At 59.2% G+C, this 230686-nt stretch carries 206 protein-coding genes and 9 pseudogenes (2 of these 215 only partly in view); 89 read left to right on the top strand and 126 right to left on the bottom strand.

What is annotated here, in order from left to right; translation table 11 throughout:
- Positions 1-119, bottom strand: the 5' portion of a protein-coding gene (locus ACYZTL_RS04645; protein ID WP_461950786.1) for a cystathionine gamma-synthase. It extends 1060 nt beyond the left edge of the window; the window shows 119 of its 1179 coding nt (coding positions 1-119); it begins with the start codon at positions 117-119; its stop codon lies beyond the left edge, outside the window.
- Positions 116-1492 carry a pyridoxal-phosphate dependent enzyme gene (locus ACYZTL_RS04640; protein ID WP_461950785.1) on the bottom strand — a complete coding sequence of 459 codons (1377 nt, stop codon included), beginning with the start codon at positions 1490-1492 and terminating at the stop codon, positions 116-118. Before ACYZTL_RS04640 ends, ACYZTL_RS04645 begins: the two co-directional genes overlap by 4 nt.
- 309 nt (positions 1493-1801) lie before the next feature.
- Between ACYZTL_RS04640 and ACYZTL_RS04635 the strand changes: the two genes are divergently transcribed.
- The gene (locus ACYZTL_RS04635) at positions 1802-2251 is read left to right on the top strand and encodes a cupin domain-containing protein (RefSeq protein ID WP_461950784.1); all 450 of its coding nucleotides are present in this window, start codon (positions 1802-1804) and stop codon (positions 2249-2251) included.
- A gap of 133 nt (positions 2252-2384) precedes the next feature.
- Here ACYZTL_RS04635 and ACYZTL_RS04630 read toward each other — a convergent pair whose 3' ends face one another.
- Entirely contained in the window at positions 2385-3830 is a 1446-nt protein-coding gene (locus tag ACYZTL_RS04630) for an MFS transporter (protein ID WP_461950783.1), read from the bottom strand.
- Between the two features lie 135 nt (positions 3831-3965).
- Between ACYZTL_RS04630 and ACYZTL_RS04625 the strand changes: the two genes are divergently transcribed.
- Positions 3966-4868, top strand: a complete 903-nt coding sequence (locus tag ACYZTL_RS04625) for a LysR family transcriptional regulator (protein ID WP_461950782.1) — start codon at positions 3966-3968, stop codon at positions 4866-4868.
- Here the strand turns inward: ACYZTL_RS04625 and ACYZTL_RS04620 are convergent.
- On the bottom strand, positions 4865-5125 hold the full coding sequence (locus ACYZTL_RS04620) for a hypothetical protein (RefSeq protein ID WP_461950781.1): 261 nt from the start codon (positions 5123-5125) through the stop codon (positions 4865-4867). The genes ACYZTL_RS04625 and ACYZTL_RS04620 overlap by 4 nt on opposite strands.
- Positions 5126-5565: 440 nt before the next feature.
- On the opposite strand from ACYZTL_RS04620, the gene ACYZTL_RS04615 reads away from it, so the two are divergent.
- Positions 5566-6633, top strand: coding sequence for a hypothetical protein (locus ACYZTL_RS04615; RefSeq protein WP_461950780.1), 1068 nt, complete (start codon positions 5566-5568; stop codon positions 6631-6633).
- A gap of 16 nt (positions 6634-6649) precedes the next feature.
- Positions 6650-7003 (top strand): DUF1428 domain-containing protein, encoded by a 354-nt coding sequence (locus ACYZTL_RS04610; RefSeq protein ID WP_461950779.1) that lies wholly within the window; start codon positions 6650-6652, stop codon positions 7001-7003.
- Positions 7004-7018: 15 nt separating this feature from the next.
- Here the strand turns inward: ACYZTL_RS04610 and ACYZTL_RS04605 are convergent, their stop codons facing one another.
- The gene (locus ACYZTL_RS04605; RefSeq protein WP_461950778.1) at positions 7019-7213 is read right to left on the bottom strand and encodes a hypothetical protein; all 195 of its coding nucleotides are present in this window, start codon (positions 7211-7213) and stop codon (positions 7019-7021) included.
- A gap of 60 nt (positions 7214-7273) precedes the next feature.
- On the opposite strand from ACYZTL_RS04605, the gene thpR reads away from it, so the two are divergent.
- Positions 7274-7813 (top strand): RNA 2',3'-cyclic phosphodiesterase, encoded by a 540-nt coding sequence (gene thpR, locus ACYZTL_RS04600; RefSeq protein WP_461950777.1) that lies wholly within the window; start codon positions 7274-7276, stop codon positions 7811-7813.
- A 246-nt stretch (positions 7814-8059) separates the two neighbouring features.
- Here thpR and ACYZTL_RS04595 read toward each other — a convergent pair whose 3' ends face one another.
- From ACYZTL_RS04595 to ACYZTL_RS04575, 5 genes are all read right to left on the bottom strand, one after another.
- A complete protein-coding gene (locus tag ACYZTL_RS04595; RefSeq protein ID WP_461950776.1) occupies positions 8060-9157 on the bottom strand; it encodes a polyamine ABC transporter substrate-binding protein in 1098 nt (365 codons plus the stop codon).
- Positions 9158-9424: 267 nt separating this feature from the next.
- Positions 9425-10309 (bottom strand): ABC transporter permease subunit, encoded by an 885-nt coding sequence (locus ACYZTL_RS04590; protein WP_461950775.1) that lies wholly within the window; start codon positions 10307-10309, stop codon positions 9425-9427.
- A complete protein-coding gene (locus ACYZTL_RS04585; RefSeq protein WP_461954256.1) occupies positions 10306-11187 on the bottom strand; it encodes an ABC transporter permease subunit in 882 nt (293 codons plus the stop codon). Before ACYZTL_RS04585 ends, ACYZTL_RS04590 begins: the two co-directional genes overlap by 4 nt.
- Positions 11188-11216: 29 nt before the next feature.
- Positions 11217-12359 carry an ABC transporter ATP-binding protein gene (locus tag ACYZTL_RS04580; RefSeq protein ID WP_461950774.1) on the bottom strand — a complete coding sequence of 381 codons (1143 nt, stop codon included), beginning with the start codon at positions 12357-12359 and terminating at the stop codon, positions 11217-11219.
- A 348-nt stretch (positions 12360-12707) separates the two neighbouring features.
- Positions 12708-13469, bottom strand: a complete 762-nt coding sequence (locus tag ACYZTL_RS04575; RefSeq protein WP_461950773.1) for a gamma-glutamyl-gamma-aminobutyrate hydrolase family protein — start codon at positions 13467-13469, stop codon at positions 12708-12710.
- A gap of 280 nt (positions 13470-13749) precedes the next feature.
- On the opposite strand from ACYZTL_RS04575, the gene ACYZTL_RS04570 reads away from it, so the two are divergent.
- The 4 genes from ACYZTL_RS04570 (at position 13750) to ACYZTL_RS04555 (ending at position 19145) form a co-directional block, all read left to right on the top strand.
- Positions 13750-15126 carry a glutamine synthetase family protein gene (locus ACYZTL_RS04570; protein ID WP_461950772.1) on the top strand — a complete coding sequence of 459 codons (1377 nt, stop codon included), beginning with the start codon at positions 13750-13752 and terminating at the stop codon, positions 15124-15126.
- 171 nt (positions 15127-15297) lie between these two features.
- Entirely contained in the window at positions 15298-16788 is a 1491-nt protein-coding gene (locus ACYZTL_RS04565) for an aldehyde dehydrogenase (protein ID WP_461950771.1), read from the top strand.
- A gap of 52 nt (positions 16789-16840) precedes the next feature.
- The gene (locus ACYZTL_RS04560; protein WP_461950770.1) at positions 16841-18139 is read left to right on the top strand and encodes an NAD(P)/FAD-dependent oxidoreductase; all 1299 of its coding nucleotides are present in this window, start codon (positions 16841-16843) and stop codon (positions 18137-18139) included.
- Positions 18140-18596: 457 nt separating this feature from the next.
- A complete protein-coding gene (locus ACYZTL_RS04555; RefSeq protein WP_007946335.1) occupies positions 18597-19145 on the top strand; it encodes a cupin domain-containing protein in 549 nt (182 codons plus the stop codon).
- 69 nt (positions 19146-19214) lie between these two features.
- Here ACYZTL_RS04555 and ACYZTL_RS04550 read toward each other — a convergent pair whose 3' ends face one another.
- The 19 genes from ACYZTL_RS04550 to ACYZTL_RS04460 all read right to left on the bottom strand — a co-directional run bounded on the left by ACYZTL_RS04550 (position 19215) and on the right by ACYZTL_RS04460 (position 41042).
- Positions 19215-19637, bottom strand: coding sequence for a zeta toxin family protein (locus ACYZTL_RS04550; RefSeq protein ID WP_461950769.1), 423 nt, complete (start codon positions 19635-19637; stop codon positions 19215-19217).
- Between the two features lie 30 nt (positions 19638-19667).
- On the bottom strand, positions 19668-19853 hold the full coding sequence (locus tag ACYZTL_RS04545) for a hypothetical protein (RefSeq protein ID WP_461950768.1): 186 nt from the start codon (positions 19851-19853) through the stop codon (positions 19668-19670).
- 82 nt (positions 19854-19935) lie between these two features.
- Entirely contained in the window at positions 19936-20409 is a 474-nt protein-coding gene (locus ACYZTL_RS04540; protein WP_461950767.1) for a hypothetical protein, read from the bottom strand.
- A gap of 25 nt (positions 20410-20434) precedes the next feature.
- Positions 20435-21987, bottom strand: a protein-coding gene (locus ACYZTL_RS04535; RefSeq protein ID WP_461950368.1) for an IS3 family transposase whose coding sequence is annotated in 2 segments (ribosomal slippage) — positions 20435-21525 and positions 21525-21987 — 1554 coding nt in all. Because the reading frame shifts where the segments join, the coding sequence is not laid out codon by codon here.
- A gap of 57 nt (positions 21988-22044) precedes the next feature.
- Positions 22045-22203 carry a hypothetical protein gene (locus ACYZTL_RS04530; RefSeq protein ID WP_461950766.1) on the bottom strand — a complete coding sequence of 53 codons (159 nt, stop codon included), beginning with the start codon at positions 22201-22203 and terminating at the stop codon, positions 22045-22047.
- A gap of 297 nt (positions 22204-22500) precedes the next feature.
- Positions 22501-23922, bottom strand: coding sequence for a mannose-1-phosphate guanylyltransferase/mannose-6-phosphate isomerase (locus ACYZTL_RS04525; protein WP_461950765.1), 1422 nt, complete (start codon positions 23920-23922; stop codon positions 22501-22503).
- Between the two features lie 128 nt (positions 23923-24050).
- Positions 24051-25142, bottom strand: coding sequence for a mannuronate-specific alginate lyase (locus tag ACYZTL_RS04520; RefSeq protein WP_461950764.1), 1092 nt, complete (start codon positions 25140-25142; stop codon positions 24051-24053).
- Entirely contained in the window at positions 25142-26536 is a 1395-nt protein-coding gene (locus ACYZTL_RS04515; RefSeq protein ID WP_461950763.1) for an alginate O-acetyltransferase AlgX-related protein, read from the bottom strand. The genes ACYZTL_RS04520 and ACYZTL_RS04515 overlap by 1 nt, the downstream gene beginning before the upstream one ends.
- An 11-nt stretch (positions 26537-26547) precedes the next feature.
- Positions 26548-28065 carry a mannuronan 5-epimerase AlgG gene (gene algG / locus ACYZTL_RS04510; RefSeq protein WP_461950762.1) on the bottom strand — a complete coding sequence of 506 codons (1518 nt, stop codon included), beginning with the start codon at positions 28063-28065 and terminating at the stop codon, positions 26548-26550.
- Positions 28066-28151: 86 nt separating this feature from the next.
- Entirely contained in the window at positions 28152-29540 is a 1389-nt protein-coding gene (locus ACYZTL_RS04505) for an alginate export family protein (protein ID WP_461954255.1), read from the bottom strand.
- Between the two features lie 41 nt (positions 29541-29581).
- Complete coding sequence (locus ACYZTL_RS04500; RefSeq protein WP_461950761.1) at positions 29582-30982, bottom strand: alginate biosynthesis protein AlgK; 1401 nt, start codon at positions 30980-30982, stop codon at positions 29582-29584.
- On the bottom strand, positions 30979-32193 hold the full coding sequence (locus ACYZTL_RS04495; RefSeq protein WP_461950760.1) for a PilZ domain-containing protein: 1215 nt from the start codon (positions 32191-32193) through the stop codon (positions 30979-30981). The genes ACYZTL_RS04500 and ACYZTL_RS04495 overlap by 4 nt, the downstream gene beginning before the upstream one ends.
- Positions 32194-32310: 117 nt before the next feature.
- Entirely contained in the window at positions 32311-33792 is a 1482-nt protein-coding gene (locus ACYZTL_RS04490; protein WP_461950759.1) for a glycosyltransferase family 2 protein, read from the bottom strand.
- Positions 33793-33849: 57 nt separating this feature from the next.
- Positions 33850-35160: a nucleotide sugar dehydrogenase gene (locus ACYZTL_RS04485; protein WP_461950758.1), complete on the bottom strand. Its 1311-nt coding sequence runs from the start codon at positions 35158-35160 to the stop codon at positions 33850-33852.
- Positions 35161-35855: 695 nt separating this feature from the next.
- A complete protein-coding gene (locus ACYZTL_RS04480; protein WP_461950757.1) occupies positions 35856-36962 on the bottom strand; it encodes a purine-cytosine permease family protein in 1107 nt (368 codons plus the stop codon).
- A gap of 324 nt (positions 36963-37286) precedes the next feature.
- Positions 37287-38435: an acetylornithine deacetylase gene (gene argE / locus ACYZTL_RS04475; protein ID WP_461950756.1), complete on the bottom strand. Its 1149-nt coding sequence runs from the start codon at positions 38433-38435 to the stop codon at positions 37287-37289.
- Positions 38432-39109 (bottom strand): DUF1028 domain-containing protein, encoded by a 678-nt coding sequence (locus tag ACYZTL_RS04470; RefSeq protein WP_461950755.1) that lies wholly within the window; start codon positions 39107-39109, stop codon positions 38432-38434. Before ACYZTL_RS04470 ends, argE begins: the two co-directional genes overlap by 4 nt.
- A gap of 181 nt (positions 39110-39290) precedes the next feature.
- Positions 39291-39707 carry a RidA family protein gene (locus tag ACYZTL_RS04465; RefSeq protein WP_059405554.1) on the bottom strand — a complete coding sequence of 139 codons (417 nt, stop codon included), beginning with the start codon at positions 39705-39707 and terminating at the stop codon, positions 39291-39293.
- Between the two features lie 24 nt (positions 39708-39731).
- Positions 39732-41042: a flavin-containing monooxygenase gene (locus ACYZTL_RS04460; RefSeq protein WP_461950754.1), complete on the bottom strand. Its 1311-nt coding sequence runs from the start codon at positions 41040-41042 to the stop codon at positions 39732-39734.
- 192 nt (positions 41043-41234) lie between these two features.
- On the opposite strand from ACYZTL_RS04460, the gene ACYZTL_RS04455 reads away from it, so the two are divergent.
- A complete protein-coding gene (locus ACYZTL_RS04455) occupies positions 41235-41615 on the top strand; it encodes a RidA family protein (protein WP_461950753.1) in 381 nt (126 codons plus the stop codon).
- A 56-nt stretch (positions 41616-41671) separates the two neighbouring features.
- Here the strand turns inward: ACYZTL_RS04455 and ACYZTL_RS04450 are convergent, their stop codons facing one another.
- A complete protein-coding gene (locus tag ACYZTL_RS04450; RefSeq protein WP_461950752.1) occupies positions 41672-42544 on the bottom strand; it encodes a LysR substrate-binding domain-containing protein in 873 nt (290 codons plus the stop codon).
- Between the two features lie 134 nt (positions 42545-42678).
- Here ACYZTL_RS04450 and ACYZTL_RS04445 point away from each other — a divergent pair, with 134 nt between their 5' ends.
- The 5 genes from ACYZTL_RS04445 to ACYZTL_RS04425 all read left to right on the top strand — a co-directional run bounded on the left by ACYZTL_RS04445 (position 42679) and on the right by ACYZTL_RS04425 (position 47507).
- Positions 42679-43731 carry an agmatine deiminase family protein gene (locus tag ACYZTL_RS04445; RefSeq protein ID WP_461950751.1) on the top strand — a complete coding sequence of 351 codons (1053 nt, stop codon included), beginning with the start codon at positions 42679-42681 and terminating at the stop codon, positions 43729-43731.
- Positions 43732-43735: 4 nt separating this feature from the next.
- Entirely contained in the window at positions 43736-44644 is a 909-nt protein-coding gene (gene aguB, locus ACYZTL_RS04440) for an N-carbamoylputrescine amidase (RefSeq protein ID WP_461950750.1), read from the top strand.
- Between the two features lies 1 nt (position 44645).
- Complete coding sequence (locus ACYZTL_RS04435) at positions 44646-45743, top strand: extracellular solute-binding protein (protein WP_461950749.1); 1098 nt, start codon at positions 44646-44648, stop codon at positions 45741-45743.
- A 23-nt stretch (positions 45744-45766) separates the two neighbouring features.
- Complete coding sequence (locus ACYZTL_RS04430) at positions 45767-46891, top strand: agmatine deiminase family protein (protein ID WP_461950748.1); 1125 nt, start codon at positions 45767-45769, stop codon at positions 46889-46891.
- 157 nt (positions 46892-47048) lie between these two features.
- Positions 47049-47507 carry a metallophosphoesterase family protein gene (locus ACYZTL_RS04425; RefSeq protein WP_461950747.1) on the top strand — a complete coding sequence of 153 codons (459 nt, stop codon included), beginning with the start codon at positions 47049-47051 and terminating at the stop codon, positions 47505-47507.
- A gap of 90 nt (positions 47508-47597) precedes the next feature.
- On the opposite strand, the gene ACYZTL_RS04420 is transcribed toward ACYZTL_RS04425, so the two are convergent.
- From ACYZTL_RS04420 to ACYZTL_RS04395, 6 genes are all read right to left on the bottom strand, one after another.
- Positions 47598-48656 (bottom strand): alpha/beta fold hydrolase, encoded by a 1059-nt coding sequence (locus ACYZTL_RS04420; RefSeq protein WP_461950746.1) that lies wholly within the window; start codon positions 48654-48656, stop codon positions 47598-47600.
- Positions 48657-49071: 415 nt separating this feature from the next.
- A complete protein-coding gene (locus ACYZTL_RS04415; RefSeq protein ID WP_461950745.1) occupies positions 49072-52167 on the bottom strand; it encodes an efflux RND transporter permease subunit in 3096 nt (1031 codons plus the stop codon).
- On the bottom strand, positions 52164-53276 hold the full coding sequence (locus ACYZTL_RS04410; protein WP_461950744.1) for an efflux RND transporter periplasmic adaptor subunit: 1113 nt from the start codon (positions 53274-53276) through the stop codon (positions 52164-52166). Before ACYZTL_RS04410 ends, ACYZTL_RS04415 begins: the two co-directional genes overlap by 4 nt.
- Before the next feature lie 29 nt (positions 53277-53305).
- On the bottom strand, positions 53306-54820 hold the full coding sequence (locus ACYZTL_RS04405; protein ID WP_461954254.1) for a TolC family protein: 1515 nt from the start codon (positions 54818-54820) through the stop codon (positions 53306-53308).
- Positions 54821-54937: 117 nt separating this feature from the next.
- Positions 54938-55153: a hypothetical protein gene (locus ACYZTL_RS04400; RefSeq protein ID WP_461954253.1), complete on the bottom strand. Its 216-nt coding sequence runs from the start codon at positions 55151-55153 to the stop codon at positions 54938-54940.
- 204 nt (positions 55154-55357) lie between these two features.
- Positions 55358-58252, bottom strand: coding sequence for an ATP-binding protein (locus tag ACYZTL_RS04395; protein WP_461950743.1), 2895 nt, complete (start codon positions 58250-58252; stop codon positions 55358-55360).
- Between the two features lie 462 nt (positions 58253-58714).
- Between ACYZTL_RS04395 and mhpA the strand changes: the two genes are divergently transcribed.
- Both mhpA and ACYZTL_RS04385 read left to right on the top strand, forming a co-directional pair.
- Positions 58715-60373 carry a bifunctional 3-(3-hydroxy-phenyl)propionate/3-hydroxycinnamic acid hydroxylase MhpA gene (gene mhpA / locus ACYZTL_RS04390; protein WP_461950742.1) on the top strand — a complete coding sequence of 553 codons (1659 nt, stop codon included), beginning with the start codon at positions 58715-58717 and terminating at the stop codon, positions 60371-60373.
- A gap of 2 nt (positions 60374-60375) precedes the next feature.
- Entirely contained in the window at positions 60376-61023 is a 648-nt protein-coding gene (locus ACYZTL_RS04385; RefSeq protein ID WP_461950741.1) for a TetR/AcrR family transcriptional regulator, read from the top strand.
- On the opposite strand, the gene ACYZTL_RS04380 is transcribed toward ACYZTL_RS04385, so the two are convergent.
- Positions 61012-62280: an NADH:flavin oxidoreductase/NADH oxidase family protein gene (locus ACYZTL_RS04380; RefSeq protein WP_461954252.1), complete on the bottom strand. Its 1269-nt coding sequence runs from the start codon at positions 62278-62280 to the stop codon at positions 61012-61014. The two genes, ACYZTL_RS04385 and ACYZTL_RS04380, sit on opposite strands and share 12 nt — an antisense overlap.
- A 350-nt stretch (positions 62281-62630) precedes the next feature.
- On the opposite strand from ACYZTL_RS04380, the gene ACYZTL_RS04375 reads away from it, so the two are divergent.
- The 7 genes and pseudogenes from ACYZTL_RS04375 (at position 62631) to ACYZTL_RS04345 (ending at position 70741) form a co-directional block, all read left to right on the top strand.
- Entirely contained in the window at positions 62631-63245 is a 615-nt protein-coding gene (locus ACYZTL_RS04375; protein ID WP_461950740.1) for a TetR/AcrR family transcriptional regulator, read from the top strand.
- A gap of 86 nt (positions 63246-63331) precedes the next feature.
- A complete protein-coding gene (locus ACYZTL_RS04370; RefSeq protein WP_461950739.1) occupies positions 63332-64423 on the top strand; it encodes a VOC family protein in 1092 nt (363 codons plus the stop codon).
- A gap of 175 nt (positions 64424-64598) precedes the next feature.
- Positions 64599-65555 (top strand): fumarylacetoacetate hydrolase family protein, encoded by a 957-nt coding sequence (locus ACYZTL_RS04365; RefSeq protein ID WP_461950738.1) that lies wholly within the window; start codon positions 64599-64601, stop codon positions 65553-65555.
- Positions 65555-67456: an acyl-CoA synthetase gene (locus tag ACYZTL_RS04360; RefSeq protein ID WP_461950737.1), complete on the top strand. Its 1902-nt coding sequence runs from the start codon at positions 65555-65557 to the stop codon at positions 67454-67456. The genes ACYZTL_RS04365 and ACYZTL_RS04360 overlap by 1 nt, the downstream gene beginning before the upstream one ends.
- A gap of 136 nt (positions 67457-67592) precedes the next feature.
- On the top strand, positions 67593-68912 hold the full coding sequence (locus tag ACYZTL_RS04355) for an OmpP1/FadL family transporter (protein WP_461950736.1): 1320 nt from the start codon (positions 67593-67595) through the stop codon (positions 68910-68912).
- Between the two features lie 188 nt (positions 68913-69100).
- Positions 69101-69883 (top strand): annotated as a pseudogene (locus ACYZTL_RS04350) (MCP four helix bundle domain-containing protein); the annotation flags it as partial.
- The gene (locus ACYZTL_RS04345; RefSeq protein ID WP_461954251.1) at positions 69878-70741 is read left to right on the top strand and encodes a methyl-accepting chemotaxis protein; all 864 of its coding nucleotides are present in this window, start codon (positions 69878-69880) and stop codon (positions 70739-70741) included. The pseudogene ACYZTL_RS04350 and the gene ACYZTL_RS04345, both read left to right, overlap by 6 nt.
- Here the strand turns inward: ACYZTL_RS04345 and ACYZTL_RS04340 are convergent.
- On the bottom strand, positions 70731-71315 hold the full coding sequence (locus ACYZTL_RS04340; RefSeq protein ID WP_461950735.1) for a TetR/AcrR family transcriptional regulator: 585 nt from the start codon (positions 71313-71315) through the stop codon (positions 70731-70733). The two genes, ACYZTL_RS04345 and ACYZTL_RS04340, sit on opposite strands and share 11 nt — an antisense overlap.
- 171 nt (positions 71316-71486) lie before the next feature.
- On the opposite strand from ACYZTL_RS04340, the gene ACYZTL_RS04335 reads away from it, so the two are divergent.
- The 6 genes from ACYZTL_RS04335 (at position 71487) to istB (ending at position 80520) form a co-directional block, all read left to right on the top strand.
- Positions 71487-71765 carry a LysR family transcriptional regulator gene (locus ACYZTL_RS04335; protein ID WP_221398666.1) on the top strand — a complete coding sequence of 93 codons (279 nt, stop codon included), beginning with the start codon at positions 71487-71489 and terminating at the stop codon, positions 71763-71765.
- A 140-nt stretch (positions 71766-71905) separates the two neighbouring features.
- The gene (gene mexE, locus ACYZTL_RS04330; protein ID WP_461950734.1) at positions 71906-73150 is read left to right on the top strand and encodes a multidrug efflux RND transporter periplasmic adaptor subunit MexE; all 1245 of its coding nucleotides are present in this window, start codon (positions 71906-71908) and stop codon (positions 73148-73150) included.
- 11 nt (positions 73151-73161) lie between these two features.
- Positions 73162-76356 carry an efflux RND transporter permease subunit gene (locus ACYZTL_RS04325; RefSeq protein ID WP_461950733.1) on the top strand — a complete coding sequence of 1065 codons (3195 nt, stop codon included), beginning with the start codon at positions 73162-73164 and terminating at the stop codon, positions 76354-76356.
- Positions 76353-77771 carry an efflux transporter outer membrane subunit gene (locus ACYZTL_RS04320; protein WP_461950732.1) on the top strand — a complete coding sequence of 473 codons (1419 nt, stop codon included), beginning with the start codon at positions 76353-76355 and terminating at the stop codon, positions 77769-77771. The genes ACYZTL_RS04325 and ACYZTL_RS04320 overlap by 4 nt, the downstream gene beginning before the upstream one ends.
- 453 nt (positions 77772-78224) lie before the next feature.
- A complete protein-coding gene (istA, locus tag ACYZTL_RS04315) occupies positions 78225-79724 on the top strand; it encodes an IS21 family transposase (protein WP_461950425.1) in 1500 nt (499 codons plus the stop codon).
- Positions 79717-80520 carry an IS21-like element helper ATPase IstB gene (gene istB, locus ACYZTL_RS04310; protein ID WP_461950426.1) on the top strand — a complete coding sequence of 268 codons (804 nt, stop codon included), beginning with the start codon at positions 79717-79719 and terminating at the stop codon, positions 80518-80520. The genes istA and istB overlap by 8 nt, the downstream gene beginning before the upstream one ends.
- Positions 80521-81507: 987 nt before the next feature.
- On the opposite strand, the gene ACYZTL_RS04305 is transcribed toward istB, so the two are convergent.
- The 6 genes from ACYZTL_RS04305 to ACYZTL_RS04280 all read right to left on the bottom strand — a co-directional run bounded on the left by ACYZTL_RS04305 (position 81508) and on the right by ACYZTL_RS04280 (position 88059).
- A complete protein-coding gene (locus tag ACYZTL_RS04305; RefSeq protein WP_461950731.1) occupies positions 81508-81798 on the bottom strand; it encodes a hypothetical protein in 291 nt (96 codons plus the stop codon).
- Positions 81799-81940: 142 nt separating this feature from the next.
- Positions 81941-84325, bottom strand: coding sequence for a phage/plasmid primase, P4 family (locus tag ACYZTL_RS04300; RefSeq protein ID WP_461950730.1), 2385 nt, complete (start codon positions 84323-84325; stop codon positions 81941-81943).
- Positions 84325-84543 (bottom strand): helix-turn-helix domain-containing protein, encoded by a 219-nt coding sequence (locus ACYZTL_RS04295; protein ID WP_461950729.1) that lies wholly within the window; start codon positions 84541-84543, stop codon positions 84325-84327. Before ACYZTL_RS04295 ends, ACYZTL_RS04300 begins: the two co-directional genes overlap by 1 nt.
- A 617-nt stretch (positions 84544-85160) precedes the next feature.
- A complete protein-coding gene (locus ACYZTL_RS04290) occupies positions 85161-86531 on the bottom strand; it encodes a tyrosine-type recombinase/integrase (protein WP_461950728.1) in 1371 nt (456 codons plus the stop codon).
- Positions 86532-86810: 279 nt separating this feature from the next.
- The gene (locus ACYZTL_RS04285; RefSeq protein WP_461950727.1) at positions 86811-87014 is read right to left on the bottom strand and encodes a hypothetical protein; all 204 of its coding nucleotides are present in this window, start codon (positions 87012-87014) and stop codon (positions 86811-86813) included.
- Positions 87015-87222: 208 nt separating this feature from the next.
- A complete protein-coding gene (locus ACYZTL_RS04280) occupies positions 87223-88059 on the bottom strand; it encodes an NAD(P)H-binding protein (RefSeq protein ID WP_461950726.1) in 837 nt (278 codons plus the stop codon).
- 155 nt (positions 88060-88214) lie between these two features.
- On the opposite strand from ACYZTL_RS04280, the gene ACYZTL_RS04275 reads away from it, so the two are divergent.
- A complete protein-coding gene (locus ACYZTL_RS04275) occupies positions 88215-88898 on the top strand; it encodes a TetR/AcrR family transcriptional regulator (protein ID WP_461950725.1) in 684 nt (227 codons plus the stop codon).
- Here the strand turns inward: ACYZTL_RS04275 and ACYZTL_RS04270 are convergent.
- From ACYZTL_RS04270 to ACYZTL_RS04235, 8 genes and pseudogenes are all read right to left on the bottom strand, one after another.
- Entirely contained in the window at positions 88895-89179 is a 285-nt protein-coding gene (locus tag ACYZTL_RS04270) for a hypothetical protein (RefSeq protein ID WP_461950724.1), read from the bottom strand. The two genes, ACYZTL_RS04275 and ACYZTL_RS04270, sit on opposite strands and share 4 nt — an antisense overlap.
- A gap of 305 nt (positions 89180-89484) precedes the next feature.
- Positions 89485-89715: a hypothetical protein gene (locus ACYZTL_RS04265; protein ID WP_084319985.1), complete on the bottom strand. Its 231-nt coding sequence runs from the start codon at positions 89713-89715 to the stop codon at positions 89485-89487.
- Between the two features lie 115 nt (positions 89716-89830).
- Entirely contained in the window at positions 89831-90052 is a 222-nt protein-coding gene (locus ACYZTL_RS04260; RefSeq protein WP_461954250.1) for a hypothetical protein, read from the bottom strand.
- A 71-nt stretch (positions 90053-90123) separates the two neighbouring features.
- Positions 90124-90234, bottom strand: a pseudogene (locus tag ACYZTL_RS04255) (DNA topoisomerase IB); the annotation flags it as partial.
- A 16-nt stretch (positions 90235-90250) separates the two neighbouring features.
- Complete coding sequence (gene modC, locus ACYZTL_RS04250) at positions 90251-91330, bottom strand: molybdenum ABC transporter ATP-binding protein (protein WP_461950723.1); 1080 nt, start codon at positions 91328-91330, stop codon at positions 90251-90253.
- Positions 91331-91333: 3 nt separating this feature from the next.
- Positions 91334-92014 carry a molybdate ABC transporter permease subunit gene (gene modB, locus ACYZTL_RS04245; protein WP_461950722.1) on the bottom strand — a complete coding sequence of 227 codons (681 nt, stop codon included), beginning with the start codon at positions 92012-92014 and terminating at the stop codon, positions 91334-91336.
- Positions 92015-92782 carry a molybdate ABC transporter substrate-binding protein gene (modA, locus tag ACYZTL_RS04240; protein ID WP_461950721.1) on the bottom strand — a complete coding sequence of 256 codons (768 nt, stop codon included), beginning with the start codon at positions 92780-92782 and terminating at the stop codon, positions 92015-92017.
- A gap of 262 nt (positions 92783-93044) precedes the next feature.
- A complete protein-coding gene (locus ACYZTL_RS04235; protein ID WP_461950720.1) occupies positions 93045-94109 on the bottom strand; it encodes an NAD(P)H-dependent flavin oxidoreductase in 1065 nt (354 codons plus the stop codon).
- Positions 94110-94320: 211 nt separating this feature from the next.
- On the opposite strand from ACYZTL_RS04235, the gene acuI reads away from it, so the two are divergent.
- Positions 94321-95304, top strand: a complete 984-nt coding sequence (acuI, locus tag ACYZTL_RS04230) for an acrylyl-CoA reductase (NADPH) (protein WP_461950719.1) — start codon at positions 94321-94323, stop codon at positions 95302-95304.
- 83 nt (positions 95305-95387) lie between these two features.
- Here acuI and ada read toward each other — a convergent pair whose 3' ends face one another.
- The 6 genes and pseudogenes from ada to ACYZTL_RS04200 all read right to left on the bottom strand — a co-directional run bounded on the left by ada (position 95388) and on the right by ACYZTL_RS04200 (position 99031).
- On the bottom strand, positions 95388-96434 hold the full coding sequence (gene ada / locus ACYZTL_RS04225) for a bifunctional DNA-binding transcriptional regulator/O6-methylguanine-DNA methyltransferase Ada (protein ID WP_461950718.1): 1047 nt from the start codon (positions 96432-96434) through the stop codon (positions 95388-95390).
- Positions 96435-96520: 86 nt separating this feature from the next.
- Positions 96521-97201, bottom strand: a complete 681-nt coding sequence (gene alkB, locus ACYZTL_RS04220; protein ID WP_461950717.1) for a DNA oxidative demethylase AlkB — start codon at positions 97199-97201, stop codon at positions 96521-96523.
- On the bottom strand, positions 97191-97895 hold the full coding sequence (locus ACYZTL_RS04215; protein ID WP_461950716.1) for a 2OG-Fe(II) oxygenase: 705 nt from the start codon (positions 97893-97895) through the stop codon (positions 97191-97193). The genes alkB and ACYZTL_RS04215 overlap by 11 nt, the downstream gene beginning before the upstream one ends.
- A pseudogene (locus tag ACYZTL_RS04210) lies at positions 97892-98176 on the bottom strand (methylated-DNA--[protein]-cysteine S-methyltransferase); the annotation flags it as partial. The gene ACYZTL_RS04215 and the pseudogene ACYZTL_RS04210, both read right to left, overlap by 4 nt.
- Positions 98177-98523: 347 nt before the next feature.
- Positions 98524-98694: a hypothetical protein gene (locus ACYZTL_RS04205; RefSeq protein ID WP_461954388.1), complete on the bottom strand. Its 171-nt coding sequence runs from the start codon at positions 98692-98694 to the stop codon at positions 98524-98526.
- Positions 98695-98728: 34 nt separating this feature from the next.
- Positions 98729-99031: a DUF1883 domain-containing protein gene (locus tag ACYZTL_RS04200; RefSeq protein WP_028620033.1), complete on the bottom strand. Its 303-nt coding sequence runs from the start codon at positions 99029-99031 to the stop codon at positions 98729-98731.
- Positions 99032-99229: 198 nt separating this feature from the next.
- On the opposite strand from ACYZTL_RS04200, the gene ACYZTL_RS04195 reads away from it, so the two are divergent.
- Together ACYZTL_RS04195 and ACYZTL_RS04190 are read left to right on the top strand one after the other, a co-directional pair.
- Complete coding sequence (locus tag ACYZTL_RS04195; protein WP_461950715.1) at positions 99230-99589, top strand: hypothetical protein; 360 nt, start codon at positions 99230-99232, stop codon at positions 99587-99589.
- 72 nt (positions 99590-99661) lie between these two features.
- The gene (locus ACYZTL_RS04190) at positions 99662-99892 is read left to right on the top strand and encodes a hypothetical protein (protein WP_461950714.1); all 231 of its coding nucleotides are present in this window, start codon (positions 99662-99664) and stop codon (positions 99890-99892) included.
- A gap of 12 nt (positions 99893-99904) precedes the next feature.
- On the opposite strand, the gene ACYZTL_RS04185 is transcribed toward ACYZTL_RS04190, so the two are convergent.
- Entirely contained in the window at positions 99905-100186 is a 282-nt protein-coding gene (locus tag ACYZTL_RS04185) for a hypothetical protein (RefSeq protein WP_461950713.1), read from the bottom strand.
- Between the two features lie 142 nt (positions 100187-100328).
- Complete coding sequence (locus tag ACYZTL_RS04180) at positions 100329-100517, bottom strand: hypothetical protein (protein ID WP_461950712.1); 189 nt, start codon at positions 100515-100517, stop codon at positions 100329-100331.
- A 280-nt stretch (positions 100518-100797) separates the two neighbouring features.
- On the opposite strand from ACYZTL_RS04180, the gene galU reads away from it, so the two are divergent.
- Together galU and gorA are read left to right on the top strand one after the other, a co-directional pair.
- Positions 100798-101637, top strand: coding sequence for a UTP--glucose-1-phosphate uridylyltransferase GalU (gene galU / locus ACYZTL_RS04175; protein ID WP_056739849.1), 840 nt, complete (start codon positions 100798-100800; stop codon positions 101635-101637).
- Between the two features lie 130 nt (positions 101638-101767).
- Positions 101768-103126, top strand: coding sequence for a glutathione-disulfide reductase (gene gorA, locus ACYZTL_RS04170; protein WP_461950711.1), 1359 nt, complete (start codon positions 101768-101770; stop codon positions 103124-103126).
- Positions 103127-103218: 92 nt separating this feature from the next.
- Here the strand turns inward: gorA and ACYZTL_RS04165 are convergent, their stop codons facing one another.
- Positions 103219-104229 carry a DNA-binding protein gene (locus ACYZTL_RS04165; RefSeq protein ID WP_461950710.1) on the bottom strand — a complete coding sequence of 337 codons (1011 nt, stop codon included), beginning with the start codon at positions 104227-104229 and terminating at the stop codon, positions 103219-103221.
- A gap of 280 nt (positions 104230-104509) precedes the next feature.
- Here ACYZTL_RS04165 and ACYZTL_RS04160 point away from each other — a divergent pair, with 280 nt between their 5' ends.
- The 4 genes and pseudogenes from ACYZTL_RS04160 to ACYZTL_RS04145 form a co-directional block, all read left to right on the top strand.
- On the top strand, positions 104510-105448 hold the full coding sequence (locus ACYZTL_RS04160) for a site-specific integrase (protein ID WP_461950709.1): 939 nt from the start codon (positions 104510-104512) through the stop codon (positions 105446-105448).
- A gap of 138 nt (positions 105449-105586) precedes the next feature.
- Positions 105587-106150, top strand: coding sequence for an alkyl hydroperoxide reductase subunit C (gene ahpC, locus ACYZTL_RS04155; RefSeq protein ID WP_008155117.1), 564 nt, complete (start codon positions 105587-105589; stop codon positions 106148-106150).
- A 128-nt stretch (positions 106151-106278) separates the two neighbouring features.
- Complete coding sequence (gene ahpF, locus ACYZTL_RS04150) at positions 106279-107844, top strand: alkyl hydroperoxide reductase subunit F (protein ID WP_461950708.1); 1566 nt, start codon at positions 106279-106281, stop codon at positions 107842-107844.
- A 47-nt stretch (positions 107845-107891) separates the two neighbouring features.
- Positions 107892-107969, top strand: a pseudogene (locus tag ACYZTL_RS04145) (outer membrane lipoprotein carrier protein LolA); the annotation flags it as partial.
- An 8-nt stretch (positions 107970-107977) separates the two neighbouring features.
- On the opposite strand, the gene gloA reads toward ACYZTL_RS04145, so the two are convergent.
- Positions 107978-108499 (bottom strand): lactoylglutathione lyase, encoded by a 522-nt coding sequence (gloA, locus tag ACYZTL_RS04140; protein WP_461950707.1) that lies wholly within the window; start codon positions 108497-108499, stop codon positions 107978-107980.
- 145 nt (positions 108500-108644) lie between these two features.
- On the opposite strand from gloA, the gene ACYZTL_RS04135 reads away from it, so the two are divergent.
- On the top strand, positions 108645-109169 hold the full coding sequence (locus ACYZTL_RS04135) for a DUF4946 domain-containing protein (protein WP_461950706.1): 525 nt from the start codon (positions 108645-108647) through the stop codon (positions 109167-109169).
- A 168-nt stretch (positions 109170-109337) separates the two neighbouring features.
- On the opposite strand, the gene ACYZTL_RS04130 is transcribed toward ACYZTL_RS04135, so the two are convergent.
- The 3 genes from ACYZTL_RS04130 to ACYZTL_RS04120 form a co-directional block, all read right to left on the bottom strand.
- Entirely contained in the window at positions 109338-109703 is a 366-nt protein-coding gene (locus tag ACYZTL_RS04130; RefSeq protein ID WP_461950705.1) for a histone-like nucleoid-structuring protein, MvaT/MvaU family, read from the bottom strand.
- 234 nt (positions 109704-109937) lie between these two features.
- On the bottom strand, positions 109938-111473 hold the full coding sequence (locus ACYZTL_RS04125) for an EAL domain-containing protein (protein ID WP_461950704.1): 1536 nt from the start codon (positions 111471-111473) through the stop codon (positions 109938-109940).
- A gap of 115 nt (positions 111474-111588) precedes the next feature.
- Entirely contained in the window at positions 111589-112461 is an 873-nt protein-coding gene (locus tag ACYZTL_RS04120; RefSeq protein ID WP_461950703.1) for a LysR family transcriptional regulator, read from the bottom strand.
- Positions 112462-112539: 78 nt separating this feature from the next.
- Between ACYZTL_RS04120 and ACYZTL_RS04115 the strand changes: the two genes are divergently transcribed.
- Both ACYZTL_RS04115 and hppD read left to right on the top strand, forming a co-directional pair.
- Positions 112540-113484 (top strand): DMT family transporter, encoded by a 945-nt coding sequence (locus tag ACYZTL_RS04115; protein ID WP_461950702.1) that lies wholly within the window; start codon positions 112540-112542, stop codon positions 113482-113484.
- 252 nt (positions 113485-113736) lie between these two features.
- Entirely contained in the window at positions 113737-114813 is a 1077-nt protein-coding gene (gene hppD, locus ACYZTL_RS04110; RefSeq protein ID WP_461950701.1) for a 4-hydroxyphenylpyruvate dioxygenase, read from the top strand.
- Between the two features lie 88 nt (positions 114814-114901).
- Here the strand turns inward: hppD and rarD are convergent, their stop codons facing one another.
- From rarD to ACYZTL_RS04095, 3 genes are all read right to left on the bottom strand, one after another.
- On the bottom strand, positions 114902-115783 hold the full coding sequence (gene rarD, locus ACYZTL_RS04105; protein ID WP_461950700.1) for an EamA family transporter RarD: 882 nt from the start codon (positions 115781-115783) through the stop codon (positions 114902-114904).
- A gap of 190 nt (positions 115784-115973) precedes the next feature.
- Entirely contained in the window at positions 115974-116987 is a 1014-nt protein-coding gene (locus ACYZTL_RS04100) for an aldo/keto reductase (protein WP_461950699.1), read from the bottom strand.
- Positions 116988-117200: 213 nt separating this feature from the next.
- Positions 117201-118511, bottom strand: a complete 1311-nt coding sequence (locus ACYZTL_RS04095) for an MFS transporter (RefSeq protein WP_461950698.1) — start codon at positions 118509-118511, stop codon at positions 117201-117203.
- A 161-nt stretch (positions 118512-118672) separates the two neighbouring features.
- Between ACYZTL_RS04095 and ACYZTL_RS04090 the strand changes: the two genes are divergently transcribed.
- The 3 genes from ACYZTL_RS04090 (at position 118673) to ACYZTL_RS04080 (ending at position 123116) form a co-directional block, all read left to right on the top strand.
- Entirely contained in the window at positions 118673-119797 is a 1125-nt protein-coding gene (locus tag ACYZTL_RS04090) for a sugar diacid recognition domain-containing protein (protein ID WP_461950697.1), read from the top strand.
- 222 nt (positions 119798-120019) lie between these two features.
- Entirely contained in the window at positions 120020-121162 is a 1143-nt protein-coding gene (locus ACYZTL_RS04085) for a glycerate kinase (RefSeq protein WP_461950696.1), read from the top strand.
- A gap of 328 nt (positions 121163-121490) precedes the next feature.
- The gene (locus tag ACYZTL_RS04080) at positions 121491-123116 is read left to right on the top strand and encodes a methyl-accepting chemotaxis protein (protein ID WP_461950695.1); all 1626 of its coding nucleotides are present in this window, start codon (positions 121491-121493) and stop codon (positions 123114-123116) included.
- Positions 123117-123329: 213 nt separating this feature from the next.
- Here the strand turns inward: ACYZTL_RS04080 and ACYZTL_RS04075 are convergent, their stop codons facing one another.
- A complete protein-coding gene (locus ACYZTL_RS04075; RefSeq protein ID WP_461950694.1) occupies positions 123330-123689 on the bottom strand; it encodes a DUF6124 family protein in 360 nt (119 codons plus the stop codon).
- A gap of 715 nt (positions 123690-124404) precedes the next feature.
- On the opposite strand from ACYZTL_RS04075, the gene ACYZTL_RS04070 reads away from it, so the two are divergent.
- From ACYZTL_RS04070 to ACYZTL_RS04060, 3 genes are all read left to right on the top strand, one after another.
- The gene (locus ACYZTL_RS04070; RefSeq protein WP_461950693.1) at positions 124405-126444 is read left to right on the top strand and encodes a hypothetical protein; all 2040 of its coding nucleotides are present in this window, start codon (positions 124405-124407) and stop codon (positions 126442-126444) included.
- Positions 126445-126672: 228 nt separating this feature from the next.
- Positions 126673-128883 (top strand): autotransporter outer membrane beta-barrel domain-containing protein, encoded by a 2211-nt coding sequence (locus tag ACYZTL_RS04065; protein WP_461950692.1) that lies wholly within the window; start codon positions 126673-126675, stop codon positions 128881-128883.
- 130 nt (positions 128884-129013) lie between these two features.
- Positions 129014-130504, top strand: a complete 1491-nt coding sequence (locus tag ACYZTL_RS04060) for a hypothetical protein (protein WP_461950691.1) — start codon at positions 129014-129016, stop codon at positions 130502-130504.
- A gap of 33 nt (positions 130505-130537) precedes the next feature.
- On the opposite strand, the gene ACYZTL_RS04055 is transcribed toward ACYZTL_RS04060, so the two are convergent.
- The gene (locus ACYZTL_RS04055; protein ID WP_461950690.1) at positions 130538-131623 is read right to left on the bottom strand and encodes a fimbrial protein; all 1086 of its coding nucleotides are present in this window, start codon (positions 131621-131623) and stop codon (positions 130538-130540) included.
- Positions 131624-131696: 73 nt separating this feature from the next.
- Positions 131697-133100 (bottom strand): annotated as a pseudogene (locus tag ACYZTL_RS04050) (fimbria/pilus outer membrane usher protein); the annotation flags it as partial.
- 87 nt (positions 133101-133187) lie between these two features.
- Here ACYZTL_RS04050 and ACYZTL_RS04045 point away from each other — a divergent pair.
- On the top strand, positions 133188-133598 hold the full coding sequence (locus ACYZTL_RS04045; RefSeq protein WP_461950689.1) for an Ig-like domain-containing protein: 411 nt from the start codon (positions 133188-133190) through the stop codon (positions 133596-133598).
- 9 nt (positions 133599-133607) lie between these two features.
- On the opposite strand, the gene ACYZTL_RS04040 is transcribed toward ACYZTL_RS04045, so the two are convergent.
- The 3 genes from ACYZTL_RS04040 to ACYZTL_RS04030 form a co-directional block, all read right to left on the bottom strand.
- Complete coding sequence (locus ACYZTL_RS04040; RefSeq protein WP_461950688.1) at positions 133608-134249, bottom strand: DUF1345 domain-containing protein; 642 nt, start codon at positions 134247-134249, stop codon at positions 133608-133610.
- 161 nt (positions 134250-134410) lie between these two features.
- A complete protein-coding gene (locus ACYZTL_RS04035) occupies positions 134411-137509 on the bottom strand; it encodes a multidrug efflux RND transporter permease subunit (protein WP_461950687.1) in 3099 nt (1032 codons plus the stop codon).
- Between the two features lie 15 nt (positions 137510-137524).
- Entirely contained in the window at positions 137525-138682 is a 1158-nt protein-coding gene (locus ACYZTL_RS04030; RefSeq protein ID WP_461950686.1) for an efflux RND transporter periplasmic adaptor subunit, read from the bottom strand.
- A 295-nt stretch (positions 138683-138977) separates the two neighbouring features.
- Here ACYZTL_RS04030 and ACYZTL_RS04025 point away from each other — a divergent pair, with 295 nt between their 5' ends.
- Both ACYZTL_RS04025 and ACYZTL_RS04020 read left to right on the top strand, forming a co-directional pair.
- Positions 138978-139679, top strand: a complete 702-nt coding sequence (locus tag ACYZTL_RS04025) for a response regulator (RefSeq protein ID WP_084321554.1) — start codon at positions 138978-138980, stop codon at positions 139677-139679.
- 4 nt (positions 139680-139683) lie between these two features.
- Entirely contained in the window at positions 139684-140985 is a 1302-nt protein-coding gene (locus ACYZTL_RS04020) for an ATP-binding protein (protein WP_461950685.1), read from the top strand.
- A gap of 156 nt (positions 140986-141141) precedes the next feature.
- Here ACYZTL_RS04020 and ACYZTL_RS04015 read toward each other — a convergent pair whose 3' ends face one another.
- The 8 genes from ACYZTL_RS04015 to ACYZTL_RS03980 all read right to left on the bottom strand — a co-directional run bounded on the left by ACYZTL_RS04015 (position 141142) and on the right by ACYZTL_RS03980 (position 146716).
- On the bottom strand, positions 141142-141909 hold the full coding sequence (locus tag ACYZTL_RS04015; protein ID WP_461950684.1) for an anti-sigma factor family protein: 768 nt from the start codon (positions 141907-141909) through the stop codon (positions 141142-141144).
- Positions 141906-142403 carry a sigma-70 family RNA polymerase sigma factor gene (locus ACYZTL_RS04010; RefSeq protein ID WP_461950683.1) on the bottom strand — a complete coding sequence of 166 codons (498 nt, stop codon included), beginning with the start codon at positions 142401-142403 and terminating at the stop codon, positions 141906-141908. The genes ACYZTL_RS04015 and ACYZTL_RS04010 overlap by 4 nt, the downstream gene beginning before the upstream one ends.
- Before the next feature lie 46 nt (positions 142404-142449).
- On the bottom strand, positions 142450-142980 hold the full coding sequence (locus ACYZTL_RS04005) for a tetratricopeptide repeat protein (RefSeq protein WP_461950682.1): 531 nt from the start codon (positions 142978-142980) through the stop codon (positions 142450-142452).
- Between the two features lie 26 nt (positions 142981-143006).
- Positions 143007-143324: a cytochrome b gene (locus ACYZTL_RS04000; RefSeq protein ID WP_461950681.1), complete on the bottom strand. Its 318-nt coding sequence runs from the start codon at positions 143322-143324 to the stop codon at positions 143007-143009.
- A gap of 171 nt (positions 143325-143495) precedes the next feature.
- Positions 143496-144449 (bottom strand): D-2-hydroxyacid dehydrogenase family protein, encoded by a 954-nt coding sequence (locus tag ACYZTL_RS03995; protein ID WP_461950680.1) that lies wholly within the window; start codon positions 144447-144449, stop codon positions 143496-143498.
- 120 nt (positions 144450-144569) lie between these two features.
- Complete coding sequence (locus ACYZTL_RS03990; protein ID WP_461950679.1) at positions 144570-145004, bottom strand: YqaA family protein; 435 nt, start codon at positions 145002-145004, stop codon at positions 144570-144572.
- On the bottom strand, positions 145004-145450 hold the full coding sequence (locus tag ACYZTL_RS03985) for a DUF411 domain-containing protein (protein WP_461950678.1): 447 nt from the start codon (positions 145448-145450) through the stop codon (positions 145004-145006). Before ACYZTL_RS03985 ends, ACYZTL_RS03990 begins: the two co-directional genes overlap by 1 nt.
- A 270-nt stretch (positions 145451-145720) precedes the next feature.
- Positions 145721-146716 (bottom strand): aldo/keto reductase, encoded by a 996-nt coding sequence (locus ACYZTL_RS03980; RefSeq protein WP_461950677.1) that lies wholly within the window; start codon positions 146714-146716, stop codon positions 145721-145723.
- Between the two features lie 117 nt (positions 146717-146833).
- Between ACYZTL_RS03980 and ACYZTL_RS03975 the strand changes: the two genes are divergently transcribed.
- On the top strand, positions 146834-147757 hold the full coding sequence (locus ACYZTL_RS03975) for a LysR family transcriptional regulator (RefSeq protein WP_461950676.1): 924 nt from the start codon (positions 146834-146836) through the stop codon (positions 147755-147757).
- Positions 147758-147763: 6 nt separating this feature from the next.
- On the opposite strand, the gene ACYZTL_RS03970 is transcribed toward ACYZTL_RS03975, so the two are convergent.
- A complete protein-coding gene (locus ACYZTL_RS03970; RefSeq protein ID WP_008024803.1) occupies positions 147764-147904 on the bottom strand; it encodes a hypothetical protein in 141 nt (46 codons plus the stop codon).
- Between the two features lie 190 nt (positions 147905-148094).
- Here ACYZTL_RS03970 and ACYZTL_RS03965 point away from each other — a divergent pair, with 190 nt between their 5' ends.
- A complete protein-coding gene (locus tag ACYZTL_RS03965; RefSeq protein ID WP_033055104.1) occupies positions 148095-148283 on the top strand; it encodes a hypothetical protein in 189 nt (62 codons plus the stop codon).
- A 19-nt stretch (positions 148284-148302) separates the two neighbouring features.
- Here ACYZTL_RS03965 and ACYZTL_RS03960 read toward each other — a convergent pair whose 3' ends face one another.
- Positions 148303-148674, bottom strand: coding sequence for a fe2+ zn2+ uptake regulation protein (locus ACYZTL_RS03960; protein WP_461950675.1), 372 nt, complete (start codon positions 148672-148674; stop codon positions 148303-148305).
- Between the two features lie 342 nt (positions 148675-149016).
- Here ACYZTL_RS03960 and pvdQ point away from each other — a divergent pair, with 342 nt between their 5' ends.
- Positions 149017-151362, top strand: coding sequence for a bifunctional acylase PvdQ (gene pvdQ / locus ACYZTL_RS03955; protein WP_461950674.1), 2346 nt, complete (start codon positions 149017-149019; stop codon positions 151360-151362).
- 261 nt (positions 151363-151623) lie between these two features.
- Here pvdQ and ACYZTL_RS03950 read toward each other — a convergent pair whose 3' ends face one another.
- Both ACYZTL_RS03950 and ACYZTL_RS03945 read right to left on the bottom strand, forming a co-directional pair.
- On the bottom strand, positions 151624-152625 hold the full coding sequence (locus ACYZTL_RS03950; protein ID WP_461950673.1) for a FecR family protein: 1002 nt from the start codon (positions 152623-152625) through the stop codon (positions 151624-151626).
- Between the two features lie 185 nt (positions 152626-152810).
- Positions 152811-157640: a dermonecrotic toxin domain-containing protein gene (locus tag ACYZTL_RS03945; RefSeq protein ID WP_461950672.1), complete on the bottom strand. Its 4830-nt coding sequence runs from the start codon at positions 157638-157640 to the stop codon at positions 152811-152813.
- 219 nt (positions 157641-157859) lie between these two features.
- On the opposite strand from ACYZTL_RS03945, the gene ACYZTL_RS03940 reads away from it, so the two are divergent.
- Entirely contained in the window at positions 157860-158900 is a 1041-nt protein-coding gene (locus tag ACYZTL_RS03940) for an Ldh family oxidoreductase (RefSeq protein ID WP_461950671.1), read from the top strand.
- A 147-nt stretch (positions 158901-159047) separates the two neighbouring features.
- Here the strand turns inward: ACYZTL_RS03940 and ACYZTL_RS03935 are convergent, their stop codons facing one another.
- Positions 159048-159365 carry an ElaB/YgaM/YqjD family protein gene (locus tag ACYZTL_RS03935; protein ID WP_008029950.1) on the bottom strand — a complete coding sequence of 106 codons (318 nt, stop codon included), beginning with the start codon at positions 159363-159365 and terminating at the stop codon, positions 159048-159050.
- A 165-nt stretch (positions 159366-159530) separates the two neighbouring features.
- On the opposite strand from ACYZTL_RS03935, the gene ACYZTL_RS03930 reads away from it, so the two are divergent.
- Positions 159531-159782 (top strand): hypothetical protein, encoded by a 252-nt coding sequence (locus ACYZTL_RS03930; RefSeq protein ID WP_007937833.1) that lies wholly within the window; start codon positions 159531-159533, stop codon positions 159780-159782.
- 99 nt (positions 159783-159881) lie between these two features.
- Here the strand turns inward: ACYZTL_RS03930 and ACYZTL_RS03925 are convergent, their stop codons facing one another.
- Positions 159882-160796, bottom strand: coding sequence for a LysR family transcriptional regulator (locus ACYZTL_RS03925; protein WP_461950670.1), 915 nt, complete (start codon positions 160794-160796; stop codon positions 159882-159884).
- An 84-nt stretch (positions 160797-160880) separates the two neighbouring features.
- On the opposite strand from ACYZTL_RS03925, the gene ACYZTL_RS03920 reads away from it, so the two are divergent.
- Entirely contained in the window at positions 160881-161804 is a 924-nt protein-coding gene (locus ACYZTL_RS03920; protein ID WP_461950669.1) for a carbon-nitrogen hydrolase family protein, read from the top strand.
- Positions 161805-161999: 195 nt separating this feature from the next.
- On the opposite strand, the gene ACYZTL_RS03915 is transcribed toward ACYZTL_RS03920, so the two are convergent.
- From ACYZTL_RS03915 to ACYZTL_RS03905, 3 genes are all read right to left on the bottom strand, one after another.
- The gene (locus ACYZTL_RS03915; protein ID WP_461950668.1) at positions 162000-162473 is read right to left on the bottom strand and encodes an LEA/WHy family protein; all 474 of its coding nucleotides are present in this window, start codon (positions 162471-162473) and stop codon (positions 162000-162002) included.
- A 56-nt stretch (positions 162474-162529) separates the two neighbouring features.
- The gene (locus tag ACYZTL_RS03910) at positions 162530-164002 is read right to left on the bottom strand and encodes a nucleobase:cation symporter-2 family protein (protein ID WP_461950667.1); all 1473 of its coding nucleotides are present in this window, start codon (positions 164000-164002) and stop codon (positions 162530-162532) included.
- Between the two features lie 172 nt (positions 164003-164174).
- Positions 164175-165068 (bottom strand): LysR family transcriptional regulator, encoded by an 894-nt coding sequence (locus tag ACYZTL_RS03905; RefSeq protein ID WP_461950666.1) that lies wholly within the window; start codon positions 165066-165068, stop codon positions 164175-164177.
- A 101-nt stretch (positions 165069-165169) separates the two neighbouring features.
- Between ACYZTL_RS03905 and ACYZTL_RS03900 the strand changes: the two genes are divergently transcribed.
- Positions 165170-166261 (top strand): polyamine ABC transporter substrate-binding protein, encoded by a 1092-nt coding sequence (locus tag ACYZTL_RS03900; protein ID WP_461950665.1) that lies wholly within the window; start codon positions 165170-165172, stop codon positions 166259-166261.
- A gap of 21 nt (positions 166262-166282) precedes the next feature.
- Entirely contained in the window at positions 166283-167242 is a 960-nt protein-coding gene (gene speB, locus ACYZTL_RS03895; protein WP_461950664.1) for an agmatinase, read from the top strand.
- Positions 167243-167431: 189 nt separating this feature from the next.
- Here speB and ACYZTL_RS03890 read toward each other — a convergent pair whose 3' ends face one another.
- Entirely contained in the window at positions 167432-168484 is a 1053-nt protein-coding gene (locus ACYZTL_RS03890; protein ID WP_461950663.1) for an aldo/keto reductase, read from the bottom strand.
- A 203-nt stretch (positions 168485-168687) separates the two neighbouring features.
- Here ACYZTL_RS03890 and ACYZTL_RS03885 point away from each other — a divergent pair, with 203 nt between their 5' ends.
- From ACYZTL_RS03885 to ACYZTL_RS03865, 5 genes are all read left to right on the top strand, one after another.
- Positions 168688-169404 (top strand): helix-turn-helix transcriptional regulator, encoded by a 717-nt coding sequence (locus tag ACYZTL_RS03885; RefSeq protein ID WP_461950662.1) that lies wholly within the window; start codon positions 168688-168690, stop codon positions 169402-169404.
- 52 nt (positions 169405-169456) lie between these two features.
- On the top strand, positions 169457-169798 hold the full coding sequence (locus ACYZTL_RS03880) for a nuclear transport factor 2 family protein (RefSeq protein WP_461950661.1): 342 nt from the start codon (positions 169457-169459) through the stop codon (positions 169796-169798).
- A gap of 30 nt (positions 169799-169828) precedes the next feature.
- Complete coding sequence (gene zapE / locus ACYZTL_RS03875; protein ID WP_461950660.1) at positions 169829-170947, top strand: cell division protein ZapE; 1119 nt, start codon at positions 169829-169831, stop codon at positions 170945-170947.
- An 18-nt stretch (positions 170948-170965) separates the two neighbouring features.
- Positions 170966-171547 carry a DinB family protein gene (locus ACYZTL_RS03870; RefSeq protein WP_461950659.1) on the top strand — a complete coding sequence of 194 codons (582 nt, stop codon included), beginning with the start codon at positions 170966-170968 and terminating at the stop codon, positions 171545-171547.
- 127 nt (positions 171548-171674) lie between these two features.
- A complete protein-coding gene (locus ACYZTL_RS03865; RefSeq protein WP_461950658.1) occupies positions 171675-172166 on the top strand; it encodes a GNAT family N-acetyltransferase in 492 nt (163 codons plus the stop codon).
- A 169-nt stretch (positions 172167-172335) separates the two neighbouring features.
- On the opposite strand, the gene ACYZTL_RS03860 is transcribed toward ACYZTL_RS03865, so the two are convergent.
- From ACYZTL_RS03860 to ACYZTL_RS03850, 3 genes are all read right to left on the bottom strand, one after another.
- On the bottom strand, positions 172336-172536 hold the full coding sequence (locus ACYZTL_RS03860; protein WP_461950657.1) for a hypothetical protein: 201 nt from the start codon (positions 172534-172536) through the stop codon (positions 172336-172338).
- A gap of 160 nt (positions 172537-172696) precedes the next feature.
- Complete coding sequence (locus ACYZTL_RS03855) at positions 172697-174445, bottom strand: phosphoethanolamine transferase CptA (protein WP_461950656.1); 1749 nt, start codon at positions 174443-174445, stop codon at positions 172697-172699.
- A gap of 201 nt (positions 174446-174646) precedes the next feature.
- A complete protein-coding gene (locus ACYZTL_RS03850; protein WP_461950655.1) occupies positions 174647-174829 on the bottom strand; it encodes a DUF6026 family protein in 183 nt (60 codons plus the stop codon).
- Positions 174830-175101: 272 nt separating this feature from the next.
- Here ACYZTL_RS03850 and gnd point away from each other — a divergent pair, with 272 nt between their 5' ends.
- The 3 genes from gnd to ACYZTL_RS03835 are packed head-to-tail and all read left to right on the top strand — an operon-like array spanning position 175102 to position 178420.
- Positions 175102-176082, top strand: coding sequence for a phosphogluconate dehydrogenase (NAD(+)-dependent, decarboxylating) (gnd, locus tag ACYZTL_RS03845; RefSeq protein WP_461950654.1), 981 nt, complete (start codon positions 175102-175104; stop codon positions 176080-176082).
- Positions 176079-177602: a glucose-6-phosphate dehydrogenase gene (zwf, locus tag ACYZTL_RS03840; RefSeq protein ID WP_461950653.1), complete on the top strand. Its 1524-nt coding sequence runs from the start codon at positions 176079-176081 to the stop codon at positions 177600-177602. Before gnd ends, zwf begins: the two co-directional genes overlap by 4 nt.
- Positions 177599-178420 carry an HAD family hydrolase gene (locus tag ACYZTL_RS03835; RefSeq protein ID WP_461950652.1) on the top strand — a complete coding sequence of 274 codons (822 nt, stop codon included), beginning with the start codon at positions 177599-177601 and terminating at the stop codon, positions 178418-178420. The genes zwf and ACYZTL_RS03835 overlap by 4 nt, the downstream gene beginning before the upstream one ends.
- 132 nt (positions 178421-178552) lie before the next feature.
- On the opposite strand, the gene nhaB is transcribed toward ACYZTL_RS03835, so the two are convergent.
- The 3 genes from nhaB to ACYZTL_RS03820 form a co-directional block, all read right to left on the bottom strand.
- Positions 178553-180055: a sodium/proton antiporter NhaB gene (gene nhaB, locus ACYZTL_RS03830; RefSeq protein ID WP_461950651.1), complete on the bottom strand. Its 1503-nt coding sequence runs from the start codon at positions 180053-180055 to the stop codon at positions 178553-178555.
- 78 nt (positions 180056-180133) lie between these two features.
- Positions 180134-181423 (bottom strand): hypothetical protein, encoded by a 1290-nt coding sequence (locus ACYZTL_RS03825; protein ID WP_461950650.1) that lies wholly within the window; start codon positions 181421-181423, stop codon positions 180134-180136.
- A gap of 264 nt (positions 181424-181687) precedes the next feature.
- Positions 181688-181954 carry a hypothetical protein gene (locus ACYZTL_RS03820; RefSeq protein WP_461950649.1) on the bottom strand — a complete coding sequence of 89 codons (267 nt, stop codon included), beginning with the start codon at positions 181952-181954 and terminating at the stop codon, positions 181688-181690.
- Positions 181955-182297: 343 nt separating this feature from the next.
- Between ACYZTL_RS03820 and ACYZTL_RS03815 the strand changes: the two genes are divergently transcribed.
- Positions 182298-183623, top strand: a complete 1326-nt coding sequence (locus ACYZTL_RS03815; RefSeq protein ID WP_461950648.1) for a sigma-54 dependent transcriptional regulator — start codon at positions 182298-182300, stop codon at positions 183621-183623.
- 163 nt (positions 183624-183786) lie between these two features.
- On the opposite strand, the gene ACYZTL_RS03810 is transcribed toward ACYZTL_RS03815, so the two are convergent.
- The 9 genes from ACYZTL_RS03810 to ACYZTL_RS03770 all read right to left on the bottom strand — a co-directional run bounded on the left by ACYZTL_RS03810 (position 183787) and on the right by ACYZTL_RS03770 (position 192256).
- The gene (locus ACYZTL_RS03810) at positions 183787-185064 is read right to left on the bottom strand and encodes a coiled-coil domain-containing protein (protein WP_461950647.1); all 1278 of its coding nucleotides are present in this window, start codon (positions 185062-185064) and stop codon (positions 183787-183789) included.
- 47 nt (positions 185065-185111) lie between these two features.
- Positions 185112-185852 carry a hypothetical protein gene (locus ACYZTL_RS03805; protein WP_461950646.1) on the bottom strand — a complete coding sequence of 247 codons (741 nt, stop codon included), beginning with the start codon at positions 185850-185852 and terminating at the stop codon, positions 185112-185114.
- A 33-nt stretch (positions 185853-185885) separates the two neighbouring features.
- On the bottom strand, positions 185886-186566 hold the full coding sequence (locus tag ACYZTL_RS03800) for a C39 family peptidase (protein WP_461950645.1): 681 nt from the start codon (positions 186564-186566) through the stop codon (positions 185886-185888).
- Positions 186567-186628: 62 nt separating this feature from the next.
- Positions 186629-187939 carry a heme utilization protein gene (locus ACYZTL_RS03795; RefSeq protein ID WP_461950644.1) on the bottom strand — a complete coding sequence of 437 codons (1311 nt, stop codon included), beginning with the start codon at positions 187937-187939 and terminating at the stop codon, positions 186629-186631.
- 52 nt (positions 187940-187991) lie between these two features.
- Positions 187992-188564 carry an adhesin gene (locus tag ACYZTL_RS03790; protein WP_461950643.1) on the bottom strand — a complete coding sequence of 191 codons (573 nt, stop codon included), beginning with the start codon at positions 188562-188564 and terminating at the stop codon, positions 187992-187994.
- Between the two features lies 1 nt (position 188565).
- The gene (locus ACYZTL_RS03785; RefSeq protein WP_461950642.1) at positions 188566-189003 is read right to left on the bottom strand and encodes a hypothetical protein; all 438 of its coding nucleotides are present in this window, start codon (positions 189001-189003) and stop codon (positions 188566-188568) included.
- A 356-nt stretch (positions 189004-189359) separates the two neighbouring features.
- Positions 189360-189884 carry an AAA family ATPase gene (locus ACYZTL_RS03780; RefSeq protein ID WP_461950641.1) on the bottom strand — a complete coding sequence of 175 codons (525 nt, stop codon included), beginning with the start codon at positions 189882-189884 and terminating at the stop codon, positions 189360-189362.
- Complete coding sequence (pnuC, locus tag ACYZTL_RS03775; RefSeq protein WP_461950640.1) at positions 189881-190444, bottom strand: nicotinamide riboside transporter PnuC; 564 nt, start codon at positions 190442-190444, stop codon at positions 189881-189883. Before pnuC ends, ACYZTL_RS03780 begins: the two co-directional genes overlap by 4 nt.
- A 177-nt stretch (positions 190445-190621) precedes the next feature.
- Positions 190622-192256 carry a methyl-accepting chemotaxis protein gene (locus tag ACYZTL_RS03770; protein WP_461950639.1) on the bottom strand — a complete coding sequence of 545 codons (1635 nt, stop codon included), beginning with the start codon at positions 192254-192256 and terminating at the stop codon, positions 190622-190624.
- A 287-nt stretch (positions 192257-192543) separates the two neighbouring features.
- On the opposite strand from ACYZTL_RS03770, the gene ACYZTL_RS03765 reads away from it, so the two are divergent.
- Both ACYZTL_RS03765 and ACYZTL_RS03760 read left to right on the top strand, forming a co-directional pair.
- A complete protein-coding gene (locus ACYZTL_RS03765) occupies positions 192544-193374 on the top strand; it encodes an undecaprenyl-diphosphate phosphatase (protein ID WP_461950638.1) in 831 nt (276 codons plus the stop codon).
- Positions 193371-193799, top strand: coding sequence for a DUF1294 domain-containing protein (locus tag ACYZTL_RS03760; RefSeq protein WP_461950637.1), 429 nt, complete (start codon positions 193371-193373; stop codon positions 193797-193799). The genes ACYZTL_RS03765 and ACYZTL_RS03760 overlap by 4 nt, the downstream gene beginning before the upstream one ends.
- On the opposite strand, the gene ACYZTL_RS03755 is transcribed toward ACYZTL_RS03760, so the two are convergent.
- Positions 193796-194155 carry an MmcQ/YjbR family DNA-binding protein gene (locus tag ACYZTL_RS03755; protein ID WP_461950636.1) on the bottom strand — a complete coding sequence of 120 codons (360 nt, stop codon included), beginning with the start codon at positions 194153-194155 and terminating at the stop codon, positions 193796-193798. The two genes, ACYZTL_RS03760 and ACYZTL_RS03755, sit on opposite strands and share 4 nt — an antisense overlap.
- A complete protein-coding gene (locus tag ACYZTL_RS03750) occupies positions 194152-195060 on the bottom strand; it encodes a LysR substrate-binding domain-containing protein (RefSeq protein WP_461950635.1) in 909 nt (302 codons plus the stop codon). Before ACYZTL_RS03750 ends, ACYZTL_RS03755 begins: the two co-directional genes overlap by 4 nt.
- Positions 195061-195189: 129 nt before the next feature.
- Here ACYZTL_RS03750 and ACYZTL_RS03745 point away from each other — a divergent pair, with 129 nt between their 5' ends.
- Positions 195190-195801: an FMN-dependent NADH-azoreductase gene (locus tag ACYZTL_RS03745; protein ID WP_461950634.1), complete on the top strand. Its 612-nt coding sequence runs from the start codon at positions 195190-195192 to the stop codon at positions 195799-195801.
- 269 nt (positions 195802-196070) lie between these two features.
- Positions 196071-197108 carry an alpha/beta hydrolase family protein gene (locus ACYZTL_RS03740; RefSeq protein WP_461950633.1) on the top strand — a complete coding sequence of 346 codons (1038 nt, stop codon included), beginning with the start codon at positions 196071-196073 and terminating at the stop codon, positions 197106-197108.
- Positions 197109-197262: 154 nt separating this feature from the next.
- Here ACYZTL_RS03740 and ACYZTL_RS03735 read toward each other — a convergent pair whose 3' ends face one another.
- Together ACYZTL_RS03735 and ACYZTL_RS03730 are read right to left on the bottom strand one after the other, a co-directional pair.
- The gene (locus ACYZTL_RS03735; RefSeq protein ID WP_461950632.1) at positions 197263-198450 is read right to left on the bottom strand and encodes an MFS transporter; all 1188 of its coding nucleotides are present in this window, start codon (positions 198448-198450) and stop codon (positions 197263-197265) included.
- Between the two features lie 230 nt (positions 198451-198680).
- Complete coding sequence (locus tag ACYZTL_RS03730) at positions 198681-200270, bottom strand: ABC-F family ATPase (RefSeq protein WP_461950631.1); 1590 nt, start codon at positions 200268-200270, stop codon at positions 198681-198683.
- A gap of 414 nt (positions 200271-200684) precedes the next feature.
- On the opposite strand from ACYZTL_RS03730, the pseudogene lpxO reads away from it, so the two are divergent.
- Positions 200685-201583, top strand: a pseudogene (lpxO, locus tag ACYZTL_RS03725) (lipid A hydroxylase LpxO).
- 161 nt (positions 201584-201744) lie between these two features.
- On the opposite strand, the gene ku reads toward lpxO, so the two are convergent.
- Positions 201745-202608 (bottom strand): non-homologous end joining protein Ku, encoded by an 864-nt coding sequence (ku, locus tag ACYZTL_RS03720; RefSeq protein WP_461950630.1) that lies wholly within the window; start codon positions 202606-202608, stop codon positions 201745-201747.
- Between the two features lie 186 nt (positions 202609-202794).
- Between ku and ACYZTL_RS03715 the strand changes: the two genes are divergently transcribed.
- Both ACYZTL_RS03715 and ACYZTL_RS03710 read left to right on the top strand, forming a co-directional pair.
- Positions 202795-203151 (top strand): hypothetical protein, encoded by a 357-nt coding sequence (locus ACYZTL_RS03715; RefSeq protein WP_461950629.1) that lies wholly within the window; start codon positions 202795-202797, stop codon positions 203149-203151.
- Between the two features lie 51 nt (positions 203152-203202).
- Positions 203203-204354 carry a PQQ-dependent sugar dehydrogenase gene (locus tag ACYZTL_RS03710; RefSeq protein WP_461950628.1) on the top strand — a complete coding sequence of 384 codons (1152 nt, stop codon included), beginning with the start codon at positions 203203-203205 and terminating at the stop codon, positions 204352-204354.
- A 134-nt stretch (positions 204355-204488) separates the two neighbouring features.
- Here ACYZTL_RS03710 and rimI read toward each other — a convergent pair whose 3' ends face one another.
- On the bottom strand, positions 204489-205586 hold the full coding sequence (gene rimI / locus ACYZTL_RS03705) for a ribosomal protein S18-alanine N-acetyltransferase (protein WP_461950627.1): 1098 nt from the start codon (positions 205584-205586) through the stop codon (positions 204489-204491).
- Between the two features lie 92 nt (positions 205587-205678).
- Here rimI and ACYZTL_RS03700 point away from each other — a divergent pair, with 92 nt between their 5' ends.
- Together ACYZTL_RS03700 and ACYZTL_RS03695 are read left to right on the top strand one after the other, a co-directional pair.
- Entirely contained in the window at positions 205679-207253 is a 1575-nt protein-coding gene (locus ACYZTL_RS03700) for a RimK family protein (protein ID WP_461950626.1), read from the top strand.
- A gap of 7 nt (positions 207254-207260) precedes the next feature.
- On the top strand, positions 207261-208184 hold the full coding sequence (locus ACYZTL_RS03695; RefSeq protein ID WP_461950625.1) for a magnesium transporter CorA family protein: 924 nt from the start codon (positions 207261-207263) through the stop codon (positions 208182-208184).
- A 40-nt stretch (positions 208185-208224) separates the two neighbouring features.
- Here ACYZTL_RS03695 and ACYZTL_RS03690 read toward each other — a convergent pair whose 3' ends face one another.
- Positions 208225-208551 (bottom strand): DUF2834 domain-containing protein, encoded by a 327-nt coding sequence (locus ACYZTL_RS03690; protein ID WP_461950624.1) that lies wholly within the window; start codon positions 208549-208551, stop codon positions 208225-208227.
- 343 nt (positions 208552-208894) lie between these two features.
- Between ACYZTL_RS03690 and ACYZTL_RS03685 the strand changes: the two are divergent.
- A pseudogene (locus ACYZTL_RS03685) lies at positions 208895-209540 on the top strand (pyridoxal-phosphate dependent enzyme).
- 105 nt (positions 209541-209645) lie between these two features.
- Here the strand turns inward: ACYZTL_RS03685 and eco are convergent.
- Positions 209646-210128: a serine protease inhibitor ecotin gene (gene eco, locus ACYZTL_RS03680; RefSeq protein WP_461950623.1), complete on the bottom strand. Its 483-nt coding sequence runs from the start codon at positions 210126-210128 to the stop codon at positions 209646-209648.
- 309 nt (positions 210129-210437) lie between these two features.
- On the opposite strand from eco, the gene ACYZTL_RS03675 reads away from it, so the two are divergent.
- Positions 210438-210707 carry a DUF1652 domain-containing protein gene (locus ACYZTL_RS03675; RefSeq protein WP_461954249.1) on the top strand — a complete coding sequence of 90 codons (270 nt, stop codon included), beginning with the start codon at positions 210438-210440 and terminating at the stop codon, positions 210705-210707.
- A 61-nt stretch (positions 210708-210768) separates the two neighbouring features.
- On the opposite strand, the gene ACYZTL_RS03670 is transcribed toward ACYZTL_RS03675, so the two are convergent.
- Positions 210769-211035, bottom strand: a complete 267-nt coding sequence (locus tag ACYZTL_RS03670; protein ID WP_461950622.1) for a DUF2790 domain-containing protein — start codon at positions 211033-211035, stop codon at positions 210769-210771.
- 512 nt (positions 211036-211547) lie between these two features.
- On the opposite strand from ACYZTL_RS03670, the gene ACYZTL_RS03665 reads away from it, so the two are divergent.
- Entirely contained in the window at positions 211548-211844 is a 297-nt protein-coding gene (locus tag ACYZTL_RS03665; RefSeq protein ID WP_461950621.1) for a hypothetical protein, read from the top strand.
- A 92-nt stretch (positions 211845-211936) separates the two neighbouring features.
- Here the strand turns inward: ACYZTL_RS03665 and ACYZTL_RS03660 are convergent, their stop codons facing one another.
- The 6 genes and pseudogenes from ACYZTL_RS03660 to ACYZTL_RS03635 all read right to left on the bottom strand — a co-directional run.
- The gene (locus ACYZTL_RS03660) at positions 211937-212215 is read right to left on the bottom strand and encodes a hypothetical protein (RefSeq protein ID WP_461950620.1); all 279 of its coding nucleotides are present in this window, start codon (positions 212213-212215) and stop codon (positions 211937-211939) included.
- A 183-nt stretch (positions 212216-212398) separates the two neighbouring features.
- Positions 212399-213520, bottom strand: a complete 1122-nt coding sequence (locus ACYZTL_RS03655) for a DUF3396 domain-containing protein (protein ID WP_461950619.1) — start codon at positions 213518-213520, stop codon at positions 212399-212401.
- 11 nt (positions 213521-213531) lie between these two features.
- Positions 213532-214128 carry a hypothetical protein gene (locus ACYZTL_RS03650; RefSeq protein WP_461950618.1) on the bottom strand — a complete coding sequence of 199 codons (597 nt, stop codon included), beginning with the start codon at positions 214126-214128 and terminating at the stop codon, positions 213532-213534.
- On the bottom strand, positions 214097-216181 hold the full coding sequence (locus ACYZTL_RS03645) for a type VI secretion system Vgr family protein (protein WP_461950617.1): 2085 nt from the start codon (positions 216179-216181) through the stop codon (positions 214097-214099). Before ACYZTL_RS03645 ends, ACYZTL_RS03650 begins: the two co-directional genes overlap by 32 nt.
- A gap of 283 nt (positions 216182-216464) precedes the next feature.
- Positions 216465-217409 carry a carbohydrate kinase family protein gene (locus tag ACYZTL_RS03640; protein ID WP_461950616.1) on the bottom strand — a complete coding sequence of 315 codons (945 nt, stop codon included), beginning with the start codon at positions 217407-217409 and terminating at the stop codon, positions 216465-216467.
- Between the two features lie 13 nt (positions 217410-217422).
- Positions 217423-218163 (bottom strand): annotated as a pseudogene (locus ACYZTL_RS03635) (FGGY-family carbohydrate kinase); the annotation flags it as partial.
- An 89-nt stretch (positions 218164-218252) separates the two neighbouring features.
- Between ACYZTL_RS03635 and tnpA the strand changes: the two are divergent.
- Positions 218253-218606 (top strand): IS66-like element accessory protein TnpA, encoded by a 354-nt coding sequence (tnpA, locus tag ACYZTL_RS03630; RefSeq protein WP_461950615.1) that lies wholly within the window; start codon positions 218253-218255, stop codon positions 218604-218606.
- A gap of 77 nt (positions 218607-218683) precedes the next feature.
- Here the strand turns inward: tnpA and tnpB are convergent, their stop codons facing one another.
- The gene (gene tnpB, locus ACYZTL_RS03625; RefSeq protein WP_461954248.1) at positions 218684-218905 is read right to left on the bottom strand and encodes an IS66 family insertion sequence element accessory protein TnpB; all 222 of its coding nucleotides are present in this window, start codon (positions 218903-218905) and stop codon (positions 218684-218686) included.
- 237 nt (positions 218906-219142) lie between these two features.
- On the opposite strand from tnpB, the gene ACYZTL_RS03620 reads away from it, so the two are divergent.
- The 7 genes and pseudogenes from ACYZTL_RS03620 to ACYZTL_RS03590 form a co-directional block, all read left to right on the top strand.
- On the top strand, positions 219143-220195 hold the full coding sequence (locus tag ACYZTL_RS03620) for a 4-hydroxythreonine-4-phosphate dehydrogenase PdxA (protein ID WP_461954247.1): 1053 nt from the start codon (positions 219143-219145) through the stop codon (positions 220193-220195).
- Between the two features lie 60 nt (positions 220196-220255).
- The gene (locus tag ACYZTL_RS03615; protein WP_461950614.1) at positions 220256-221539 is read left to right on the top strand and encodes an MFS transporter; all 1284 of its coding nucleotides are present in this window, start codon (positions 220256-220258) and stop codon (positions 221537-221539) included.
- A 37-nt stretch (positions 221540-221576) separates the two neighbouring features.
- Complete coding sequence (locus tag ACYZTL_RS03610) at positions 221577-222503, top strand: YncE family protein (protein WP_461950613.1); 927 nt, start codon at positions 221577-221579, stop codon at positions 222501-222503.
- A gap of 88 nt (positions 222504-222591) precedes the next feature.
- The gene (locus ACYZTL_RS03605) at positions 222592-223548 is read left to right on the top strand and encodes an amidohydrolase family protein (RefSeq protein ID WP_461950612.1); all 957 of its coding nucleotides are present in this window, start codon (positions 222592-222594) and stop codon (positions 223546-223548) included.
- Between the two features lie 502 nt (positions 223549-224050).
- Positions 224051-224521 (top strand): cyclic nucleotide-binding domain-containing protein, encoded by a 471-nt coding sequence (locus ACYZTL_RS03600; protein ID WP_461950611.1) that lies wholly within the window; start codon positions 224051-224053, stop codon positions 224519-224521.
- A 767-nt stretch (positions 224522-225288) separates the two neighbouring features.
- On the top strand, positions 225289-226518 hold the full coding sequence (locus ACYZTL_RS03595; RefSeq protein ID WP_461950610.1) for a nucleoside recognition domain-containing protein: 1230 nt from the start codon (positions 225289-225291) through the stop codon (positions 226516-226518).
- Positions 226519-226520: 2 nt separating this feature from the next.
- Positions 226521-226619, top strand: a pseudogene (locus tag ACYZTL_RS03590) (IS5/IS1182 family transposase); the annotation flags it as partial.
- 214 nt (positions 226620-226833) lie between these two features.
- Here ACYZTL_RS03590 and ACYZTL_RS03585 read toward each other — a convergent pair.
- The 3 genes from ACYZTL_RS03585 to ACYZTL_RS03575 form a co-directional block, all read right to left on the bottom strand.
- Positions 226834-227739 carry an AraC family transcriptional regulator gene (locus ACYZTL_RS03585; RefSeq protein WP_461950609.1) on the bottom strand — a complete coding sequence of 302 codons (906 nt, stop codon included), beginning with the start codon at positions 227737-227739 and terminating at the stop codon, positions 226834-226836.
- 291 nt (positions 227740-228030) lie between these two features.
- The gene (locus tag ACYZTL_RS03580; RefSeq protein ID WP_461950608.1) at positions 228031-228891 is read right to left on the bottom strand and encodes a 4Fe-4S dicluster domain-containing protein; all 861 of its coding nucleotides are present in this window, start codon (positions 228889-228891) and stop codon (positions 228031-228033) included.
- On the bottom strand, positions 228884-230686 hold the 3' portion of the coding sequence (locus ACYZTL_RS03575; protein ID WP_461950607.1) for a molybdopterin-dependent oxidoreductase. It continues 1197 nt past the right edge of the window; only the last 1803 of its 3000 coding nucleotides appear in the window; its start codon lies off the right edge, out of view; its stop codon occupies positions 228884-228886. The genes ACYZTL_RS03580 and ACYZTL_RS03575 overlap by 8 nt, the downstream gene beginning before the upstream one ends.

Raw genomic sequence — 230686 nt, 5'->3', positions numbered from 1 at the left:
GTCGAGTTGGCATAAATCGGCGGCATCAACGCCCCGGTGGTCGGGTCCGGCGCCTGCCCGGCGTGGATCACGCGGGTGGCGAAGGCGCGTGACGCGGCGTTTTCATCGTGTTGACTCATGCAAAGGATCTCCGCAAATGATTGAGCAGGTCGACGCGGGTAATCAGGCCATGAAAGCCCGAGGCGTCGGCGATGATCGCCACCAGCCCACGATCGAGTTCTGCCTGCAGTGTGGCCATGCTCGCGCTGGCTGGCAGGGTTTCCACTTTGTCGGTCATTGCGCTGGCCACGCTCAAGCGGAAGTGTGAAGGGTCTTCCTGCATGCCCAGCAGAATGTCGGATTCGTCGATCACGCCGACCAGTTTCTGTCCGTCCACCAGCACCGGCAGTTGCGACACATCCGCCAGGCGCATGCGCTGGAACGCCGTCAGCAGGGTGTCGTTCGGGCCGACGCTGATCACCCGGCCATCCTCGAAACGCCGCGCGATCACGTCGCGCAGATCGCCATAGGGTTTGCGCGCCAGCAATCCCTGATCGTTCATCCATTGGTCGTTGTAGACCTTCGACAGGTAGCGGGTGCCGGTGTCGCAGACGAAACTCACCACGCGCTTCGGCTCGGTCTGTTCGCGGCAGTAACGCAGCGCCGCCGCCAGCAAGGTGCCGGTCGAAGACCCGCCGAGAATGCCTTCGGCGCGCAGCAGTTGGCGGGCGTGGTCGAAGCTTTCCTCGTCGCTGATTGAATAGGCGTGGCCCACGCTGGACAGGTCGGCAATCGACGGAATGAAGTCTTCGCCGATGCCTTCCACCGCCCACGAACCGGGGGTGGTCATGGTGCCGCTGCGGCTGTATTCGGCCATCACCGAGCCGATTGGATCGGCCAGCACCATGGTCAGGTTCGGCTGTACGCGCTTGAAGAAACGGGTCAGCCCGGTCAGCGTGCCCGCCGAACCGACACCGACGACGATGGCATCCACGTCATGCTGGGTTTGCGCCCAGATCTCCGGCGCGGTGCTGCATTCATGGGCGAGCGGGTTGGCCGGGTTGTTGAACTGGTCGGCGAAAAACGCGTCGGGAATCTCCTGCGCCAGCCGCGCCGCGACATCCTGGTAATACTCGGGATGGCCCTTGCCGACGTCGGAGCGGGTGATGTGCACCTCGGCGCCCATGGCCTTGAGGTGCAGGACTTTCTCGGTGGACATCTTGTCCGGCACCACCAACACCACCCGATAACCCTTGGCGCGGCCGACCAAGGCCAGGCCCAGTCCGGTGTTGCCGGCGGTGGCTTCGACGATGGTGCCGCCAGACTTCAGCCGACCGTCGCGCTCGGCTTCGTCAATCATCGCCAGGCCGATGCGGTCCTTGATCGAGCCACCGGGGTTCTGCGATTCGAGCTTGAGAAACAGCGTGCACGGGCCGGTATCAAAACGGCTGACGCGCACCAGTGGCGTATTGCCTATCAGTTCAAGCACGGCAGGGCGGGAATCGTTCGGCATGTGTCACCTCTTTGGGGAACTTCGCACGGGAAGGACGGCAACCGGTGGCGATCCACGCGCGCCAGCTGCCGACAATGCATCGCTTGGACCATAGGCCGCGATTGCATCTCTCGCAACCTTGCGCGGCCAGCCGGTCACGTTACGGCTGGAGAGAGCCTGCTTTCGGCAACACGCGATCTGTTTGTATCGCTGTGTATCCGCAGGGCCCACAGCTAACTACGCATACAAAACCGGGGCGTCCGCGACACGTGCGCGATACATGGCGGCCTCCAAATGGGGGCACCGCAACGGTAAAACCGGAGAAATGCCATGTTCCGCATCAATGCTTGTCACACCGTCAAAATGCTCGGTGTCGCTGTTGTCACGACTGCCGCGCTCGCCGCGTTCTCCGGCGTGTCTCAGGCCGAGGAAGCGAAAGCTCCTGCAAAAAGCTGGCAGACAGGGATACATCGCACCGATCTCTTAAAAAGAGATCTCGACGTCGCCGGGCAGGAAGTGATTCAGGTACGGGTTGATATCGAGCCGGGCATCTCATCTCCCAACCACTCTCATCCAGGCGTGGAAGTGGCATACGTCATCGACGGCACGTTCGAGTATCAACTGGAAGGGCAGCCGCCGGTAACGCTGAAGACCGGTGACTCGTTGTACATCCCGGCCGGCGTCGCGCATATCGCGAAGAACATCGGGACAAAAACCGGCTCCGAACTGGCGACGTATATCGTGAAGAAAGGCGAACCGCTGGTGGTCATCAAACAGTAACGCCCGCTGAATTCGCAAGAACCAACAAGTCCCCCGTAGGAGCTGCCGCAGGCTGCGATCTTTTGATCTTGATTCTTGGCTGACCAGAAGCCACCGAAGATCAAGATCAAAAGATCGCAGCCTGCGGCAGCTCCTACAGGGGGGTCGTGGTGGGTTGAGGAGGGCGGTCGATTGCTGGTGGTCGAGTCGGCGCAACACAAAGTGCTGCAACGATCAGCCCCAACGCCACGGCAAACGTGATCCGCATCCCGTGGGCAACGGCCTCGGGCTGCGCGGTGGCGATGTCGGCTGCCTGCGAAGCGAGGGCGAACACGGCACCCAACGCGGAGGCTCCGGTGATCAGTCCGAGATTTCGTGAAAGGTTGAGCATGCCCGAGACAACACCGCGCTGGTCTGGCGCAACATCGGTCATGACCGTGGTGTTGTTGGCCGTCTGGAAGACCGCATAGCCGAGTGTGATCACCACCATCGGCGCAACGTAGCCGCCGATGCCGACTGTCTGTGGCAGCACCGATAGCGTGAAGCAACCGACAGCCATCGCGATCAACCCGGCGACCGTCATCCGTTGTGCGCCGAAACGGTCGGCGGTCCGGCCGGCGGGCACACCCGTCAATGCCGCGACACACGGCCCGACCGCCAGCAACAGTCCCACCACAACCGCTTCCAGTCCAAGCCCATGGGCGAGGTAAAACGGCCCGACCACGAGCGTCGCCATCATCACCGTCGCCACCAGCGTGCTCATCGCCAGGCTGCCGCTCAACACCGGGTTGCGAAACATCGCCAGTCGTATCAGCGGGGAGGCGACGCGCGTCTCGACGAACACGAAGAGCCCCACGCCGAACCCCGCTGCCAACAGCAAGCCCATGTTAAACAGCCCGAAATGGCCACGGCCGAGGGTCATGGCCAGCGCATACGCCGCCAACGTCAGCGCCAACACCAGCGTGCCCCACGTGTCGAAACGGGCACTCCCGGTGGTTGGCTTCTGGCGATCGGCGGGCAGATAGCGATACGCGAGCAGCAACGTCATCAGGCCCAAGGGCACGGTGATAAGGAAGAGCGCCCGCCAGCCGAAGCTGGCAATCAGCAGACCACCGACTGACGGTCCCATCGCGGTGCCAATCGCCGACATCGTCCCGAGCAAACCCATGGCACTGCCGGTTTTGTTCTTCGCTACCGTTTCGCCAACGAACGCCATGGTCAGCGCCATCATGATCGCCGCGCCGAGCCCTTGCAGTGCCCGGGCGCCAATCAACATCCCCAGCGTCGGTGCCCAAGCGCACAGTGCTGAGGCAAGGGTGAACACGCCGATGCCGCCGAGCAGCAGCCGTCGCCGCCCGATAAGGTCACCGAGCCGCCCCACGCTGACGATCAGGGTGGTGATCGCCAGCAGATAAGCAATGACGATCCACTGCACTTCCTGAAACGTCGCGTTGAACACCTGCGCCAGCGTCGGCAACCCCACATTGGCGATGCTGGTGCCGAGCGAAGACAGCAGCATCGACAACGACAGGCTGATCAGCGCCCACCGCACGGTGGGTGTCTGTGGTGCACTGTCTACGATGGCAATGGTCGGCTTCATTCTGTCCCTCTTGTTCTGGCCACTCCCGAAGCGGAGCTGTCAGAAATCTACGCCGACGCCTAACATGGCGGAAGACGCACGGTTTGCACTTTACTCGTGCGCTCAACGCCATCTCACTTTGCCGCGGGGCGATTCATGTCTACTCCGGATTTCAATCTGTTGGTCACCCTCGATGTGCTGCTCACCGAGGGCAGCGTGGCGCGTGCTGCCAAACGCTTGCGGTTGAGCCCGTCGGCGATGAGTCGGGCGTTGGCGCGGTTGCGTGAAACCACGGGCGACCCGCTGCTGGTCAGGGCCGGGCGTGGGCTCGTCGCCACGCCTCGGGCGCTGGAACTGCGCGAGCGGGTCAGTCAGTTGGTGCAGGATGCAGAGGCGGTGCTGCGTCCGGCTGAGCAGCCTGACTTGAAACAACTGGTTCGCACGTTCACGTTGCGCACCAGCGAGGGTTTTGTGGAGAACTTTGGCGCGCCGCTCATCGCTCGCGTTGCCGAGCAAGCGCCCGGCGTGCGCCTGCGCTTCATGCACAAACCTGACAAGGACAGCACGTCGCTTCGTGACGGGACCGTAGATCTGGAAACCGGTGTGGTGGGGAAGTCCGCCGGACCCGAGTTGCGCACACAGGGTTTGTTTCGCGACCGCGTCGTCGGCGTGGTGCGCATGGGGCACCCGCTGAGCCAGGGCGAGATCACACCGGAACGTTTTGCGGCGGGGGGCCACATCAGTGTCTCGCGGCGCGGGCTCGACAAGGGGCCTGTCGATGAGGCGTTGGCGACGCTGCAACTGGAACGGCAGGTCGTGACCATCGTTGCCGGTTTCTCGACCGCATTGGCGCTTGCCCGCGCCACCGACTTGATCGCTACCGTTCCTGAACGCCATACCGAAAACCTGCGGGCGGGCATGCACAGTTTTGCGCTGCCATTTCCCTTGTTGGCGTTCACCGTCGCGATGCTCTGGCATCCACGGCTGGACGCCGATCCGGTGCATCGCTGGTTACGTGGCTGCGTACGAGAGGTGTGTGCGCGAAACAACGAACCTTAAAAGGTGAACGAGCGGGAGGAGTGCCGGGCGAGTTCGGCATCCAGCAGATGTTCGGCCAGCACATCATTCAAAAAGCGGAACTGATCGTTGAACCCGACCACTTCGTTGCTGAAGTGGTTGGCGGCGGCCGGCATCAGCAGCGCCTCGAAGTTTTTGTCGAACACCAGCGACAGCACTTTGCGCGAAACGGCCTGCTGCGAGTAGTAGTTGTTGCCGAACACCGGAAAGCTCACGGCGAGGGTGACGGAGTGGATCATGATGTGCGCTCCTCAGTCAGGACGTACCACGAAAAAACGGTCAGCGTGAAGGCTGTCAGGGCCAGGCAGGTCAGCAGATGGATCATCATGACTTGCCCCTCCGGTTCGGGGTTTTGTGTCGGGTTGAGGTTGATCCTACGCTGACGGTTTATGAGCGGAAGGCATTCGCGGCGATGGTGAATATCGACAGAAGTGATGGCCGGGTTTTGTGGTGTTCTTGAGGACCCCTTCGTCGGAACGCCGCCCAGAGCAAGCCCGCTCCCACAGGGGAATGCATTCCAAATGTGGGAGCGGCGGTGCGACGATTCGACTTGCTCGCGAAGAGGCCCTCAAGAACACCATCAACCTCAGAGCAAGCACCCACCGCCGCCTATACTCAAATCAGGGTGCTTAAACCCCCGAATATCCTGTTCGGGGGAAGACTGTAGGACACCACGATCTTGAACCTGCGTTCGCTGATCGTCGCCGTGCTGCTGGTGTTGGCGGGATGCGCCATGCCTGCGCGTGCCCCGGCGCCAGCGCCGCCGGTGATCATTTCCCAGAGCACCTGGCAGCAGGTGGATCGGGACATCGTCGCAGCGTCCCAGTCCGCCACCGAACAGGCCAAAATCTACTCGCGCGGGGCCATGGATTACTGGCGAACCCGGGTCTATCAATTGACCGAAGAAAAGTTCATTCCCTGGTTCAGCAGTTACTGGACCCAGGAATGGCTGTCGATGAAAGTCAGCTGGTACACCCTCAGCGCCAAAGGCGAGCAGGATGCCGCGGCCAAGCGCCTGGCGGCCTATCTGCTGGAGCAATACCAGAAGCGCGTGCTGGCCCCGGTCGCGGTGGAGATTGATCCCGACCAGATCCTCGGTCTGGCAATGGCGTTCTACGTCGACATTCTTCAGGAAGAGCTGCAGAAAATCTCCCAGCGCTACGGCGTGCCGATGGCGCAGCTCAACGGCCGCCTCCAGCAAATCCCCGCCATCGCCCTGGGACCGCCGCCCGCGCGGGACGCTTCGCTGTACCAGGTCGTGCACACCCAGCCGCTGAACACACTGCCGGCTTACGCGGCGCTGATCGACAAGATCCACAAGGCCGGCGGTAGCAAGGGGGTTGATTCGACCGACACCGCCATGGCGCCGGTGGCCAAGCGCGCCAGCCAGCGGATGGAAGCCGAAATGGCCCCGCGCGGTGCCGCCAGTGCCGTGGCGGCGGCGGCGGGGAGACTGGCCGGGGGATTGATTACCGTGGGCGTGGCGGGGATTCGTGCGCTGATTCAAGCCAACGACCGGCCGGACAGCGAAGCACTGATTCGCAGCAGCCTGGGCAACACCTTCGACAAGGCTTGGATAAAACTGGTGCAGAACCCGACGACCGGTGTGATGGCGGGGACGTTGTACATGGCAGGGCAGATCGAGGGCAATCTGGCGGGGAGTGCCGAAGTACCGTCGGTCAGTTCGAGCAGCGGCGCTGTCGATTGGAGTCCGCCCGAACCGACTAACCCGCAGATCGATCCATAACCCAAGGAGAACGACCATGTCCTACGTTGATGGCTTCCTCGCAGCCGTACCCACCGCCAACCGTGAAAAATTCAAAAAACACGCCGAAACCGCCGCGGCCATTTTCAAGGAAAGCGGCGCTCTGAGTCTCGCCGAGTGCTGGGGTGACGATGTGCCCGACGGCAAGGTGACTTCGTTTCCGATGGCGGTGAAACTCAAGGAGGACGAAACCGTGGTGTTTTCCTGGATCATCTGGCCGGACAAGGCGACCCGCGACGCCGGGATGGAAAAATTCATGAACGATCCGCGAATGCAGCCGGGCGTCAATCCGATGCCGTTCGATGGTCAGCGCCTGGTGTTCGGTGGTTTTGAAATGATTGTGAAGGCTTGAACATCAACCACGGGATCACTCCGACGCCGGGGTGATCCTGCAACTTTTTCGATTGCGGATCTCGTTGTCCGTCGGTCGCTCCCTGACGAATTCGAAACGCGGCTCACCTTCGCTATAGTGAACCAGCCAGCCCCATTCCAGCTCTGACTCATCCTGACCCGGTTGCGGTGGCATGGCCCACCATGGCTCTTTGCTGATGATCTCTCGCATGGCCCCCTCCCGTAGATTCGGTTGGTTCAACTATAACGTGCATGTCAGGAGGTGCCAGGCGTGAGCGACGAAACCCCGGAGCCGGTCAAGCGGCTGTTTTTCGCGTTGGGCTGTCCGCCCGAGCAACGCAAGGCCATCGCCCAATGGCGCAGTGCTCTGCAGTTGCGCATGGGCCGGCCGGTGCCGGCGGAAAACTTTCACCTGACGTTGCTGTTTTTGGGCGCTGTGGGCGTGGCACAGATTGCCGAGATCTGCACGGCGGCAGCAAAGGTTCGTGTGCCGGGTGTGGCGTTGCGGGTGGCGCTGGATCGGCTGGATGTCTGGCGCAGGGCAGGGGCGTTGGTCCTCGCGCCGGAGGAGGCGCCGCCGCAGTTGTTGCGCCTGGTGTATGCGCTGGAGCAAGCGATGTTGCCATTCGGGTTTGAGGATTCGCCGAAGGAGTTTCGGCCGCACCTGACGTTGATGCGTGACTATCGGGCGCCGGTGCCTGAATCGGCGACGCCGCCGGAGTTTTTTCTGCGGGCTGACCGATTTGCTTTGTTCGAATCGCACAAGGGGCGCTATCGAGCGCTGGCCGAATGGCCGCTCGTTCCGGAATAAAAAAAGCGCCCGAGGAGGGCGCCAAATTCACCTTAACCGAGGAAGCCAGGTGAGGCCGTTCGTCAGAGAGGAGTGCAGCGGTGGTAAGGCGCTGCGTGAACGGAAAACGAAGAGAGCACCGCGGATCAAAGGTGGGAGCTGGCTTGCTCGCGAAAGCGGTGTACCTGCGACGAAGTTGTCGACTGACACTCCGTCTTCGCGAGCAAGCCCGCTTGCACCTTTGATCCGCAGTGTTCATCAATATTTTTACTTACCGAGCTTCACCCGCGTCCAGCCCCGGGTCATCACCCGCTGAACACCAATCGGCATGTCCGGAATCGCATACAACGTCGCCATCACGGCCTGCGACGGATACGACCCCGGATTATCGCGAATCGCCTCATCCACCAACGGCGTCGCCGCCGCGTTGGCGTTGCTGTAGCCGATGTTGTTGGTGATCTCGGCGATGATGTCCGGACGCATCAGGAAGTTCATGAACAGGTAAGCGTTTTCGACGTTTGCTGCGTCCCGTGGGATCGCGACCATGTCATAAAAACTGCCAGCCCCTTCTTTCGGAATGCTGTATTCGACCTTCACCTTGTCGCCCGCTTCCTGCGCGCGGGCCTTGGCTTGCAGCACGTCGCCGGAGTAGCCGACCGCCACGCAAATGTTGCCGTTGGCCAAATCGGAGATGTACTTCGACGAATGGAAGTACGCCACCGACGGCCGAATCTTCATGAACAGCGCTTCAGCTTCAGCGATTTGGCCTTTGTCCTGCGAGTTCACCGGGTAACCCAGATAGTGCAGGGCAGCGGGCAGCATCTCGGTCGGCGAATCGAGGAAACTGATGCCGCAGGCTTTCAGTTTTTCCGCGTTTTCCGGTTTGAACAACAAGTCCCATGAGTTGGTCGGGGCGTTGGCGCCGAGCACTTCCTTGACCTTCTGCGGGTTGAAACCAATGCCAATCGAACCCCACATGTACGGGAAGGCGTGACCGTTATCCGGGTCGCTGGCCGAAGCGTTTTTCAGCAGCACCGGGTTGAGGTTTTTCCAGTTCGGCAGCTTCGACTTGTCCAGTTCCTGATAGACGCCAGCCTTGATCTGCTTGGCCAGGAAACTGTTGGACGGCACGACAATGTCGTAGCCGGATTTGCCCGCGAGCAGGCGTGCCTCAAGGGTTTCATTGCTGTCGAACACATCGTAGGTCACGCGAATGCCGGTCTCGTCTTCGAACTTCTTGACCGTGTCCGGGGCGATGTAATCCGACCAGTTGTAGACGCGCAGTACCTTGTCATTGGCCTGGGCGCCGGTGGTGACTGCGCCCAATAAGGACAGTGTCAGCAGAGTCCTGCCAAACATTTTCATCGGTACAACTCCATTCTTTTTATTCAAAATCACAAAGCCAAAATGCGGTGAACACAAAACCTGTTGAGTAAACACAAAACCTGTTGAGTAAACACAAATCCTGTGGAGTAAACACAAAACCTGTGGCGAGGGAGCTTGCTCCCGCTTGAGTGCGCAGCACTCACAAAATTGGCAGGGTTGCCAGAATTTTTGGGGTCGCTTCGCAACCCAGCGCGAGCAAGCTCGCTCGCCACAGAAAAGTGTTCACTTAACTCAACTGCGGTGGCACTAAGCCGTCGCTTCTACCATTTGCTTTTTCGGCTGTTGCCAGGATTCGCTGGCGGTCTGGTCCATCGCTTCCTGGATCGCACGTTTGCGGGTGGCTTCGGCGCGGCGGCTGAAGTACCAGACCATGAAGGTCACGATCGAAACGGCGAGCAGAATCAGGCTGGCCACGGCGTTGATCTCGGGTTTCACGCCCAGACGCACCGCCGAGAACACTTCCATAGGCAGGGTCGTGGAACCCGGGCCGGACACAAAGCTCGCCAGTACCAGGTCATCCAGCGACAGGGCAAACGACATCATGCCGCCGGCCGCCAGTGACGGCGCGATCATCGGAATGGTGATCAGGAAAAACACCTTGAACGGTTTCGCCCCGAGGTCCATGGCCGCTTCTTCGATGGACAGGTCCAGCTCACGAAGGCGGGCGGAGACTACCACCGCGACATAAGCGGCACAGAACGTGGTGTGGGCGATCCAGATGGTGACGATGCCACGCTCCATCGGCCAGCCGATCAACTGTGCCATGGCCACGAACAGCAGCAACAGCGACAGACCGGTGATCACTTCCGGCATCACCAACGGCGCGGTGACCAGACCACCAAACAGCGTACGACCCTTGAAACGCGTCACGCGGGTCAGCACAAACGCCGCCAACGTCCCCAGCGCTACCGCCGCAATCGCGGTGTAGCAGGCGATTTCCAGCGAGCGCACCACCGAGCCCATCAGTTGCGAGTTGTCGAGCAAACCGACATACCACTTCACCGACCAGCCGCCCCACACCGTCACCAGTTTGGAAGCGTTGAACGAGTAGATCACCAGAATCAGCATCGGCAGGTAGATAAACGACAGGCCGAAAATCAGCATAAACTTTGAAAATCCGAAGCGTTTCATCCCCGACCCTCCATCTCTTTGGCCTGGCTACGGTTGAACAGCAGAATCGGCACAATCAGGATTAACAGCATCACCACCGCCAGGGCAGACGCCACCGGCCAGTCGCGGTTGTTGAAGAATTCCTGCCACAGCACACGGCCGATCATCAGGGTTTCCGGGCCGCCCAGCAGTTCCGGAATCACGAACTCACCGACCACCGGAATGAACACCAGCATGCAACCGGCGATGATGCCGTTCTTGGCCAGCGGCACGGTGATTTTCCAGAAGTTGTTGAAGTTGCTCGAACCCAAATCCGAACCCGCTTCCAGCAAGCTTTGATCGTGCTTGACCAGGTTGGCGTACAGCGGCAACACCATGAACGGGAGGTAGGCGTAAACCACGCCGATATACACGGCCGTGTTGGTGTTGAGGATCTCGATCGGGTGATCGGTCAGCCCGGTCCACATCAAAAACCCGTTGAGCAAACCGTTGTTGCTGAGGATGCCCATCCACGCGTAAACGCGGATCAGGATCGCGGTCCAGGTTGGCATCATGATCAACAGCAGCAAGACGTTTTGCGCTTCCTTGCTCGCTTTGGTGATCGCATAGGCCATCGGGAAACCGATCACCAGGCACATCAGCGTGCTGAAAAACGCGACCTTCAACGAGCCGAAGTAGGCCGAGATGTACAGCTCATCCTGGGTCAGCAGCAGGTAGTTGCCGACGTTCAGGAACAGCTGGAATTTCTGTTCGGCGAAGGTGTAGATCTCGGAGTAGGGAGGAATGGCCAGCGCCGCTTCCGAGAAGCTGATCTTCATCACCAGGAAGAACGGCAACAGGAAAAACAGGCACAGCCACAGGAATGGAATCCCGATGACGAGCTTTCGACCACTCGGCATCAGCCGCATGAACTGCTGATTGAGTGTTTTCATGAGCGCAGTACCACGCCGCTGTCGTCTTCCCACCAGACGTAGACTTTGTCGTCCCAGGTCGGACGCGCGCCACGGCGTTCGGCGTTGGCCATGAACGACTGCACGACTTTGCCGCCAGGCAATTCGACGTAGAACACCGAGTGACCGCCGAGGTAGGCGATGTCATGCACTTTGCCCTGGGACCAGTTGTAGCGGGACTCGGGTTGGGTGGTGCTGACCAGCAGTTTTTCCGGGCGGATCGCGTAGGTGATGGACTTGTCCTCCACCGAGGTGCTGACGCCGTGACCGACGTAGATCTTCTGTTCCAGATCCTTGCTGTGAATGATCGCGTGACCTTCAAGGTCTTCCACAACGGTGCCGTCGAAGGCGTTCACGTTGCCGATGAACTCGCAGACCATGCGGCTGACCGGTGCTTCATAAATGTCGACCGGGCTGCCGATCTGGGCGATCCAGCCGAGGTGCATGATCGCGATGCGCTGGGCCATGGTCATGGCCTCTTCCTGATCGTGAGTCACCATCACGCAGGTCACGCCAACGCGCTCGATGATTTCCACCAGCTCAAGCTGCATCTGCGAACGCAGTTTTTTATCCAGCGCGCCCATCGGTTCATCGAGCAGCAACAGCTTCGGACGCTTGGCCAGGGAGCGGGCGAGGGCCACGCGCTGACGCTGACCGCCGGACAACTGATGGGGTTTGCGTTTGGCGTATTGGGTCATGTGCACCAGGCGCAGCATCTCTTCAACGCGGGCGTCGATTTCACTGGCGGGCAAACGGTCCTGCTTCAGGCCGAAGGCAATGTTCTGCGCCACGGTCATGTGCGGGAACAAGGCGTACGACTGGAACATCATGTTGATCGGCCGTTCATACGGCGGCATGTCGGTGATGTCCACGCCATCGAGCAGAATCCGCCCTTCGGTCGGGCGCTCGAAGCCGGCGAGCATGCGCAGCAGCGTCGATTTGCCGGAACCGGAACCGCCGAGCAGGGCGAAGATTTCCCCTTGATGAATCTCAAGCGAGACATCGTCCACTGCGGTGGTTTCGTCGAATTTCTTGGTGACGCGGTCGACTTTCACCAACACCTTTTTCGGTGCCTGGTGACCTTCAAGAGCCTTCCTGTAAATGCTGGAGGCGTTTGCCATGTGAAACTCCCAACAGGTTTCAGTCGTCGGGCCAACGCGGCCTGACTTAAGAGTGGATTGCAAGCCCGGGGTGTGCAGTGATCCCCTGTGGGAGCGGGCTTGCTCGCGAAGGCGGTGTATCAGGCAACAATGATGTCGACTGACACTCCGTCTTCGTGAGCAAGCCCGCTCCCACAGGGATTTGCGTTTGGATCAATTGCTTCATCCATACCGCTCGGGCTTATTCGGCGCCGCCGTCCTGGCTGCCTGGGTCGTACTTGTTGTTATTGCAGTGTGTTGTTTCGCGAATCACGGACGCGCAAAGGCACGCCCGCCTGACTCACGGGGGCAGTCATTCAGTGTTTTAGGTCAGCGGGTTTTACGCAGCGCAGCCCGTCGCCGGCATGCATCGCCGAACGCCTGGAAAATATTCAAATAGGGCGGATTCGAAAGCACCTGCCATTCCGGGTGCCATTGCACGCCGACGGCAAAGGTCGGGCTGTGGTCCACCGAAATCGCCTCGATCAAACCGTCCGGCGCAATCGCCTCGGCGCGCAGGCCGGGAGCGAGGCGGTCGATGCCCTGGCTGTGAATCGAATTGACCATGAACTCGGCCGGCAGCTCCAGCGCTTCGAACACGCCACCCGGTTGCACCGTCACCGCATGCGCCGGGGCGTATTGCACCGCCAGCTCGGGACTGTCCGCTTCGCGGTGATCGAGCATGCCCGGCAGTTCATGCACCTTCTGGTGCAGGCTGCCGCCGAAGGCCACGTTCATTTCCTGAAAGCCACGGCAGATGCCGAGCACCGGAACGCCTGCCGCAATGGCCGCACGTAATAAAGGAAGGGTGGTGGCGTCCCGCGCCGGATCGTGATCCGTGCCGGGAGCGCTGGCCGGGCCTTGATAGTGGAAAGGTTCCACATTAGAGGGCGACCCGGTCAGCAACAGACCGTCAAGGTGCGCGAGCACATCCTCGATTTCGGTCAGTTCGCCTAAGGAAGGAATGATTACAGGCAGCCCCAAAGCCGCGACGCTGACAGCGCGCAAGTACTTGTCGCCGCTGACGTGGTAGGGGTGCAGGCCAATCTGTTTGACGCACGCAGTAACGCCGATCAATGGCTTGAATGCCATTTTTATCACCTCGAAGTTTCACACTTGAACGAGCTTTTCCGGAGCTTAGCCTTGTTGATTTTAATTAACAACTCTCATGTAAAAAATTCTAAACGCCGCACGTCCGATCGCCAGGATTTACGCGGTGCTCAGGACTGATCTGGCACTCTTGTGCCCAAAAAAGGCCAGAAAATAAAGGATGAGAGGTCAGGTGTTCGCTATTGACTTCACTTTGCCGTTCGGGTTGACTGGCTCGGCGAAACAGCGGTGAACATAATAATTAACAGCTAATAGGTGCATCATGTCGGTCCCTCTGCGTGCCGTTCAACTCAACGAAGCAAACGCATTCCTTAAGAAATATCCTGAGGTTTTGTACGTCGACCTTCTGATTGCGGATATGAACGGTGTGGTGCGCGGCAAGCGCATCGAGCGCACCAGTCTTCATAAGGTCTACGAAAAAGGCATCAACCTCCCGGCGTCTCTGTTTGCCCTGGACATCAACGGCTCCACGGTGGAAAGCACCGGCCTGGGTCTGGACATCGGCGACTCTGACCGGATCTGCTTCCCCATCCCTGGCACCTTGAGCATCGAGCCGTGGCAAAAGCGCCCAACCGCTCAGTTGCTGATGACCATGCACGAACTGGAAGGCGAGGCGTTCTTCGCCGATCCGCGCGAAGTGCTGGCCAACGTGGTGCGCAAATTTGACGAACTTGGCCTGACCATCTGCGCGGCGTTTGAACTGGAGTTTTACCTGATCGACCAGGACAACGTGAACGGTCGTCCGCAGTCGCCGCGTTCGCCGGTATCGGGCAAGCGTCCGGTGTCGACTCAGGTGTACCTGATCGACGACCTCGACGAATACGTCGATTGCCTGCAAGACATCCTCGAAGGCGCGAAAGAACAGGGCATTCCTGCCGACGCCATCGTCAAGGAAAGCGCCCCGGCGCAATTCGAAGTGAACCTGCATCACGTCAACGACCCGATCAAGGCCTGCGACTACGCGGTGTTGCTCAAGCGTCTGGTGAAGAACATCGCCTACGACCATGAGATGGACACCACGTTTATGGCCAAGCCGTATCCGGGCCAGGCGGGCAACGGTTTGCACGTGCACATTTCGATTCTCGACAAAGAAGGCAACAACATCTTTGCCAGCGAGGATCCCGAGCAGAACGCCGCGCTGCGACACGCGATCGGCGGTGTGCTCGAGACCCTGCCGGCGCAGATGGCGTTCCTCTGCCCGAACGTCAACTCGTACCGCCGTTTCGGCGCGCAGTTCTACGTGCCGAACTCGCCGAGCTGGGGCATTGATAACCGTACTGTTGCAGTACGAGTGCCGACCGGTTCGGCGGACGCTGTGCGCATTGAACACCGCGTGGCCGGTGCCGACGCTAACCCGTACTTGCTGATGGCGTCGGTGCTGGCCGGTATTCACCACGGCCTGACCAACCAGATCGAACCGGGTGCTCCGGTGGAAGGCAACAGCTACGAGCAAAACGAGCAGAGCCTGCCGAACAACCTGCGCGATGCACTGCGCGAGCTGGACGACAGCGAAGTCATGTCCAAATACATCGACCCGCTGTACATCGACGTGTTCGTGGCGTGCAAGGAAAGCGAGCTGGCCGAGTTTGAGAATTCCATTTCGGACCTTGAGTACAACTGGTATTTGCACACGGTTTGATGGGCCAAAACCCATATTTGATGGCGGGCAAAATAACCCTGTAGGAGCTGCCGAAGGCTGCGATCTTTTGACTTTGCTTTTAAAGATCAAAATCAAAAGATCGCAGCCTTCGGCAGCTCCTACATGGCGCCGGCCAGACGATCACTTATTCCTCTGCGTCGAGTCACAACCATGACAAACACTCGCAGCGACTGGGAACAACGCTTCCAGTCCTTAACCATCGAAAGCCGCGCCTTCATCGACGGCCAATACCGCGCCGCCCTCAGCGGTGATACCTTCGAATGCATCAGCCCGGTCGACGGCCGCTTCCTGGCCAACGTCGCCAGCACCGACGAAGCCGACGCCAACGAAGCCGTGGCCGTCGCACGCCGCACCTTCGACTCCGGCATCTGGGCGCGTTTGGCACCCGCAGAACGCAAGCGCATCCTGATCCGCTTCGCGGACCTGATCCTGGCCAACCAGGAAGAACTCGCCCTGCTCGAAACCCTCGACATGGGCAAACCGATCAACGACTCGATGAACATCGACATCCCGGCGACCGCCAACGCGATCCGCTGGACCGCCGAAGCCATCGACAAGATCTACGACGAAGTCGCCGCCACGCCGCACGACCAACTCGGCCTCATTACCCGCGAACCTGCCGGTGTTGTCGCCGCCATCGTGCCGTGGAACTTTCCGCTGATCATGGCCAGCTGGAAGTTCGCCCCGGCCCTCGCGGCGGGCAACTCGTTCATCCTCAAGCCTTCGGAAAAGTCGCCACTGACCGCAATCCGCATCGCGCAGTTGGCACTGGACGCCGGCATCCCGAAAGGCGTGTTCAACGTCCTGCCGGGCTACGGCCACACCGTCGGCAAGGCGCTGGCGTTGCACATGGACGTCGATGTGCTGGCCTTCACCGGCTCGACCGCGATTGCCAAGCAACTGCTGATCTACGCCGGGCAAAGCAACATGAAACGCGTCTGGCTCGAAGCAGGGGGGAAGAGTCCGAACGTGGTGTTCGCCGACGCGCCGGATCTGCGCGCGGCAGCACAGGCAGCGGCCAGCGGGATTGCCTTCAACCAGGGCGAAGTCTGCACCGCCGGTTCGCGCTTGCTGGTCGAGCGTTCGATTCGCGAGCAGTTCATTCCACTGCTGGTGGAAGCGCTGCAAGCCTGGAAACCGGGGCACGCCCTCGATCCGCAAACCACCGTCGGCGCGGTCGTCGATCAGCGTCAACTGGACAACGTGCTGCGCTACATCCAGGTCGGCAAAGACCAGGGCGCGCAGCTCATTGCAGGCGGCAGCCGCACCCTTGAAGCCACCGGTGGCCTGTACGTGGAACCGGCGATTTTCGACGGCGTGACCAACGCCATGACCATCGCCCGTGAAGAAATCTTCGGCCCGGTGCTTTCGCTGATCACCTTCGACACCGCTGAAGAAGCCTTGGCCATCGCCAACGACAGCATCTTCGGCCTGGCCGCAGGCGTCTGGACCAGCAACCTGAGCAAGGCGCACACCTTCGCTCGCGGCTTGCGCGCCGGCAGCGTCTGGGTCAACCAGTACGACGGCGGCGACATGACCGCGCCGTTCGGCGGGTACAAGCAGTCGGGTAACGGTCGGGACAAATCGCTGCACGCGTTCGACAAATACACCGAACTCAAAGCGACCTGGATCAAGCTCTAACACTTCTACAACGGCGGTCGCCGGCGAATGCTGGCGGCCATCGGAGAAACCTATGAAACAAGACTCTGTTAAACAAAAGCATGTAAACAGCTACTACGCCGCCACCCGCAACTTCACCGGCGACTTCCCGGTGCTGGAACAAGCGGTGGACTGCGACGTCTGCATCATCGGCGCCGGCTACACCGGTTTGTCCTCGGCACTGTTCCTCGCCGAGGCCGGCTACAGCGTGACCGTGCTCGAAGCCGCCAAAGTCGGTTTCGGCGCCAGCGGTCGCAACGGCGGCCAACTGGTCAACTCCTACAGCCGCGACGTCGATGTCATCGAAGAGCGCTACGGCGACAAGACCGCCGAAGTCCTCGGCAGCATGATTTTCGAAGGCGCCGACATCATCCGTCAGCGCATACAGCACTACGACATCCAGTGCGACTACCGCCCCGGCGGCATCTTCGCTGCGCTGAACAAAAAGCAACTCAAAGGCCTGGCCGAACAGAAAAGCAGTTGGGAACGCTACGGCAACAAAAACCTGAAAATGCTCGACGCGGCGGACATCAAGCGCGAAGTCGGATGTGACAACTACGTCGGCGGCCTGCTCGACATGCAGGGCGGCCACATCCATCCGCTGAACCTGGCCCTCGGCGAAGCCTCGGCCATCATCGGTCTGGGCGGCAAAATCTACGAGCAATCGGCCGCCGTGGAAATCACCTACGGCGAACCGATCACCGTACGCACCGCCAAAGGCCTGGTCCGCGCCAAATACCTGCTGATCGCCGGCAACGCCTACCTGCCGCAGGGCCTCGACAATCGCGTGACGAGCAAAAGCATGCCGTGCGGCTCGCAAATTGTCGTTACCGAACCGTTGTCGGAGAAGGTTGCGCGCAGCCTGATCAAAAACAACTACTGCGTCGAAGACTGCAACTACCTGCTCGACTACTACCGCCTCACCGCCGACAACCGTTTGCTGTACGGCGGCGGCGTGGTCTACGGCGCACGCGAACCGGACGACATCGAGCAGTTGATTAAACCGAAAATCCTCAAGACCTTCCCGCAACTGAAGGACGTGAAGATCGACTACCGCTGGACCGGCAACTTCCTGCTGACCATGTCCCGCATGCCGCAATTCGGGCGCATCGAGAAAAACGCCTACTACATGCAAGGCTACAGCGGCCACGGCGTCACCTGCTCACACCTGGCCGGCAAACTGATCTCGGAAATGATCCGCGGCGACGCCGAACGCTTCGATGCTTTCGCCTCGCTACCGCACATGCCCATGATCGGCGGCCGCACCTTCCAGGCCCCACTCACCGCCATGGGCGCCGCGTATTACGCGCTGCGCGATCGGTTCGGTATCTAACCCCAACACAAATCCCTGTGGGAGCGGCGGTGCGACGATTCGACTTGCTCGCGAAGAGGCCAGATCAGTCGCCATCAATGTCGCCTGACACACCGCCTTCGCGAGCAAGCCCGCTCCCACAACAGATCTATGCCGGACACAAAATCTGTGTACCACTGGGATCAAACTGTGGGAGCGGGCTTGCCCGCGAAGAGGCCAGCACATTCAACATCAATGTCGAATGACGCACCTCCATCGCAAGCAAGCTCACTCCCACAATTCCCACACCTCAGCCAACCGACACCACCCCCAGCAACCTTTTCACCCACCCATTCATCGAACCTGCTGAGCAACACCACCAAACGTGATTTAATACCCGCCTTTCACAATTCCGGGACAGGGAAGCGGTACTTTCGCGGCCAAAAGTAGCCCGCCATCCACCCCCATAACCCTTAAGTTTTCCTCGCATAAGGCTGTCATGGACACGGGCTCACGACTCAAACTAGTACGCGAAAGCTACAAACTCTCCCAGCGCGAGCTGGCCCGGCGTAGCGGCGTCACCAATGCCACCATCTCCCTGATCGAACAGAATCGCGTCAGTCCCTCCGTCAGCTCCCTGAAAAAACTGCTCGAAGGCATACCGATGTCTTTGGCGGATTTCTTCACCTTTGATCAGCCGCCGCGTGAGCATCAGTACGTGTTCCGTGCCAATGAACAGCCGGATCTCGGGCGTCATGGGCTGCGGTTGTTGTTGATTGGCGCTTCAGTGCCGAGCCGGCAGATGCGGTTGTTGCGCGAGCAATACGCACCGGGGGCGAGTTCGGGGGAAGAGCCGATTGTGCATTCGGAAGGGGAGGAGTGTGGGTTGGTTACCCGGGGGACAGTTGAGCTGACGGTTGATGGGCAGATCAGTGTGCTGAATGCTGGCGATGGCTACTATTTCCCGACCACACTGCCGCACAAGTTTCGCAATATTGGCCAGGATGAAGCGGAAATCATCAGCGCGAACACTCCGGCCAACTTTTGATCTCAAAAACGGACGCCAGCCTGTAGCAGGTGCTGAAGGCTGCGTCCGCCGATTTAATGATTCATGGGCTTAAATATTTTCCACTTTATCGACATAAGACTCGAAGAACCAGTCAGGGATGTCTTCAGTACGGTATTCAAGGCTGTCCCCATCAGTAATTTCCGCAAGAAGAACCGTACTATCGCCGGAGTTATCGAAGATGTAGGCGCGATTGCTGACTGCAATGGCTTCTGGTAGTAGACCCAGCGATTTGTAGTACCGTTCGCGCACCTTGTCAGGTGCCACGGGATGACCACCTTCGCGGACTCTGATTTGTACCCGGTCTATGTTGATTGCCGGGTTTTCAGTCGAAACGAAGTAAAGATATATCCGATAACCGTGAGCTTGGGCTTCTTTCATGAAGTCGACCTTGCTTCGATGTGACATCACTGTTTCGAAGGTAAAACTCACACCTTTTTCCAGCAGGCGCTGGCGAATGAAGTCCGATATCACGGACGCCAGATAGGAATTGACGTCTACGTTTCAGTAGTCAACTTTGGTGCCCAGCAAACCAATTTGTTTGGCTTGATCGCTGAGCTCTTTGTTTCTTATCAGATAGTGTTCGGCATGGAACGTGAGCAACTCAGACAATGTAGTTGTAACTTCAAAGTTAGCCAAGTCGATGAACCCGGTAGCTTTTGCCTCCTTCTCGAGATCGTCGGCATTCACGTACATCTTGATAAGGACGGGATCAATTTCTCCCTTGATGGTGCTTTTGCCTGACCCGTTCGGTCCCGCAAATACCCGAAACCTAGGCACGACCACCAGCCGTTTGATCTTCGATACGGCGCACTGTGATTACCTCACCTACCTTGACTTTGCGGCGCGGCTTGGCTTTGGCTACAACAGTCTTGCTGCCATCAAGTGAGATCCATACCAAATCGCCGGAATCGACGCGAAGTACGCTATCGCTCACCAACAGTGCGCGAGCATAAGCAGTCTTGGTGGCTATTTGAGCGAGATCAGGTATCTGGCGCTCTAGAGCATCCATCTCCTTATCCGAAAGCTTTTTGGTTTTTGCAGTCATCGGGATTCTCCGCTTGAGCGAGCGCTCTGGTGCTTCTTGCCCGGATAGTACCGCATTAAGCGGGCTTTCGAACGTCATCAGCTCCATTTCAATTTCCTCGGTAGTGTAAGCCTTGATCACTGTGTGAAGGGACAGATTTTCCAACATAAAATGCGGGGGCTTTTGCCCGATAGCGCGCTGTAACGCGGCGTTTTTCAAGGTAGTTGTCGCGTCAACCGTCTAACTATGCCGCTCTTTTCTCGACCTGTTGCTCTCGATCCGGGTTCAACAGCACGGTGCCGATCGGCTCCCAGTTACGTGTGCAACCCGACCACCGTTCCGGCTTTTTCTCTTTGGCTCGTTCGTACAGCTCATGTCGCCGGGCCAAGACCTGATGGTCCAGTCCTCGATGCCGCTCAGCCGGTGTGACGAACCGGATACGGCTATGCCGGTGTTCGTTGTTGTACCAGCGCATGAAATCCCTCACCCAAGCTCGTGCGGCGTCCAGACTGGCAAAGCCATGCTGCGGCCATTGCGGGCAGTACTTCAGTGTTCTAAACAGCGACTCCGAGTAGGGATTGTCGTTGCTCACCCGCGGTCGGCCCCGCGAGGGCGTGATGCCCAGTTCGTACATCTTGCTCAACAGCGTCACCGATTTCATCGGCGCTCCGTTGTCCGAGTGCAGCACCAGCGGTTCGTGTAAACACTGCTCGCCGATCACGCTGCGTTGCAGCAGCGCGGCGGCTTTCTCGCCGCTTTCCGCGTCGTAGACCTCCCAGCCCACGGCCTTGCGGCTGTAAATATCCTCGATCAGATAGAGGTAGTAATACTTGCCGCGTATCGGCGACGGCAGATACGTGATGTCCCATGACCACACCTGATTGGGCGCTTCAGCCGCATGCGTCGTTGGGGCCGCGTGCCGCCTGGGGCGCTGGCTACGACCTCGATGCTGCTGTTGACCCGCCGCACGCAAGACGCGATAAAACGTTGCCTCCGACGCCAGATAGCGCCCTTGATCGGCCAGGCGCGGCACGATCTGGCTCGGCGGCAGATGGGCGTACTCCAGGCTGTTGCACAGCGTCACAATGGTCTGTCGCTCAGCCTCGTTTAGTGCATTTCGCGGCGTTGGCCGTGTGACAGTCGTTCGGGCATCGGCCTGGATAACGTCTGTTTCAGTCCACCGTTGCAAAGTCCGCAGCGATAGACCGATTTCCAGGCAGGCCCTGATTTTTCTGGCTCCCGCCGCGACCGCGTTGCTCAGCCAGTCCACGAGTAACTGCCGTTCTGGCAAAGACGTCAGTTGTCCTCGTTGTCGGTCCCCCAGTAGTCGTTGAGCTTTTTTCGCAGCACCAACAACGCCGCTGTTTCAGCGAGCGCCTTGTCTTTGCGGCGCAGTTCGCGCTCAAGTTCCTGGATGCGTTTCTTATCTTTGCGAGACTGCTCCCGATCTTCTTTTTGCTGGGCCTTTTCCGATTTCTGGCCGGTGATGAAGGCTTGTCGCCAGGCAGTGATTTGCTCGGGGTAAAGGCCTTTGCGGCGGCAATACTCGCCCAGGTCGATCTCGGACAAACCGGCCGCTTCAAGGACGACAGCAAACTTGGTTTCGGCTGACCAGTTCTGAGCCGATTGCTTGTTTTCGGACACTGCACTTCCTTCAGAACTGAGCTGCTTGCGCCAGTTGGACAAAGACATTTCGCTGACCCCTTCGCGCCGGGAAACCTCGGCCATCGACAGGTTCAGTGGGGGAAGCAGCATCTTGAGTAATGCGGCTCTGCGTTCAGGTGAATAGTACGGCACGACCAGTCTCTTTCCGCCCCCGATATGCTTTTTTAGGAAAAACCGGAGAGGCGACAACTATCCTGACACCGGGGGCAGCGGTACAAACACGATCACCACCATCCATACGAGTTTGTTGCTGGATTTGCCTTCGGCTTTGCGCACTTTGTTGATTGCCCATAGCTCGACCAGCACAAGAACTGCGGCGAGTACGATCCAGATGGTTTCGGTTTGCATGAGTTGCCCTCCTGATGGTCTTACGGTTAGGTGGGCAGGGGGCGGTGGGGTTCATTAAATTTTGAGGTTTTGTGGGTGTTTGGGGGGCGAGGCGCTGGTGGTTTGCTCGCGCAAGGTGTGACAGTCGAGGTTGATGTTGAATGTCAGGGCCTCTTCGTGAGCAAGCCCGCTCCCACAGGGGGGAGTGCAGGCGGACACTACATTGCGTCCGCCTGTGATCCCTTTATACCGTGTGACCAATCACCTCGATTATCCGCTGCGCAATGGGGTCCACGTGTGTCCTTGCGGTAAATGGCCTCAACTCTTCACCTCTTGATTCCTGCCGTAGACATCTTCCAGACGCTTGATATCGTCCTCGCCCAGGTAGCTGCCGGTCTGCACTTCGATAACTTCCAGCGGGATTTTTCCGGGGTTGGCCAGGCGATGTACCGATGCGATCGGGAGGTAGGTGGACTGGTTTTCAGTGAGCAGGAAGACCTTTTCGTTGCACGTCACCTGGGCGGTGCCGGAGACCACGATCCAGTGTTCGGCGCGGTGGTGATGCATTTGCAGGGAAAGTTGTGCGCCAGGTTTGACGGTGATGTGCTTGACCTGGTGGCGGATGCCGTTGTCCACCGAATGGTAGCTGCCCCAGGGACGATACACCGCGCAGTTGTTCTGGGTTTCCGAGCGGTTTTGGGCGTCGAGCGCATTCACCAGTTTTTTCACGTCTTGCACGGTGTCGCGGTGCGCGACCATCAGTGCATCCTCGGTTTCTATCACGACCAGATTTTCCACCCCGAGCAGGGTCACCAGCTTGCTATTGCCATGTACGAAGCAACTGCGGCTGTTGTAGGTGACGACATCGCCCTTGAGCACATTGCCATCGGTGTCCTTTTCGTGCACATCCCACAGCGAAGACCAGCAACCGACGTCACTCCAGCCAGCACTTAGCGGGACGACGCAGGCGAGATGGGTGCGCTCCATCACCGCATAGTCGATGGAGTTGTCCGGGCAGCATTCGAAGGTGTCCCGATCGATGCTGGTCACGCCTTCGCTGCTGTGGCTGCGCTCCAGGGCCATCACGCAGTTGTCGTAAATGTCCGGTTCGTGAGTGCGCAATTCGTCGAGATAGCGGCTCGCACGGAACAGGAACATGCCGCTGTTCCAGAAGTACTCGCCGGAGCGGACAAATTCGGCGGCGGTTTGCGAGTCGGGTTTCTCGATAAATTTCTCGACCTTGAAGGCGCTGGCACCCGCATCGCTGCAGTCGGCCTTGATGTAGCCAAAGCCGGTTTCCGGACGCGTCGCCGGAATGCCGAACAGCACGAGGTTGCCTTTGAACGCTTCTTCCTGCGCGTGTGCCAGTGTGGCGCGCAAGGCGGGAACGTCGCTGATTACATGGTCGGCCGGAAGTACCAGCATGAGCTCATCGCGGCCTTCGGCGATCAGCTTGAGGGCCGCCAGTGCCACTGCCGGGGCGGTATTGCGGCCGAAGGGTTCGAGCAATATCGCCTGCGGCGTACAGCCGATGGCGGCGAGTTGTTCATTGACGATAAAGCGGTGCTCTTGATTGCAAACCACAATGGGCTTGCCGATACCGTCGAACGCCAGGCGCTGCAAGGTCTGTTGAAACAGCGACCCTTCGCCGGCCAGACTCAGGAACTGTTTGGGATATAACTTGCGCGACAAAGGCCACAATCGCGAACCGCTGCCGCCGGACAGAATGACTGGAATCATTTTACGTTCCTCCCGCACCTTCATCACTCGACATGAAGGCGCTTCGAACAGCGAAGGACTGCCTTCCATTATTTGAAACACAAGCTCAATTCAGAGTGGCCGCAATCAGGGCGTGTTGGCTGTTGCACCTATTCTTTCTGGTCAGCAAACAGCTGGGTGATGTCGCCGCCCAGGCGGTAGGTTTTCATCGGTTCGATCGATTGGCGCCAACGGTTGGTTTGCGCCGAGCAGTCGTACAACGCGCAGTAAGGTTCCAGCCAGGCAAACTTGCCGTCCTCGTTGAGGTCCTCGAGTTCTTGTTTGTAGCCGGTCTTGCGTTCAAACGAGCGGGGATCCTTGATGCCTTCTTCGACCCGCGCCGCCAGACGCCGCATGGCGCCGTGGTTTTCTTCGCGCAGGTCGACGCCGTTGGCTTGGGCGAAGGCGGCGATCATCATCAGCGGCCCCATCGCATAGTTGTGGTAAGCCAGTGCGCGGGTTTCGCGGCCCAGTTCGTTGGGCAGGTATCCGTCTGCATCGACCTGGGAAGCGCCGATGCGAAACTGCGCGACCGACCAGTCGAACAGGTCGCGCCGGTCGACCACCACCGAGGCCGCCATGACGGACCATGCCGCCCAATACTGGTGATTGTTCAGCCGGTCCAGCGGCTGGTCGCGCCAATCGCGCACCACTTGATCGGCGACCTGGCCGATCCAGGCCTCGATCGGCCGGGTCTGCGCCTCGCGGCCCTTCAACGGCTGTGAACTCGAATACTTGAGCCGCAGCCAAGCCGAAGAAACACTGCCCAGTGCCCATTTGCGCATCGACTTGCCGGTGTGGGTGTAAGTGGTGCTCAGCAGCGCCTGCGCCTTGGCCCAATCGCCCAGCCAACTCAAAGTGCAGTCCACATGTCCTGTGCGGCCGAGCCGTAAATAGGCGGCGACTTGTTTGTTGACGCCCTTTTCCAGTTCGTTGATATCGCCTGACATTTCTTTGTAGCGTTTGTTGGATTCCGCGTTGAGCTGATCACGTGCCTTGCCCGAGCCCTCGTACTTGCTGGGGATCAGCAGGTCACCGGTATAGGGTTTGGGCACCGCCGGACAGCTCGGCGCGTCGCCCTTCTTGTCCACGGCCGGCGCGTAATAGCCCTGCGGCGGGCGAAGTTGAGCGGCCGTCGCCTGCACGCCCGACACCGCCAGAATGAAGGCCACGCCAAAGGCGGCCCAGTGCGCCTGACTCATCATTGCCCCTCCGTCTGCGCGGTGCGCAGGGAAGGTGCCGTGATGACTGGTTTGGCACACAAGCGGGTCGAGAGCTCCATGGCGTTCGTTCCAGGCGGTGGCTGCACGTCCATGGAAAGAAAAGTCTGTTCGTCCCAGTCCTTATCGTCGCGCAGCTCGAAGACGAAGCGGCCCTGGGTATTGACCGTCGGCGAACGACTCAAGCTGAGGTTTTCCTGGCGACCGTTCATGTAGGTCAGGGTAGCGTTCATCACGTGCACACCGGGATCAGCGAACTTGAGGTCGACCTGATAACGATTGCCCTTGATCGGATACACATTGCCGCCACCACCGTTGAACAACACCTGATTGCGCCCGCTGTGCAGGGTCGAAGTGCTTTTAAGCAGCGGCGCCTGGTTGTCGCAGCCATCGCCCAGCGCCGCCATCGCCTGCCGGTAGAAGCTGGTTTTGCCGAGGCTGTCGAGATTATCGGTTTCCCATACCAGCACCGCCGGCGGGGTTTTCTGGAAGTCGTCGCCGAGCAGGTAGGCGATCAACGAATCATCGTAGCCACCGGCCGGTACGCTGAAGTTGCGGACCGGTGTCTCCAGATATTGTTGGAGGAAGCCGGCAAAATTGAACGCCTCGCCGCTGGCGCTGGTACCGATCAATGCGACCTTGGCGGGGGCCTTGGACTCGCCCTGGGCCCGGGTTTGATAACGGGTGACATACTGCGCCGCATAGCCGGTGCCGCAGATCTGTGCGGCGACTTTTTGCAACGTGCCAGAGCGTCCCAGCAGGCCGACCGGCTGGCTGGCGAAGACCTGATGCGGCAACGCCTTGAGCACATCGTTGCCCTTGAGCGTCTGGGCCACCAATTGGGCGCTGCGCTCGGCGCCATAGGGCGTCCAGTTGTGGTCGCCCTTGAAGTAGAAGGACTGCCCGGCGGGCTGTGGCGCACTCAACAGGTTGGTAAAGTCGGGGACCAGAATTCTCAAGTCGCGCACCCGGTCCAGTGTTTGCAGGTAGTTTTGCCGGGCCCTGGCCTGATCGAAGCTGGCCAGTTCCAGCGGCGTCAGGCGGTCGGCGTGCAGCAAGCCACGGCTGGGTGGCAGCACCAGCACCAGTTCGACCCCGCGCTGGGCCAGCCCGTCGCGCAGGCGCTTGAGGGCCTTGTAACCGCTCTCATCGAGGCCGAAGTTGGTGCGAAAATCGCTACGGGTGCGGAAGAGCCACTGGTCCTTGGTCTCCACCAGGGTCGCGTAGTTTTTCAGCTCCGGTTGCTCGTAAAGTGTCGCCTGCGCCGCTTGCGGGCACAGCTGGCAGCAGGCCTCGGCCGTGTACTGCGGCTGCGCCTGTGCCCACATCGGCGTAGACAGCAGGCACAGTGCGGCAAATCCATGAAGGGTGTTCATCGCAAGGCTCCTCACAGTGTCTCGGGCAGAATCAACGCGGCTGCGCGGCGGCGCAGGAGGATGTCCATCAAGGCGCCCTGAACTTCCCCGAGCAAACCGGTAAAGGCAAGGCCGTCCTGTTTCTGCGGCGCCAGAAAGGTCAAGTTGTAAAGTTCCAGGCGCGAGGGTGAAAACACGGTGATGGGGCTGGAACCGTTGCCGATCAGTTTGCCGCCGACCACGATGAGCGACAGCCTGGCTTCGTAGGGGTCCTCCTTGAGATCGCGGTCAGTGCCGCGCAAATCCTTGATGTGGCCGTAGATGCCGGTCAGGGCATTGGCCATCAGCTCGTTTTCATAAAGCCGCACACCGGTGCTGTTACGCACCCGGATACCATGCCGGCCATTGTCGCTCGCGCGGTTGCGCCAGAACAGGTTATTACCGCTCTCATACACGGTTACACCGTCGGAGAGGTTCTTGTAGGTCTCGTTGTAGGCCACCAGGTTATTGACGCTGGAACGGTCCAGGACGATGCCCGACAGGTGGTTGTTGTAGGCGCGGTTGTAGATGATCCAACTGTCATTGACCTCGCGCGATACGATAATGCCGTGCTTCTTGCGGGTACCGAAGGCATCGTTGTGGGCAATGATCAGCCGGCGCGAACGGTCGTGCGGGTCGATGCCATAGACGATGTTGTCGCGATAGGAATTGCGGAGGATCACCACGTCGTCGGCCTCATAGCAATAGAAGCCGTACCAGTTGTCGACGAACTCGGAATTGAGCAGCCAGCCAGTCGGCCGCTTGCGTTTCATCCTCGGCGCCATGCTCGGGCTGTACTGGGAAATACTCACGCCATAACTCTTGCTCGCGGTGTAGCCGAAGCTGGTGATGGTGCTGTTGACGATGTAGGTCTCGGTGCCCCCCCAAGACACCAGGAAGGGCCGGAACTCACCCTCTTTCTTGTACCAGGCGGGGCTGTCGTCCTTCTCGCTCCAGGCGCTGACTTTGGTGTCGGTGATAAACAGCTTGCCGTCATTGACCAGGAATGAACCGCCTTCCTGGGACAATCGCAACTCCTTGACCGACTTGCCGATATGCAGGGTTGCGCCCGGACGTATGACGATCGGCAGGCGCGCCAGAAACACCCCCGGCGCGGTTTCGCGCAAGGCGGTCGGTGGCAGGCTGCGCGCCAGTTGCGTCAGGGTCATGTAGCCACGGTCGATGAAGATCGCCACGGGCATTTGCTTCTGGCGTACCACCCATTCCTTGAGGCGATCTTCGCCGCCGATGAACTCGTCGAGCGCGTTTTCCTTGAGCATCGGCTGGATCAAGGCACGGCCGGCGGGTTTGTGGGAAATCTTTGCTGCGACTGCCTCGGCCGTATAGCCGGACAGCACGGGCATTTTCGGTTCCTTGATCAGCAACGGCTTTCCCGGAGCCTCGGTGATGGTATAGCGCGGCGCCAGGATGTCATTCGCCGCACTGGCCCCGGCCGCCTGCACCAACAGCAGTCCGGCGAGCAACAGCCCAATCTTGACGACACTGTCCATAAGTCTCACTCATCAAAATAAATGCAACCTGGTGGGATCAGTGCGCTGTTGCCCGCGATGGCATCATCGCGGGCAACTGACTGGTCCTAGATTTTCCAGACGAAATCAATAAACGCCCGGTGCATGCTCGAATCGGTGTTGCTGGCGTAGGCGTCACCCGGGAAGAACACGCCCAGACGCAAGCGGATCAGCGCCGAGGGTTCGTCGACCCAATCCACCATGCTCGCGGGCAACAGACCTTGTTTGAAGTACTTGGTCACGACCAGATCGACTTCCTGGCCCAGGTCCTTCTCACCGTCCACCAGCGCCGCATTGACGATCCCGTCGTCGCCGGTTTGCTGGTCGTCGTCGACCCGCCAGAAACGGTGGTAGACGAGGCTGGCGTCGTAGTCCTCGCGCATCTGCCAGGAGCCGAACAGGGTAGCCGTCTGCAGATTGCTCAGTTCACCGCGAAAGGCTTCACCGAAGCGGTGTACGCGCGAACGCGTGCCGGTGTAGTTCGAGCGGTTGCTCTGCAGGCCGGTTTGCTGGAACTGATTCTCCCCGTCGTGACCGCCGCCGTCACCGCGGGCGGCGGCAGCACCGAGGCGCCAGCTTTCATCAATGTTCCAACGCAAGCCCAAATCCGCGGCCCAGGCGTTGACGTCGCCACTGGTGTGGCCCGTCGCGACTCGATCGCCGGCAGGGTCGATCACGCTGGTGAGGTTGTCACGATCGCCGGTCAGCCAGGTTGCGTTGACCCAGTAGTTGACTGGCATCGTCGAGCGATAGTTGTAGCCGTCACCGTTCGCTTCGAGACCGACCCAGGTCAGGCTGCCGGTGTTGGTCTTGTCGAGTGCATCGACCTGCTCGCCGGCATCGGGCAGGCTGCCGCTGTCCTCTGAGTGATGTACACGCAGGCCTACCCAATTATTGGGCGTCCATTGCGTAGAGATGTCGGCGAAGACATGGGAACGGTCTTCATCTTCGGGCGCCAGGTCGTCCAGGTCGGTGCGATAGTCGGAAAAGCGTTGAGCGGCGCCGAGGTGGCTGCGCAGCAGCGTGGTTTCGAAGGTCCAGTTGAGCGCTTCGATGTTGGTGTCCATCCACTCGCCACTGTCCTCGCGCAGACGCTGGCGCCCCAAGCGCAGATGCTCGCCCGGATAGGCGGTGATGCCCGAATAATCAATCCAGAACTCGCGAAGTGCCAGGTAGCTGTCATCCGCTTCACGGGTGTTGCTTTCGTCGACGCCGTTGTTCACCGTATCGGTGTCGATGGTATCGGTCGCCGCCACCGCCTGCGCCATCGTATAAGCACTCCAGTTACCCCATTGGCCAAAGGCCCAGGGGCGCAAGTCGATGCCAATATCGTTGAGGGTGCCACCGGGCGCAGTGCCCAGGTCCCGGTCGTCCTGTGACTCGCCGGTAATCTTCACATCCAGGCCGAAATTCTTCGGTGCCACTTCCGCTGCGAGCACCAGGCCGGCGCTGCACATCAGTGAAACTCCTAGACCATAACCAGCCAACAATGCTTGCTTCATAGTAAGTCCTGTCCATTTTCCGGAGTTTGCAGCCTGGCTAAAGCAGCGCCCGTCAGACGGGCCTGGGCTTCTTCCTCAAGCAAGGGCTGCGCGATTTTCCTTTCTGCCGGGGTCATTCCCGACTGCAGGGCTGACAGCACTGGCCCTGCATTTACCGCGCCCTGGCGTTGCGCAAGTTGCGCAAAGACAAAGGCGTTGATCCGATTGACCTTGACCCCGCGGGAGTCGGAAAACATGTGAGCCAGGGCCAAATCGGCGTTGGGCGAGCCGTTGCGGGCAGCCAGCAACAGATGTAGCAGCGCTTTCTGAGGTTCGACCTGGCCCAGATAACCGCGTCGGTACAACTGGCCCAGGTAGTAATGCGCCGCGACTTCACCGGCCGCGGCCGCCTTGAGCAAATGCTCTTCAGCCAGGCGCGGATCTTGCGGTAACCATTTGCCGAGGTAATACAGTCGTCCGGTCAGCAGTTCCGCCCGTGGGTCGCCCGCTTCGCGCCCGCGCTGCAAGGCCGAGAGCAATTGCGGCGCATCGCCTTGCGCGGGGTAGTCGTCGATCAATCGTGCCAGGCTGGTCCAGGCCGGCGGATAGACCGGTGCCAGTTCCTCGAGCAGGCGCTGGGCGCTTTGCGGATCGGCCGGGCCTTCGAGGGCTGGCGACGACAGAACGCGCGCCACCGACTCGACCCGCAAGGGCGCTACTCGTCCCTCACGCAAGCCCTGGCGCAACTCCACCAGCAAGTCTGCTTGCGCCTTGGGCTGGGCGCGCATTCGGTTGATGTTGGCCAGCTCCACATAACAGGCATCGAGTACCGCCAGCCGAGCCCGGCACATCTGCTCGATCTGCGGCAGGTGAGCGTTATAGGTGCCCTGATTGCGATAAATCAGAATCTGCGCCAGGTCCGCCTCGACAATGCCTTGGGCGCGCCAGCTATCGACCTTCTGCTGCGGATTCACCACGGGCGCCATTCGCGGGTAGCCCAGGTACAACAACGTCAGTGGCACCACCGCACTGAACTCGCCTTTGTCCAGCGCGCCTTCCAGCAATTGCCGGGCCTCGTGCACTTGCTGGGGATCACTCGGGCTCTGACGCAGTAACAAGCGGCCCAGACGTGACTGCGCCTTGACCGATTCCGGCGCGGCCTGCCGGTACAAGGCTTCCGCCTCTTTCAGGCTCGCCGGGTCGCCCGCCGAGGCCGTCAAGTCGCCCATCCCGGCCTGGGCATCGGCATAGCCGTCCTCGGCCAGTGCCGCGTAGTTCTTACGTGCCGTTTCATAATCGCCGCGCGCCATGGCCTCGCGCGCCAACCCTTGATCGGGCAGGGTGCCGCAACCGTGGATCATTGTCAGAGCAGCGGCCAGCGCAGAAAACCGCAGCCCCGATCGCCATGCGCCGTTCATTTTCCGGCCGCCATGACTTTATTTTCCCAGGCGCTCTTCACCCAGTTATTGGCCGCCGAGGCATTCTCCACCCAGACATTGCCCTGCAGGTCTTCGATACTGACCGCCACCGGACGCCCGGCCAAATCGGTCTGCAACGGGCTGTCAGGCTCAATGGTGACCCGCAGGTCGGAGGCCAGACCGCCGTTGTCCAGCGCCACTGCGGCGATTTTGCCCGTGCGTGGCTGTTCTTCACCGATCAGTTGAAAGCTCACTGACGTGCCAGGCTGGATTTTGGCGAAATTCTTATAGGGGAAGCGCGCCTCGATGGTTGCCACACCGTCGATCGGCATCAACTCGTATACCGAGGTGCCTTTGCCGACGACCTGGCCGTCCGGCACCAGCTGCGACACCACCCGGCAATCGCAGGGGCTGGTCAGCGAACCTTGCAGGGTTCGGCTGAACAGGCGCTCAAGGTTCTCCGGGGTCGCCTGCCCGGGCGGCAGGTTGCCTTTCATCACATCCAGCAGCGAGGCGGAAAAGGTCGCCAGCGGAGCCCCCTTGGACACCACCGCCCCCACCTTGACCAACGAATTGACGCTGCCGTCACGCGGCAGGCCGATCAACTGGCCGGGCACATTGACCCGCGCCGATTCGGCGTGAGTGACGAAGTAAATGCCATGCAACTGCTGCAGCACATAACCAAAGGCAGCCAGTCCCACCAGAAACATCAGCAGGCTCACCGTGGTCGCTCGCAAACGAGTGAAAAAGCCCATGCCGTGGCCGTTTTCGTGTTTTCGCGGCTTGGCAAAGTTGTCGCGCTGTTGGGTCGCGAGCATGTCACCCAGGCTGATCACCCCTCCCGAGAGGTAGGAGGTGATCACATAACGCAGCGCCGAGATCGCGCGCGGGCGCAGGTTGTGGAACTCGCAACCCACCCGCAGTTCCTCGCTGCTGACCGAGCGCACGACAAACTCCACGTCGATGGCAAACCCAAGTGCATCGACCTGGAACACCAGTTTGCCTTTGTGATGGCGACCCGCGATCAGTGGTGTGTCCGGCCGACTCAGGCTGAAGCCACCGGCTGACAAGTCGATCAGCTCGCAATCGAACTTTTGCCGGCCCGGCCCGTTAAACTTGATCCGCGCCGGTAGATTCAGCCGTGCATGCTGACGCTGCACCTCTGACTCATGCACGACATTGTCATCACCCGCAATAACGGCTGTGTTCATAACGCGTCCCTTCCCATCCACGATTCAGACCGATCCGGCAAATCAGAGCCGGTGCTCACCTTCATCCTCGACCGCTGTGCAGACCGGCACGGCATGCCGACTGCCCTGACACCTGCGTTACACAATCCACATCAGCAGCGCGCAAAACACACTGCCGGCCGAAAACGTCATGGCCCGCGACGACCACGTATTGAACCAGCGCTGATAGCTGGCCAGCCCGCGGTCGAGTTTGGTTTTCTGACGCGTCCACGATTGCCGGTCGAGACGGAAGAACACATAGATCTTCACGATGGCGCCGACCAACTGGTTGTAATAGAGAATCATTGGGTATGCCGGCCCGACCGGGTGCCCCGAAGCCAGCAACAGAAGACTCAGGAGCAAGCGAGTCACGCCGATCCAGAGCACATAGATCACCAGATAGGCCGCGCTGTATTTGAGGCTGGCAATGATCGCTATAGAAGGCCCGAGCAGGCTGGCCCACATCGATACGCGTTGGTCGAACAGCACCAGCGAGGTGAACCAGCCCAACCGCCGCACGCCCAGGTGCAGGGCCCGAGAGTTCTGCCGCAGGTTATTGCCATACCAGCGGAACATCAGCTTGCGGCTGGCCTTGAAGAAGTTCTTTTCCGGAGGATGCTCGACGGTGTTGATCGCCGCATCAGGCACATAAAAGGTGTCGTAGCCCAGCCGCATCAGGCTGTACCAACTGGACTTGTCATCACCGGTCAGGAAGCGGAAACGTCCCAGACGCCAGTGCTGCAGATAGTCGCGCTCAACGTCTTGAATAAAGCCGGGGTTGGTCACCACCTGGGCGCGAAACACCGACATCCGCCCGGTCATTGTCAGCACTCGCTTGCCCAGTGCCATCGAACACATATTGATGTGCCGCTGGGCGAACCGCAGCTTGTGCCATTGGCTCATCAGGTAGCTACCGCGCACCTCGCAGAATTCATTGGTGGTCAACCCGCCGACTTTCGGAAACAGCTTGAACCAGCGCACGGTCTGACGCACCAGCCCGGGCGAGAGCACGGTGTCGCCATCGACCACCGCCACCACCGCATCGGCATCCGGCAAATGCCGGGAGATCGCCCGAAAACCATGGGCCAGGCCATCGCGTTTCCCGGTGCCGGGAATGCGCACGAAGCTCAACTTGACTTGCTCCGGCCGGGTGTAGCTATCCCAAAGCGCTTTGATCAGCAGTTCATCGGCCAGCTCGACGATGGAACAGACCACCGTGGTCGGGTAACCACAACCGATGGCCTCTTCGATCACCGAGCGGTAAACCTGCGCCGTGGTCAACGCCTCGATCCGAAAACTGGTCACCAGCAAAAACACATGCGACGGATCGGCACCGCTGCCGAGCCGGGTGACTTTGCGTCTGTAGTAAGGGAATACCAGATAAAGGAACAGTAACCCCCGAATGTAATGGACCGCGCCCATCGTATAACGCCAGATACCGACCGCCCCCAGCAACAGGAGAAAGTCCCTGGATTGGGGATCGAACACCGAGCGTGGCAGCAACAGTGCAAGCCCCATCAGCGCGGTGACGTACAACAGCCACCCCGCAGCTTCGCGCAAGTAATCCCTGGAATCAGCCATGCCTGTGACTCCTGTTCGATAAACCCGTATTGCTCTGGGTGCCGTTCGGCGACTCTCTTACCAGCAGATACCTTCGAGCCGATCGACACTGGCGTGTGGCATGAAGCCCACCAGGTCAACCACTTGCTTGCCTTCGGGCACCTCAAGCGCAAAGGCTTTGAAGGACTCGTCACCGTTACCCAGCACGATCACATCCGCCTCCTCGACCACCTTCGTAAGGTCAGCGCGTAACAGCGAAGCCAGGTGCGGAATCTTCGACTCGATGTAGTCCTTGTTGGCCCCGTAGATACGCGCGTATTCAACGTTGCGGTCGAAGATTTGCAGGTCGTAGCCCTTGCCGATCAACATTTCGGCCAACTCCACCAGCGGGCTTTCGCGCAGGTCATCAGTGCCCGCCTTGAAGCTCAGGCCGAGCAGCGCGATACGCCGCTTGCCGTAACTGGTGATGATGTCGAAAGCTCTCTGTACCTGCGCCGCATTGCTGTGCATGATCGAGGCCAGCAGCGGATGCTCGACATCCATTTGCCCGGCGCGATAATTCAGCGCACGCACATCCTTGGGCAGGCAGGAACCGCCGAACGCGAAACCGGGGCGCATGTAATAACGCGACAGATTGAGTTTGTTGTCCTGGCAGACCACGTCCATCACATCGCGACCGTCCACGCCGGCGGCCTTCGCGATATTGCCGATCTCATTGGCGAAGGTCACTTTGGTCGCGTGCCAGACGTTGCAGGTGTACTTGATCATCTCCGCCACTTCGATGCTCCGGCGCAGGAGCGGCGCGTCCAACTCTTGATAGAGCGCGACGAGCAGGTCACCGCTGCGCTGGTCGAGTTCACCGATCACCGTCATGGGTGGACAGTTGAAATCCTTGATCGCCGTACTTTCGCGCAGGAACTCCGGGTTGATCGCCACGCCGAAGTCGACCCCGGCCTTCTTGCCGGAGCAGTCTTCAAGAATCGGGATCACCACGTTCTTCACAGTGCCCGGCAGCACCGTGCTGCGAACCACTACCGTATGCCAACTGTCCTTGGTGAGCAGGGCTTCGCCGATCTCGCGGCAGACCGATTCCATGTAGACCAAATCCAGATCGCCGTTCTTCTTGCTGGGCGTACCGACGCTGATCAACGACATCTCCGTGTCCATCACGGCCGCCTTCACATCACTGCTGCCACGCAGCCGGCCCAAATTCACCCCCAGTTCGAGCAGAGCCTCCAAGCCTGGCTCAACGATAGGCGATTTGCCCTGGTTGATCAGGTCGATCTTGGCTTGCGAAACATCCACCCCGGTGACGTCATGACCGCGAGCACAGAGACAGCCCGCACATACAGCGCCCACATAGCCCAAACCAAATATGCTGATTCGCATCGGTGAATCCCCCGTATACCCTGATTCAGAAGGCCGTCGACATGCCGCGCAGGCCGACAGTTGCTCTGTCGGCCAACTTAAGCGGCAGTTTGTTACAAGTTTATTCTCGACCACATTCGAAGAATTAAGAGTGTAGACACACATCATCCGGGCACTGTCATTTTTTTTAACAGAAATTTTCGAACACTTTGTGCTGGGAATATAATTATTTGGATCCAAAAGGAAGGTGCCGAAACCTAAAATAGGTAATGTTAAAAAAACATCAATAAAAACATATAGATAAATTGGTTATAGCGATTAGTAATATGAATAAAAGATGTATTTTTGCACCAAAATCAGGCAGATACTTACATTGGTTCCCGGGCAGGCACTGACGCGGTGCAACGCCAGCGTTACATTTTTTTTATCACATCAATCAAATTTCTTTCGTGATGTAAAGTTGCTGAAACACGTCAATTTTTAGTAATTGATTTATTGGCGCTCGCGTTACACGCAATAGTAAATATTTTGGAATTACAAAATATGATCAAGCAACAAAAAACCGCATCAATGCGGTTTCTTTTAATCGACATTGCTCAATTACAACGAGACGGTATTGTGTTTGCTCGCGAGGGGGCCGTGTCAGTTAAATCTGTATTGACTGATAGGGCCCCTTCGCGAGCAAGCCCGCTCCCACAAAGGGGGGGATTGTGGGGTTAGAGGCTGTTGGCGAGTTTTCCGGTGGAGAGGCGGCGCTTGTACGCGGTGTCGCGATTGGCCAGCCAATAGTAGAGCGGCGAGGTGATGATCAGGCCCACCATCCAGGAAAGGTCAGCCCCGTTGATGTGTTCGGATACAGGCCCGACATACAGCGGCGTGTTCATGAACGGAATCTGCACCACGATCCCGATCGCATAGGCCAACAACGCCTGCGGGTTGTACCGGCCATAGATCCCGCCATCGACCTTGAAGATCGAGTTGATGTCGTACTTGCCTTTGTGAATCGCGTAGAAGTCGATCAGGTTGATTGCGGTCCACGGTACCAGCACCACGAGCAGCACCAGGACCATGTCGACGAAGTGGCCGATGAAGTTGGCGGAAGCGCCGACGGCGGCGAAGCAGCAAGCAGCAAGCAGCAAGCAGCAAGCGGCGAGAATGAGGATGGAGAGGATGGCGCGGCTTTTGGCGGTCGGGATCCAGCGGTAAGCGAAGGTCTGCACCAGGGTGATCAGCGACAGCACGGCGCCATAGAGGTTGAGGGCGTTGTGGCTGATGACGCTGAGCAGGAACAGCACGAGCATCAGCGGGCCGATGGAGCCGGTGACAAGTTTGACGGCGTCCATGGTGTCCATGCCGACGGGCGTGGCGAGCACGGCGACGGCGCCGATGACGATACCGACCGGCACCGGCACGCTGTCGACGACGCCATGCAGGGACTTGCCGGCGAGGACGATGTTGGAGGCGAAGAAGCCGATGTACATGATTCCGGCGATCAGCACCACCAGCAGGGCGCCGAGGGAGCCGAACTGGGCGCGGCTCTGGATCATTTGCGGAATGCCCATCTGCGGGCCTTGCGCCGAGTGCAGCGCCATCAGCACGCCGCCGACCAGGTGGCCGACGAGGATGGCGACGATGCCCCACACCAGATTGAGGTGGAACATCTGCACGCCGAGGGCGCCGGTGACGATGGGCAGCGGGGCGATGTTGCCGCCGAACCAGAGGGTGAACAGGTCACGGGTTTTGCCGTGGCGATCTTCGGGCGGCACGTAGCCGATGGTGTGTTTTTCGATGAGCGGGGCGGAGGTTGTTGCTGCGGTAACCATGACGGACTCCAAGGCAATTTGAGTACGTGGACGTACTTCGGTGAGCGCCGCGCGGGGGCGACGCTTTTCTTGTTGGAGTTGATGATGTGCGGTGGGGTGGGATAGATAAATTAGTAAGTTTGTTGGTATAGACGTTGAAAAAAGTAGGTCGCAGGGGATGGGGTTTATTGAGGGCGAACGCGGTCCTGTGGCGAGCGAGCTTGCTCGCGCTGGGCTGCGCAGCGGCCCCCAAACAAGGAGGCAACTACCCGTTTTGTGAGTGCTGCGCACTCAAGCGGGAGCAAGCTCCCTCGCCACAGAATTGTGTGCCGAATTTGATGTTGGTTAGCTGATTGATAGCAGCATTCTTTGCAGCATTTCATCGCAGCCGTTCAGTTGATCGAGGCTGACAAATTCATCCGGTTTGTGGCCTTGATCCATGCTGCCGGGGCCGCACACGACGGTGGGGATTCCTGCGGCGTCGAACAGGCCACCCTCGGTGCCGAAGGCCACTGTGCCGAACGCTCGGGAGCCGGAGAATGCAGCGATCAACTCAGCCGCTTCGCTGTGTGCATCCGTTGCTAATCCGGGATACGCCGATAACTCGCTGAAGCGAATCTCACTTTGTTCACTTACGGCACGCATTCGCGGAAGTAATTGCTGTTCGGCAAAGGTTTTCAATGCCTGGGCGACGTCGATCGGATCATGCGACGGCAACGCACGGATTTCGAAGTCGAAGCGGCAATCGGCGGGGACGATGTTCAACGCTTTGCCGCCGGAAATGACGCCGGTTTGCACGGTGGAAAAGGGCGGATCGAAACGCGCGTCGTGATGCTCTGGCGCTTTGAGGCGGTTGCCGATTCGCCCCAGTTCACCGATCAATTCGGCGGCGTATTCAATGGCATTGACCCCAAGCGGCGCATACGCCGAATGGCACGCTTCACCATGAATATCGCAGCGCATCGCCAGTTTGCCTTTGTGCCCGAGCACCGGTTTGAGTTCGGTCGGCTCGCCAATGATGCACAGCATCGGTTTGACTGGCCGTTGCTCCAACTCCGCCAGCAACGAACGCACGCCGAGGCAACCGACTTCTTCATCGTACGAAAGCGCGATGTGCACTGGCAGGCGCAACGACGTGTTCACCAAGGAGGGGACGAGGGCGAGCACACAGGCGATATAGCCCTTCATGTCCGCCGTACCGCGACCGTACAACTTGCCATCGCGCTCAGTGAGTTCGAACGGTGCAACGGTCCACGGCTGGCCGTCGACGGGCACCACATCGGTATGCCCCGACAGCACGATGCCCGGCAACTCCGCCGGGCCGATGGTGGCGAACAGATTGGCCTTGCTGCGCTGTTCGTTGTAGATCAATTCGCAAGGCACATCGAAACTCGCGAGGTAGTCGCGGACAAACTCGATGAGCTGCAGGTTTGATTCGCGGCTCGTGGTGTCGAAAGCCACCAACGTCTTCAGCAAATCGCGGCTGGTGCTCATCGGTCGTCTCCGGCGACGCCGTAGCCGGGGGATTTGTCCGGGGCGAGGGCACGGTCGATGTAGTCCTGAACCTGCGGGCGGTAGGCGTCCCACAGTTTTTCCAGCTGACTGATTGGATCTTGGTCCGCCCAGTCGACCCGCAGGTTGATGATCGGCCAGGTCAGTTCGCCGACCACCACCATCGCCGCCGAATGCACCGGCCCGGCTTCGCCACCGGCGGCGATGGCGGCTTTCATCGCGGCGAGCAAGCGGTCGGCCAGTTGGCCTTCGCCGTGTTCGAAGGCTTCAACCATGGCTTCGATCACCGAACGGTCCGCGAGCATGTTGCCGGCGGCGACGCATTGTTCGCCGGACACGGCGTTGTGGTTGCCCAGGGTTTGCGCGCCGCTGAAGTGGGCGGTCTGGCCGAGGTGGTCGATGGCGATGATCTGGCGGTATTGGCTGTAGCCATTGCGCGTGAGGACTTTGTCCAGCGCATCAAAGGGGGCGAGGCCTTGCTCCATGAGGGCGAGGACGTCCGGGCCGAGGGAGGGCAGGGTGATGTTCTGTGTGGAGACGGCACCGACACCCGGCAGCAGCCAGGGGCAGCGGGCGCCGACGGCGATACTGGAGGAACTGATCGCAATGCCGAACTGACCGGTTTCGGGACAACGGGCGGCGATGGAGAAGGTCATGGGGTTTGCTCCTGGGTTTGCCTTGGCGGATGAGGTGTCTGGGCGGGCCTCTTCGCGAGCAAGTCGAATCGTCGCACCGCCGCTCCCACATTTGATCTCGGTCGTTCACAAATCTTGTGTTCGCTGAAGATCCCCTGTGGGAGCGGGCTTGCTCGCGAAGGCCGCGACTCGGTAAACCTGCTTACTCAGGAATCACCGCAATCACATCAATCTCCATCAACCACTGCGGCTGCCCCAACGCCGACACCACCAACCCGGTCGAAATCGGAAACACGCCTTTCAACCACTTGCCCACTTCCTGATAAACCGGCTCGCGATACCGTGGATCGATCAGGTAAGTCGTGGTTTTCACGATGTGACTCAGGTCGCTGCCAGCCTCTTCCAGCAACTGCTTGACGTTGCGCATGGCTTGCTCGGCTTGCGCTCGCGGGTCACCGAGGCCGACCAGTTTGCCTTCGAAATCCGTCCCGACCTGGCCACGAACATAAACGGTGTTGCCAGCGCGGACGGCTTGGCAAAGGTCGTTGTCCAGGCTCTGGTTCGGGTAGGTTTCCTTGGTGTTGAACATGCGAATACGGGTATGGGTTGGCGTGGACATTTGTCGCTCCTGACAGAAAAAGGCTTAAGCACTGACTGTGGTTTTATGGGCGACCGGGGCTTTTTCAGCCTCGCGTTGCGCCGCATCGTGGTAGTCGAGATAGGAACGCTGAATGGCGATGTGATCAGCCACATATTTGGCATCGTGCCAAACGCCCCAGATGAACGAAGACCCGCGACGCGACTGCCATGGCAGCCCGAGGAAATACACACCCGGTTCGCTCGAAACGCCGCGTTGATGCTGCGGTTTGCCCTTGTCGTCGAAGGCGTCAACGTTGAGCCAGCTGTAATCCGTAGCAAAACCGGTGGCCCAGATGATCGAAGTCACGCCGGCCTTGGCCAGGTCGAGTTCAAGAATCGGGTGAGTCACGCATTCCGGATCGGGGAAGGTAATGCGCGCTTCCGGTTCTACCGGCAAGTCCAGGCCATTGCGTTCGATGTAGGCATCGGCGGCGTTGAGCAGCGCCAGATAGTTCTCGTCGCCACGTGCCAGGTTCTCGGCCAGATTGGGCTGGAAAGTCGCCACGCCGCCATTGAATGATTGGGTCAGACCGACCAGCGTCATCCCGCGATGAGCGAGGCCACGGAAGTCCACGGTGCGGCCGCCATGCGCACCGCTGACCGCGATGGTGACGTGTTCACGGCCGGGCTTCATCGCCGCTTGGTCCCACTCGCCAAGCACACCCAGCCACCAGCAGAAATCACGGTTGCGATACGCGCGAGGAGGGCGGTCGTGGGCGCCGACGGAGAGGTAAACCTGCTTGCCGGCTCGCTGCAATTCATCGGCGATCTGCACGCCGGACGAGCCCGCGCCGACAACCAGCACCGCGCCTTCAGGCAATTGCGCCGGGTTGCGATAATCCGCGGAGTGGATCTGCAGGAAGGGCTGAGCTTTCGGTGCAATCGGCGGGATGACCGGACGCTGGAAAGGCCCGGTGGCAGCCACTACGCGGTTGGCCTCGATCACGCCTTCAGACGTTTCAACGGTGAAGCCCGGGCGACCGACATTGCGCTCAACTTTCAGCACGTCCACACCGGTGCGGATCGGCGCGTTGAATTTCTTTGCATAGGCTTCGAAGTAATCGGCGACACGTTCTTTCGGCGCAAACGCGTCGGGGCTGAGGTCGTCAAAATCAAGACCGGGAAAACGGTCATGCCACGCCGGACCATTCGCCACCAGCGAATCCCAGCGCCCGGTGCGCCAGCGCTCGGCTATTCGGTTGCGCTCCAGCACCAGGTGCGGCACGCCAAGTTTGCTCAGGTGTTCACTCATGGCCACGCCAGCCTGACCGGCGCCAACAATCAGCGTATCTGTTTTTATTTTTTCAGTGGTCATCTCAATACCCTTCGAAGTTGGAGTCAGGTCGCGAACGGCCTGCCATTTCTTGGGCTCAAGACTAGGGATGACCCTGGTATCGGTAAAATATTATTAAGCTGGCATTTGAGTATAAATAACTGATGCAGAGCGTTTGATTCAGCAGGGCTGTAAACTGGCCGCCTCCTTTATCACCTCAAACAAGAGAATCCCATGGCGAACCAAGACATCACCTTCACCCCCGATCCCGACGCGGATTCCATCTCCTCCGACGTTGCCGGCTTCAACGGCATCCTGGTCTCCACGCAGATCCCGACCCGCGCCGACGGCAGCCTGGAACTGGGCGACATCGCCTTGCAGAGTGAATGCACGTTGCAGGCATTGAAGGTGGCGCTGGAGCGCGCCGGCAGTTCCATGGACCGCGTCATGCACCTGACCATCTACCTCACCGACATGGCCGACCGCGCCGCGTTCAACGAGGTTTACAAGCGTTTCTTCGCAAAACCGTGGCCGGTTCGCGCAGCGGTTGGTGTGGCCTCGCTGGCGGTTGAAGGCATGCGTGTGGAAGTGACGGCGATGGCGGCCAAGGGCTGAGTTGGCGAGCGTGATACATGGCCTGTAGGAGCCGGCGCTTTTCGGAGAGCTGTTCGTTACATCGTCTCGCTGGCGGGTGCCAGATTACCCAGCAACCACTCGATAAAGCTTCGCGCCAACGGATTGTTCTCACTGTCCCGGTGAGTCAACAACGCCCAGTTCGGCCCGCGAATGGTTTCTTCCACCAACGGTTGCAACAGCCCACTGGCGCGCGCTTGCCGACTCAGCAACTGACTGACCAGCGCAATACCGAGCCCCGCGCACGCAGCGTCCATCAGCAAGCCAGGATCGGAAAAATTCAACCCCTGATCCTTCTGGCCAACATCGATGCCAGCCTCCACGTCCCAATGACTCCAGTCCATTTCCCGCTCGCCATGAAGGGTGGTGCGTTGCTCGACGGGCATCGCCAACACATCCGGGTGACAGGCCGGATAGAGGCGATCGGCGCGCAGCACCTTGAAGCTGCACTCAGCCTGAGAGCTGATGTCATCGCGCACGGCGAGGTCGATGGTCTGGGTGGCCATGTCCGGGACTTCGTCGGTGCTGAAAATCCACAGGTCGACTTCCGGATGCTCTCGCCGAAAATCTCCCAGCCGTGGCAGCAGCCAGTGCCGCGCGAACGTCGGCGTGGTGTTGAGCACCAGTTGATTGGGTTTCTGGTATTGCCCGAGGCGGCGAATGCCGACGGACAATTGCTGCAGCAGCGCCTGAGTCGTGCTGAGTAAATCGTGACCGGCATCGGTCAGGCTGACGCTGCGTCCACTGCGAAAAAACAGTGGCTGCTCAAGGTACGCCTCAAGCGTTCGAATCTGCTGGCTGATTGCCGATTGGGTCAGGTGCAACTCATCGGCCGCCTTGTGAAAACTGCCCAGCCGTGCGGCTGCTTCAAAGCCGCGAAGCGTGCTGAGTGGGGGCCAGTGCTTAAGCATATTGATAAGTTCCTCTAATCACTTTTCTGCAAAATCCATCGTTTGTTCGCCCGTTTTTACAGCCGTAGCATGCATGCCAGGACCGCAAAGGTCATTTTCATTGAACACAATGACTTAACTCAAGGGTGCTTGTCATGCAGCAGAACGAACTTCAAAACAGTGGCTGGTTGATGCCGGCAGAGTGGGTGAAGCACGCGGCGACCTGGATGGTCTGGCCACACAATCAGGCGCTCTGGGAGTCGGGTTGGCGCGTCACCCTGGCGCAAGTGCAAAAGGATTTTGCCGGGGTGGCCAACGCCATTGCCCGTTTCGAACCGGTGAAAATGGTGGTCGATCCGTCGGCTGTTGCGAGTGCCAAAGCGCTGTGCGGACCCAATATCGAGCTGATTGAATTGGCGGTGAACGACAGTTGGTGCCGTGACTCTGGCCCAAGCTTCGTCTGCCACCCGCAACAAGGGTTGGCCGGTGTGAGCTGGCGCTTCAACGCGTGGGGCGGCAAGTCGGCACACGATCTGGATGAAGGCCTGGCGCGCCGCGCACTCAATCACCTCGGCTTACCGTGCTTTGGCACACCGCTGAGCAACGAAGGCGGCGCGATTCATGTGGACGGCGAGGGCACGCTGATCACCACCGAATCGGTGTTGCTCAATCCCAACCGCAATCCCGGGATGAACAAGGCTGAGATGGAGGAAATCTTCACCCGTCTGCTGGGCGTGAAAAAAACCATCTGGCTACCGGGCGATCCGGATTACGTGACCGGCGACATGACGGACGGCCATGTCGATGGCGTCTGCGCGTTCGCACGCCCCGGCGTGTTGCTGGTGGACGCGACCCACGACAAGCAATCGGTGTATGCCGAAGTAGCCCGCGAGAACCGTCGCGCGCTGGAACTGGCCACCGATGCCAACGGACGCAAGTTCGAGCTGATCGAGCTGTATGAAGCGAGCGAAGCCGTGGACACCGAAGCCGAAGTGTTCTGTGCCTCCTACACCAATTTCTACATCGCCAACAACGCGATCATCATGCCGGCCTATGGCATCGATGCCGACAACGCAGCGGCCGAAGTGTTGGCTCAGGCGTTTCCGGGGCGCGAGGTGGTGCCGGTGAGGATCAATCAGCTGGCCCATGGCGGCGGCGGGGTGCATTGCATCACCCAGCAGCAGCCCGCCTGGCCAGTGAAGGGTTGATGCCATGACCCTTATGACGATTGCCACCACCCAAATGCCCTGCACCTGGGACTTGCCCCATAACCTCGATCTTGCCGAGCAACTGGTGCGTGAGGCGGCTGCAAAGGGCGCTCAGGTCATCCTGTTGCAGGAGCTGTTTGCCACGCCGTATTTCTGTATCGAGCAAAACCATAAGCACCTGGCGCTGGCCGAAGAATATCAATACAGCCGCGTACTCAAACGCTTTGCCGCGTTGGCCAAGGAGTTGGGCGTGGTGCTGCCGCTGAGCTGGTTCGAGAAGGCCGGCAACGCCTTCTTCAATTCCTTGAGCGTGGCCGATGCTGACGGGCGCTTGTTGGGTGTGTACCGCAAGACCCACATCCCCAACGCCATCGGTTATCAGGAGAAGGAATACTTCAGCCCCGGCGATACCGGCTTCCGGGTCTGGGACACCGCGTTCGGGCGCCTCGGCGTGGGGATCTGCTGGGATCAGTGGTTCCCCGAGACCGCGCGCTGCCTGGCGTTGATGGGCGCGGAAGTCTTGCTGTTTCCCACGGCGATCGGCTCTGAGCCTGGCTGCGCAGCGCTGGATTCACGCGATCACTGGCAGATGACCATGCGCGGTCATGCGGCCGCGAACATTCTGCCAGTGGTGGCAGCGAATCGCGTCGGTCGAGAAGCGGCGACCACCGATCCGACCTTGCAAATGAGCTTTTATGGCTCGTCCTTCATCTGCAACCACAAGGGCAAATTGCTCGCCGAGGCCGACCGTGACAGCACCGGCGTGCTGGTGCACAGCCTCGACCTGGCCGCCATACGCGAAGAGCGCCTGAGCTGGGGCATCTACCGCGACCGCCGTCCGGACATGTACGGAGCGCTGTTGAGTCAGGACGGTCGTCACCTTCATGCACGCTGGAACACTCAAGGAGTTTGATATGCGCATTCCGCACACGCTGTTGCTCGGCGCCTTGGGAATGGCACTCGCCATGCCGACTCTGCACGCCGAAGAGAAAACCCTCAGGCTGTACAACTGGGCCGATTATTTTGCCGAAGACACCCTGACCCGATTCACCGCCGAAACCGGGATCAAGGTGATCTACGACGTCATGGATGGCAGCGAAACACTGGAGGCCAAGATGCTCGCCGGCGGCAGCGGTTATGACCTGATCTTCCCCGGCGACACGGTGGCCGAACGCTTGATGCGCGCCGGCAGTTTGATGCCGCTGGACCGCACCAAACTCACGGCGCTGGATGACATCGAGCCCGGTTTGCAGAAGCTGCGCAGGCAGTACGAAACGTCGAGTCAGGCCACCGTGCCTTACACGTGGGGCACCATCGGCCTGACCTACAATGATGAGCAGATCAAACAGCGCTTGCCGAATGCTCCGGTGAACAGCCTCGATATGTTGTTCAAACCGGAACTGGCCGGCAAATTTGCCGATTGCGGTATCTCCATGATCGACTCACCTGACGAGGTGCTGGCCGTCGTGCTCAATTATCTGGGCCGGGAACCGCGTAGCGCCAAACCTGAAGACCTCGCGGCGGCGAGTGAGTTGCTGATGAAACTGCGGCCACACATTCGCAAGTTCCAGTCGCAGCCGGTGACCGATCTGGTGAACGGCAACCTGTGCGTGTCGCTCGGATACAGCGGTGACATGACCCAGGCGCAAAGGACGTCGGACAGCGCCGGCAAGGCCACTAAATTCGAGTACCGCATTCCCCGTGAAGGCACCACGGTGTGGATGGACACCATGGCCATTCCGGTCGACGCCAAACATCCGGAATACGCCTACGCGTTCATCAACTTCGTCATGCGCCCGGAGAACATGGCTGCTATCAGTAACTTCACCGGCTACCCGACTTCCAATGCCAAGGCACGTCCGAGCGTCGATGCGACGATGCGCAACAACCCGGACATCTATCTCGATGAAGCCACCTACGCACGGCTGATTCCGGGCAAGGACATTCCCCAGTCCGACATGCGCGCGCGGATGCGCACCTGGACCAAGTTCAAGACGGCCACGGCGAAATGAGTCAGTTTTCAAAGGATCAATACATGTCGACGCGTCGCGATTTCATCAAACAGGTCTCGATCGTTGCGGGTCTTGGCGCCGCAGTCTCCCTCGGATTTGGCCTGACGCCTTTGCGCGTGCAAGCGGCGACCTCGGGCAGTTGGCGCATGCCCGATGAGGGTGACCGACACGCGCAAGCGTTCATCGCCTTTGGCGCGCAAGCGTCGATCTGGGAAGATTTCACGGCTGATGTGCAAGCGGCGCTTGGCCGGATAGCGCGGAGCATCGCACGCTATGAGCCGGTCACCGTTTTCTGTCGCAAACGCGAGCGGAGCTTGGCGGAGGAACATTGCGGTACTTCAAATATCACCTACGTCACCACCGAGCTCGACGACATCTGGATGCGCGACATCGGCGCCAACTTCGTCATCGACGGACAAGGCGAACTCGGCGCGGTGGATTTCAATTTCAATGGCTGGGGCAACAAACAGCAGCATGACGACGATGCTCAACTGGCCGCGCAGGTCGCCGACACCACGGATGCCCGTTACCTGCGCAGCGAACTGGTGGGCGAGGGCGGCGGTATCGAAGTGGATGGTCACGGCACCGGGATCATGACCGAGAGCAGCTGGATCAACCGCAATCGCAACCCCGACTGGAGCAAGGCCGAGGTCGAGGAAGAACTGAAAGCCCGACTCGGCCTGCGCAAAATCATCTGGCTGCCGGGCATCAAAGGCAAGGACATCACCGATGCCCATGTCGATTTCTACGCCCGTTTCGTCAAGCCGGGTGTGGTGATCGCCAACCTCGATAACGACCCCGAGTCCTACGATTACAAGGTCACCCGTGCCCATCTGGATATTCTGAAAAATGCCACGGATGCCGATGGCCGAAAGCTGCAGGTCCATACCGTGTCACCACCGCTCAATCCGCGAAAGAGTAAATTCAATCGCAACAACCCGGACTTTGCGGCCGGCTATATCAACTACTTCGTGATCAACGGCGCGGTTATTGCGCCGGAGTTTGGTGACAAGGCGGCGGATGCCAAGGCCTTTGATCTGTTGTCTGAACTCTACCCGGACCGAGAGGTGGTGCAACTGAACATCGACGCAATTTCCGCCGGGGGTGGCGGTATACATTGTGTGACCAGTCACCAGCCGTTGGTTTAGCCAACAACCCCCTGTAGGAGCGAGCTTGCTCGCGATGGAGGTTAACGATGACGCGGGCGGTCTGAAAAAACGCGGCGCCTTTAAGTCCATCGTCGGAACGCCGCCCGGAGCAAGCTCGCTCCTACAGATATCTCATGGAGTTGATCTGGAGTTTTGCATGAAAGTTGGCGTGATCTCCGATACCCATGGCTTGCTCCGCCCCGAGGCCCTTGCCGCGCTGGAGGGGTGTGAACGGATCATCCATGCGGGCGACATCGGCAGCCTGGACATTCTCGATCAATTGGAGTCAATCGCCCCGCTGCGCGTCGTGCGCGGGAACAATGATCTGGACGCTCCCTGGGCAAAGGATCTCGCTGATTGCCTGCGTTTCGACCTCAACGGCTGGGAGACTTTGCTGGTGCATGACATCGCCGATGTCCCGGCCGTGCTCGATACCGCCATCAAGCTGGTCATCACCGGGCATTCACACAAGCCACTCATCGAATGGCGCGGCGAACGGTTGTATCTGAATCCGGGGAGCGCGGGACGCAGGCGCTTCAAGCTGCCGGTGACGCTGGCGTTGTTGGAGGTGTTCGAGACCTCAATAGAGCCGCGCCTGGTCTCGCTGCTGGAGTGATGTTCGCGGAACAAAAACGGCTCGTTTTAAAAACGAGCCGTCGTTGTGCAGAGGCTTATCGGGGAAAGTACCCGGACATCAGATCAATCATCAAAGATGATCCGCATCAATCACCGCTTTGGCGAACGCCTGCGGATCTTCCTGCGGCAGGTTGTGGCCGATGCCGCCGCTGATCAGCCGGAACTCGTATTTGCCGGTGAAGCGCTTGGCGTAGTCCTCGGGAGCAGGGTGCGGCGCGCCGTTGGCATCGCCTTCAAGGGTGATGGTCGGCACGCTGATCGACGGCGCCGTGGCCAGTTTCTGCTCTAGAGCTTCGTATTGAGGCTCGCCCTGAACCATGCCCAGACGCCAGCGGTAGTTGAACACGGTGATCTCGACATGGTCGGGGTTGTCCAGCGCTTTGGCGCTGCGGTCGAACGTGGCGTCATCGAACGCCCATTTCGGTGAAGCCAGTTGCCAGATCAACTTGGCGAAGTCGTGGGTGTTTTTCTCGTACCCGGCGCGACCGCGGTCGGTAGCGAAGTAGAACTGATACCACCACTGCAGTTCAGCCTTGGGTGGCAGCGGGTTCTTGCCGGCCGCCTGGTTGCCGATCAGATAACCGCTGACCGACACCAGCGCCTTGACCCGTTCTGGCCACAGCGCCGAGACGATGTCGGCCGAACGCGCGCCCCAGTCATAACCACCGAGCACGGCTTGTTTGATCTTCAGCGCATCCATGAAGTCGATGACGTCACTGGCCAGCGCGGCCGGTTGGCCGTTGCGCACGGTTTTCCCGGACAGGAAATGTGTATCGCCATAGCCACGCGCATACGGCATCAGCACTCGATAGCCCTTGGCGGCAAGCAGCGGTGCGACCTCGTCATAGCTGTGAATGTCGTACGGCCAGCCGTGCAGCAGAATCACCACCGGCCCGTCGGCCGGGCCGGTTTCGGCGTAGGCCACGTTCAGCAGTCCGGCCTTGACATGCTTCAGCGGGCCGAACGGCGATGGGGCATAAGTGGCGTCGGTCTTGGTCTCGGCTGTCTGTGCGGCGGTGGTGGTTTGTGCGTGGGCTGCACCGACTGCGCCAAACAGAGCCAACGCGAGGATTGACGAGCCGACCAGGCGGCGGGTAGTGCCGGTTTTGTTTTGCAGTGCCATCTTCATACTGATGTCTCCGTTGCATGCCGTTGGCCAAGGGTTCTGGCTGATCCCCTTGAAAACTTGCGTGCATTTGAACGCGGTGACGTATCTGGCCTGTGTCGAATCGGCGGCCGGGTGAAAACTCATGTATCAAGAGGATAGACAGACACACTGTGATACGCAGGATCGCTGCCATCTGATCTTCGATCCGGAGTTACTGACGGGCACGTGAAGCCTGCGAGAGTCTCGGCAGGGGGGAAGGGATCATCAAGATCGCTTGATAATGTCAAGGCGCCGAAACGGCTGATACTGTAGGAGCGAGCTTGCTCGCGATGGACTTCAGGACGACGCGTGTATCCAGAGAATACGCGTTATCGTTCACGTCCATCGCGAGCAAGCTCGCTCCTACAAGAGTCAGCTTTCGCTTACCGAGATTGCATCACTCAGAAGCGAGCGCGGCATCCCCCGGTAACTGTTGAGTGTCAGCGGCCGTCTGGCGACCCACCTTGAACCATGCCGCGTACAACGCCGGGACGAAGAAGATCGTCAGCAGCGTCGCCACGGTTAGGCCGCCCATGATCGCAATTGCCATCGGCCCCCAAAACACACTGCGCGTCAGCGGGATCATTGCGAGCACGGTGGCCAGCGCCGTCAGCATCACCGGTCGGGCCCGGTGAATGGCGGCATCCAGCACAGCATTCCATGGGTCGCGTCCTCCGGCGATCTCGATCTGTATTTGGTCGATCAGGATCACTGCGTTGCGCATGATCATGCCACCCAGTGCGATGATGCCCAGGATCGCAACGAAGCCCAGCGGCGACTGGAACACCAGCAGCGCCGGCACCACACCGATCAGGCCCAGCGGTGCGGTCAGCACGACCATCCACATGCGGGAGAAGTTCTGCAGTTGCAGCATGAGCAACAGCAGGATGGTGATCATCATCAGCGGGGCTACCGCGATCAGTGCCTTGTTGGCCTTGTCACTTTCCTCAACGGCTCCGCCCACGTCGATGCGGTAGCCCGACGGCAGTTTCGCTTCGACGTCCTTAAGCAACGGCAGGATCTCCTGAGTCACCGATACACCTTGTTCGCCATCCTTCACGTCGGCACGCACCGTGATTGCCATATCGCGGTTGCGGCGCCAAAGCACCGGCTCTTCCAACTCAGAGCGCACTCGTGCAACTTGCGACAGCGGCACAACTGTTCCCTGGCGCGTGTAGAGGTTGATGTCTTTCAGTGTGTCGAGGTTCAAGCGCTCCTCAGGCACGGCACGGGCCACGATGTCGATCAGGTTCTCGTGCTCACGCAACTGCGACAGGGTTGCACCATTCAGCACAGTCTGGGTCACCAGCGACACGTCAGACGGCGTCAGGCCGAGCGCGCTCGCCTTGTTCTGATCCAGTTCCACCTTCAGCGTGCGCACCGGGTCGTTCCAGTCGAGCTGGAGGTCGCGGATCTTCGGGTTGGACGCAACCACGTGCTCCACCTCGCGAGCGATCTGGCGCACCTTCTGGGTATCAGGCCCTACGACGCGGAACTGCACCGGGTAGCCGACAGGTGGCCCCAACTCGAGTCGGGTCACGCGCACCCACGCCTGCGGGAATTGTTGGTCGGCCGAGGCCACCAGCCGTGCACGTACCCGCTCGCGTGCATCCAGGTCCTTGGTCATCACAACGAGCTGGGCAAATCCCGGATTCGGCAGTTCGGGGTTGAGCGAGAGATAGAAGCGCGGCGCACCGGCGCCGGTGTAGGCGGTATAGAAACGCACGTCCTCGTCCTTCGCCAGGAGCTCCTCCATGTGCTTGACCTGCTCGGTCGTCGCGGCGAACGAGGAGCCTTCCTTGACACGCAGGTCAATGACCAGCTCAGGGCGCGAACTGTTGGGGAAGAATTGCTGCGGCACTAGCTTGATACACGCCAGAGCAAGCACCAAGGCGCCAACCGTCGTACCGATGACCACCCAGCGGCGCTCGATGGCGGCGTCGATCAGGCGGCGCAGGCTGCGGTAGAACTTGGTGTCGTGCGGATCACCGTGTTGGTGATTGCCCAAGTCGTTGGGCAGCATCTTGACCGCCAGGTACGGCGTGAAGATGCCGGAACAGATCCACGAGAACAGCACCGCGGCGCCGACGATCCAGAAAATACCACCCGCGTACTCGCCGGTGGTGGACTTCGAGAGGCCGATCGGCAGGAAGCCCACGACGGTGATGAGTGCGCCGGTCAGGCGCGGCATGGCGGTGGACTGATAGGAGAAGGCGGCCGCCTTCACGCGGTCCATGCCGGTTTCCATCTTCGCCACCATCATCTCGATGGCGATGATGGCGTCATCCACCAGCAGTCCCAACGCGATAATCAGCGAGCCGAGCGAGATGCGCTCGAGATTCCAGCCCATCGCCAGCATCACCAGCGCCACGCCGCCCAGCACCAGCGGCACGGTGGCCGCGACCACGAGGCCTGCGCGCCAGCCCAGGCTGGCCAGACTCACCGCGATCACGATGACCAGCGCCTCGGCCAGTGCGCGCCCGAAGTCCAGGATTGCATCCTTCACCGTGGTTGGCTGGTCGGCCACGAGTTCCAGTTCCACGCCATGCGGGAGCTCCGACTGGATCTTGGTGACTGCCTTGTCCATTTCCTTGCCAAGGTCCACGATGTTGCCGTCGCTGGTCATCGTAATGCCGAGCATCAGCACCGGCTGGCCGTTGTGGCGTACCGTGTAGGTGGGCGGATCCTCGAAACCACGTGTAACAGTCGCAATGTCGCCAAGCTTGATCAGCCGGCCGCCCGCGCTGATGGGCACGTTGCGGATAGCCTCTTCGCTTTCGAACTGGCCGCTCACGCGCACCATGACACGGTCGCCATGGGTGTCGATCTGGCCTGCGGGCAACATCGCGTTCTGGCTTTTAAGGCTTTCGGCGATAGCCAGCGGTGTAATGCCCAACGCTGCCAGGCGCTCGTGCGAGAACTCGACATAGATACGCTTGGCCTGTTTGCCGATGAGGTCGATCTTTTTGACCATCGGCACCTTCAGCATCTGGCGCTTGATGTTCTCGGCCGCGTCCGTCAGGTCGGCGTGGCCGACGCCGTCGCCCTTGATGGCGTACATCAGGCCATACACGTCGCCGTACTCGTCGTTCAGGATCGGGCCGACCACGCCGTCAGGCATCTCGAGGCTCAGGTCGTTGAGTTTCTTGCGCGCCTGATACCAGGCTTCGCGCTGGTCAGCCTTGGAAGTGCCGCCGCGCACGGTGAGCGTCATCCCTGCGTAGCCTTGCCGCGCGTAGGTGACTACCTTTTCGAAGTTGTCGATCTGCTCGAATTTCTTCTCCATGCGGTTGAGGACCTGGTCCTGCAACTGCTGGGCAGTGGCGCCCGGCCAGATGACCATGGCGGTCATGGACGGCACGGAAAAGTTCGGATCCTCGAGCTGGCCGAGCCTGGTGAAGCTGAAGGCGCCGGCCACTGCGACAATGAGCAGCATGAACAGAACGATGGCGCGATGACGCAGCGCCCAGTCGGTGAGGTTGAAGTTATTCATCGGGCGGCCTGCTGCGTGGTATTCGCGTCAGCGATTGGCGCACCGGGGAGCGCGACTGTCATTCCGGACGTCATCTTCTGGACGCCGGCGGTGACGACCAATACGCCAGCCTTCGGCCCGGAGACGAGCACCTCATCGTTGCGGTAGCCCCAAACGGCCACATGCTCCAGTTCGACGGTGCCTACCGGATCCTTGCCCGTGGGCGTGACCACCCACAGCGCCGGCTGACCGCCGTTTTGCGTCAGTGCCGTGGCAGGCACTGCCGCCACAGCGACATTTGTCATTACACGCTCGGCCATCACCGTGGCGGTGGCGCCCAGCGGCAGCGCCTTCACCGGCTTGAGCCGCGCGCGATAGGTGCGCGTTTGCGCTGCAGCCTGCGGCGATAGCTCACGCAGCGTGACATCGAAGGTCTCGCTCGGCGCACTGGCCAGCGAGGCCTTGAAACGCGCGCCCTTGAAGACGGTCAGTTGATCCTCGGGCACGTCGATGACGATCTCGGATTCATCCGGATTCGCAATCGAGACAACCGATTGACCCTCCGCCACGACCTGGCCGGCCTCAAAGCGCAAAGCCGTGACGACACCGCTGCGCGAGGCGCGCAATACGGTGTACTTGAGTCGGTTGCGTGCAAGCTCGAGCTTGCGCGCCTCGGCCTCGGCGGTCGCATGCGCGGTTTGGGCATTGGTCTGCGCGCGCTCATCGTCGGCCGCACTGACCGAGCCGTCAGCCTTCAGCGCAGTCAGGCGCTGGCGGTCCGATTCGGCTTGGCGCGTCTGCTCGACGGAAACCGTCCACTGTTGTCGCGACGCTTCCTCAGCGAGGCGGTAGTCGCTGTCATCCAGTACGGCGAGTATGTCGCCTTCGCGTACAAACTGGCCGACATCGACCTTGCGCTGGGCTACCTTGCCGCCTACGCGGAAGGCCTGGTCGACTTCATGCCGCGACTGTACGGTGCCCACATAGCGACTGATGTTGCGTGCATTGTCGTAGCTGATTTCAACGGTGCGTACCGGTCGTGGCGCTTGCACGGTCGGCTTGTCTGGGCTGCACGCGCAAAGCATGACGGCGACGGCCAGGGCGCCGGCCGCAGTAAGGGAGGTTTTCAAGGCGGTTCCTCTAGTAAAACGGCAAATTCTTAGGAGAGTGGTGGCAGGTCGGCTTTGGTGGCTGCGGTGGGGGTGGCGGGTTGTTCGAACACCTGCCAGCCCCCGCCCAGTGCCTTATAGAGCTGCACGCTATCGATCAGCAGGCGGGTGTTGCTTTCGTTGGAGTTCAAGCGTGCCGCCAAGCGCGCCCGCTGCGAATCCAGCAGTGGCAACAGGTCGATCTGCCCACGGTTATAGAGTGACTGGGCGCGGTTCTGCGCAGCCTCGGAGGACGCGGCGGCCAATTGCAGCGACCCGGCGCGGCGCCGCTCCTGCGCCAGTGTGACGAGGGCGTTCTCCACATCTTCGAGCGCCCGTACGATGCCGTCTTCGGCGCGCAGCAGCGCTTCTTTTTGAGCACTTTCGGCAGCATCGTTGATGGCTTGCGTGCGCCCGGCATTAAAGAGCGGCATCGCCAGCAGGCCCGCCACGTTGGTGAAGCGTGCAACGCCGAGATCGGCGCCGTTCAGGCTCAAGCCCTGGCGGCCGAAGGAGGCATCGAGGAACAGCCGCGGAAACCACTCGGCCGCGGCCTGCTTGCGGCGCGCATTGGCTGCATCGAGCTGCGCCATCAGCGCCAGCACGTCAGGTCGGCGTTGCAGCAGCTCGGCGGGCTGGCCCGGCTTGGCCTCGGGCACCACTGTCACATCGCTGTTCGAAGTCTGGATGTTCGCGGTATTGAAGGACTGGTCGGCAATCAGCACCGCGATACGATGGCGCGACACAGCCACCTGCGTTTCCAGCGGCGGAATCTGCGCCCGCGCCGACAAGGCGTCGGTCTGCGCACGTTCGACGTCGAAGGCGGATGCCAGCCCCACCTGCTGGCGAGCGGAAACCAGACGCAGCGTCTCGTCCTGCATCGCTGAGATGGCGCGCAGTGTCGCGACCTGGCGTTGCGCGCCGACCAGTGTGAAGTAGTTGCTGACGACGTCGCTCATCACCAGCAGGCGTACGCCGCGCATGCTGTGCTCCGCGGCCATCGCATCGGCGTCGGCCGCCGCTGCGCCGGCGCGCAGGCGGCCGCTCAGGTCGAGCTCCCACGAGACGTCCAGGCCCGCACTGGCGGTCTTGGTATCCGGATAACCCTGTTTCGTGGCCGAGCTGTAGCCGCTGCTGCGATCACTGCCGGAGGCGGATGCGCCGACACTCGGGAACAGCCATGAACGGCTGACCGTTTCGCCGGCACGCGCGGCGCGCAGGCGCTCGGCGGCAATCTTGACGTCGCGATTCTCGCGCGCTGCCCGGCGCACCAGATCCGTCAGCACGGGGTCGTGGTAGACCTCCCACCATGCCGCCTCGGGTTCCATTTCGGAGGCCGTGCTCGTGGAGAAGTTGCTCGGCAGCTCTACCGACGGCGCGAGCACCTCCGTGGAGCAACCGTTCAAGGCCAGGGCAACAGACGCGGCGAGCGCTGCCCCCATGACGACGCTGACCGCGCGTTCGGCATATTGCAGGGGCGTCTGCCCGTTGCGGGTCAACAGATGGGAAGTTGGAAGTCGCGACATCAGATTGGACTCGTAAAGATTCGAGGTTGCATCAGCGTAGAGCCCGGGGTGCGCGAAGTCGTCAGCGAAGGGTCGCCGTTCGGTCGCCATATCGGGCTCTCATTCAGGTTGGAGGCGTCACTCGCCGTCGGCATCTGCCGCGTGCTCACCGGCCGCGGACGCGAGTTCTGAGGCAATCGACTCCAGCAGCTCTTCGGCGGACGAGAACTCGCGCTGACGCCCGGTGACCAGATTTTCGAGGCGGCCCACGAGGGCCCCGGGCGTGGCATCGCTACGCAGCTTCACTACGTACGAGCGGCGGCTCGGGTACTTGGATTCAGGGTTCAGGCTCATGGCAGACCAGGGGATCAGTAAGTTCGGCGACAGCGTAAGCCGTCCCCTGGAAGGAGTCGTAAGCGAAAGGTCGGGATTCGGTCGGGACAGTACCCGCAGAACAGAGACTGCGATCACCGGAACGCTGGTGGTCATGCGGTTTCCAGCCCACGCTGAGTGGGCGGAATCTCAGTCCATCAGGCATGCAGGGTACGTCTTATCGCTTCAAGTCGACTGGGCAGCCTGAAGCAGAGAGCGCGCACGTTTCACCAGTTCGGTTCCGTGAGTTTCAGGCAATTGCTCAATCAGCGTCGACAACGCCTGATCGTCCTCGACCGCAGCCTCGTGGTGTTCGCACAACTCCACCAGCGCTTGCAGCTCCAGCCACGGTGCCTCCTGGGATCGAGCTTCCTCAATTGAGCGCCGCACTGCAGCGCTGACGGCGTCCAAGCGACCCTGCGATCGCGCGATCGCTGCCTCCAGTAGCCATAACTGCGGCAGGTACACGCGCTCGCCCAGTTCCTCTACTACCCGAAGTGCTTCCTGTAGTTCGACTTGCGCTGCATTGCAATCACCTGCCAGCAGCAGCGCCTCGGCGGCGTAACCGAGTACCTCGCTGGCACCGGAGCGCATGCCGAGCCCGGTGTGTTCTTCGTAGGCCTCACGGATGCGACGGTAGCCGTCGCGCGGTGCACCGTTGCGCGCGTCAGCCCAGCCGCGCCACCAGCGGCAAGCTGACCGCCCAAGTGCGAGTGAATACTCATCGACCAACTTCTGCATGTCGTCAGCCAGTGCTGCTACACGCAGATGGTTCCCCAGCCGTACTTCGATCAGCACCTCCTGCCAGGTAGCTATCAGCCACGTCATAGGCTGACGAAGCGCTTGCGCGCGGGTTCGCGCCCGCTGCATATGGGTTCGGCCTTGCTCAACCAGGCCTGAGCGCACCAGCTCTATGGCCAGCATGCCTTGCAACATCACCTGAGGATCGGCGGCAAAAATCTCGTTCGTCGCGATGTCCAGCGGCTCGGCTATCGCGAGGGCGCGTTCCAGCCAACTGCGAGTCATTTTCGTGCGTCCCTGGAGGTGATGCACATCGCCCTGGACGAAGCACGCCGCCAGCATGAGCTCTTGATCATTGGTGTCGCAGGAGAGGGCTTCAGCACGCTCCGCCACCTCAAGCGCCAGCGCATAGTCGCCGCGCAGACCCAGCAAGTAGCCGAATCCGTGCAGCAGGCGACCGCGCATGGGGTGTTCGGGTACATCTGTCAGCAGCCTGTACGCACGTTCGAAGGCGTTCTTGGCTTCGCTGCCGACACCGAACATGTGGAATACCGAAACCCCCTGCAGCGTAGCCAAGGTAATTTCGAGCGCATTACGCTCCGTCCCTTCGGGTGCCTGCGGGAGCAGGACCAAGGCGCGCTCAGTGAGGCCGATGCACAAATCCGGGCTGAAGTGCAGTAGCGCGGCTTCTGCGGCCTCGGCGTAGTAGCGCAGCGCAATCATCGGCTGCCGTGCGCGGTCAAAATGCATCGCCAGCTCCGAGGCGGCAACCGACACGCCGGTCGTGCGCTCGCGTTCGAGGGCAGCGCCGACCTGGCGATGGAGATGGGTGCGCAACGAACGTGGCGTGCGTTCATACAGCACCTGGCGAAAGAGGGCATGTCGGAACGAGTAGGGTAGTTCTATCTCTTCAGCGTCGGTGGCCCGGGACTGTGTGAGCCAGACCTGCGCGCGCATCAGCTCCTCGCAAGCGCTGGTGACCCAGGAATGGTCGCGTTCGAGGGCCAGCGAAACCGTTTCAACCCGGAATTCGGCCCCGCAAACGGCTGCTGCCGAGAGGAGTGTCTGTTGCTCTGGACCCAGCTTGGCGATGTAGTGGTCAATGATGGCTGCGAGGTTTTCGGGAACTGCCAGATCCGCAAGCCGAGCCTCGATGGTGGCTTTGTCGTCCTTTGGGTCCATCACTTCACTGATGATTGACGAAACAAACAACGGCACGCCGTCGGTCCGCTCGTGCAGGGCGCGCACGAAGGCTTCATCGCGTGCCAGCGAGGCTGAACGCAGCGCAACATAGTCAGCGACCTCGGTTTCCGAGAACGGGTCGAGCACCACTTCTTCGCACAAACGCTGCAGGCGCAGTTCATGGCGCAACGAACTGAGCGGATGCTCGAGCGCCACGATCTCGGCAAGTCGGAAGCTCGACAACCACATAAGCCGCGCGCGGCCACGTCGCCGCGCCACATAGTCGATAAGCTGAACCGTAGCTCGATCGCTCCAGTGCAGGTCTTCGGTCACCAGCATCAGCGGGCGCTGTTCGGTGTAGCGGTCCAACAGTTCGCCCATCTCCCTGAGCATGCGATCGGGGCCGACGCCGGCAAGCTCGCGCCGCAATGCGTCTCGCTCCTCCGTAGTACTCAGCCACGGAAGTTGCAGCAGCCAGGTCGGTGCCACGGCGCGCATCAGCGCTGGCAGGGTGGGGTCGCTGCGGCACAGGTCGGCTAACGCCTCCAGCACCGGCAGATAGGGTTCGCCGGTGCCGTAGTGCTCCACGCAATGGCCGCGAGCGCAGGCGATGTCGCCAAGGTTTTCGAGGAAATGTTCGATCAATGTCGTCTTGCCAATCCCCGGCTCTCCGGCGAGCCAGACCACTGCGCGCTGGCCGCCACATGCCCGCGCCCAGGCCCGTTGCAGCCTGGAGACCTCGTCGGTGCGACCGATGAATGACGGTGACGAATGTGTGACGGCCGCCGTAACCGTCGCGGATGCAGGCGGTATTGAAAGCGCGGAGGAGGGCGGGGCGATGAATCGATAGCCGCGCCGCGACACAGTCTCGATGAAGCGAGGATGCCTGGGGTCGTCACCCAGCACCTTGCGCAGATCGCTGATTGCCGTCTTCAGGACCGAATCGCTGACGAACCGATGCCCCCACACGGCATCAAGCAAGGCATCCTTGGTGACCAGCGATCCTGGCTGGCGTGCCAGCACGCATAACAACGTGAAGGGAGTCGGCGCTAACGCCACCGCTTGTCCGTTACGCGACAAACAGGCGTTGGATTCGTCGAGCTCGAACTCGACGAAGCAGAGCAATACTGGGTTCGAATGGGACTGCGGACGTGCCACGGTTGATTCCTAAAAACTAAAACAGAGTTGTGCGCCGTGAAGCTTTACATGGGGTTCGATATTAAAAAAGGGTGTGTGCCCGACTTCGTGGTCCTATCGGCCAGCTTTTTTCAATCAACTGTTCTCCAGCCTTGGCTCGCCTTGAGCCCCTAGATGCCAGTCACGCTCTTCAATCCTGGGCCATTGTTCCAATGACAACGCTGATCGGCTCTGAAGCCAAGCGTCGCCGGTCGGAAACTGGCACGCGCGTAACTTCACGCCACCCGCCAACTCGATCGGAACGCGGTCCGTTGACACCTGACATTTCGCCTCGTTCCCTGGGCCTTTCGCGGCTTGGCAATGATCCCAAAAAATAATGACAAAAACATCAATATTGAAATATCTCTCAATATTGCATACCTTTCACATTGCCTGACGATGAGACCACGCTTCTCACGACTTCAATCACAACAAGGGCTCGAGATGAACAACAACAAAAAAGTATCCGAATTGCCTCCCGCCGCCGTTGACGTGCTGGTCGTGGGTTACGGTCCGGTAGGTGCGACAATCGCGGCGCTGCTCGGCCGCTACGGGATAACGACCCTGGTACTGGACAAGGGCCATGACATCCTGATGATGCCTCGTGCCATTGCTCTGGACAACGAGGCGCTACGTATCCTGCAACTCGCCGGTTTGTCGGAAGACGCCTTCGAGAAGATCGTTATCCCTGAAGTGAAGATGCACTCCCCGGTACTCGGGCAATTCGGTCGAGCCAATACTGAGGGGTGTATCGACGGCCATCCCAAGCTTGTGACGTTCTATCAACCCGACCTCGAACGAGCAGTGCGCGGCCAGGTTTCCCGGCTGAAGTCCGTAACCAGCCTGGGTGGCTTTGAGCTTGAGAGCCTGGTCGAGACGTCGGATTGCGTCTTCGCTTCTGTACGGGATGAAGATGGGCAGGTCCATTCCGTTCGTGCCCAGTACCTGATCGGTGCAGATGGCGCAAGCTCCAGGGTCAGGGCACTGATTGGCCAGGAGTTCGAAGGGCAGACCTATGCGGAGGATTGGCTGATTGTCGATGTAAAGAACCGGCATAAGTCAGCGATTGATCACATTGAGTTCATCTGTGATCCACGGCGCCCAACGCCGCACATGCCTGCACCCGGCGGCAGGGAACGTTGGGAGTTCATGCTGCACCCCGGTGAATCCCGGGAAGAGCTGGAAAGCCCGGAAAGCATAGCCCGACTGATCTCGCCATGGATCAACCCGCAGGAGCTGGAAATCGAGCGCAAGGCGGTGTATCGATTCCACGCGCGCTGCTGCAACAAATTCAGCCAGGGGCGCGTCTTTCTCGCGGGTGACGCAGCGCACATCACGCCTCCTTTTGTCGGGCAAGGTCTCGTGGCGGGACTTCGCGATGGCGCCAACCTTGCCTGGAAGCTGGCTTGGGTCCTTCGCGGCCATGCCGCGCCTGCAATACTCGATACCTATGACGTAGAGCGCCGCCCCCATGCCCAGGCGATGATCAATCTGGCGAAACTCATGGGTCGTCTGGTGATGCCCAAGAACAAGATCGCCGCTTTCTTTATCCACGGTCTGATGCGTTCGCTGGGGTTGACGCCTGCTACCAGGAAGTACTTCGAACAGTTAGACATCAAGCCGAAGAACATCTTCAAAAACGGCCTGTTCATGCAGCATCGCCGGGGCGATAAACTGGTACGTGGCAGCCTGTTTCCCCAGGCTTGGGTTCGCAACTTCCAAAAGCAGATCAAACTGAGCGACGATGCGCTTGGAGATAATCTGACCCTGGTTGGATTCGGTGTTGACCCGTTGTCACTGCTGACCACTGAACAGATCGTTTCCTGGGAAAAAATGGGAGGCCACTTCCTGGAGGTCAGAGCACGAGGCCAACGCTCCGACGGCCGCTGTGACTTCATCGAAGACATGAACCATGAAATCCTGCCGCTGGCTGCCAAAGGAACGCTCGTCGCGATTCGTCCCGACCGTATCATCATGCACCACGCCCCTGGCGCAGAGGCAGGCAGCCTGATTCGAGCGTGCAGAGGCCTGCTGGCTAGCGAAGACGCCACTTCTAACAGCGTTTCCGCTACCATCAGCGAGCCCATTAGATTGCGAGCTTGATAATGCATCCCCCCACTCTTCCTTTAGAAGCGGCTACGCCACAACCTCTCACGAGAGGTCACAAGAAGCGTGAACGCACCCGTCGCGGTCTGGTGGACGCGGCATTGCGTCTTATCGCACGTAAGGAAGTGGGGGAGATTGCACTGCTTGAGGTGGCCGCGGAAGCGGCGGTATCCAACGGTACCATCTACAACTATTTTCGAACTCGCGACGAGGTGCTGGAGGCGGTGGGCATTGCCATGGCCGCCGAGTTCTCCGATGCCATTTCCGCCGTGAGTAAGGACGTAAGCTGCGGCGCACAGCGGCTTTCGATCGGCGTGCGCATGTTTATATGCCGGGCCACCGCCGACCACCAATGGGCGAGCGCGTTGCTGCGCATCATCCATTTCGACCAGGCAATGCGCTCGCGTTTGGCTGGCCATGTACTTGGCGATCTGCGTGAGGGACTGCGTGCGGGCACTATTGCTTACGAGGACGAAAGGGTCGCCCTGGACATAGTTGTGTCGTGCACGACCGGAGCCATGCGCTCGGTTGTCGAGGGGCGTGCAGTGGCGGAGTACGATCTGCGGGTCGCCGAAATGGTTCTCCAGGCTCTGGGTGTAACACCTGCCAGAGCCAGGAAAATCGCCGGCAAACCGCTACCGGCCTGAGCTGATGACATTCTTGATCGGCTTGGCTTGATCAATCCATTGCCGATAGTTCTTCGCCTGGCGACGAGACTTCAACTGATTGCCGATCAGTGCCATGAGGGGTGACGTCCCGGGTTTTGTCCCTTTCCCTTGACTCAGCAAACCGAGCTGCTTCTTGACCACCGACGCCACGGCAAGCGATGCCAGCGCCTTGTTCTTCCAGCGGACGACGACGGGCTCCACTTCAGTGTCCTTGCCTGCCATCCATTGGCTTGGCAGGGTCGGCTCGATGGCCAGCGCAGTGGCAAGCCCTACCATCGACACCGAGCCGCTAACCACTCGCTCCGCGACCTCTTTTCTACGCACGCCGCCGGTGACCATCAGTGGCATGCGCGCTATTTCTCCTATTTTCTCAGCGAATTCGAGAAAGTAGGCTTCTCGAGCCAGGCTGCTGCCATCGCGGGTCTGCCCCTGCATTGCCGGGCTTTCGTAGCTGCCACCCGACAACTCGACCAGGTCGACCGCCTTGGTGTTAAGCATCTCCACCACTCGAGCCGCATCCGCGGCATCGAACCCGCCACGCTGAAAGTCCGCGGAGTTGAGCTTCACAGCGACGCAAAAGATCGGTGCCACTCGCTGACGTATTGCGTCGATGGTTTGCAGGAGAATTTGCGCGCGGTTTTCCAGGCTGCCACCCCAGCGGTCGTCACGTCGATTGGTCAAGGGCGAAAGGAATTGGCTGAACAGGTAGCCGTGCGCTGCATGAATCTCCACGCCAGTGAATCCGGCACGTTCGGCCAGCACCGCCGCTTGGGTATAACGCCCGATCAGCTCTTCGATCTCCTGCTCCTCTAAAGCCCTGGGCAGCACAAAAGCTTTTGAAAGTCCGGGGATGTCGACCGCAACTGCGGAGGGGCCCCTTGCCGACTGCCCCATAGAAGCCAATAGCTGCCGTCCGGGATGATTGATTTGCATCCAGGCCTGGGCTCCGCGACTGCGGCAGGCATCGGCCCATAGCCTGAATTTGGCCAGGTTTTGATCGTCCTCAAGCACTACGCCAGCGGGGCCGGTCAAGGCGTGACGGTCAACCATGACGTTGCCAGTGATGATCAGGCCGGCGCCACCCTCCGCCCAACGCCGATAAAGGTTTACCAGCGCTTTGCCGGGAGCGTGTTCCTCATCCGCAAGGTTCTCCTCCATGGCTGCCTTGGCGATTCGGTTTGGAATCACCGTGCCGTTAGGTAATCGAAGCGGTTTGAAGAGCTTTGAGCTGGTCATATTCTGTCCTTCAGCTAGTGAAAAATCGGCCAGCCATCGCTGCGGGTCAAACCGTTTGAGCGCCGTCTGCACAGTGCTTGCTCAGTTTGTTGAGGTCCTGGTTTCCATCGATGGGCAGGGCTAGATAGCTTGCCGGGAAGGCGAGCCTGAGATACAACGCAATTGAACACGAGTGTTCATTTGTGTCAATGTGTATAGCGCTTGTTGGCCCGGTAACCTCGATCAAACCATCCGGATCATTAGGTTGTAGAGCAGTTTCCAGGGAGGAAAACCTACATTCTGAAAAATGTTGTTGACGGAGAGTGAACACGAGTGTTCAATCAAGCCATAAGGTAATCCTGGAGAGAGCCGTGGAATCCCTGAATCCAACACAGCGCCGCATTCATCAGGCCGCCTTTCGCCTGTTCGCCGAGAGGGGCACCTCGCAAGTGAACATCCTTGACCTCGCGCAAGAGGCAGGCGTGGCGCGCGGAACGGTCTATAGCAACATCGACAGCATGGAAAGCCTGTTCGAGGCGGTCGCCAGCCATCTCGCGAGAGAGATGCATGAGCGCGTCAACAAGAGCTTCGATTCAATCTCCGATCCAGCACAGCGCCTTTCCAATGGTATTCGTCTGTTCATTCGTCGAGCTCACGAAGACTCTCAGTGGGGGGCGTTCATACACAAGTTCGCCATGAGCAATGCCGCGTTGCGCGAAATGTTCAGCAGCCAGGCGACCAAGGATCTTCTCAGTGGGCTTTCCAGTGGACGGTACAGGTTTGAGCAGGAGCAATTGCTCTCAGTAATGACGCTGATATCGACCAGCGTCCTTGGCTCGATTTTTCTCGTGCTGGAAGGTCACAAAACATGGCGCGAATCGGGCTCGGACACCTCCGAGCTGATTCTGCGGGCATTGGGTGTGCCGCCAGAGGAGGCGCGTGCGTTGGCGACCATAGAGTTGCCGGCACTTCCATCTCTCGACTGAACTCTTAACTGGCTTGACTGGCCAAGCCCCTGATTTTTCAGAGGTTCGGGAAAGCTTTGCCCTAAAAAATCCGGAAAACAAGAACAATGAACAACAAAATCGAATTGCACCGGTTAGCGACACCACAACCCGCCCGGCATCCGCAGCCGACGGTCAAGGCCCAGGCGCTGACTCACCTGATCTTTCAGCGACCGGATTTGAACGAGGCAGCGCGTTTCCTGACCGATTTCGGCCTGTCGGTAAGTCGTCAGGAAGCCGATACGCTCTACCTGCGCGCCACCGAGCCCACTTCATACTGTTACCGTATCCATCTTGCAGAACAGGCACGTTTTATCGGATTCGGGCTGGCAGTGCAGACTCGTGAGGAACTTGAAAAGCTCACCCAAATCCCAGGTGCGTCACCGGTAACGAAATCGGACCATCCGGGTGGCGGGTACTATGTCAGACTGACCGATCCTTCCGGTTTCATGGTGGAAGCTGTCTGCGACCAGGCCCCAGATAAAACGCTGGCACACCGGGCACCTCTCGCCTGGAATCTGGCGCAGGAACAACCGCGAATCAACGCCACGCAACGCCCGCCGATTGCTCCGCCTGAAGTGATCAGACTGGGTCACATCGTGATGGAAGTGGCCGACTACCAGGCGACCTGTGCCTGGTATACGCAGCATTTCGGGTTTATTCCCAGTGATGTGCAGGTACTTCCCGACGGCACGCCTATCGTCTCTTTCATGCGCCTGGATCTCGGTGACATGCCCGCGGCTCACCATACGCTCGCGATTGCGCAAGGGTTCATGGCGACCTATAGCCATAGCGCCTATGAGGTCGTGGATACAGATGCCGTGGGAATGGGGCAACGCGTCCTGCGGGAGCGCGGTTGGGAGCACTCATGGGGCATTGGCCGACACATTCTGGGCAGTCAGATCTTCGATTACTGGCAAGACCCATGGGGCGATAAGCACGAGCATTACTGCGACGGGGATGTTTTCACGGCTGCTCGGCCTACGGGCATTCATCCGGTGAGTCCCGAGGCAATGGCGCAGTGGGGGCAGCGCATGCCCAAGAGTTTTACAAAACCCAAGATGAGCCTGGCGAATGTGCGTGCGCTGATCCGTAACCTGCGACGCAGCCCGGACTTGACCATTCGCAAGCTGATAACGCTTATGCGGATGTTCGGGTAGAGCTGCCGCCATGTCGGGTAATTCAACCAGATATGGTCGGCGCGATGTGCTCAAAGCCGGCGCTGTGATTGCCGGCGGCTCGTTGGTTTACAGCGTTACCAGTCCCCTCTCAGAACAACACCAGAATTCTCGCGCCATCGAGCACGGGGAAAACACTGCTCCAGGAGTGCCTTCAATGTCTGCAGTACACGTAGTCCGCTTTGAATTTCAGAATGGTATCCATTGGGGCGTGCTGCGCCAGGGCCGTATCACGGTTGTTCCCGGTACTTTTGAAACCACCGGTGACTTCATTAGCCAGAACAGTATCGGCGACCTCGCTCAACTCAAAGGTACAGAGCTGGATGCGGGCGAAGTGAAACTGCTGTCGCCGGTGACCCGTAACCAGCAGTTCGTCTGCCAGGGCGCCAACTATCGTCAGCACATGATCGAGTCGGGCATGGACCCGGATGCGAAGAAATTCAACATGATCTTCACCAAGGCAACGAGTTGCCTGGTAGCCGCTGACAGCGACCTGATCAAGCCGAAACACGTGCGCTTCCTTGACTACGAGATCGAACTGGGCCTTGTGATGAAACGCGCGATCACCGGCGCTACTGCTGTCACCGACGCCAATCTGCATGAATTCATTGCAGGCGTCGTCATTGTCAATGACTACTCGGCTCGTGACATTCAGATTCCGCAGATGCAGTTCTACAAGGGCAAGAGCTACCGCACTTTCGGCCCGGTCGGCCCGTACCTCTGCCTTCTGGATGCCACGAACATTCATTACCTGAAAGATCTGCAGCTGCGCCTGACAGTCAACGACCAGGTGCGCCAGAACGACAGCACGGCCAATCTGGTTTACGGCCCCGCTGAAACCCTGACCGAACTCTCCGCCTTGCAGGATCTCGCCGTTGGAGACCTGATCGCCACCGGTACGCCTGCCGGCTGTGCGCTAACGATCCCTTCGCCTGGCAAAATGCGCATTGCAGCCCTGTTGCCAGAAGCCACCAAGTGGAAGCTTTTCCTCAAGGCGCAGGAAGGCCGGACGCAGTACCTCAAGGCCGGTGACGTGGTCGAAGCGCGCATTCGCAGCGCCGATGGTGTGATCGACCTCGGCGTGCAACGCAACCGAGTCGTGGGGGAAGCCTGATGGTCGTACAGACTCTGAATGACATCGAAAGTCTTGAACGAGTCCCCTTGTCGGAGCGTGGCCTGGCTTGCAGCACTTATGAAGCGCTGCGTCAGGCGGCCGAGCGCACCCCTGAGGCACCGGCGCTAAGCTTCTTCGCCGATGCCGCCGATTTCAAGCGCACCCACGAGTGGAACTACTCCCAGCTTTTCGCGGATATCACCCGCGCGGCAAACGCCTTCCATGACCTGGGCATAAAACCGGGCGAGGTGATTGCCTTCATCCTGCCCAACCTGCCGGAAACCCACTTCACTATCTGGGGTGGGGAGGCAGCGGGCATCGCCATGGCGATCAATCCTCTGCTTGAGGCCAAGCAGATGGCTGGCTTGCTGAATGCCGCAAAGGCATCCGTGGTGGTGACGCTTGCGCCGACTCCGGGCAGCGACTTGTGGTCCAAACTGGCTTCGCAGCTGGATGAGTTACCCACGGTCAAGTCTGTTGTTTGGGTCAGCATGGAACCCTATGTCGACGAACCTGTGCGTGGGGCTCTTAAAGCCGTAGCACTGAAGGAACGGGACTTACACAGCGGCATCGCGATCCACGATTGGCAATCGCTGATGAATGATCAGCCACACACACACCTGAAGAGCGGTCGGCAAATCCGTCAGGATGATTCCTCCTCTTACATCTGCACTGGTGGCACCACCGGGCTGCCCAAGATCGCCGCGCGTACCCATGGCTCTGAAGTATTCAATGCATGGGCCGTGGCCGCTCACTTGCAGCCACGCAGTGGTAGTCAGGTGATCTTTTGTGGCCTGCCGCTATTTCATGTCAATGGCCAGTTGGTGACTGGACTGATGCCTTGGACTCAAGGCGATCGTGTGATCCTCGGGACGCCGAATGGGTATCGTGGCGAGGGGGTGATCCCACGATTCTGGGAGATGGTCGAGCACTTCGGTATCAACCTCTTTTCCGGCGTGCCAACTGTCTATGCTGCGCTTCTGCAAAATGAATGGAAGGGCCGCGACCTCTCCAGCCTTCGCTATGCAATGTGTGGTGCCGCGCCCATGCCGGCTGAGCTTTTCCGAGAGTTCGAGCGCCGGACCGGAGTAAAGATCCTTGAAGGTTACGGTCTTACCGAGGGTGCCTGCGTCTCTACGATCAATCCGCCCCATGGCGAGCGCCACATCGGCTCCATCGGGATACGGATCGCCTACCAGGATATGCGCGCGGTTGTGCTCAATGATTCTGGAGAGTACCTGCGCGATGCCAACGCGGATGAGATCGGCCTGATCACGATCAGTGGTCCGAACCTCTTCGAAGGTTATCTGGATGAGCGTCATAACCAGGGCCTCTGGATCGATATCGACGGTCAGCGCTGGTTGAATACGGGCGACTTGGGTCGCCAGGATGCGCAAGGTTACTTCTGGCTGACCGGACGCAAGAAGGAGTTGATTATCCGCGGCGGCCACAACATCGATCCCAAGCAAATTGAAGAGGCTCTGCAGGGGCATCCCGCTGTCGCCTTGGCCGCTGCAATCGGCAGCCCCGATGCCTACTCGGGCGAGGTGCCGGTCGCCTACGTTCAACTGCGTCCCGGGCAAGCCTGCAGCGCCGAAGAACTTGAGGCGTTCGCTCAACTCAACATCAGCGAGCGGGCAGCGGTTCCCAAGCGCATTGAAATCCTCGAAGCGTTGCCACTGACTGCCGTGGGCAAGATATTCAAGCCGGCTTTGCAGCAGCGCGAGATTGCCAAAGTAGTCCAGCAGGAAGTGGAGCGCCTGGGGCTTTCGGATATTGCTGTTGAAGTCGTGCAGGACAACCGCCGTGGGTTGGTCGCCCGCATCCGCGCCGGAGCTAACCAGGAAGTCCTGGCTCCGCTCTTGGGGCGCTATAGCTTTCAAATCGAGTGGCTTAATTGAGTTCCTGATTCACTGGTCCTGTTCAGTCAGGACCTTTTACACAACTTAGATCAGTTCCAACCAGCACTGAAAAGTGCACGGGAAGGCGAAGCCTTGCCCGCGTGCAATCAAAAAAACAATAAACAAGAGGTGGAAAATGAAACTGAATGGCCGTGTGATCCCATGCGTCTCTACTCAGCGTAAGTGTGCTGTCTGGATTGAACTCAGCAGCGCCATCGCACTACTCAGCGCCTCTACAATTGCAAGTGCCAATGGCATTGCATTAAACGAACAAAGTGCAAGCAGCGCGGGAACTGCTTATGCGGGAAGGTCGTCTTCCGCGCTGGACGCCAGCACCATCTTTGGAAATCCCGCAGGTTTGACAAAGTTGAAACGCCCAGAGATTTCCGGCGGGGTAGCGGTCGTCTCGGTGAGCGACGACATCAGTGATGCACAGAGCGGTGTCCCAGGAACGAACAAGGGAGATTCGGTACCTTTGGGCGTCGTGCCTTTCGCTTACATGTCGACGCCCCTTGATGATCGTTTTTCGATTGGTCTGGGCCTCTATGCGCCGAGTGGCCTGATCAATGATTACGAGAGCAGTTTTCAGGGCCGCTACCATGGCTCCTATAGCACGACCAAGGAAGTAACCCTTCAGCCCACCATTGCCTATCGGATCAATGATTACGTATCCATTGGTGGTGGACCGACCATAAACCGTTTCACTGCAAAGCTTCAGAATGACCTGGCCACCGGCTTCCTGAACAATGGAGTGGACACAGAGGTCACCATCAAAGGCGATGACACGGCACTTGGCTATAACGTTGGCATCCTGATTGACTTTACTGAGGCAACCAGTTGGGGGATTAACTATCACTCGAAGGTGGACTATGAACTCGAAGGGCATACTCAGGTTACTGGCTCCCCGAGCCTTATTCCGCTGGACGGAAATTATGACAACACGATAGACATCACGATGCCCGAATCCGTGGACACGTCTATCACCCATCATTTCAATGATCGTTGGACGGGATACCTGGGGGCCACCTGGAAACGTTGGAGCCGGATCCAGAAGGTCGAGGCAAAAAACAGCGGTCTTTCCCCCGTGGGCCAGGCGATGGGCATGAGCACGTTGATCGAAGAAATGAACTGGCGCGACACTTGGAGCACCGCAGTTGGCGCCTCCTATCAAGTGAACCAGCAATGGCTGCTGCGCGCAGGCTACGCCTATGATCCATCGCCAATCAGAAATGCCGATCGCAGCGTGCGCATTCCGGTTGGCAATCGCCAGGCCGTGACCTTGGGTGGCGCTTATTCGCCGAATTCCGACCTGACGATAGACTTTGCTTATGGTTATCTCTGGGATTCCAAAGTCTCGGTAAAGCAGCCGGACAATTCTGGTCTTCAACCTGCATACAGTGCCACTTACGACAATAGTGCGAATGGGGCTTCCGTGCAGGCAACCTATCGGTTCTAAGCGACAGGACTCCATTTTTAATGGAGTCGACTTTCACGAGCCTTTCTTAAGGCTCACCTTTAATCGTTAATCAACTATCCCAACGGGGGTGATGCAGTTTTGTTGGTCAATCAGTACCTACTACCGCGAATTTTCGCGGTAGTGGTCGTTCTCCATTTTTATTACCTCTAATCCATCGAGTTTGCCAAGTGAACCTTCTGAATCAGTCCAAATTCTCGACCAAGCTTTTGACATCGTTCGTCATCTGCGCCCTGATCACCCTCGCCGTAGGTGGGTTGGGAATGGTGGGAATCAACCGTTTGGCGACTGCGTTGTCTTTGACCTTTTCCAATAGCCTGGTCTCAGTGGGCAACATCAATGAGACCATGACCAGCCTGGTCGCGCACAACCGCGGGCTTTACCGGTTGCTTGACGCTCACGCCGGCGACGTGTCCGAAGCGGACAAGACGCGTGTGCGCCAGAACCTGGCGAAGGATCTGGCTCGGGCGGAAGACGCCTTCGCGACCTACCGTGCCACACCTCTGGCGGTTGATGAACGGGCAGCGGGGGACAAGTACAAAGAACTGTGGCCCGGTTATGTGGCAGGTGCCGGGAAGGTCCTTGAGTCGGTGGACGCCGGCGATCTTGATCAGGCACGCAATCGCTTGAACGCGTTGTCGGTTGACGTGTTTATTCAAGCCCGCGATTACCTGCGGGTGATGATCGATTCGAACAAGCGGCAGATCAAAGAAGGTGCCGAGGAGGCGCAGGAACTCGGAGCCCGCTCCACGCTGATCCTGTTGCTCGGAGTCGTGATCGCCTTTCTGGTGGCTGTCGCCCTGGGCATTCTGATTACGCGCATGATCACTCGCCCGATGGCGCTGGCGGTCGCTAGTGCCCGGCGCATTGCTGGTGGCGATCTGACCCAGAGCATTTCCACTACCCGCGGCGATGAAGCGGGGCAGTTGCTCAACGCCTTGGCGGACATGCAGGGCGGCTTGAAACGCACCCTTCAGCAGATTGCCGATGCCTCGAATCAGTTGGCCTCGGCGGCCGAAGAGCTGAGCGCTGTGACCGATGAAAGTACCCGCGGCCTGACGCGGCAGAACAGCGAAATCCAGCAAGCGGCCACCGCTGTCAACGAAATGACTGCGGCAGTCGAGGATGTGGCGCGCAACGCCATGTCGACGTCCGAGGCCTCTAAAGCAGCAACCGAAGACGCGGCTCATGGCCGCAGTCAGGTCGACCACACGCTCATGGGCATCAGCACCATGGTGGAAGAGATCACCGAGTCAACCGAGACGGTGACCCAACTGGCCGGGCAAATTAGCGAAGTCAGCAAGGTACTGGACGTGATCCGCAGCATCGCCGAACAGACCAACCTGCTAGCGCTCAACGCTGCCATTGAAGCCGCCCGTGCTGGCGAACAGGGGCGCGGGTTTGCAGTGGTGGCCGATGAAGTGCGCGCGCTCGCCCATCGCACTCAAGCCTCGACCGTAGAAATCGAAGGGATGATCAATACCGTGCAGTCGGGCGCTAACGGGGCCGTCGCCGCCATGGGCAAGAGCCTGTCGCTGGCCTCCAGCACTCAGGAACTGGCCCAGAGCGCCGGGGCGGCGCTGGAAAAGATTACAGAAAGTGTCGTCACCATCAACGAGCGCAATCTGGTGATCGCTTCGGCATCCGAAGAACAGGCCCAGGTCGCCCGTGAGGTGGACCGTAATCTGTTGAACATTCAGGACCTCTCGACCCAGACCGCTGCGGGTGCCAACCAGACCAGCGCTTCCAGCCAGGAACTGTCGCGGCTAGCTGTCTCCTTCAATACCCTGGTGACTCAGTTCAAGCTTTAAGGTCCTGAGGACAGGCTCCAGGAGTAGCAGGCCAGGCATTGATGACCGACTGCAGGAATTGCTCGGACAACTCAGGGTTGTCCAGCGCCCTGGCAATCAGCATCGCACCCGCTATCGACGACAGTATGCGCAGCGATTCCTGGTACTTCTCGTCATGGTTTTCCCCCTCGACCAGTGCCATCAGTGTGCCGATCAAACGCTCTACGCCTTGGGTGAAGGAACTGCTGACGGCACCGCCCGTGCGGGCGACGTCCGCGGCCAATGCCGGAATGGGGCAGCCATCCGTCCAGTTGTTCAGATGCCCTTGCGTCAGATAACCCTCAATGAGTTCGGGTATGGATTTGGCGTCTTGCCAGTCCTGGATGTTGGACTCGAACGTCCGGGTGACGGCCTCTGACGCCAGCTGTTCCTTGCCGCCCGGAAACTGTCCGTAAAAGCCGCCATGGGTCAGGCCCACGGAACGCGACAGTTCACCAATGCCGATGCCGTCGATTCCTTTTTCCCGGTACAGCCGGGATGCGGCCGTGAGGATCGCCTCTTTGTTCGCGGCGGCCTGGTCTTTCGTGACTTTCATGAGACTGCTCCTGTAGCCCGTTTGGCTTCGCTTGCGCAAAGCTTCGCTGAGAGGCTGGTATTGATGATGCGCGTCATATAAAGTTACTGCAATGGCTTTGTCGGCATCGACGCCAGTCTGGCGATCCCGAGCCTGTGGCTCAAGTCAAAAATCCCTACGTGGACCTGACCCATGAAACGTAACGATCTGCGCAGTATTGATCTGAATTTGCTGGTGGTATTCGAAGCGCTCATCCAGGAGCGCAACCTCACTCGCGCTGCTGAGCAATTATCGCTGGGTCAGCCAGCCGTCAGCGCGGCGCTGGTGCGTTTGCGAAGGCTGTTCAACGATCCTTTGTTCGAGCGCATCGGCCGCCGGATGGTGCCCACCGCACGGGCATTGAGTGCGGCACAGACGCTGGGGCCGGCGCTGGATTCCGTTTGTACTGCGATCACCAATACCAAGGTTTAACCGGGTCGGTCCCTTTTTTTGCCCTTATACATGACGGCTATCATTATTGGTGATAGCCAACTTCACTCCGTTCGATTCGTCGTGACCTCGCGCGAGGCCGAGAATCCGGAAACTCCTAAATCGTCTGGCGGACACTCCCCATGGAACAGTCACTCAAACCTTTGCGTTATCCCTTGGCTGCGTTGGCGCTGGTGGTGCTTGTCGCGTGTGAACGCACACCCAGCGCCGTTCAGGCTCCGGGGGCGCCGCACGTCACCGTCGCCAAAGTGCTTGAGCAGCCTATTACCGAATGGGATGAAGTCACCGCTCGCCTGGAAGCACCGGAAACCGTTGAGGTTCGTCCACGGGTTTCGGGCCAGATCGAACGTGTGGCGTTTACCGATGGCGTGCTGGTGAAGAAAGGCGACTTGCTGTTCCAGATTGATCCACGGCCGTTCGAACATGAAGTACATCGCATCGAGGCGCAGCTGCAACAGGCACGCGCCGCCCTGGTCCGCACCGGGAACGAAGCGCAGCGTGGCCAGCGGTTGTTGAGCAGCAACGCGATCTCCGCCGAGTTGGCCGATACCCGCACCACCACCGCGCAGGAAGCCAGGGCCGGTGTCGATGCCATTCAGGCGCAGCTGGATCTCGCGCGTTTGAACCTCAGCTTCACCCGCGTCACCGCGCCGATCACCGGCCGGGTCAGCCGTGCGGAAATCACCGCCGGCAACATCGTGACCGCCGACACCACCCCACTGACCAGCGTGGTCTCCACCGAGAAGGTCTACGCCTATTTCGATGCGGACGAACGCCTGTTCCTCAAGTACAGCCAGCTTTCCCGCCAGGGCCAGCGCGGTCAAGCCACGCCGGTGTATATGGGCCTGTCGAACGAGGAGGGCAACAGCCACCTCGGGCAGATGAACTTTGTCGACAACCAGGTCAATCCGAAAACCGGCACCATCCGTGGTCGCGCGGTGTTCGACAACGCGGACGGTCAGTACACCCCCGGCCTGTATGCCCGGTTGAAACTGGTGGGCAGCGCCGCCTATCTCGGCCTGCTGATCAAAGATGAAGCGGTGGGCACCGATCTCGGCAAGAAATTCGTGCTGGTGGTCGATCAGGACAACAAGGCCGTTTATCGCAGCGTCGATCTGGGGCCGAAGCTTGAAGGCTTGCGCATCGTGCGCAGCGGCTTGCAGAAAGAAGATCGCATCGTCATCAACGGCCTGCAGCGCGTTCGGCCCGGCGCGGTGATCGATCCTCAGGACGCGCCGATGGCCAGCCCGGAAACGGTCGCCACACTGGCCCGCCAGCGTCAGGCGATCGATGCCTCCAATCAACCAGATTCCGCTAAGTCACCCGCTCTGGTGAAAGCGGAATCTGCCGCTGCACCTCGCGGATAAGGAGCCTCGACATGAAGTTCTCCCAGTTCTTTATCACGCGACCGATCTTCGCAGCGGTGCTGTCGCTGCTGATCCTGATCGCCGGCGCCATCTCGCTGTTCCAGTTGCCGATCAGCGAATACCCCGAAGTGGTTCCACCGACCGTCGTCGTCCACGCCAACTACCCGGGTGCCAACCCGAAAGTCATCGGCGAAACCGTGGCGGCCCCTTTGGAGCAAGCCATCACCGGCGTCGAGAACATGCTGTACATGTCCTCGCAATCCACGGCTGACGGCCGGCTCACCCTCACCGTGACGTTCGCCTTGGGCACCGATCTGGACAACGCCCAGGTTCAAGTCCAGAACCGCGTGACCCGCACCGAACCCAAGCTGCCCGAAGAAGTGACGCGCATTGGTATCACCGTCGATAAAGCTTCGCCCGAGCTGACGATGGTTGTGCACTTGACCTCGCCGGACAAGCGCTACGACATGCTGTACCTGTCCAACTACGCGATCCTCAACGTCAAGGATGAGCTGACTCGCCTGAACGGAATCGGTGACGTAAAGATGTTCGGTATCGGTGACTACTCGCTGCGTATCTGGCTCGATCCGAACAAGACCGCTTCACGCAACCTGACCGCGACAGACGTCGTCAACGCGGTGCGTGAACAGAATCGTCAAGTCGCGGCCGGGCAACTGGGTTCGCCCCCTGCACCCAATGCCACAAGCTTTCAGATGTCGATCAACTCCCAGGGGCGGTTGGTCAGCGAAGAAGAGTTTGAAAACGTGATCGTCCGCAGTGGCCCGGACGGCGAGATCACTCGCCTCAAAGACATTGCCCGGATTGAACTCGGTTCCAACCAATACGCTTTGCGCGCCTTGCTCAACAACCAGGAAGCGGTGGCGATGCCGATCTTCCAGCGCCCCGGTTCCAATGCGATCGACGTCTCCGACCAGGTACGGGAGACGATGGCCAGGCTCAAGAACAACTTCCCGGAAGGCATGGACTACGAGATCGTCTACGACCCGACCATCTTCGTCCGCAGTTCGATTGAAGCGGTGGTGCACACGCTGTTCGAAGCACTGATCCTGGTGGTGCTGGTGGTGATCCTGTTCCTGCAAACCTGGCGCGCCTCGATCATTCCGTTGGTGGCGGTGCCGGTGTCGCTGATCGGTACGTTTGCCGTAATGCACCTGTTCGGCTTCTCGCTGAATGCCTTGTCGCTGTTCGGCCTGGTGCTGGCCATCGGCATCGTGGTCGACGATGCGATTGTGGTGGTGGAGAACGTCGAGCGAAACATCGAGTTGGGCCTCAATCCAATGGAGGCCACCAAAAAAGCCATGGGCGAGGTGACCGGTCCGATCATCGCCACGGCGCTGGTGCTGTGCGCGGTGTTCGTGCCAGCGGCATTCATCTCTGGCCTGACAGGACAGTTCTATAAACAGTTTGCGTTGACCATCGCCATCTCGACGGTGATCTCGGCGTTCAACTCCCTGACCTTGTCACCGGCGTTGGCGGCGGTGTTGCTCAAGGCCCATGGCGCGCCGAAAGACCGTTTCTCCAAAGTGCTGGATCGCCTGCTGGGCGGTTGGCTGTTCAAGCCGTTCAACCGTGTCTTCGAAAAGGCCAGCCATGGCTATGTGGTTGCGGTGGGCAAAATCATTCGCGGCAGCAGTGTGGCCTTGCTGATTTACGCTGGCCTGATCGCCATGACCTACATGGGTTTCAGCACCACGCCGACCGGCTTCGTGCCGACCCAGGACAAAAAGTACCTGGTGACCTTCGCGCAACTGCCGGATGCCGCGAGTCTGGATCGCACGGAATCGGTGATTCGCCGCATGAGCACCATCGCCATGAACGAGCCGGGTTTCGACAGCGCCGTCGCATTCCCTGGACTGTCGATCAACGGCTTCACCAACAGCCCGAACGCCGGTATTGCGTTCATCGGCTTGAGTTCTTTCGATGAGCGTAAAGATCCAAGCCTGTCAGCCCGGGCGATTTCCGCCTCGCTCAACGCCAAGTTCGGTGGCATTCAGGACGCCTACATCGCCGTATTCCCGCCACCGCCGGTGCAAGGCCTGGGCACCATCGGCGGCTTCCGTCTGCAGATCGAAGACCGCGGAAACCTGGGCTATGACGAGCTGTACAAAGAGACCATGAACATCATCGCCAAGAGCCGTAGCGTTCCGGAACTGGCCAACCTGTTCACCAGTTACACCGTCAACGTTCCGCAGGTCGAAGCCGCCATTGACCGGGAAAAAGCCAAGACTCACGGCGTGAAGATCAATGACATTTTCGACACTTTGCAGGTGTACCTGGGCTCGCTGTACGCCAACGACTTCAACCGTTTTGGCCGCACCTATCAGGTCAACGTGCAGGCCGAGCAACAGTTCCGCCAAGAGCCTGAACAGATCGGCCAGTTGAAGGTGCGCAATGATCGCGGCGAGATGATTCCGCTGTCCACGTTCGTCAAGGTCAGCCCGACGTCAGGCCCAGACCGGGTCTCCCACTACAACGGTTTTCTCACCGCAGAAATCAACGGCAGTGCAGCCCCCGGCTACAGCTCCGGCCAGGCACAGGCCGCCATTGAAAAACTGCTGAAGGCAGAATTGCCCAACGGCATGACCTACGAATGGACCGACCTGACCTACCAGCAGATTCTGTCCGGCAACACGGCCCTGCTGGTGTTCCCACTCTGCGTGCTGTTGGCATTCCTGGTGCTGGCTGCGCTGTATGAAAGCTGGAGCCTGCCATTGGCGGTGATTCTGATCGTGCCAATGACCCTGCTGTCGGCGATTGCCGGGGTGATCATTTCCAAGGGTGACAACAACATCTTCACCCAGATTGGCCTGATCGTTCTGGTCGGCCTGGCCTGCAAGAACGCGATCCTGATCGTCGAGTTCGCCAAGGACAAACAGGACCAGGGCCTGTCGCCGCTGGATGCAGTACTGGAAGCCTGCCGCATGCGCCTACGGCCGATTCTGATGACGTCCTTCGCCTTCATCATGGGTGTGATCCCCTTGGTGACATCCACTGGCGCCGGCTCGGAAATGCGCCGTGCGATGGGTGTCGCGGTGTTCTCCGGGATGCTCGGTGTGACCTTCTTCGGGCTGCTGCTGACGCCGGTGTTCTTCGTTCTGATTCGTCGCTACATCGAGCGCAAAAACGCGCGCAAGGTCAACAAGGCTCATCAGGCAAACGCACTCAATCAGGAGGCACATCAATGAACACCTTGAAGCTTTTTTTACCCAGCCTTCTGGTCGCCGCGCTCGCTGCCTGCACAGTGGGCCCCGACTACAAAACGCCCGACACCGCGCCTGCCCACATCGTGTCGGCGCAAACCGGTCACTACGATCAATCACGTTTTGAAACGGTGTGGTGGCAGCAGTTCGACGACCCCACGCTGAACCAATTGGTGAGCAAATCCCTGGAAGGCAACCGCAACTTGCGCGTCGCGTTTGCTCGATGGAAAGCAGCCCGGGCGATTCGTGACAACATCAGCAACGACAATTTGCCGGTCGTCACCAGCCGCGTCAGCAGTCAACAGGGCAAGTCGCAAGTGCCCGGTCAGACCGACAGCCGAGTCAATATCGAGCGTTACGATCTGGGCCTGGACATGGCGTGGGAAGTCGATCTGTTCGGCCGGATCCAGCGCCAACTGGAATCCAGCAACGCCCAGGAAGACGCAGCGGCGGCAGACTTGTATGAGCTTCGCGTGACGATGATTGCCGAGCTGGTGGATGCCTACGGCCAATTGCGGGGCGCGCAGCTACGGGAAAAAATCGCCCTGGCGAACCTGAAGAATCAGCAGGACTCGCGCACCGTGACCGTCAGCCTGCGCGACGCGGGCGTGGGCAATGAACTCGATGTGGTGCGTGCCGACGCACGTTTGGCGGCTGTCGAGGCGACTGTTCCACAACTGCAAGCGGAGCAGGTGCGGCAGAAAAACCGCATCGCCACACTCTTGGGTGAGCGCCCGGACACATTGAGCGTGTCGCTGAGCCCCGCCGAGTTGCCGGCCATCGCCAAAGCGCTGCCGATCGGTGATCCCGCCGAGTTGTTGCGCCGGCGTCCCGATGTGCTCGCCGCCGAGCGCAGGCTGGCTTCCGCTACGGCAGATATCGGCGTGGCCACCGCCGACCTGTTCCCGAGGGTGAGCTTGAGCGGATTCCTCGGTTTCACCGCAGGCCGTGGTTCGCAGATAGGCGCCAGTGCTGCCCGAGCCTGGGGGCTGGGACCGAGCATTACCTGGGCGGCATTTGACCTGGGCAGCGTACGGGCGCGCATTCGTGGTGCCGACGCCAATGCCGAAGGCGCCTTGGCCACCTATGAGCAGCAAGTACTGCTGGCACTGGAAGAGTCGGAAAACGCCTTTAGCGACTACGGCAAACGCCAGCAGCGGTTGCTGTCGTTAATCAAACAAAGTGAGTCGAGCCGAGCCGCCGCAGACCTCGCGGCTATCCAGTACAAGGAAGGCACGGTGGATTATCTGGTGTTGCTCGACGCACAGCGTGAGCGACTGAACGCCGAGGATGCTCAGGCACTGGGTGAAATTGACCAGTACCGGGGAATTGTCGCGATCTATAAAGCGCTTGGGGGAGGGTGGGACAGTGGTGGCAAAGAAGTTGTAGCAACGAACTGATGCTGGCGTGAAATCTATCGCCCTACGTTGACGGTGTGGATCGGCCTGTCGGATATTTCGGTTGTTTGGCTTGGTCGAAAGCGGCTTCGACGAGCGACGGCTTCTGGGCGATAGGTGTTAATTATGAAGGAGTGCTTTCGACCCAAAGCTGACGGTGGCGACAGGCAGAAATCAGCCAATTGCGGACGTTCGCGAGTGGCTGCTACGACCCACGGTAGCGGGCACACTAGTCACGCTTAAATAAGTTCTATCCCCTCAGAACAAGAGACATGTCTGAATATTTATCACACATGAAGTCGACGAATGCGCGAACCTTTGGGGCCGCAAGCCGCCTGGATTGTTGCCGCTGACCGAAAACTGACCCAGTAAAGGCTGTTCTGCCGACTGAAAACTGACCCAGGTGTTCAACTGCTTCTGCTCGCTTTCCGAGCAGGAGAACACAGGGTGATCAGCATGGAAATGTTGGGGAAAATTCGGCGGATGTACTTTCGCGACAAGCTGTCGCTGCATCAGATAGCCAAGCGTACCGGGCTGTCGAGAAACACCATCCGAAAATGGGTCAGAGCGCCCGAAGCAACTCAGCCGGCGTACCAGCGGTGCGCAGCCTTCAACAAACTCAGTCCATTTCACCAGACGCTGGAGCAGGCGCTCAAGGCCGATTCGTTTCGGGCAAAGCACAACCGCAGGAGCGCCAAAGCGCTCCTTGAGCTGATCAAGGCCGAGGGTTACGACGGCGGCTACAGCCAGCTCACCGCCTTCATTCGCTCGTGGCGCGGTGAGCAAGGCAAATCCTTACGTGCCTTTGTACCGTTGACGTTCGCACTCGGTGAGGCTTTTCAATTCGACTGGAGCGAAGAAGGTCTGCTGATTGGCGGCCTGTTCCGACGCATCCAGGTCTCCCACATGAAGCTGTGCGCCAGTCGCGCATTTTGGTTGGTTGCGTATCCCAGCCAAGGCCACGAGATGTTGTTCGATGCCCATACCCGCTCGTTTGGCGCGTTAGGTGGGGTGCCGCGTCGCGGCATCTACGACAACATGAAGACCGCTGTCGACAAGGTCAACAAGGGCAAGGGCCGCACGGTCAATGCCCGGTTTGCCGTGATGTGCGCGCACTACCTGTTCGACCCGGACTTCTGCAACGTGGCCTCCGGCTGGGAAAAAGGTATCGTTGAAAAGAACGTCCAAGACAGCCGACGGCGCATCTGGCTCGATGCTCAAAACTGCATGTTCCACACCTTCGAGGAACTGAATGCTTGGCTCGGCCAACGCTGCCGTGCGCTCTGGGACGAGCTGGTGCACCCGCAGTACAACGGGCTGACAGTGGCGGACGTCCTGGAGCTGGAACGCGCTGAATTGATGCCGATGCCGACCGCCTTTGATGGTTACGTCGAGCGCACCGTGCGGGTCTCCAGCACCTGCCTGATCAGCGTGGCGCGAAATCGCTACTCGGTGCCGTGTGAGCGGGTCGGCCAGTGGGTCAGCAGCCGTCTGTATCCTTCGCGGATTGTAGTCATCGCCGATGAAACGACGATTGCCAGTCACAAGCGCCTCTTTGATCGAGACCAGGTCAGCTTCGACTGGCAGCACTACATCCCGCTCATCGAACGCAAGCCCGGAGCGCTGCGCAATGGCGCTCCGTTTGCTGATCTGCCGAAGCCGTTGCAACTGCTAAAACGCGGTCTGAGGCGTCACACCAACGGTGATCGAATCATGACGCAGGTACTGGCGGCTGTTCCCATCGCCGGGCTCGATGCCGTGTTGGTGGCTGTGGAGTTGGTACTTGAATCAGGCAGCTTGAGCGCTGACCACATCCTGAATGTCCTGGCTCGACTGACATCGACAGCAGCCCCTCCGTCCGCCGAAACCAGCCTTCAACTCAAGATAGCGCCTGTCGCCAATACGGCACGCTACGACCGGCTCCGTACCACCGATGAGGAGACTCGCAATGCGTGATCTTATGGCGGAACTCAAAGAACTGCGTCTGCATGGCATGGCCAGCGCCTGGGAAGAACTGGCTTCCCAAGGAGAGGCCTCAACGACCTCGTCGAAATGGCTGCTCGAACATCTGCTTCAACAAGAACATGCAGATCGTGCCGTACGGTCTGTGAATCATCAGATGCACATGGCCAAACTCCCCATGCATCGTGATTTGGCCGGCTTCGACTTCAGCGCTTCCAGCGCTGACGCCCGCCTGGTCAGGGATCTGTCCAACCTGGAGTTCACCGATACCGCGCAAAATGTCGTGTTCATCGGCGGGCCTGGAACAGGCAAAACACACCTCGCCACCGCCTTGGCCGTGTCCGGGATCACGACGCATCACAAACGCGTGCGCTTCTACTCCACGGTGGATCTGGTCAATTTACTGGAGCGCGAAAAGTACGACGGCAAGGCAGGCCGAATCGCTCAAGGGCTGCTTCGCACAGACCTGGTGATACTCGATGAACTGGGGTATTTGCCCTTCAGCCAGAGCGGTGGTGCCCTGTTATTTCACTTGCTGTCCAAGCTGTACGAGCACACCAGCGTGGTCATCACGACCAACCTCAGCTTCTCGGAATGGTCGAGCGTGTTTGGCGACGCCAAGATGACCACGGCGTTGCTAGATCGGCTGACACACCACTGCCACATCGTCGAAACGGGCAACGAGTCCTACCGCCTGCAACACAGCAGCTTGGTCGCCCAGACGAAGATCAAATCACGTGAACGAAAGCGCAAGGACGATGATGGTGCCGAGGACGATGAGCCGTTTTGATCTGCACCAAGATACCCTGCCGCATGCCTGCATGCGGTGGGGCTTGATGCCTCGTCCACTGGGACACGACTGCTAAGCTTATCCACAATTGCTGATGCAAAAATCAGCAATCCGCCCTGGGTCAAATTTCAATCGGCAGGGTGGGTCAGTTTTCAATCAGCGCCGACATGAAATCCGAGTCCTGAACCCTCTGCCCAAAACACAGAATTCAATCTCAGGCGCGTACTTTTCTGCCGTGGAAACCGAAGCCGAGTTTTTCAACAGAATCGGCCGATTTCTGCCGGTCGTTGAACCAGCAACTCCTGGCAGATTTCTGCCTGCTTCAACCAACTGCTTAGGGGCGGCCGCAGTCGTTAGCAACCCTTCACGCATGTTTTTCGAGTGGATATAGGGGGCGCGGAGGTTTTGCACAAACGACTCCGCAACACATTGCCAGGAGCAAAGTAGGCGACGGATGCTTCAAGGTCTTTGATGCGCTGGGCAAGAAATTTTTGGTCGTCCATGTGCCTCCCGCGGCATCTAACGCCTGAATTAAGTCGAGCCGCAAAGCGGCTTCGGCTTGAATTGTTAGGCGGCGTCTTTGGAACCGCTATTGCCTGTTTGACGAGCATAGCTGACCGTGAGGATTTCCCACACGTGACCATCAGGCTCGTTCCAGTAGACTGCGGCCTCCTGGGCGGTTGGGTGGTGGTTCAAGACCCTTAATAGGCACACAACAGACACTAAAATCGCTGTTTCACCCGATAAACACGCTGTAAGCCGCGTATCTATGCACCAAAGCAAGGGATTAGGAATCCCCTGTTTTAGCCTTTCAGCACCGATGGCCCGGTGAGAGATCCGTTGGTGGTCTTTCCAAGGTCTGAAACGCTTTTCCTGCACCAGCGCCGTAGCTTCGATCCTGCTGCGCTGCCGCACGCCAGGGCGTTCGGCCTTCCACACGGGAATCCGGAGAGTTTTCCAATTGTGTCCCAGTTGTCCCAGATTTCACTAAAGTAAACTTTGTTTTTGTACTAAACGAATTAGCAGCTCGGCATAACTTTCGCCGGGGAGTAATGCTGCCTTAACAGCTGCGATATCTTCAGGTGCCAACCATAGTAAAAGCGTTTGCCACCCCTCAGCCCTTCGGCGAGCGCGCAGCGACCGCATCTGCTTCGCCATCACCGTCTTCGGCTTCGGCGCGGCCAGTAGCCAGCCTTGATTAAGCAAACGTTCCACCTCTTCGGGCGAAGTGATGCAGCGGGCGAGGCTGCTGTGCACCATCATTTTGGGTTTCATCATGATAAAAACTCCACATTTCACAATGAGCGCCGTCGCCGGTATCCCACGGTATCCCAGCGAATACCTATTGTTATCTCTATATTTATATTTCCTTAAAAACTCAGCCTACAAAGAGGTTTTGCTAGGATACCGTGGGATACCGTTACAGCAGTTCAGCCCTGTTTTTGGCCCTCACAGCGTCTAGATCAACTATTTCAGCCGTTTCGGCGGCAGTAGAGGATTTTGCCGGTCCGCCCTTCACTGGAAGCTGGTGCCCCTCAAAAAACTTGTCCACATGGGGCTTGGTGGTTGCTGCGGGCGCTGCGCCGGCTAGACCGACACCTGTATAGACCCAATGCTGATTACCCTTCGGGCCTAGTCTTTTCCGCTCCAACTGTGGCAGTGCAGCCCGCAATGAAGCACCAAACGAGGCAGCGCTTGGTGCGTACTGCCATCCCTCCCGCTGGCAATGTATTTTATAAAAGCTATAAAGCCACTCGCACATGACTTGTGCTGCCGGATCAACCACGCACTCATCTTCGATAAAGGCGCTGATCGGTGAAGTCAGTTTTTCCAGTTCCTTGACCAGTTCCATTGCCGAAGCAGGCTGTTGGAAATAGCCACGCTTATTAAGCCGTTCCAGACCGTCGAGCGACCAATTCAGAATGGCGGGCAGTTCCAGTAACAGTCGATCCGCCAGCCCTGTATCTTCTACGCCGTAAAAGGTCTTCGTCAGGCGTAAAATGATAAAGCGTGAAGACAACGCACTGCTGTCATCCAGAATTTTTGGCAGTTCATTGCTGAACATCAACAAGCGTGTTTTTAATGCTCCCGTCCAATCCGACTTGTATTTACGCGGGATGGACAACGCATCTTCGCCTGATATGGAGAGCACACGATCCGCCAGATGTTTCTGGTCGATGTGGCCGCTGATGCGCACATCGGAGAAGATCGCCAGCCGTTTACCGATTAACGGTTCCAGCCCGAATTGAGTGGATAGACTCGCCAAGGTTGGCCCGACGCAATTGGCGTCACCGATCAGCCCGCGCAGCACCTTGGCAATCGTGCCTTTACCGGCGCGTTTAGGGCCAACAACGAGCAGGATCTTCTGCTGTGAGCAATCCGTGGTGAGGCAATAGCCGAAAAATTCCTGCAACGTCTCGATGGCCTCTACGTCATCACCGTACAATGATTTCAGGAAGGCCAACCACTGTTTCGGTTCTGCCTTCGGCGCGTAGACGTAAGGCAGTGCCATGGTGGTAAACAGCGCAGCGGTATGCGGAAACAGTTCACGGGTCGGCATGTGCAGGATACCGTCAGCCAATACCAGCAGGTCTTTCGGGTCGGCACCGGCGCAGATGTCAGGATGATCCGCACCGCCGATCCAGCTTGGATTGGATATGCTGCTATCCAGATGCGCAGCGTTTTCCAGTGCGCCTAGTACATCGCCGGCTCTTGCCCGGTTGACTCCGAATGACGCGGTTTTCTTCGTGTTGACGTAATGCCGCGCACTGCCCAGGTAGTCCCAGATCCTGGCCGTCATGTCGGCCTTTTCGCGCATCCGGTACGCACCGTCGCACCAGGCGTAGGCGTCGCCGTTCCAATAACGCAGCAGGCGCGTGCCGTCATCAGTCGTAAACCATTCTGCGATCAGCCTGTGAGCCGTGAGCCACGGCTCGGTGCGCGACAAAGTACGATTGGCCCGCGCCTTGGCGATCATGGGGCTTATGTAGTCATCGCCACGACCGTCCTGCGATACCTTGCCGTGCGGGAATGCGTGATGGATCACCGTAATCTCGGCATCGTTGAATCCGCGCTTCACCGCCAGTGAGGTCAGCGACATGTCGAGGCCGTTGCGGCTAGGATCTTCCAGCCCTTCGATGATGCCGCTCCAGCGCTTTTGCAGGGCCGCGTCACCCGCCAGCAGTTCGACGAAGCGCTCAGGTAGATCGTCAGAGCACGGTGCGTCGGCTGGCTTGCTGACCTGCTTTCCGGTAGTCAGCAGGCCCTGCCAGCAGGCCAGCAGTTTCGCGGGGATCGGCGGGATGGCGCCGATGTCGCCCTCAAGCTCATATGGCCGTCCGGTGTCCGGATGGACGCTGGGTGGCAGCACGTCCTGTACGGTCAAGTCCCCCTCCGTGCCACAGCGGAAGTCGATGATGTCTTTCTTGCCGACCTTCGCCTTCTTTTGTGGCAACGGCGCATTCAGCCGATACAACAACTTGCCCCGGCCTTCGCGGCCAGAGTTGATGCGTACTGCTTCCGGCGCGCTCAGCAGCGCATCCAGATCAACCCCTCGTGCTGCTAGCCATTGGCGCGCTTCGGCCATGTCATCGATGTCGATGGCGCAGGTCGGTGGATCACTATAGGCGTGCATCAGGCCGAGGTTGCTGCTGCCGTCGATGCGTGCAGCCGCTTGTTCGCAAGTGCGAATAACGTTTTCCGGCAGGTTCCATCCCCTATCCGTGGGGCCTTTTTTTCCGTGCGGGATCGACACCAGCGCCAACCCGGCAGCGATGTACGCGGTGATCATTGCGTCGCGCGTCATCACAGCAAACCAGTCTTGGCCGCTTTCGTGATAGCCGGCACGCCCTCGCTCGCCAACCGGTGTACCTCGGCGGCAGGAATGCGCCGGTCGGCGCCAAAAGGCACCCAGGCCAGGGCACCATTTTTCATCAGCGCGTAGACAGTGCTTCGCGACACGTCGAGCATTCGGGCCGCAGTGTTCGGGCTGAGGAGAAGGGGTTCGACGATAGGGCTGTTCATCAAGGTTTACCTGCAACTCGTGAATTTAAGTAAACCCTATTCCCTATCCGCAGCAGCAAGAGAGGACAAAAAATCGGGAGAATTTTCTAGGATTCAGGCTCGGGACCGGCTGCGTCGGTTTCCTCTTTTGTCCATTCACGCTCAGGCGTCGTTTGGTTGCGCAGCCGGCGCAACACCCGCGGGTCCGCTCCAGCCATCGCGCTGCGCTCCGATTGATGCACAGTGTCCAACAAGGTCAGAAGCGGCCGGCCTTTGTGCCTGCTGGTAGCATGCAGGAAGAGGGCGGCGATGGTCTGGATGTGTTCGGGGGCCGGCTGCCCAGGTAGCTGTACACCGTCGAAGTCACACCAGCCGTCCGGTCTGTAGAAAGACGCTAGCCACCTTGCGCGCTCGCGGGGCAGGCTCAGCTCAAACGTCAGGGACGGCCGCTTACGCCGCGCCGCCTTGTCTAGGATCGCGCTGATCTCACGGGCAAGTGCGATCTGTTTATTGCACCAGCCGGCCGGTACAAGTTGCTATGCCTGATCTGGCCGGTATTCCTCGCTCAGCCAGCGCGCCGCCTCTACCGCTTGCACCTGACTAATCTGGACTTGAACCGTTCCCTTGATTGGCATGGCTCATGCCCCCGCGTGCAACGCCACGACGTTGCTCGCTGTCTTACCAGTGGCGATCTCATCAAGCTTCGCAGCCCATGCGTTCAAAGCGGCGCGTTTCTCATCCAGGTACTCGTACATATCGTAATGTTCGCTTTGAATGCCTGAGAAGCCGTGGCTCAGCAGTCGGGCGCGAACATCGCGGGAAATGCCCATGCCGGCGAGCATGGTTTCGCAGGTCCGGCGAATGTCGCGGAGCTGGAAGGGCTCGCGCGCGGTTTTGGCTTCCACCATGACCGCGCTGATATCGGCGACAATCGCCGACAGCTTTTCCGGGCGCACAGCGACTTCGTTCAAGGCGAACAGGAACTCCTTGCTACCGTTGGCCGCCAGCATCCGCGTAACGATCCCGAAGGCTTTCTCGTTCAGCGGCACCACATGCACATAGGGCGTTTCCCGCTTGCCCTTGGGGTCGAGCAGGGTAATGGTGCGACCATCCGGGTCTACGTCAGCAGGACGCAGGCGGAGCAGCTGTGCGAGCCGTTGGCCGCCGAGAAACAGCGCCAGGGTGATGATGTTGCTGTACAGGCTCTGCTGCTGGTCCAGCGCCAGCATGAAGGCGCGAAGCTCGCTCTCATTGAGCGCCCGCTTCAACGCCCGGTTGTAGCGCTTGAACGCCTTGGCCGGTATGGCCGCGACCGGGTTGGCTTCCAGGGCGAAGCCGTGCAGGTCAGGGTGGACGGTTGGGTCATATTCCGCATCGAGCGCGAGCGTATAGGCAGCACGCAGGTAGCTTCTCAGCTTGCCAGCGGTGCGGCCCTTACCGCCGTCGATCAGTGTAGCCAGCACGGTGTTTACGTCCCTATGGCTGACGTGCTGCGCACGGGTGGCGGCCAAGTGTGGGAATGCAGTGATCACGTTTTTCTTGAACAGACTGCGCACTGCCTTGGCGCTGGTTTTGCCCAGCCGTTCCAAGTGCGCCACGTAGCCGTTGCACAGGGATTCGAGCGATCCACTTTTGGCCTGTCGTTCGGCGATGTCGCGTGCGGCGGCGGCAGCTTTGATAGCGGCCTGCCGGTCGGCTTCCTGATGCGCCAGATACGTATGCAAATCGTGGACGCCGGACTGGTAGATCTTTGATAGCTCACCTGCTTTGATCCTGGCTCCCTTCAAAGTGAGCCCCGCTTGCCCGGTGCTGTCGTAGACCCCCAAAAGCACCTGCGCCTGCTTGCCGTCCATGGAGTAGCGGTAGTAGAAGCGGCCACCCTTGCCGTTGGCGCGCAGGCGCAACCGGCCAACGCCACGCTCTTTTGTCGCATCGGTTAGCCACACGTCGTCGCCCGATGTTGCATCGCGGACGGCCTTTTCAATCGTCTTGTCGGTCCAGCTGCTCATGGCCTTTCCTCCCGACTCTGTGTCTATTGCGTATCTGTTAGGTGCCAAACACAGGCGGACAAAAGCGAACAGGTACAGACTAAGGATAGGTCAGGAGCATTGATTTACAAGGGGAATTACTAGAACTAAAAACACTAGCGAACATAGCCGGATAGAAAGTGTAGGGACTTAAAATCCCCCGCTCGTAAGGGCGTGCCGGTTCGATTCCGGCTTCGGGCACCATCTATTTCAAGGGCTTGCGTGAGAATCCTCATGCAGGCCCTTTGTGTTTCTGGTCCGCTATTTTTGACCGTCAATTTCCTGTTTTTCGCGCCGCTCGGTGCCGGAAGGGCTTCCGATGTCCACAAGCCTTCTTTCCATCAGGACGTTTTGCAGTGCCTCGCGAGCTGCCGGATCCAACTGATGCTGTCTCTCCTTGAGCTCCAGCAAGATTGGGCTGGACCAGGTGCGGTAGGTTTTCTCCGCCATACGAATCGGTGTCATTTACTCCTCCTTGATCGGGTCTCCACACTAAGGTTGGCGCGTTTCTGATGCGTTAGAAATCCTAGTTGAGGAAACGGTTTATCGCCAAAAAGGAGCGGCAAACGACGCTATTGAATTTATAGTCAATTGATATATTAATCGCCTTAGATCTATCTAATCTTGTGGCTCGATGTCCGAATGACATGATGGCCGCGCGGTGCGTTCACTTTCACTTTTCGCTTTCCCAGACACCCGTGACGGCAGTGCGTCGAACATAGTCGCTGAAGTCCCGCGCCGGGCGACCCAGTGCACGCTGCACGCCATCGGCCAGTGGTGTATTGCGGCCGTCGAGCACGGTAGTAAAGAGATAAAGGACCAGGTCGATCAATTCGGCGGGTAGCTGTGCCTGTTCCAGCGCCTGGCGATAGGTGTCCGGCGGTACTGCGACGAAAGCGATATCCCGTTCCGTCTCACGGGCAATTTCAGCGACTGCCTCGGCGAAGGTCAATGCTCGCGGCCCCGTCAGTTCATACAGTTGGCCTGCGTGTCCTGGCGTGGTCAGCGCTTCGATCGCGATCTCGGCGATGTCTTCCACGTCGACAAAGGGCTCGGCGATGTTGCCGACGGGGAGGGCGAGTTCTCCCTGCAGAATCGGTTCGAGAAAGTGGGCTTCGCTGAAATTCTGGAAAAACCAGCTGGCCCGCAGGATGGTCCAGTCGGCCCCGCTGTTCTGAACAATGCGTTCGGCTTGTTCCGCTTCAACTTCGCCACGCCCCGACAGCAGCACCAGTTTGCGGACGCCACTCTTGACCGCCTGATCGGTAAATGCCTGCACTGTCTCAACGGCACCGGGTATCGCGAGGTCCGGTTGGAACGAGATGTAGGCTGCGCGAACGCCATCGAGCGCGGCTGCCCACGTACTTCGATCCTCCCAGTCGAACGCTGGATTTGCCCCGCGAGAACCCAGCCGAACAGGCACTCCGTCCGCTTGCAGTCGCTGAGCGATTCGCCGCCCGGTTTTGCCCGTTGCACCGAGAATCAGGATGGTTTCGTGGTTGGTTTTCATCGCGTTCATCTCCATCGGTTTAATGTGAGTAACACTCATGTTTGAAAAAGATGATAGACCCTCATCTTTTATCGTCAACCGATGGAAGCGATGAAACCGACGTACGGGCAGTGCTAAGGTGAGCCTATGTCATGTTATTGATTGGGGAGCGGGCCATGCCCAAGAAAACCACCGAAGTCGTCGAACTGCCTGTCTCCGAGCCAGCCCGGCGCAATCCCACACAACAGCGGAGTCGCGAGCGTCAGGAGCGAATCCTGGCGGCGGCGACGCAATTGACTGCGAGCAAGGGCAGCGATCAGCTCAAAATGAGTGAAATCGCCGAATGCTGCGGGATTTCGATCGGTTCGCTTTATCAGTACTTTCCCGACAAAAGTTCGGTCATACAAACCCTGGCCGAGCGTTACAACGCCGAAAGCCGTCGCTGTATCGAAGCGGCACTGGCGGCGGTTGAAGATGCGCAAGGGCTGAACGCAGCCTTTTCAGAATTGCTCGACGAGTATTACGAGATCGTGCTGGCGACACCGGCGATGCGCGACATCTGGTCGGGCATGCAGGCAGACAAACAACTCATGGCGCTGGAGCTGCAGGAAAGCCGGATTGCTGGCGGGCTGTTGGCTGACGTGATGCTGCGAGTGTACCCAGGCAGTGACGCGGGGCAGGTTCAGGCTTCGGCATTTTTGATCTGGCACTTGGGTGAAGCGACCATGCGCCTGGCCATCTCATGTGAACCCGAAGAAGGGCGCGGACTGGTCGAGGCATTCAAGCGAATGTCTTTGCGTGAAATCACAGGGTTGGCGGCTGGGACGAATGACGTCGCAACCGCCGGACCTGTCCGTTAAACGAAAGGTTGGCCGGTAAAGCCACGAGGCAATCGTTGCAGCCCGTCCATCGCGGTCAGCCGCTCGACCCACGTTGCGCGCCAGTCATTGGCGGTGTGAATGACTTTGGCTTTGCGTGCGGCGCGGCGTGCAGCGTTACGCTGGTCTTTTCGCGCATCCTTGAACGCATCGGTGTTTCGGCAGCTTCTGCATTTCACCCGGGTCAGTTCAGTGGATGAGGTGAGCTTGCTTCCTTTGTGACCGCAGGCCAGATGCCCGCCAACTTTGAAGTGAGTAACCATCAGACGCCTCCTTCGTGACGTGTAATCGTTGGACCTCCCGCAAGTAGTGACGTTCGGCGACCGGGCGACGGGCAAAAAAATGGCCCGCATGCGGGCGAGCCAAGGGGTTCATCAAAAGGAGTGGGTTCACTGTACGGCGGGAGTTGTGAACGCGGTGTGAAATGGCCGGGCAAAAAAATCCCGGCGCCAGGCCGGGTGGGGGGTGCGCAGTAGATGATCAGGCAAGTACGCACGCGGTGACGAAAACGTCGCCGTTCATGCGTCCTGAATCAGACCGTGCTCGCGTGTCCGGGGTCCAGATCGAATCATCTGAACCTTGGCAGCGGCGGGTCGACAGGCTTGAGCGAGGACAACGTGCTGCGGATCAGTGGCGCATCCTTCTCGATGTCGTTCAGGCGATCACGAATTCTGAGGGCGGTCGGGTGCCCGCCTTGATGATCGACCCAGTCGGCGATTTCCTTGCACGCCGCGGCCAAGCGAGCCTGGCGGGAATCAAGCAGGGTGAGCAGGGTGGTGATGGACTCTTTTTCGGACATGGCAAACACCTCCGTTCAAGAAACCTGGCAGTTGGCAACAAAAAGCCCGCCTGGAGCGAGCTTTCTGCCGATGGGGTCGCTGTTCCCTCAGCCATTTTCAGTATAGACCCGGACTTCAGCCTTGTCGGGCCGTCACCTGCGATCGGGCATTGAATAGACGGCAGGCGCGATGGGCATCTTCTTCAGTTTCAAAGCCGTCGCCGATGAAGCCATCGGTGCGAGTATCGGCGATGCGATACCAGACTTCAGCGTCAGGTGGCGGATGATCGGTTTCCCCGGCGCGGCGGCCATGAATAATGATCTTGTTGCAGGGTTTCACAACGTAAATGTCTTCCATGGCGTCACCGAAGCTGATTTCTGTCACAACAACTATAGAAGTCATTCGTGATCGTGCAAAAAATGGACAGGTCAGTTCGTCGGTTGAGACGCTTCGATCATCCGTTCCAGGTACATCGCCAGCCCGACTTCTTCGGCCCTGAGGCCTTTACAGGTTCTCGGGCGTGGTAACTCGGCCAATGCAGACGTGCCAGCGGATTTACGCCAGCACCGCCACCGCCTTGATTTGCGCCCAGAGTTGCTGGCCGGGGTGCACGTTCAATTGATCCCGGGAGTAGCGGGTGATCCGTGCCAGCAGTGGCGTGCCGGCCGCATCCAGTCGAATCAGCACGTGGGCGGCGTTGTCCGCGCCCATTTCACTGACCACTGTCACCGGTAGACGATTGAGGATGCTGCTGTGCTCGACGCTTTGCAGGCTCAGGCTGACATCACGCGCCTGAACCTTGCAGCGAAGTGCCTGGCCGACCTCCATCGGCGTGTGCGTCACGCGAATGTTCAGTGCGCTAGCCGGTAGTTGCAACGTCAGTAGCTGATAGTCGGCGTCATACGCACTGACGTGGCCCTCGATCACGACGCCAGCGTCATCGCCCAACGCCAAAGGCAGGTCGAGCCGGGCCAGGGTTGCACCGATGGGGCCGCTGGCCAGCGCTTTGCCGTGGCTGAGCAGGACGATGTGGTCGGCCAGTCGCGCCACCTCATCCTGGGAATGACTGACGTACAGCACCGGGATGTCCAGCTCATCGTGCAACCGTTGCAGGTACGGCAGGATTTCGCTTTTGCGTTGCGCATCCAGCGCCGCCAACGGTTCGTCCATCAGCAACAGCTTCGGGCTGGTCAGCAGGGCGCGGGCGATGCCGATGCGCTGCCGTTCGCCGCCGGAAAGGTTTTGCGGGTGACGATCCAGCAGATGGCCGATGCCTAGCAGTTCAGTCGCGTGAGCCATGTCGACCCGGCGCTGTTGTTTCGGGATTCGCCTGAGACCGAATTGCAGATTCGCCAGCACCGACAGATGTGGAAACAAACTGGCCTCCTGAAAGACATAACCGAGCGCGCGTTTGTGCGGCGCTACGAAAATCTTCCGGTCGCTGTCCTGCCAGACTTCATCGTTGACCTGGATAAAACCCTGTTCCGCCCGTTCAAGACCGGCGATGCAGCGCAGGCAGGTGGTTTTGCCCGAGCCGGAGTGACCGTAAAGCGCGGTGACGCCACGGCCCGGCAGTTGTAAATCCACATCCAGGGCGAACCCTGAGTAACTCAGTTTCAGACGGGTATGAATCATCAATCAGCTCCAGCCTGCTTTGGTTTTGCGGCTGGAGTACAGCGCCAGCAACACGGCAAACGAGAACACCAGCATCGCCCCGGCCAGCCAATGGGCCTGGGCATATTCCATGGCTTCGACGTGATCGTAGATTTGCACCGAGACCACGCGCGTCTTGTCGGGAATGTTGCCGCCGATCATCAGCACCACACCGAATTCGCCGACGGTGTGGGCGAAACCGAGAATCGCCGCCGTGATGAAACCCGGTCGGGCCAGCGGCAGGATTACACTGAAAAAGGTGTCCCAGGGATTGGCGCGCAAGGTCGCGGCCACTTCCAGCGGACGGGTGCCGATGGCAGAAAAAGCGTTCTGCAGCGGCTGGACCACGAACGGCATTGAGTAGAGCACCGAACCGATGACCAACCCGGCAAAACTGAACGTCAGGGTGCCGAGCCCCAGTGACTGGGTGAAGTGGCCGACAAAGCCGTTAGGGCCGAGCACCAGCAACAGATAAAAACCAATCACCGTGGGCGGCAACACCAAGGGCAGGGCGACTATCGCCCCGACCGGGCCGCGCAGCCAGGACTGGGTGCGCGACAGCCACAACGCAATCGGAGTACCGATCACCAGCAGGATAACCGTCGTCAGGGACGCGAGTTTCAGGGTCAGCCAGATCGCGGAAAAGTCGGCACTCGATAGGGTCATTTAGAGTTGATAACCGTAGGACTTGATGACAGCAGCGGCTTTCGGCCCCTTGAGGTAGTCAACCAGTGCCTTGGCGGCCGGGTTGTCCTTGCCTTTGTTGAGGATCACCGCATCTTGTTTGATCGGCTCGTGCATGTTGGCCGGAACGATCCACGCCGAACCGCTGGTGACTTTGCCGTCTTTGTAGATTTGTGACAAGGCGACGAAGCCCAGCTCTGCGTTGCCGGTGGAAACGAACTGGTAAGCCTGGGTGATGTTCTGGCCTTCAACGATCTTGTCTTTGACCTTGTCGGTCAGCCCCAGCCTGGCCAGTACCTGGGTGGCGGCGAGGCCATAAGGTGCTGCTTTCGGGTTGGCGATCGACAGATGCTGGTACTGGTTGTCGCTCAACACTTTGCCCTTGGCATCGACATAACCTTCCTTGGCCGACCAGAGCGCGAGGGTGCCGACGGCGTAGGTGAAGCGCGAGCCCTTGACCGTGTCGCCTTCGGTTTCGAGTTTTTGCGGGGTGGTGTCGTCCGCCGAGAGGAACACTTCGAACGGCGCGCCATTTTTGATCTGGGTGTAGAACTGGCCCGTTGCACCAAAGGAGGTGACCAGTTTGTGCCCGGTGTCTTTCTCGAAATCGGCAGCGATGGCCTGGATCGGCGCGGTGAAGTTGGCCGCGACAGCGACCTGGACTTCATCGGCCTGGGCAGCGCCGATGGCGAACACCACGAGCAGGCTCGCCAGGCAGGTTGGGGCAAAACGTGAGGCACGAATGGTCATGAAACGGCTCCGTGGTAGGCAAGTACAGCGAGAGGTGAAAACGCTATATAGCGGAATATATAGCGAAATGCCTACAAACGGAATGTGTTGAAACGGGATTGAATGGTGCGATTAAATCTCTGTGGCGAGGGAGCTTGCCTGTGGCGAGGGGATTTATCCCCGTTCGGCTGCGCAGCAGACGCAAATTTGTTGGATGAAGCTGCAAATGCGGGGCCGCTCCGCGACCCAACGGGGATAAATCCCCTCGCCACAGGTCTTATCCCTACCGGTGCAATAGTTTCGCCAATCCCTCTTCGGCCAGCCGCCGCGTCAACTCCGCCGTCGTCATCTCAACCCCCAACGTAAATGCCTGCCCGGCCCAAAGGTTGCTGAAATCCGCTTCCCCCTTCGCCCGCAACGGCATTAACGCTCCACCCGCCAATGGGAAGGCCGGTGCCTTGTCGCTCATCGGCCCGAGTTCACGCATGACCCGATTCAGAATCCCCCGCGCCGGGCGGCCGGTGAAAAGATTAGTGACAGCGGTCTCGCTTTCCTTGGCCGTGCGCAACGCCTTGTGATGAGAGGCGCTGACCTTGGCTTCCGGCGTGAACAGATACGCCGTACCCACTTGCACCGCCGAAGCACCCAACAGAAACGCCGCCGCGACGCCTCGTGCATCGGCAATACCGCCGGCAGCAATTACCGGCACTTTCACTGCATCAACGATTTGCGGCACCAGCGCGAAGATACCCACCTGGCTGCTCAGATCGTCGCTGAGAAACATGCCCCGATGGCCGCCGGCTTCGTAACCCATGGCGATGATCGCGTCACAGCCATGCTGCTCAAGCCAGATCGCTTCTTCGACGGTCGTGGCTGAAGACAGTACTTTTGCACCGGTGGCCTTGACGCGATCCAGCAGGGATTTTTCCGGCAGGCCAAAGTGAAAGCTCACCACTTCGGGACGGAATTCTTCGATCACTTCGCAGGTCGCGTTGTCGAACGGCGCACGATTGGACACCGGCGTCGGCGCGTCGAAATCCACGCCCAGTTCCCGGTAGTAAGGCTCCAGCAGATTCTTCCAGTCCCGAGCGCGTTGCTCATCGGCCGCCGGCGGTTGATGGCAGAAGAAGTTGACGTTGAACGGGCGCTGACTGTGTTGGCGGATCGTCTTCAATTCCTCGCGCAACTGCTCGGTGCTCAACATGGCCGCGGGCATCGAACCCAGGCCACCTGCATTGCTCGCCGCGATCACCATGGCCGTACCGGTGGCGCCGGCCATCGGGGCCTGGATGATTGGCAGTTCGATTCCAAGCAGATCAAGAATTCGGGTGTCTGGCCATTGGCTCATTTGCAAGGTTCTCCGGCGTCAAAACTGGGCAGGGGCGGTAGAACGGAATTTGTATCAGCAATGACGGGCGCAAGACCAATCGAGTTTTTACATGAGGTGCGCGATCACCGGTAATGGGAACGCTCGGATTGGCTTAAAGTCGGGTACGGCAAAATGTTGCAGTGTGATATTTCAACTGCATCTCAACTGAGTGATCGATTAGGAGACGACGATGTTCCAAGGCATTTTGATCGACAAAGACGACAGCGGTTACCGGGCCACACTGCAAGAGATCAATGAAGATCAACTGCCCGAGGGCGATGTGACGGTGCGTGTGGCGTACAGCACGCTGAATTTCAAGGACGGACTGGCGATCACCGGCAGCAGCCCGGTGGTGCGAAAATTCCCGATGGTGCCGGGCATCGATCTGGCGGGGACTGTCGAAGTCAGTGGGCATCCGGACTACAAGGTCGGTGATCAGGTCGTACTCAATGGCTGGGGTGTAGGTGAAGGGCATTGGGGTGGGCTGGCGCAGAAGGCACGTTTGAATGGCGATTGGCTGATTCCATTGCCTCGGGAATTCACGGCTGCCCAGGCAATGGCCATCGGCACCGCCGGCTACACGGCGATGCTGAGCATTCTGGCGCTGGAGCATAACGGCGTGACGCCAGAGCAGGGCGACGTCCTGGTCACGGGCGCCAACGGTGGTGTAGGCAGTTTCGCCATCGCGTTGCTGAGCAAGCTCGGTTACCGGGTGGTCGCGTCCACTGGCCGCACCTCCGAACACGATTACCTCAAGCAATTGGGCGCCAGCGAAATCATCGACCGCGCCACGCTGTCCGAACCGGGCAAGCCGCTGGCGAAGGAGCGTTGGGCAGCCGTGATCGACTCGGTCGGCAGTCACACCCTGGCCAACGCCTGCGCCAGCACGAAGGCCAACGGCACTGTCACCGCCTGTGGTCTGGCGCAAGGCATGGACTTTCCGGCCTCCGTTGCACCGTTCATTTTGCGTGGCGTGACCCTGGCCGGCATCAACAGCGTGACCCAGCCCAAAGCCAAACGCGTGCTCGCGTGGAACCGACTGGCCAAGGATCTGGACTTCGCTTTGCTGCCACTGATCAGTCACGAAATCGGTTTGAGTGAAGCCATCGACGCAGCACCGCGCTTGCTCGCCGGTCAGTTGCGCGGAAGGGTGGTGGTGGATGTGAATCGCTAAAAGCAAAGATCGCAGCCTGCGGCAGCTCCTACAGGATGTACGCCTTCCAATGTAGGAGCTGCCGCAGGCTGCGATCTTTTGATCTATTGGCCTTCACGATCCAGCAACTGCCGCTTGCGCTCCACCCCCCAGCGATAGCCCGACAGGTTGCCGTCGCTGCGCACCACGCGGTGGCACGGGATCGCCACCGCCAGACTGTTCGCGCCGCAGGCCTGAGCCACGGCGCGCACGGCTTTCGGTGCGCCGATGCGCTGGGCGATATCAGCGTAACTGGCGGTGCTGCCTGCAGGAATCTCCCGTAACGCCTGCCAGACGCGCTCCTGAAACGCCGTGCCTTGAACGTCCAGCGGCAAATCCAGGCCGATGGCCGGGGCTTCGATAAAGCCGACGACCTTGGCGATCAGTTGCTCGAATTCATGATCGGCGCCGATCAGATTGGCCCGCCGAAATTTGTCCTGCAGGTCGCACACCAGTTGGTGCGGATCATCACCCAGCAGAATCGCGCAAACACCGCGTACGCTTTGCGCCACCAGAATCGCCCCCAGTGAACACTGGCCGACGGCAAACCGAATGTCGTTGTTCTGACCTTCGGCGCGGTAATCACCGGGTTTCATGCCTAGCAGCTGATCCGCTGCCTCATAAAAGCGGCTGTTGGAATTGAAGCCGGCGTCATACAGCGCGTCGGTCACCGAACCTCCATCGGTCAATCGTGCACGCACCTTGCGTGAGCGATGAGCCGTGGCGTAGCCCTTGGGTGTCAGTCCGGTCACGGTTTTAAACACCCGATGGAAGTGAAAACTGCTCAGGCCCGCAGCCTCGGCCAATTCGATCAATGCTGGCAGATGCTCGGCCGTCTCGATCTGGCGACAAGCCGCGGCGACGGTCGCGGCATGTTGCGCGGCGACGTCACTTTGATCCTTTGACGCTCGTTTGCTCGGGCGGTAACCCGCTGCCTGGGCCTGCTCGGCCGTGTCGAAGAATTCGACATTCTGCGGCTTCGGCAAGCGCGCCAGACTGCTGGGGCGGCAGTAGATGCCGGTGGTTTTCACCGCATACACAAACTGCCCATCCGCGCGGGGATCTCGGGCGACGACGGCGGCCCAGCGGGGATCGTTCACGGTGGTTGTCATGGCTTCATGTCCGTTGACCCGTTTGATTCAGAGTAACCAGCCGGCAGGGTCGTTGCACTCCGGGTCTTGCGGTCAAATTCGTGGGCTCATTGTGCGGTACGAAACGTGAAATTGATCCGTTGTTCACCCATACGCGAATGCTGGCCCTCCTTGATCGGCAAGACCCCGTGATAACGCAGGCGATCGACGCCGCCCCAGACCACGATATCGCCATGGAACACCGGCACCCGCTGGCTTTTGTCGCTGCGCTCAAAACCGCCGAACAGGAACATCGCCGGCAAGCCCAACGACACCGAAACGATCGGCGCTGCGTAGGACGCTTCGTCCTTGTCCTGGTGCAAGGACATCTTCGCGCCGGGGATATAGCGGTTGATCAGGCAGGAATCGGGTACGAAATCGGCAAAACCGGCTTCCAGCGCCGCCGCATGTGCGAGCTCGAAAAATACCTGCGGCATTTCCGGCCAGGGGGCATGGGTTTGTGGATCATGACGTGAATAGCGATAACCGCTGCGGTCGGTGGTCCAGCCCCATGTGCCGCAACTGCTCATGGCCGCTGACATGGTAAAGCCGCCGGGTGTGACCATCTGTCGAAACGGTGCTGCCACCAGCACCGCTTCCAATGCGGGCAGCAACTGTTCCAGCCAGGGTAGGGCAAAGCCTCTCAAGACGTAGGACTGTTCGCCAATCTGCTCGCGCCGAGGCTGCTGCTCGGGCTCCGAGTCGGCAAACAGATCGAAAGTGGTCGGATTCATAAAGTCACAACGCATCGTGAAAGATGATTCCTAGGGTATGCCGTTTTCCGCTGTGCAGGCGACTCACGCCGTGGCGCAGGGTGACCCGGTAATAGCCACGGAAGCCTTTGACCGGTCGCTGGTTGACGGCAAAGATCACCGCGTCACCCTTTTTCAATCCAATGACCTGGGGGCGCGACTGCATCCGTGGGCGTTGTTCGGTCAGGACAAACTCGCCGCCAGTGAAATCTTCGCCCGGCTCTGACAGAAGAATCGCCACTTGCAGCGGAAAAACGTGTTCGCCGTACAGATCCTGATGCAGGCAGTTGTAGTCCTGTGGCCCGTATTGCAACAACAACGGGGTTGGACGCACCTGACCGGCGGCATGACAGCGCTCAAGAAACGCTGCATGCCTTTCAGGGAAACGGACCGGCAGGTCCATTTGCTCGTACCAGCGATTGGCGATCGGCACCAGCCGAGGGTAGAGCGCTTGGCGCAATGTGGCGACGACGTCTGGCAGCGGATACCTGAAGTATTTGTACTCGCCGCGGCCGAAGCCGTGACGAGCCATCATCACTTGCGAGCGAAACGGTTCGGATCGGGCGTACAGCGCGCTGATGTCATCGCACGTCTCGCTGCTGATCAGCGAGCGGATGATCGCGCAGCCATCCTGATCCAGTTGCCGCTCCAGCGCTGCCCAGTCGAAAGCATCCAGAAACTGCTCGATCATTGCAGCGCCTCACGTCCCAGCAGTTGCCGTTTGCGTTCCAGACCCCAGCGGTAACCGCCGAGGCTGCCGTCCTGACGCAGGACCCGATGACACGGCACGATGACCGCCAGCGGGTTCGCGCCGCAGGCATTGGCCACGGCCCGAAAGGCTTTGGGTTGCCCCAGTTGCTGCGCGATTTGCTGGTAGCTGGCGGTTTTGCCGAGCGGGATTTGGCGCAAAGCTTCCCAGACGCGTTGCTGGAAAGCGCTACCCGCCAGATCCAGTGGCAGATCGAGCACGTTCAGAGGGTTGTCGAGATAGCAAAGGATTTGCTCCAGTGCAGGCAGCAAGCCTTCATCACGTTTGGGCGTTGGTTGGCCAGGGAACCGCCGAGCAAGATCACGCTCCAGCGTTGCCAGGTCTTCACCGAGCAGCAATGCGCACAGACCTTGCGCGCTGGAGGCCAGCAACAAGGTGCCAAGGCTGGACGTGCCACTGATGAAACGAATCGGGGAAGTAGACATATTCTGACTCCTTAACCAAAGGTTGAGGTGGCCAGTCTAGGGAGCGCTGCCTTCGTGAACACTCCGGCGCTTGCGGTCGAATTCAACGGACGGAGCAGACATCCACGTTGTCGCTCCGAATCCCGTTACAGCGCTTTGCTGACGCTGATATCGCTGATGACGTCTTCGCCCTGGCCATGAATGGCGTCCAGCGCGGCTCTGGCTTCTGCTTCGGTGCCGTTTTCAAGCTGGGCAAATTCGAAGCGGCGTTCGCCATTGAGTTTGTATTTGATGACGTACTTGGTCGTTTGGGCCACGGTCATTCCTGCTTATGTTCGAGTTGGGTGTCGCTCAGCTCAGTTTCGTGGTGGAGCGGCGGATAATCTTGATGGAGTGAGTCAGGGTCGGTTTGCGAGTCACGCTGATCGGGCGACGGTTGACGGTGTCGATGGTGATGTTCCAGAAACCGGTGCTCGGCGCAGTAATGCGGGCCGGGAAGGTGTCGAACGCACCGCCATGGTAAGTGTGACGGCCGCCATTTTTGAAGCTGCGGAAATTGGCGTCGTTCATCAAGCGGATGTTGCACATTTGGGAGCACTGGATGACGACGATGTCGTCTTCATTGAGGTGCTCGCGCTGGTGGATAAATTTCATGAGGCGCCTCCAGAAGGGCTTTTTCTACAAAATCAAAACGATAGCATGGGCGATTGGCGCAGTTTATCAGCCCGAACAGGTTATTATCCGGTCGTCGGGGTTCGCTTTGACAATTAAAAACAGTTATTCGGAATTCCATGAGCGATAAAAGCAGTGAGCCTCGGAGAAAACCAGCATTTGTGCTGTCGGAGGTTTTGTATGAAGCGGGGTGCGTGGGTCTTGCCGTTTGCATTGGCGATAAGTGGTTGTGCGAGTGTCTCGGAAATCAACGAGTCGCTGCCCACCATGAACGTGATTTCCGGCAAGAAGCCCAATGAATACGCGCAGTGCCTGACCGAGAAACTGGCCAGCAGCCGTGGTGCCCTGCAAATCGAGCCGCAGGAGAAGGAAGGCGTGCGGGTCATCGTGCCGCAGAAATTCTCGTCGGGACCGGCGGCCGTATTCGATATTGAAGAGCGCTCCAGCGGCAGCAGCATCAAGCTGCATGAACGTATTTCCAATGTGCCATTGCGCCCGATGGATGTGCGCAATGCCGCTACTGCGTGCATTTCCGGCTGATAGAATAGCGACAGTCAGCACCGATGCCGTCAAAGCAACGCTTTGGCGGCATTGTCATTTATGGAGTCGAGCATGAAGCGAGAGCAAGTACGGGAGCGGCATGCAGAGGGTCATATCTCTGCCACCCATGTGATTCAGAATCCGGCGACCCCGGGGGAATGGATCGTGTTTTTCAAGAAAAGCGCCGGGCGCAGTTACTTTCTGGTGGATGACAACGATGAAGTCGAATCCTTCAGCCGCCTCGACGATCTGATCGAGACTGTGCGCGGTCTCGGGATCAAATTCGCTGAAATTCACATTTAGGGCACGAGTGCCTTACTTGCAGACCACCACGACGCTGCGGTTTTTGTAATTGCCCACATCGACGCCCAGGGTCTTGTCACTTTCCTTGGTTGAAGGTGTGCCGTCGGTGCCAACGATTCGATAGCCGGTGCCTGCGCACGAAGCATCGGCTTTTTCATAGCAGGTGGCCCAGGAATTGGCTTCCCCCGAACAGTCGATGGCCAGGCCTTGCTCGCCGTTGTTCAGGTAGGTGGTTTCGGAAGTGGCGCAACCGCTCAGGGCCAGGATCGCAATCAGGGGCAAAAATTTAATCATGTCGTGGTCGTCGTCAGGATAATAGGGCTAAGCCTGTGACAGCGCCGGAATCAAAAGGTTATAGCGAAAGGCCACTTCATCGGCCGCAATCGTAAAAAAACCCTGCGCTAGGCAGGGCTTGGGCAAGAAAATCGGGTTCGGATCAGGTCTTGTCTTTGCCGCGGCGTTTGGGAGCCGGGTGTTCAAGCTCCAATACGGACGCCACTTCAATCGCCAACGCTTCGGTCGGGAATGGCCCGGCGATATTCTCGCCGCTGACGCTGTCTACCCACCACTGGCCGTCTTTCGCCTGATTGATCAGGAATCCGTTGACACTTTTTGCTACCGACATCTATCTGCCTCGTTGGCTGGTTCAATTGCGCAATGATAGCGCCAATTGCATTCAGCAGGTGCTGATGGGCGTATGGTGGTGCGAATTTGTGGGCGGCAAATTCGTCGGCGCCGGTCGGAATCTCTGCTATCTATAGAAGGCACCGGAACGATCTGCGGAACTATCCGCAAGAATATTTCTCTATGATGGCATCGGTTAGCCAGCGCGGGGCATTGTAAGGTGCACGCGGCCTGATTAGACTGCGCCGAAACTCGTACACACAGCCCTTTTAAGGACTTATATGATCAAGAAATGCTTGTTCCCAGCAGCCGGTTACGGTACTCGCTTCCTGCCAGCGACTAAAGCCATGCCCAAAGAAATGCTGCCGGTGGTAAACAAGCCACTGATCCAGTACGGCGTCGAAGAAGCTCTGGACGCCGGTTTGACCGAAATCTCCATCGTCACCGGTCGCGGCAAGCGCGCCCTGGAAGACCACTTCGACATCAGCTACGAGCTGGAAAACCAGATCAAGGGCACCGACAAGGAAAAATACCTGGTCGGCATCCGCAAACTGCTCGACGAGTGCTCGTTCTCCTACACTCGCCAGACTGAAATGAAAGGCCTGGGCCACGCTATCCTGACCGGTCGCCCACTGATCGGCGACGAACCTTTCGCCGTGGTGTTGGCGGACGACTTGTGCGTCAACCTCGAAGGCGACGGCGTACTGACCCAGATGGTCAAGCTGTACGAACAGTATCGCTGCACCATCGTCGCGATCCAGGAAGTGGATCCGCAGGAAACCAACAAGTACGGCGTGATCGCTGGCGAGTTGATCGCTGATGACCTGTACCGCGTGCGTAACATGGTCGAAAAACCGGCTCCGGAAGACGCTCCGTCGAACCTGGCGATCATCGGTCGTTACATCCTGACTCCGGACATTTTCGAGCTGATCAAGCAAACCGAGCCAGGCAAGGGCGGCGAGATCCAGATCACCGACGCCCTGATGAAGCAGGCGAAGAACGGTTGCGTGATTGCCTATAAATTCAAGGGCCAGCGTTTCGACTGCGGTGGCGCTGAAGGCTACATCGAAGCAACCAACTTCTGCTTCGAGAACTTCTACAAGACGGGCAAGGCTTACTGATAGCGTTTGACCTGCTTGTACTGAAAAGCCACCTTCGGGTGGCTTTTTCATTTTCCGCCCCCAAATAGTCTGCAGCGCTTGCCCAACAAACGGCGGCGGGTATGCTGGTGGTCTGCCGAGGAGATTGAAAATGGCCTTTGATTTTGACCTTTATGTGATTGGCGCCGGTTCCGGCGGTGTGCGGGCTGCGCGATTCGCGGCGGGGTTTGGCGCGAAAGTGGCCGTGGCCGAGAGCCGTTACCTGGGTGGCACCTGTGTGAACGTCGGCTGCGTGCCGAAGAAATTGCTGGTCTACGGCGCGCACTTTGCCGAAGACTTCGAGCAGTCTTCCGGGTTCGGCTGGACGCCGGGTGAAGCACAGTTCGATTGGGCAACGCTGATCGCCAACAAGGATCGCGAGATCAATCGCCTGAACGGCATCTATCGCAACCTGCTGGTCAACAGCGGCGTGACGCTACATGAAGGCCACGCCAAAATCGTCGACCCCAATACCGTCGAGATCAATGGCGAACGCTTTACTGCGAAGAACATCCTGATTGCTACCGGCGGCTGGCCGCAGATCCCGGAGATTCCGGGGCACGAGCATGCGATCAGTTCCAATCAGGCGTTTTTCCTCAAAGCGTTGCCAAAACGCGTGCTGGTCGTGGGCGGTGGTTACATTGCCGTCGAGTTCGCCGGGATCTTCCACGGCCTGGGCGCCGAGACCACGTTGCTGTATCGCGGTGAGCTGTTCCTGCGCGGCTTCGACGTTGCAGTGCGCAAACACTTGCAGGAAGAACTGACCAAACGTGGCATGGATCTGCAATTCAATGCCGACATCGAGCGCATTGAAAAACTGGCCGACGGCAGTCTGAAAGTGACGCTCAAGGATGGTCGCCAGTTGGAAGCCGATTGCGTGTTTTACGCCACCGGCCGCCGCCCGATGCTGGACAACCTCGGGCTGGAAAACACCGGGGTCAAACTCGACAAGAAAGGTTTCGTCGAAGTGGACGAGCAATACCAGACCGCCGAGCCGTCGATCCTGGCCCTTGGCGATGTGATTGGTCGGGTCCAGCTCACACCGGTCGCACTGGCCGAAGGCATGGCTGTTGCACGGCGTTTGTTCAAGCCTGAGCAGTATCGTCCGGTGGATTACAAGATGATCCCGACGGCTGTGTTCAGCTTGCCAAACATCGGCACCGTTGGCCTGACCGAAGAGGAGGCTCGCGATGCCGGTCACGACGTGGTGATCTTCGAAAGCCGCTTCCGCCCGATGAAGCTGACCTTGACGGAGTGCCAGGAGCGCACGCTGATGAAGCTCGTGGTAGATGGCAAGACCGACAAAGTGCTCGGCTGTCACATGGTCGGGCCGGATGCCGGCGAGATCGTGCAAGGTCTGGCAATCGCCTTGAAAGCGGGTGCCACCAAGCGTGACTTCGACGAAACCATCGGCGTGCACCCGACGGCCGCCGAAGAGTTCGTCACCATGCGTGCGCCGGTCGCGGGTTAATCGGCCTTGGCTGCGTCTGGCGGTTAAGCCTTGTAGGAGCGAGCTTGCTCGCGAAAAACTCAAGGGCGCCGCCGGGCATCTGATTTTACGCGTTATCGTTTACGTCCATCGCGAGCAAGCTCGCTCCTACAGGGGGGGCTTGGTGCGCGTTCCTCAAGCGCTGCCTGGGCCTTGGTCAATTCGATTTCCAGCGACTTTTTGATCTGCGACTGCTCCTCGACGTTCTGTTTCAGCGACTGGCTTTCCAGCAGCGCTGCACGCAAGCGTTCCTGGAGGAGGGTGCGCTCGCTGTCGATACGGTTGACCTGCTCCAGCAATTGATCCTGGCGGGTGTGGGTCTGCTTGAGCTGTTCCTGCAACAGGCTCAGTTCCCGCAGCGTGCCACGGTTTTCAGTCAGCAAGCGTTCGTTGTCACGGTGCAGCTGGGTGATTTCATCCTGACGCACAAGGGCGCTTTGCTGAGTCTGGCGCAATTCCATTTGAATCTGCTGCACCTGACCTTCGTGGCGTCGTTGCTCCTGTTCGCGCTGCTCTTTGACGGCATTGCGATAGTGTTCCAGCGCATCACGGGCGTGCAGGTGCTTTTCTTCAAGGGAGCGGATCTGCTCGTCCTTGTCATTTAAGCGTAACTCGAAGTCGGCCAGCGCCTGGTTCAGTCCGGCGTTGCGGGTTTGCTCGGTCTGCAGCATGGACAGAGTGTTTTGCAGGGTGTCGGATTCCTGCGTCAGCGCCAGGGTTTGAAGCTCGTACTGCTGCTGTAATTCACTGTGGGCTTCTTGCGCGTCAGTCAGCTGGATTTCCAGCTCTTTTCGTTGTTGTTCGAACTGCGCACGAGCCTGATCGACGGGCTCTTGCGCCTGTTCCTTGAGGCGTTGCGCGAGGCGCGAGACCAGCCCTGTCAGCTCGTCATCAATGGGGTCGGAGGAGGGTGCGGCGGGTTCGATACCGTCATCCAGTTCCTTCAAATACCGGTGAATGGTGGTTTTTGAGCCGGTGTTGCCCATTTCGATGCGTACAGCGTCGATGCTGGGGTGTTCGCCACGGGCGAGGATAGCCAGGCGCGCTGTTTGAACCACTGCTTTGTTTATACCGCCACGAGCCATGTGTTCTCCTACGATTTCGTACTGTGGTACGTACCACTAAAGTACGCAGTGTACCATGCATGCTAAAAATGGAAAAAGTGTAAGTTATTAATACGGGATATACTGGTATTACCCCGTGTGACAACGATTCTGAATTGTTCGCAGCTCCATTCCCGTACAAAACCCTCCTGTAGGAGCGAGCTTGCTCGCGAAAAACCTCCAGGCACTGCGATCACTCAGGCAGTTAGCGTCATCGTTTACCTCCATCGCGAGCAAGCTCGCTCCTACAGTAGTCACCGCCATGACCGAGCTGGATCGATACCTGCAAGCCGCCACGCGCGACAACACCCGCCGTAGCTATCGAGCGGCCATCGAGCATTTCGAAGTGAGTTGGGGCGGCTTTCTGCCAGCCACTGCCGACAGCGTCGCGCGCTATCTGGTGGCGTACGCCGGTGAGTTATCGATCAATACGCTGAAGCTGCGCTTGTCGGCGCTGGCGCAGTGGCATAACAGCCAGGGGTTTGCCGATCCCACCAAGGCGCCCGTTGTGCGCAAGGTGTTCAAGGGCATTCGCGCACTGCACCCGGCGCAGGAGAAGCAGGCTGAGCCATTGCAGCTTCAACATCTGGAGCAAGTGGTGACCTGGCTTGAGCAGGAAGCACAAATCGCCAAATCACAAAACGATCAACCTGCTCTGCTAAGAGCCCGGCGCGATATGGCACTGATCCTGTTGGGCTTCTGGCGCGGTTTCCGTAGCGACGAGTTGTGTCGACTACAGATCGAGCACGTTCAGGCCAGTGCCGGCTCAGGCATCACTCTGTATCTGCCACGCAGCAAGAGCGACCGCGAAAACCTCGGCAAGACCTACCAGACACCGGCATTGCAGCGCCTGTGCCCGGTGCAGGCGTACATCGCCTGGATGACCGAGGCCGCATTGGTGCGCGGGCCGGTGTTCCGTGGCATTGACCGTTGGGGGCATCTGAGTGAGGAGGGGCTGCACGCCAACAGCGTGATCCCGTTGTTGCGCCAGGCACTGGAACGCGCTGGCATTCCGGCCGAGCAGTACACCAGTCACTCCCTGCGACGCGGTTTTGCCACCTGGGCCCATCAAAGTGGTTGGGACTTGAAGTCGCTGATGAGCTACGTGGGCTGGAAGGATATGAAGTCGGCGATGCGCTACGTAGACGCCAATCCGTTTCTCGGGATGGCCCGGATGTCTGAAAGGCCGTTGGCGCCGTAGATATCGTTTCCTTCTATTAATACTGTCGGCTAATAGCGAAAACCCATCAGCAGCATCAAGTTTGCCAATGAGCCATCCGTCCGTCGAGTGGGTAGAGTTCACTCCATCAACTTCTTAACCCCTGACGGAGAGTCAACGATGCCTATCATCAACAGCCAAGTTAAACCGTTCAAAGCTACCGCCTACAAAAATGGCGACTTCGTACAAGTGTCGGACGCTGACCTGAAAGGCAAGTGGTCTGTCGTGTTCTTCTACCCAGCCGACTTCACCTTCGTTTGCCCGACCGAACTGGAAGACCTGGCTGACAACTACGACGCGTTCCAGAAACTGGGCGTCGAAATCTACAGCGTTTCCACTGACACCCACTTTGCCCACGCTGCCTGGCACAACACTTCGCCAGCCATCGGCAAAATCCAGTACACCATGATCGGCGACCCGACCCACGCTATCTCCCGCAACTTTGACGTACTGATCGAAGAAGCCGGTCTGGCTGACCGTGGCACCTTCGTGATCAACCCTGAAGGCCAGATCAAAATCGTTGAACTGAACGATGGCGGCGTTGGCCGTGACGCTTCCGAGCTGCTGCGCAAAATCAAGGCTGCTCAGTACGTCGCTGCTCACCCAGGCCAGGTTTGCCCAGCCAAGTGGAAAGAAGGCGAGGCCACTCTGGCTCCGTCCCTGGACCTGGTCGGCAAGATCTAAGTCTGTGACACGCTTCATCAGGGCGGAATCCCGCACCTACTAAGTAAGCTGCACCGCCCAATAGAAAAGCCCGGGCGAGATTCGCTCGGGCTTTTTTTCGCCTCAAGAAAGCTAAGGAAATCGCCCGTATGTTGGACGCCAATCTTAAAGCCCAGTTGAAATCGTACCTGGAACGGGTCACTCAGCCGATCGAGATCGTTGCATCCCTCGACGACGGTGCGAAATCCCGGGAAATGCTCGAACTCCTGAAAGACGTTGCCAGTCTTTCCACCCAGATTACCTTGCTCGATAACGGTGACGACGCACGCAAGCCATCGTTCTCGATCAACCGCCCCGGTGCCGATATCAGCCTGCGTTTCGCCGGCATCCCGATGGGCCACGAATTTACCTCGCTGGTGCTGGCCTTGCTGCAAGTCGGCGGTCACCCCTCGAAAGCCAGCGCGGAAGTGATCGAACAGATCCGCTCGCTCAAAGGCCAGTTCAGCTTCGAGACTTACTTCTCGCTGTCCTGCCAGAACTGCCCGGACGTGGTTCAGGCGCTGAACCTGATGGCGGTACTGAACCCGAACATCCGCCACGTTGCCATCGACGGCGCGTTGTTCCAGGCCGAAGTCGATGATCGCAAGATCATGGCCGTGCCAAGCATTTACCTGAACGGCGAAATTTTCGGCCAGGGCCGCATGGGCCTGGAAGAAATCCTCGCCAGGATCGACACCAGCGGCGCCGAACGCCAAGCCGAAAAAATCAGCGCCAAAGAAGCCTTTGACGTGCTGGTCGTCGGCGGTGGTCCGGCCGGTGCTTCGGCAGCGATCTACGCCGCCCGTAAAGGCATTCGCACCGGTGTGGCGGCTGAGCGTTTTGGTGGGCAGGTGCTCGACACCATGGCCATCGAGAACTTCATTTCCGTGCAGGAGACCGAAGGGCCGAAACTGGCCAGCGCGCTCGAAGAACACGTCAAGCAGTACGACGTCGACATCATGAATCTGCAACGGGCTACCGCGCTGATTCCGGCGAAGAATCCCGGCGAGTTGCACGAGGTTCGTTTTGAAAGTGGCGCCACCCTCAAGACCAAGGCGCTGATCCTTGCCACGGGCGCGCGCTGGCGTGAAATGGGTGTGCCGGGCGAGCAGGAATACAAAGCCAAAGGCGTATGTTTCTGTCCGCACTGCGACGGCCCGCTGTTCAAAGGCAAGCGCGTAGCGGTGATCGGCGGCGGTAACTCCGGCGTTGAAGCGGCGATTGATTTGGCCGGTATTGTCAGTCACGTCACGCTGCTGGAATTCGACAGCAAGCTGCGCGCCGATGCCGTGCTGCAACGCAAGTTGTTCAGCCTTCCGAACGTCAATGTCATCACCAGCGCACTGACCAGCGAAGTGAAGGGTGACGGCCAGAAAGTGACCGGTCTGGTCTACAAGGATCGCGATTCGGGTGAGTTCAACACGGTCAATCTCGAAGGCATCTTCGTGCAGATCGGTTTGCTGCCGAACACCGACTGGCTCAAAGGCACCGTCGAGTTGTCGCCGCGTGGCGAGATCATCGTCGATGCGCGTGGCGAGACATCGTTGCCGGGTGTGTTTGCTGCCGGTGACGTGACGACCGTGCCGTACAAGCAGATCGTGATTGCAGTGGGCGAGGGCGCCAAGGCCTCCCTGAGCGCCTTCGATCACCTGATCCGGACATCGGCCCCGGCGTAATTGCCGACGCTGAAAACACAACCCCTGTAGGAGCGAGCTTGCTCGCGATGGTCGCCAACGATGACGCTGGGAGGCTGGCTCCCCGCGGCGATCTCAGGTTTTTCGCGAGCAAGCTCGCTCCTACAAAGGGACTTTACAGCGGCGCAGGCTGGATGATTTCGACCCAATAGGCATCCGGATCCTTGATGAACGCCAGGCTCTTCATGCGGCCGTCGCTCAGGCGCTTCTGGAAATCGCAACCCAACGCTTCGAAACGCTCGCACGCAGCGACAATGTCCGGCACCGAGATGCAAATGTGGCCGAAGCCGCGTGGGTCGGTGTTGCCGTTGTGGTAGGCAAAATCCGGGTCGTTCTCGGTGCCGTGGTTGTGGGTCAGTTCGAGGATGCCGGGGATCGATTTCATCCACTCGGTACGGGCCGCAGCATCGGCCGGGATCTGGTCTTTATCGACCAGTGCCAGGAAATACAGGCTGAACTCGGCTTCCGGAAAGTCGCGTTTTTCCACCAGCGAGAAACCCAAAATGCGCGTGTAGAAATCCAGTGACTTGGTGATGTCCTTGACCCGCAGCATGGTGTGGTTGAAGACGAACTTCCGGGTGGCGGTATCAGGTTGGGCGGTAACGCCTGGGAAGGTGTTCAATTCGTGCAGGCTCATGGGCCCTCCGGAAAATAAGTGGGGCTAACGAATGACGCCAATGATACGCAAGGGTTCAGGCATCACCAAACCCAAACCGTCGGCTATTGCCTGACAGGCTGGCGAGGCTCAGACTTTACGGTTCAATCCGTGAGTGTTCGTTGCAATGATCCGATTCTGTAAATCGCTGTTCGTTCTGATTGGCCTGCTGTCGGGCATTACTTGCGCTCATGCGCAGACGCCGATCGTGACTTGGCCAGATGGCTGGGAAGTTGAAGCGATCCCGCAGGATGATGCCAAGCCCCAGGTGTCCCGCCAGCGCGCGGTGAAGAATGATCAGGGCGGTACACCGGTGATGGTGATGGAGTTGACCGTGACGCCCGTGGAAAGCGGTCATCAGGTGAATTTGCAAGGCGTTTTGCTGGAGATGCGCAAGTCAGTGCAGAAGGACTTCTTCCTGGGTGGCTATCAAAGCGTCTGCAACAAAATCCATCCAGCGACACTGAGCCGGCTATCGGCACTGGAAACTACCTGCACGATTACCCAAAACGGCCGACATGTGCTGTCGCAAACATTGGTCGCGGCGGTGGATGCCGATAAGGCCTATGTTCTTTCGTACGCGGGGCAGGCCGAGGCTTATAAGGCAAGCCTGGATGAAATAGAGGCTGCTCGTAACAGCTTGAAACTTTAGTTGAAGGTTTGCGTGATCGTGCATTTCGCAATCTTTAGATACCCAAAGGGATTAAGCACAAAGTTAATCTGCAAGTAGCGAGTTGATCGATTCCAATCGTTGCATTTGGAATGGTATCCATGAAAAAAGCCCTGCGTAAGGCAGGGCTTTTTTTGTCACCGCGAGTACTTAGCCGCGCAGCCAGGAATCAACGGTGGCAGCACCGTATTGTTCCTTCCAGGCTTTCAGGCCGCGGTGGTTGCCGCCCTTGGTTTCAATCACTTCACCGGTGTGCGGGTTCTGATAAACCTTGACCACGCGAGCGCGGCGGGTTTTAGGCGCAGCGGCTTGTTGCAGGCCGGATTTGGCCGGGTTTGGATCGAGGATGGCGATGATGTCGCGCAGGCTCTTGCCGTAGGTTTTCATCAGCCCCTGGAGCTTTTCTTCGAATTCGATTTCTTTCTTGAGCCCGGCATCGTTCTTCAGGGATTCCAGCTGCTTGAGCTGCTCTTGAAGGGCCTTTTCAGCTGCACGAAATTCAGCGAGTCTGGACAATATCTTTACTCCAATAGTGTGTTTGGCTGATACCAACCGCAAACAAAGCTATAAGCCAAGAGCCTTGAAGCGACTCGGTGATAAATGGCTCCCCTGCGAATCTAGCGCAGGTATGAAAAATTGTAGTAGTTAATGGGCAAAGAGTAAATCATGACTTTTTCTTCATGTAACAAGAGTAGTCTTTTGATTCATATCGGTGCGCGACCTCGTTGTCTTATCGCATAAAGGCGCTAGTTAATGGTGACTTAATGCATCAACGAAGTCTGCACCGGGCATCGGCCGGCCGAACAGATAACCTTGCAAGAAGTTCACACCATGAGCGGTGAGATAATCACTCTGTTCCTCGGTTTCCACGCCTTCGGCAACGATGCCCAGATCGAGCTTGACCGAGAGTTCGATGATGCTGTCCAGAATGTGCCGGGAAAGCGCATCGGCGCCGATCATGGCGACAAAGCTCTGGTCGATTTTCAGGAAATCCACATTGAACTGGCGCAGGTAACCCAGGCTTGAGTGACCAGTGCCAAAGTCGTCGATGGCGATCATCACGCCCAGCGCGTGAAGCTGCTCAAACAACTGCAAGGTGATGGCGGTTGGCTCGATCAGTTCGCGTTCGGTCAACTCCAGCACCAGATGGATGGAGCCCGGCGCAAAGGCGCCGAGAAACTCCCGGCAATCCTCGACCAGTTCCAGGTCCTTGCAGTGGCTGGCAGTGATGTTGATGCCGATGTGAAACGGCTCGTCGAACGAGGAGGAGACAGGTGCCAGCAGTTGCGCAGTTTGCTGCATCAGTGAGCGAGTCATCGGTACGATCAGGCCAGAGTGCTCGGCAAACGGGATGAACAGGTCAGGGCGAACCAGGCCTTCCTTCGGATGATTCCAGCGCATCAATACTTCGGTGCCGGACCACTTCTTGTTCGCGCCATGCACCACTGGCTGAAAATACGGAACAAACTTCGCCGCCTCCAGCGCACGCTTTAGTTCATGACTGGGCGACGTCGAACGCTTTTGCAAAACATGTCCAATCAGGCCGGACGCGACGCCAAAAAAGATCAGCAAGCTGAACAGCGGCGGATACTCGCGGCTCATGTAACGCCAGGTCTCACCCTCGGGGAAACCCGCCGCGACGGTGAAGGCGTAACGCGAGGACATCATTTTACTTTCGGCGACGGGCAGGGCGGGCAGGGCCTCTTCGTGGACCTTGCCGTCGGCCGACAACCAGCTTGGGCCGACTCGCAGCAACAGCAATATCTTGCGGCCAATCAAGCGCAGCATGTTACTCAAGTGATAACCGTCCAGGGTGGTCAATGCCCCCTGTTTTCCTTCGCTGAGCCGGTACACCAACAACGCGGTATTGGGCGTGACCGGGTTGCCGTTCATGAGCCATAACTTGCCTTGGGTGTAATCGCCGGCGTTGACCTTTTCCTGATAGTCACCAAACAACGAACTGCAATAGAGGTTGTCGTCCCACACCATACTCGTCGAGCGCACGAACGGACGGCGGGTGACCTGTTCGCGCAAGGCCAGTTTGACGTCGTTGCAGGGCTGACCGGCCAACGGCATTAACTCACGCGCGGCCTGGGCGGTGTTGTCGAGCATCAGGTCGAATTGGCGGATGGCTTCTTCGGCGGTCAGTTGGGTGCTTTGCTGAAGTGCACGCTCAGCCTGCACGTACAGAATGGCGAACCCCAGCAGCATCGGGAGCAAACCGCTCAATACCGTCACAGCAATCCGTGTGCCGCGTTTACCGCGGGTTTTGACAGTCAGTGGCATTCGCGAAACCTGTAACGATGAAGTAGGGCTCTCAAATGCTGGCAGGACAACGGCACGCCTCCCAAAAAGAGTTCGGTCAGGGGCCATGATAGTTGGCGTTCAAGGCTTGTGCCGTTCAACGGAAGTCCAGACTTGTAGCAAGTTTGATAAAGGCCAGCGCTGCCGGTGAAGACTGACGCTGGTCGAGCACCGCCAGGCCGACCAGGCGTGCGACCGCTGGCGATAGCGGTTTTTTCACATAGCGGTTGTCGCGGTCGTCGGGCAGTGAACCTTCGGCGACTACCGTTAACGCATCGCCACGGCCAACAGTGTCCAGCGTGCTCAGCAGTTGCGAGCAGCGGAAGCGAATGTTGGGCGTCAGTTGCGCTGCACTGAACAAGCGCGATACCAGTTCCGAAGAGCCGGCTTCGGTCAGCACGAATGGGTCGTGGCATAAGTCGCCCAGGCATACGCTTTCGCGAACAGCCAGCGGATGATCGACGGGCAGCAACGCGACCATCTGGTCCTCGATCAGCGCGAAGGTGTCGAAGCGCTCCTGCGGCAACACCACGAAGCCAATGTCGATGCGCCGCTCTTCCAGCCACTGGATTACCTGACGGTCGGGACCTTCATCAATGTGGACTTCGATGCCCGGGTGAGCGGCGCGGTAGTGCTGCAGTATTTTAGGCAGCAGCTTGATCGACGAAGTCGGACCGAACGAGCCGATGCGCAGCGTGCCGCGTTTCATTCCGCGAGCATCGGCCGCTTCCTGGCGCAAGGTGTTGGCCAGCCCGAGCATCGCCCGGGCCCGCAGCAACAGTTGTTGGCCGATATCGCTGAGTTCGACTTGGGACTGATGCCGACGCAGCAGTTCGACACCCAACTCCTGCTCCAGCGACTTGAGGGCGTGAGACACCGCGGATTGCGAAATTCCCAGACGATTGGCCGCCGCTGTGAAGCCGTGCAGCTCGGCCACCAGCGAGAAAATCTCCAGTTGGGTGAGGGTCATGAGTGTTTACTCATTTTACGATGATCTGGTATTAGCGGAATGATACGTCATCTGTTGGACTTCTCAATCCGGGGACCTATGACTGCATATGAACACAGGGTGTCGGAACCCTCCGACGTGGCGGTGTATTTCAAGCTCGCTACCGTCACCATGATCTGGGGTGGCACCTTCGTTGCCGGGCGCTTTCTGGCAGACAGCCTCAGCCCGTTGCTCGCCGCCAGCCTGCGATTCTTGCTGGCGAGTGTGGCGCTACTGCTGTTTTTGCTGGTGGCCCGCGTGCCGCTGGCGCGGCCCAGCCCCAGGCAATGGCTGCAACTGACGCTGCTGGGGTTCTTCGGCATCTTCTTCTACAACCTGTGCTTCTTTTATGGCCTGCATTACATCAATGCCTCCCGGGCGTCATTAATCGTGGCGCTGAACCCGGCGGTCATCGGCCTGGCCTCGTGGCTGCTGTTCAAGGAGCGCTTGAGTCGGGTGAAGGTCGTCGGCATTGCGATCTGCATTGCGGGAGCGAGCCTGGTGATTGTCAGCCGCAACCCGCAGTTGCTGGCTGGCAATGCCGACGCGTGGATCGGCGATCTGCTGATTTTCGGCTGCGTCCTGGGCTGGGGGATTTACTCGCTGTGCTCCAAAACGCTGAATCAGACCCTTGGGCCGGTGCAAACGGTGACGTATTCGATCTTGCTTGGCACGGTGATGCTCTGGGTTGCCAGTGCCGTCAGGGGCGAGTTGAGCATTGCGACGCTGGTCAGTCTGGGTCCGACGCAATGGTTGAGCCTGATGTACCTGGGCGTTTTGGGCTCGGCACTGGCGTACATCGGCTATTACGATGGCATCCGCAAAATCGGCGCGACCCGTTCCGGCGTGTTCATTGCCTTGAACCCGCTGACCGCGGTCATCCTCGGCGCGTTGCTGTTGGGCGAGCAACTGACCTTGCCGATGTGTCTGGGTGGCGGCCTGATTCTGGCGGGGATTTTCCTGTGCAACAAACCCCTTGCGCGAGCAGGGAAAAAGGGGATTTGATACAGAAGGCGGACAAACCTATTTACGCTGTGTAGAATCCGGTTACGCATATAAGAATAATCGTCTTCTGGCAGCAGAAGCCTCGCCCGCATTAGCCTTGGGTCGACAATGAAGAGTTTTGGGTTTCAATTGATCTACGGTGACTTCCTCGCCCGCAGCGTGCGTGGCATCTCCTGCGCGCCACCCGCCGGTCTCAGCATTGCCAGCAACTAACGATCCGTTAATTGACCAGAAAATGATGAGGCGCCGACCATGGCAGATTTATACGAAAACCCAATGGGCCTGATGGGCTTTGAATTCATCGAATTCGCATCGCCAACCCCGAACACCCTGGAGCCGATCTTCAAGATCATGGGCTTCACCAAGGTCGCGACCCACCGCTCCAAAGACGTGCACCTGTATCGCCAGGGCGCGATCAACCTGATCCTCAACAACGAACCCCACAGCGTTGCTTCGTACTTCGCGGCCGAGCACGGCCCGTCGGTGTGCGGCATGGCATTCCGGGTCAAGGATTCGCAAAAGGCCTACAAGCGCGCACTGGAACTCGGCGCGCAGCCGATCCACATCGAAACCGGTCCGATGGAACTGCACCTGCCAGCCATCAAAGGCATCGGCGGCGCGCCGCTGTACCTGATCGACCGTTTTGGTGAAGGCAGTTCGATCTACGACATCGACTTCGTGTTCATCGAAGGCGTTGACCGCAACCCGGTCGGCGTCGGTCTGAAGATCATCGACCACCTGACTCACAACGTGTATCGCGGTCGGATGGCGTACTGGGCGAACTTCTACGAGAAGCTGTTCAACTTCCGTGAAATCCGCTACTTCGACATCAAGGGCGAATACACCGGCCTGACCTCCAAGGCGATGACCGCGCCGGACGGCATGATCCGCATTCCGTTGAACGAAGAGTCGTCCAAGGGCGCCGGTCAGATCGAAGAGTTCCTGATGCAGTTCAACGGCGAGGGCATCCAGCACGTGGCGTTCCTCAGCGAGGATCTGATCAAGACCTGGGATCACCTGAAAAGCATCGGCATGCGCTTCATGACCGCGCCTCCGGAAACCTATTACGAAATGCTCGAAGGCCGTTTGCCGAACCACGGCGAGCCGGTTGATCAACTGCAAGCGCGGGGCATTCTGCTGGACGGTTCGTCCGAGTCGGGCGACAAGCGTCTGCTGTTGCAGATCTTCTCGGAAACCCTGATGGGGCCGGTGTTCTTCGAGTTCATCCAGCGTAAGGGCGACGATGGGTTCGGCGAAGGCAACTTCAAGGCGCTGTTCGAATCGATCGAACGTGACCAGGTTCGTCGTGGCGTGTTGTCCACCGACTAAACCGTTTTAGGTCAAAAGATCGCAGCCTTCGGCAGCTCCTACAGGGTGTACATCTGTAGGAGCTGCCGAAGGCTGCGATCTTTTGCTTTTAAGGGCGTCGATGCCGTACCAGATGCTTGAACCCTTCGAACATCAACACCAGCACCGCCATCCAGATCGGAATGTAGGTCAGCCATTCACCGGCCTTGATGCTTTCCCCGAGCAGCAACGCGACGCCCAGCAACAGCACCGGCTCGACATAGCTCAACAGCCCGAACAGGCTGAACGGCAACAGCCGGCTGGCGATGATGTAGATCACCAGCGCCGAGGCGCTGATCACGCCAAGGATCGGGATCAATAACGACAGCCATGGATGCTGATCAAACACGTTGAAACCTTGCTCGCCCGTCTGAACGAACCAGAAGGCCACGGGCAGCGTCAATGCCATGTCCAGCCACAAGCCGCCCAGGTTATCCGTCGCCAGACGTTTGCGCAGGATGAAATAGGTCGGATAGCCGACGCAAACCAGCAAGGTCGCCCAGGAAAAACCACCGACCTGATACACCTCGTTGATCACACCGAGGCTGGCAAAAAACACGGCAACCTTCTGCAGATAGGAAAGGCGCTCACCGTAGACGAGTCGCCCGGTCAGGACCATGGTCAACGGCAACAGAAAATAACCCAGCGACACATCGAGGCTGTAGCCATTGAGTGGCGCCCACATGAACAGCCAGAGTTGCACGCTGACCAAGGCAGAAGAGGCGATCAGGCCAGGGATCAGTTTCGGCCAGGCGGCGGCTCGCCGGACAATCTCGATCACGCGCTTCCATTCCCCGGACACCAGCATGAACACGGTAATGCACGGCACCGTCAGCAGCATTCGCCAACCGAAAATTTCCACACCGCTCAACGGGGTGAGCAGTGAGGTGTAGTAATACATGACGGCAAACAGCACTGAGGCCGAAACCGATAGAGCGATACCTTTAGACAAACTGCCCTCGCGAAGTGGAAGGTGAAACGGGGGGCGGAGGATACGTGGTTTTACGGTCGAATATTGACTAACCGATCAACACCGACCAACTGTAGGAGCGAGCTTGCTCGCGATGGTGTGTCAGTTGACACCGATGTGGCTGATACACCATCGCGAGCAAGCTCGCTCCTACAGTAGGTCTTGTGTTTCTTCAGTTGCTGTGAGGTTTACGGCCCGATACGAAATGGCTCACATCATTGAACCCCGGCGTCGACGCATGCCCCGGCGTCACCAGCGAATCGATAAACGCATCATCCTCAGCGGTAATCTTCACCGCCAGGGCCTTAGTGTAGGCGTCCCATTGTTCTTCGGTACGTGGCCCGACAATGGCAGAAGTGACGGCGCTGTTGTTCAGCACCCAGGCAATCGCGAACTCGACAATGCCCACGCCACGACTTTGCGTGTATTGCTGGATCTGCTGGGCGATGCGCAGGGATTCCACCCGCCATTCCGTTTCCAGAATGCGTTTGTCTGCGCGACCGGCGCGACTGTTGGCGTCCGGTTTTACATCCGGCGCGTATTTGCCGCTGAGCACCCCGCGCGCCAGCGGGCTGTAAGGCACCACACCCAGACCATAGGTTTGCGCGGCAGTGATCTGTTCGGTTTCGGCCTGACGGTTGACGATGTTGTACAACGGCTGGCTGATGACGGGGCGGTCGACGCCCATTTTGTCGGCGATGCGGATCACCTCGGCGATGCGCCAGCCGCGGTAGTTCGACAAACCCCAATAGCGGATTTTGCCCTGGCGAATCAGGTCGCCGATGGCCGACACCGAGACGTCCAGCGGCGTGTTGTGGTCTTCGCGGTGCAGGTAATAGATGTCGAGGTAGTCGGTACCCAGGCGCGTGAGGCTGGCGTCGATACCGTTGAAAATATGCTTGCGGCTCAGGCCGCTGCGGTTTGGCACGCCGTCCACCGGACCGTAACCGACCTTGGTGGCGAGCACCCATTCGTGGCGGTTACCGGCAATCGCTTCGCCGACAATTTCTTCAGAGCGGCCGCCGGTGTAGACGTCGGCGGTGTCGATGAAATTGATGCCCTGGTCCCAGGCCTTGTCGATGATCCGCAGGGAATCTTCGGTGCTGGTCTGTTCGCCGAACATCATGGTGCCCAGGGTCAGGGTGGACACCTGCAAACCCGAATGACCCAGCGTGCGATAGCTCATGAGGAAATCCTTTTACCGGTGGGAAAGGCTCAATCAAATACCAGAACAACCGCGCGGATCAAAGTGAAATAACGACCCCCCCCGAATCAAAAATGTGGGAGCGGCGGTGCGACGATTCGACTTGCTCGCGAAGGCGGTTCAACATTCAACAAACCTGTTGACTGACGCTCCGCTTTCGCGAGCAAGCCCGCTCCCACATTGAATTTTCGTTGATCAGACGCGCAGCGTGCGTGTCATGCGCAACGCCAGCAGACTCCCGCAAACAATCACGCCCGCCAGCAGGTACAACGCCGCATCGGTCGAACCGGTGCTGTCCTTGACCCAACCCACCAAATACGGACTGAGGAACCCCGCCATCTGGCCCATGGAGTTAATCAACGCCAGACCACCCGCCGCAGCGCCGGCACTCAGCAGCGCAGTCGGCACCGGCCAGAACATCGGCAAACCAGTAAGGGCGCCCATGGTGGCGATGGTCAGGCCGAGGATGGCGATGGCCGGGCTGGCGGCGAAGTTCACGGCGATCAGCAGGCCGACAGCGCCCATCAACATTGGCACTACCAAATGCCAGCGACGTTCTTTGCGCAAGTCCGCCGAGCGACCGACCATCAACATGAACACCGCCGCCAGCAGGTACGGAATGGCGCTCAACCAGCCGATCACCAGGTTATCGCTGAAGCCCAGGTTCTTGATGATCGACGGCAGCCAGAAGTTGATCGCATAAACACCGCTCTGGATGCAGAAATAGATCAAGCCGAACGCCCAGATCGCCGGGTTCTTGAACACCGCCAGCAATGAGTCGGTAGTGGTTTTCGGTTTGTTGGCCAGGTCTTCGGCGTGGTCGGCCTCAAGCACCGAACGTTCGAACGGCGTGAGCCATTTGGCGTTGGCGTAACTGTCGCTGAGCAGGAAGTAGGCTAGGGCACCGAGGATCACGGTCGGAATGCCTTGCAGCAAAAACATCCACTGCCAGCCGGCCAAACCGCCTTGACCCGCGGCGAAGTGGTTGAGAATCCAGCCGGAAAACGGGCTGCCGAGCAGGCCGGACACCGGAATCGCCGACATGAACAGCGCCATGATGCGGCCACGGCGGAAGGTCGGGAACCACTGCGAGAGGTACAGCACCACGCCCGGGAAGAACCCGGCTTCGGCCGCGCCGGTGAACAGGCGCAGGGTGTAGAACTCGGTCGGGGTGGTGACGAACAGCAGGCAGGTCGACAGCGTGCCCCAGACGATCATCATCAGCGCGATCCAGCGTCGCGGGCCGAATCTGGTCAACGCCAGGTTGCTCGGTACACCGCACAGCACGTAGCCGATAAAGAAAATCCCGGCACCGAGGCCGTACACGGTTTCGCTGAATTTCAGTGCGTCGAGCATCTGCAGCTTGGCAAATCCAACGTTCACCCGGTCGAGGTAGTTGAACAGGTAGCAGATGAAGATGAAGGGAATCAAACGCAAAGTAATGCGTTTGTAGACGGCATTTTTTTCGTCAACGATGGCCTGGGTAGCGGCGGCGCTCTGTGACATGGCGGGCTCTCTCTTTATTATGATTTTTTGCGACGCAACGGGTAACGTTGATCGCCCTGAGAGTCTCGGCCACCCTGATGGCTGCTGTCTTTGTGCCTGAGCACAGGGTTTGTCGTCCAGCCCTGTGCGGCTGAACAATCACCCTTTCAAGGATCATCCTCATGTTCGAACTCGATCACGACCTGGCGCAGGACATCGTCGACCGGGCGATGGCGATCCTGCCGTACAACGTCAACGTCATGGACAGTCAGGGATTGATCCTCGGCAGCGGTGAACCGGAGCGGGTCAACACCCGCCATGAAGGCGCACAGTTGGTGCTGGCCAACGGGCGCGTGGTGGAAATCGATGCGCAAACGGCGATCCATCTCAAAGGCGTGCAGCCGGGGATCAACTTGCCTCTGTTGCTCGATCAACGTTTGATTGGTGTGCTGGGCATCACCGGCGAACCGGAACAATTACGCACCTATGCCGAACTGGTGCGCATGACCGCCGAGATGCTGGTGGGCCAGCGCAACCAACAAGCCGAGCAGCAATGGCGGCGTCAACGTTGCGATGACTTGCTGGCGCTGTTGCTGAGCGAGGCGGGGGATTCGCCGCGGCTGATTGATGAAGCGCAGCAGCTGGGGCTCAAACCGCAGATGACACGGGTGCCGTATCTGTTCGAGCTGGGGATGGAACACGGGCCGGGGCAAACCGTCGAGGCGCTCAGCGCTTGGCTGACCTCGCGTTACCCGGACAGTTGGTGCGTGAGTTCGGCCAAGTCGTCGTTGCTGTGGTGCCGACCGGCCAACCAGGCAATCGAGAACGATCGGCTGCTGGAAAAGCTCGACGGCCTTGGCTTGAATATCTTGCGCATTGCCGTGGGCGGGCAGGCGGATGGCTTGTCGGGCTTGCGGCGTTGCTATCGGCGGGTCGGCGATTTGCTGGCCTATGGGCGTGATGTCCTGCCTCATTCGCGCCTGCTGACGCTGAGCCGTTATCGCCTGCCGGTGATGCTCTGGCGGCACCGCAACGACGATGCGCTGGACGAATTGCTCAAACCATTGCGCAAAGTCATCGCCAAGGACGGTAATGGTCAGTTGCTGGCGACCTTGCGCAGTTGGTGCGATCACGATGGCCAGAGTCAGGCATGCGCCGATGCGTTGGGGATTCATCGCAACAGTTTGCGTTATCGGATGGAGCGGATTGCCGAGCTCAGCGGCGTGGACCCGTTGCGCCTCGATGGCATGCTCGCCCTCTACCTCGGCGTCCAGCTGCTCCCGCAGACCGACGCGCAACCACAATAGGTACACCCTCCCTGTAGGAGCTGCCGCAGGCTGCGATCTTTTGATCTTGATTTATCAGAGCAAGATCAAAAAATCGCAGCCTGCGGCAGCTCCTGCATTGAAAGGTGCGCACAGATGGGTTTGTAGAAATGAACAATAATCCTCCGTGCCACTTGTGCACTGGACCGGCGTTATTGTTCGGACCTGCTGGCAGCATGGGGGCATTGGAACTGGAGAATTCGCATGAAGATCGTCATCGCCCCCGATTCGTTCAAGGACAGCCTGAGTGCCCAGGGTGTGGCCGATGCCATTGCCCTCGGGCTGGCGCAAGTCTGGCCCGATGCGCAGTTGATCAAATGCCCGATGGCCGATGGTGGAGAAGGCACGATCGAATCGATTCTGGCCGCCTGCGAAGGTCAGCTGCGGCGAATCAATGTTCGCGGACCGCTAGGCACAACGGTCGATGCCGCGTGGGGCTGGCTGCCACAGAGCCTGACCGCAATCATCGAAATGGCCGAGGCCAGTGGCCTGCAACGGGTTCCTCCGGGGCAGCGTGATGCCTGTGTCAGCAGCACGTTCGGCACCGGCGAGCTGATCCGCGCCGCACTCGATGCCGGGGCGCAACGGGTGATCCTCGCGATTGGCGGTAGCGCCACCAACGATGGCGGCGCGGGGGCGATGCAAGCGCTGGGTGTAAAGCTGCTGGATGCCCAAGGCGAAACCCTGGCGCCGGGCGGACTGGCGCTGGGGCAACTGGCCCGCATCGATTTGAGTGACCTCGATCCGCGTCTGGCCGAAGTACGCTTCGATATCGCCGCCGACGTCAATAATCCGCTGTGCGGCCCCCATGGTGCCTCTGCGATTTTCGGCCCGCAGAAAGGCGCCTCACCGGAGCAGGTCGAGCAACTGGACCGCGCCCTCGGACACTTCGCCGAACGCTGCGCCCAGGTTTTGAACAAAGACGTACGTGACGAACCGGGCAGCGGTGCGGCGGGCGGTCTGGGGTTTGCCGCCAAGGCGTTTCTCGGTGCGCAGTTCAAGGCCGGGGTTGAAGTGGTCGCCGAACTGGTTGGCCTGGCCGAGGCGGTGAAGGGCGCTGACCTGGTGATCACCGGCGAAGGCCGCTTCGATGCGCAGACCTTGCGCGGCAAGACACCGTTTGGCGTCGCGCGCATCGCTCGGCAACACGGCGTACCGGTCATCGTCATCGCCGGCACGTTGGGCGAGGGTTATCAGGCGCTGTACGAGCATGGCATTGATGCCGCGTTTGCCCTGGCGAGCGGGCCGATGACACTGGAGCAGGCATGCGCCGAGGCACCACGGTTGTTGCGTGAGCGGGCGAGCGACATTGCGCGCGTTTGGCGAATGGCAACACGCAAACCCTGACCCCAACTCAACTCATTGTGGCGAGGGAGCTTGCTCCCGCCGGGCTGCGCAGCAGCCCCAAAAGCGGCGGCTGCTGCGCACCCGAGCGGGAGCAAGCTCCCTCGCCACAAATGCTCTGTCGCCATGTGTTTCAGCCGTGAAACACTCGCAACCCCTTGAAAAATATTTCGCAAATCCCCGCATAAATCCTCAACCCCTGCCGATACAGATATCAGGCGCACACAAACCTATTACAACAGTGGCGCCAGACTGAACGGTGCGCTTCAACGCCCGCCCGCCAGTGATCACGGCAAGGATGCTCGAAGCCTCAATCACCGAGTACCGTCCTATGTCATTGCGTAATCTGAACATCGCGCCTCGAGCTTTCCTGGGTTTCGCCTTCATTGCCTTGCTGGTCATCGTGCTGGGTGTGTTTGCCGTGAACCGCATGTCGATCATCCGTCAGGCCTCGGTTGATATGGGCTCGACGCAACTGCCCAGCGTCGGCTTCCTCGGCAACATGAGCGAAAACGTCTTGCGCATGCGCATCCTCTCGTTCCGGGTGCTGGTCAACCGTGAGCCGGCCGCGCTGCAAGAGGCCCAGACCCGCATTGGTGTCCTCGTCGACAAGCTGCACAGTGCTCAGGCCAGTTATGCCGCGTTGCCCGCCCAGCCGGAAGAAATCGCGTTATACAAGACGTTCACGGTCACCCTGGAAAACTACATGCAGGCGCAGAGCCAGATGATGGAGCTGTCGCGGCAGAACAAGCTTGATGAGATGCGCAGCCTGATCAATACGCGGATCAAGGACGGCACCGACCAGATGGGCGAGCAGCTGAATAAACTGGTGGCGCTCAACACACGTTACGCGAAGACCGCGCTGACAGAGACGGGCGAGCAATACAACAACGCCATCACCGGCATCATCATCGTTGCGGTGGTCGCGGCGTTGATGACTGTGCTGCTGGCCTGGCTGCTGACCCGCAGCATCGTCACGCCGCTGAACCGCGCACTGCTGGCCGCCGAAACCATCGCCGGCGGCAACCTGACCCAAGCCATCGAAGTCGACGGCAAGGATGAGCCGGCCCGCTTGCTCAGCGCGTTGTCCGGCATGCAGAACAGCCTGCGCCAAACCATCGAGCAGATCGCCGGCTCCGCCACGCAACTGGGCGCTGCCGCCGAAGAACTCAGCACCGTCACGCAGGAAGCCTCCCGCGGCCTGCAACAGCAAAACAACGAAATCGAACAGGCCGCCACCGCCGTCAACGAAATGACCGCGGCCGTGGAAGAAGTAGCGCGTAACGCGGTCTCGACGTCCGAAGCCTCGAACCAGTCAACCCAGGCCGCCCGCGAAGGTCGCGATCGCGTGGTGGAAACCGTCGACGCGATCCAGACCATGACCCAGGACGTGCAAAACACCTCACTGATGATGGAAGGTCTGGCGGCGCAGGGACGGGATATCGGCAAGGTGCTGGACGTGATCCGCGCCATCGCCGAACAAACCAACCTGCTGGCGTTGAACGCGGCGATTGAAGCCGCACGCGCCGGTGAAGCCGGGCGTGGTTTTGCGGTGGTGGCGGACGAGGTTCGGGCGCTGGCGCATCGCACGGCGCAATCGACGCAGGAAATCGAGAAGATGGTCGCCGGCATTCAGAACGGCACCGGCAACGCGGTGTCGTCGATGCAGCAAAGCAATCAGCGCACCCAGAGTACTTTGGAAATGGCCCGTGCGGCGGGTGTGGCGCTGGAGCAGATCACCCAGTCGATCCATCTGATCAACGAACGCAACCTGGTGATCGCCAGCGCGTCGGAAGAACAGGCACAAGTGTCCCGCGAAGTGGACCGCAACCTGGTGAACATCCGCGACCTCGCCACCCAGTCCGCCGCCGGTGCCAACCAGACCAGCGCCGCCACGCACGAACTGTCGCGCCTGGCAGTGGATTTGAATGCGCTGGTGGCGCGGTTTGTGATTTGAACGCTGGCTTTGGCGTGATATTGCGCGAGTGTGGCGAGGGATGAACTGAGGTCAGGGGAGGAACTGACGTGAGGGGATTTATCTGTGGCGAGGGGATTTATCCCCGTTGGGTCGCGAAGCGGCCCCAAAAAGCTGCGGCTGCTGCGCAACCGAACGGGGATAAATCCCCTCGCCACAGGTTATCCCCTCACCACAGTATCAGGGCGGACCGCGCTACTCCGGTGGATCGATTTGATCCAGCACGCGGTTCGCGGTGATCTCCGCGAGCATGATGCTGTTGGAAATGCCCAGCAGGGCATAGCGCGATTCACTGTCCAGATGATCCACCAACTGATGCACCATCACATCGACCGAGGCCAGGGTTTCGACCAGGTAAACCATCAGGTTTTCGGTCGCGGCCTCGGGGTCGACGGCGAACAGTGTGCTGACGGTGCGCGGGGTGGCTTTGATGTCGGCAATCGACGGGATGTGAAACAGGACAGGCGATTCGGCTGCCTCGTTGGGGGTGTCTGGATCGGGTTGGGGCGGGGAGGTTGGGTCGGTGTTCGGCGGATTGGGTGAAGGCTTTTTCATTTGCTGAGTCCTCATGGGGCCAACCCTCCTGCTGCTAAACGAAGAGGGTGGCAGCTGCACGCAGGTTAGCAGACCGGGGACTCAGCAATCCGGCGCGCCCGAGGGCGCCCTACGTGCAGCTACCATCAAGTACAGGCAATGAGATACCTGCATGACAACAACATGCAAAAGCCGAGAAAATCACCGAGCTGCTAAACCCGATCACTGATGAGCAGTGACGCGAATCAAGTTACCGACGGCCCTCAAGGCGCACAAGCCGGCGGATTCTGGCGTAAGCGTAGGCAACGACGCAAGGTCTTGTAGCTTTCATCAAGTATCCCGTAGCAGTTTTAAACGCGTGCTATCGGGCTGCGTTTAAACAGCGAGTTCGCACCCCCATTGGTGCCCATGGGATGAAAAAGTCGCCGACAAAAACACCATTTTAAACAGCCGTCTTCCTGCTCCATGACAGGCAGATTCTCGCCTGGGTACGAGCTACAGCCATGATTCCTGCTGCCTCCCCGCACCGTACTCCATCGCCCATCAGTCGCCCTGTATAAAAACCCACCTGTCAACTCTGACAGTTTCGCTTTTCTGATTGTCGGCGCTTAATCCACGCGAAGACAGGTAGTCCTGCGACATGGGGTCGGTTTGTACCCGCCAGCTCCAGGCTGTTGAGCTACGTACGGTCATGGGAGCACCCATGGCTCAAAGGGCGTAACAGGAGAGAAGGAAGATGGCAAATATTCAGAGTAAAAGTGAACGAGCGAAGGCCAGTCGCGCTTATCTGAGAATGCGCAGCGGCTATCGTGCGAGTCTTGTAGAAAAACCCATTGGGTTCGATGACGATGACTTCGTCGATACCGGAAAAACCATCCTGCATGGTCCCAGGCTCCGGGACAGCAAGAAACTGACGGTGGAGATCCCTCGGTGGACCGATACTCCGCCTGAAGACCATTCGGATGTCGTTGAGCTGCTGTTGGACAGTGGCGATGGAAAAGGGTTTGTGGTGGTCGCCTCCCATACGTTTACCCGGCCCGTTGGCGAAGATGACTTCCTGGAGGTGTTCCCGTATCCAATTGACATCTCCATCAACGATCTACCGGAGTACGCGACCTGCCAGCTGAAATACGAGATCACGTACTACAACGATTCAGAAGACGAAAGCCCTGTTGAATCCTTCCTTTGTGATCGAGTTATACCCTACGAGGGCAGTCCACCCGAGGCACTGACGCTGGTTAATCCCTTGCTGGACGACACCAGCCTGCCTGCTGGCGGCAAGTTGGCACTCACCGTGCCATCGTCTCTCGAGTATGAATGGAAGGACGGTGATCAGATCGCCATTTATCTGTTCGATGTCACTAAAATTCCCGACGACCTGACGGGCATTACCCCTCTTCACTACGGCCCTCTGACGGATCCTGCGAACACACCCCCCGTTATCGATATCGATGCGCAGAAAATCCGTGACTTCGTCGACGCAGAGGCGCTGTTTCTTTACGTCATAAGAGACCAGGCGCTAAACGACAGTGTGCCCTCTCTATGGACGAAAGTGAGCCTCACCTGGGGAGCGTTGCCTACCCCTGTGGCGCCACCCACCGTGCCGCAAGCCGATCCCGGGCCGCTACTGGTAGAACATGCCCGGGATGGGGTCAGCGTCTGGTTTCCACGTCATGCAGCCTTTAAGCCGGGTGACACCGCCGAGCTGACGTGGGGCACCACTGTCGTAGTGAAAGATTTTCCCATTCCCGACAATGGTAATGCGCAAGTTGAGATTCCGGTAACGCCTGCGCAATTGATTTTGTTGGAGTACGGCGAAACCACCACCGGTAATAAACCCACGGATGTCAGCTACCGGTTGTTTCGCAAAGGTCGGCCATTTGGCCCTGCGAAAACGACCATCAACGTTAACTTCGAAGTTGCCATTCCATGGCTGCCCTGGCCGCCCGTAGTGGATTGGCCGACGCCGGTGCATCCGAGTTTGCTCATAGGCGAAGTGAAGAACCACGATGCCACCCGAACCAATCAGTTGACCCGTGCCGACAAAGATCAGGATGCAACCTTCACGTTCACTTGGTACGACAAGGCTGTTAACGGGCATGTCGTCAGCTTTTGGTGGAATGGCCAGGAGGTTGTCGAGGCTGAGCTTGCGTTCGACGATACGGCGGCACCCGGCCCAGCGCACAAGCCGGGGGACCCAGTGACCGTAACGATCCCATGGAAATACATCAAAGACGGGAAGAATGGTCCGAAAATCCCCGTCCAGTATTCGATCACCGCTACGGGTCTGGACAATGATCTCTATTCGGATATCACCGAGGTCGACGTCAATGCCATCACCATTGAACTCCCACGTGCGGACTTCCCGTCCGTCACGGGCAACTTTCCGAACTGTAATTCGCTGGAGGCAAATGGTGACCTTCGGGTGAAGATACCCGATCTCAGCACACTGCTGAAGGACGGAGACGATATCCGCGTCGTCTTTACACCCATGAAAGGAGAGAGTGGCGCGGACGATCCAATCACGCCTGCGATATTTACAGCCACTTACACCTTGGGCACGGATAAACCCATCACCGGGTTCGAGTTTCTTGTCACTCCCTACAACACGTGCATCAAACCGCTGTACGACGAGACCGGGGCAACCAACAGAAGGGGGCGGATGAGAATCCAGTACTTCTTCAATGACGGCACTGAAGACATTGGGTCGGAGCCCTATACCCGGATTACGGCATTCCATGACGGGGCGGGCGAGTGTCCCATTCCAAGACCCTGAACGATTCATTGGGCTGGACGCGGGCGGCTTCGTCCGTGTTCCCACCTGGCGCCAACACGGCGCCTACAGAAGTGCCGAGAGAATTCATACAGGCAGCAGGATAAGTCCTACATATTTTTTGGAGGAGGGTGAATAGGATTGCCGCCCTTTAACGTCCCACTCCGCTGTCGCATGACGCCGGGTGGGGCGGTTTGCAAAGAACACTCTGCTGTTTGCCCAGGAGCTTCCATGTCTGTCAGTCCGACCTTCGCAGTTTCACCCCTTGTGCGCTTGATCAAACTTGCTACGTTCACGCCATTACTGCTGATCAGCCCTACAGGCCTGGCGCAGACCATTGTTGATGGCACGCCGCTGACCATCGGTGCCAACGCGCCACGCGACGATTATGTGGTGCGCAACGGCGGCAACCTGACGGCCAACGACGCCAGAACTTCACAGATTCGCGTCGAGACCGGCTCCGGTCTCCAACTCAACAACACTCAGGTTACTGCCCTGGCAGGGACCATTGGCGTGGACCTGTCCGCCAGCGAGGCGGTGATTGCCAATAAGAGCACAGTCGTCAGTACCACCACCGGATTACGCCTGGCAAGCACGCCCAGCGGCGGCTCGAAGGCGACCGTCAACGACAGTGAAATCATCGGTGGGAACGTGGGTGCCAGTCTCAGCGCCCAGAGTCAACTGATCCTCGAAGCGGGTGCCAAAATAACCGGGAGCAACGCTAACGGTGTGGGTATCCGCAGCTTCGGCGGCCAGATTTCCGCCACGGACAGCACGGTGACCGGCGGGCTAAACGGTATCAGCATACTCGCCGACCAGAACCTGCCCGCCGACAACGCGTTGATCCTCGAAAATTCCCGTGTCGAAGGGTTGAGCGGCTCGGCAATCGTCATTGATGGGCAGACCCAGACCAACACCGAGCGGGTGAACATCGAGGTCAACAACGGCTCCACATTGGTGGGCGGCAACGGAATCCTGCTGGAGGTCAAGAATGGTGCAGGGGCCAATTTCGCCGCCGCCAATAGCCATCTGGTTGGCGATATCGTGGTCGAGGCCGGTAGCAGCGCCGACGTCCTGCTCGACCGATCCGCGACGCTGACCGGCCGTCTGGAGAACGTTGAAAACCTGACGATCAATAACGATGCGCGCTGGGTGATGGTGGGTGATGGTCAGGTAAAAAACCTGACGCTGAATGGCGGTGGCGTCCAGTTCGGCAATCCGGGGCAGTTCTTCAAATTGTCGTTGGATACGTTGTCCGGTGCGGGCGGCACGTTCTACATGCACAAGGACTTCAACACGGGCCAGGTCGACACCCTCACTGTTGCCGGAGAGGCAACAGGCAACCATTTGGTAGCGCTCGATGCCAGCGGTACCGAGCCGGTAGGCGCGGGATCCGTACCGGTTGTGCACATCGGTAGCGGCGATGCGACCTTTGCCTTGAAGGGCGGCCTTGTAGACCTGGGGGCCTATTCTTATGACTTGATCAAACAGGGCAATAACGACTGGTACTTGAACACCGCTTCACGCGTGATCAGCCCTGGCACCCAATCCGTAATGGCGCTGTTCGACGCCTCACGGACAGTCTGGTATGGCGAGCTGAGCAATTTGCGCACCCGCATGGGCGAAGTGCGCAGGGACGACACCAAGGCCGGTGGCTGGATTCGCACCTATGGCAACAAGTTCAATGTCGACGCCAGCTCCGGCGTGGCTTATCAGCAAACCCAACAAGGCCTGTCGTTCGGTGCCGATGCGCCGTTGCCGATGGGAGATGGGCAATGGCTGTTCGGCGTGCTAGGCGGTTACAGCGAGTCCGACCTGGACATTAGCGGTGGCACGACCGGTGAAGTCGACAGCTACTATCTGGGTGCCTATACCACTTGGCTGGACAAGCAGAGCGGTTACTACTTCGACGGCGTGCTCAAGTACAACCGCTTGCAGAACGAGTCCAACGTACGACTCAGCGACGGTACGAAGACCAAAGGCAATTACGACACCAATGGTGTCGGTGCCTCCCTGGAATTTGGCCGTCATATCAAGATGGGTGACAACTATGTCGAACCCTACGCCAAACTGGCGAGTGTGGTTTTTCAGGGCCAGAGCTATGACCTGGATAATGGCCTGAGCGCAGACGGCGATCGCAGCCATTCGCTGCTGGGCGAGTTGGGTGCCACGGTGGGGCGCAACTTCACCTTGGGCGAGGGCAAAGTGGTGCAGCCCTATGTGCGCGCCGCTTATGTGCATGAATTCGCCAAGGGCAACGACGTCGAAGTGAACGACAACCGCTTCACTAACGACCTGTCAGGCTCACGTGGTGAATTGGGTGTGGGCGTAGCGATGACGTTGACCGATAAGGTGTCGCTGCACGCGGATTTCGATTACAGCAATGGCAAAAAGATCGAACAGCCGTGGGGTGTGAATGCCGGATTTCAAATGAAGTTTTAATCAACTGACTTGATAACGCCTGCCAGGGACGGTGGGTGCATCACCTGTTCAAGGTTCTTTTATAGCGTGGGGAAGGTGGCCCCGAGTGAGGGCTGATACTTCTTCGTGCCTGATCCCGGGAGTCATGTTCATGGTCACGTACAACACCCAGCAGCGCTCATTCGATCCAACGGCGCCCAAGCCTGAAGTGGAGGGGTTGCTTCCCGATGTTCCGGGCGGTGAGCTTGGCTTGCTTCCGGAAGCATTGACCCGCGCTGACCTTAAAGTCTGGTTCACCGTACCGCCGCTCTCCAACCCGACTCTCTGGGAGGAGAAGTATGAGTTGTTTGTGGATGATGATTCGGACGCGATTGCTACGCGATACTGGACAACCCCCATCGCCGATTCAGACCGGTACCTGGTGTTGCCCAGTCAATGGCTGCGCAACAATGACGGACAACACCGGACCTATTACAAGACAACCATTTATAACGGGGCAGAGAACTACTCCTTTGATCTGGTGATGACGCTGGATACCAAGGCGCCTGTTTTGGCGGCCGACAGCAAACTGATTTTCCCTCCCGAAGTTTCACCCCCTCCTAAACAAATCACTGCGCGTTACCTCGAACAGCCCGAGAACCAGGATCAAGTATTGGCCAAGCTGCCCGACTACTCCACGCGTCGCCCGGGAGACCGCATCGTCTGGTACTTCGGCGAACACCGCGGTGACGCGAACGAGGGCGGTGTCATCGTGCTGGACAATACAAATTATCTCCAACCGGTGGTGGTGGTGATTACCGGCTCGCTGTTGCGCGAGCGCGGCGACGGTCTGCGTTACGCGTTTTATCGCGTCTGGGATCGTGCGGGGAACGTCAGTGTTTATTCCGAGCCGGTCGAGGTGGATGTTGCTGCCACGCCGATACCCCGCGTGTTGCCCTGGCCCTCTGTCGACAAAGCTGCGGGCACCGGTCAACAGCAAACCCTTGATCCGCTGGAGGACCCAACGGGCGCAGTCGTGGTCATCCCCGAGACAGCGATTATCTATCCGGATGAAACGGCTTGGGTGCAATGGGGAGTGCCGGGCACTGTGGGGGCGCATAAGGCATTGGTGCCGATAAACGCCGGGGAACGCCGTTATGCCATTCCGATGCGATCCGTGGCTGCGTTTATCGGTAAAACGCTGCCGGTGTCTTATTTCGTCGTTGAGAACGGCAAGGATTTGCCTTCTGAAGAGCGCCAGTTGTCTGTCAAGACACTGCCGATAAACCGTCTACCCACGGTTCAATGCGAGAACCTAAGCGGTGGGAGTTTGAGTTACGCGAGGATCCCGACAACAGGCGCGCGAGTGAATTTGGCCGCCTGGACCTTGATGACGACAGATCAACACCTGGAAATCAGGATATATGGCGTCCCTAGGATGGGGGGCGAAACTTACTATCCAGCGGTAAGGCCCCGCGCGGTTCTACCAGCGGAACTCACCAGCGGTATCAGAGCCGAGCCTGTGCCCAAGGCATTTTTTGACAGTCTTCAGCGCGATACGCCGCTGTCTTGCAAGGTCTACGTCAGCTTCGATGGTGGCGCTACCTGGCCGCCACTCGCGGCGCCTAACTTCCCTTTGTTGCAGTTGACGTTTACCGATTGACCGCTGATGGACAGCGGTCAATGCGGATGAGCCCTAGTTATAGGTGAGGGTGAATTTCAAGGCGCCTTTGGCACTGCCCGGCCTGACATCCGCGGGGGCAGCGGTCTGGTAGAAACGCGCCGTGAAATCCAGAACGGTATCGCCCGCGATGACTTTTTGCAGCGGGATTTCCGTATTGAGTTCCAGCGGAGTCGAGCCGTCGGCTTTCATGATCTGGATGCCTATGCCTTCTGCGACGGAATCCGGTGTGAGGCTGAATACCCCCGGAATGGGTGGAGTGACCGGCAACGAGCCGCCACTGCCCTCGAAACGAATGTTGACCATGGCGATGTTGACGTCACCGGGATCCGCGACACAGGAACTCAAGGTGATGTTGAACGGGACCGCGGTTGTCGCATAGCCCGGGGCGCTGAAATCGGCGATATCCCAGTCCCCAAGCGGGACGGGATCGTGGCTTACCCTGTTACTGCCGCAATGCGCCTGAATCACTGTACCAATGATGCCTGCACTGAATGCTTTGTCGGAGATTCCGCTGAAATATCCGCTGAACAATTCGCCACTCAAGGTCTGCGGGCCAGGCGCTATGTCACCGGTTTTTATCAGCGTGACATCACTTTCCATGACTGAAAATCGCAACGGGGTTGCCCCCATCGCGCGTTGATGGGTGGCGGAAAAAGGCACCGTTGGATCGCCGGTGTCGGGAACGAATGAGTTGGAGGCCGAATTATCGAAGGGGAAACGCAATTTGATTCTGGCGCCCACGCCGGGAACGTTGGTTTGCAGAACAGTATGGGTCGCACTATGGGGGCCGAAACCCGGCAATGCGCTCTGCACGAATGGCACCGTGGTTTGCGCGTTGAACAGCAGCGTTGCAGTGCTGTCGTTCTCGCACAGCACGGAGCCGCCATTGCTGCTTGCCCGGACAAATTGCGTGGCCGGGCCGATGGCCCGTCCGATCGGGGCATCCTGCGGCACATAGAGGGTCCTCACATCCAACGTGAAATTCATCCCGGCAGGGCCCGAATATTCACAGGTGTTGGGCGCGGCCATGCTCAAGGGAACGTGGCAACTGGCAGCCAGGCCCAGTAGCCCTGCCAGCCGGTAAGCGGTTACTTTCATCTGTTCTTTCCTGCTGGGACAGGCTGAATTGAACACTCTCCTGTCCCTCTGAGTGAGTGAAGCAAGGGGAGGGTCAGCCACACGTCAATTGCTGCATCCGGTAACCTTGCGCCTGATCCATCTGTTGCGGATCGACGAACAGCCGGCATTGTGGCTCGGAGTCTTCGCCCCATTGCACGTTCAGGGTCTGCGCTTCGGGGCCGGTCGAGACCATGACCTGGCCCGCCTGGCCGACGACGCCGATCACCTCGCCTTGGGCGTTGCTCACCTGCGCGCCGAACGGCAGGGGTTGACCATCGACTGTATGGCCTGTGATGACCAGTCGACTGACCGAACGCGCCGCAAAAGTCGCCTTGACCACCGCACCGCGCCGGGGCACGAGTTGGGTGGTGCCGTTATCGATTTCGACCTCAGGCCCCAGTTGATCGGTTTGCAGTTCCATGCGGTTGACCCGGTAGGGCCGCAGATACGGCACCAACGCGTAACCCTGCTCGCTGGTCCTGACACCGGTGGCATTGACGACACCGACACCGGCGATACCTGGCACTTCTACCAGTGCCGAGGTCTCGCCCAGGTAGGGGCCGAGTTCGATGCCATCGGCGTGCATCAACACCGCTCCGCTGGCGTTGACCGACACGTTGCGATAATCGCTTGCTTGAGTGATCCCCGCACCGACGCTGCCCTTACCGGTCTGATAGCCGAGCGACAGGGCCAGGGCTTGTTGGCGACCGTCGTCTTCGTTACTGACGGCGGCACGATAATTGAGACGGTTGTCATCGGCATTGCCGCTGAGGCTGGCGCGCTGGGTGTATCGATCGCCCGAATGCTGGACATCGAACGTCGCTGTCGCGGAGTGGCCGAAGTCCAGCGGCAGGGTCACGCTCAGCCCCAGCAATCGGTCGTTGTTGCGCGAGTCGCTCAATGATTGCGAGGCAAACAGGTTGTAGCCCACGCCTCGATGATGGGTGTTGAAATTGAACTGGAACTGGCGCTGGACTTCGGAAGTCTGCCAGTAATCCTGCTGGGACAATGTCAGGCTCAAGGAGCTGCGCACGCCGACATTCTGGTAAACCGATGCTTCCAGCCGGCTACGGCGACTTCCGCGAAATCGCGTATCCTGGCTGCGCTGTTGGATCGCTTCGTCGAAATCCCGATAGCCTTCGGTGGAGTAGCGATAGCCCGCAAAACGCAAGCTGGTTTTCGACGCGAAAGACTTGCCGTACTTGACGGCATAACTGGAGCCCTGGAGATTGCCGACGTCCAGGGCGTCGATGTCCGCGCTCGACTGCGTGAGGTCGATGGCCAGCGCCCCGAGGGTTCCCAGGTCACGAGCCACGCCGAGGCTGCCGGCTCGATAAAACTCACTGGTCATCAGCCCGCCATAGAGTGTCGAGTTCCATACCGTGCCCATGGCCAGAGTGCCTTGCCACAGCAGCGGTTGTTCGAAATCGCCGGCACCGTTGTAGCGCCCCACGGCGCCGAGGGCAAAGAGATTGCATGGGTTTCGAGTGCGAAACTGCGATTGGACACGTTAAGCGGGAAAACCGATCAGTCGGGTATTTTGATGAACAAAGTGACTGTCGCAGCCGACGTTGGGACTTACAACGATCGATACGCAGTCACTGCGACCACACAAACGCCGCTCAAGGTTCTGGCAACTTTGTATTTCGAAACCCGGGGTTTGCGAGTCAGCGATTATCAACCACCCTACTTTTCCACGATAACAGTGTATCTGCTGGCGGTGGACGAGAACGGCAGCCCACTGGCCGGAGCAGATGTCGAGTGGAGCACACTCTTGTCTGTGCGTTTGTCGCAGACCCGAACCACTACGGATCAAGATGGCAAATCAAGCATTACGGCTACTGGTAGCAGTTCGCCTGGGCAAATCATGAACTCATATTCGATTCGGGCGACGGTCAACGGCATTGTGTACACATCGGCAGGTGTCTGGTTTGGCACTCCCGGTAGACCGTGATGCACGCGGTCAGCCAAATAACCCCGCCGCGATATTGATTGAAAAGCCCAATATCGCGGTGTTGAACAAAAAGCCGATCAGCGATTGCGCCAACACGATTTTGCGCAGTCCCCGAGTCGCCACTCCAACGTCCGACGTTTGCACCGCCACACCGATGGTGAACGAGAAGTACAGAAAGTCCCAGTAATTGGGTGTCGTCAAACCCTCGGCAAAACGTAGCGCCGGCTCCTTGCCGTCCCATGTGTAGAACAGACGGGCGTAGTGCACGCTGAAAATCACCCCGATCAGCAGCCATGAACCGATCACGGTCAGCGCGGTAAAACCGTAGTGCAGCAGCTTGCGAGTGGTTTCCAGGTCCTTGCTGCCGGCCAGTTCGAAAGTGATGGTCGCCAGGCTGGCAATCGCGGCGATGCACACCACGAACAACACCAACCCGGCGTTCTCGTCTTCGACCTCGGCAATACGCTTCACGTCTGGCGCTTTGGCGCGTGCGGTGAGCAGCAGCATCAGCAACAGATAAGTCCAGACCCCGGCGTTCCAGCCGAAGAGGATTTTGCTGATGATTGAGTCGGCCGGAGCCAGAATGCCCACCGCGACGCCGAGGGTGGCAGCGGCGGACAGGCGAGGGTGGGTGCGGGCGAGGAAGGGCATGTGAGCTCACAGAGGCAGAAGTCTCCCCACCATAGCCCAGGTAAACGCGCTTTTGTAGGAGCTGCCGAAGGCTGCGATCTTTTGAAATCAGGAAGACTACCGAAGGTCAAGACCAAAAGATCGCAGCCTTCGGCAGCTCCTACAGGGATTGGTGGTGATGGTTAGATATTTTTATGCCGTTTGCGCACCAGCTTCATCACCACCACAAAAAACACCGGCACAAACACCACCGCCAGGGTCGCGGTGATCATCCCGCCGATCACGCCGGTGCCGATGGCCTGCTGGCTCGCCGAGCTGGCGCCGGTGGCGATTGCCAGCGGCACGACGCCGAGGATGAACGCCAGCGACGTCATGACGATCGGCCGCAGGCGCAGGCGCGCGGCTTGCAGCGTGGCGTCGATCAGGTCGTGGCCTTCGTCGTACAGGCTCTTGGCGAACTCGATGATCAGGATCGCGTTCTTCGCCGACAGGCCGATGATGGTGATCAGCCCGACCTTGAAAAACACGTCGTTGGGCATCCCGCGCAAGGTCACCGCCAGCACCGCGCCGAGCACGCCGAGCGGCACCACCAGCAGCACCGAGGTCGGAATCGACCAGCTTTCATACAATGCCGCCAGGCACAGGAACACGATCAACAGCGACAACCCGAGCAAAATCGGCGCCTGGCTGCCGGACAGCCGTTCCTGTAACGACAACCCGGTCCATTCCTGACCCAAGCCTGCCGGCCCTTGCGCCACCAGTCGTTCGATTTCCGCCATGGCTTCACCGGTGCTGTGGCCCGGTGTCGGCTCACCGGAAATACTGATCGCCGGGTAGCCGTTGTAACGGGTCAATTGCGCCGGCCCCTGAGTCCATTTGGCCTGGACGAAGGCGGACAGCGGCACCATTTTTCCGCTGCTGTTGCGCACGTGGATCTTCAGCAGATCGGCGACCTGACTGCGCTGATCGCCTTCAGCCTGAACCACCACCCGCTGCATCCGCCCCTGATTGGGGAAGTCGTTGATGTAGGCCGAACCGACAGCGGTGGAGAGCACGCTGCCAATGTCGGCGAACGAAACACCCAGCGCATTCGCCTGTTTGCGGTCCACGATCAGTTGCACCTGCGGCGCTTCGGCCAAGGCACTTTCGCGCACGTTCATCAGAATCGGACTTTTCTCGGCGGCCGCCAGCAATTCGGTGCGCGCCTGCACCAGCGTGGCATGGCCGAGGCCGCCACGGTCCTGCAAGCGGAACTCGAAACCGCTGGAGGTGCCGAGGCCGTCCACCGGCGGCGGCAGGACCGAGAACGCCACGGCGTCCTTGATCTGGCTCAGCGCGATGTTGGCGCGGTCGGCAATCGAACTCGCCGAGTCGTCGCTGCCGCGATCTGACCAGTCTTTCAACGTGGTGAAAGCCAGCGCCGCGTTCTGCCCGCTGCCGGAAAAGCTGAAACCAAGAATCACCGTGCTGTCGCCGACACCGGGTTCCGTGGCGTTGTGGGCTTCGATCTGCTCGACCACCTGCACCGTTCGATTCTTGCTCGCGCCCGGCGGCAACTGAATGTCGGTGATGGTGTAACCCTGATCCTCCACCGGCAAGAACGAAGAGGGCAGACGACTGAAGCACAGGCCCAGACCGAGCAACAGCACGCCGTAGATCAACAGGTAGCGACCGCTGCGTTTCAGTGCATAGGCGACCCAGCCCTGATAGCGCTCGGTCAGTTGTTCGAAGCGCTTGTTGAACCAGCCGAAAAAGCCGCCCTTGGCGTGATGCTCACCCTTGGCAATCGGCTTGAGCAATGTCGCGCAGAGCGCCGGGGTCAAGGTCAGGGCGAGGAACGCCGAGAACAGGATCGACGTCGCCATCGACAACGAGAACTGCCGGTAAATCACCCCGACCGATCCCTGCATGAACGCCATTGGAATAAACACCGCGACCAGCACCAGGGTGATGCCGATGATGGCGCCGGTGATCTGCTTCATTGCCTTGCGTGTCGCCTCTTTCGGCGACAGGCCTTCGGTGACCATGATCCGCTCGACGTTCTCCACCACGACGATGGCGTCGTCCACCAGAATGCCGATCGCCAGCACCATGCCGAACATGGTCAGCACGTTGATCGAGAACCCCAGCGCCAACATGGTCGCAAAGGTGCCCATCAGCGCCACCGGCACCACCAGGGTCGGAATCAGTGTGTAGCGGATATTTTGCAGGAACAGGAACATCACCGCGAACACCAGCACCATCGCCTCGACCAGGGTGTAAACCACTTTGGTGATCGAGACTTTGACGAAGGGCGAGGTGTCGTACGGGATCTTGTATTCGACGTTGGCCGGGAAGTAGCGCGCCAGTTCATCCATCTTCGCCCGCACCAGGGTGGCGGTGCTCAGGGCGTTGGCGCCGGGCGACAACTGCACGCCGACGGCGGTGGACGGTTTGCCGTTCAGGCGCGTACCGAACTGATATTCCTGGCTGCCGATCTCGATCCGCGCCACATCGCCGATGCGCACGGTGGAGCCGTCAGGATTGGCCTTGAGCACGATGTCGGCAAATTCTTCCGGGGTCGACAGCTGACCTTTGACCAGAATGGTCGCGGTGATTTCCTGAGTGGTGCGGGTCGGCAAGTCGCCGATGCTGCCCGCCGAGACCTGGGCATTCTGCGCGACGATGGCGGCGTTGACGTCGGCTGGCGTCAGGCTGAAACCGATCAGCTTCTGCGGGTCGATCCAGATCCGCATTGCCCGTTCGGCGCCATACAACTGGGCCTTGCCGACACCGTCCAGACGCTTGATCTCGTTCATCACGTTGCGCGCCAGGTAATCACTGAGCGCCACGTCGTCGAGCTTGCCGTCAGTGGAGGTCAGGGTGATCAGCAACAGGAAACCGGCGGACACTTTCTCTACTTGCAAGCCTTGCTGATTCACCGCTTGCGGCAGACGCGACTCCACGACTTTCAGGCGGTTTTGCACATCCACCTGGGCCATTTCCGGGTCGGTGCCCGGTTGGAAAGTCGCCTTGATCGTGGCGCTGCCGAGGCTGCTCTGGGACTCGAAATACAACAGATGATCGGCGCCGTTGAGTTCTTCCTCGATCAGGCTGACCACGCTCTCGTCCACGGTCTGCGCGGAAGCACCGGGGTACACGGCATAGATTTCGATCTGCGGTGGCGCGACATCGGGGTACTGCGCCACCGGCAACTGCGGAATGGCCAGGGCGCCCGCCAGCAGGATGAACAGGGCAACCACCCAGGCGAACACCGGGCGGTCGATAAAGAACTGCGGCATAAAAAAGCGTCCTGCTTACTGACCAGTGGCCTGGGCAAGTGGAAGTGGGGAGTCGTCGATCTGCACTTTCTCGCCGGGCTTGGCGTGTTGCAGGCCCTCGATGACGATACGGTCGCCGGGCTTGAGGCCCGCGGTGACGATCCAGCGATCGTTTTGCACGGCGCCGAGTTCAACCGGTTGCTGGCCGACCCGTTGATCCGCGTCGAGCAACAGCACCTGAGCAATACCGGCGCTGTCACGCTGGATAGCCCGTTGCGGCACGCTGATGCCTTGCTGATTCACCGCTTGTTCCAGGCGCACCCGCACAAAGCTGCCGGGGAGCAAGTCGAGGTCCGGGTTGGGAAATTCGCTGCGCAGGATGATCTGGCCGGTGCCCGGGTCGACGGTGATGTCGGTGAACAGCAGCTTGCCCGGCAACGGATAGAGACTGCCGTCGTCCTGGATCAGCGTGGCTTTGGCCTGGCCCTGACCCACTTCCTTCAACTGACCGGAGCGGAAGGAGCGGCGCAGGTCGTTGAGTTCACGGGTTGATTGGGTGAGGTCGGCATGAATAGGGTTCAGCTGCTGAATCAATGCCAGCGGCGTGGTTTCGTTCTGCCCGACCAACGCGCCTTCGGTGACCAATGCACGGCCGATGCGCCCGGAAATCGGCGCGGTGACGGTGGCGTAGCCGAGGTTGAGTTTCGCCCGCTCCACGGCGGCCTTGTTGGCGGCGACCTCGGCGGCGGTTTGCCGTACGGCGGCCCGGGCGTTGTCGTAGTCCTGACCGCTGATGGCGTTGCCTTCGATCAACTGGGCATAACGCTGCGCTTGCAGGCGCGCCTGAAACGCATTGGCTTCGGCTTTTCGCAGTTCCGCTTCGGCGCTGTCCAGGTCAGCCTTGAACGGCGCGGGGTCGATGCGAAACAGCACGTCGCCTTTTTTCACATCGCTGCCTTCGTGGAAGACCCGTTGCAAAACGACGCCGGCGACACGGGCGCGAACTTCGGCAATCCGTGGCGCGGCAATCCGCCCGCTCAGTTCGCTGGTGATCGACAGGGGCCGGGCGTCGAGAGTTTCGATGCGCACGGTGGCCAATGGCGCCTGTTCTTCGGCGTTCGAGGACTTGTCACAAGCGCTCAGCGTCAACGCCAGTGCCAGCAGGCTGAGCTTGGCCAGCAGGTTCTTTGACATGTGAATACCCCAGTAATGAACTCCCGCATCCTACGGGCAGCCGACGAGGGTAGCGGTGAAGCTTTGTTGGTGCTGTGTGAAATTGTGTAAGGGTTTTGCTCAGGCGTGGGTGAGGGCGTATATCCTTCATGGCTTGAAATTTATTGCGCCTGTCAGGCAGTCATCGCGAGCAGGCTCGCTCCCACAAGGGATCTCATGTGGACACAAACATTGTGAACACCACTGAACCCCTGTGGGAGCTAGCCTGCTAGCGATGGCGGCATAACAGGCGCCACTGCACTTTCTGGAAACACCCATGCCCAACATTCTCCTGGTCGAAGACGACACCGCGCTCTCGGAACTGATTGCCAGCTACTTGGAACGCAACGGCTATTCCGTCAGCGTAATCAGCCGCGGCGATCACGTGCGTGAACGGGCGCGGGTCAATCCGCCGGACCTGGTGATCCTCGACCTGATGCTGCCGGGCCTCGACGGCCTGCAAGTCTGTCGCTTGCTGCGCGCGGATTCGGCCACGTTGCCAATCCTGATGCTCACCGCCCGCGACGACAGCCACGATCAGGTGCTGGGCCTGGAAATGGGCGCCGATGACTACGTCACCAAACCCTGCGAACCCCGCGTGTTGCTGGCCCGCGTTCGAACGCTGTTGCGCCGCAGCAGCCTCAGCGAACCGCAGACCGCCAACGACCGCATTCTCATGGGCAATCTGTGTATCGACCTGTCCGAGCGCACCGTGACCTGGCGCGAGCAACTGGTCGAGCTGTCCAGCGGCGAGTACAACCTGCTGGTGGTACTGGCCCGGCATGCCGGCGAAGTGCTGAGTCGCGACCAGATCCTGCAACGCCTGCGCGGAATCGAATTCAACGGCACCGACCGTTCGGTGGACGTGGCGATTTCCAAGTTGCGGCGCAAATTCGACGACCACGCCGGCGAAGCGCGCAAGATCAAGACCGTGTGGGGCAAGGGTTACCTGTTCAGCCGCTCCGAGTGGGAATGCTGAGGCGATGTTCAGAATCCTGTTTCGCCTGTATCTGGTGACGATCGTCTCGTACAGCGCGGCGATTTATCTGGTGCCGGACGTGGTGATCAAGGTCTTCCAGGAGCGGTTCGTCACCTACAACCTCGATTACTCCCGAGGGCTGCAAACCCTCATCGTCAAGCAGTTTCACGCCGTGCCCGAAGCGCAATGGCCGGCGCTGGCGGCCGAGATGGACGAGCAATTCAGTCCGCTGCACATCGTCCTGAGCCGTAATGATGACGAGGGCTTCACCCTGGCCGAACAGCAACGTTTGCAGCGCGGCGAGAACGTTGTGCGCATCGGCGACTGGGGTTGGCGCACGCTGGCGGTGGCGCCGCTGAACGCGCAAGTCGTGGTGCAAATGGTCGTGCCGCCGGACCCGCTGGACGTCAATTTGTTGTACTGGAGCATCAACGTGCTGATCGGCGCGACCATGCTCGCGTGCCTGTTGCTGTGGCTGCGCCCGCACTGGCGCGATCTGGAACGCCTCAAAGGCACCGCTGAGCGCTTCGGTAAAGGTCACTTGAGCGAGCGCACGAAGATCTCCGCCAGTTCCAACATTGGTAGCCTGGCCAACGTGTTCGACACCATGGCTGGCGACATTGAAAACCTGCTCAACCAGCAGCGGGATTTGCTCAACGCCGTCTCTCACGAACTGCGCACGCCGCTGACCCGACTGGATTTCGGCCTGGCCCTGGCGCTGTCCGACGACTTGCCGGCCGCCAGCCGCGAACGCCTGCAAGCGCTGGTTGCGCACATTCGCGAACTGGATGAGTTGGTGCTGGAGTTGCTGTCGTACAGTCGCCTGCAAAATCCGGCGCGGTTGCCAGAACGGGTCGACGTGTCGCTGGACGAATTCATCGACAGTATTCTCGGTAGCGTCGACGAAGAACTGGACTCTCCGCAAATCGTGATCGACGTGCTGCTTCATGGTCAGCTCGAACGCTTCAGCCTCGACCCGCGCCTGACTGCCCGGGCCATTCAGAACCTGTTGCGCAACGCGATGCGCTATTGCGAGAAGCGCATTCAGATTGGTGTTCAGGTGTGTGCCAGGGGCTGTGAGATCTGGGTCGATGACGACGGAATCGGCATTCCGGATGATGAACGCGAGCGGATTTTCGAGCCGTTCTACCGTTTGGACCGCAGTCGGGATCGAGCGACGGGCGGGTTTGGGCTGGGGCTGGCGATCAGCCGTCGGGCGCTGGAAGCCCAGGACGGGACGCTCACGGTCGAACCTTCACCGCTGGGCGGTGCGCGGTTTCGGTTGTGGCTACCGAACTCGGCCTGAATCAACGCAGAACCTGTGGCGAGGGAGCTTGCTCCCGTGCGACTGCGAAGCAGTCGTAAATCCTGCACTCGCGGTGTACCTGACTTAACGTCGGGGCCGCTTCGCGGCCAGCGGGAGCAAGCTCCCTCGCCACAGAGGCAGGCGCGACCTATTTGATCAAGCGCTCAACCGGCCGCGCAACACCTTCGCCATCTCCTCCAGCTCCGACGCCGGGTTATGCCCGATCAGCATCCACGCATGCTCCATGTCCGCCCAATACACCACGTTCATCTCGTGTCGACGCTCGTGCGCGAAGTGTCGGCTGCCGCTGTTGGAACGTGTCACGCAAAGCGCCACCGGGCCGTGGGCCGGATCCAGATAGGTAATCTGCGCAATGGGCTTGCCGTCGTATTCAAGGATCTGCGCACGTTTGAGTTCAAGGCGTGGAAGGGTCAGTTGCCAAGGCAAAAGGTTCAGCCCCAGGCGTGCGTCGATGGTGCGCAATTGCGCCCACTGAACAGCTTCGTCGTTGGGCAAGTGTTCCAGTGTCTGCGGCACGTAAAGCGCCATGTAGTTCGCCACCAGCCCGCGCCAATTGCTTTTGCGCTGACTCGATTGCCAGCCGAGGAACAACCGGTCCGCCAACACACCGCTCACCACCAGACCGGCCGCCGCGGCAAGAAACCAGCGTCGACTCATCGCGGGCCGGGCAGGCGAGGGCAAGGTGTCGAGCATGGCTTGCAAGCGGTCCAGCGGCGCCTGTTGTGTCACTTCGTCGTAGACCTCCCGGAACGGCAGGGTGCTGCGGGCCAGCCATTGCAGGCGCAGGTTGAGCACCGAATCTTCGGCGATGGCCGCGTCGATGCGGCTGCGCTGGTCTGTGTCGAGTTGGTCATCGAGGTAGGCCACCAGTTGCTCGTCTGAAGGTTTTGCGTGTTCGTTCATCGACGTTCTCCGGTGGAAGGGTTCGGCACGGCGTGCAACGGCGGATACTCGGCCAGTTTCGCCCGTGCGGAGGCCAGTCGGCTCATGACCGTGCCGATGGGCACGTCCAGCACTTCAGCGACTTCGCGATAGGACAAACCTTCGACGTAGGCCAGAAACACGGTTTCGCGCTGGGCTTCGGGCAGTGCATCGACGCGTCGGATCACCTGCGTCGCGAACACGTGGGTCTGCGCGGCGTATTCACCGTCGAACGACAGGGCGTGATCGGCATCCACCAACCCCTGGCCCTGACGCACCCGGCGCGCGCGTACTTCGTTGAGCCAGATCGAATGCAGAATGCTCAGCAGCCAGCGGTCCATGCGGGTGCCGGGGACAAACTGCCCGGCACGTTCAAGCGCCCGCACGCACGTGGCCTGCACCAGGTCTTCAGCGACATGCCGTTGCCGGGACAGCAGCAGGCCGTAGCGCCATAAACGCGCCAGGTGTTGTCCCAACTCTGCCCGTATTGCCTGATCGCTGGCGATGGCGACCTCCGTCCCGTCAGGTTTTCGATGAGCCGTGGATGGCTTCGGCCAGGTCCTGGTATTCCTCGCAGGTGTTGCCGCAAATCGATTTGATCTGCTGCAACTGCTTTTGGGCGAGGTCCAGTTGACCCTTGATCACATAAGCTTCGCCGAGGTATTCGCGGACTTGCGCGTACTGCGGATCGAGTTTCACCGATTGCAGGTAATAACCGATGCCCTCGTCGGTGCGCCCCAGTTTACGCGTGGCGTAGCCGCGATAGTTGAGCGCCTTGGCGGTGTTCGGGTTTTTCAGTGTATCGAGCAAGGCCAGGGCTTCTTTATAACGCCCGTCCTTGGCCAGGCGGTAGGCGTAGTCGGTGCGATCGGCGTCCGGCACGAGGCTGCTGGTCTGCATCACGCACTTTTGCGACTTTCTGTCCCAGACCTGGCCTTTGGGGCAATTGGGTTTGGCCGGTTCTTCATCATCGCCATGGGCCATTGCCAGGGAGCTGGATAATGCAACGGCGAGCAGCAGCGGGGCGGTAATAACAGTAAAGCGGCTATTCATGGCAGTGCTCCACAGGATTATTCGTCTCAGTTCGAACCATGCCCCGGCAACATGCGGCGCAACGTGTTATCACGCAGGCCGTAATGGTGAACCAGCGCGATAAGCGCATGCAGCCCGGCCAGAATCACGATGGCCCACGCCACCTGTTCGTGCAAACCGCCAAACACCGATTTCATGCTTTTATCAAAGCTGATCAAGGTTGGGGCATCGAACAGGTCAAAAAAGTTGAGCGGTTCTGCCTGGGCGCTGGCGAACATGCCAATCACCAGCACGGCGGTCAGCCAGTGCAGCGTCATGGTCAGGCGGTCGTAACGTATCGGCGAGTCGGGGGTCAGGTTGTTCACGAGTAATTCTCATGGGAGATGGCAGGTGAACACCGCAGGGTGAACAATTATTCATTTCTTTCTGACGGTCTTTTGCCTATTCGACGGCGGCGTTTGTGGCGGTGAAAGTCAGTCAGGTCGATGGAGAACCCTGTGGAATCGTCGCACCGCCGCTCCCACAGGGTTTGTGTGTCAGCTCAGCAACCGGATCGGCGTTCCGGCAGACCAGGCTTGAATGTCCTCGATCATCTGCGAAAAGAACTGATGATAATTCTGCTGGCTGACGTACCCGACATGCGGCGTCGCCAGCACATTTTCCAGCGTCCTGAACGGATGATGAGGCGGCAACGGCTCCTGCTCGAACACATCCAGCGCCGCGCCGGCCAGGCGCTGTTTCTGCAGCGCCTTGATCAGCGCCGCTTCATCGACAATCGGCCCGCGCGCCGTGTTGACCAGCAGCGCCGTCGGCTTCATCCAGTCCAGCGCCTTCGCGTCGACCAATCCGCGGCTGCGGTCGCTGAGCACCAGATGCACTGACAGCACGTCGGCCTGTTCGAACAGTTCCTGTTTGCTCACATAGGTCACGCCGACTTCGGCGGCGCGTTCGGCGGTCAGGTTTTCACTCCAGGCGATCACGCGCATACCGAACACCTGACCGAACTGGGCGACCCGTTGGCCGATGCTGCCCAAACCGAGGATCGCGAGGGTCTTGCCATGCAGATCGCCACCCAAACCTTGCTGCCATTTTCCGGCACGCAGGGCATTGGCTTCCACGACAAGGTTGCGGGTCGCGGCCATGATCAGCGCCCACGTCAGTTCCGGCGCGGCGTGCTTGTAACTGTCGGTGCCGCTGACTTGAATGCCGAGGGCGGCAGCGGCTTTGAGGTCGAGCGCAGCGTTGCGCATGCCGCCGGTGACCAGCAGTTTGAGTTTCGGCAGCCGCCGCAGCAGATCCTCGTCGAACCGGGTGCGCTCGCGCATCACGCAGATCACTTCAAACTCACCCAGGCGTACTGCCAGCGTCTCGTTGTCAGCCGGGTAATCATGGATAAAATTCACTTGGCCTATGGCATCCAGCGCCGACCAGTCCACGACATTGCGCGCCACATCCTGCCAGTCATCGATCACCGCAATCTGCACAGCCATCGGCCTTTCCTCATCAACGAACGGGGTTGGTTTTGTTCAGCCAGGCGAGCAGGGCCTGGTGGAATTTTTCCGGGGTGATTAGGGCGACATTAAGCACAGGCAATCGCGGCGAGTGATCGTTCAACCCATCCAGCCCAGGGTCGCCAGGGCCAGCACGCCATAGCGGGTGCCTTTGGCGAGGGTCACGATCACGAGGAAGCGCCCGAGCGGCTCGCGCATCACTCCGGCTACGAGGGTCAGCGGATCACCGATGACGGGCACCCAGCTCAGCAACAGTGACCAATGGCCGTAGCGCTGATAATGAACCCGGGCCTTTTCCAGATGCTGTGGGCTGACCGGAAACCAGCGCCGGTCGCGGAACCGCTCGATGCCGCGCCCCAGCCACCAGTTCAGCAGCGAGCCGAGGACATTGCCCAGGGTTGCGACCGCCAGCAGCGACCAGAGCCAATACTGTTCGCTGAGCAGCAACCCCACCAGCAGCGCTTCGGATTGCAACGGCAACAGGGTCGCCGCCCCGAATGCGGCGAAGAACAGGCCGATGTACGCACCGAACATCAATGGGCAGCGTAGTCCGCCACCACCACATCAGTGCCGTCCTTTTTCAGACCGATCACCTGGTAGGCATCGCTCATGCCGTCCATTTCCATGCCCGGCGAACCCATCGGCATTCCGGGGGCGGCCACACCCAACAGGTCATCGCGCTTGCTCAGTGCCAGCACCTGATCGGCCGGGACATGGCCTTCGACGAACTTGCCGTTGATCAACCCGGTGTGGCAGGACGCCAGGCGGGGAGGCACGCCGTGCTGTTGCTTGAATTCGCTCATGTTGGCTTCGACGTGATCTTCGACCTTGAAGCCGTTGGCCTCCAGGTGGCTGATCCATTTTTTGCAGCAGCCGCAGTTGGCGTCGCGGTGGACTTCGATCGGGATCAGGTCGGCGGCCTGGACCAGGGAGGAGATGAACAGGGCGCTCAGGGCGACCAGACGCAGGTGGGTTCGCATGGGGAAATCTCGATTCGGATGGCGGGCACAAAAAGGCATTCTGACCATTTTAGCCAAGGACGAGGCAGGAGAGTGTTTCGAAGTAATACAGCGAACGGTGAATCAATGTGGCGAGGGGATTCATCCCCGTTCGGCTGCGTAGCAGTCGTTTTTTTGGGGCCTGCTCCGCAGTCCAACGGGGATGAATCCCCTCGCCACAGGGGGGCTGGCTCAAAAAATCAGCGGATGCTGCACTGGCCCGTTCAGGCAACCGAATGGGCCAGGCGCAGATCAACGGTCAAGCAACTTCATGACTTCTTCGGGGTAACGCAAACCGGCGGTGGCATTCGCCGGGAAGATCGTTTCCAGCGCGTGCAACTCTTCGCGGCTCAGTTTGACCTCCAGCGCCGCCACATTCTCTTCCAGATACTTACGCTGTTTGGTCCCCGGAATAGGGATCAGGTAATCACCCTGAGCCAGCACCCACGCCAACGCGAGTTGACCCGCCGTCACACCCTTTTCCGCCGCCAGGTCCTGAACCTGCTGCACCAGCAAAAGATTCCTGGCGAAGTTGTTGCCCTGGAAGCGTGGACTGAAACGACGGTAATCGTCTGCGGCGAAATCGTCCGGGCTTTTCAACGCGCCCGTCAGGAAGCCCCGACCCAACGGGCTGTAAGGCACAAAGGCGATGCCCAGCCGCTGACACGCGGCCAGGCAGCCGTTTTCTTCCTGATCGCGACTCCACAACGAATACTCGCTTTGCAGCGCACTGATCGGATGGACCTTGTTCGCCCGTTCCAGCGTTGCCGCCGATGCCTCGCTCAATCCCAGGTAACGCACCTTGCCGGCCTTCACCAGCTCGGCCATGGCGCCGACCGTTTCCTCGATGGCCACTTGCGGGTCGATACGGTGCTGGTAATACAAGTCCAGAGTGTCGACACCGAGGCGCTTGAGGGTGCCGTCAATCGAGGCGCGAATGTATTCCGGTCGACCGTTAACCCCACGGGCCGTTGAATCTCCCGGGTCGCGGACGATGCCGAACTTGCTCGCCAGAAACACTTGATCGCGCTTGCCGGCAATGGCCTTGCCGATCAGCGCTTCGTTGGTATGCGGGCCGTACATGTCGGCGGTGTCGAGCAGATTGATGCCCAGTTCCAGCGCCCGGTGCAGGGTGGCCGTGGCTTCGCGGGTGTCGACGCCCGTTGTGTAGAAATCGGTCATGCCCATGCAGCCCAGACCGATTGTACTGACCTGTGGACCGTTCTTGCCCAATTGACGTGTTTGCATGAAATCAGCTCCCTGTGAATGTGAAGCCCATTGTCGACCTCGACAGAAATGAGATAAACCGGCTAAAACTGCTATCACTATTCATGATTTCTAAATAATCAGTCGGTGCAAAAAGCAATGGACCGTTTCAACGCCATGCGCGTGTTCACCCGAATCGTCGAACTGGGCGGCTTTGCCAAAGCGGCGGACAGCCTGCAAATTCCCCGGGCCTCGGTGACCATTCTGATCAAGCAACTGGAAACCCATCTGGGGGTGCAATTGCTGCAACGCACCACGCGGCAGATCAGCCTGACCCTCGACGGCGCTGCTTATTACCCTCGTTGCGTGCGGTTGCTGGCGGACCTTGAGGAAACCGAAGCGGTGTTCTCCGCCGCGCGGCACAACCCCAAAGGTTTGTTGCGCGTGGACATGCCGGCGGGCATAGGGCGTTTGGTCGTGATCCCGGCATTACCGCAATTCACCGCCCGTTATCCCTTGATCGAACTGGAAATCGGTTTGAATGACCGGCCTGTCGACCTGATTCGCGAAGGTGTCGATTGCGTGTTGCGCGGTGGCTTGTCGCTGGATGATTCATTGGTGGCGCGGCCACTGGTCATGCTGGACCAGGTCACCTGCGCCAGCCCCGACTACTTGCAACGTCATGGCACGCCACAAGGTTTGGCCGATCTGGCGGGGCATCACATGGTGGAGTACGTCGCCAGCAACGGCAAACGCTACGGGCTGGAATTTGTCGTCGATGGCCAGGTACAACCGGTCAATCTGCCCAAGCGTGTCTCGGTCAACAGTGCCGATGGCTATCTGGCAGCGTGCGAGGCCGGGTATGGGCTGGTGCAGGCGCCGTACTATCACGTGGCCCGGCGGTTGAAGGAGGGAAGTCTGGTCGAGGTGCTGAGGGAAGTGCCGCCACCGGTCATGCCGTTGACGGCGCTTTATCCTCCTCACCGTCAGTTGTCGCGGCGGGTGCGGGTATTCGTTGACTGGATGATCGAGCTTTGCGCGCAACCGGGAAATGACTTTTTCAGGGATCAGTCAGCTCGCTGAAAAGCCTCAGCGATGCTGGTAGTAACCCGGTCCGCCACGGCCGTCGTAATGATGGCCGCCGTGCCAGCCACCGTGGGGGAAAATGATGCAGCCGCTCAGGGAAAGAATGGCGAGCAGGGGAATCAGCAGTGTGATTCGACGGAACATTTCAAAATCCTCATGGTTATCGCCGCTATGAAGCCAAAACGCTTCATCGGCTGTAACATGAGACCCCGTTTGCAGCGCCGCATCCCCGAAAAACGGTAGGGGCTTGGCATGCTTCCGGATACAAACCGGATACATCTTTCAGGTTCACGTTCAGGCTTACGTTTAAGCTTTTTGTTTAAGGAAAAGGGCAATGACCCAGTCGCAACGTTTGAAATACTCGATTCTGATCTCTCTGGTGGTGCTGGGGATCATGTTTGGCCTTTCGTATTTGCAGAATGCCGGGGTCATCAGCGAAAAGCTGTTTCAGTACATCGCCATTGGCGTGGCGGTAATCGTGGTGGTGATCAATGGCATGATGCGCCGCAAGGTCAAACCCTGAGCGACGCCCGACGCCAGGATTACTCGCCGTGCAGAACGGCGGCAGCCTGCGGATGCAGGCTGTAGCTCTTGTCCGCGTTCAGCGTGATCACACCTTCGCTGCACAAGCGTTTCAACACTTCGCGCACGCTGAGAAAGGACAGGGGAATACCCAGGTCCAGCAGGTGGCTGTGCACGCCGCGCACGCCCAGACTGCGGTCGCTGTCAGCGGCGGTCAGCAACGCGTCGATGACTTTCAGGCGAATCAGGCTGGTGCGCAGGCCAAAGCTCTTGAGCAGAACCCTGATCCTTTCGTTGCCGTTGCGTTCGGTCCGTTGATTGAACAGGCCCGAGCCCATGGAAGTGCCCATTGGTGCAGCGCTACCGTCCGTTGGCAGTTGCGAGTTGTACATGCAAAAACTCCTTATCAGAGCCTGAACCGGGAAGATGTTTTGGGTGCTCTTGTTCAATAAGACGTACGAGCGACTCAAATCATGAAGGCCTGGATGTAGAAATTTTGTCGCCATCACGTCAGAAACCCGTAAGCACCCGTAAAAACGCGCTCCAGCACTCTAAATTTTAGTCTTGAATTTCGTTCCTACTGTAACTGTAGGAGCGAGCTTGCTCGCGATGGACGTCAACGATTGCGCGTGATTCCTGGATGAACGCGCCGCCCTTGCGTCCATCGCGAGCAATCGAGCGTCGACCGGCTGCTCCTACATGATGGCATCAGCCGTATTGGATCAGGAGCGAGCGTGATTATTACCAGGCAGTTAACCCGATTGAGCCTTGCCGGTGTGTTGGTGGGCTTGAGTCTTGCGGCAACCGCGCGCAGCCAGCCGGACCAGACGACGGCCGAGATCCGCCGGACCAGCTTCGGCGTGCCGCACATTCGCGCTGAAAACGAGCGTGGTCTGGGCTATGGCATCGGCTACGCCTACGCTCAGGACAATCTGTGCCTGTTGGCCAATGAGATCACCACGGTGAACGGCGAACGTTCACGGTATTTCGGCCCGGAGCAGTTCACGGTCGAAGAGCGCGCAAATCAGGTCAGCGACGTCTTTTTCAACTGGCTGAATACGCCGCAGGCCGTCTCTGCGTTCTGGCAGGCGCAAACCCCGGAAGTCCGCGACCTCATTGAAGGTTATGTGGCGGGTTACAACCGTTCGCTGACGGAACGTCGCGCACAAGGTCTGCCGCAGCAATGCCAGGGCGAGTGGGTGCGGGACATTACTGTGCAGGACCTGGTCAAGTTGACCCGCCGCCTGCTGGTCGAAGGGGGGGTCGGGCAATTTGCCGAAGCACTGGCCGGGGCCACGCCACCCAAAGCGCTCGCGCAGAATACAGAGGCCTCAGCGCAGTTTCAGGTGGCCGCTGCGCGCATTCAACGCTTCGCGCTGGATCGCGGCAGCAACGCCGTCGCGGTGGGCAGCGAGCGCTCGTTCAATGGCCGTGGCATGTTGCTGGCCAACCCGCATTTTCCGTGGGTCGGCGGGATGCGCTTCTATCAGATGCACCTGACCATTCCCGGCAAACTGGACGTGATGGGCGCCGCGTTGCCCGGCCTGCCGATGATCAACATTGGCTTCAACCAGCACCTGGCCTGGACCCATACCGTGGATTCGTCCAAGCATTTCACCCTGTATCGCCTGCAACTCGATCCGAAGGACCCGACCCGCTATCTGCTCGATGGCAAGTCCCTGCCGATGAAGCAGCAGACCGTGACCGTGAACGTGAAACAGCCTGACGGGCAGACCCGGGCGGTTTCCCATGTGGTCTACAGCTCGCAGTTCGGCCCGATCGTGCAATGGCCGGGAAAACTGGATTGGGACAATCAGTTCGCCTACAGCTTGCGCGACGCCAACCTCGATAACGACCGGGTGCTGCAGCAGTGGTACGCGATGAACCGTGCAACCAGCCTCAAGGAATTGCAGGCGTCGGTTCACACGATTCAGGGTATCCCGTGGGTCAACACCCTGGCAGCGGACGATCAGGGTCAGACGCTGTACATGAATCTGTCGGTGGTGCCGAACGTCGATGCCGACAAACTGGCCCGATGCAGCGATCCACGGGCCGGGTTGCAGATGATCGTGCTCGACGGTTCCAACAGCGCCTGTGCCTGGGACATCGACCCGACGGCGGCGCAAAAAGGCATCTATGCGTCGGACAAGTTGCCGCAACTATTGCGCAAGGACTTTGTGCAGCACTCCAACGATTCGGCGTGGATGGCCAACCCGGCACAACCGCTTACCGGTTTCTCGCCGTTAATCAGCCAGGACAGTCAGCCACTCGGTCTGCGTTCACGCTTTGCTCTGGATCGCCTGGGTACGCTGAACAAGGCCGGCCCGATCGGGGCGGCGGATCTGCAACGCATGGTGATGGACGATCAGGTGTATCAGGCGGCGCAAGTGATGCCCGACCTTTTGCAATTCTGCGCGGCGGACCTGGGCGCCGATGCGTCGACGCTTACGCCGCTGTGTGCCAGCCTGAAAGCCTGGGATCGCAGCGCGAATCTGGACAGCGGTCCGGGCTTTGTGCATTTCCAGAACATCATGGAGTCGCTACTGGAAGCGCCTGATGTCTGGCGCGTCCAGTTCGATCCGAAAGATCCGCAACATACTCCGCGCGGTCTGGCAGTCGATCGCCCGGACGTTGCGAAGGCACTGCGCGAGGCGATGCTGGCGTCGGTGGAACAGGTCAACAAATCGGGCCTCAAGACCGACAGCCGCTGGGGCGATATCCAGGTGGTCAGCAGCGGCGGCCGGCAAACGCCGATTCATGGTGGCCCCGGTACATTGGGTGTCTACAACGCCATTCAGAGCGTGCCGAGAACCGATGGCAAACGCGAAGTGGTCAGTGGCACCAGCTATCTTCAAATAGTGACCTTCGATGACAAGGGACCGCAGGCCAAAGGGCTGCTGGCGTTTTCGCTGTCCAGCGACCCGGCGTCGAAATATTCAAATGATCAGACCCTGGCGTTTTCGAAGAAGCAGTTGAGTGTGTTGCCGTTCACCGAGCAGCAGATTACCTCGGACCCGAACTATCAGGCTCAGACGATCCGCGAGCAGGATGAAAAAGCCGGGAAGGTGGCCCAACAATAAAACGAAGCGTGCTTGAGCGATAAAAAAAGGCCGCCCCCCGCAGAATGCTGTTCACTTAAGAAAGTCTTGAATCAGAGAAACCTGTGGCGAGGGAGCTTGCTCCCGCTTGAGTGCGTAGCACTCACAAAAATCGGCAATGGTTGTCAGATTTTTGGGGCCGCTACGCAGCCCAGCGGGAGCAAGCTCCCTCGCCACAAAGGTATGCACAACCCAAAAGCGCTTAAGTGAACAGCATTACGCATCCCGTAAGGGTTGCGGCCTTCAGCTTTTTGGCGGTTGTCGCGGAATGGCGTTGAGGACCGGGTTGCCGTCCTTGTTGCGGGTCAGGTAAACCGGCAGCACCCGCGGCAGCGTCGCCACCAGATTGTTGAGTTCCTTGATGTTGTAGATGCCGCCGAGGCGGATCGCACCGGTGCTGTTGTCGGCGACCATCAGAGGGTTGGTCAGGTAGCGATTGATCAAGGGCAGGGCTTCGGACAACGCCAGGTCATCGAGCACCAGTTTGCCGTGGCGCCAGGCCAGGGAAGTGTCATTGGCGTAGGTCTGGCTGATTTGCGGCGTGAAATCGCCGTGTTTGTAGCGCGCCTGCATCGAGGGCTCAAGGCGCAAGCCATCGCCCGGCAGTTCATCGTTGCTGGTGACCAGTACCGAACCTTCGATCAGGTTCACGCGGACCTGATCCTCATACATCCAGACGTTGAATTGGGTCCCGGTGACCCGGATCCTGCCTTCCGCCGCCTTGACGACAAAGGGGTGAGTGGTGTCGTGGCTGACACTGAAAAAAGCTTCGCCTTTGTCCAGCGTGACCCGACGCTGATCCTTGTAATTGCTGAAGGTCAGCTCGGTGCCCAGGTTCAGTTCGACCTGGCTGCCATCGCTCAGGGTGACCTGACGGATCGCATTACTAGCCTCGAAATGCTGATACGAATTGGGCAGCAACCCCAGGCTCCAACCGCTCCAGGCCGCCAGTGGCAACGCCAGGGCGCACACGGCGGCGGCAATGCCGAAGGTGCGCCAGGGTGTTGCAGGCTTGGCGCGAGCGATGGGTACGACGGTCTCAAGACGCGGCAAATCTTCCGCAATATCCCAGATCTCAAGCATCGCCTCGTATTCGAACGCATGCAGTGGATCGGCGTCGCGCCACTGTTCGAAGGCCTGCCGCTCCTGCTCGGTGCAGTCGCAGGCGTGCAGACGCATGCACCAGTGCGCGGCGGCATCGGTGATGGCGTCATAGTCGGCTTGCGAGAGCGGGTTGTCGGTCATTGACTCATCCTGATTTCCCGCATTCTAACCTTCAGTGGAAGTCGCGAGAACAGCCGTCATGGCATTTACCCATCAAACGGCTGTTTATTTTTACCGTCGTGCCGTGTGAAACAGCCTGCGCCTGGCAATCTGCATAAACGGATTGAGAGAAAGGGATGCGCAGACTCATGGTCTGCGCAGTGTTCTCAGGTGTTTGAGAAAGACGCCACGGCGACCGGATCCAGCTGTCGTCCCATTTCACAGATCAGAAACGCGAGCGAATCGGCATTGCGCAAAATGACGTCGATTCGGACGGCGGGGTTGACGGGGTCCAGAAACGCAGTCCTCGCCTCAGCCATTGTCAGGCTTCCGGTCAGTTGGAGGATTTGCTCGCTGATATGCTCCTGGCCTGGAACCTCGTCGATGCTGACCCAGTCGTCCAGTACACTGTTCCACTGGGAGAACAGCTCATCTGGGGGGGTTGACAGCGATAATGCCTCACGCTGGTATGCCTGCAGGGAGTCTCTGATCTCTGCCCCGAATTGAGTGATGGGGTTGATGAGATCAATGAACGGCCGCCTTGCTTCAAGCGTTGCGATATCCAGGGCCTCTGAATAAATGTGGTTGAACTCGTGAATCAAGGTGACCGCTTGGCTGTGGCCCGCGATATTAAAGGGCTCGGTCAGATACGATTCGTAGCCATCGAGTTGGTGGTCAAAAAAATGTTCGGTGAAATGCACGTTCTTGAGCTGGTCTTCGTCCAGCACGAACGCAATGATGTCGGACGCATCATATCGGCTGGAACCGACAATAAAGCGATTGGAATCGAGCAGCTCATCGCTCGGATCCACCAAGGCGTTGCAGACGGGAGCGATGGCTTGCCTGATTTTTTCCAGAAGGGCGGCATCGACGCTGTCCACATCGAAAAACCGCCTCAAAAACGTATCCAGCCGTGTGCCGGGGACCAGCGCCCTGAGCTGCACAAGGTTGTGCAGGCTGTTAGCCGCGTACAAGCGCGCGATATGAATGGCTTGTTCAATCATCAGGGCTTTATCCGGGGAATGGGTACGGATATCGTCCATGCCTCGTGCTTCGATGTTGATCACCTTGCGCGCCAGAGAGGTGCCAGTGTATCGGTTGCGCAAGGTCGACATGGCTCTGCCGTAATGCACGGTGTGCACGTCAGGGTCGAGGATCAATTGTCGGGAGGGCGAGCTCAGTAATGATGGACCCGGCTCCTGATCATTCTGTATTCGCCACACCGCGCCGGGTTTGGCGACGGGATAGACTTTCCCGGCGATCGGCGCGTAGCGCTTTTTGCTGACCGACTCGAGGTACGTACCATCGGTGGCGCTCTTTTTCAGGTCTTTCAACGCCACGGTGGTCGCTTCGAAGCGCTGGTACAAGGTGCGCATCGGTGCAGTCGGCTGGACGTCGGACCATTTCGAGTCGACCACGGGAGTGGCAACCAGTACGGTCTCGGTCTCGGCAGCTGCCTGCGCAGTCAGCGGTGAAGCCTCCAGCGACAGTTTGCCCAGTGTCACCATTTGCATGCCGCCGGCGATAAAAGACTGCAACGCGCGCTTCCAGTGATGATCCTGCAGTGCTTGGGCGGAGTCCTTGAAGTCTTTGTAGGCTTGCCACAGAAACCGGCCGTACGCGAGTTTGCCGGGCAAGAGCCCGGAGATCAGTTTGATACCGGCGCTGAACAGCGACTTGATGGCCTCCCAGTCCGACTGACGGCTGGCCTCGTTCTGACTGCCGAGCATTCGCGAAATCAGGCGGGTGTTGTCATTGAACAATTGCTCAAGGAAATTGCCGCCAATCGAGGTGTTGCCCAGGGTGATTTCACTCACCTGACCCACGCTGGACTGAAGCAGGTTGCTGAAGGTCGCCCGTTCATTTTCCGGCAAACGGCGCAGGATCAGGTCTTGCAACGCGCCGGGGGTGTTGAGGGCTGCGACAAGACTGGTCTCATCGGCGAATTCGCTGAAGACCTCGCCGCTGTGATAGGGCGCATACAGAACGTGCGATCCCTTTTTTCCGGCACCCGGGCTGATCAGGTACAGGCCCGAAGCCTGAACCGCGGTGGCACCGGCGGTCTTGATCAGCTCCAGCGGCCTGACAATGGCATGGGCACCTTCCACTGCAGAACGGGCGACGGCGTCCGGCATGTCCAGGACCTGTGTGATCAAGTCGAATGCGCTGTGGGACAGATGTTGTTGCAGCTTCAAAGCATGGGCGTGTTGCAGCAGTTGCCAGGGCAGTTGTTGAACAAATCGCAACTTTCGCGCGGCGGCGTCGGTGCCCGACAGCGCCGCGGTGACCTTTTTGCCAAAGTCTTGCTGAATGTTCAGCGACAGTAATAGCTGCCTGACGGCGGCCTGGTTCAGACCTTCGGGCAGTGCTTGCGTGGTTCCGGAGGCGACCTTGAATCCCGTGCCTTGAGCGATGTTGACATGGTTCAACGCGAAACGGGTCAGGCTTTGAGCCGGTCCTGCCAGTGCCAGGTTGGGGGTGATCTCGATCATGTCGGGGGCAATAGAGTTCCCCGGGAATCGGGCGGTGAGCAGCGACTTGAGTGTTTCACGAACGTAATCCTCGAGCGTTTGAATCCCATGTAGGTAGTCTTTGTCGTCGGTCACGCTGTGGCGGTACTGCTCCAGCAATTCAATATGCAGCTGCTGTTCTGCGACGGGCGCCATTCCCAGCCAGGCGGGTAGCGATTGCTGGTGGCTGATGGCCTTGGCGATCCAGCCGGCTCTGCGCAAGTTGGTGTCCACGAGCGTTTGCGTCAGCACGATCAGGGCCTTTACCTGTTGGGCCGCTTTCAGCTTCAGCGAGCGCACGTGCTCGCAGCGAGCGAGAAAAAGGTCAATGGCGGATTGCGCGAGGTGCTGCAAAACATTGCCTTCGATCAATTCCAGCCTCCTGAACGAATAGCGCCTGTGGAATTTGCGCTGGTCAGGGGTAAGGTTCTCCAGCAACACGAGGCGTTGGTCAGGATCGAGCAGGCGCAGGTTCAACTGCTGCCGCGCAATGGCGACCGTCGCAAAGACTTCCAGCCCGGCCGCCGGCGTCCATAGAATGGCCCGCCCGGAATGCTGGACGTCGACCCCGCCGCGCTCGGTCAACAACACGCAGTTGGCCAGCGGCAAAACATCGGTCTCACCGGAACATTCAAGGACCAGCGAGTAGGCGTCCGGGTAGAACCCCCTGATGGCTGGCCGACTTTTGCGATCTGCCTGGTCCGGGTTGAACACCGTATCGACAATATGCCAATCGGCGTTGCGCAATGACCCGCTGAGTTCCCGAAGACTGGCTTCGCCCCGCAGGCCGACGGAAAAGGCATGGGCCAGCGTCGCTTTCATACCTCCCAGATAAACCCGCTGTGACGCCTGAGTGGTGATAGGTTGCGCCACAAATTCGGTGTGGAGCGGCAGTTCGACAGCGTTGAAAGTTTTCACGAAACCCGCGGCCGTATCCGCCAGCACCATGGAAGGATGTTTGCCCGATAACACGGGCCGGGTACTCCAGCGACCGTTTACATCAATCGTCAGCAGCGATTCGTTTATCAGGGAGCGAATGTCCAGTGCCTTGTCGAAAAACGCATGGATGTCCACCGCGCCATCGCTGAAACGGAACACCTGCAAGGCGTATTCGAGGTTCTGCTGCTGTTTGTTGATGATCGCTTCGAAGAGCGTCTTGAACACCGAACCGGCGATCACCGCGCCAGACACTTGCGGCTCATGGAAACCGATGAAGCGGTCGCGTTCCTCCAGGCTCATGAGGTCGTAGAGCTCATCGTCGTGACCGGCCTCTGTGGATTTTTTCTCCAGTGTGTCCTTCAAGTCCTGATAGTCCTTCAAGACCTGCAACCCTTGGGCGGGGGTGTAGAGAAAGGCTGTGGAGCTGCCCTGACTGATCATCAGCGAGCCGGCGAGCTCCACGAAGTTGGGCTCGTACTCCCAGAGGCGAACGGTTTCGAGGGAAAGTGTCGGGTAAGTCGCTGTCGTTGGTTCTATGAGTGTGTGCAAGGCACGGCTTTGTTCCGGGGTGATGATCTCGGCTTCGCGCTTGAGCAGCAGCTCGGCCCGCGCTTTTTCGCGGATGACCCGGGCGAAAAATGCCCGGCGCGTGGCGCCGTCGACGCTTGCCTCGTTCCAGAAGAGTTGCATTTGTTCGGCAATTTGGCTGGTCAAGGTCTCGGCAGCGGACTTGATCGCGGTTTCCCAGGTTTTTTGGTCCGGGGAGTGCGACGTTCTTTGCGGGTGAGAGAATTCGGGTCGCTGTCCCGACGGCCAGCCCTTATGGCGGTAATACGAAAGCAGCGCCTGGCTCAGGGACATGGAGTCGGTCCAGCGTCGGGCTCCCGGGTTTTTCGAGTCCCCAGCGCTGGCCTCTGTTTCAGCGTAAAAACCGACCCGGGTTTGACGCTGGTCCAACGCTGGAAAAGCCGGTTTCAGCAATTCCTCCAGCACCGTATCGATCAACGCGGTGAGCGTCGGCAGCCTCTGTAATTCGTCAACCATGGCCTGGTCGTTAAGGTGCTGGTTGATGTTGATGACGGCGCGCTGAACTTCGAACACGTCGCCCTCGATCGTCTCAAAGCTCACTTTGATATCGGTGGCCGCCGCCAGGGTTTTGCGCGCGGACAACGACAGGAAGGCGACCGAGTCGTCATCTTCGCCGGCGTCGTCGAGTTGGCTTTTGACCAGAGCGGACAAGTCTGTACGACTGTCGAATTTCTTTATCCCTCCGTACGGCGTGTAAAAGATCACCCCTTGGTCATCCGGTGTGGCGCTCAACAGGAAGCAGCCCGCCAGGGGGAAGGACACATCGCCGATGCCGATCAGGATTTTCTCGGCGTGCATCGGTGGGGTCTGTTGATTACGCGAGGTATGACTGGCCAGCTTCAGATGTTCGAACCATTCGAAGTCCTTGCGCGTCAGACCGTAGGTTTTGCCAAGGTCAGTCCAGTGGCCGGGAGATTGCAGGGCCTGGGGGAAAAACAGGGGAGTGCTGGGCGTAGACATTGTTGAATCTCATGCAGGGCGCGATCTAGAGCGCCGGAAAAGTGAGATTCGAGACTAAAAGCCGCCGGAACATCGAAGGTGGTAGATAGTTAACGCACGGTCTGCCGGTGTCTGTGCGCGTGGGTTTATCCGAAAGGTTGACAGGCCGCTGGTCGCGCGTGATTAATCAGCGGTCTTCATACGCTGTTGCCCCCTCCAATAATTAGTCTGGAGCTTCAGATGTCTGCGCCACACGATCATGCGTCTCCTGTTGTCTCGCAAAACCTGTCCCTCGACGAGCTGACGGCATTGCTTGAGAAGATCTTCCTGCGCCATGGCACCTCTTCCGACGTCGCTCGTGTGCTGGCCGAAAACTGTGCCGGCGCCGAACGCGATGGTGCTCACAGTCATGGTGTGTTCCGTATCCCCGGTTACGTGTCGACGCTCAAAAGCGGCTGGGTCAATGGCCGCGCCGTGCCGGTGGTCGAGGACGTGGCGTCGGGGTTTGTTCGGGTCGACGCCGGCAATGGTTTCGCCCAGCCCGCCCTTGCGGCTGCACGCGCCTTGCTGGTTGAAAAGGCCCGCAGCGCCGGCATCGCGGTGCTGGCGATTCGTAACTCACACCATTTCGCGGCGTTGTGGCCGGACGTCGAGCCCTTCGCCTATGAAGGGCTGGTGGCGCTCAGCGTGGTCAACAGCATGACCTGCGTGGTGCCGCACGGCGCCGACCGTCCGCTGTTCGGCACCAACCCGATTGCTTTTGCCGCACCTCGCGCCGACGGCGAGCCGATTGTTTTCGATTTGGCCACCAGCGCCATTGCCCATGGCGACGTGCAGATTGCCGCACGCAAGGGTGAGCGTTTGCCGCCGGGCATGGGTGTGGACGGCCTCGGCCAGCCGACTCAGGACCCGAAAGCGATTCTTGAAGGGGGCGCGTTGCTGCCGTTTGGCGGGCACAAGGGTTCGGCGTTGTCGATGATGGTGGAGCTGTTGGCGGCGGCGTTGACCGGCGGCAATTTTTCGTTCGAGTTCGATTGGAAGAACCACCCGGGGGCCAAGACACCGTGGACCGGCCAACTGTTGATCGTGATCGATCCGAGCAAGGCGGCCGGGCAGAGCTTTGCCGAGCGCAGTCAGGAACTGGTGCGGCAGATGCATGGTGTGGGGCTTAAACGGTTGCCGGGTGATCGACGGCACTATCAGCGGGCTAAATCGCAAGCCGGTGGCATCGTGCTGGATGCGCAGACACTGGCGAACTTGCAGGAATTGGCGGGGCTCTGATTGCAGAACACTGACTGTAGGAGCGAGCTTGCTCGCGATGGACTTCAGAGCGCCGCGTTTAACCAGTAGACACGCGTCTACGTTAACGACCATCGCGAGCAGGCTCGCTCCTACAGGGACCGTATTTCAATACGTGTTATCGCAGGCTTAGCGTCGGCCCAGCAACAAACCAACGACCAAACCGAAACCGGCGGAAATGGCCACGGTTTGCCATGGATGCCCGCCGATGTAGGTTTCAGTGGCTTCGACCGCCGGCAGGGTCCGGTCACGAACACGAGTGACCGAGTCCCGTGCCTGCTGGAGTTTCTGGGCGATTTGTCCGCGAAGCGTGTCTGCTTCTTCACCGACCAGTGACGCACTGCTTTTGAGCAGTTTTTCCGACTCTTCGATCAGCGCCTGAAGTTCGCTGAAAGCCTGATCCTTGATTTGGTCTTCGGCGGCTTGTGCGGCGGTTTTCCGGGCCATTGGGTGACTCCTTGCAGGTGAATGGGCAGTGAACAATGGAGTCTGCCGCGACGGAAAAAGTTGCAGCGATTTTGCGCGCGGACGCCATCCTGTAGAAAAATCCAGCGCAGGACATTTCTTCCTACAGTGTAAGATGTCGCCCATTTACGCAGCAGGTAACTCCCCATGAGCTTCAATCTGGCCGACAAACCCCTTGCCGAGCGCGCGGCGCTTGAAGACGAGAAGTCCCGTCTGTTCGAACTCTGGCAAAACAACCTGGGCAAAGCCAAAGGCGAAGCCGCGCGGTTGTTCGGCGAGCGCGCCAAGCGCAAAGGCAAGTGGGCCGAATGGGTCCGTTCCGAACTTGACGGCATGTCGCCTCCGGAATTCGCGAACATGGTGCGCAGTGAAGTCAATCGGTTGATGGCGGCCAAGTAAATTACTGCTGGCAAACTCCTGTAGGAGCTGCCGCAGGCTGCGATCTTTTGATCTTGTTTTCAAAAGGCAAAATCAAAAGATCGCAGCCTGCCGCAGCTCCTACGCGCTCGCAAAGATTGCGACAATCGCCTCACGCACTTTCAACACCACCGGATCGAGCTGAGTGCTGGTGCGCCAGCCCAGTTCGATCGGGTAGCGCGGCAACGCCAAAGGGCAGGGCAGCAGCGCCAGGCCGCAGAGCGCTGCAAGGCTTCGGGCGGCATGCGCCGGAATGGTCGCCACCGCTTGACTGCCCTTGAGCAGATGCGGCAACGCCGCGAAATGCGTGGTCGAGGCGCAGACCCGCCGGCTCAGTCCCAACGCCGCCAGCCCTTCGTCGGTGATTCCGATAAAGCCACCCGATGACACCAGAATATGCTCACGGGTGACGAACTCCTCAAGGTCGATGGTGTGCTGTCCGGCGGCCAGACTCGTCGGGTCAACCAGACACAGATAATCGCCTTCACCCAATACCTGACGGCTGAGCAACCGTTCGGCAAACCCGCCGGCCGTGATTGCCAGATCAATGCTGCGCTCCATCAACGCCTGCGCGACGATCTGACTGTGAGTCTGGCGGAAGATCAGCCGCAGCTTCGGCGCGCAGCGGGCGATTTCCTCGATCAAGCGACGCCCGTAGGCGATTTCGAAATCATCTGACAAACCGACCGTGACCGAGCGGCCGTCGTAGTGATGGGCGGTCGGATCGACCATCGCCAGGCTCTGTCGGCATTTGTTCAGCGCATCGCTGACCACCGGTTTCAACTGATTGGCCTTGAGCGTCGGCGCAAGGCCTCGGCCAGTGCGCACAAACAATTGATCGCCGTACACCTCGCGCAGCCGGCGCAATGCCGCGCTGACCGCCGATTGCGTCACGCCCAGACGCAGCGCCGCACGGCTGGCGCTGGACTCTTCATGCAAGGCTTCGAAGACTTTGAGCAGATTGAGATCGACGGTGGCGATATTCATTTTGTTCATATCATTCAGCATCTGGATGGGCTTTATTCATGATCCCGTGACGCCTGAGAATGAGCAACACCTGATGTGAACGGAGTGACCGCGATGCCCAAGTCAATCGTTGCTGCACTGCAAATCGGCGCCTTGCCCGGCGGCAAGGCTGAGACGCTGGAACAGATCCTGTCTTACGAAAACGCCATTATCGAGTCCGGTGCTTCGCTAGTGGTCATGCCCGAAGCGTTGCTGGGCGGATACCCGAAAGGTGAGGGGTTTGGCACACAATTGGGTTATCGACTGCCGGAAGGTCGTGAAGCCTTTGCCCGTTATTTCGCCAATGCCATCGATGTGCCTGGCGCGGAAACCGAAGCGTTGGCCGGGCTGGCGGCTCGCACCGGTGCGAACCTGGTGATCGGAGTCATCGAGCGCGCCGGCAGCACGTTGTATTGCACCGCGTTGTACTTCGATCCGCAGGCTGGATTGGTCGCCAAACACCGAAAACTGATGCCCACGGGCACCGAACGGCTGATCTGGGGCAAGGGCGACGGCTCGACGTTGCCGGTGATCGACAGCCAGGTCGGGCGTGTCGGCGCGGTGGTGTGCTGGGAAAACATGATGCCGCTGCTGCGCACGGCGATGTACGCCAAAGGCGTGGAAGTGTGGTGCGCGCCCACGGTGGACGAGCGGGACATGTGGCAGGTCAGCATGCGCCACATCGCCCATGAAGGCCGCTGCTTCGTGGTCAGTGCCTGTCAGGTTCAGGACTCTCCACAAGCACTGGGCGTGGAGATCGCCAACTGGCCGGCGGACCGGCCGTTGATTTCTGGCGGCAGCGTGATTGTCGGCCCGATGGGCGATGTTCTGGCCGGGCCGCTGCGTGGCGAGTGTGGACTACTCACCGCCGAAATCGACACCGACGACCTGATCCGCGCGCGGTATGACTTTGACGTCGTCGGCCATTACGCGCGCCCGGACGTGTTCGAATTGACCGTGGATGAGCGCGCCAAACCGGGCGTGCGCTTCACCGCATAACTCAAACTGTGGGTGCGAGTTTATGTGGTGAGGGGATTTATCCCCGTTCGGCTGCGGAGCAGTCGCAAACCCTGTGGATGCGATCTATCTGACGAGCCACGATTACAGAATTTGGGGCCGCTTCGCAGCCCAACGGGGATAAATCCCCTCGCCACACAGGCTTGCTCCCACATTGGATTTACAGCGCTATTGAAGTCACCAGGTTCCAGTCGTCGATCCCGGCAAACTGAGCTTGCCACTGTCGGTGAAGCGCATCGTGCCGAACAAGCCGCCCGCCAGTTTGCCGCGCAAGACATAAGGCAGATTGTTCAGGGTTTGGGTCTGGCCCAGGCCCAATGTCTGGCGCAGCACCGAGAACGCCGAAACGCTCACCGGCACGGTCAGCACTGTCTCGGAAAAGCGCGCAATCGAGCCCGACTGATCACTGACCCCGGAGGCGAGGGGCTGGCCGTTGACTGACAGGTCCAGGGCCACGCCGTTGTAGTCGATGGGTGTTTCATTGGGATTCTGTACGCGGATCTTCACGGCGAAACGCACTTCCATGTCCTGACTCTGCAGCGGTTCGAAGCCAACCACGTTGATGTTCAGCGGATCACGATTGGGCAACAGGGCGCAGGCGCTCAGGGACAGCAGAAGGAGGGAAAGGACAACGGCGTGAATACGGCGCATGGACATGCTCTCTTGAAGAAAAGGCCGAACCACCGGTGGCTCGGCCTTGAGCCTGTCTAGCGGTTCAACTGTGCGACAACCGCAGGCGTGGTGGGTTCACCTTTGGCCGGGACATCCGGGTTTTCCATGACCTGGAGGATCGAGGCTTCCGGATCGAAATCGTCTTCTTCCAGCTCGATGAATTCTTCGGGCAGGAAGATATTCAGCACGATAGCGCACAACGCGCCAACGGTAATGGGTGATTCGAAGATGTTATGCAGCGCTTTCGGCAACTCGCGCAGCACCTCCGGCACGGCCGCCACACCCAGGCCCATGCCGAGGGAAATCGCCACGATCAGCATGTTGCGCCGATGCAGGCCGGCTTCGGCGAGGATCTTGATGCCAGCCACCGCAACGGTGCCGAACATCACCAGTTCAGCGCCACCCAGCACCGGTTTGGGCATCAGTTGCAGCACCGCGCCGATCATCGGGAACAACCCCAGCACGACCAGCAGGCCGGAAATGAAAAACGCCACGTAACGGCTGGCCACGCCGGTCAGTTGAATCACGCCGTTGTTCTGCGCAAAGGTCACCATCGGCATGCTGTTGAACACCGCCGCCATGGCCGAGTTGAGACCGTCGGCAAGCAGACCGGACTTGATCCGGCGAATGTAGAGCGGACCTTTGACCGGCTGCCGGGAAATCATCGAGTTGGCGGTCAGATCACCGGCGGCCTCCAGCGGCGACACCAGGAAAATCACCGCCACCGGCACGAACGCCACCCAGTCGAAGTTGAACCCATACTTGAACGGCACCGGCACGCTCATCAGCGGTACGTCGGGCATGCTGCTGAAATCCACATGGCCAAGAAGCCAGGCGACGACATAGCCGAGGGTCAGGCCGATCACGATCGCCCCGAGGCGCAGGAACGGCACGTCCACCCGGTTCAGCACCACGATAGTGCCGAGCACCAGCGCCGCCAACGCCAGATGACTGGCCGCGCCGAGATCCGTCGCGCCGAAGCCGCCGGCGATGTCGGTCATGGCGACTTTGATCAGCGACAGTCCCATCAGCGTGATGATGGTTCCGGTCACCACTGGCGTGATCAGCATCCGCAGCTTGCCGATGAACTGGCTCAACACCACTTCAATGAACGCGGCGAAAAAACACACGCCAAAGATCGTCGAAAGAATTTCATCGGTGCCGCCGCCACGAGCCTTGACCATGAAACCGGCGCTGAGGATCACGCTGATGAACGAGAAACTGGTGCCTTGCAGACACAGCAAACCGGAACCGATTGGACCGAATCGTCGTGCCTGGACGAAGGTGCCCAGGCCCGAGACGAACAGCGCCATGCTGATCAGATAAGGTATTTCGCTTTGCAGACCGAGGGCGCTGCCCATGATCAGGGTCGGGGTGATGATGCCGACGAAACTGGCGAGTACGTGTTGCAGGGCAGCGAACACCGTGGCGGTCAAATGCGGGCGGTCGTCGAGGCCGTAGATCAGGTCGCTGTGGCGCGGGGCAGGGGCTTTTTCAGAGGCGGTCATGGTGGTTTGCGTGCCGAAAGGCGTGCCGGGTCAAAAAATGGAGGCGCAGGATGCCAGAACGGTCCGCCCACAGCAAAAAGAACAACCCAGGCAAGATCAAAAGATCGCAGCCTTCGGCAGCTCCTACGCCGATCCCATGTAGGAGCTGCCGAAGGCTGCGATCTTTTGATCTTCAGGCAAACGCCGCGAGTAGGTCCTCTTCAAAGGCTTTCTGCGCATCCCCCGGCACCTGCGCACGGTGGCGGGCCAGGTGAAATGCCACGTCGAAACTCATGTCGCTGCGGCACACGGCCCTGAGCAACCCTTTGTCCTCCCAGCTGCGGGCAAAGTGACTGGGCAGATAACCGACGTGCTTGCCGGACAGGATGAAGGCGAGGGTGCCTTCGACCTGTTCCGAACGCGCCGAGCACCGCTTTCCCTGGAAGGGCTCATCGCTGCGCAGAAAGCGGTAAGGGTGATCCACCCGGTCGCAGGCCTGCAATGCTTGATCGTCCGGTGCCTCGTTGGTGAACAGCGGATGGCCGGGGGCGCAATACAAATGCTGGGTTTCGCTGAACAGTTCGCGGTAGTCAAACGCGCTCTGCACCTGTGAGAAATAACCGATCGCCAGGTCCAGCCGTTGTTGCAGCAGCAAGCGCTCCATCTCACCGGGCATGGCGCTGATCAACTCGATGCGCACCGACTCATCGCGTTCGCGAAAGCGGCGGATCGCTTGGGCCACTCGTTGCAGCACCGATTGATCCACGGCTTCGGACAGCCCCAGACGCACTTCGCCGATCAAGCGGCCGGCCACGCCATTGGATTGATGACGGAACGCTTCGATGGACTCGAACAGTCCACGCGTCGCGATCAGCAGTTGTTCGCCTTTGGGGGTGATCCTGAATCCGCCCTTGCCGCGACTGCACAACCGATAGCCGAGCCGGGTTTCGAGCCTGGCCATTTGCTGGCTGATGCTCGATTGACTCAGGCCGAGTTCACCCTGGGCCGCGCTGAAACCGCCGCATTCCACCACGCTGACAAACAGACGCAGCAATTGCAGATCCACATCGTGAAGCTGGCCGAGCATCAAACATTACTCCGCAATAAAGTCAGGATAATTGACTTGGTATTTTTCCAATGTATCCGACGATGCATGCTGCAGCCACTTCCTCTGGTCAGGTGTTCGTCATGGGTCCCTCATTCAAGCTGTGTTTACCCGCGCTGTTCCTTTCCATGGTGGTGTCGGCTCAGGCCGAGGAGAACGTCGTCAATCTCTACAGTTGGGCCGATTACGTGGCGCCGGAAACCTTGCAGCGCTTCGAGCAGGAAACCGGCATTCACGTGCGCTACGACACCTTCGACTCCTCGGAAGTCCTGGAAACCAAGCTGCTCACCGGCGGCAGTGGCTATGACGTGGTCGTGCCGTCGTCCAGCGTTTTGGCGCGCGGATTGGCGGCCGGTGCGCTGAAGGCGATTCCCCACGAAGGCCTCAAGGGCTACGCCAACCTTGATCCGGACTTGCTGGAAAAACTCGCTGCGGTCGATCCCGGCAACCGCTACGGCGTGCCGTATACCTGGGGCACTTTGGGTCTGGGGATGAATGTCGAAGCGGTGAAAAAGCGTTTGCCGAATGTACCGCTCAACAGCCTCGATCTGCTGTTCAAACCTGAATACGCCAGCCAGTTGAAAGACTGCGGCATTGCCATTCTCGATTCGCCGCAAGAGGTGATCGGCCTGGCGCTGCACTATCTGGGTAAAGATCCCTACAGCACCGACAAGTCTGATCTGTCAGCCGCCGAGGCGCTGTTGCATCAGCTTCAGCCGAATGTGCTGTACGTCGCGACCGGGCGGCAGATCAGCGATCTGGCCAATGGCAGCGTTTGCCTGGCGTTGACCTACAACGGTGACGCCAGCATGGCCGCCGATCAGGCGCGCAAGGCCAACAAACCCTACGAAGTGGCGTACCGGATTCCGAAGGAGGGCACGCTGGTCTGGCAGGACAACCTGGCGATTCCCAAGGACGCGCCGCACCCGGAAGCTGCCCGCGCCTTCATTGAGTTCATGTTGCGCCCCGAGTCCGTCGCGGCGCTGACCAATACGCTGTTCTTCGCCACGGCCAACCAGGCCGCCACACCGCTGGTGGATGAGGCAGTGCGCACCGATCCGGACATTTACCCGCTCGCCGATGTGCGCGAACGGCTGTACGCCGACCGCAGCATGAGCCTCAAGGACATGCGTCAGCGCACCCGCTTGTGGACCACTTTCCGTAGCCGCCAATAAACCAATAACAAGGAGCACCTGATGGACGTCCCTGTGCAAAACGATCAGGCCATGACCCGCGACAGCCTCTATGGGACTGCCGCCGAAAGCACCTACGCCGGCATCACCAGTTTCATGCGTCGTCGCTACAGCCGCGACTTGCGTGGTGTAGACATCGCCGTCAGCGGTGTGCCGTTCGATACCGCCACCAGCAACCGTCCCGGTGCGCGTTTCGGACCGCGGGGCATTCGTGCGGCATCCACCGGGATTGCCTGGGAACGCCACTGGCCGTGGGCGTTCGATCCGTTCGATCACCTCGCCGTGATTGATTACGGTGATTGCGATTTCGATTACGGCTCCCCGCAGTCGGTGCCGGAAAGCATTGAAGCCCACGCCAAGCACATTTTGAATGCCGGTTGCGCGATGCTGACGTTCGGCGGCGATCACTTCATCAGTTACCCGCTGCTCAAGGCCCACGCCCGTAAACACGGGGCGCTGTCGCTGATCCACTTCGACGCCCACAGCGACACCTGGCCGGACGAAGAGGGCAAGCGTGTCGATCACGGCACCATGTTCTGGCATGCGGCGAAAGAAGGCTTGGTGGACCCGTCGCGCTCGGTGCAGATCGGCTTGCGCACCACCAATGACGATCATCAGGGCTTTCAGGTGTTGGATGCGCGGCAAGTGCATCGCCGTGGGGTGGATGCGATTGTCGAAGCGATTCGGGCGCGGGTCGGTGATAACCCGGTGTACCTGACGTTCGACATCGACTGCCTCGACCCGGCCTTCGCCCCTGGCACCGGAACGCCGGTGTGCGGCGGTTTGAGCACGGTGCAGGCGCTGGAAATTCTCGGCGGGTTGCGCGGGATCAATCTGGTGGGAATGGACGTGGTGGAAGTGGCGCCGGCCTACGACAGTGCGGACATTACCTCACTGGCGGCGGCGACGTTGGCGATGGAGATGCTGTGTTTGTATGCGGCTAAACATAAGGTCGATAAGTAACACGCCGGCCAATGTGGGGGCGAGCCTTTGTGGTGAGGGGATTTATCCCCGTTGGGTCGCGTAGCGGCCCCAAATTCTGTAATCACGGTGCTTCAGATAGACCGCATCCATCGAGTTTGCGACTGCTTCGCAGCCGAACGGGGATAAATCCCCTCACCACAAAGGCCCGCTCCCACAATTAGATCTGTGTCAGGCCACCGGGATTATTGGCAGATCCAGGGTTTCACCCCCGCTAAACCGTGCAAAAGAACCGGCAATGGATTCATGTGGCACACCCTTCGCCACTTCGCTGATTCCATCAAGGCGCAACAACTGATCGGCACTCAACTGCACATTCAACGCGCCCAACGTTGCATCCAGCTGCTCACGCGTACGCGAACCCAGAATCGGGATCAGTGCCGACGTCGAGCGTTTGGCTTTTTCCCGCAGCCAGGCAATGGCCACGTGCGTCGGGCTGGCGCCCAGCTCCGCCGCGACGGCGAGCAAGGTGTCGAGCAGGGCGGTTTCGCGGGTACTTTTCTCGGCGTGGACCAGCATGCCCAGTTTAGCGGCGCGATTGTTCTCGTCGCCGGAGCGGTATTTGCCGGTCAGGAACCCGCCACCCAGCGGCGACCATAGGGTTGCGGCCAGCCCCAACGCTTCGGCCATGGGCAGTTGTTCCCGTTCGGCGGTGCGTTCAGCAAGGCTGTACTCGACCTGAATGCCGGCAATCGGCGCAAAACCGCGAACTTCGGCCAGCAGGTCGGCTCGGGCGATGCGCCAGGCCGGGAAGTTCGACAGCCCGGCGTAATGAATCTTGCCGGTGCGCACCAGATCATCGAAACCCCGCAGGATCTCTTCCATGGGCGTGACACCGTCGCTCATGTGCGCCCAGAAGAGGTCGATGTGATCGGTCTTGAGCCGTGTCAGGCTTTCTTCCACGGCGCGAACCATGTTCTTGCGGTTGTTGCCGGTGTGGGAAATCCCCGCAGCAGGCGTAGTCCCCAAGGTGTATTTGGTGGCGATGACCAGGCGATCGCGCTCCGGGGCGATGAATTCGCTGAGCATGGCTTCCGACTGACCACCCTGATAGCCGTTGGCGGTGTCGATGAAATTGCCGCCGGCCTCCAGATAGCCATCAAAAATGCGTTTGGCTTCATCGCGCTCGGCACCATGGCCCCAACCCGTACCAAAGTTGCCGGCGCCCAGCGCCAGTTCCGAGACGCGCAAGCCGGTTTTTCGGCCGAACACTTTGTAATGCATGGGATGACTCCTGAAGGAAAGACGCGGCGGCTCAATATAAATGTCGTGTGACATGTATTAAAAATGATGCCTGTCATGTATTTCGTCAAGGCCCTTTGTCATGCGTGGCATAAGGGCCGACCACCGGGCGCATCGCTGCTGCCACTTTCTGACAGGGCCCTCTGCTAAGCTCCGACCACTTTTCCGGACAGAGCCTGCCAATCGTGTCTCGCACCACGCGTTTACTGACCCTGTTGCAAGTGCTGCGCGGCAAGAGTCGCCCGGTCACGGCGGCGACGCTTGCCGGTGAACTGGAAATTTCCGAGCGGACGCTCTACCGCGACATTGCGGAACTCACCGCACTCGGCGCGCCGATCTACGGCGAGGCAGGAATCGGTTACGTGTTGCGCAGTGGTTTGTTCCTGCCGCCTTTGATGCTCAACGCCGACGAAACCGAAGCCATCGTGCTGGGACTGCGCTACGTGGATCAGCGCGGTGATGAAGTGTTGAGCAAGGCCGCGGCCGATGCGCTGGCCAAGATTGCCGCGGTGCTGGCGCCCGAAGCGCTGGACGCTTTACGCAACCCGACGGTGTTGCCGGGCCCGCCTGGTTATGGCTTTGCGCCCAACGCCGTGCCGCTGACGGTGTTCCGCCAGGCGATCCGCGATCAGGCCAAGTTGCTCATCGACTATACAGATGCTCAGCAAGTGTCGAGTCAACGGCTGATCTGGCCGTTGGCGCTGGGATTTCTCAATGAGGTGCGGATCATCGTCGCCTGGTGTGAATTACGCGGTGCCTATCGGACTTTTCGCACTGACCGGATTTCGGCGGCGAACGAGCAGGGCGAACGTTATCCGGGGCGGCGGGGCGACCTGCTGCGCACCTGGCGCAAGCAGATGCAACTGGATGAAGCCGGGCGTTTCACTCCTGACAAGAACTGACACAGGGGTGTTTTAGCATGGCTCCAGAACCAATCAACAAGGAGTTATAAGCATGTCCAGTCCCGCCTCTTCGCTGGCGCCCGCCATCGCCGCTTACCTTGCTGCCGCCAATGCCCGCGACACCTCGAGGGTCGCCAGTTACTTCGCTGAGGATGCCAATGTGTTCGATGAAGGCCAGCATCAGATCGGCGCCCAGGCCATCGCCCAATGGATGCAAGACACCGCCCGGCGTTATCAGCCAAGGGTCGAAGTGCTCGACGTGCAACTGCGTACCGGCAAGGTACTGGTGCATAACCGGGTGTCCGGCACGTTTCCCGGCAGCCCGCTGGAATTGCGCTACATGTTCCGTCTGAACGAGCAGGGCAAGATCGCTCGACTGGACATTTCACTGTAGAGACCGCGTCGCGATGGCATACTGCCGCGCATGAATATCGACTCCCCGTTAAGCGCCTGGCAACACGCCATCGAACAGAAGGGCTTCGTTCAGGACGAGGCCCAGGAACATGCTGTCTGGGCGCTGCAAAAATGCTACGAAGCGCTGCATGAAGGTCGCACGCCGGTGACGGGCGTTTACCTGTGGGGCCCGGTCGGGCGTGGCAAGACCTGGTTGATGGACCAGTTTTACCAAAGCCTTCAGGTCCCGGCCCGACGCCAGCACTTTCATCACTTCATGGGTTGGGTGCATCAGCGCTCGTTTCAACTGACCGGCACCGCCGATCCGCTGAAAGCGCTGGCCCGGGAATTGAGCGAAGAAGTGCGCGTGCTGTGCTTCGACGAGCTGTTCGTCAACGATATCGGTGACGCGATCATTCTCGGGCGCTTGTTTCAGGTGATGTTCGACCAGGGCGTGGTGGTGGTCTGCACCTCCAATCAACCGCCGGACCTGCTATACGCCGATGGCTTCAACCGCGACCGCTTCGTGCCGGCCATCGAGGCGATCAAGCAGCACATGCAGGTGATTGCGGTGGATGGCGGCGAAGATCATCGCCTGCATCCCGGTGCCGGTTTGCAACGCTATTGGGTGGCCGCGCCCGGCCAGCCCGGCGCGCTGGGTGATGTGTTCAAGGCGTTGACCGCCGGCCAGTCGGTTTCCCGTGAGCCGATCAAGGTCGGCTACCGTTCGCTGAATGTGGTGCAGGCCAGTGAAACCGTGCTCTGGAGCCGTTACGCCGACCTCTGCGAACAACCCTTTGCCGCCATGGACTTCATGGCCCTGTGTGACACCTACAAGGCTATTCTGTTGAGTGACGTGCCCAGCCTCAGCGCGCAAAAGCGCGAAGGGCGCATCGCCCGTGGCACCGAAGACGGTGCTGAACGGGTGGTCGCGGGCGATCGCGAATTGCCGCAATTGTCGGTGCATGACGACGGTGTGCGGCGTTTCATCGCGTTGGTGGACGAATGCTACGACCGCAAAGTGCCGTTGTACCTTGAGGCACAGGTGCCGATGGAATCGCTCTACACCGAAGGTTATCTGGAATTCCCGTTCCGCCGCACCCTCAGCCGATTACAGGAAATGCAGCTGCAACGTTTCGCCGACGCTTGAACCCAAGGAGCCGCGAACATGAACCAGCCCTTGTCCCATCATTTGCTGACCATGGCCTATCAGAACGCCTGGGCCAACCATCGACTGGCCAAGGCCTGGGGGCAGTTGAGTCCCGAGGACCTGGCGGCGCCACGGGTCAGCTTCTTCCCCAGCCTGCGCGCGACCCTCAATCACATCCTGACCTGCGACTGGTTTTACGTGGATGCGCTGGAACGGGAGTTGCGCGGGGATGCGCCGCATCCCGAGTGCTCTGTGTTTTTCAACGAAGACGAGCCGTTCACCAACGCCATGGACCTCAAGCGCGAACAGGCTCAGGTGGATCGCCGGTTGATCGCTTACTGCGAGCAACTGCGTGACGCGGACCTGGGCAAGATCGTGACCATCGCCCGGGACACGCCGCAACACGACAGTCGGTTGCGCATGCTGTCGCACCTGTTAGAGCACCAGATTCATCACCGCGGGCAGATTCACGCGATGCTCAGCGGTACGTCGATCGCGCCGCCACAACTGGACGAGTTTTTCTGTGCCGGCGAGTCGGGCCTGCGGGCTGCGGATTTCGCCGAACTGGGATGGACCGAAGCGCTGATCTGGGGGCATTGAAAGCTGCTTTTCCCTGTAGGAGCGAGCACGCTCGCGATGGACGTCAACGATAACGCGGGCTTGCTTTTTAAACGCGGAGCTCTCAGGCTCATCGCGAGCAGGCTCGCTCCCACAGTCGAGGATGGAAATGGAATTCGCAGAAATTCTTGTGCTTCAGGCCAGCTACACCAACCCAGTGCATGTCGAGGCTATGCGCCTTGTGTTGAATCACTACGCAGAAGACCCGATGGGCGGCGGTCATTCCTTGCCCGCAGAGGTGCTGGAGCACCTTCCGGGGGAACTGGCCAAGCGTCCCCATGCATTCAGTGTGCTGGCTTTCGTCGGTGGCGAACCGGCAGGGCTGGTCAATTGCTTTGAAGGCTTTTCGACGTTTGCCTGTCGCCCGCTGGTCAACGTGCATGACGTCGTGGTGATGAAGCCGTTTCGAGGATTGGGCCTGAGCCAGAAGATGCTGCAAAAGGTCGAGGAAATCGCCCGTCAGCGTGGCTGCTGCAAAATCACCCTGGAAGTGCTGGAAGGCAATGCCGTGGCCCAGTCGTCCTACGCCAAATTTGGCTTTAGCGCCGGCATGTTCGATCCGGCGCACGGGCGGATGTTGTTCTGGACCAAAGCGCTGTAGCGGCTGGCAGACAAACAAACTGTAGGAGCAGCCGGTCGACGCTCGATTGCTCGCGATGGACTCAAGAGCGTCGCGTTTAACCAGTCAACACGCGTCTTCGTTAACGACCATCGCGAGCAATCGAGCGTCGACCGGCTGCTCCTACAAGGGGTGTATTTGCATCAGTCCATCAACGTTTGTAATGCTCCGTCACTTGCGCCGTTTGATCGTCCGGAACCCGGACTTCAGCGGTTTGCTGACTCTGATTCTCCTGTTGGTTGAATCGCATGCTCTCGTAGTAATAGCGCATGCGTTCAGCGCCACCTTCGGCAAATGCGCTGACCGAAACGAAGGTCATCAGGCCGGCAACGATCAAGGGTGTACGTTTCATGTTTCGCCTCCCATAACGGATATCGGATGCCTTTCATTCATGAAGCAATGTCGCGCTAACATTATCTGCCGATTTCGTTAAATGGGAATTACCGCGCCTGAGGCTCCCCGTCCTGAAAGCATGAGCAAGAAAAAGGGGCCTGAAACGGCCCCTGAAAGATTTACTTCTGAACGACGCCCGCAGGGTTCGGCTTCACCTTGGGTTTGATCAGGCTGAAGTCGATCAACGCCTTCTGCTCGCGTTCATAAGGATTGCCGATCATCAGTGGGCGCGGTTTGAAACTGTCGCTGACCAGGCTCTTGCTGCGATCGAGCTCATCGAAACTCAGGCCCGCCAGATCGGCCCAGGTATGGATCAGGTGCGAGCTGCTGTACGGCCGCCCCAGATCCCCGGCGAAGCTCCAGTCATGGTTCTCGCGCCACTTCGGCGAAGCCCAGGCCATGAACGGAATGGTGTACATCGGCGCCGTCGGCTTGGCTTCGTTGCGACCGAGCGTGTTATGGCCCGCCGAATCGAAAACGTCTTCACCGTGGTCGGAGAGGTACAGCAGGAAACCGTTCGGATCGCTCTTGGCGTAGTCCTTGATCAGGCTCGAAACCACGAAGTCGTTGTACAGCACCGCGTTGTCATAGCTGTTGTAGGTCGGCAACTGATCGTCACGCACACCGGCGGGAACGCCGTTGCGGTCCTGGAACTTGTCGAAGCTCGATGGATAGCGGTACTGGTAGCTCATGTGCGTACCGAGCAAATGCACGACGATCAACTTGCGCGGCGCCGCGTCGGCCAGGGCCTTGTTGAACGGCTGGATCACATCGCCATCGTACTGGGCGGCGTTCTGGTTGCGGTTGTTGTTCAGGTACACCTGCTCGTCGGCCTGCTCGGAGAAGGTCGTGAGCATGGTGTTGCGCTTGGTCATGGTCTGCTGGTTGGTGATCCAGAAGGTTTTGTAGCCGGCCTGTTTCATCATGCTGACCAGCGACGGGGTCGACAGGTACAGGTCCGGGTTTTCTTCGTCGGCGAAGGTCAGCACTTGCTGCAGCGCCTCGATGGTGTAGGGGCGCGGGGTGATGACATTATCGAAGACCGCCAGTTGATCCTTGAGCTTGTCCAGTTCCGGCGTGGTTTCACGCGGGTAACCGTAGAGACTCATGCGCTGACGGTTGGTGGATTCACCGATCACCAGCACCAGGGTCGCCGGCTGGTTGGCCATGGCGTCCTTGAGGTTGTGCAGCGGAGGGATCTTGCTCGTACTGTCGAGCATGTCCTGCATGCCGGCGAGGGTCTCGAGGTAACGGTGCCAGGCCACCGCCATCTGCCACGGCACCGCCGGTTCGATGCGGGTTTCGAATTTTTCGAAACCGTCGGCGAGGCTGCCGGTGCGGGCGGTCTGTTTGATCAGCGGATACCCGACCACGGCCACCAGAATGGCCGTCGCCGCCACCAGCGCGCGTCCGCGGGGCATGTACACCGGGCGCAACCGCGTCCACAGGAAATACGCGAACAGGGTGTGGGCAATGAACGCAGCCATCATCCACCAGGCGAAATACTGGGTCATGTATTCGCCCGCTTCAGAGATGTTCGACTCGAACATGATGAAGATGACGCTTTGGGAAAATTCCTGCTGATAGATGAAGAAGTAACCCAGGCTGGCCATTGAGCAGGCCCACAGCACCACGCCGATCAGCGCGGCCAATACACGGGTCTGTCGGGGGAACAGCAGCATCGGCGCGAGCCAGATGGCGCTCATCACGAAGGCCTGGCGGAACCCGGTGAATCCGGAAGTGCCCGTCAACTGGATCAGTAGTTGGGTGATGCCGGAAAAATACCAGAAGAACAGGAACAGCCAGAGAAGCCCAGCCCAATCGAAACCTTTCGCAGACGAACTGCCGCTGCGTTGAAACAAACCCATTGCGCGCTCCAGCCAGAATCACTTTCCACCGCCGGGACTGAAAAGTCGCCGACGAACAGGTGCCGCGCGGACACCGGGCGGCCATAAAAGGGGCCGGAGTATCAACAAGGGAATGTGAAAGTTTTGTGAGCTGCGAGTGCTGGCGAATCGGGAGGGCGTATCGGAAACAGCGCGGGGCTGCTTCCGATTCAGGCGAGGGGATCAGGCGTAGGGAGTATGTAGTCTGACTGGCATTGGCTGAGCCTGGATTCCTTGCGCCAGCAGGCGCAATTGCTCGACTTCCTGCTTCAGCTGGTCGCGCTCGTCTTTCAACTGGCGCAATTCATCGCGACGGATCGTGACGTAAAGAGTTTGTGCTGGCCGTGCTGCTTGTACTGTGCCCATTGCTCACCTCGCAAATGGCTTGCTCAACTGCAAATCCGCCCCGACATCGGGTGCTGACTTACTATCGGCGCTGATTTTGATTTCTTTTGCCTCGTAAGGGAACTTTTTTATTTTTTGCGGTCGTTGTGTCTTTGGCACGATTCCAGACGTTATCAATCTGGATCGGGCACAATGCCCGGAAACTTCATGCCAACGCTCTGGACTAACCCTCATTAGTCGCGTTGGGCTATAACCTTTGACACACATTTATTTGTAGTAGGGAGCATCAGCACATGCAACTCGGGATTATTGGACTGGGCCGCATGGGCGGTAATATTGCGCGGCGCCTGATGCTCAACGGGCATACCACCGTTGTTTACGATCGCAATACCGCCTTCGTCGATACCCTGGCCGCCGAGGGCGCCAAAGGCGTCATCGACCTGCCGGCCCTGGTCGCTGGCCTGGCCAAACCACGGGCGGTCTGGGTCATGCTGCCGGCCGGCGCACCGACCGAAGACACCATCGACACCCTGAGCACCTTGCTCGAACCCGGCGACACAATCATCGACGGCGGCAACACCTACTATAAGGACGACATCCGCCGGGCGAAAACCCTGTCGGAAAAAGGCCTGCACTACGTCGACGTCGGCACTTCCGGCGGCGTCTGGGGCCTGGAGCGCGGTTACTGCATGATGATCGGCGGCGAAGCCGAGGTGGTTAAACGCCTTGATCCGCTGTTCGACAGCCTGGCGCCTGGCATGGGCGATATCCCTCGCACCAAGGACCGCAAGTCGGACGACGACCGTGCCGAACGCGGTTACATCCACGCCGGTCCCGCCGGCTCTGGCCATTTCGTGAAGATGATCCACAACGGCATCGAGTACGGAATGATGCAGGCCTTCGCCGAAGGCTTTGACATCCTCAAGACCAAGGCCAGCACCAACCTGCCGGAAGATCAGCGCTTCGACCTCAACGTCGGCGACATCGCCGAAGTCTGGCGTCGCGGCAGCGTCGTGTCGTCCTGGCTGCTTGACCTGACGGCTGACGCCCTCGCCAGCGATCCAAAGCTCGACGGCTTTTCCGGCTCGGTGGCTGACAGCGGTGAAGGTCGCTGGACCATCGAAGCCGCCATGGAGCAATCGGTGCCCGTACCGGTGCTGTCGAACTCGCTGTTCTCCCGCTACCGTTCCCGCGGGCAAGGCACCTTTGGCGACAAGATTCTCTCGGCCCAGCGCTTCGGCTTCGGCGGCCACGTGGAGACTGCGAAAAAATGACCCGCTTGATCCGCAATAAATCCAAGGCAGAACCTGCACCACCGACCACGCTGTTCCTGTTCGGTGCCCACGGTGACCTGGTCAAGCGCCTGCTGATGCCGGCGCTGTACAACCTGAGTCGCGACGGTCTGCTTGGGGATGGACTGCGGATCATCGGCGTTGACCACAACGCCATCACCGATGAGGCCTTTGCGCAGAAGCTCGAAGATTTCATTCGGGCTGAAGTGGCGAGCAAGGTCGGCAAGGGCGATCAAGCCCTCGATCCGGTGTTGTGGGCCAAACTGGCCAAAGGCATCAGCTACGTCCAGGGCGACTTCCTGGACGACAGCACGTATCAGGCGCTCGCGGCGAAAATCGCCGCCAGCGGCACCGGTAACGCGGTGTTCTATCTGGCCACGGCGCCACGTTTCTTCAGCGAAGTGGTGCGTCGTCTCGGTGCCGCCGGTTTGCTGCAAGAGACGCCGGAAGCCTTCAGAAGGGTGGTGATCGAAAAACCGTTCGGCGCCGATCTGCACACCGCCGAAGCCTTGAACGCGTGCTTGCTCAAGGTGATGACGGAAAACCAGATCTACCGGATCGATCACTATCTGGGCAAGGAAACCGTGCAGAACATTCTGATCAGCCGGTTCTCCAACAGCCTGTTCGAAGCCTTCTGGAATAACCATTACATCGACCACGTACAGATCACCGCCGCGGAAACCGTCGGCGTGGAAACCCGTGGCAGTTTTTATGAGCACACCGGCGCCCTGCGGGACATGGTGCCCAATCACCTGTTCCAGCTGTTGGCGATGGTGGCCATGGAACCGCCGGCCGCCTTTGGCGCCGATGCGGTTCGCGGCGAGAAAGCCAAAGTGGTGGGGGCGATTCGTCCCTGGTCCACCGAAGAGGCACGGGCCAATTCGGTGCGCGGCCAATACGCCGCCGGCGAAGTCGACGGTAAGGCTTTGCCGGGTTATTGCCAGGAAAACAACGTATCGCCCGACAGCACGACTGAAACCTATGTCGCGCTCAAAGTCATGATCGACAACTGGCGCTGGGTCGGCGTGCCGTTCTACTTGCGCACCGGCAAGCGCATGAGCGTACGCGATACCGAGATCGTCATCTGTTTCAAACCGGCGCCTTACGCGCAGTTCCGCGATACCGAGGTCGATGAGCTGCAACCGACCTATCTGCGGATCCAGATTCAGCCCAACGAAGGCATGTGGTTCGATCTTTTGGCCAAACGCCCCGGCCCGGCGTTGAAAATGGCCAATATCGAACTGGGTTTTGCCTACAAGGATTTCTTTGAAATGCAGCCGTCCACCGGCTACGAAACCCTGATCTACGATTGCCTGACCGGCGATCAGACGCTGTTCCAGCGCGCCGACAACATCGAAAACGGCTGGCGTGCCGTGCAGCCGTTCCTCGATGCCTGGCAGCAGGACGCGAGCGTGCAGACTTACGCGGCGGGTGAAGACGGACCTCCGGCGGCAGAAGACCTGCTGACTCGCGATGGTCGCGTCTGGCATGACCTTGGATGAGTGACGAAACGCAACAACCCATTCGTTTTCTGCTCAGTGACATGGACGGCACGTTGTTGCTGCCGGACCACAGCCTCAGTCAGCGCACCATCGAAGCCGTGCGTTCGTTGCGCGAGGCGGGCGTGCTGTTCAGCCTCGCCACTGGCCGACCGCCGAAAGCCATGTTGCAGCAGATCGAGGTGTTGGGTGTCGATCTGCCGACGGTGGCATTCAATGGTGGCACGATCGTCAATCCCGACGGCAGTTTGCTGGTCGCGCATTACTTGCCGGCCACGGCCGCACTGACCACGTTGACGCTGTTTGCCGATCTGCCGGACATCGAGGTGTGGGTGTTCAGCGGCGGCGACTGGCTGGTAAAAGACCCGACCGGGCCGATGGTTCCCCGAGAGCAGCATGGCCTGGGGTATCCGCCGGTGAGGGTGGAGAGTTTCGAGCCGTATCTGCAACACATCGACAAGATCGTCGCGGCGAGCAATAACGCGCAGTTGTTGATTGAGCTGGAGGCGCAATTGCTGCCCAAGGTCGAGGGCCAGGCGCAGGTGTCGCGTTCGCAACCGGTGTATCTGGACGTAACCGCGATGCAAGCCAACAAGGGCGCGGCGCTGGCGACCCTCGCCGAGTTCCTCGGTGTGCCGCTGGAACAGACGGCAGCCATGGGCGACGGCGGAAATGACCCCGCAATGTTTCACCGCGCGGGTTTGTCGATCGCCATGGGGCAGGCGGAAGAGGCGGTGAAGCGTCAGGCTGACGTGGTGACCGGGGCCAACACCGAAGACGGCGCGGCGCAGGCGATCGAGCGGTACATCCTCTCTCAATAACAACTCCAAACCCATGTGGGAGCGGCGGTGCGGCGGTCCGACTTGCTCGCGAAGGCGGTGTGTCATCCAACATCAACTTTGACTGACACACCGCTTTCGCGAGCAAGCCCGCTCCCACATTTTTGATCGGTGTTACAGCCAGAAACTCACGGCATACCACCCAAGAACACCCATCACCACCGTATACGGCAACGCCATCCACACCATCCTCCCGTACGACAGGCGAATCAGTGGTGCAATCGCCGACGTCAGCAGAAACAGAAACGCCGCCTGGCCATTCGGCGTCGCCACGCTCGGCAGGTTGGTGCCGGTGTTGATCGCAATCGCCAGGGTCTCGAAGTGTTCACGGCTCATGTGGCCGGAGATGAATGCCTGTTTCACTTCGGTGATGTAGATGGTCGCGACAAACACGTTGTCGCTGATGGCTGACAGCAAGCCGTTGGCAATAAACAGCATGCCCGGTTGCTGATCCGCCGGCAGCGCCAGCACCCACTGGATCAGCGGGGTGAACAACTGTTGATCGTGAATCACCGCCACCACCGCGAAAAACACCACCAACAGCACCGTGAACGGCATGGCGTCCTTGAACGCATTGCCGAGGCGGTGCTCGTCAGTAATGCCCGTGAACGCTGTGATCAGCACGATCACCATCAAGCCGATCAGGCCCACTTCAGCAACGTGGAAGGCCAGGCAGCCAATCAGAATCAGTGCCGCCAGCCCCTGAACGATCAGTGCCGCGCGTTGGCGCGAGGTGCGTTCGGCGTTGTCTTCGGCGGCATAGTGGGTCAGCACGGCGCGCACGTTGTCCGGCAGCAGCGCGCCGTAACCGAACCAGCGCAACTTCTCCAGCAGCACGCAGGTCAACAGGCCCGCCGCCAGCACCGGCAGTGAAACCGGGGCGACTTTCAGAAAGAATTCAGAAAAGTGCCAGCCCATTTCGTGACCGATCAGCAGGTTCTGCGGCTCGCCGACCAGGGTACAAACGCCGCCCAATGCAGTGCCCACGGCGCCGTGCATCAACAGGCTGCGCAGAAAGGCGCGGAACTGTTCGAGGTCAACGTGATGGAGTGTTGGAAGGTGCTGGTCATCGCCATATTCACTGTCCTGACGCGGATCATTGCCCGAGGCTACGCGGTGATACACCGAGTAGAACCCCACGGCCGCGCTGATGATCACGGCGGTCACGGTCAAGGCGTCGAGAAAGGCCGAGAGAAACGCTGACAGAAAGCAGAACATCAACGCCAGCAACGCCTTGGAACGAACCTCGAGCAGCAGACGCGAGAACAGAAACAGCAGCAGTTCTTTCATGAAGTAGATACCCGCCACCATGAACATCAGCAGCAGGATCACCGGGAAGTTGTGCACCAGTTCGTCATACAGTGCCTGGGGTGTGGTCATCTTCAGCAACAGCGCTTCAATCAGCAGCAAGCCGCCCGGCATCAGCGGGTAGCATTTGAGCGCCATGGCCAGGGTAAAGATGAATTCCACCACCAGCAGCCAACCGGCCGCCACCGGACCCACGGTCCACAGCACCAGGGCGTTGAGAATCAGGAAGCCGACAATGCTGGCCTTGTACCAGCGAGGTGAGTGCCCGAGAAAATTATGCGCGAACGCCTGGGCCATTGAGCCGGACATCGGCTGCTCCTTGCATTAAGAAGCGCGCAAGTTGCCGTAAGCCGAAGGGAAGATCAAGCGCAGGAAATGTCGAAGTGCCTATCCCAGATACCGCGCGACGATTGCCCGGTAGTTGCCATCCAGTGAAGAGCCGCCTACGACAATATTGCCATCGGCCTGCACGGCCAGCGAGGTCGCGGTATCCGGGCCGCGACTGAGACGGTTGCGGGCCCAGCCGTTGCCATTGCCAAAGCTGCAATCGAGCTGTCCGTCGGGCAGATGCCGGGCCAGAATGAAATCGGCTTCGACACCACCGATCGTAGCGCCAACAGTCAACACGCTGCCGTTCGCAAGGACCTGGCCGGCGGTCCACTGGCAGCCGCAGTGGCCAATTTTCAGCAAGTGCGGCTGGCCGCCGTTGCAGTGAATGTCCGGGCGACCATTACTGTGGACCTTCAGGGCCATGCACTGCATCGGGTCGCGGGTACTGCCAAAGCACTGCAAATCGCCGTTGTCCTGCTGGACGATCTCGCTGACCTGAGCGTGACGTCCCTGTGCCATGAAACTCATGAAGCCATCCACGGCGAAACTGTCGTCCAGGCTGCCGTCGCTGTGATAGCGCGCAAGCAGACCTTCTTCAGGAAAATTGATCGAGCCGCCCACCAGAATCCGGCCGTCAGGTTGAACCAGCAGGCTGCTTAGCCAGGTGTTCATCAGCAGGTGCCTGACCAGCACGAAGCCGCGACCGTTGAAGGTGTCGTCCAGTGAGCCATCGGGGTGAAGCCGTACCAGCACGCCTACATGATCGGCCAGCTCGAAATGATGATTGGTCAGCAAAAGGATTCGCCCGTTGTCCTGTACACAGACATCACACGCCTCGGCCCCCGGCACGCCAGGTGGCAAACAGGCATTGCGCACGCCTTGGGAAAGATTGCCCGGCAGGCGCACGACACAGCGGCCGTTGTTGCCAAATGACTGGACCAGTTTGCCCTGCTGATTGAAAAGCGCGAAGGCGGGCAGTGTCCGATGCGCATTTTCATAGTGCAGGCCGGCCACCAGAATGCGCCCATCGGCCAGTAGCAGGACTTTGCCGGCCATGGCCTCGAAGCCGGGTTCGAACTGGCTGATGACGCTGCCTTGTTGGCCGAAGGCCAGGTCCGCCGAGCCGTCCTTTAGCAAGCGTGCCAGGCCAAAGCGGCTGCCACCCGGGGTGCCGACCTTTGCCGCTATTAGAAACCGTCCCGCTGAATCAATCGCGATCCCATTGGCCATGCTGGAGGTGCTGCCAGCGAAATAAACTTGGGTTTTGCCGGCGCCGGCAAAGGACTCGTCGAGTTTCCCGGCGTCGTTCAGCGTCGCGGGTAAGGCAAAATCGCTCTGGATTGACATGCACGCATCTCTTTGCGAGTCGTCGTGATTCAGGAATAGGGGAAACATTCAACGCCTGAATGGCCAGATCCACAACTGACTGAACTAACAGACGGAGGGTCGCTTTGTGCCAGAACAGTGTCTTTTCGAACCACTGAAAAGCCGGCCAATTAATTGACCTTCGCAAGTTCGACCAAGCGGATGTCGCCAGTGCTGGCGAATAAGGCCAGTGAACTAACGATCGAGGGAAGGGTGCGGATTACCGGAAGTAATCCGCAAACCGCTTTAGTGCGGCATCGACCACGATTGCAGCGTGTAACCTTCCTGGCTCAGCTCTTTACGGGCTTCTTCCAGAACATGTTCAAGTTGCGCAGGATCGGTGTAGGCGCTGCTTGGAATCTGCGTGCGGCCAATGCAGGTATTGGTGCGGTCGATGACGGTCAGGCTGAGTTCGCCATTGCCGTCTTGTGGGGCCCAGGCCACGCATTGAAAAGGCTGGAATGCGCGGTCGGCAATCAGAAGAGCTTCGTTGATACGGAGCGGGGCGGTCATGGGATTTTCTCTCTGTATGCCCAATCAAGTGATGTGCCGTCGGTTGGGCTTACCGTTCGGCTGGTTACTTGTACTGATGCCCGCAACCGGTGTGTGGGTCACATACAATTAAAAGAAATTTCAACTTTCTATCATCGGTTCAGGGTTCTGGCAGGCATTGAAAGCTGAATGAAAGGTTTGACTCGTTAGGTAACTAACAAAGTGACTTCTTATAACTGCTTCCGCGACATTCCTATAGTCAATCGGTACAAGCCATCGTCAAATTATTGCTAATGTTACAGTCGGGTCTGCCAAACGACTGTTTTTAATAATATTTCCTACAATTTGGCGCCAAGGAACAGTCATGATCGAAGCGCCTGCGTTACGACGTCTGTTAGTGGTGGACCCTTGTGACGACTGCCATCGTCTGCTGCCGGGGTTGCGTGCTGTAGGTTGGGACGTTGATAGCTGCACCCTGGAAAATGCCGGCGACCGAACCTGTGACGTCGGTCTGTTGCGTTTGCAGCCGTTTCATCTGGAACGCCCCGAGGCCGTCAAGGAGTTGATCAGCCGCAGCGGCACCGAGTGGATCGCCGTGCTCAACCAGGAAGTCCTGCGGCTGCAAAATGTCGGGGACTTTGTCTGCGAATGGTTTTTCGATTTCCACACCTTGCCGTTCGATGTGTCCCGGGTTCAGGTGACGCTCGGCCGGGCATTCGGCATGGCGCGCTTGCGTGGCCAGGGCACGGTTCACATCGATCAGCCCGAACACGAGCTGCTCGGCGACAGCAAGCCGATTCGCGAACTGCGCAAGCTGCTGAGCAAACTGGCGCCCACCGAGTCTCCGGTGTTGATTCGCGGTGAGAGCGGGACCGGCAAAGAACTGGTCGCCCGCACCCTTCATCGACAATCCCAGCGGCACAGCAAACCCTTTGTCGCGATCAATTGCGGCGCGATTCCCGAACACTTGATCCAGTCCGAACTGTTTGGCCATGAGAAGGGTGCTTTCACCGGCGCCCATCAACGCAAGGTCGGGCGGATCGAAGCCGCCAACGGTGGAACCCTGTTTCTCGACGAAATCGGTGACCTGCCGCTGGAGCTTCAAGCCAACCTGTTGCGGTTCCTCCAGGAAAAACACATCGAGCGCGTAGGCGGCAGTCAGCCGATTCCGGTGGATGTGCGGGTGTTGGCGGCGACGCACGTTGACCTGGAAGCCGCCATCGAGAAGAAACGCTTCCGCGAAGATTTGTACTACCGGCTCAATGTGCTGCAAGTGGTCACCGCGCCGCTGCGTGAGCGCCATGGCGATCTGTCGATGCTGGCCAACCACTTCTCCCATTTCTACAGCCATGAAACCGGCCGCCGTCCGCGCAGTTTCAGTGAAGACGCGCTGATTGCCATGGGCAAGCATGACTGGCCGGGCAACGTGCGTGAACTGGCCAACCGGGTACGCCGGGGGTTGGTCCTGGCCGAGGGGCGGCAGATTGAGGCCCGCGACCTGGGGCTGATCAGCCAGCAGACGATCGCCGCACCGATGGGCACCCTCGAAGACTACAAGACACGCGCCGAACGCCAGGCGTTGTGCGATGTATTGAACCGCCACAGCGACAACCTGAGTGTCGCCGCCCGGGTGCTGGGCGTGTCGCGGCCAACCTTTTACCGACTGCTGCACAAACACCAGATCCGCTGAACGCAAGATCAAAAGATCAAAAGATCAAAAGATCGCAGCCTTCGGCAGCTCCTACGTTGGAACGCATTTTTCTGTAGGAGCTGCCGAAGGCTGCGATCTTTTGATCTTCAGACAATAAAAAATCCCGCTACGATCGAAGTCGCAGCGGGGCTTTGGTTGTAGATCAGAAGTAGTACGGGAATTTCAGGCTGAAGGAAAAGTCTGGCGCGTCGTCGGTCAGGCCGATGGCCAGGTTGGGAACGATCGTCAGGTTATCGGTGGCTGCCAGGGTCATGCCGATGTTGAAGTTGGCCGCGTTGTAATCGCTGTTGGAAATCGATTGCCAATCGCCGCCGTCGGGCTTGATCTTGCTCTTGCGGGCGAACTGATCGGTGAAGGAGAACGACATACTCATCTTCTCGTTCAAGGCGAATGCAATGCCGGCGCCGATCTGCCAGGAATCGCCCAGTTTCACGTCCCCTTTCACCTTGGAGCCGACCTGAGGGCTGATGTCGCTGAAAGAGTCTTCCAGGTTGTAGGTGTAGGCCAGGGTGCCGAACAGCACGGCCGGGTCGAAAGTCTTGACCAGCGAAATCCCCGGGGTGATCGACCAGACACCATTGCCGGTAGGCAAGTCCTCGGGTACCGCGAGGTTATCGTTGTTCGGGTCTTCGACCAGCTTGATGCCGTAAGGGTCCTCACCGGTCGGTGCCTTGATGCGCAGTGTAGCGACCGCGTCGGGCAGGTTGACCGACTCATCCAGAAACTTGTAAGCAACGCCAACGTTCACGTCCCCGATAGTCGGGTCGCGGGTAACGGTTGCGTCCGACGTCACCGGGCCTGCGCCACCGGCGCCACCGGAGGAATACGTTGATTCGCGATAAACCACGGGGGCGTTAATGTCGAACTGCCAGCGTTGTGCCAGGTTGTAGCGGGCGGTCAAGTCCAGGGTCCAGTTATCCGCCTTGATACGGTCGAGGTTGATGTTGCCGAGAAAAATCGAGTCCAGTGCCAGGAAGCCGTTGAGCGTTAATGCACGGGTATCGAAGTGCGTGTAGGTCAGGCCGGTTTCGACGCTGAACTTGCCGCCACCGAAGAAGCCGCTGGCTTCGTCATACAGGTTGGAAACGCTTTGCGCAGGCTCGGAATCATCCTTGAGCGATTGGCCGTATGAACTGCCCGTGGTTCCCGGCGCACCGGCCGTCACTGTCTGACCACCCCTCGGTTCGGCAGGGGATCTGGTCAGGCGTTTGGGAGCAGGTGTCGCCGGTGTTTCTTCTACTTGGCGAACGCGCTGCTCGAGTACCATCAGCGCGTTCTGTTGTGCTTCGTAACGCTGTTTCAACACCATGAGTTCTTGTTTTAACGCTTCGACCTGGGGGTCCGGTGCTGCGTATAGCAATGTGGCCGGCGCCAGGCTGCTCAAACAAACGATAGCTCTGAACGTTAAAGATCGGTGCATGGGTTAGCCGTCCCTTTCTGAGTACATCTGATGAGACTGAGCGTAGATCAGAATCCGAGAGCGCGAAGACCTTTGAGTTGATCCAGGTTGCCGTTCAGCGAACCGGCAGACGGCAGGTTATCGCGCAGCACAACGTTGATCGACATTATGTTGCTGACCTGGTTGCCCCCCCCGAGCAAGGTCGCGTTTTGCATAAGCCCGCCCTGGGCGAGGCGCTGCGCGGTGCTACCCTGGTTGTGGTTGGCCACAATGTTGAGCTGCACGCCCGCGCCGGTAGAGGAAATGCTCAGTGCCCCGGCACTGTTGGAGTGGGTTATGGTTGTACCCGTGTCCAGCGCTTGCCCTTGGGTGTCCATCTGTGGTGCCTGGCTACCTTTCTGGACGTTGAGATCAACGTTGTTGTAAGCGCTGTTGTTGTCGCCGGCAGCGCGCACAACTTGAGTGACGCCCTGGGTAGTGCTCAAACCGTTACCGCCGCTGACGGTACCGGTGCCCTGAGAAACCGCCGAGCCATTACCGTTTTGGTCGATCATCGACACATAGAACTGTGGCTTGATGGTCGATTGTTGAATTTGCATCGAGGACGTTGCCCCGATCACTTCACCGTTGGCATTTTGCCAAGAGCTGGTCATGACAACCCCGAAACTGATGATCCGTCCCGGCATGACATAGCGGCCTCGCAGATTCGCCAGCTCCGAATCCTTGAGTTCAATGGGTTGGAACGTCTGTGCGTAGGTCGGCAGGCTGGCGGCCAGGCAAACCACGGCCAGCCAGATTGGAGTCTTCATTAGATGCTCCCGGAGCGTCGTGCTCCCTTTTTATTAGAAGAAGTCGCTTCGGATAAATCCGAAGTCCAACAACTCTGCGTCTTGTACCGGGCTGAAGGTGTCGAGGCGGTTCTTGGCGGTCAGTGGCAGGGGCGGGTCGAGCAACGCATTGGTTTTGTCGTAGCCCTGGCCAATGACGGCAAAGATGATGCCGTTCCAGCCTTTGACAAAATCGTCGACTTTGTAACGTTTATGACCGAGTACCGGATCTCCGATGTATACCCAGCCCTTGTGGACTTTTTGCATGACTACAAAATGTTTGTAGCCTCGGATATCCATGAGGACCACAACCGGAATTCTGATATCGCTCAACGTTTCCGGCGCTACCCGGTAGCCACGGGCTCGCATGCCGATACTTTCCACGTAACGCTTCATGTCGAGCATGGAGAAGCCCTGGACGCGGACAAGATCTTGATCGGAGTGTGCCAGCATGCCTTCGATGATCTGTTCTTCATTCACGTCAAGCCAATAGGCTTGGCGCAATATGGTCGCCAGCGCAGCTGCGCCGCAACTGAAGTCGGTTTTCTGTTGCACCAGGTCGGCAAATTTACGCTCGCGTATGCTCTGGATCGGCTTATACACCACTGCGCCGCCCGGCAGGACGGAAAGCGGCAGTTGTGCAGCCTCGATCACACTGGCCACGCAAAGCAAAAATGCCAAGGCGATAATGCGCATAGTGGGACGCCTTCTGGTTGTGTTGAAAAAGGCCCCCGTAAGGGGGCCTCAAGAGACAACAATTAGAACGACTGGTTGGCAATGGACAGCGAGTTGCTTTGTTGGTTACCCACACCGGCAGCCACGTTGACGCCCAGGTTGCCACTGCCGCCATTCACCGAACCGCTCAGGGTTGCAGTGTTGGTCACAGGGTTAGCCCAGCCAGTTGGAGTCAGCACTTGATAGGAATAGGTGTTGCTCAAATCAAATGAACTGCTCTCACTGTAGCTTTTCGATACGTCTTTCGAAGATTCAGACGATTTCGAGCCCGATTTTTCGAACGAGGAGTCGAACGATTTCGCGAACGATTTATCGAACGATTTTTCGAACGATGAATCTTTGGAGCTTGATTTCGATTTATCGATCGATACATCGAGCGATGCGTCAAGCGATGCGTCGACACTCACACTGCGGCTGTGCTCGTGACGACCTTTATCCCAAGTAACAGTCTTGGAAGCATCAAGGTCAGCGTTCACATCAACGTTCAAATCAAAACTGCTGCTAGAGCTCCTGTCCGAGCTCTTGGAACCGCTCACATCAAGACTCTTGGAACCGCTCACGTCAAAGCTCTTAGAACCGCTCACTTCAAAGCTCGAAGATTTGCTCTTATCAATGTGCAACTCGGATGACTTATCTTTAGAGAAACTACCGCTGGCCGTTTTGGTTACCGTAAGTGTATCCACGCGATACGTCCGATCAGCGTTGTTGATCACAACCAGACCAGGACCGTCTTGATCGGCAGAGGCGGTGGCTGTTGCGTTACCCAGCGGGGAATGGGAGTTGGCAATTGCCATGGTGTTTTTCTGTTGGTTAAGGTCGCCGCCAGCAATGTTGATCCCCATATTGCCTTCGCTGCCATTGGCCGATCCGCTCATCACGGCAGAGTTTTGGGTGGAGTAGTTAATGACCTTGTTATTGTTGCTGTATTGCCGGACTCTAGCGTTGGCATCGGCATAGCCGAACACGAAGGTGTTATCGACACTGGAGTCGGCGCCAGCGTTTGCGATGGCGGCCGCGTTGTCTTGTTGGTTGCCGTTGCCTGCAGCCACGTTGATGCCGACGTTGCCGCTGGAGCCGTCGGCAGAGTCGCTCATCTCGGCTGAGTTCTCAGTCCCTTCGTTGAGGATGAAGTTGCGGGTACTGCTCTGCTTATCCCACGCATTGGCAGTCGCGTAGACAGGGATTTTTTTTGGAGGAGGGGTGTGATGACCGTTGTTATGATGGCCATTGTGGTGGCCATCGTGACGCCGATCGTTCTGCCCAGCTTGTACAGCAACAGCCATGACCGCAGCAATTGCGAAAACCAGAGGCTTGAGTGCCATCGAAGGTTTCATGGTGATTCTCCGTACTTATTTTAGGTTAAGTGTTGGTTCCTACCTGTTTGGGTCAATCCGCGACCCGTACGCTCAGGGTGTTGGCCGTTCGGTTTCCCACCCCGGCGCTCTGATTCAACTGAATTACCCCACGGCTACCGGTGAAAGCCTGGTCGCTGGTAGTGACCTGGCGATAGCCGGGTGCAGAGTCAGTTGGATCGGAGTTGTTGATCAGCGCCACGTTCTGTTGCATGAGGACGCTGTCGTCGATACTTTGCGGCTGTTTGCTGATACTTATCCGCAGGGCATTGGCTTGCTGATTGCTGGCGCCCGCGCTCTGGTTGACACCCAGTACGCCGTTACCGCGGCTGAAGGAGTCGCCTTGAATGCTGGCTTGAGCATCGATTCTGGGGTCGACTTGCGAACGCAGGCGTTGGCGAATCTGAGTGGTCGCGCTGGCTCCATGGCCAATGGCGATGGCCCGGGCGTTAGCCTGTTGCTGCTGATCGCCCGCAGCCTGGTTGACCGCGAAGTTGCCTTGGTACTGCATGCCCGAACCGTCAATTTCGGCGTTATTGATGACGGGAGGTTGGGCAAAGGTCGATGCACTGCAAAACATGGCGATAATCAGCAGTGAGCGATTCATCTTAACGGTCTCCCGTTATGACTTTCAGACCGCCCAGGCCTCGCTGGACGCTTGAATTGACCAAGTTGGAAATACCGTTGCCCGAACCTCCCGAACGCCCGGCGGGGAGGTTGGAAAGCTGGGTCTGAGTGGTGATATTGCCGCCCAGGTTAGTGTTGCCTAAATTGATCAGGCGGGAGATACCTGCACCACTGGCAACGTTGGCAAAGTCGCTGTCGTTCAGCTCGTTCGTTTGCCTGAGGATATGTTGGGTCGGGTTGGCATTGGCGGTCGTGGGGTTAGGGTCGGGAGCCACCGGCGCTTGCACCGCGTTTCGCGTTTGGACATCACGGATGATAATAATGATGCCGTTGTCAGCCTGTACGGGCAGGCTGACACTTGAGCCCAGTGCGCATCCGATCAGGAGGAGGCAGGTACAGCCTTTATTGAAAGTCCCCACGGCGGCAAATCCTTCTTTTTGTGGGCTGGCCCTAGTCAGCGATGTGAAGGAGAGAGCGAAAGCTGTGCCGTATTTTGAATTTTGTTTTAATTCAACGGGTTATAGAGTTTGTCCGGGAGGGCAGTGTCGGGGCTGTTTCACGTCTGAGACAGGCGCCGGCGATTGCGACCAATAAAAGCGGTTGCAATGCTCTAAATCAAGGGTTTGCGCCGAGGTGTATTACGTACTTAACAGGTGGCGGGCGAAGTTGGTGCAGCCGTTGAAACGGCCTGTTTGGGGCAGGCTGGGTGTAACAGGTATGGACACTTTTCCCCCAAAACAGGGGCTTTGCTGGGTGAAAACCCCCTGAAACCGGGTCAGGGTTCCAGCAGCAGTGTGACGGCTTGCAGTGCCTGCAGACGGCGCTCCGCCCAGTTTCCCTGCAACACTTGAAAAGGCTGTTGATGGGTTTCCAGCCATGTCCGGGTTGCGTCGAAAAATGCCCGGCGCTCACTCAAATCGGGTTGGCAGCGCTGGCCATCGTCCGTCCAGTCGACCTGTTCGGGTGACAGCAACAGGTGCAAGTCATACTGGCGAGCCAGCAGTGCCTGCTCAATCCACGCGGGGCAATCGCCAAACAGGGTCTGGCTCCAGAGGATGTTGCTCAGCAAGTGGGTATCGAGAATCAGCAACGGCGATTGCCGGGCGCGGGCCTCGTCTTCCCATTGCAGTTGCCCGCGGGCGATGTCCGGGATGTCGGCCAGGCAGGTATCCCGTGGGTTTTGCTCGATGAACCAACGGACATATTCGTCGACCAGCAGCCCGCCGAAATGCGCTTGCAACTCGGCGGCGAGCCAGCTCTTGCCGCTGGATTCGGGACCGGTAAGCACCAGGACTTTCATGTGCGCAGCGCCGGGTCGGCGCGCCATTCTCGCCAGCCTTGTACGGCAATCAGGGTAAACAACGCATAGAGTCCGGCGGTCAGGTACATGTCCTTATAGATAAAGAGCCCGACGAAAATCACATCCAGGGTGATCCACAGTGGCCAGCATTGAACGCGCTTTTGCGCCATCCAGACCTGCGCCACCAGGCTGAAGCCAGTCAACGCCGCGTCGAGCCAGGGTTGGGCGGCATCGGTCCAGTGCGCCATGGCCGCGCCGAGCAACAGACTGCCGAGGGCACCGACGGCCAGGCCTGACACGATCGATTCACCCTTGAGTTGGCTCACTTGCCGCCCTTGCCGTGCTGCCCCCGCGCGCGTCCATTGCCACCAGCCATAGAGTTGCAACGCGGCGTAGATCACCTGCAACAGCATGTCCGAATACAGCTTCACTTCAAAAAAGACCCAACTGTAAAGCGACACCATGACCAGGCCGATCGGCCAGCACCAGGGGTTCTGTTTGACCGTCAACCAGACGGCAATGACACCGAGGGCGGCGGCAAACAGTTCAAGCCCGGACATGGCGGTTCCTTGGGGAAATCGTAGAGGGGGCGGATTGTACCGGGATTGTACTGATGAGGCTTCTGTGGCGAGCGAGCTTGCTCGCGCTGGGACGCGTAGCGGCCCAAAAATCTTGCGGCTGCTTCGCACCCGAGCGCGAGCAAGCTCGCTCGCCACAGGGGGGTGGTGTTTTCCTGGTTAAACCCGGAACTGCTTGAGCAACCCGCTCAACTGTTCGCTCAATTCCTTGAGACGCACGCTCGCCACACTCGACTGTTCCGCCGCCAGTGCCGTGCTGTGGGACAAACCGGCCGCCTGGGTGACGTTCTGGTTGATATCCTCGACCACGTGGGCCTGTTGCAGCGTGGCGCTGGCGATGGAGGTGTTCAGGCCGTTGAGGTTGCGCAGTGCCTGGCCAATGGCATTCAGGCTCGCACCGGCGAGGCCGGCCTGTTCGATGGTCAGTTGGGACGCGCGGCTGCTGTCGCCAATGACCTTGACCGCCGCTTCAGAGTGGCTTTGCAGGCGCTCGATCATTGACTGGATCTCGGCGGTGGACTTCTGGGTGCGCTGCGCCAGCAGGCGCACCTCATCCGCCACGACGGCAAACCCGCGACCTTGCTCGCCGGCCCGGGCGGCCTCGATGGCGGCGTTGAGGGCGAGCAGGTTAGTCTGCTCGGCGATGGAGCGGATCACTTCGAGCACGCTGCCGATCTGAGTGCTTTCGGTGGCCAGGGTGCGGATGACTTCCACGGCCTGATCAATGGTGCCGGATAACTTGTCTATCTGTTGCAGGCTGCTGTCGATGTTGACCTGGCCCTGTTGCGCCTGGGATTCGGCATCGCGCATTTCGCTGGCCGCCTGCTCGGCGTTCTTCGCCACATCCTGCACGCCGTACGTCACTTCATTGATGGCCGTGGCCACCAGTTCCATCTGCTGGGATTGCTGCTGACTGCGTTGCTGGGCCTGGGCGGCGTCGTTGCCGAGCTCGCTGGACGACTGGCCCAGAGCGCTGGCGGACGCCTGCAATTCACCGATCACCAACCGCAGTTTGGCGGTAAAGGCATTGAAGTGGCGGGCCAGCTGCGTCACTTCATCCTGGCCATGGGTATCGAGGCTGCGGGTCAGGTCGCTTTCGCCGCTGGCAATGTTGGCCATGGCGTTCACGGTTTCCTGGAGTGGGCGCACGATGCTGCGGGCAATCAGGGTCACCAGTAGCGCCATGATGGCGGCAATCACCAGCCCGACGAGTGAAGCTTTCCAGACCTGGCCCATGAACTCGGCCTGCATGTCGTCGATGTACACGCCCGAGCCGATCACCCAGCCCCAAGGTTCGAACAGTTTGACGTAGGAAGTTTTTTCCACCGGTTCGCTGGCGCCCGGCTTCGGCCAGCGATAGTCGATCGAGCCGGCGCCCTTGGCCTTGGCGAGGGCGGCCATTTCATTGAACACCGCAAACCCGTCCGGGTCGCGGATCGCCGAGAGGTTCTGGCCATCGAGTTTCGGGTTGGCCGGGTGCATGATCATCACCGGCGTCAGGTCGTTGATCCAGAAGTAGTCGTTCTGGTCATAGCGCAGGCCGCGAACGGCGGTCAGCGCCTGTTTCTGCGCGGCATCGCGCGTGAGGGTGCCGGCAGTTTCCAGGCCATGGTAATAGGTCAGAATACCGCTGGCCGTCTGCACGACGTGCTGGGTTTTCTGCGCCTTGGCGTGATAAAGGTCTTCGTGAATCTGCTTGAGCATCAACACGCCCAACGTCAAAAGCATCATGACGGCCACGATCAAAATGAGCCACAAACGGCGGCTGATCGACATATTTCGCAAGCTGTTCATAACGCGGTCACTCCAGTTTCTCTTTCTTGTAAAAAATAATCGCCAGCATCCAACCACACTTTGCCGATCGGGCATATCCGACCCAAGTCTTATAACTTGGCAGCGTTGATCAGCCTTGTCTGATAGGATTTCGGCCTCGCACGGAAAAACCTGAATCCAAGTCGATGTTTCACGGAATTTTTACGGTTCCGTCCGGATTCTGCGCGCGCAGGGTTTTTAGCTACGCTGACTGTTTTTGAAAAAATATTAACGAGGCATGCCGTCGCGCATCGCTTCTTGGGGGATTGATGGATCTTTGGACTGCCTTTTCGGCATTGATTCTTGGGGTTGTAGAAGGGCTGACAGAGTTTTTGCCCATTTCCAGTACCGGGCACCAGATTATCGTTGCCGACTTGCTCAACTTCGGTGGCGAGCGGGCGATGGCCTTCAACATCATTATTCAGCTCGGCGCGATTCTCGCGGTGGTGTGGGAGTTTCGCCGCAAGATTTTCGACGTAGTGGTTGGCTTGCCGACGCAGCCCGGCGCCCGGCGCTTTACCGCCAACCTGCTGATTGCCTTCCTGCCGGCCGTGGTATTGGGGGTGATCTTTGCTGACCTGATCCACCATTACCTGTTCAACCCGATTACCGTGGCCACGGCATTGGTCGTGGGCGGCATCGTGATGTTGTGGGCGGAACAGCGTCAACACGAGGTGCACGCCGAAACCGTCGATGAAATGACCTGGAAAGACGCCTTGAAAGTAGGTTTGGCCCAGTGTCTGGCCATGATTCCGGGCACTTCTCGTTCAGGCTCGACGATCATTGGTGGTTTGCTGTTCGGGTTGTCGCGCAAGACCGCCACCGAGTTTTCGTTTTTCCTGGCGATGCCGACCATGGTCGGAGCGGCGGTGTATTCGGGATACAAATATCGCGACCTGTTCGTGCCGGCTGATTTTCCGGTGTTCGCGATCGGCTTCGTTACCGCATTCATCTTCGCGATGATTGCTGTCAGAGCCTTACTCGTGTTCATCGGCAGCCACAGCTACGCGGCGTTCGCCTGGTATCGCATTGCGTTCGGTGTGGTGATTCTGGCCACCTGGCAATTCGGCTGGGTTGACTGGACTGCGGTCAAACCATGAGTGATGCCAGCGGGCGCAACAGTCCCGGACGCCGTTCCGGGGGTGAGATCCACAACCCGCGACTGAAACTGCTGGTGTTTGCGCTCGTGTGCGCGCTGCCGCTGATGGGCTCGTTGTCGTTTTGGCTGCGAGGGATTTCGCTGATTCCCCTGGCGGCCTACGGCATCGTCAGCGTGTTGGCGTTCTTCCTTTACTGGAGCGACAAGCGCAAGGCCCGCACCGATAGCTGGCGTACGCCCGAGAACGTGTTGCATGCGATAGAACTTGCCGGTGGCTGGCCGGGCGCCTTGCTGGCCCAGCAGGTGTTTAGGCACAAGACGCGCAAAGTGTCGTTTCAACTGCTGTTCTGGATGATCGTATTGCTGCATCAAGTGTTCTGGATTGATCAACTGTTCCTGGGTGCAAACCTGTTGGCGCTGTTCTAAAGCAGCAGCCCGACCTGCGTGCGCTTGGGCAGCTTACTCACCACCAGTTGATGAGAGCGTTGCAACAGACTTTGCAGTTCTTCGGCGCCCAGCGGGTAGGGCGTTTGCATGATGATCCACTGGGCCCGCGCCAGGTACGGCGCCGGATGAACGCCCGGGCGATCGCAATGCCCCAGGAACAGATCCTTGTCGACCTTGAAGGCGAGGGATTCACCCCGCAGGTTCTGCAGGGCGAACATCTTGTTCCCGGCAATCGAAAACACCCGCACTCCACCCCACTTGTAGTCTTCCCGCGCACCCGGCAGTGCCAGACAGAACTGTGCGACAGCCTCTTCGCTCATGCGTCCAGCCTTCATATCAGTCGGTCCCCACAGGCATTGAATGATTCGATCAAATGGTCGAGCCAGGCGCGTACCGCCGGCATGACCCCGCGTCGGTGAGGGTAGACCGCTTGCAGCCAGCCGCCAGGCAAAGACCAGTCGGGCAGTAACTGCACCAGCGCGCCGCTTTCCAGTTCCTGCTCGCAATACATCATCGGCAGCATGGTAAAGCCCTGGCCGGCGAGGGTGCAGGTCTTACGCACGATGAAGTCGTCGATACCGAGTCGCGCTTCGAGTGCGAGGTCATGACTTTGGCCCTGCTGGTCGAGCATGCGGATGTGCACCATGCGGTCGGCTTCAAGGGCGCCGAGTACCGGTAAGCCCTTCAGGTCTTCGGGGTGGTTGATTTCCCGGCCTTGCAAAAAATCGGGACTGGCCACCAGCCACAGCTGCGCCTGACGCAAACGTCGGGTGACCAGTAAGGGGTCTTCATCCCCCAGCTCCCGCACACGCAACGCCACATCGACGCCCTCGGTCACCAGATCGACCCTGCGGTTGAGCAGCATGACCTCCAGTTGAACATGAGGGTATTTCTCCAGGAATTTACTGATCACCGGCGACAACATTTCATGGGCGAGGCCGACGGGAGCGGATACCCGCAAGCGGCCACGAGGCTCGCTGGACATGCTGGCCACGGCTTCATCGGCCATCTCGGCTTCCAGCAGCATGGCTTGGCAGTGGCGCAAATAGCGTTCACCCACAGCCGTTAACTTAAGCTGCCGTGTGGTGCGTTGTAACAGGCGTGCGCCAAGGCGTTCTTCCAGCTCGGCGATCCGACGCGACAAACGCGACTTGGGAATGCCCAGCAAACGCCCGGCCGCGGCGAAACCGCCGGCTTCGACCACCTTGGCGAAGTAGTAGAGGTCATTGAGGTCTTGCATGGTCTTAACCCGATTGTTCTATCAGTGAGACGAACTATCGCATTGTTGCAGTCTAATCATCTATTGGTTTCGTCTGTAGGATTGTCCCCATCAGATCGCCCCGTGGCGATCCTCACCTGGAGATCCCACATGAAACTGCTGCATATCGATTCGAGCATTCTTGGTGACAACTCGGCTTCCCGTCAGCTGAGCAGTGAAGTCGTCAAAGCCTGGCAAACCGCCGAGCCGAGTGCCGTGGTGACTTACCGCGACCTGGCCAGCGATGCCATCAGCCACTTCTCCGCGACGACCCTGGTCGCCGCCGGCACCACCGCCGAACTGCGCAACGCCGCCCAGCAGCATGAAGCCGAGTTGAGCGCCTCGACGCTGGCCGAATTCCTCGCCGCCGATGCAGTGGTCATTGCCGCGCCGATGTACAACTTCTCCATCCCGACTCAACTCAAGGCCTGGATCGACCGCATCGCCGTTGCCGGTCAGACCTTCCGCTACACCGAAGCCGGCCCTGAAGGCCTGTGCGGTGGCAAAAAAGTCGTGATCGTTTCGACTTCCGGCGGTCTGCATGCCGGTCAGGCCACTGGCGTGGCTCACGAAGATTACTTGAAGGTGCTGTTCGGATTTATCGGCATCACCGACATCGAATTCGTCCGTGCTCACGGCCTGGCATACGGTGACGAAGTGCGCACCAAAGCCATGGGCGATGCCCAGACGCAAATCGGCGAGCAACTGTTCGCCGCCGCGTAAGGCTTGCGTAAAGATGTAAATCAGCCCGGGCAGCACCCCAAAAAACTCTGTACTCTGATCACGCAAGTGTCAGATACGGAGTTTTTTGTTTCTGACTATTTCTAGCTGTTTCTCAAATAGTTCATGTTGTGGCCCAGGTTATGCAGTCGAGGGTTAACGTCCCCGTTCTGTAACGACCTTGGTGGCCGCAATTGCTGGTACAAGGCCGCTTCCTCGATGTGTCGAAGGAGAACGGGCTTCCCGGTCAAGTAACAAAGGTGGGGCATCCGATGGTGCGTCTTTGTGCAACGTTACTGATTTGCCTGCTCAGCAGCCTGAATTCAGTGCACGCCGCGCCTGCGCTGCATCCTCAATGGAGCGTCGGCTTCCATGAGCTGAGTTTTCTCGACCCGCTGGATCTGCAACCGATGCGCGCCATCGCGTTCTACCCTTCCAGCGACCGGGAACACACCAGCAAACTCGAGGGTTACACAGTCGAAGCGGGCGAAGACACCCGCGTCGCCATTGGCCGTTTTCCGATGCTGATGCTGTCCCACGGCAACACCGGAACCCCGCTGGCCCTGCACGACCTCGCTACATCGCTGGCGCGCAAGGGTTTTGTGGTGGTGGCGGTGATTCATCCCGGCGACAACTCCAAAGACCACAGCCGCCTCGGCACCCTGAGCAACCTGTACGGTCGGCCGATCCAGATTTCCGAAGCCATTACCGCGACCCTCGGCGACCGCATGCTCGCGCCGTTCGTCAATGCCGACCAGGTCGGCGTGATCGGTTACTCGGCGGGCGGGGAGACGGCGCTGATTCTGTCCGGCGCGACACCTGATCTGGATCGGTTGCGTCGCTACTGCCAGGAACGCCCGGACGACCGCGATGCCTGCAACACCAAAGGCGAGCTGATCGTCGACCGTGATGACCTGCAACCGGTGGCCGATCCTCGCGTTCACGCGCTGCTGCTGATGGCGCCGCTGAGTCTGAAGTTTGGCCGTCACACCCTGGCCGACGTGCATGTGCCGGTGCTGCTTTACAGCGGCGACGGCGACAAGCTGGTGGCCTTCGACAAAAACGCCGCGGCGCTGGCGCGCAAACTGCCGACCGCACCGGACTTCAAGTTATTGGCCGGGGCAGGGCACTTCGTGTTCATGGCGCCGTGCAACGAAGAACAGATCGCGGCCATGCCGGCGCTGTGCACCGATGCCGACGGTGTCGACCGCGAGGACATCCATCGCAACATGATTTCCGAGGCGGGGCGCTTCTTCTCCCACGCACTGGGCAAACCGACCCGCGCCGGGATGCAAACCGCCGATCAATAGCCTCCGCATACTCTGTGGGAGCGAACTTGTGTGGCGAGGGAGCTTGCTCCCGCTCGGCTGCGAAGCAGTCGCAAGCTTTTGGGGCCGCTTCGCGACCCAGCGGGAGCAAGCTCCCTCGCCACACAGGCTCGCCCCCCACCGTGGATTGTGGGTGTCAGGTCATTGCGCGGCGTTTCAGTAACAGGGTCAAACCCAGGCCGGTGATCGACAACAGCGCCGCACTGAAGAAAATCCACGAATACCCCAGATTCAATGCCACAGCGCCCATCAACGGCCCGGCAATCGCCAGCGCCAGATCGAAAAACACCGCGTAAGCACTCAACCCCGCGCCGCGACTTGAGTTGGGCACTTGCTTGATTGCTTCAACCCCCAGCGCCGGGTACACCAACGACAAACCGAACCCGGCCAGACCCGCACCGATCAAGGCAAAACCGGTCGAAGGCGCGAGCCACAGCAACACCAGGCCCGCCGTTTCAATGCTCATGCAGGCAATCGCCGAGGTGAATCCACCGAAGCGGCTGATGCTCGAAATGAACAGCAGTCGCGCCAGAATGAAGCAGACCCCGAACACCGTCAGGCAATACGCGGCACCGGTCCAGCCACGACTGAGGTAATACAGGGTAATAAAGGTGGTCAACGTGCCGTAGCCGATAGACGCCAGGCTCAAACTCGCGCCGAACGGCGCAATACGACCGAACACCGCCCAGAACGGCAGGCGTTCACCGCGAACCACCGGCACCGAGGGTTTGTTGCGGATCAGCAGCAGCGCCAGCGCAGCCAGCAATGACAGCGCGATCCCCAGACTGGCAAACCCATATTCCGCCACCATCACCACGCCGAGCGGCGCGCCAATGGCGATGGCGCCGTAGGACGCGATGCCGTTCCAGGAGATCGAGCGCGCGGTGTGTTCGGCGCCCACCTGGCCCATGCACCAACTGATGGTGCCGACGCCGATCAAACCCTGTGCGATCCCCAGCAACAAGCGGCCGGCGATCAGGATCAACAGGCTCGTCAGCGGAAAGCTTTGCAGCAGCGTCGACAACAACGTCAACGCGCCGCTCACCACAATCCCCGACAACCCGTAAACAATCGAGCGCTTGGTGCCGATGCTGTCCGACATGCGTCCGGCCATCGGGCGGCTGAGCAGGGTGGCGAGGTATTGGGAGCCGATAGTCAGGCCCGCCACGACCGCACTGAAACCGAGTTGTTCGTGGACATAACCCGGCAACACCGCAATCGGCAGGCCGATGCAGAGGAAGGCAATAAAGGTATAGAAAACGATGGAGACGATCTGCAGGGTGATCGCCATGGAGCTTTGCGGTGGCAGTTGCTGCGCAGACATGAGGGCTCGTTCGCGGGCGGCGGTGGGAGAGCTGCATCATGGCGCGGGTGTGAAATAAAAGAAAGCAGGCTAACGATCAAAAGATCGTCCGAACGCGGCCCGAGCCTTCGGCAGCTCCTACAGAGGTACGCATTCCAAGGTAGGAGCTGGCGCAGCCTGCGATCTTTTGATCTTCAGACAATAAAAAGCCCCGTCACAAGGACAGGGCTTTCAGTTGCAGCAGGCCTTACTTAGAACACAACACCCTGACTACGCAGGTAGTCATCATAAGTACCGCTGAAGTCGATCACGCCGCTGGCGCTCAACTCGATGATGCGGGTAGCCAACGACGATACGAACTCACGGTCATGGCTGACGAAGATCAGCGTGCCCGGATAGTTCTCCAGCGCCAGGTTCAGCGCCTCGATGGACTCCATGTCCAAGTGGTTGGTCGGTTCGTCCATGATCAGCACGTTCGGTTTTTGCAGGATCAGCTTGCCGAACAGCATGCGACCTTGCTCACCACCGGAGATGACCTTGACCGACTTCAGAATCTCGTCGTTGGAGAACAGCATGCGGCCGAGGGTGCCGCGAACCAGTTGCTCGCCGCCCTGGGTCCACTGGCCCATCCAGTCGAACAGGTTGCAGTCGTCTTCGAAATCGTGCGCGTGGTCCTGGGCGTAGTAGCCCAGTTCCGCGGCGTCGGTCCACTTCACGGTGCCGGCGTCCGGGGTCAGTTCGTTGACCAGGGTGCGCAGCAGGGTGGTTTTACCGATACCGTTCGGGCCGATGATCGCCACGCGCTCGCCAGCTTCAACCTGGAAGCTGAAGTCCTTGAACAGTGTCTTGCCGTCGAAGCCTTTGGCCATGCGCTCGACGATGACCGCCTGACGGTGCAGCTTCTTGGTTTGTTCGAAACGGATGAACGGGCTCACACGGCTCGAAGGCTTGACCTCGGCCAGTTGGATCTTGTCGATCGCCTTGGCGCGGGAGGTGGCCTGCTTGGCTTTCGAGGCGTTGGCCGAGAAGCGGCTGACGAACGATTGCAGTTCCGAAATCTGTGCCTTCTTCTTGGCGTTGTCCGACAGCAGTTGCTCGCGGGACTGGGTCGCCACGGTCATGTACTCGTCGTAGTTGCCCGGGAACAGGCGCAGCTCGCCGTAATCCAGGTCAGCCATGTGGGTGCACACGCTGTTCAGGAAGTGACGGTCGTGAGAGATGATGATCATCAGGCTGGAGCGCTGGGTCAGCACGTTTTCCAGCCAGCGGATGGTGTTGATGTCCAGGTGGTTGGTCGGTTCGTCGAGCAACAGCACTTCAGGATCGGAGAACAGCGCCTGAGCCAGCAATACGCGCAGTTTCCAGCCTGGGGACACCTCGCTCATCGGGCCGAAGTGCTGCTCGATGCCGATACCCAGGCCCAGCAACAGCTCGCCGGCGCGGGACTCGGCGGTGTAGCCGTCCATTTCGGCGAATTCGGTTTCCAGCTCGGCCACGGCCATGCCGTCTTCTTCAGTCATTTCCGGCAGCGAGTAGATACGGTCGCGCTCGGCCTTGACCTTCCACAGCTCTTCGTGACCCATGATCACGGTGTCGATCACGGTGAATTCTTCGTAGGCGAACTGGTCCTGGCGCAATTTACCCAGGCGCACGTTCGGCTCGAGCATGACCTGGCCGCCGGACGGATCGAGGTCGCCACCGAGGATTTTCATGAAGGTCGACTTGCCGCAGCCGTTGGCCCCGATCAGGCCGTAGCGGTTGCCCGCGCCGAATTTGACCGAAACGTTTTCGAATAGCGGCTTGGCGCCGAACTGCATCGTGATGTTAGCTGTAGAGATCAAAGGTTTTTCCTGCGAAGCATTCAGAGTAGCTAGGGTTGCGGCAGTACCGATTCAGTACCCGTTTCCGGTATTCAAACCACGGGAAATGCATCCCGGTCAGAAGCGGAAGGTCCATCTGGCAATAAGTGGACAGCAGCATATGGAGCGCTTGGCCCGAGTCGAAGTGCGCTGAGACGGGGTTCATTCCCGTCGTCAACCAAGGGGGGCGCGTAATGTTTGGCGGCGATTGTACTGGTCTGGCTCTTTAAACGATAGGGCGTTGAGACCACGCGGATGCTTTGGCGGTATCAGCGGACAGATTTTCACATCTGCAGGTTAACTATTAGTTACAAATCGTGGCTAAAATGCCATTTTTCCACCTGATGCCGACGGGCATGGATGCAGTTTGTTCACTCCTGGCGTGTGACAATTTCCGTGAAACTCATCATTGCCGCTATTTATGTTGTATCGATTGCGTATGTCCACCTGCGCGGTCGTGTGCGCCACAAACTGGGCCGCCAACTGAGCGATCACTCGTCTTTTCTGGCGCCGATCAATTGCTTCCTCTATCTGTTCTCGAAAATTCCCCGCAAGCCTTACCTCGATCCGGCGGATTTCCCGGACCTGAGCCCGTTGCAGGCCCATTGGGAAGAAATCCGCGCCGAAGGCCAGAACCTGCTCCGGGCGGGTGAGATCAAGCGTTCGAACCAGTACGACGACGTCGGCTTCAACTCGTTCTTCAAGACCGGCTGGAAGCGCTTCTACCTCAAGTGGTATGGCGACAGTCATCCTTCGGCGATGAAGCTCTGCCCGCGCACCACCGAACTGGTGCAGAGCATCGGTACGATCAAAGCCGCGATGTTCGCCGAGTTGCCACCGGGTTCGAAACTGGTGCGTCATCGCGATCCGTATGCCGGCTCCTACCGTTATCACCTGGGCCTGGAGACGCCGAACGTCGCCGGTTGCTACATCAACGTCGATGGCGAGAATTATCACTGGCGCGACGGTGAAGCGGTGATGTTCGATGAAACCTTCATTCATTACGCCGAAAACACCACCGATCAAAACCGCATCATTCTGTTTTGCGACGTCGAGCGGCCGATGAAGTATCGCTGGGCGGCGGCGTTCAACGGTTGGTTCAGCCGTAACGTGATCTCGGCGGCGGGCGCGCCGAACGATGTGGGCGACAAGACCGGTGGCATCAATCGCCTGTTCGCCAAAATCTACAAGATTCGCCTGCACGGCAAAGCGTTGAAGAAGCGCAATCGCAGCTGTATTACCTGGAGAAATGGGCGATTTTTGGTGGGTTGCTGGCGATTCTTGTCTGGATCTGATTTCCGTGTCGCCGCGTATGACGCCTTCACGGGCAAGCCCGCTCCCACAGTTTTCTACTGCGATCAAAAATATTGCGTGAGCCGCGAAACCTGTGGGAGCGGGCTTGCCCGCGAAGGGGCCGGCACCATCGCCGCGTAACGAATGAATACACCAATATTCATCAGCCACTAGAACGCTTCGTAACTTTTTTCGCCGTCGCCGCCGGTTTCGGTTTGGCCGCCGTCTTACCGCCAGCCTTACCCCCCAAACTGCGTTTAAGCAACTCGGTCAAATCGATAACATCCGCCGTCTTGCGCTCTTCCTCACCCGTCGTCGACTCGACATCCTCAATCTTGCCTTCATTCGCTTTCTTCTCGACCAACGCCATGATCTTGTCTTCGAAACTGTCGCGATAATCCTCGGGGCTCCAATCGCCGCTCATGTCTTGCACCAGCCGCTTGGCCATGTCCAATTCACCCTTGGCCAGTTCCGGTTTGGTCACCTCGCTGCCCAGTTCCAGTGTATCGAGGCTGCGTACTTCCGCCGGCCAGCGCAGCATCACCAACACCATCGCCGATTCCAGCGGCATCAGCGCAGCCAGGTGCTGACGGGTGTGCAGCACAACGTGGGCGAGGGCGACCTTGTTGGTTTTGCTCAGGGTTTCACGCAACAGCGCATACACCTTGCCGCCGCGTTTATCCGGCGCCAGATAGTAGGGCGTGTCGATGTTTTGCAGGGGGATTTGATCACTGTCGACAAAGGAAAAAATGTCGATGGTCTGCGTGGACAGTGGATGCGCCGATTTGACTTCGTCTTCGCTGAGCACCACGTAGCGACCCTTTTCATACTGCACACCTTTGACGATGTGCTCTTTGGTCACTTCCTTGCCAGTGACTTTATTGATGCGCTTGTAACCCACCGGGTCCATGCTGCGGCTGTCGAGCCAGTCGAAATCCACGCCTTGGGAAGACGTCGCCGAGACCAGCGCCACAGGGATATGCACCAGCCCGAAACTGATTGCGCCTTTCCAGATTGCCCGTGCCATGGTCGTCTACTCGCGAGTGATGATCAGGTGACCCGTGGCCCGGCGCAAAAGTTTCAGCGGCGTGCAGCCCAGCCCTGGCGGGGGCTCAACTTCGTGTTACATCTTGCCCGCGTAGTTTGGGTTAACAAATCCGAACCCTGGGCGTAGCGTGTTATCGAAGGCTGTATCCCTTTAGAGAGGCTGCCCATGAACCGATTTGTGCTTGGCGTCACCGTGATGGCATTGAGTGGCGTGCTGGGCAACCTGGCTCAGGCCGACATCGCATTGCCAGCTATTCCGTTGTTGCTGGCCCAAAGTCCGACGGGCAACACCAGCAACCCTTATAACAGTCCGATTCGCCGGGCCAACCCCAATAGCATGCAAGGCACCCAACCCGGTGCTCCGGTCATTCGCGGGCCGAACACCGTGCCCGTACCGCGACCGCCGACACTCGATAACGGCGGCATCGGCAATCGCTATCCCCAAGACCGAACAGCGCCCGCCAGTCCTCCGAAATTCATCCCCAATCCGCCCCATCGCGACGTGGACACCAGCAACCGTTGAGCGCCAGAACACAAATTCTGTCAGTCATTCAGACGACAAAAGGAATCGTGCATGTTGCGTAAGACTCTCCTGGCCACAGTCTGTGCCAGCGCATTGATCACCGTCGCGGCGCCTGTTTTTGTCGCGTCCGCACAAGAACTGAAAAGCGAGCAGGGCACCCTTGAGGTTACGACGATCGTCAAGGGGCTGGACCATCCATGGGCTTTGGCCTTTCTGCCAGACAGGCAGGGGATGCTGGTCACCGAACGGCCCGGCAACCTGCGCGTGGTCGGTGTGGATGGCAAGCTCTCGGCGCCGCTCAGTGGCGTACCGAAAGTCTGGGCCAAGGGCCAGGGCGGTTTGCTGGATGTGGTGCTGTCGCCCGACTTCAAGCTGGACCGCACGGTGTATCTGTCGTATGCCGAAGGCGGTGGCGCGGGCGACAAGGCCGGAACCGCAGTCGGTCGCGGGCAGCTGTCGGAAGACCTGACCGCCATCAAGAATTTCAAAGTGATCTTCCGCCAGGAGCCGAAGCTTTCGGTCGGCAATCACTTCGGCTCGCGACTGGTATTCGACCGCGACGGCTATCTGTTCATCACCCTTGGCGAGAACAACGACCGGCCCACGGCCCAGGATCTGGACAAGCTGCAGGGCAAGGTTGTGCGGATCTACCCGGACGGCAAGGTGCCCGACGATAACCCCTTTGTCGGTCAGTTCGGCGTCCGCCCGGAAATCTGGTCCTACGGCCAGCGCAACCCACAAGGCGCGGCGCTCAATCCCTGGACCGGCGTGCTCTGGGAACACGAGCACGGCCCGCAAGGGGGTGACGAGATCAACATCATCGAACGCGGCAAGAATTACGGCTGGCCGCTGGCGACTCATGGCATCAACTACTCCGGCCTGCCGATTCCGGAAGCCAAAGGCAAAACCGCCGAAGGCACTGTCTCACCGCGCCACGTCTGGGAAAAATCCCCTGGCCTGAGCGGCATGGCGTTCTACGATGCGGACCGCTTCAAGCCCTGGCAGCACAACGTGTTTATCGGTGCGTTGGTCAGTCAGGAGCTGATTCGCCTGCAGTTCGACGGCGACAAAGTGGTTCACGAAGAGCGCTTGATGGGCGAGCTCAACAAGCGCATTCGCGATGTACGGCAGGGGCCGGACGGGTATTTGTATGTGCTTACCGATGAGGATGATGGGACCCTGTACAAGGTTGGCCTGAAGTAACGCACAACCCTGTGGCGAGGGGATTTATCCCCGCTCGGCTGCGAAGCAGTCGCCAATCTGGACAATTTAGTCTGTTTGGCCGGGCGCTGGGGCCGCTTCGCGACCCAACGGGGATAAATCCCCTCGCCACAGGTTTACTCTCGGTGATAGAGAATCACCGCCGCCCGCAACTTGCCCCGCCCGAAACTGCACATCTTCTCGAATTCTCCATGGCTGACCGGCAGATGCTGGCAGTCCATGGGTTGACGATGCTGGCTATGGTCGACATCCGGGTCGTGCAGGTAGACAAACTCTTCATCGCAATCGGTGACGACCACCCAGTGCGGCGATTTGGAACGGGTCAGCCGATAACTGCTGATCAGCACCAGCGGCTGCCCGCCATCGGCCAGTAACCGTGGCAGGTCCAGCGGCCCGCCGAGCACCTGTTCGACGTCAGTGGCGTTCAACTGTGCCGCGAATTCCTCGTGCACCAGGCGCATGACGTCTTTTTTATGCTCATCGCGCACGCCATCGAGAAACAACGGCCCGGCCATGCTCACTTGCAGTCGCACGCGAAATCCGCGCCGGCATGCCGCCAGTGCCAGACCTTGAGGGCTGCATCCGCCGTGGCCCGAGGTCATGAACACGGTGGTCGCTTCGCGCCAGATCTGCAGTTCCTCGCGGCGCTCCAGCGCGCGATCGGCTTGCAAGGCGCCCATGACCATCAACAGGCATGCCGGGCCGCAGGTGAAATCGGTGGTTTGCGCATACCAGGGGACCTTGATGCTGCGGCCATCGCGATGCTGAAGGATGCGTTTCTCCAGGCGCAGCGCATCGGCGTGGTCCTGGTAATAATCGTGAATCAGGGCGAAACGCCGATAACCGTTGCGCTCATACAGGGCAATCGCCGCGGGGTTGTCGATGCGCACTTCCAGCCGCAGGTAAGCGCAGTCATGCTCAAGGGCACAAGCCTCGATACGTTCAAGCAATTGCTTGCCCAGCCCGTTACCGCGTGCCTGTTCAGCAATGGCAATCGAGTAGAGCCGAGCCAGCGACGTGCCTCGGTGAAACAGCACCACCGCGTAACCCACCAATTGCCCGTCTCGTTCAGCCACCAATAGCTGCCCGTGAGCCCGGGTGATCATCCACTGAAAACTGCGACTGGTGAGCCGGTCCGTGGTGAAGCATTGCTGTTCGAGTGCCAGCAACGCGGGTAAGTCTTCAACTACCGCCAAGCGAAAGACAGGATTCATATGACCGCCGTAAAAGTTGCGTAACGAAACGGGACTTTCGAAAAAGTTCGTGCTTAATAGGAAAGGTCTTGTTCTCCAACGGATCAATCACTATGTCAGCGGTACAGGGTCATTGGCGCGAAGTATCCGAGCAAACTTTGCCGGCAGCAACTTTTTTAAATGGTACGGTTAGAACTTCCAGCCAGTTGATTATCATCGTCGAACGCAAGGAAGACTGGGCTTCTTACTTTCCCAGCGAAGACATCGTCACGGCTCAGGAATACCTTGAGCAGACTCGTGACAACGAGCAGGGCAAACGGGTCCAGGTGATCAACCTGTGCCGCAGCTACAAGTACCTGGGGCACGGTTATTACTGCTCGCTGCTTGCCGAAGCGCGGGGGCACAAGGTCATTCCGTCGGTGCGGACCATCAGCGAGCTGACCAAAAAATCTCTGTATGGCCTGGCCCTGGACGATCTGGAAAAACCGCTGGAAAAAGCCCTGAGCAATCATCTTTACAGCGATACCGAAGGCTTCACGCTGACGCTCTACTTCGGCAGGACCAATATCGAACCGTTGCAGGATCTGGCGCGACAGTTATTTGAAGTCTTTCCGTGCCCGATATTGTTGGTTGAATTTCGTCGAACGAATGGCTGGCACATTGAAGGTGTCAAATCGGGTGCGCTGCATAAGTTGCGCGAAGATCAGGAAGATCAATTTGCCAACTCTCTGGACAGCTTCAGTCGCAAGATCTGGCGCGTGCCACGTTCGCGACAATTGGCCCGTTATGACCTGGCGATTCTGCACGATCCGCAGGAAGCACTGCCGCCGTCCAACCCCAAGGCACTGGACAATTTCGTACGCGTCGGCAAGACATTGGGCATCGATGTGGAGCTGATCGAACGCAAGGACTACGCGCGCATCGCCGAATACGACGGCCTGCTGATCCGCGAGACCACCAGTGTCGACAACCACACCTACCGCTTCGCCAAGAAAGCCGAGAGCGAAGGGCTGGTGGTGATGGACGATTCGACATCGATCCTGCGCTGCACCAACAAGGTTTACCTGACCGACCTGCTCAAAAGCCATCAGTTGGGCATGCCCGCCACCGAAATTCTCTACAAGGAGCGACCGGAAGACTTCGAACGGGTCGGCGAGCGGCTGGGTTTCCCGCTGGTGTTGAAGATCCCCGACGGTTGTTTCTCCCGCGGCGTGATCAAGGTCGAAAGCCAGCAAGCCTTGCTTGAAGCAACCGCCGAACTGTTCGAACACTCAGTGCTGTTGCTGGCTCAGGAATTCTTTTACACCGAGTACGACTGGCGCATTGGCGTACTCAACCGCAAACCGATCTTTGCCTGCCAATACTTCATGTCCAAGGGCCACTGGCAGATCTACAACCACAAGGCCATAGGCCAGGACATCAACGGCGAATGCCGCACTATGGCAGTCCATGAAGCGCCCCGCGCAGTCGTGGAACTGGCGGTGAAAACCGCGAACCTCATCGGCGACGGCCTCTACGGCGTCGACCTCAAGCAGTCCGGCGACAAAGTGGTGGTGATCGAAGTCAACGACAACCCGAACATGGACGCCGGCATCGAAGACGCCTACCTACAGGACGATCTGTACTCGCTGGTACTGGAAGAATTTGTCCGCCGACTGGAATTGAAACGACGCGGTCAGGCCTGGTGATCGGCCGATGATCAAGAGCTTTCAACTGACCCACGGCGCACTTCACGCGGTCGAGCGACTGGACGCCGAAGTGATGCTGTTCAGCAACCCCGATGCCGCCGAGCGCGACCTGTTGCACAGCCATTTCAAGCTCGATGAACACGCATTGGCCTCGGCGCTGGACCCGGACGAGGTGTCGCGCATCGAGTTTCACCCCGACAATTTGTTCCTGATCTGGAAGCGTCCGGAAAACTATTCCGGCGCGGGTAGCCTGGCCTTTGAAGTGTCGTCCTGTGGCTTGCTGTTTTGTGCGCAGCGTTTGCTGGTGATCGCCACGGACGATTCGCCGCTGCATGGGCTCGGCACCCGGCAGAAGTTGAATACGCCACTGGATGTGCTGCTCGATCTGCTGTTCAACAACATCCATCACTACCTGGGTCATCTGAAGGTGATCAAGCTGGTCGCGCGGGAGTTGCAGCAGAAATTCAACGCGTCGATGCAGAACCAGCACCTGATCCAGATGTTCAACCTCAGCGAAAGCCTGATCTATTACATCAACGCGATTCACAGCAACGGCGCGGTCCTGACCCGACTGCGCAACCACGCGGAAAAACAACACTTCAGCGCCGAAGCCATCGGCCTGATCGACGACCTGATCATCGAAAACAACCAGTGCTACAAACAGGCGGAAATCTACTCCACGGTGTTCTCCGGGCTGATCGATGCCCGGGGCAACCTGATGAACAACAGCATGAACGGCCTGCTGCGCAAACTGACGCTGATCAACGTGGTGTTCCTGCCGTTGAATCTGATTGCGAGCATCGGCGGCATGTCCGAGTTCAGCATGATGACGGCGGGCACGCCGTGGTGGGTTTCGTATCCGTTGTTTCTGAGTGCGATGATGCTGGGGGCGGGAGTGATGGTGTTGGGGCTCAGGCGGTTGGCCAAATAAATGCATTGGCTGTCAGGTCGCCTTCGCGAGCAAGCCCGAATCAGGCCACCTGTTCGGCGTCGGCTGTCTTTTTCCGATCCAGCAAACCCCGAACCACGAGATACAACAACGGCCCAATCGACACAAAAACCGCCGTAATCACCAGATAAGGCACCACCGACCGCCCACGCTTGCGCGCATCGCGGTACATCCAGACCCCGGCCAGCGTCGCCAGCAGATAAAGATCAATCACCACCTGCGCCGTATCCGGCCGCGACATCAGGCTGATGCCAAACTCAATCAACGAGTGTTCGGCCTGGAGCATCACCGAAACGGTGTAGCCAGCAAAAGCGATCAGGGTAATCAGGGGTAGGGCGACAGACTTCATGGTTTCCTTCCTTGGGACAATGAGTAGAGTCGCCAGCCTACCGAGTTCGATGAAAACTGGCCATTGACTTGCGTTCCGTGCACGGCTAATTTCCAGCCATGACTTCCACCGTATTTCGCTGCCAGCCAAGCATTATTACCGCCATTCCTTATCTGGCGGGCTAGCTCACGACTGCAGCACCCAACCCGCCCTAGAGGCGGGTTTTTACTTTCTGTCTCCCGGGTTTTAAACCAACACACGGTCGGTGTAGGAGCTGCCGAAGGCTGCGATCTTTAGATCTTTAAAAGCAAAGATCGCAGCCTTCGGCAGCTCCTACACCGACCGTGTACAACAGGAGATGGCCATGAGCAGCACGCCCGCCCAGCAGACCTTGCTTGAGCACTACGTCAAAAAGATTCTCGCCGCGCCGGTGTACGAACTGGCGGTGCGCACGCCGTTGCAAGCGGCCCCGGCACTGTCCGAAGCCTTGGGCAACCAGGTCCTGCTCAAGCGCGAAGATTTACAGCCGACCTTTTCCTTCAAGATCCGAGGCGCCTACACCAAGTTGGTGCAACTGAGCGATGCGCAAAAGGCGCGCGGCGTGATCACCGCCTCCGCCGGCAATCATGCCCAGGGCGTGGCACTGGCAGCGCGTGAATTGGGGATTGCCGCGACCATCGTCATGCCGTGCACGACGCCGCAATTGAAGGTGCTCGGGGTGCGCAGCCGGGGCGCCGAAGCTGTGCTGCACGGGGAGAGTTTTCCGTTTGCCCTGGAATACGCCTTGAGTCTGGCCGAGCAAACCGGTCGCACCTTCGTTTCACCTTTCGACGACCCGCTCGATCACCGAACCTTCCGGTGCGTTAGCCGTGGCTGGCATCAAAAAGTACGTGGCGCAGACTGGCGTGCGTGGTCAAACGTTCGTGGCTATCGACTCCGGCGCCAACATCAATTTCGACAGTTTGCGCCATGTCGCTGAACGCGCCGCGTTGAGCGACGCCCCGGCGTGAGCAGGTGCAGGAAGCCGATCACGCAAGAATTTGCACACCCAATCCCCTGTGGGAGCGAGCAAGTCGAATCGTCGCACCGCCGCTCCCACAGGTTTTGCATCCGGGTTATTCCAGAACGGCTTTTTCCACCTTGCTCGACGCCGACCAGACCCGGTAGCGCACTTCGACGTCCTTGGGCACGTAAAGCACAATCGGCAGCTTGCTGTTGTAGCGCAACATGAAACCGTCGCCGACCACCGGGACGAAGTCCTGTTTGCTTTTGCCATCGGGACAGGCCATCAACGTGCTCATCGGGCCGATCACTTTTTCCAGTCGGTAGAACGGATAACCCCAGCCCTCGAGGTTTTTCTCCTCGAGCATGCCGCCCAGACGTTGGCGATTGCAGTCCACGGTCAGGGTCTTGCCGGCGAGAATCTCGACCTTGTAGCTGTCTTCCTGGCTCTGAGGGGCGAGGTGAATGACCTGGCGGGTGAAGCCGCTTTCGGGTTTGGGGAAGGGCGCGACGTCTTCGAGTTTCGCTGCCTGAGCGATGGTCGACAGACCGGCAACAATCAGCCCGACGGTAGTGATTCGGGTCAATGAGCCCATGATGCCTCCTTGCGTGTGAGTAGGGTCAGCAGATACTGAAAAGAGTGGCCGCATTTTTACTGGCCATGGGCGGCCAATGCAAACCCGGACTCATCAGGTTGCAATTTGCAGGGACGAGAACCGGCTTTCATGCAGACTGCATGAGCCTATTTACTTGAAGACACATTAAACCCTTGATTTACCGATGAGCTGCACGGCGAAATCCGGGGCATGTTTTATGCTGCTGTAGCTGGTCCTGAAGCTGACCGCGAATTTATTGAGTCGGCATTGATAGCTGATTGGCAATCTCACAATAAGGAGAGGGTCGCCATGTTTCTTTCTGCCTTGGAACTCCGCAACATCATCGAAAGCAGTTTTCTGCCGAAACGCTGTCAATGCACGCTGTCGCCCGACCTGTCGATGACTGTCAAAGTGTTTGCCGACGGTCAGACCGATCAAGTGGATCTATTGGTCACCGGCATAAATGCCAAGTCGCTCAATGGCTGTCGGGAAATCAATGACCTCATCACCGGACTGCGCTCCGACATGCAGCATCGGGCAGGCATCCAGACACTGCATCCTGACCGGCAAGCGCTTTAACTCGCCGTCGTCACATCCCGGGTCTGGCCAATAAGCCAGACCCGCGTTTGTTTGTTTTCGATCAATTCTGATAACTGCACGCATCGGACATTTTGAGATACGTGATCTCTGCGGGTTTACCCGACTCGTCGATGTACTTCATGTTCGCCGTGATGACTTTGCATTCCAGGGTCGAAGGTTCGCTCAGCGAAATGACCTTGGCCACGTGCAGCGGCATGCCGTATTCATAGGGCACCGCTTGAGTAGTGGGTGTGTCGTTGGCCTGGGCCAGCCCGGCAAACCCGGTGCAGGCGAGGGCAATGGTAACCAGCAAAGTGCGCATGTTCATGAGCGTTCTCCAGTGCAGACGGAAAGTCAGCTCGACATAACGGGCGTCGAGCCTGCCGCACTGGGCGTCAGAAGAATCTGAGGGCGTGCGGTCCAGTAAAGTCTTGGACCGCAGCGTTAAGCGATGGTTAACCTGCCTGAATACCGCCTGTCGTGAGGGGCGATTCTGTCAGGCGTTTCGTTGGGGTAAGAATCTTCAGTAGCTTCGGCTTCGTCCTACAAGAGTGGATGCTTTGTCGACTTTCGGCTGATGGGGCGTAGCGATTACTGTTTGGGCTCGCTGCAAAATCAGCGAACAGGTTTGGTCACCTGATTAAACAGTGCACATAACTGTGACATCATTCGCTTTGCGAACATCTCTGTTCGCATAGCGCAATGCTGTGGCGGCTGTGTGCAGGACGCCTTCGGGCGAGCTGAGTTACTGTTCTCAGTTGACCAAACCTGTACACGGTCCGCCTCCCATCGTTTGGTCACGGTGCTGGCGGTTACTGCAAAACAGACGAGTAACTAACTATGACAACGATAAATCCATTCCCCGATCGCTACCGTTCAATCAAAAGCAGCGTCACCGACTCATCCCCCTTGGTCATCGACACCGAAGCCAACCCCCAAGACATCCTCGAAGCCGCCCTCCAGCGCATCCGCGCCTCCAGTGATTTACTGGAAACGCTCCATATCCAATGTTTCAAAGACGGCGACGTGCAGGACATTCCGCATATTACGCACGCGCTTTATCTGCTGGCTCAGGATGGTTGCGATTTGCTGAAGGTTGCTCAGCAACGGATGTTGAACTGGAAGGCGCCAGTCTGAAATTGCAGCTTTAGTAATCCAGCGCTGTAAGCGCTGGATTATTTCGGGTTTATTAAACTGATTTTTTCGTAGGCTTGGCGCTTATCAGCGGGTCATTGATTTACCTGTCCCAGAGCGTGAATGGGCGGGTCTTGATAAGACTCGTCGATTTCGATCCCGACAGCGCGAGTTTTTTCTTCACTTTTTAATCTCATCGCATGAAAACTATTTATCCCCGCTGGCAATAAATCTATCCAGTTGAGTCTATCTTTTTCATCTGTTATGCCGGATTTCCAAAATTCCCTCTCCGTAAGAAACTCTGGGTTATTGTCCAAAACATGCTGTAGAGGTGCGTGAAGCGCTATTTCAATGGGCGCGATTTTGTCGGTCATATTTGATTCGCTGTCATTGCATGCGGTGAGAACAGCGCAAAATATGATGAGCCAGTGATATCTCATTGCTGGTAGGCCTGGGGTGAGATTGTGCGTATTTCGACAGTCATAAACGCCTTACGCCGTTCGATTCGGGGCGGAGGCATCGCTCAGCGCCATGAAGTGGCCGCTGAGCGGGAAGTTCTACTTTTCACCGGACCAATACCAAAGTGTATCTCCCCAGTTTGAGCCGCTGAAACTCGGCAGAATTTCGCCTTGATTGAAGTAACGTCGGGATTCGGATTGAGCCGGACTAAACCAGTAACCCGCCACGCTGCATGGCTGACCGGCTTCAAGACGGGCAGGGGTTTTGGATTGATCTCCTTGATCGAAGCGTGCATACCAGCGAGCGGTACTGTCTTCTTCGAAGCAGTTTCCATAAGGAGAATAAGTGTGCAGTTGATCTGGATTGGGGTTGCGCAGCGGCTTGACGACTCGATTGACTGCCACGTAGGCAGCGGGGAGCCGCTCGTTTTCGGCTCCCAACTGGGGAAAGTTTCCCGCGCGAATGATCAGTCCGTTGTCATAACTCGACATCTCTACATCGCCGCGCCCACTAAAGGCGTGACGTAACAGATCTTCGCCTCCCAGGCGTTCAACAAAGTGCTTTCCAAGAACGGTGTACCAGTTCACGCCCTTGATGTGATCGAGCAGTTCTCTCTTGAAGTTGTGCACCATGGAATCCACTTCAAGTCCGGGGTACTGTTGAGCCAGCTGAAATTCCATCGGCATATAACTATCGAAGTCATAAGGCAGGACACTAGAAAGTCCACCATAGCCATGTTCAGCCTTGACTTGGTTACAGAGGTAAATCAACCAGTTCTGAAAGCGAGCAACGCCGTCAGCTTCTTGCAACAAAGCCCAAGGCAAGGTGATTTTCAGATACGAGCGTTTCCGGTCGCCATGGACCTCAAAGGAATTCAGTGCTGAAAGGCTGTATTCAGCGGCCTCATTTGCGGTCGAAGCGCTGCTGATGTGCCACTCGTACTGTTCGTTCGAATCAGTCTCGAGAATTTTCAGCATCGTTTTCTTGAAACTGTCGTTTGTCAGCTTCTTGTAGCGACCCTCAAATTGCCCTTTCAGATGTTGGCCAAACTCTTCCTTGAAACGGTCAAAGCACTCCATGACCTGTTTCTTGCTTTCAGGCAAATAGCCTTCTTTAAAATACACCGTAGCGATTAACCCGAGCCTGACGACGGGTGTGTTATCTGGCAATTCAAAGGTCAGATTTGGGGCTTGGTCAATCAATTTTTCCAATGCATTCATAGTCGTCTCTTCTATCCGGCGGTCGCTGCTGCTGTAAAGGCTGCACCACCCAAAATGCTGGCTAACAAGGCCCAGGAAAACTGAGCCAGACGCACAATAACCATCAGACCGGCAAGGAGGGTTGCTGGAATACCCATTGCTACAACGACTGCTCCGATGGCAAACACGATGACTACTTCTACAGCTAAAACTCCCAAATCGATCAAAATCTGTACCCAATCGACTCGCCGAAGCATGTCGAGGTTGATGTCGGTGAAGTGCTGGACTTCTTTCCAGGCGGCTCTCAATTGTTCATCTGTCCAGCGAATAACCTGAGTCCCCGTTTCACTGACCCACTCCCACGCTTTTTGGGATTCGCGTCGAACCCATTCACCTTTAACACCGATCCATGTCGCAGCATCTTCGAGATGTTGTTGTACTTCCTGAGAAAGCTTCCGAATACCTTGGGCTCCTTGTTCTAGAAGGCCATCTACGGCCTCCTGAACCTGTTGAGTCCAGCTTTCAACATGTGCAGGCCGGGGCGTCGGTGTGGGGCCGTATGCGGGTACTGGGACAGGAGCAGGTCTTGGCGTCTCATCAGGATTTCTGGGGGGGAATGCGTGTGCCATCAGCCAGTTTCAAGGTGTAAGGACTTCCTGCGAGCGGCTCGCCAGTCTTCTCATCCTGGAGCAGGTAGCGTGCCTTGTGACTGCGAGGGGCACCTTCGAGCAATTTGCCGGAATTATCTTTATCCGCGGCACCTGGAAGTAACGGTCCGAGAATCTGAATCCCGGTTCCCGCACCCGGCGCACCACCCGAGTTCGCCTTCACCTCTGCGCCGCTGATCGTCACACCCCCAGCATCCACCTTGACGAAACTCCCACCAGCCTTCGCCGTCAGTTCCATCCCGCCTTCAACCACCACTTTGTTGCCCGCGTGGTAGTGAATCTCTTCACCAGCCTCCACAAACTGCGCTGTGCCGACTTTGACGTGCCGGGTCACACCCACCGTGAGGTGATCATCCGCCCGCGCTTCAGTCTTGCGATCCAGATGCGTAATCCGATGCTCTTCAACCTTGAACTCGCTGAACACCTTCGCCTCAACCGTGTCATGCCGCTCGTTGCCGATGCGGATTTTCTGGTCGTGCTCGATGTTTTCATCCCAGTCGCGCTGGGCATGCAGGTAGATCTGTTCCGCGCCTTTTTTGTCTTCGATACGAAATTCGTTGTAGCCCTTGCCGCCCGGTGAACTGAGGGTCTTGAAGGTGCTGCGGGTCTTGTTCGCCGGCAGGTCGTAGGGGACGACGTTTTCCTTGTGGTACAGGCAGCCGGTGATCAGCGGTTGGTCGGGGTCGCCTTCGAGGAAGGTGACGAGCACTTCCATGCCGACGCGCGGGATGGCGATGCCGCCGTAGGCGCTGCCGGCCCAACCGGTGGCGACGCGCAGCCAGCAGCTGGTGTTGTCGTTGGCCTGGCCGTCGCGGTCCCAGTGGAATTGCACTTTGACGCGACCGTATTCGTCGCAGTGGATTTCTTCGCCGGGCGGGCCGGTGACGATGGCGGTCTGGCTGCCGAGGACTTGTGGTTTCGGGTGTTCGAGGGCAGGGCGGTAGTGCGCGTCCCACGGGGTGGCGAGGAAGCGGTTGCGGTAGCCCTGGTGGAAATCGTCTTTGTTGTGGGTGACGTCGCTGGTGACGTTTGCGCCGAGCACTTGCGGTTGCTTGCCTTCGTGGACCACTTCCAGCAACAGCCAGAGGTCGTTCCATTCGGCGCGCGGGTGTTCGCTCAGGGCCATGAAGTGGCCGCTGACCAGCGTGGGCTGATCGCCTTTGCCTTCCGCGAGGTTATAGTCGCTGCGGTGGCGTTCGAGGGCGCGGGTTGCCAGTTGTTTACCTCGGGCACGGTCGGTGAAACGGCCGGGGTAGTCGTAGTCTTCGAGGTCCGGAGCGAACGCACTGGAAGCGGCGCCTACGGGAAGGATACGCGGTTTTTCGAAATCGTAATCGCGGCGGCTGACGCGGCTGGTTCGGGTTTCCAGGCGCAGGTTGAAGCGCTTGATCACCGGTTTTTCGGCGGCCATGCCCGAGTCTTGCTGGTAGGCCACGGGCGCCAGTTTGCGGAACACCGTCTGGTCATCGCCGAACACCAGTTTGTGGCCGCTGCTGCTGTGCTGGAAGTGGAAGTGAATGCCTTCTTCTTCGCACAGACGCTGGATGAAATGCAGGTCGGATTCGTCGTACTGCACGCAGTAGGCGCGTTCCGGGTAGGTCGCGCCGAGCTGGAAGCTGTAGGCATCGGCCAGAATGCCACGGGCTTCGAGGACCTCGGCGATGATTTTCGGCACCGTTAAGTGCTGGAAGATCTGCTGGTCATGGTTATGCCGCAGATAGGCCAGTTGCGGCACCAGGCTGATGCTGTAGCGGGTCAGGCTTTTGCCGGAGTCGCCTTGTTCGATGCGATAGACCAGCCCGTGAATGATGCCTTTGCCTGTTGCGCCGAAGGTCAGGCAGCCACGCTTGTGCAGCAACTCTTCGAGTTTCAGGTCGGGGCGGGTGCTGACCAGTTCGATGTCAAAGCAGAAGGGCTGATTGAGGGCTTCGCGACCGACGAAACTGAGTACCTGAAGGTCAACGGATACGCCTTCCAGCGTGAGGGAAATATGGGTTGCGTTTGCGTCCAGCATGCCTTGAATTCCGTCCTTTGGATAAGCAGGGGCGGATGGTGCAGGATTAGACGGCCTCGTTCAAGGCGCGAATGGCGTAGGCGCAGGGGCGGGACAGTATCGGGGAAACCCTTAATGGCGCGGTTTGGGCTAATGAATGCGGGAGGTCTTCGGTCCTGTAGCGCCTGATAGAATGCCTTCGCGAGCAAGCCCGCTCCCACAGTGGATCTACGCCGTGCACAAAAACTGTGTTCACCGAAGATCAACTGTGGGAGCGGGCTTGCTCGCGAAGAGGCCCTTGAATTCAACCCAATACTAACTGCTGCCGATACGGCAAATCCGGCCCGGTCTTGCTGCACGTCAGCGCCGCCGCCTGCACTGCAAACTTCAACATCCCGTCGATCTGCTCGCGCGCAAGCGTACGCACACCCTCAACCGAATCCATCTGCTGCTCGGTCAGCCAGGTAATCAACGCCGCCTGAAACGTATCGCCAGCGCCCACCGTATCGGCAATCTTCACCGAACAGGCCGGCACCGACCACGAACCATGGTTGCGGCTGAACACCGTCGCGCCCTCGCCACCACGGGTGAGAAATACCAACTGACAGCGATGCTGCAACCAGCCTTCGATCACGCGCTGCGGATCCTGCTCGGGATACAGCAGGCTCAAGTCTTCATCACTGACTTTGATCAGGTCGGCCAGCTCCACCAACGTGGCAATTCGCGAACGCCACAGGTCGATATTCGGTTCAGGATTGAGCCGCACATTCGGGTCGAGACTGATCAGCCGTTTGCCGCTCTCGCGCTGCACTAAGGCCAGCAGCGTGTCGGCAATCGGCTGCACCACCAGCGAGAACGAGCCAATGTGCAAGCCGCGCACCTCTGGCCCCAATTCCGGAAGATGCTCCGGTTTCAACTGCCGATCCGCGCAGCCTTCGCCACGGAAGCTGTACTGCGGCGAACCGTTGGCGCCGACTGCGACCATCGCCAGCGTGGTCGGTGCCGCGAAATCCACCAGGTAGTCCGCGCGCACACCTTCATCCTGCAACACCTGCTGCAAGCGCCGGCCAAGGTAGTCGGTCGATAACCCGCCAAACAGGGCCGCATCCACGCCCAACCGGCGCAAACCGACCGCGACGTTGAACGGCGATCCGCCGGCAATCGCCTTGAAATTCACTTTTGAAGCCAGGCCGCTGGCGTCGTCTTCACTGAAGAAATCGAACAGCGCTTCGCCACACACCAGGTACATAGTTGTTCACTCTTTAAAGGGTTGCGACATGCTGTTGATAGCGTTCGTAGGCCTGCTGACAGGCCGCCACGTTTTCCGCGATCGGCAGGGTTTCACTGGCGAGATCGAGCTTCACGCAACGCTCGCACAGGTCCGCAAGGCTGTCTTCGTGGCCGATTGACCAGGACTTGCACCACGCAGCCTGAATCGCCGCGCCGAGGGCGGCGGCTTCGCTTTGTTCGTTGCAGATCACCGGGGTATTCATGATGTCGGCGACGATCTGCCGCCACACCGGACTTTTCGAGCCGCCGCCGATCAGGCAGATGCGCAGGCTTTGTAAGCCATTCCGGCGCAGCAGGTCCAGCCCGTAACGCAATCCGAAGGTCGTGCCTTCGACTACGGCGCGGCACAGGTTGGCTTGCGTCAGATTGGTTATGGTCAAGCCCAGCAGACTGCCAGTGGCGTGGGGCAGGGCGGGGACGCGTTCGCCGTTGAGAAACGGCAGCATGCACACGCCTTCGGCACCGATCGGGGCTTGCGCGACGAGGTGGTTGAATTGTTCGATATCCAGTTCGAACAAATCGCGAATCACCCCGGTGGCGTTGGTCAGGTTCATGGTGCAGATCAGCGGCAGCCAGCCACCGCTGGAGGAACAGAACGTCGCGACCGAGGCGTCCGGGCTGACGTTCGGTTGATCGGCGTACGCATACACCGTGCCGGATGAACCGAGGCTCATGGTGATCGCGCCTGGCTGGATGTTGCCGGTGCCGATGGCGTCTGTGATGCCTTGAGCAGTAAGCGTCCGGCAAACATGCCTTCCCTTCCTGACGCCATCGCTAAGGGCGATGGTGTCCACCTATTTAAGTGGAAACCATTTTTAGCCCAAACAAGCGGATCGCCATGCGCCAACGAACCTCTTATCCGAAGCCTTTCAAGCTCCAAGTCGTCCAGGAATGCCTACAACCTGGCGCCTCTGTTGCCAGCGTCGCGATGAATCACGGCATCAACGCCAACGTCGTCCGCAAATGGTTGCCGCTTTACCGCGATCGACATTTCACTGACTTGCCCGCTTTCTTGCCGGTGAAACTGGAGCCGAACATTCAGGACGAGAAGTCCTTCAGCATCGAGTTGCCATGCGCACACGGAACGATGACAGTGAAATGGCCGGCTTCCGATCCTGATGGCTGTGCCCAATTCGTTCGCGGACTAACGCAATGATCCGCATCGACTCCATCTGGCTCGCCACCGAGCCCATGGCTTGTGAATGTTTCCTTTCGATAGCCTGATGCTGCGGCTCAAGGTCTGCTACATGCAGCCATGTAGCTGCGCTGAAGGCCTGGCCAGAAGAACTTGCCTTGGTGCAAACGCCGGGCTGCAAGCCTAATCCCCACACCGTCATGCACCAGCACTTTCATGCGATTGGCGCGGCGGTTGGCGAATAGATAAGCACAGTGCGGCTTCGCCGCACCGAACACCGCCACGACCCGCGCAAGCGCGGTGTCGGTGCCGGCTCGCATGTCCACGCAGCTCGGCTGCTAAACTTATCCACAGTTGTTGATGTAAAAATCAGTAACCCGCCCTGGGTCAAGTTTCAATCGGCAGGGTGGGTCAATGTTCCATCAGCGCCAACAATCGCCCTATCAGAAGCTTTGATTAGACGGTTATCGCCTGCTCTTCGATAGTTCATCTCACAGGGAGGCGGGAGTTTGTCCTGCTTCACCTTAACCATAAAAATAAAGGCTGAGGTGTGCGTCATGGCTGATTCAAGTGCTGTTCAGCGCGAGCTGTCAGAAAACCTTCAATCTTACAAGCCGAAGATTGCCTTGGTACTGGGGGACCCGGCTGGCATCGGTCCGGAGCTGATCGCCCGCTTGCTCGCTGAACTGGATGTGCGCTCCAGAGCCCACCTGCTGTTGATTGCCGACGAGGCGCAAATGTGCCGCGGCATGGATATCGCCAGCTGTACCTTCCCCTATCGCACGATCGACTCACTGAAGGCTCTCGACTTCAATGATGACACCCCGTTGTTCTATCAATACCGCGGTGCGGCGCAAGGCGAGTTCCCGCGCGCCAAGGCCAGTGCCATCGGCGGTCTCTACTGTTTGGACACGCTGGAGACAGGTCTGCGCCTGACTCAGCAGGGGTTTACCGACGCACTACTGTTTGGCCCGTTGAACAAGTCCTCGCTGCATATGGCGGGCATGACCCACAGCGACGAGCTGCACTGGTTCGCCGAATATCTGGATTTCCACGGGCCGTTCTGCGAGTTCAATGTGCTCGACAACCTCTGGACATCGCGGGTGACCTCTCACGTGGCGCTTGCAGAGGTCCCAGGGATGCTCAGCCAGGCCGGGGTAGTTGAAGCCATCGAATTGATCGACATGGCGCTCAAGCGCAACGGTATTGCCAGGCCGCGGATTGGCGTCTGTGGCCTCAACCCGCACAACGGTGACAGCGGCAGATTCGGCCGCGAGGAGCTCGACATCATCGCGCCGGCAGTGAAGACCGCACGGGAACAGGGCATCGATGCCGATGGCCCTTATCCGGCCGACACCATTTTTCTCAAGGTTCAGGGCGATGCCAAAGCCTTCGATGCGGTGGTGACCATGTACCACGACCAAGGGCAGATCGCGATCAAGTTGATGGGGTTTTCCCGCGGTGTGACGGTGCAGGGTGGACTACCGATTCCAATCACCACGCCGGCGCACGGAACCGCCTTCGATATCGCAGGGCAGGGCAAGGCCAATGTCGGAGCCATCCGCCAGGCTTTCGAGATCGCCTGTCGGATGGGAAGCGGCCGGCGTTAAACCGCAAGTACAGCGCACCGCTCCCCAGTGCACCGATAAAGCAATAAAAGGTACCAGTTGATGAACACCACCACACTGGAAGCCGCAAATAGTAGGCAAACTCCCAATAGTCGTTGGCTGAGGGTCATTCCGCCACTATTGATTACTTGCATCATCGCTTACATGGACAGGATCAATATTGCCTTTGCCATGCCCGGAGGCATGGGGGCGGAGTTAGGTATTACTGCCAGCATGATGGGGTTGGCTGGCGGGATCTTCTTTATTGGCTACCTGTTTCTTCAAGTGCCAGGTGGAAAGCTGGCAGTGCATGGTAGCGGCAAGAAGTTTATCGGCTGGTCATTGTTGGCGTGGGCAGTCATTTCGTTTTTGAGCGGTCTGGTAACCAATCAATACCAACTGCTGTTTCTGCGCTTTGCCTTGGGTGTTGCAGAAGGCGGCATGCTGCCCGTGGTGCTGACCATGATCAGCAATTGGTTTCCGGACAAGGAGCGTGGACGGGCCAATGCCATTGTGATCATGTTCGTTCCGTTGGCCGGGATCATCTCCGCGCCCCTGTCGGGCTGGATCATCTCCGCTTTGGACTGGCGCATGTTGTTCATCATCGAAGGACTGCTTTCGGCAGTGGTGATGGTGTTGTGGTTACTGACAGTCAGTGACCGTCCGCAAGAGGCGAAATGGATTTCCAGAGGAGAGCGGGACTATCTGATTACGACATTACGTGAAGAACAGCGCGCTATCCAGGACAAGCAGGTCAAGAGTGTTTCGTTGAAGGCAGTACTGGGCGACAGAACCATGTGGCATCTGATCGCGCTGAACTTCTTCTATCAGGCGGGAATTTATGGGTACACATTGTGGTTGCCTACCATCCTGAAAGAATTGACTCACAGTGGCATGGGCATGGTTGGCATGTTGGCGATCCTGCCGTATCTGGGAGCCATGTTTGGCATGCTCCTCTTCTCCAACCTTTCTGACCGTAGCGGCAAGCGCAAAGTCTTCATCGTCGTGCCGCTGGCGAGTTTCGCGCTGTGCCTGTTTATCTCCGTCACTCTGCGGGAACACATCTGGTGGTCCTTCGCAGCGTTGGTCGGCTGCGGGGTCTTTCTACAGTCGGCAGCCGGTGTGTTCTGGACCATTCCGGCGAAGTTGTTCAGTGCCAAAGTTGCAGGGGGCGCGCGCGGCATGATCAATGCCTTGGGTAATCTGGGCGGATTCTGTGGGCCTTATATCGTCGGCGTCCTGATCTCCCTGTATGACCAGAGCGTCGGCGTCTACAGCCTGGCGATATTGGTGGCACTGGCTGCATTGCTCGCGTGGGGCCTGCCAGCCAAGTGCGACAAAGCCTGAGCCTAATAACTGCACATAAGGAATGAGGAATCAAACCATGAGTCAGGAAATTCTTTTGGTGGTGCAGAAATGCGCCCATACCTTCAGCTTCTACGACGTCGCCAGCGGCGAGGCAATCAAGCATATTCGCCTGCCTGACTTCCCTCACGAGTTCGTCGTCGATTCACAGAACCGTTTTGCCTATGTAGGCCATTACGGCATCGAGACTTCCAGTCACAAAGGCGAGGGCGGCTGCTCGGTGTTTGTCATCGATCTGGAGAAGGGGGAGCATGTGCGCACCCTGGATATCTGGCCGTACTTTCGTCCGCACGGCCTGGCGATGGACCGGCAGGACCGTCTCTATGTGCTTAGTGAAGGGCATTCGACCCTGCTGATTTTCGACCAGCCGCAACTGCGCGATGTACCTGACCGGGCAATCCCTTCAGGCGGCTACAAGAGCCACCTGGTGGCACTGACCCGTGACGGTGAAACGGCCTTTGCTCTCAATCTGTTGAGCAACACCGTGACCCGCCTCAAGCCTCAGGATCCGACCGTTGCGCCGCTGCCGTTTCAGCCCGGCAGCCAGCCGGAAGGCAACTGCTTCAGCCACGACGAGCGCACTCTTTACGTGACCACCCGTGGCGACAACAGCATCGTCGCCATTGACGTGGAGACCCTGCAGGTGATCCATCGCGGTCGAACCGGTGCGGACCCGACTCGGATCTACCGTGATCGTCAGGAGCGTCTGTATGTGACCAATTATGGCGAACAGTCGATCTCGGTTTTCAATGCGGATCTACAGGAAATTCGCCGCATCGAACTGGACAGCACGGCTATCGCAATGAGTCTGCACCCGACCCGCTACCTGGCGTTCGTCACGCTCAAGGATCAACGAGTCGGCATGCTCAATCTGGACAGCTGGGCCTTCGAGCGCTATTTCGAAACACTGCTCGAGCCGGATGTTTCGCAAGTGATTGTCCGCTGAGTCCGGTGGAGAAGAATCGTTACAGCAGTGACTAATCCTTCGTTGCGCTCTGGCAGGCCAGACTGCAGCGCTCGCAGGGGACAATGAAATGCCACGCAGTCTGCACGAACGCCTGGATCTGGAGGTGCGGGGCATAGCCCCCATCACCCTCATCGACGCCCACCACCACCTATGGGACCTGACCAACCATAGTTACCCTTGGCTAGAGGGCCCCTCGGACCCGGCGTTCTTTCTGGGAGATTACAGCGCGCTGCGGCGCAACTACCTGGCGCAGGACTATCTCGCCGATAGCGCCGGACACCGTGTACTGGCAACGGTGCATTGTGAGGCCGAGCATGACCGTGGCTTCCAGGTCGCGGAGACCCGTTGGGTACATGAGCAACATGCCCGTTTTGGCTTTCCTAATGCGGTGGTGGCACATGTCTGGTTTCACCATGCCGACTGCGAGGACATTCTCAATGGGCATCTGAACTACCCGCTGCTGCGGGGCATCCGCAGCAAGCCTCTAACTGCGTCCAGCCCAGAGCTGGCCGCCAGTGTACGCGGCCAGCCGGGCAGTATGCAGGACCCGGCCTGGTTGCGTGGTTTTTCTCTACTGGCCAAGTACGGGCTGAGTTGGGACTTGCGCGTGCCGTACTGGCACCTGGCTGATGCCGCGGAGGTTGCAGCGGCTTTCCCCGAAGTGCCGATAGTGCTCAACCATATGGGTTTTCCCTGGGACCGTAGCATCGCGGGTCTTGAAGGCTGGCGCATGGGGATGCGTGCGTTGGCGGCGCAGCCGAATGTCTGGGTGAAAGTTTCCGAACTGGGCTTGCGCGACCAACCCTGGACGCTGGCCGGCAACCGTGGGGTGGTACGCGAAACCCTGGAGCTGTTCGGTATCGAACGTTGCCTGTTTGCCAGCAACTTTCCGGTGGCCGGTTTACGCATCGGATATGACGAATTGGTGCGGGCCATGGATGCAATGCTCGAGGGCTATGACGTGTCCCAGCGCGAAGCTTTCTTCTGGCGAAACGCCCAGCGTTTTTACCGGATTGCGCTGTAGCGGGATGCAAAAATCACGGTTCGGTCTGCTTTTCGACCTGGTTGCTGTTTTCACCCATGCGCCTCATTGCCTCACATAGATAGCTGTGCAGTTGGGTCAGGGACATTGCGCGAAAAATGGAGGAGATCAATGCCCGCACGGGCGAAATCAGAAAACTTCGCCTCACCCTGGATGAGCGCGCCAGGGGCCTGTCGATTCAGGTCAAGGCATTGAATCATAGCGCTGGACAATTCAGGATCAATGGAGTGTTGCATTCGGCTCGTTTGGACTTATATCGGAGCCTTGAAAGGGAGAAGCGGCGTCCTGTCTGCCAGGGAGCTCGATCAATGGGCCCATGCAGTCTCGTATGTCCTATTATAATGTTTGCATGCATATTGGCGGCCACGCAGAGGCGCAGAGGCGCAGAGCTCAGATATCAGCCATATGCCCATGACGGCGGCAACGTCGCCAATTCATGAACAGCGCGCTATTCCAAAGGGGGAGGGATAGCAGGTGTACAGGCATGCAATCTCTAGACCGAGTTTCGCTCAGCGATATCCTTCCTGCCGAAGCGTTCCGGCAGATGTCCGCTTTCGGAGCCCTCTCGGACCATTTCGTGGAGCAAGTGCTGGCGGGCGGTGAGTTGTTCAGATTAACGGAGGGCGAGATGCTCTATCGCCAGGGAGAACGCGCAGATTGCTTCTATGTCGTTCTAAAGGGGCACGTGAAGATCTATCAGGACACCGAAGCTGGACGCAAAGTCATCCGAACGACTACCGAGGGGGAAAGCGTCGGGTTTCCCGCAATGCTGGCGATGCGGCCCAGACTCTTTAATGGCGTTGCGACCGGCGAATGCATAGCGCTTAAAATTTCCTGCCAGTTTCTATTCAGGCTTCATGAACTGGATAGCCCGCAGTTCGAGATATTTTTTATCAACCTTTCTCGGGATATGAGTCGCTTTATGAGTGACTGCGCTCGATCATCTTCATTATGAGAGAGGGGTTGCGAAACCCTGATCCAGGCACCGGTTCCGGCGCAGGTCATCGACAAGGGCATCCCCACGGCATGCCTGCTGGCCCAAGTGATGATAGCCAAGTACGGCGACCACCGTGTGTCACGAAAACAGCCTCCATGGACGTACTGGCGCGGCTGCCGACGCAACGGGCGAGCGAGATCGCCGAGCTGTTGCCGCATATCTGGATGCCGTTACGCAACCTGTAATGCTCGTTCGCTTACTGACTATCACCCTCAGCATCGGCTGGTTGTATACCATTGCGCTCCTGTATTGGCTTTGATCCAATTGGTGACGATCGGTCAGTCCGCATTTGGTACCGTTTTCGGCAGGTAGCTTTGTCCCGATCACAGTCGTTGGGGAGTGGCTGCAATGGGTTGTGGATTCAACCGGTCGACGCAACAGGCAGCAATCGGCCCAGGCTGTGTAAAAACGCATGCACCGTTTTGAAGTCTGCGTTGCTACTTAAAATCCGCCAGCACTTGGTTAATCAGCAGACCAGAAATTTGCGTAGGAGCGCGGTTTTCGTTCCGGTTCCGACTGCCAAACCTGTTCTAAAACGTTTTTACACAGCCTCGACCAGAAGCGGTCGCTCGTTGATCCGGACTTACGCCATTAATCCTGTGTATCGGGTGGCCGATCCGATTCGCCAACATAGATAACAGCCCAGCCGCCACTCAGATTTATAAGCACACCCCGGCCAGCTAAGCCGCGCTATTATCCCGCCCATTAAAACGGGGGGGATAACTATGCTCAACGGCTTGTGGTTGGGGTTTTTCGTGGTGGCGGCGATTGCCGGCTTTTCCCGCTGGTTGCTAGGGGATGACCCGACGGTATTTGCCGCAATGGTCGAAAGCCTGTTCGCCATGGCCAAACTGTCGGTCGAAGTCATGATCTTGCTGTTCGGCACCCTGACGCTCTGGCTTGGCTTCCTGCGCATCGCCGAGAAGGCCGGCCTGGTCGATGTGCTGGCGCGCCTGCTGAGCCCGCTGTTCGCCCGCTTGATGCCGGAAGTGCCACGCGGCCACCCGGCCCTGGGCCTGATCACCCTGAGCTTCACCGCCAACGGCCTGGGCTTGGACAACGCCGCCACGCCCATCGGCCTGCGGGCGATGAAGGCCTTGCAGGAACTCAACCCGAGCAACATCGCGGCGAGCAATGCCCAGGTGCTGTTCATGGTGATGAATGCCTCGTCCTTCGTCCTGCTGCCGGTGTCGATCTTTATGTACCGCACCCAGCAAGGGGCGGCGGATCCGGCCATGGTGTTCCTGCCGATCCTGCTGGCCAACAGCGTCTCCACCCTCAGCGGGCTGCTGTCGGTGGCCGTGATGCAGCGCCTGAAACTCTGGGATCCGGTGCTGCTGGCCTGGTTCGTCGGCGGCGCGCTGCTGCTCGGTGGCTTTATGGCGACACTCGCCGGGCTCTCGGCCACCGCGCTGGCGTCGCTTTCCTCTCTGCTCGGTAACCTGACCCTGTTCGGCCTGATCCTGACCTTCCTACTGCTGGGCGCGTTGAAGCGGGTGGCGGTCTACGAGACCTTCGTCGAGGGCGCCAAGGAAGGTTTCGAGGTGGCGAAAAACCTCCTGCCCTACCTGATCGCCATGCTCTGCGCCGTGGGTGTACTGCGCGCCTCCGGTGCCCTGGACCTGGCGCTCGACGGCATCCGCTGGCTGGTCGAGGGCCTGGGCTGGGACACGCGCTTCGTCGAGGCGCTGCCCACCGGCCTGGTCAAACCCTTCTCCGGCAGCGCGGCGCGCGCCATGTTGATCGAGACTATGCAGACCCACGGCGTCGACAGCTTCCCGGCACTGGTCGCCGCGACCATGCAGGGCAGCACCGAGACCACCTTCTATGTGCTGGCGGTGTACTTCGGCTCGGTCGGCCTGCAACGCGCCCGCCATGCCGTGGGCTGCGCCCTGCTGGCGGATCTGGTCGGGGTGCTGGCCTCGATTGCGGTGTGCTACTGGTTTTTCGGCTAAGGGACACCCAGGGATTACCCCATGCTATTGCGGTGACTACCGCCGACGTCACCGACCGCAAAGGGGCACTGCTGGCGCTCAAGCGTTGCGCCAACAACCTGAAGGTTGTGCAAAACCGGCCCCATACTGAATGGCAGAACGGCGCATAAAGCGAACACAATAGATGTGTGACAACTAGTGTTTGGGTCAGTCGTTTTAGAATGTCAGTGGGACTCATTCCTTTGCGCTGTACACCGATCGCGACAGCTGAAGTCGTAAGATGCGTCATCCCAACCCTGACTCGACACTGTCAAAGTTGACAGTCCCGACCAATGGCTACCCCAGGTTTTGTTCAGTCAACCGCTGCACCGCCAACCGCCGATAGTGCGACGGCGTCATGCCTTTGAGCTGCTGAAAACGCCGGTTGAAATTGGAAATACTGTTGAAGCCCGACTCGAAACACACATCGGTCACCGGTTTGTCGCCGTCGGCCAGCAGTTCGCAGGACTTGCTGATGCGCAGCCGGTTGACGAACTCGATGAAGCAGCGTCCGGTGGCCTGTTTGAACACGCGGCTGAAATACGTCGGCTTCATGCCTAGGTGCTCGGCGACTTCCTCCAGCGGCAGTTCGCGGGCGTAGTGGGCAAAGATGTAATCCACCGCCCGGTTGGTGCGGTCGATGTTGTGTTCGTCCGCCAGTTGCGGCGTCGTCGCGCCGGACAGCAGTTGGTAATCATCGGAGGCGGCGAGCGCCTCCAGCAGAATGAAAAAGTGCCCGAGACGGGTCACGCCCTGGGTGTCGGCGATGCACTGCATCAAGATCATGGCCTGGCGAATCGTGCGCTTGCAGCGAAACTCGATGCCGTATTGGGCACGCTCCAGTAACGGAGTCAGCGTCTTGAGCTCGGCAAAAACCTGATGGCCGCTCTCAAACAACTCGTCGGTGAAGTTGACCAGCATGTCGCGCTTGGGCACCACTTCGTCCTCGGCTACCTGGCTGATCCAGTTATGAGGCAGGTTGGGGCCGGTGAGGAACAGTGTTTCCGGATAGAAGTTGCCAATGTAGTCGCCAATGAACACCTTGCCGGAGCTGGCGACGATCAGGTGCAGTTCGTATTCCTTGTGGAAATGCCAACGCACCAGAGGGCAGGGGAAGCCGTGCTGACGATAAATGATGGATAACCCGTTGTGGTCATCCATCAGTTCGTAGGAAGGGTCGGTCACTCGGGCGGTTCGGGTCATGTCAGGGCGCTTTTCTTGTTATCGCGTTCTGATCATGCCTCCTTCCGGGCCGTCGATGCCAGCGTCTCACGACTGACCTGCCTTGATGATGTTAGCGGCGCGGCAGTTGGCCACGAGTTTTGACTCTTCGAAAAAATCCGCAATGATGATGCTGCACCTGGAAATCCAGTGGCGGGTGGCGGGATCAAACCATTAGCAGGCCGTTGAAAAAGCCAGAGCCTGTTTGGCTCTGGCAGATCCAATCCCGGCCCACGCCGATGCGTGAAGTCGACCTCAAACCAAACGAGCTGTTCAGCTCATGCAAGTCTGCTGTTCGGTCACCAGCCGGATCTCTCCGAGATAGATGCTTTCGTCGAGCCCGCAGTCGCGCTGCGCCACGCCCAGATCGTGGCGGACTTCGATGCAATAGCCGCCGCTTTTCTTGGCCAGGCCGCCGAAGCGGAAGTCGCCAAAGGCATCGCTGTACGTTACCGCGATGCTTTTTCCGCCCTGAAGGAGCGAGATTTCGGCACCGGCGATGCAATCGACCACGCCGTCAACGCTCGCGCTGACGCTGCCGCCGATGAAGCACGTGTCCCAGCGCTCCAGCCCCCGGTAATAGACCCTCGGCTTCGCGTTCAACTTGGGTAGCAGCACCTGCAGCCCTTCGTTGCGCGCCTTCGCCTGCATCGCCTCGTCGTCGAGCTTCACCGCTTCGAACACATCCGTCGGACAAACCTGCTGGCAGCGCGGGCCTTTCCAGCCGCCGTCGAGCAGATGGGCGTCGAAGATCCAGGTCTGAGGAAGCTGCTGCTCCTCGTTCCAGACGATAGCCTTGTATGGGCAGGAGCGAACGATGTCCTTGCGGCCTTTAGCCTTCACCGGATCAATGACGACGATGCCATCGGCACGCTTCTTGATCGCGTCGCCGCCGACCTTCATGCACGGCGCATCGTCGCAGTGGTTGCACATCACCGGCAGATAGGTCGTCTCAACCATCGGAGCCGCCCCCTGCACCCGCCGCAGGATGCGGATGGGCGCCTCACTGTCGAGGGAAGCCGGCGCCGCGTAGCCCGGATAGTCGTTGCCAACGTGCTCGTCCCGGTCCGCGAGTACACAGTTGTAGCAATTCTCGCAACGCCCGACGCTGATGATCAGATTCCACTTACTCATGGGCAACTCCTGCTTCGGCACGGCTGCGTTTGAAGGTTTCGGCCCCTTGCCATTTCTCGATCTGAACCAGGCATGAATTCGGACTCATGCTGCTGGTCCCCTGGGTCTGCGGCCGATCCGGGGTGAGCATGTTCATGCAACCGCCGATTTCCACCGTTTCGCCGGCCACTTCCACCATCTGGAACTCCGCGCTGGCTTCATAGGACTTCACCACCCCCGGAACCACCAGGGCCGAGACGTCGGCGGCGCAGATCACCACCCCGCGATCGTTGTAAACCTTCACCAGGTCGCGATGCAAAATGCCGCGGGCAGCCGCATCGGCAGGGCTGATGCGCAGCAGCCAGAAATCGTGACCGGCAATGCGAGCACGATGGTCCTGCACCCGACTGGTAACACTATTCTTGCCGTCGCTCGACGTGTGGAAGCTGTAGCGCGAATGGGTGGCAATCATTTGCAGCGGATACTTGGCGACCAATTCGGTTGTCCCTAATCCTTCCCAGGAGGGGATATAACGGTTGAGCGCCGGTCGGTCGGAATCGTCCTTGGTGTGGCGCTTGAGGATTTCGGGAACGAACTCCAGCTTGCCGCTTGGCGTCTGCAAACCCTTGCCAAACTCCTCCGACCACTGGGATGGCAGCGGATGCGGCTCCGGCACGTCTTTCGGACGCCCTTCGGCGAACCAGCGCATGTCGACCGCCGGGCGCAGTTCGGGCTTTTCCGCCGGTACGACGTAATAGCCCTTGCGGCAGAAGTCGGCCCACGAAATATGGTCCGGCAGGTCGGATGAGTCGAAGACCCGTTTCGCCCAGTCGAGCTCGCTGCAACCCTCGGTGAATACCCCGCCCAGGTTCAGGCGTTCGAGGATGGCCGTGAAGATGTCGTAGTCCGAACGAGACTCGCCGAGCGGTTCAATGCACTTGTGCTGCATCGTCATGACGCGATGATTGACCAGGGTGTAGCCATGATGGGCATAGCCGCCTGAATTGCACCATTCGCCGATGTCCCAGCGCTCCAACTGGGTGCAGGCCGGCAATATGATGTCGGCGAACTGAGCCTCTCCTTCCATCCAGATCGACTGGTTCACGACGAACTCGATGCTGTCGTGGCGGTAGGCCTCGACCCAGCGTCCGGAACGGGTGACCGTGCTGAGGGACGAGCCGCCGTAGCGGTAGATCATATGGATTGGCGAATAACCCTGCATCGGATAGGTGAAGGGCGCGAATTGTGCCTCCTGGGACATGCCGTCCCACAGATAACCCGTAGCGTGGCCGTTGATGATCGCGTCGGGCAACTGCTGGCGCGGCACCATCTGCTTGACCGGGTTCATGGTCAGGATGTGCGGCATACGCTGATAGTTGTTCACGGCGTTGCCGGTCCACATCAGGTCGCCGGATATCCCGCCGTCGGCATAGCCGGGGAAGTAGAAATGATGGTCCACCGGCGTACCAACCTGCAGGCAGCCGAAATTGACGCCGGGTTTTCCCCAGCCCTGCATACCCATCATCATGATCATGCAGCGCGCCCACTGCTGCCCGGTTGCACCGCGACAGGCGCCGCCGAAGCCATTACCGGTCATGCCGGTCGCCAGATAGACTTTCCGGTTGCCCCACTTGCGGGCCAGGGCACGCGCGTCCTTGGCCGGCACGCCGGTTTCCCCTTCTTGCCACTCGGGCGTCTTGGGGATGCCGTCGGTTTCGCCCAACAGATAGGCTTTCCACTCGTCGAAGCCGGTCGTGCGGGTGGCGACGTAATCCTTGTCGTACAGGCCTTCAACGGCCCACACGTACATGATTGC

The organism is Pseudomonas sp. LB3P81 (assembly GCF_054897965.1).
The sequence above is the reverse complement of the archived record's forward strand: the minus strand, read 5'-3'. Positions and strand labels throughout refer to the sequence as shown.

Bases quoted from the DNA above. Each gene is read 5' to 3' on its own strand.
- ACYZTL_RS04640 (WP_461950785.1), bottom strand. From the start codon at position 1,492: ATGCCGAACGATTCCCGCCCTGCCGTGCTTGAACTGATAGGCAATACG.
- ACYZTL_RS04635 (WP_461950784.1), top strand. From the start codon at position 1,802: ATGTTCCGCATCAATGCTTGTCACACCGTCAAAATGCTCGGTGTCGCT.
- ACYZTL_RS04630 (WP_461950783.1), bottom strand. From the start codon at position 3,830: ATGAAGCCGACCATTGCCATCGTAGACAGTGCACCACAGACACCCACC.
- ACYZTL_RS04625 (WP_461950782.1), top strand. From the start codon at position 3,966: ATGTCTACTCCGGATTTCAATCTGTTGGTCACCCTCGATGTGCTGCTC.
- ACYZTL_RS04620 (WP_461950781.1), bottom strand. From the start codon at position 5,125: ATGATCCACTCCGTCACCCTCGCCGTGAGCTTTCCGGTGTTCGGCAAC.
- ACYZTL_RS04610 (WP_461950779.1), top strand. From the start codon at position 6,650: ATGTCCTACGTTGATGGCTTCCTCGCAGCCGTACCCACCGCCAACCGT.
- ACYZTL_RS04605 (WP_461950778.1), bottom strand. From the start codon at position 7,213: ATGCGAGAGATCATCAGCAAAGAGCCATGGTGGGCCATGCCACCGCAA.
- ACYZTL_RS04595 (WP_461950776.1), bottom strand. From the start codon at position 9,157: ATGAAAATGTTTGGCAGGACTCTGCTGACACTGTCCTTATTGGGCGCA.
- ACYZTL_RS04590 (WP_461950775.1), bottom strand. From the start codon at position 10,309: ATGAAACGCTTCGGATTTTCAAAGTTTATGCTGATTTTCGGCCTGTCG.
- ACYZTL_RS04585 (WP_461954256.1), bottom strand. From the start codon at position 11,187: ATGCCGAGTGGTCGAAAGCTCGTCATCGGGATTCCATTCCTGTGGCTG.
- ACYZTL_RS04580 (WP_461950774.1), bottom strand. From the start codon at position 12,359: ATGGCAAACGCCTCCAGCATTTACAGGAAGGCTCTTGAAGGTCACCAG.
- ACYZTL_RS04575 (WP_461950773.1), bottom strand. From the start codon at position 13,469: ATGGCATTCAAGCCATTGATCGGCGTTACTGCGTGCGTCAAACAGATT.
- ACYZTL_RS04570 (WP_461950772.1), top strand. From the start codon at position 13,750: ATGTCGGTCCCTCTGCGTGCCGTTCAACTCAACGAAGCAAACGCATTC.
- ACYZTL_RS04565 (WP_461950771.1), top strand. From the start codon at position 15,298: ATGACAAACACTCGCAGCGACTGGGAACAACGCTTCCAGTCCTTAACC.
- ACYZTL_RS04560 (WP_461950770.1), top strand. From the start codon at position 16,841: ATGAAACAAGACTCTGTTAAACAAAAGCATGTAAACAGCTACTACGCC.
- ACYZTL_RS04555 (WP_007946335.1), top strand. From the start codon at position 18,597: ATGGACACGGGCTCACGACTCAAACTAGTACGCGAAAGCTACAAACTC.
- ACYZTL_RS04530 (WP_461950766.1), bottom strand. From the start codon at position 22,203: ATGCAAACCGAAACCATCTGGATCGTACTCGCCGCAGTTCTTGTGCTG.
- ACYZTL_RS04525 (WP_461950765.1), bottom strand. From the start codon at position 23,922: ATGATTCCAGTCATTCTGTCCGGCGGCAGCGGTTCGCGATTGTGGCCT.
- ACYZTL_RS04520 (WP_461950764.1), bottom strand. From the start codon at position 25,142: ATGAGTCAGGCGCACTGGGCCGCCTTTGGCGTGGCCTTCATTCTGGCG.
- ACYZTL_RS04515 (WP_461950763.1), bottom strand. From the start codon at position 26,536: ATGAACACCCTTCATGGATTTGCCGCACTGTGCCTGCTGTCTACGCCG.
- algG (WP_461950762.1), bottom strand. From the start codon at position 28,065: ATGGACAGTGTCGTCAAGATTGGGCTGTTGCTCGCCGGACTGCTGTTG.
- ACYZTL_RS04505 (WP_461954255.1), bottom strand. From the start codon at position 29,540: ATGTGCAGCGCCGGCCTGGTGCTCGCAGCGGAAGTGGCACCGAAGAAT.
- ACYZTL_RS04500 (WP_461950761.1), bottom strand. From the start codon at position 30,982: ATGAACGGCGCATGGCGATCGGGGCTGCGGTTTTCTGCGCTGGCCGCT.
- ACYZTL_RS04495 (WP_461950760.1), bottom strand. From the start codon at position 32,193: ATGAACACAGCCGTTATTGCGGGTGATGACAATGTCGTGCATGAGTCA.
- ACYZTL_RS04490 (WP_461950759.1), bottom strand. From the start codon at position 33,792: ATGGCTGATTCCAGGGATTACTTGCGCGAAGCTGCGGGGTGGCTGTTG.
- ACYZTL_RS04485 (WP_461950758.1), bottom strand. From the start codon at position 35,160: ATGCGAATCAGCATATTTGGTTTGGGCTATGTGGGCGCTGTATGTGCG.
- ACYZTL_RS04480 (WP_461950757.1), bottom strand. From the start codon at position 36,962: ATGGTTACCGCAGCAACAACCTCCGCCCCGCTCATCGAAAAACACACC.
- argE (WP_461950756.1), bottom strand. From the start codon at position 38,435: ATGAGCACCAGCCGCGATTTGCTGAAGACGTTGGTGGCTTTCGACACC.
- ACYZTL_RS04470 (WP_461950755.1), bottom strand. From the start codon at position 39,109: ATGACCTTCTCCATCGCCGCCCGTTGTCCCGAAACCGGTCAGTTCGGC.
- ACYZTL_RS04465 (WP_059405554.1), bottom strand. From the start codon at position 39,707: ATGTCCACGCCAACCCATACCCGTATTCGCATGTTCAACACCAAGGAA.
- ACYZTL_RS04460 (WP_461950754.1), bottom strand. From the start codon at position 41,042: ATGACCACTGAAAAAATAAAAACAGATACGCTGATTGTTGGCGCCGGT.
- ACYZTL_RS04455 (WP_461950753.1), top strand. From the start codon at position 41,235: ATGGCGAACCAAGACATCACCTTCACCCCCGATCCCGACGCGGATTCC.
- ACYZTL_RS04450 (WP_461950752.1), bottom strand. From the start codon at position 42,544: ATGCTTAAGCACTGGCCCCCACTCAGCACGCTTCGCGGCTTTGAAGCA.
- ACYZTL_RS04445 (WP_461950751.1), top strand. From the start codon at position 42,679: ATGCAGCAGAACGAACTTCAAAACAGTGGCTGGTTGATGCCGGCAGAG.
- aguB (WP_461950750.1), top strand. From the start codon at position 43,736: ATGACCCTTATGACGATTGCCACCACCCAAATGCCCTGCACCTGGGAC.
- ACYZTL_RS04435 (WP_461950749.1), top strand. From the start codon at position 44,646: ATGCGCATTCCGCACACGCTGTTGCTCGGCGCCTTGGGAATGGCACTC.
- ACYZTL_RS04430 (WP_461950748.1), top strand. From the start codon at position 45,767: ATGTCGACGCGTCGCGATTTCATCAAACAGGTCTCGATCGTTGCGGGT.
- ACYZTL_RS04425 (WP_461950747.1), top strand. From the start codon at position 47,049: ATGAAAGTTGGCGTGATCTCCGATACCCATGGCTTGCTCCGCCCCGAG.
- ACYZTL_RS04420 (WP_461950746.1), bottom strand. From the start codon at position 48,656: ATGAAGATGGCACTGCAAAACAAAACCGGCACTACCCGCCGCCTGGTC.
- ACYZTL_RS04415 (WP_461950745.1), bottom strand. From the start codon at position 52,167: ATGAATAACTTCAACCTCACCGACTGGGCGCTGCGTCATCGCGCCATC.
- ACYZTL_RS04405 (WP_461954254.1), bottom strand. From the start codon at position 54,820: ATGTCGCGACTTCCAACTTCCCATCTGTTGACCCGCAACGGGCAGACG.
- ACYZTL_RS04400 (WP_461954253.1), bottom strand. From the start codon at position 55,153: ATGAGCCTGAACCCTGAATCCAAGTACCCGAGCCGCCGCTCGTACGTA.
- mhpA (WP_461950742.1), top strand. From the start codon at position 58,715: ATGAACAACAACAAAAAAGTATCCGAATTGCCTCCCGCCGCCGTTGAC.
- ACYZTL_RS04385 (WP_461950741.1), top strand. From the start codon at position 60,376: ATGCATCCCCCCACTCTTCCTTTAGAAGCGGCTACGCCACAACCTCTC.
- ACYZTL_RS04380 (WP_461954252.1), bottom strand. From the start codon at position 62,280: ATGACCAGCTCAAAGCTCTTCAAACCGCTTCGATTACCTAACGGCACG.
- ACYZTL_RS04370 (WP_461950739.1), top strand. From the start codon at position 63,332: ATGAACAACAAAATCGAATTGCACCGGTTAGCGACACCACAACCCGCC.
- ACYZTL_RS04365 (WP_461950738.1), top strand. From the start codon at position 64,599: ATGTCTGCAGTACACGTAGTCCGCTTTGAATTTCAGAATGGTATCCAT.
- ACYZTL_RS04360 (WP_461950737.1), top strand. From the start codon at position 65,555: ATGGTCGTACAGACTCTGAATGACATCGAAAGTCTTGAACGAGTCCCC.
- ACYZTL_RS04355 (WP_461950736.1), top strand. From the start codon at position 67,593: ATGAAACTGAATGGCCGTGTGATCCCATGCGTCTCTACTCAGCGTAAG.
- ACYZTL_RS04345 (WP_461954251.1), top strand. From the start codon at position 69,878: ATGCAGGGCGGCTTGAAACGCACCCTTCAGCAGATTGCCGATGCCTCG.
- ACYZTL_RS04340 (WP_461950735.1), bottom strand. From the start codon at position 71,315: ATGAAAGTCACGAAAGACCAGGCCGCCGCGAACAAAGAGGCGATCCTC.
- ACYZTL_RS04335 (WP_221398666.1), top strand. From the start codon at position 71,487: ATGAAACGTAACGATCTGCGCAGTATTGATCTGAATTTGCTGGTGGTA.
- mexE (WP_461950734.1), top strand. From the start codon at position 71,906: ATGGAACAGTCACTCAAACCTTTGCGTTATCCCTTGGCTGCGTTGGCG.
- ACYZTL_RS04325 (WP_461950733.1), top strand. From the start codon at position 73,162: ATGAAGTTCTCCCAGTTCTTTATCACGCGACCGATCTTCGCAGCGGTG.
- ACYZTL_RS04320 (WP_461950732.1), top strand. From the start codon at position 76,353: ATGAACACCTTGAAGCTTTTTTTACCCAGCCTTCTGGTCGCCGCGCTC.
- istA (WP_461950425.1), top strand. From the start codon at position 78,225: ATGGAAATGTTGGGGAAAATTCGGCGGATGTACTTTCGCGACAAGCTG.
- istB (WP_461950426.1), top strand. From the start codon at position 79,717: ATGCGTGATCTTATGGCGGAACTCAAAGAACTGCGTCTGCATGGCATG.
- ACYZTL_RS04305 (WP_461950731.1), bottom strand. From the start codon at position 81,798: ATGATGAAACCCAAAATGATGGTGCACAGCAGCCTCGCCCGCTGCATC.
- ACYZTL_RS04300 (WP_461950730.1), bottom strand. From the start codon at position 84,325: ATGACGCGCGACGCAATGATCACCGCGTACATCGCTGCCGGGTTGGCG.
- ACYZTL_RS04295 (WP_461950729.1), bottom strand. From the start codon at position 84,543: ATGAACAGCCCTATCGTCGAACCCCTTCTCCTCAGCCCGAACACTGCG.
- ACYZTL_RS04290 (WP_461950728.1), bottom strand. From the start codon at position 86,531: ATGAGCAGCTGGACCGACAAGACGATTGAAAAGGCCGTCCGCGATGCA.
- ACYZTL_RS04285 (WP_461950727.1), bottom strand. From the start codon at position 87,014: ATGACACCGATTCGTATGGCGGAGAAAACCTACCGCACCTGGTCCAGC.
- ACYZTL_RS04280 (WP_461950726.1), bottom strand. From the start codon at position 88,059: ATGAAAACCAACCACGAAACCATCCTGATTCTCGGTGCAACGGGCAAA.
- ACYZTL_RS04275 (WP_461950725.1), top strand. From the start codon at position 88,215: ATGCCCAAGAAAACCACCGAAGTCGTCGAACTGCCTGTCTCCGAGCCA.
- ACYZTL_RS04270 (WP_461950724.1), bottom strand. From the start codon at position 89,179: ATGGTTACTCACTTCAAAGTTGGCGGGCATCTGGCCTGCGGTCACAAA.
- ACYZTL_RS04265 (WP_084319985.1), bottom strand. From the start codon at position 89,715: ATGTCCGAAAAAGAGTCCATCACCACCCTGCTCACCCTGCTTGATTCC.
- ACYZTL_RS04260 (WP_461954250.1), bottom strand. From the start codon at position 90,052: ATGGAAGACATTTACGTTGTGAAACCCTGCAACAAGATCATTATTCAT.
- modC (WP_461950723.1), bottom strand. From the start codon at position 91,330: ATGATTCATACCCGTCTGAAACTGAGTTACTCAGGGTTCGCCCTGGAT.
- modB (WP_461950722.1), bottom strand. From the start codon at position 92,014: ATGACCCTATCGAGTGCCGACTTTTCCGCGATCTGGCTGACCCTGAAA.
- modA (WP_461950721.1), bottom strand. From the start codon at position 92,782: ATGACCATTCGTGCCTCACGTTTTGCCCCAACCTGCCTGGCGAGCCTG.
- ACYZTL_RS04235 (WP_461950720.1), bottom strand. From the start codon at position 94,109: ATGAGCCAATGGCCAGACACCCGAATTCTTGATCTGCTTGGAATCGAA.
- acuI (WP_461950719.1), top strand. From the start codon at position 94,321: ATGTTCCAAGGCATTTTGATCGACAAAGACGACAGCGGTTACCGGGCC.
- ada (WP_461950718.1), bottom strand. From the start codon at position 96,434: ATGACAACCACCGTGAACGATCCCCGCTGGGCCGCCGTCGTCGCCCGA.
- alkB (WP_461950717.1), bottom strand. From the start codon at position 97,201: ATGCGTTGTGACTTTATGAATCCGACCACTTTCGATCTGTTTGCCGAC.
- ACYZTL_RS04215 (WP_461950716.1), bottom strand. From the start codon at position 97,895: ATGATCGAGCAGTTTCTGGATGCTTTCGACTGGGCAGCGCTGGAGCGG.
- ACYZTL_RS04200 (WP_028620033.1), bottom strand. From the start codon at position 99,031: ATGAAATTTATCCACCAGCGCGAGCACCTCAATGAAGACGACATCGTC.
- ACYZTL_RS04195 (WP_461950715.1), top strand. From the start codon at position 99,230: ATGAAGCGGGGTGCGTGGGTCTTGCCGTTTGCATTGGCGATAAGTGGT.
- ACYZTL_RS04190 (WP_461950714.1), top strand. From the start codon at position 99,662: ATGAAGCGAGAGCAAGTACGGGAGCGGCATGCAGAGGGTCATATCTCT.
- ACYZTL_RS04185 (WP_461950713.1), bottom strand. From the start codon at position 100,186: ATGATTAAATTTTTGCCCCTGATTGCGATCCTGGCCCTGAGCGGTTGC.
- ACYZTL_RS04180 (WP_461950712.1), bottom strand. From the start codon at position 100,517: ATGTCGGTAGCAAAAAGTGTCAACGGATTCCTGATCAATCAGGCGAAA.
- galU (WP_056739849.1), top strand. From the start codon at position 100,798: ATGATCAAGAAATGCTTGTTCCCAGCAGCCGGTTACGGTACTCGCTTC.
- gorA (WP_461950711.1), top strand. From the start codon at position 101,768: ATGGCCTTTGATTTTGACCTTTATGTGATTGGCGCCGGTTCCGGCGGT.
- ACYZTL_RS04165 (WP_461950710.1), bottom strand. From the start codon at position 104,229: ATGGCTCGTGGCGGTATAAACAAAGCAGTGGTTCAAACAGCGCGCCTG.
- ACYZTL_RS04160 (WP_461950709.1), top strand. From the start codon at position 104,510: ATGACCGAGCTGGATCGATACCTGCAAGCCGCCACGCGCGACAACACC.
- ahpC (WP_008155117.1), top strand. From the start codon at position 105,587: ATGCCTATCATCAACAGCCAAGTTAAACCGTTCAAAGCTACCGCCTAC.
- ahpF (WP_461950708.1), top strand. From the start codon at position 106,279: ATGTTGGACGCCAATCTTAAAGCCCAGTTGAAATCGTACCTGGAACGG.
- gloA (WP_461950707.1), bottom strand. From the start codon at position 108,499: ATGAGCCTGCACGAATTGAACACCTTCCCAGGCGTTACCGCCCAACCT.
- ACYZTL_RS04135 (WP_461950706.1), top strand. From the start codon at position 108,645: ATGATCCGATTCTGTAAATCGCTGTTCGTTCTGATTGGCCTGCTGTCG.
- ACYZTL_RS04125 (WP_461950704.1), bottom strand. From the start codon at position 111,473: ATGCCACTGACTGTCAAAACCCGCGGTAAACGCGGCACACGGATTGCT.
- ACYZTL_RS04120 (WP_461950703.1), bottom strand. From the start codon at position 112,461: ATGACCCTCACCCAACTGGAGATTTTCTCGCTGGTGGCCGAGCTGCAC.
- ACYZTL_RS04115 (WP_461950702.1), top strand. From the start codon at position 112,540: ATGACTGCATATGAACACAGGGTGTCGGAACCCTCCGACGTGGCGGTG.
- hppD (WP_461950701.1), top strand. From the start codon at position 113,737: ATGGCAGATTTATACGAAAACCCAATGGGCCTGATGGGCTTTGAATTC.
- ACYZTL_RS04100 (WP_461950699.1), bottom strand. From the start codon at position 116,987: ATGAGCTATCGCACGCTGGGTCATTCGGGTTTGCAGGTGTCCACCCTG.
- ACYZTL_RS04095 (WP_461950698.1), bottom strand. From the start codon at position 118,511: ATGTCACAGAGCGCCGCCGCTACCCAGGCCATCGTTGACGAAAAAAAT.
- ACYZTL_RS04090 (WP_461950697.1), top strand. From the start codon at position 118,673: ATGTTCGAACTCGATCACGACCTGGCGCAGGACATCGTCGACCGGGCG.
- ACYZTL_RS04085 (WP_461950696.1), top strand. From the start codon at position 120,020: ATGAAGATCGTCATCGCCCCCGATTCGTTCAAGGACAGCCTGAGTGCC.
- ACYZTL_RS04080 (WP_461950695.1), top strand. From the start codon at position 121,491: ATGTCATTGCGTAATCTGAACATCGCGCCTCGAGCTTTCCTGGGTTTC.
- ACYZTL_RS04075 (WP_461950694.1), bottom strand. From the start codon at position 123,689: ATGAAAAAGCCTTCACCCAATCCGCCGAACACCGACCCAACCTCCCCG.
- ACYZTL_RS04070 (WP_461950693.1), top strand. From the start codon at position 124,405: ATGGCAAATATTCAGAGTAAAAGTGAACGAGCGAAGGCCAGTCGCGCT.
- ACYZTL_RS04065 (WP_461950692.1), top strand. From the start codon at position 126,673: ATGTCTGTCAGTCCGACCTTCGCAGTTTCACCCCTTGTGCGCTTGATC.
- ACYZTL_RS04060 (WP_461950691.1), top strand. From the start codon at position 129,014: ATGGTCACGTACAACACCCAGCAGCGCTCATTCGATCCAACGGCGCCC.
- ACYZTL_RS04055 (WP_461950690.1), bottom strand. From the start codon at position 131,623: ATGAAAGTAACCGCTTACCGGCTGGCAGGGCTACTGGGCCTGGCTGCC.
- ACYZTL_RS04045 (WP_461950689.1), top strand. From the start codon at position 133,188: ATGAACAAAGTGACTGTCGCAGCCGACGTTGGGACTTACAACGATCGA.
- ACYZTL_RS04040 (WP_461950688.1), bottom strand. From the start codon at position 134,249: ATGCCCTTCCTCGCCCGCACCCACCCTCGCCTGTCCGCCGCTGCCACC.
- ACYZTL_RS04035 (WP_461950687.1), bottom strand. From the start codon at position 137,509: ATGCCGCAGTTCTTTATCGACCGCCCGGTGTTCGCCTGGGTGGTTGCC.
- ACYZTL_RS04030 (WP_461950686.1), bottom strand. From the start codon at position 138,682: ATGTCAAAGAACCTGCTGGCCAAGCTCAGCCTGCTGGCACTGGCGTTG.
- ACYZTL_RS04025 (WP_084321554.1), top strand. From the start codon at position 138,978: ATGCCCAACATTCTCCTGGTCGAAGACGACACCGCGCTCTCGGAACTG.
- ACYZTL_RS04020 (WP_461950685.1), top strand. From the start codon at position 139,684: ATGTTCAGAATCCTGTTTCGCCTGTATCTGGTGACGATCGTCTCGTAC.
- ACYZTL_RS04015 (WP_461950684.1), bottom strand. From the start codon at position 141,909: ATGAACGAACACGCAAAACCTTCAGACGAGCAACTGGTGGCCTACCTC.
- ACYZTL_RS04005 (WP_461950682.1), bottom strand. From the start codon at position 142,980: ATGAATAGCCGCTTTACTGTTATTACCGCCCCGCTGCTGCTCGCCGTT.
- ACYZTL_RS03995 (WP_461950680.1), bottom strand. From the start codon at position 144,449: ATGGCTGTGCAGATTGCGGTGATCGATGACTGGCAGGATGTGGCGCGC.
- ACYZTL_RS03990 (WP_461950679.1), bottom strand. From the start codon at position 145,004: ATGTTCGGTGCGTACATCGGCCTGTTCTTCGCCGCATTCGGGGCGGCG.
- ACYZTL_RS03985 (WP_461950678.1), bottom strand. From the start codon at position 145,450: ATGCGAACCCACCTGCGTCTGGTCGCCCTGAGCGCCCTGTTCATCTCC.
- ACYZTL_RS03980 (WP_461950677.1), bottom strand. From the start codon at position 146,716: ATGCAAACACGTCAATTGGGCAAGAACGGTCCACAGGTCAGTACAATC.
- ACYZTL_RS03975 (WP_461950676.1), top strand. From the start codon at position 146,834: ATGGACCGTTTCAACGCCATGCGCGTGTTCACCCGAATCGTCGAACTG.
- ACYZTL_RS03970 (WP_008024803.1), bottom strand. From the start codon at position 147,904: ATGTTCCGTCGAATCACACTGCTGATTCCCCTGCTCGCCATTCTTTCC.
- ACYZTL_RS03965 (WP_033055104.1), top strand. From the start codon at position 148,095: ATGACCCAGTCGCAACGTTTGAAATACTCGATTCTGATCTCTCTGGTG.
- ACYZTL_RS03960 (WP_461950675.1), bottom strand. From the start codon at position 148,674: ATGTACAACTCGCAACTGCCAACGGACGGTAGCGCTGCACCAATGGGC.
- ACYZTL_RS03950 (WP_461950673.1), bottom strand. From the start codon at position 152,625: ATGACCGACAACCCGCTCTCGCAAGCCGACTATGACGCCATCACCGAT.
- ACYZTL_RS03945 (WP_461950672.1), bottom strand. From the start codon at position 157,640: ATGTCTACGCCCAGCACTCCCCTGTTTTTCCCCCAGGCCCTGCAATCT.
- ACYZTL_RS03940 (WP_461950671.1), top strand. From the start codon at position 157,860: ATGTCTGCGCCACACGATCATGCGTCTCCTGTTGTCTCGCAAAACCTG.
- ACYZTL_RS03935 (WP_008029950.1), bottom strand. From the start codon at position 159,365: ATGGCCCGGAAAACCGCCGCACAAGCCGCCGAAGACCAAATCAAGGAT.
- ACYZTL_RS03930 (WP_007937833.1), top strand. From the start codon at position 159,531: ATGAGCTTCAATCTGGCCGACAAACCCCTTGCCGAGCGCGCGGCGCTT.
- ACYZTL_RS03925 (WP_461950670.1), bottom strand. From the start codon at position 160,796: ATGAACAAAATGAATATCGCCACCGTCGATCTCAATCTGCTCAAAGTC.
- ACYZTL_RS03920 (WP_461950669.1), top strand. From the start codon at position 160,881: ATGCCCAAGTCAATCGTTGCTGCACTGCAAATCGGCGCCTTGCCCGGC.
- ACYZTL_RS03915 (WP_461950668.1), bottom strand. From the start codon at position 162,473: ATGCGCCGTATTCACGCCGTTGTCCTTTCCCTCCTTCTGCTGTCCCTG.
- ACYZTL_RS03910 (WP_461950667.1), bottom strand. From the start codon at position 164,002: ATGACCGCCTCTGAAAAAGCCCCTGCCCCGCGCCACAGCGACCTGATC.
- ACYZTL_RS03905 (WP_461950666.1), bottom strand. From the start codon at position 165,068: ATGCTCGGCCAGCTTCACGATGTGGATCTGCAATTGCTGCGTCTGTTT.
- ACYZTL_RS03900 (WP_461950665.1), top strand. From the start codon at position 165,170: ATGGGTCCCTCATTCAAGCTGTGTTTACCCGCGCTGTTCCTTTCCATG.
- speB (WP_461950664.1), top strand. From the start codon at position 166,283: ATGGACGTCCCTGTGCAAAACGATCAGGCCATGACCCGCGACAGCCTC.
- ACYZTL_RS03890 (WP_461950663.1), bottom strand. From the start codon at position 168,484: ATGCATTACAAAGTGTTCGGCCGAAAAACCGGCTTGCGCGTCTCGGAA.
- ACYZTL_RS03880 (WP_461950661.1), top strand. From the start codon at position 169,457: ATGTCCAGTCCCGCCTCTTCGCTGGCGCCCGCCATCGCCGCTTACCTT.
- zapE (WP_461950660.1), top strand. From the start codon at position 169,829: ATGAATATCGACTCCCCGTTAAGCGCCTGGCAACACGCCATCGAACAG.
- ACYZTL_RS03870 (WP_461950659.1), top strand. From the start codon at position 170,966: ATGAACCAGCCCTTGTCCCATCATTTGCTGACCATGGCCTATCAGAAC.
- ACYZTL_RS03865 (WP_461950658.1), top strand. From the start codon at position 171,675: ATGGAATTCGCAGAAATTCTTGTGCTTCAGGCCAGCTACACCAACCCA.
- ACYZTL_RS03860 (WP_461950657.1), bottom strand. From the start codon at position 172,536: ATGAAACGTACACCCTTGATCGTTGCCGGCCTGATGACCTTCGTTTCG.
- ACYZTL_RS03855 (WP_461950656.1), bottom strand. From the start codon at position 174,445: ATGGGTTTGTTTCAACGCAGCGGCAGTTCGTCTGCGAAAGGTTTCGAT.
- ACYZTL_RS03850 (WP_461950655.1), bottom strand. From the start codon at position 174,829: ATGGGCACAGTACAAGCAGCACGGCCAGCACAAACTCTTTACGTCACG.
- gnd (WP_461950654.1), top strand. From the start codon at position 175,102: ATGCAACTCGGGATTATTGGACTGGGCCGCATGGGCGGTAATATTGCG.
- zwf (WP_461950653.1), top strand. From the start codon at position 176,079: ATGACCCGCTTGATCCGCAATAAATCCAAGGCAGAACCTGCACCACCG.
- ACYZTL_RS03835 (WP_461950652.1), top strand. From the start codon at position 177,599: ATGAGTGACGAAACGCAACAACCCATTCGTTTTCTGCTCAGTGACATG.
- nhaB (WP_461950651.1), bottom strand. From the start codon at position 180,055: ATGTCCGGCTCAATGGCCCAGGCGTTCGCGCATAATTTTCTCGGGCAC.
- ACYZTL_RS03825 (WP_461950650.1), bottom strand. From the start codon at position 181,423: ATGTCAATCCAGAGCGATTTTGCCTTACCCGCGACGCTGAACGACGCC.
- ACYZTL_RS03820 (WP_461950649.1), bottom strand. From the start codon at position 181,954: ATGACCGCCCCGCTCCGTATCAACGAAGCTCTTCTGATTGCCGACCGC.
- ACYZTL_RS03815 (WP_461950648.1), top strand. From the start codon at position 182,298: ATGATCGAAGCGCCTGCGTTACGACGTCTGTTAGTGGTGGACCCTTGT.
- ACYZTL_RS03810 (WP_461950647.1), bottom strand. From the start codon at position 185,064: ATGCACCGATCTTTAACGTTCAGAGCTATCGTTTGTTTGAGCAGCCTG.
- ACYZTL_RS03805 (WP_461950646.1), bottom strand. From the start codon at position 185,852: ATGAAGACTCCAATCTGGCTGGCCGTGGTTTGCCTGGCCGCCAGCCTG.
- ACYZTL_RS03800 (WP_461950645.1), bottom strand. From the start codon at position 186,566: ATGCGCATTATCGCCTTGGCATTTTTGCTTTGCGTGGCCAGTGTGATC.
- ACYZTL_RS03795 (WP_461950644.1), bottom strand. From the start codon at position 187,939: ATGAAACCTTCGATGGCACTCAAGCCTCTGGTTTTCGCAATTGCTGCG.
- ACYZTL_RS03790 (WP_461950643.1), bottom strand. From the start codon at position 188,564: ATGAATCGCTCACTGCTGATTATCGCCATGTTTTGCAGTGCATCGACC.
- ACYZTL_RS03780 (WP_461950641.1), bottom strand. From the start codon at position 189,884: ATGAAAGTCCTGGTGCTTACCGGTCCCGAATCCAGCGGCAAGAGCTGG.
- pnuC (WP_461950640.1), bottom strand. From the start codon at position 190,444: ATGTCCGGGCTTGAACTGTTTGCCGCCGCCCTCGGTGTCATTGCCGTC.
- ACYZTL_RS03770 (WP_461950639.1), bottom strand. From the start codon at position 192,256: ATGAACAGCTTGCGAAATATGTCGATCAGCCGCCGTTTGTGGCTCATT.
- ACYZTL_RS03765 (WP_461950638.1), top strand. From the start codon at position 192,544: ATGGATCTTTGGACTGCCTTTTCGGCATTGATTCTTGGGGTTGTAGAA.
- ACYZTL_RS03760 (WP_461950637.1), top strand. From the start codon at position 193,371: ATGAGTGATGCCAGCGGGCGCAACAGTCCCGGACGCCGTTCCGGGGGT.
- ACYZTL_RS03755 (WP_461950636.1), bottom strand. From the start codon at position 194,155: ATGAAGGCTGGACGCATGAGCGAAGAGGCTGTCGCACAGTTCTGTCTG.
- ACYZTL_RS03750 (WP_461950635.1), bottom strand. From the start codon at position 195,060: ATGCAAGACCTCAATGACCTCTACTACTTCGCCAAGGTGGTCGAAGCC.
- ACYZTL_RS03745 (WP_461950634.1), top strand. From the start codon at position 195,190: ATGAAACTGCTGCATATCGATTCGAGCATTCTTGGTGACAACTCGGCT.
- ACYZTL_RS03740 (WP_461950633.1), top strand. From the start codon at position 196,071: ATGGTGCGTCTTTGTGCAACGTTACTGATTTGCCTGCTCAGCAGCCTG.
- ACYZTL_RS03735 (WP_461950632.1), bottom strand. From the start codon at position 198,450: ATGTCTGCGCAGCAACTGCCACCGCAAAGCTCCATGGCGATCACCCTG.
- ku (WP_461950630.1), bottom strand. From the start codon at position 202,608: ATGGCACGGGCAATCTGGAAAGGCGCAATCAGTTTCGGGCTGGTGCAT.
- ACYZTL_RS03715 (WP_461950629.1), top strand. From the start codon at position 202,795: ATGAACCGATTTGTGCTTGGCGTCACCGTGATGGCATTGAGTGGCGTG.
- ACYZTL_RS03710 (WP_461950628.1), top strand. From the start codon at position 203,203: ATGTTGCGTAAGACTCTCCTGGCCACAGTCTGTGCCAGCGCATTGATC.
- rimI (WP_461950627.1), bottom strand. From the start codon at position 205,586: ATGAATCCTGTCTTTCGCTTGGCGGTAGTTGAAGACTTACCCGCGTTG.
- ACYZTL_RS03700 (WP_461950626.1), top strand. From the start codon at position 205,679: ATGTCAGCGGTACAGGGTCATTGGCGCGAAGTATCCGAGCAAACTTTG.
- ACYZTL_RS03695 (WP_461950625.1), top strand. From the start codon at position 207,261: ATGATCAAGAGCTTTCAACTGACCCACGGCGCACTTCACGCGGTCGAG.
- ACYZTL_RS03690 (WP_461950624.1), bottom strand. From the start codon at position 208,551: ATGAAGTCTGTCGCCCTACCCCTGATTACCCTGATCGCTTTTGCTGGC.
- eco (WP_461950623.1), bottom strand. From the start codon at position 210,128: ATGGGCTCATTGACCCGAATCACTACCGTCGGGCTGATTGTTGCCGGT.
- ACYZTL_RS03675 (WP_461954249.1), top strand. From the start codon at position 210,438: ATGTTTCTTTCTGCCTTGGAACTCCGCAACATCATCGAAAGCAGTTTT.
- ACYZTL_RS03670 (WP_461950622.1), bottom strand. From the start codon at position 211,035: ATGAACATGCGCACTTTGCTGGTTACCATTGCCCTCGCCTGCACCGGG.
- ACYZTL_RS03665 (WP_461950621.1), top strand. From the start codon at position 211,548: ATGACAACGATAAATCCATTCCCCGATCGCTACCGTTCAATCAAAAGC.
- ACYZTL_RS03660 (WP_461950620.1), bottom strand. From the start codon at position 212,215: ATGACCGACAAAATCGCGCCCATTGAAATAGCGCTTCACGCACCTCTA.
- ACYZTL_RS03655 (WP_461950619.1), bottom strand. From the start codon at position 213,520: ATGAATGCATTGGAAAAATTGATTGACCAAGCCCCAAATCTGACCTTT.
- ACYZTL_RS03650 (WP_461950618.1), bottom strand. From the start codon at position 214,128: ATGGCACACGCATTCCCCCCCAGAAATCCTGATGAGACGCCAAGACCT.
- ACYZTL_RS03645 (WP_461950617.1), bottom strand. From the start codon at position 216,181: ATGCTGGACGCAAACGCAACCCATATTTCCCTCACGCTGGAAGGCGTA.
- ACYZTL_RS03640 (WP_461950616.1), bottom strand. From the start codon at position 217,409: ATGTACCTGGTGTGTGGCGAAGCGCTGTTCGATTTCTTCAGTGAAGAC.
- tnpB (WP_461954248.1), bottom strand. From the start codon at position 218,905: ATGCGAGCCGGCACCGACACCGCGCTTGCGCGGGTCGTGGCGGTGTTC.
- ACYZTL_RS03620 (WP_461954247.1), top strand. From the start codon at position 219,143: ATGGCTGATTCAAGTGCTGTTCAGCGCGAGCTGTCAGAAAACCTTCAA.
- ACYZTL_RS03615 (WP_461950614.1), top strand. From the start codon at position 220,256: ATGAACACCACCACACTGGAAGCCGCAAATAGTAGGCAAACTCCCAAT.
- ACYZTL_RS03610 (WP_461950613.1), top strand. From the start codon at position 221,577: ATGAGTCAGGAAATTCTTTTGGTGGTGCAGAAATGCGCCCATACCTTC.
- ACYZTL_RS03605 (WP_461950612.1), top strand. From the start codon at position 222,592: ATGCCACGCAGTCTGCACGAACGCCTGGATCTGGAGGTGCGGGGCATA.
- ACYZTL_RS03600 (WP_461950611.1), top strand. From the start codon at position 224,051: ATGCAATCTCTAGACCGAGTTTCGCTCAGCGATATCCTTCCTGCCGAA.
- ACYZTL_RS03595 (WP_461950610.1), top strand. From the start codon at position 225,289: ATGCTCAACGGCTTGTGGTTGGGGTTTTTCGTGGTGGCGGCGATTGCC.
- ACYZTL_RS03585 (WP_461950609.1), bottom strand. From the start codon at position 227,739: ATGACCCGAACCGCCCGAGTGACCGACCCTTCCTACGAACTGATGGAT.
- ACYZTL_RS03580 (WP_461950608.1), bottom strand. From the start codon at position 228,891: ATGAGTAAGTGGAATCTGATCATCAGCGTCGGGCGTTGCGAGAATTGC.